Origin of the sequence: Pseudomonas paraeruginosa (genome assembly GCF_003025345.2) — a bacterium.
In the GTDB taxonomy this organism is placed as follows: Bacteria; Pseudomonadota; Gammaproteobacteria; order Pseudomonadales; family Pseudomonadaceae; genus Pseudomonas; species Pseudomonas paraeruginosa.
Genome location: NZ_CP020560.1, coordinates 4,940,709 through 5,130,000, shown reverse-complemented (window position 1 = coordinate 5,130,000; position 189,292 = coordinate 4,940,709). Strand labels below are relative to the sequence as shown.

Annotated in this window: 162 protein-coding genes, 3 tRNA genes, 2 rRNA genes, 7 pseudogenes and 1 riboswitch (2 of these 175 only partly in view); of the genes and pseudogenes, 106 read left to right on the top strand and 68 right to left on the bottom strand. The window is 65.4% G+C overall.

The window, feature by feature from the left end; all coding sequences use genetic code 11:
- From B7D75_RS24290 to B7D75_RS24270, 5 genes and pseudogenes are all read left to right on the top strand, one after another.
- Positions 1–2,152, top strand: a 23S ribosomal RNA gene (locus B7D75_RS24290); it begins 739 nt to the left of the window's first position.
- 143 nt (positions 2,153–2,295) lie between these two features.
- Positions 2,296–2,411, top strand: a 5S ribosomal RNA gene (rrf, locus tag B7D75_RS24285).
- Between the two features lie 146 nt (positions 2,412–2,557).
- The gene (locus B7D75_RS24280; RefSeq protein WP_079262211.1) at positions 2,558–3,265 is read left to right on the top strand and encodes a paraquat-inducible protein A; all 708 of its coding nucleotides are present in this window, start codon (positions 2,558–2,560) and stop codon (positions 3,263–3,265) included.
- Entirely contained in the window at positions 3,252–3,872 is a 621-nt protein-coding gene (locus tag B7D75_RS24275; RefSeq protein WP_003157300.1) for a paraquat-inducible protein A, read from the top strand. Before B7D75_RS24280 ends, B7D75_RS24275 begins: the two co-directional genes overlap by 14 nt.
- Positions 3,865–6,170: pseudogene (locus B7D75_RS24270) on the top strand (MlaD family protein). Before B7D75_RS24275 ends, B7D75_RS24270 begins: the two are co-directional and overlap by 8 nt.
- A gap of 83 nt (positions 6,171–6,253) precedes the next feature.
- Here the strand turns inward: B7D75_RS24270 and B7D75_RS24265 are convergent.
- From B7D75_RS24265 to mksB, 5 genes are all read right to left on the bottom strand, one after another.
- Complete coding sequence (locus tag B7D75_RS24265; RefSeq protein WP_034079934.1) at positions 6,254–7,792, bottom strand: ABC transporter permease; 1,539 nt, start codon at positions 7,790–7,792, stop codon at positions 6,254–6,256.
- 20 nt (positions 7,793–7,812) lie between these two features.
- Positions 7,813–8,820: an iron ABC transporter substrate-binding protein gene (locus tag B7D75_RS24260; RefSeq protein WP_034079930.1), complete on the bottom strand. Its 1,008-nt coding sequence runs from the start codon at positions 8,818–8,820 to the stop codon at positions 7,813–7,815.
- Between the two features lie 111 nt (positions 8,821–8,931).
- The gene (gene mksF, locus B7D75_RS24255) at positions 8,932–11,778 is read right to left on the bottom strand and encodes an Mks condensin complex protein MksF (RefSeq protein WP_043098840.1); all 2,847 of its coding nucleotides are present in this window, start codon (positions 11,776–11,778) and stop codon (positions 8,932–8,934) included.
- On the bottom strand, positions 11,775–12,470 hold the full coding sequence (mksE, locus tag B7D75_RS24250; protein WP_012077447.1) for an Mks condensin complex protein MksE: 696 nt from the start codon (positions 12,468–12,470) through the stop codon (positions 11,775–11,777). The genes mksF and mksE overlap by 4 nt, the downstream gene beginning before the upstream one ends.
- Complete coding sequence (mksB, locus tag B7D75_RS24245; protein ID WP_012077446.1) at positions 12,460–13,758, bottom strand: Mks condensin complex protein MksB; 1,299 nt, start codon at positions 13,756–13,758, stop codon at positions 12,460–12,462. Before mksB ends, mksE begins: the two co-directional genes overlap by 11 nt.
- A 297-nt stretch (positions 13,759–14,055) precedes the next feature.
- Here mksB and B7D75_RS24240 point away from each other — a divergent pair, with 297 nt between their 5' ends.
- From B7D75_RS24240 to can, 8 genes and pseudogenes are all read left to right on the top strand, one after another.
- On the top strand, positions 14,056–14,658 hold the full coding sequence (locus B7D75_RS24240) for a hypothetical protein (RefSeq protein WP_003149569.1): 603 nt from the start codon (positions 14,056–14,058) through the stop codon (positions 14,656–14,658).
- Between the two features lie 201 nt (positions 14,659–14,859).
- The gene (locus B7D75_RS24235) at positions 14,860–15,906 is read left to right on the top strand and encodes a DUF6160 family protein (RefSeq protein WP_003149571.1); all 1,047 of its coding nucleotides are present in this window, start codon (positions 14,860–14,862) and stop codon (positions 15,904–15,906) included.
- 1 nt (position 15,907) lies between these two features.
- Positions 15,908–16,927, top strand: coding sequence for a hypothetical protein (locus B7D75_RS24230; protein WP_058135844.1), 1,020 nt, complete (start codon positions 15,908–15,910; stop codon positions 16,925–16,927).
- A gap of 30 nt (positions 16,928–16,957) precedes the next feature.
- The gene (locus tag B7D75_RS24225) at positions 16,958–17,494 is read left to right on the top strand and encodes a DUF6160 family protein (protein ID WP_034079928.1); all 537 of its coding nucleotides are present in this window, start codon (positions 16,958–16,960) and stop codon (positions 17,492–17,494) included.
- Between the two features lie 127 nt (positions 17,495–17,621).
- Complete coding sequence (locus tag B7D75_RS24220) at positions 17,622–18,452, top strand: protein TonB (protein WP_033997531.1); 831 nt, start codon at positions 17,622–17,624, stop codon at positions 18,450–18,452.
- Complete coding sequence (gene rimI / locus B7D75_RS24215) at positions 18,449–18,901, top strand: ribosomal protein S18-alanine N-acetyltransferase (RefSeq protein ID WP_012077442.1); 453 nt, start codon at positions 18,449–18,451, stop codon at positions 18,899–18,901. The genes B7D75_RS24220 and rimI overlap by 4 nt, the downstream gene beginning before the upstream one ends.
- A gap of 200 nt (positions 18,902–19,101) precedes the next feature.
- Positions 19,102–20,343, top strand: a pseudogene (locus B7D75_RS24210) (C69 family dipeptidase).
- Positions 20,344–20,404: 61 nt separating this feature from the next.
- Positions 20,405–21,052: a carbonate dehydratase gene (can, locus tag B7D75_RS24205; protein ID WP_012077439.1), complete on the top strand. Its 648-nt coding sequence runs from the start codon at positions 20,405–20,407 to the stop codon at positions 21,050–21,052.
- A gap of 76 nt (positions 21,053–21,128) precedes the next feature.
- Here the strand turns inward: can and B7D75_RS24200 are convergent, their stop codons facing one another.
- From B7D75_RS24200 to B7D75_RS24190, 3 genes are all read right to left on the bottom strand, one after another.
- Complete coding sequence (locus B7D75_RS24200; protein ID WP_034079924.1) at positions 21,129–23,357, bottom strand: TonB-dependent receptor; 2,229 nt, start codon at positions 23,355–23,357, stop codon at positions 21,129–21,131.
- 191 nt (positions 23,358–23,548) lie between these two features.
- Complete coding sequence (locus tag B7D75_RS24195) at positions 23,549–25,408, bottom strand: DEAD/DEAH box helicase (protein WP_003156877.1); 1,860 nt, start codon at positions 25,406–25,408, stop codon at positions 23,549–23,551.
- A gap of 242 nt (positions 25,409–25,650) precedes the next feature.
- Positions 25,651–25,854, bottom strand: coding sequence for a hypothetical protein (locus B7D75_RS24190; protein WP_033976173.1), 204 nt, complete (start codon positions 25,852–25,854; stop codon positions 25,651–25,653).
- A gap of 300 nt (positions 25,855–26,154) precedes the next feature.
- On the opposite strand from B7D75_RS24190, the pseudogene B7D75_RS30050 reads away from it, so the two are divergent.
- The 20 genes and pseudogenes from B7D75_RS30050 to B7D75_RS24085 all read left to right on the top strand — a co-directional run.
- Positions 26,155–26,481, top strand: a pseudogene (locus B7D75_RS30050) (tyrosine-type recombinase/integrase); the annotation flags it as partial.
- A gap of 25 nt (positions 26,482–26,506) precedes the next feature.
- Positions 26,507–26,752: a FitA-like ribbon-helix-helix domain-containing protein gene (locus B7D75_RS24180; protein WP_107114498.1), complete on the top strand. Its 246-nt coding sequence runs from the start codon at positions 26,507–26,509 to the stop codon at positions 26,750–26,752.
- Positions 26,749–27,168: a type II toxin-antitoxin system VapC family toxin gene (locus tag B7D75_RS24175; protein WP_003156873.1), complete on the top strand. Its 420-nt coding sequence runs from the start codon at positions 26,749–26,751 to the stop codon at positions 27,166–27,168. The genes B7D75_RS24180 and B7D75_RS24175 overlap by 4 nt, the downstream gene beginning before the upstream one ends.
- Before the next feature lie 366 nt (positions 27,169–27,534).
- Complete coding sequence (locus B7D75_RS29435) at positions 27,535–28,242, top strand: hypothetical protein (protein WP_162600468.1); 708 nt, start codon at positions 27,535–27,537, stop codon at positions 28,240–28,242.
- 107 nt (positions 28,243–28,349) lie between these two features.
- Positions 28,350–29,270 (top strand): HamA C-terminal domain-containing protein, encoded by a 921-nt coding sequence (locus B7D75_RS24170; protein WP_107114497.1) that lies wholly within the window; start codon positions 28,350–28,352, stop codon positions 29,268–29,270.
- 1 nt (position 29,271) lies between these two features.
- Positions 29,272–31,383, top strand: coding sequence for a DEAD/DEAH box helicase (locus B7D75_RS24165; protein WP_107114496.1), 2,112 nt, complete (start codon positions 29,272–29,274; stop codon positions 31,381–31,383).
- Between the two features lie 52 nt (positions 31,384–31,435).
- Positions 31,436–31,957 carry a DarT ssDNA thymidine ADP-ribosyltransferase family protein gene (locus B7D75_RS24160; protein WP_107114495.1) on the top strand — a complete coding sequence of 174 codons (522 nt, stop codon included), beginning with the start codon at positions 31,436–31,438 and terminating at the stop codon, positions 31,955–31,957.
- Positions 31,950–32,642 (top strand): DarT1-associated NADAR antitoxin family protein, encoded by a 693-nt coding sequence (locus B7D75_RS24155; RefSeq protein WP_107114494.1) that lies wholly within the window; start codon positions 31,950–31,952, stop codon positions 32,640–32,642. The genes B7D75_RS24160 and B7D75_RS24155 overlap by 8 nt, the downstream gene beginning before the upstream one ends.
- 656 nt (positions 32,643–33,298) lie before the next feature.
- On the top strand, positions 33,299–33,571 hold the full coding sequence (locus B7D75_RS24150; RefSeq protein ID WP_004352675.1) for a MerR family transcriptional regulator: 273 nt from the start codon (positions 33,299–33,301) through the stop codon (positions 33,569–33,571).
- Positions 33,572–33,746: 175 nt separating this feature from the next.
- Complete coding sequence (gene pflM / locus B7D75_RS24145; RefSeq protein WP_107114493.1) at positions 33,747–34,037, top strand: lysogeny maintenance protein PflM; 291 nt, start codon at positions 33,747–33,749, stop codon at positions 34,035–34,037.
- A gap of 538 nt (positions 34,038–34,575) precedes the next feature.
- A complete protein-coding gene (locus B7D75_RS24135; RefSeq protein ID WP_058174646.1) occupies positions 34,576–35,010 on the top strand; it encodes a hypothetical protein in 435 nt (144 codons plus the stop codon).
- 121 nt (positions 35,011–35,131) lie between these two features.
- Positions 35,132–35,383, top strand: a complete 252-nt coding sequence (locus B7D75_RS24125; RefSeq protein ID WP_003115979.1) for a hypothetical protein — start codon at positions 35,132–35,134, stop codon at positions 35,381–35,383.
- 12 nt (positions 35,384–35,395) lie between these two features.
- The gene (locus tag B7D75_RS24120) at positions 35,396–35,644 is read left to right on the top strand and encodes a major capsid protein (RefSeq protein ID WP_003125072.1); all 249 of its coding nucleotides are present in this window, start codon (positions 35,396–35,398) and stop codon (positions 35,642–35,644) included.
- Positions 35,645–35,779: 135 nt separating this feature from the next.
- On the top strand, positions 35,780–37,054 hold the full coding sequence (locus B7D75_RS24115; protein WP_407692170.1) for an attachment protein: 1,275 nt from the start codon (positions 35,780–35,782) through the stop codon (positions 37,052–37,054).
- A 4-nt stretch (positions 37,055–37,058) separates the two neighbouring features.
- Positions 37,059–37,415 (top strand): DUF2523 family protein, encoded by a 357-nt coding sequence (locus B7D75_RS24110; protein ID WP_003114150.1) that lies wholly within the window; start codon positions 37,059–37,061, stop codon positions 37,413–37,415.
- Positions 37,416–37,418: 3 nt separating this feature from the next.
- A complete protein-coding gene (locus B7D75_RS24105) occupies positions 37,419–38,693 on the top strand; it encodes a zonular occludens toxin domain-containing protein (RefSeq protein ID WP_058174560.1) in 1,275 nt (424 codons plus the stop codon).
- Between the two features lie 229 nt (positions 38,694–38,922).
- Entirely contained in the window at positions 38,923–40,215 is a 1,293-nt protein-coding gene (locus B7D75_RS24100; RefSeq protein WP_107114491.1) for a hypothetical protein, read from the top strand.
- A complete protein-coding gene (locus B7D75_RS24095) occupies positions 40,212–41,204 on the top strand; it encodes a phage integrase (protein WP_107114490.1) in 993 nt (330 codons plus the stop codon). Before B7D75_RS24100 ends, B7D75_RS24095 begins: the two co-directional genes overlap by 4 nt.
- A gap of 52 nt (positions 41,205–41,256) precedes the next feature.
- Positions 41,257–41,535: a type II toxin-antitoxin system RelE/ParE family toxin gene (locus tag B7D75_RS24090; protein WP_003113526.1), complete on the top strand. Its 279-nt coding sequence runs from the start codon at positions 41,257–41,259 to the stop codon at positions 41,533–41,535.
- An 11-nt stretch (positions 41,536–41,546) separates the two neighbouring features.
- The gene (locus B7D75_RS24085) at positions 41,547–41,852 is read left to right on the top strand and encodes a HigA family addiction module antitoxin (RefSeq protein ID WP_034079919.1); all 306 of its coding nucleotides are present in this window, start codon (positions 41,547–41,549) and stop codon (positions 41,850–41,852) included.
- A 150-nt stretch (positions 41,853–42,002) separates the two neighbouring features.
- Here B7D75_RS24085 and B7D75_RS24080 read toward each other — a convergent pair.
- Positions 42,003–42,079: transfer RNA gene (locus tag B7D75_RS24080), tRNA-Met, on the bottom strand.
- A gap of 136 nt (positions 42,080–42,215) precedes the next feature.
- Positions 42,216–43,325 carry an AraC family transcriptional regulator gene (locus tag B7D75_RS24075; protein ID WP_170870656.1) on the bottom strand — a complete coding sequence of 370 codons (1,110 nt, stop codon included), beginning with the start codon at positions 43,323–43,325 and terminating at the stop codon, positions 42,216–42,218.
- Positions 43,326–43,594: 269 nt separating this feature from the next.
- On the opposite strand from B7D75_RS24075, the gene B7D75_RS24070 reads away from it, so the two are divergent.
- Both B7D75_RS24070 and B7D75_RS24065 read left to right on the top strand, forming a co-directional pair.
- Positions 43,595–44,524, top strand: coding sequence for a lipase family alpha/beta hydrolase (locus B7D75_RS24070; protein ID WP_012077421.1), 930 nt, complete (start codon positions 43,595–43,597; stop codon positions 44,522–44,524).
- Between the two features lie 80 nt (positions 44,525–44,604).
- Positions 44,605–45,654, top strand: a complete 1,050-nt coding sequence (locus tag B7D75_RS24065) for a lipase secretion chaperone (RefSeq protein WP_079741366.1) — start codon at positions 44,605–44,607, stop codon at positions 45,652–45,654.
- 71 nt (positions 45,655–45,725) lie between these two features.
- Here the strand turns inward: B7D75_RS24065 and ychF are convergent, their stop codons facing one another.
- The 8 genes from ychF to lbcA all read right to left on the bottom strand — a co-directional run bounded on the left by ychF (position 45,726) and on the right by lbcA (position 52,579).
- Positions 45,726–46,826 (bottom strand): redox-regulated ATPase YchF, encoded by a 1,101-nt coding sequence (ychF, locus tag B7D75_RS24060; RefSeq protein ID WP_003151685.1) that lies wholly within the window; start codon positions 46,824–46,826, stop codon positions 45,726–45,728.
- A gap of 43 nt (positions 46,827–46,869) precedes the next feature.
- Positions 46,870–47,454 (bottom strand): aminoacyl-tRNA hydrolase, encoded by a 585-nt coding sequence (gene pth / locus B7D75_RS24055; RefSeq protein ID WP_003151683.1) that lies wholly within the window; start codon positions 47,452–47,454, stop codon positions 46,870–46,872.
- A gap of 41 nt (positions 47,455–47,495) precedes the next feature.
- Entirely contained in the window at positions 47,496–48,110 is a 615-nt protein-coding gene (locus B7D75_RS24050; RefSeq protein WP_003151680.1) for a 50S ribosomal protein L25/general stress protein Ctc, read from the bottom strand.
- A gap of 116 nt (positions 48,111–48,226) precedes the next feature.
- Positions 48,227–49,168 (bottom strand): ribose-phosphate pyrophosphokinase, encoded by a 942-nt coding sequence (locus B7D75_RS24045; RefSeq protein WP_003099281.1) that lies wholly within the window; start codon positions 49,166–49,168, stop codon positions 48,227–48,229.
- Positions 49,169–49,223: 55 nt separating this feature from the next.
- Positions 49,224–49,298: transfer RNA gene (locus B7D75_RS24040), tRNA-Gln, on the bottom strand.
- A 36-nt stretch (positions 49,299–49,334) separates the two neighbouring features.
- The gene (gene ispE / locus B7D75_RS24035; RefSeq protein WP_107114489.1) at positions 49,335–50,183 is read right to left on the bottom strand and encodes a 4-(cytidine 5'-diphospho)-2-C-methyl-D-erythritol kinase; all 849 of its coding nucleotides are present in this window, start codon (positions 50,181–50,183) and stop codon (positions 49,335–49,337) included.
- Position 50,184: 1 nt separating this feature from the next.
- Positions 50,185–50,802: a lipoprotein insertase outer membrane protein LolB gene (lolB, locus tag B7D75_RS24030; protein WP_033976148.1), complete on the bottom strand. Its 618-nt coding sequence runs from the start codon at positions 50,800–50,802 to the stop codon at positions 50,185–50,187.
- A gap of 4 nt (positions 50,803–50,806) precedes the next feature.
- Entirely contained in the window at positions 50,807–52,579 is a 1,773-nt protein-coding gene (lbcA, locus tag B7D75_RS24025) for a proteolytic complex protein LbcA (RefSeq protein WP_079385051.1), read from the bottom strand.
- 144 nt (positions 52,580–52,723) lie between these two features.
- Here lbcA and hemA point away from each other — a divergent pair, with 144 nt between their 5' ends.
- From hemA to pagL, 6 genes are all read left to right on the top strand, one after another.
- On the top strand, positions 52,724–53,992 hold the full coding sequence (hemA, locus tag B7D75_RS24020) for a glutamyl-tRNA reductase (RefSeq protein ID WP_012077387.1): 1,269 nt from the start codon (positions 52,724–52,726) through the stop codon (positions 53,990–53,992).
- Positions 53,993–54,009: 17 nt separating this feature from the next.
- Positions 54,010–55,092, top strand: coding sequence for a peptide chain release factor 1 (gene prfA / locus B7D75_RS24015; protein WP_003151675.1), 1,083 nt, complete (start codon positions 54,010–54,012; stop codon positions 55,090–55,092).
- 1 nt (position 55,093) lies between these two features.
- The gene (gene prmC, locus B7D75_RS24010) at positions 55,094–55,924 is read left to right on the top strand and encodes a peptide chain release factor N(5)-glutamine methyltransferase (RefSeq protein WP_012077386.1); all 831 of its coding nucleotides are present in this window, start codon (positions 55,094–55,096) and stop codon (positions 55,922–55,924) included.
- Complete coding sequence (locus B7D75_RS24005; RefSeq protein WP_041025524.1) at positions 55,918–56,676, top strand: molybdopterin-synthase adenylyltransferase MoeB; 759 nt, start codon at positions 55,918–55,920, stop codon at positions 56,674–56,676. The genes prmC and B7D75_RS24005 overlap by 7 nt, the downstream gene beginning before the upstream one ends.
- Positions 56,666–57,463: a glutamate racemase gene (murI, locus tag B7D75_RS24000; protein ID WP_003151673.1), complete on the top strand. Its 798-nt coding sequence runs from the start codon at positions 56,666–56,668 to the stop codon at positions 57,461–57,463. The genes B7D75_RS24005 and murI overlap by 11 nt, the downstream gene beginning before the upstream one ends.
- A 133-nt stretch (positions 57,464–57,596) precedes the next feature.
- Positions 57,597–58,118 carry a lipid A 3-O-deacylase gene (gene pagL, locus B7D75_RS23995; RefSeq protein ID WP_003151671.1) on the top strand — a complete coding sequence of 174 codons (522 nt, stop codon included), beginning with the start codon at positions 57,597–57,599 and terminating at the stop codon, positions 58,116–58,118.
- Between the two features lie 151 nt (positions 58,119–58,269).
- Here pagL and phrB read toward each other — a convergent pair whose 3' ends face one another.
- The 4 genes from phrB to B7D75_RS23975 all read right to left on the bottom strand — a co-directional run bounded on the left by phrB (position 58,270) and on the right by B7D75_RS23975 (position 62,715).
- A complete protein-coding gene (gene phrB, locus B7D75_RS23990) occupies positions 58,270–59,718 on the bottom strand; it encodes a deoxyribodipyrimidine photo-lyase (protein ID WP_079381900.1) in 1,449 nt (482 codons plus the stop codon).
- Entirely contained in the window at positions 59,715–60,614 is a 900-nt protein-coding gene (locus B7D75_RS23985) for a MerR family transcriptional regulator (protein ID WP_107114488.1), read from the bottom strand. Before B7D75_RS23985 ends, phrB begins: the two co-directional genes overlap by 4 nt.
- Before the next feature lie 9 nt (positions 60,615–60,623).
- A complete protein-coding gene (locus B7D75_RS23980; protein ID WP_003149918.1) occupies positions 60,624–61,580 on the bottom strand; it encodes a DUF523 and DUF1722 domain-containing protein in 957 nt (318 codons plus the stop codon).
- A gap of 151 nt (positions 61,581–61,731) precedes the next feature.
- A complete protein-coding gene (locus B7D75_RS23975) occupies positions 61,732–62,715 on the bottom strand; it encodes an NAD(P)/FAD-dependent oxidoreductase (protein WP_012077381.1) in 984 nt (327 codons plus the stop codon).
- A gap of 407 nt (positions 62,716–63,122) precedes the next feature.
- Here B7D75_RS23975 and B7D75_RS23970 point away from each other — a divergent pair, with 407 nt between their 5' ends.
- The 3 genes from B7D75_RS23970 (at position 63,123) to B7D75_RS23960 (ending at position 66,708) form a co-directional block, all read left to right on the top strand.
- Positions 63,123–64,040 carry a TIGR01777 family oxidoreductase gene (locus B7D75_RS23970; RefSeq protein ID WP_058174626.1) on the top strand — a complete coding sequence of 306 codons (918 nt, stop codon included), beginning with the start codon at positions 63,123–63,125 and terminating at the stop codon, positions 64,038–64,040.
- Positions 64,037–65,059: a ferrochelatase gene (gene hemH, locus B7D75_RS23965; protein ID WP_043102640.1), complete on the top strand. Its 1,023-nt coding sequence runs from the start codon at positions 64,037–64,039 to the stop codon at positions 65,057–65,059. Before B7D75_RS23970 ends, hemH begins: the two co-directional genes overlap by 4 nt.
- A 275-nt stretch (positions 65,060–65,334) precedes the next feature.
- Entirely contained in the window at positions 65,335–66,708 is a 1,374-nt protein-coding gene (locus tag B7D75_RS23960; protein WP_034000369.1) for a spinster family MFS transporter, read from the top strand.
- A gap of 4 nt (positions 66,709–66,712) precedes the next feature.
- On the opposite strand, the pseudogene B7D75_RS23955 reads toward B7D75_RS23960, so the two are convergent.
- The 3 genes and pseudogenes from B7D75_RS23955 to upp form a co-directional block, all read right to left on the bottom strand.
- A pseudogene (locus tag B7D75_RS23955) lies at positions 66,713–66,949 on the bottom strand (spore coat protein U domain-containing protein); the annotation flags it as partial.
- A gap of 102 nt (positions 66,950–67,051) precedes the next feature.
- Positions 67,052–68,335, bottom strand: a complete 1,284-nt coding sequence (locus tag B7D75_RS23950; RefSeq protein ID WP_034000367.1) for a uracil-xanthine permease family protein — start codon at positions 68,333–68,335, stop codon at positions 67,052–67,054.
- Between the two features lie 2 nt (positions 68,336–68,337).
- A complete protein-coding gene (gene upp / locus B7D75_RS23945; RefSeq protein ID WP_012077374.1) occupies positions 68,338–68,976 on the bottom strand; it encodes a uracil phosphoribosyltransferase in 639 nt (212 codons plus the stop codon).
- Positions 68,977–69,143: 167 nt separating this feature from the next.
- Between upp and B7D75_RS23940 the strand changes: the two genes are divergently transcribed.
- From B7D75_RS23940 to B7D75_RS23920, 5 genes are all read left to right on the top strand, one after another.
- Positions 69,144–69,701, top strand: a complete 558-nt coding sequence (locus tag B7D75_RS23940) for a hypoxanthine-guanine phosphoribosyltransferase (RefSeq protein ID WP_003094967.1) — start codon at positions 69,144–69,146, stop codon at positions 69,699–69,701.
- Between the two features lies 1 nt (position 69,702).
- On the top strand, positions 69,703–70,176 hold the full coding sequence (locus tag B7D75_RS23935) for a WbuC family cupin fold metalloprotein (RefSeq protein ID WP_003149939.1): 474 nt from the start codon (positions 69,703–69,705) through the stop codon (positions 70,174–70,176).
- A 67-nt stretch (positions 70,177–70,243) separates the two neighbouring features.
- On the top strand, positions 70,244–70,729 hold the full coding sequence (locus B7D75_RS23930; protein ID WP_003149941.1) for a hypothetical protein: 486 nt from the start codon (positions 70,244–70,246) through the stop codon (positions 70,727–70,729).
- 82 nt (positions 70,730–70,811) lie between these two features.
- A complete protein-coding gene (locus B7D75_RS23925; RefSeq protein WP_003149943.1) occupies positions 70,812–71,102 on the top strand; it encodes a PA4642 family protein in 291 nt (96 codons plus the stop codon).
- Between the two features lie 252 nt (positions 71,103–71,354).
- Positions 71,355–71,768: a VOC family protein gene (locus B7D75_RS23920; RefSeq protein WP_003149945.1), complete on the top strand. Its 414-nt coding sequence runs from the start codon at positions 71,355–71,357 to the stop codon at positions 71,766–71,768.
- A gap of 50 nt (positions 71,769–71,818) precedes the next feature.
- On the opposite strand, the gene mqo is transcribed toward B7D75_RS23920, so the two are convergent.
- Positions 71,819–73,342: a malate dehydrogenase (quinone) gene (gene mqo, locus B7D75_RS23915; RefSeq protein WP_003149947.1), complete on the bottom strand. Its 1,524-nt coding sequence runs from the start codon at positions 73,340–73,342 to the stop codon at positions 71,819–71,821.
- Positions 73,343–74,180: 838 nt separating this feature from the next.
- Between mqo and B7D75_RS23910 the strand changes: the two genes are divergently transcribed.
- Positions 74,181–74,768 carry a YajG family lipoprotein gene (locus B7D75_RS23910; RefSeq protein ID WP_003149950.1) on the top strand — a complete coding sequence of 196 codons (588 nt, stop codon included), beginning with the start codon at positions 74,181–74,183 and terminating at the stop codon, positions 74,766–74,768.
- A 56-nt stretch (positions 74,769–74,824) separates the two neighbouring features.
- On the opposite strand, the gene B7D75_RS30045 is transcribed toward B7D75_RS23910, so the two are convergent.
- Positions 74,825–75,031, bottom strand: a complete 207-nt coding sequence (locus B7D75_RS30045) for a hypothetical protein (protein ID WP_003149952.1) — start codon at positions 75,029–75,031, stop codon at positions 74,825–74,827.
- A gap of 280 nt (positions 75,032–75,311) precedes the next feature.
- Here B7D75_RS30045 and B7D75_RS23900 point away from each other — a divergent pair, with 280 nt between their 5' ends.
- Positions 75,312–75,599, top strand: coding sequence for a hypothetical protein (locus B7D75_RS23900; protein ID WP_107114487.1), 288 nt, complete (start codon positions 75,312–75,314; stop codon positions 75,597–75,599).
- A 151-nt stretch (positions 75,600–75,750) separates the two neighbouring features.
- Here B7D75_RS23900 and B7D75_RS23895 read toward each other — a convergent pair whose 3' ends face one another.
- Complete coding sequence (locus tag B7D75_RS23895; protein ID WP_003149956.1) at positions 75,751–76,911, bottom strand: 1-acyl-sn-glycerol-3-phosphate acyltransferase; 1,161 nt, start codon at positions 76,909–76,911, stop codon at positions 75,751–75,753.
- Positions 76,912–77,008: 97 nt separating this feature from the next.
- On the opposite strand from B7D75_RS23895, the gene B7D75_RS23890 reads away from it, so the two are divergent.
- Together B7D75_RS23890 and B7D75_RS23885 are read left to right on the top strand one after the other, a co-directional pair.
- Complete coding sequence (locus B7D75_RS23890; RefSeq protein ID WP_003149958.1) at positions 77,009–77,191, top strand: CPXCG motif-containing cysteine-rich protein; 183 nt, start codon at positions 77,009–77,011, stop codon at positions 77,189–77,191.
- On the top strand, positions 77,191–77,454 hold the full coding sequence (locus B7D75_RS23885; RefSeq protein WP_003094943.1) for a putative signal transducing protein: 264 nt from the start codon (positions 77,191–77,193) through the stop codon (positions 77,452–77,454). Before B7D75_RS23890 ends, B7D75_RS23885 begins: the two co-directional genes overlap by 1 nt.
- 12 nt (positions 77,455–77,466) lie before the next feature.
- Here B7D75_RS23885 and B7D75_RS23880 read toward each other — a convergent pair whose 3' ends face one another.
- Positions 77,467–78,171 (bottom strand): MgtC/SapB family protein, encoded by a 705-nt coding sequence (locus B7D75_RS23880; RefSeq protein ID WP_003149962.1) that lies wholly within the window; start codon positions 78,169–78,171, stop codon positions 77,467–77,469.
- Between the two features lie 427 nt (positions 78,172–78,598).
- Between B7D75_RS23880 and B7D75_RS23875 the strand changes: the two genes are divergently transcribed.
- Positions 78,599–79,213, top strand: coding sequence for an SOS response-associated peptidase (locus tag B7D75_RS23875; protein ID WP_003149964.1), 615 nt, complete (start codon positions 78,599–78,601; stop codon positions 79,211–79,213).
- 1 nt (position 79,214) lies between these two features.
- Here B7D75_RS23875 and B7D75_RS23870 read toward each other — a convergent pair whose 3' ends face one another.
- Positions 79,215–81,353 (bottom strand): methyl-accepting chemotaxis protein, encoded by a 2,139-nt coding sequence (locus B7D75_RS23870; RefSeq protein WP_034079910.1) that lies wholly within the window; start codon positions 81,351–81,353, stop codon positions 79,215–79,217.
- Between the two features lie 162 nt (positions 81,354–81,515).
- Between B7D75_RS23870 and B7D75_RS23865 the strand changes: the two genes are divergently transcribed.
- Positions 81,516–82,337 (top strand): M48 family metallopeptidase, encoded by an 822-nt coding sequence (locus tag B7D75_RS23865; RefSeq protein ID WP_012077365.1) that lies wholly within the window; start codon positions 81,516–81,518, stop codon positions 82,335–82,337.
- A gap of 142 nt (positions 82,338–82,479) precedes the next feature.
- Positions 82,480–83,505 carry an NAD-dependent epimerase/dehydratase family protein gene (locus tag B7D75_RS23860; protein ID WP_074197232.1) on the top strand — a complete coding sequence of 342 codons (1,026 nt, stop codon included), beginning with the start codon at positions 82,480–82,482 and terminating at the stop codon, positions 83,503–83,505.
- Here B7D75_RS23860 and B7D75_RS23855 read toward each other — a convergent pair.
- The 5 genes from B7D75_RS23855 to B7D75_RS23835 form a co-directional block, all read right to left on the bottom strand.
- Positions 83,502–83,945, bottom strand: a complete 444-nt coding sequence (locus B7D75_RS23855) for a nuclear transport factor 2 family protein (protein WP_003151162.1) — start codon at positions 83,943–83,945, stop codon at positions 83,502–83,504. The two genes, B7D75_RS23860 and B7D75_RS23855, sit on opposite strands and share 4 nt — an antisense overlap.
- A 115-nt stretch (positions 83,946–84,060) precedes the next feature.
- Entirely contained in the window at positions 84,061–84,639 is a 579-nt protein-coding gene (locus B7D75_RS23850; protein ID WP_012077362.1) for a TMEM165/GDT1 family protein, read from the bottom strand.
- A gap of 89 nt (positions 84,640–84,728) precedes the next feature.
- A riboswitch (yybP-ykoY riboswitch) is annotated at positions 84,729–84,853 on the bottom strand.
- 140 nt (positions 84,854–84,993) lie between these two features.
- Positions 84,994–86,457, bottom strand: coding sequence for an amino acid permease (locus B7D75_RS23845; protein WP_003158017.1), 1,464 nt, complete (start codon positions 86,455–86,457; stop codon positions 84,994–84,996).
- A gap of 95 nt (positions 86,458–86,552) precedes the next feature.
- Positions 86,553–87,551 (bottom strand): class I SAM-dependent methyltransferase, encoded by a 999-nt coding sequence (locus B7D75_RS23840; protein ID WP_034000363.1) that lies wholly within the window; start codon positions 87,549–87,551, stop codon positions 86,553–86,555.
- Between the two features lie 108 nt (positions 87,552–87,659).
- A complete protein-coding gene (locus B7D75_RS23835) occupies positions 87,660–88,631 on the bottom strand; it encodes a 2-hydroxyacid dehydrogenase (RefSeq protein WP_034000362.1) in 972 nt (323 codons plus the stop codon).
- A gap of 319 nt (positions 88,632–88,950) precedes the next feature.
- On the opposite strand from B7D75_RS23835, the gene B7D75_RS23830 reads away from it, so the two are divergent.
- The 3 genes from B7D75_RS23830 to B7D75_RS23820 all read left to right on the top strand — a co-directional run bounded on the left by B7D75_RS23830 (position 88,951) and on the right by B7D75_RS23820 (position 98,080).
- On the top strand, positions 88,951–95,640 hold the full coding sequence (locus B7D75_RS23830) for an MBG domain-containing protein (protein ID WP_107114486.1): 6,690 nt from the start codon (positions 88,951–88,953) through the stop codon (positions 95,638–95,640).
- A 62-nt stretch (positions 95,641–95,702) separates the two neighbouring features.
- Positions 95,703–97,409 carry a two-partner secretion system transporter CdrB gene (gene cdrB / locus B7D75_RS23825; protein ID WP_033999463.1) on the top strand — a complete coding sequence of 569 codons (1,707 nt, stop codon included), beginning with the start codon at positions 95,703–95,705 and terminating at the stop codon, positions 97,407–97,409.
- Positions 97,410–97,690: 281 nt separating this feature from the next.
- Positions 97,691–98,080 (top strand): hypothetical protein, encoded by a 390-nt coding sequence (locus B7D75_RS23820; protein WP_012077357.1) that lies wholly within the window; start codon positions 97,691–97,693, stop codon positions 98,078–98,080.
- Between the two features lie 146 nt (positions 98,081–98,226).
- On the opposite strand, the gene B7D75_RS23815 is transcribed toward B7D75_RS23820, so the two are convergent.
- The gene (locus tag B7D75_RS23815; RefSeq protein WP_034081492.1) at positions 98,227–99,438 is read right to left on the bottom strand and encodes an MFS transporter; all 1,212 of its coding nucleotides are present in this window, start codon (positions 99,436–99,438) and stop codon (positions 98,227–98,229) included.
- Positions 99,439–99,747: 309 nt separating this feature from the next.
- Here B7D75_RS23815 and B7D75_RS23805 point away from each other — a divergent pair, with 309 nt between their 5' ends.
- From B7D75_RS23805 to B7D75_RS23785, 5 genes are read left to right on the top strand one after another with little or no spacing between them, the layout of a single operon-like run.
- Positions 99,748–102,579: a xanthine dehydrogenase family protein molybdopterin-binding subunit gene (locus B7D75_RS23805; RefSeq protein WP_043104377.1), complete on the top strand. Its 2,832-nt coding sequence runs from the start codon at positions 99,748–99,750 to the stop codon at positions 102,577–102,579.
- Positions 102,572–103,111, top strand: a complete 540-nt coding sequence (locus tag B7D75_RS23800; protein WP_003153422.1) for a (2Fe-2S)-binding protein — start codon at positions 102,572–102,574, stop codon at positions 103,109–103,111. The genes B7D75_RS23805 and B7D75_RS23800 overlap by 8 nt, the downstream gene beginning before the upstream one ends.
- Positions 103,112–103,113: 2 nt before the next feature.
- On the top strand, positions 103,114–104,361 hold the full coding sequence (locus B7D75_RS23795; RefSeq protein ID WP_003153421.1) for a cytochrome c: 1,248 nt from the start codon (positions 103,114–103,116) through the stop codon (positions 104,359–104,361).
- A gap of 3 nt (positions 104,362–104,364) precedes the next feature.
- Positions 104,365–105,336, top strand: coding sequence for an XdhC family protein (locus tag B7D75_RS23790; protein ID WP_058145797.1), 972 nt, complete (start codon positions 104,365–104,367; stop codon positions 105,334–105,336).
- Entirely contained in the window at positions 105,336–105,911 is a 576-nt protein-coding gene (locus tag B7D75_RS23785; protein ID WP_107114485.1) for a nucleotidyltransferase family protein, read from the top strand. The genes B7D75_RS23790 and B7D75_RS23785 overlap by 1 nt, the downstream gene beginning before the upstream one ends.
- Here the strand turns inward: B7D75_RS23785 and B7D75_RS23780 are convergent, their stop codons facing one another.
- Positions 105,912–107,036 (bottom strand): methyltransferase, encoded by a 1,125-nt coding sequence (locus B7D75_RS23780; protein WP_058174586.1) that lies wholly within the window; start codon positions 107,034–107,036, stop codon positions 105,912–105,914.
- Between the two features lie 326 nt (positions 107,037–107,362).
- Between B7D75_RS23780 and B7D75_RS23775 the strand changes: the two genes are divergently transcribed.
- Together B7D75_RS23775 and B7D75_RS23770 are read left to right on the top strand one after the other, a co-directional pair.
- A complete protein-coding gene (locus tag B7D75_RS23775; protein WP_058129574.1) occupies positions 107,363–108,361 on the top strand; it encodes a DctP family TRAP transporter solute-binding subunit in 999 nt (332 codons plus the stop codon).
- Between the two features lie 105 nt (positions 108,362–108,466).
- Complete coding sequence (locus B7D75_RS23770; protein ID WP_003153069.1) at positions 108,467–109,243, top strand: ferredoxin--NADP reductase; 777 nt, start codon at positions 108,467–108,469, stop codon at positions 109,241–109,243.
- Positions 109,244–109,321: 78 nt separating this feature from the next.
- Here the strand turns inward: B7D75_RS23770 and mscL are convergent, their stop codons facing one another.
- The gene (gene mscL, locus B7D75_RS23765) at positions 109,322–109,735 is read right to left on the bottom strand and encodes a large-conductance mechanosensitive channel protein MscL (RefSeq protein ID WP_003153067.1); all 414 of its coding nucleotides are present in this window, start codon (positions 109,733–109,735) and stop codon (positions 109,322–109,324) included.
- Positions 109,736–109,961: 226 nt separating this feature from the next.
- Here mscL and B7D75_RS23760 point away from each other — a divergent pair, with 226 nt between their 5' ends.
- From B7D75_RS23760 to B7D75_RS23745, 4 genes are all read left to right on the top strand, one after another.
- Entirely contained in the window at positions 109,962–111,515 is a 1,554-nt protein-coding gene (locus tag B7D75_RS23760) for a catalase (RefSeq protein WP_107114484.1), read from the top strand.
- 187 nt (positions 111,516–111,702) lie between these two features.
- On the top strand, positions 111,703–113,244 hold the full coding sequence (gene katB, locus B7D75_RS23755) for a catalase KatB (RefSeq protein ID WP_107114483.1): 1,542 nt from the start codon (positions 111,703–111,705) through the stop codon (positions 113,242–113,244).
- Between the two features lie 55 nt (positions 113,245–113,299).
- Complete coding sequence (locus B7D75_RS23750) at positions 113,300–113,866, top strand: ankyrin repeat domain-containing protein (protein WP_107114482.1); 567 nt, start codon at positions 113,300–113,302, stop codon at positions 113,864–113,866.
- A gap of 74 nt (positions 113,867–113,940) precedes the next feature.
- Positions 113,941–114,195, top strand: a complete 255-nt coding sequence (locus B7D75_RS23745; protein ID WP_012077345.1) for a YdcH family protein — start codon at positions 113,941–113,943, stop codon at positions 114,193–114,195.
- A 56-nt stretch (positions 114,196–114,251) separates the two neighbouring features.
- Here B7D75_RS23745 and B7D75_RS23740 read toward each other — a convergent pair whose 3' ends face one another.
- On the bottom strand, positions 114,252–114,686 hold the full coding sequence (locus B7D75_RS23740) for a CopD family protein (protein ID WP_003153059.1): 435 nt from the start codon (positions 114,684–114,686) through the stop codon (positions 114,252–114,254).
- A 109-nt stretch (positions 114,687–114,795) separates the two neighbouring features.
- Between B7D75_RS23740 and radA the strand changes: the two genes are divergently transcribed.
- Entirely contained in the window at positions 114,796–116,157 is a 1,362-nt protein-coding gene (gene radA / locus B7D75_RS23735; protein ID WP_033999459.1) for a DNA repair protein RadA, read from the top strand.
- Positions 116,158–116,163: 6 nt separating this feature from the next.
- Here the strand turns inward: radA and mapZ are convergent, their stop codons facing one another.
- A complete protein-coding gene (gene mapZ, locus B7D75_RS23730) occupies positions 116,164–116,541 on the bottom strand; it encodes a cyclic di-GMP-binding protein MapZ (protein WP_003153057.1) in 378 nt (125 codons plus the stop codon).
- A gap of 202 nt (positions 116,542–116,743) precedes the next feature.
- Here mapZ and B7D75_RS23725 point away from each other — a divergent pair, with 202 nt between their 5' ends.
- The 4 genes from B7D75_RS23725 (at position 116,744) to yjiA (ending at position 120,993) form a co-directional block, all read left to right on the top strand.
- Positions 116,744–117,250 (top strand): DUF3015 domain-containing protein, encoded by a 507-nt coding sequence (locus B7D75_RS23725; RefSeq protein WP_053814582.1) that lies wholly within the window; start codon positions 116,744–116,746, stop codon positions 117,248–117,250.
- Positions 117,251–117,610: 360 nt separating this feature from the next.
- Complete coding sequence (locus tag B7D75_RS23720; RefSeq protein WP_012077342.1) at positions 117,611–119,677, top strand: carbon starvation CstA family protein; 2,067 nt, start codon at positions 117,611–117,613, stop codon at positions 119,675–119,677.
- Positions 119,678–119,725: 48 nt separating this feature from the next.
- Positions 119,726–119,929: a YbdD/YjiX family protein gene (locus B7D75_RS23715; RefSeq protein ID WP_003094856.1), complete on the top strand. Its 204-nt coding sequence runs from the start codon at positions 119,726–119,728 to the stop codon at positions 119,927–119,929.
- Between the two features lie 59 nt (positions 119,930–119,988).
- A complete protein-coding gene (yjiA, locus tag B7D75_RS23710) occupies positions 119,989–120,993 on the top strand; it encodes a GTPase (protein WP_107114481.1) in 1,005 nt (334 codons plus the stop codon).
- A 96-nt stretch (positions 120,994–121,089) separates the two neighbouring features.
- Here the strand turns inward: yjiA and glyA are convergent, their stop codons facing one another.
- The 3 genes from glyA to B7D75_RS23695 all read right to left on the bottom strand — a co-directional run bounded on the left by glyA (position 121,090) and on the right by B7D75_RS23695 (position 127,491).
- A complete protein-coding gene (gene glyA, locus B7D75_RS23705) occupies positions 121,090–122,343 on the bottom strand; it encodes a serine hydroxymethyltransferase (protein ID WP_012077340.1) in 1,254 nt (417 codons plus the stop codon).
- Positions 122,344–122,464: 121 nt separating this feature from the next.
- The gene (gene morA, locus B7D75_RS23700) at positions 122,465–126,697 is read right to left on the bottom strand and encodes a cyclic di-GMP receptor MorA (RefSeq protein ID WP_043101249.1); all 4,233 of its coding nucleotides are present in this window, start codon (positions 126,695–126,697) and stop codon (positions 122,465–122,467) included.
- 230 nt (positions 126,698–126,927) lie between these two features.
- Complete coding sequence (locus B7D75_RS23695) at positions 126,928–127,491, bottom strand: TetR/AcrR family transcriptional regulator (RefSeq protein WP_058162789.1); 564 nt, start codon at positions 127,489–127,491, stop codon at positions 126,928–126,930.
- Between the two features lie 160 nt (positions 127,492–127,651).
- Here B7D75_RS23695 and B7D75_RS23690 point away from each other — a divergent pair, with 160 nt between their 5' ends.
- The 3 genes from B7D75_RS23690 to B7D75_RS23680 are packed head-to-tail and all read left to right on the top strand — an operon-like array spanning position 127,652 to position 133,407.
- Positions 127,652–128,815 carry a MexC family multidrug efflux RND transporter periplasmic adaptor subunit gene (locus B7D75_RS23690; protein WP_107114480.1) on the top strand — a complete coding sequence of 388 codons (1,164 nt, stop codon included), beginning with the start codon at positions 127,652–127,654 and terminating at the stop codon, positions 128,813–128,815.
- A 27-nt stretch (positions 128,816–128,842) separates the two neighbouring features.
- On the top strand, positions 128,843–131,974 hold the full coding sequence (gene mexD, locus B7D75_RS23685; RefSeq protein ID WP_034081475.1) for a multidrug efflux RND transporter permease subunit MexD: 3,132 nt from the start codon (positions 128,843–128,845) through the stop codon (positions 131,972–131,974).
- Between the two features lie 5 nt (positions 131,975–131,979).
- Complete coding sequence (locus tag B7D75_RS23680; protein ID WP_053814578.1) at positions 131,980–133,407, top strand: efflux transporter outer membrane subunit; 1,428 nt, start codon at positions 131,980–131,982, stop codon at positions 133,405–133,407.
- A gap of 34 nt (positions 133,408–133,441) precedes the next feature.
- On the opposite strand, the gene B7D75_RS23675 is transcribed toward B7D75_RS23680, so the two are convergent.
- Positions 133,442–133,945 (bottom strand): TetR/AcrR family transcriptional regulator, encoded by a 504-nt coding sequence (locus tag B7D75_RS23675; protein WP_107114479.1) that lies wholly within the window; start codon positions 133,943–133,945, stop codon positions 133,442–133,444.
- Positions 133,946–134,454: 509 nt separating this feature from the next.
- On the opposite strand from B7D75_RS23675, the gene ettA reads away from it, so the two are divergent.
- The 8 genes and pseudogenes from ettA (at position 134,455) to gdhA (ending at position 145,624) form a co-directional block, all read left to right on the top strand.
- Positions 134,455–136,119, top strand: a complete 1,665-nt coding sequence (gene ettA, locus B7D75_RS23665) for an energy-dependent translational throttle protein EttA (protein ID WP_003157916.1) — start codon at positions 134,455–134,457, stop codon at positions 136,117–136,119.
- A 510-nt stretch (positions 136,120–136,629) separates the two neighbouring features.
- Positions 136,630–137,315, top strand: a pseudogene (locus B7D75_RS23660) (ABC transporter ATP-binding protein).
- A complete protein-coding gene (locus B7D75_RS23655; protein ID WP_053814587.1) occupies positions 137,312–138,505 on the top strand; it encodes an ABC transporter permease in 1,194 nt (397 codons plus the stop codon). Before B7D75_RS23660 ends, B7D75_RS23655 begins: the two are co-directional and overlap by 4 nt.
- Positions 138,498–139,979 carry a TolC family protein gene (locus B7D75_RS23650; protein WP_043101243.1) on the top strand — a complete coding sequence of 494 codons (1,482 nt, stop codon included), beginning with the start codon at positions 138,498–138,500 and terminating at the stop codon, positions 139,977–139,979. The genes B7D75_RS23655 and B7D75_RS23650 overlap by 8 nt, the downstream gene beginning before the upstream one ends.
- Positions 139,969–141,246, top strand: a complete 1,278-nt coding sequence (locus tag B7D75_RS23645) for an efflux RND transporter periplasmic adaptor subunit (RefSeq protein ID WP_058135690.1) — start codon at positions 139,969–139,971, stop codon at positions 141,244–141,246. The genes B7D75_RS23650 and B7D75_RS23645 overlap by 11 nt, the downstream gene beginning before the upstream one ends.
- Positions 141,247–141,839: 593 nt before the next feature.
- Positions 141,840–142,328 (top strand): alkane oxidation protein activator PraA, encoded by a 489-nt coding sequence (praA, locus tag B7D75_RS23640; protein ID WP_043101237.1) that lies wholly within the window; start codon positions 141,840–141,842, stop codon positions 142,326–142,328.
- 276 nt (positions 142,329–142,604) lie between these two features.
- A complete protein-coding gene (locus tag B7D75_RS23635; protein WP_107114688.1) occupies positions 142,605–143,996 on the top strand; it encodes an outer membrane protein transport protein in 1,392 nt (463 codons plus the stop codon).
- A 290-nt stretch (positions 143,997–144,286) separates the two neighbouring features.
- The gene (gene gdhA / locus B7D75_RS23630; protein WP_058129578.1) at positions 144,287–145,624 is read left to right on the top strand and encodes an NADP-specific glutamate dehydrogenase; all 1,338 of its coding nucleotides are present in this window, start codon (positions 144,287–144,289) and stop codon (positions 145,622–145,624) included.
- 59 nt (positions 145,625–145,683) lie between these two features.
- On the opposite strand, the gene ccpA is transcribed toward gdhA, so the two are convergent.
- The 6 genes and pseudogenes from ccpA to B7D75_RS23600 all read right to left on the bottom strand — a co-directional run bounded on the left by ccpA (position 145,684) and on the right by B7D75_RS23600 (position 151,164).
- Positions 145,684–146,724 (bottom strand): cytochrome-c peroxidase CcpA, encoded by a 1,041-nt coding sequence (ccpA, locus tag B7D75_RS23625; protein ID WP_043101231.1) that lies wholly within the window; start codon positions 146,722–146,724, stop codon positions 145,684–145,686.
- Positions 146,725–146,906: 182 nt separating this feature from the next.
- A pseudogene (locus B7D75_RS29840) lies at positions 146,907–147,038 on the bottom strand (hypothetical protein); the annotation flags it as partial.
- The gene (locus B7D75_RS23615) at positions 147,025–148,398 is read right to left on the bottom strand and encodes a hypothetical protein (RefSeq protein WP_034081466.1); all 1,374 of its coding nucleotides are present in this window, start codon (positions 148,396–148,398) and stop codon (positions 147,025–147,027) included. The pseudogene B7D75_RS29840 and the gene B7D75_RS23615, both read right to left, overlap by 14 nt.
- Before the next feature lie 5 nt (positions 148,399–148,403).
- Positions 148,404–149,618: an RtcB family protein gene (locus B7D75_RS23610; RefSeq protein ID WP_107114478.1), complete on the bottom strand. Its 1,215-nt coding sequence runs from the start codon at positions 149,616–149,618 to the stop codon at positions 148,404–148,406.
- A 54-nt stretch (positions 149,619–149,672) separates the two neighbouring features.
- Positions 149,673–150,818 carry a slipin family protein gene (locus B7D75_RS23605; RefSeq protein WP_003154384.1) on the bottom strand — a complete coding sequence of 382 codons (1,146 nt, stop codon included), beginning with the start codon at positions 150,816–150,818 and terminating at the stop codon, positions 149,673–149,675.
- 272 nt (positions 150,819–151,090) lie between these two features.
- Positions 151,091–151,164 (bottom strand) — tRNA-Arg (locus B7D75_RS23600).
- Between the two features lie 313 nt (positions 151,165–151,477).
- Between B7D75_RS23600 and rtcR the strand changes: the two genes are divergently transcribed.
- The gene (rtcR, locus tag B7D75_RS23590; protein ID WP_053814574.1) at positions 151,478–153,073 is read left to right on the top strand and encodes an RNA repair transcriptional activator RtcR; all 1,596 of its coding nucleotides are present in this window, start codon (positions 151,478–151,480) and stop codon (positions 153,071–153,073) included.
- Positions 153,074–153,127: 54 nt separating this feature from the next.
- Entirely contained in the window at positions 153,128–153,682 is a 555-nt protein-coding gene (locus B7D75_RS23585) for an NADAR family protein (RefSeq protein ID WP_034081462.1), read from the top strand.
- Here the strand turns inward: B7D75_RS23585 and B7D75_RS23580 are convergent.
- Positions 153,676–155,532: an Lnb N-terminal periplasmic domain-containing protein gene (locus tag B7D75_RS23580; RefSeq protein WP_107114476.1), complete on the bottom strand. Its 1,857-nt coding sequence runs from the start codon at positions 155,530–155,532 to the stop codon at positions 153,676–153,678. The genes B7D75_RS23585 and B7D75_RS23580 overlap by 7 nt on opposite strands.
- A 57-nt stretch (positions 155,533–155,589) precedes the next feature.
- Positions 155,590–156,078 carry a DUF3015 domain-containing protein gene (locus B7D75_RS23575; protein ID WP_003154378.1) on the bottom strand — a complete coding sequence of 163 codons (489 nt, stop codon included), beginning with the start codon at positions 156,076–156,078 and terminating at the stop codon, positions 155,590–155,592.
- Positions 156,079–156,312: 234 nt separating this feature from the next.
- On the opposite strand from B7D75_RS23575, the gene B7D75_RS23570 reads away from it, so the two are divergent.
- The 6 genes from B7D75_RS23570 to B7D75_RS23545 all read left to right on the top strand — a co-directional run bounded on the left by B7D75_RS23570 (position 156,313) and on the right by B7D75_RS23545 (position 161,601).
- On the top strand, positions 156,313–156,639 hold the full coding sequence (locus tag B7D75_RS23570; RefSeq protein ID WP_012077323.1) for a TraR/DksA family transcriptional regulator: 327 nt from the start codon (positions 156,313–156,315) through the stop codon (positions 156,637–156,639).
- A gap of 98 nt (positions 156,640–156,737) precedes the next feature.
- Complete coding sequence (locus tag B7D75_RS23565; protein WP_033999975.1) at positions 156,738–159,191, top strand: Lon protease family protein; 2,454 nt, start codon at positions 156,738–156,740, stop codon at positions 159,189–159,191.
- Between the two features lie 151 nt (positions 159,192–159,342).
- Positions 159,343–159,684 carry a PA4575 family protein gene (locus B7D75_RS23560; protein ID WP_003154374.1) on the top strand — a complete coding sequence of 114 codons (342 nt, stop codon included), beginning with the start codon at positions 159,343–159,345 and terminating at the stop codon, positions 159,682–159,684.
- Positions 159,685–159,856: 172 nt separating this feature from the next.
- Complete coding sequence (locus B7D75_RS23555; protein WP_003111135.1) at positions 159,857–160,345, top strand: TIGR00645 family protein; 489 nt, start codon at positions 159,857–159,859, stop codon at positions 160,343–160,345.
- A gap of 255 nt (positions 160,346–160,600) precedes the next feature.
- Positions 160,601–160,900, top strand: a complete 300-nt coding sequence (locus B7D75_RS23550) for a DUF6482 family protein (protein WP_034081459.1) — start codon at positions 160,601–160,603, stop codon at positions 160,898–160,900.
- Positions 160,901–160,983: 83 nt separating this feature from the next.
- Positions 160,984–161,601 carry an FKBP-type peptidyl-prolyl cis-trans isomerase gene (locus B7D75_RS23545; protein WP_003154370.1) on the top strand — a complete coding sequence of 206 codons (618 nt, stop codon included), beginning with the start codon at positions 160,984–160,986 and terminating at the stop codon, positions 161,599–161,601.
- Positions 161,602–161,670: 69 nt separating this feature from the next.
- On the opposite strand, the gene B7D75_RS23540 is transcribed toward B7D75_RS23545, so the two are convergent.
- From B7D75_RS23540 to B7D75_RS23530, 3 genes are all read right to left on the bottom strand, one after another.
- Positions 161,671–163,698, bottom strand: coding sequence for a c-type cytochrome (locus B7D75_RS23540; RefSeq protein ID WP_107114475.1), 2,028 nt, complete (start codon positions 163,696–163,698; stop codon positions 161,671–161,673).
- Positions 163,699–164,032: 334 nt separating this feature from the next.
- On the bottom strand, positions 164,033–164,257 hold the full coding sequence (locus B7D75_RS23535; protein ID WP_003094765.1) for a PA4570 family protein: 225 nt from the start codon (positions 164,255–164,257) through the stop codon (positions 164,033–164,035).
- A gap of 137 nt (positions 164,258–164,394) precedes the next feature.
- Positions 164,395–165,363 carry a polyprenyl synthetase family protein gene (locus B7D75_RS23530; RefSeq protein WP_003154366.1) on the bottom strand — a complete coding sequence of 323 codons (969 nt, stop codon included), beginning with the start codon at positions 165,361–165,363 and terminating at the stop codon, positions 164,395–164,397.
- Positions 165,364–165,603: 240 nt separating this feature from the next.
- On the opposite strand from B7D75_RS23530, the gene rplU reads away from it, so the two are divergent.
- From rplU to B7D75_RS23505, 5 genes are all read left to right on the top strand, one after another.
- Positions 165,604–165,915 (top strand): 50S ribosomal protein L21, encoded by a 312-nt coding sequence (rplU, locus tag B7D75_RS23525; protein WP_003154364.1) that lies wholly within the window; start codon positions 165,604–165,606, stop codon positions 165,913–165,915.
- Positions 165,916–165,938: 23 nt separating this feature from the next.
- Positions 165,939–166,196, top strand: a complete 258-nt coding sequence (gene rpmA, locus B7D75_RS23520; RefSeq protein ID WP_003094760.1) for a 50S ribosomal protein L27 — start codon at positions 165,939–165,941, stop codon at positions 166,194–166,196.
- 140 nt (positions 166,197–166,336) lie between these two features.
- Positions 166,337–167,557, top strand: coding sequence for an Obg family GTPase CgtA (gene cgtA, locus B7D75_RS23515; RefSeq protein ID WP_034081457.1), 1,221 nt, complete (start codon positions 166,337–166,339; stop codon positions 167,555–167,557).
- 70 nt (positions 167,558–167,627) lie between these two features.
- Positions 167,628–168,746, top strand: a complete 1,119-nt coding sequence (proB, locus tag B7D75_RS23510) for a glutamate 5-kinase (protein ID WP_012077317.1) — start codon at positions 167,628–167,630, stop codon at positions 168,744–168,746.
- 11 nt (positions 168,747–168,757) lie between these two features.
- Entirely contained in the window at positions 168,758–169,222 is a 465-nt protein-coding gene (locus tag B7D75_RS23505) for a CreA family protein (protein WP_033999976.1), read from the top strand.
- Between the two features lie 68 nt (positions 169,223–169,290).
- Here B7D75_RS23505 and rpsT read toward each other — a convergent pair whose 3' ends face one another.
- A complete protein-coding gene (rpsT, locus tag B7D75_RS23500) occupies positions 169,291–169,566 on the bottom strand; it encodes a 30S ribosomal protein S20 (RefSeq protein ID WP_003150004.1) in 276 nt (91 codons plus the stop codon).
- A 283-nt stretch (positions 169,567–169,849) separates the two neighbouring features.
- On the opposite strand from rpsT, the gene murJ reads away from it, so the two are divergent.
- The 6 genes from murJ to ispH all read left to right on the top strand — a co-directional run bounded on the left by murJ (position 169,850) and on the right by ispH (position 177,243).
- Entirely contained in the window at positions 169,850–171,388 is a 1,539-nt protein-coding gene (gene murJ / locus B7D75_RS23495) for a murein biosynthesis integral membrane protein MurJ (protein ID WP_012077315.1), read from the top strand.
- 96 nt (positions 171,389–171,484) lie between these two features.
- Positions 171,485–172,423, top strand: coding sequence for a bifunctional riboflavin kinase/FAD synthetase (ribF, locus tag B7D75_RS23490; RefSeq protein ID WP_003150007.1), 939 nt, complete (start codon positions 171,485–171,487; stop codon positions 172,421–172,423).
- A gap of 23 nt (positions 172,424–172,446) precedes the next feature.
- Positions 172,447–175,278: an isoleucine--tRNA ligase gene (gene ileS / locus B7D75_RS23485; protein ID WP_107114474.1), complete on the top strand. Its 2,832-nt coding sequence runs from the start codon at positions 172,447–172,449 to the stop codon at positions 175,276–175,278.
- On the top strand, positions 175,271–175,780 hold the full coding sequence (lspA, locus tag B7D75_RS23480; protein WP_058129586.1) for a signal peptidase II: 510 nt from the start codon (positions 175,271–175,273) through the stop codon (positions 175,778–175,780). The genes ileS and lspA overlap by 8 nt, the downstream gene beginning before the upstream one ends.
- Positions 175,773–176,213 carry an FKBP-type peptidyl-prolyl cis-trans isomerase gene (fkpB, locus tag B7D75_RS23475; RefSeq protein ID WP_003150012.1) on the top strand — a complete coding sequence of 147 codons (441 nt, stop codon included), beginning with the start codon at positions 175,773–175,775 and terminating at the stop codon, positions 176,211–176,213. Before lspA ends, fkpB begins: the two co-directional genes overlap by 8 nt.
- Positions 176,214–176,298: 85 nt before the next feature.
- The gene (ispH, locus tag B7D75_RS23470; RefSeq protein ID WP_034081453.1) at positions 176,299–177,243 is read left to right on the top strand and encodes a 4-hydroxy-3-methylbut-2-enyl diphosphate reductase; all 945 of its coding nucleotides are present in this window, start codon (positions 176,299–176,301) and stop codon (positions 177,241–177,243) included.
- A 48-nt stretch (positions 177,244–177,291) separates the two neighbouring features.
- Here ispH and B7D75_RS23465 read toward each other — a convergent pair whose 3' ends face one another.
- The 8 genes and pseudogenes from B7D75_RS23465 to B7D75_RS23430 form a co-directional block, all read right to left on the bottom strand.
- On the bottom strand, positions 177,292–177,717 hold the full coding sequence (locus B7D75_RS23465) for a type IV pilin protein (RefSeq protein WP_107114473.1): 426 nt from the start codon (positions 177,715–177,717) through the stop codon (positions 177,292–177,294).
- On the bottom strand, positions 177,714–178,061 hold the full coding sequence (gene pilY2 / locus B7D75_RS23460) for a type 4a fimbrial biogenesis protein PilY2 (protein ID WP_043101203.1): 348 nt from the start codon (positions 178,059–178,061) through the stop codon (positions 177,714–177,716). Before pilY2 ends, B7D75_RS23465 begins: the two co-directional genes overlap by 4 nt.
- Position 178,062: 1 nt before the next feature.
- Positions 178,063–181,529 (bottom strand): annotated as a pseudogene (gene pilY1 / locus B7D75_RS23455) (type 4a pilus biogenesis protein PilY1).
- Positions 181,530–181,540: 11 nt separating this feature from the next.
- Complete coding sequence (pilX, locus tag B7D75_RS23450; RefSeq protein WP_034081449.1) at positions 181,541–182,128, bottom strand: type 4a pilus minor pilin PilX; 588 nt, start codon at positions 182,126–182,128, stop codon at positions 181,541–181,543.
- Positions 182,125–182,949: a type 4a pilus minor pilin PilW gene (gene pilW, locus B7D75_RS23445; RefSeq protein ID WP_034081447.1), complete on the bottom strand. Its 825-nt coding sequence runs from the start codon at positions 182,947–182,949 to the stop codon at positions 182,125–182,127. The genes pilX and pilW overlap by 4 nt, the downstream gene beginning before the upstream one ends.
- Positions 182,946–183,503 (bottom strand): type IV pilus modification protein PilV, encoded by a 558-nt coding sequence (gene pilV / locus B7D75_RS23440; protein WP_053814569.1) that lies wholly within the window; start codon positions 183,501–183,503, stop codon positions 182,946–182,948. The genes pilW and pilV overlap by 4 nt, the downstream gene beginning before the upstream one ends.
- Entirely contained in the window at positions 183,494–184,000 is a 507-nt protein-coding gene (locus tag B7D75_RS23435) for a GspH/FimT family pseudopilin (protein ID WP_012077308.1), read from the bottom strand. The genes pilV and B7D75_RS23435 overlap by 10 nt, the downstream gene beginning before the upstream one ends.
- A gap of 105 nt (positions 184,001–184,105) precedes the next feature.
- Entirely contained in the window at positions 184,106–184,615 is a 510-nt protein-coding gene (locus B7D75_RS23430; RefSeq protein ID WP_003150026.1) for a GspH/FimT family protein, read from the bottom strand.
- Between the two features lie 134 nt (positions 184,616–184,749).
- Here B7D75_RS23430 and thiO point away from each other — a divergent pair, with 134 nt between their 5' ends.
- Positions 184,750–185,844 carry a glycine oxidase ThiO gene (gene thiO / locus B7D75_RS23425; RefSeq protein ID WP_041025522.1) on the top strand — a complete coding sequence of 365 codons (1,095 nt, stop codon included), beginning with the start codon at positions 184,750–184,752 and terminating at the stop codon, positions 185,842–185,844.
- A 45-nt stretch (positions 185,845–185,889) separates the two neighbouring features.
- Here thiO and pilR read toward each other — a convergent pair whose 3' ends face one another.
- The 4 genes from pilR to B7D75_RS23405 all read right to left on the bottom strand — a co-directional run.
- Positions 185,890–187,227 carry a two-component system response regulator PilR gene (gene pilR / locus B7D75_RS23420; protein WP_033999343.1) on the bottom strand — a complete coding sequence of 446 codons (1,338 nt, stop codon included), beginning with the start codon at positions 187,225–187,227 and terminating at the stop codon, positions 185,890–185,892.
- Positions 187,228–187,242: 15 nt separating this feature from the next.
- A complete protein-coding gene (gene pilS / locus B7D75_RS23415; protein ID WP_043101193.1) occupies positions 187,243–188,835 on the bottom strand; it encodes a two-component system sensor histidine kinase PilS in 1,593 nt (530 codons plus the stop codon).
- The gene (locus B7D75_RS23410) at positions 188,825–189,070 is read right to left on the bottom strand and encodes a PP0621 family protein (RefSeq protein WP_003150030.1); all 246 of its coding nucleotides are present in this window, start codon (positions 189,068–189,070) and stop codon (positions 188,825–188,827) included. Before B7D75_RS23410 ends, pilS begins: the two co-directional genes overlap by 11 nt.
- Before the next feature lie 153 nt (positions 189,071–189,223).
- Positions 189,224–189,292, bottom strand: the final stretch of a protein-coding gene (locus B7D75_RS23405; RefSeq protein WP_012077305.1) for an outer membrane protein assembly factor BamD. 957 nt of this gene lie beyond the right edge of the window; 69 of the gene's 1,026 nt are visible here — the last part of the coding sequence; its start codon lies off the right edge, out of view; it ends in the stop codon at positions 189,224–189,226.

Sequence of the window (189,292 nt, the reverse complement as noted above, 5' to 3'; positions counted from 1 at the left end):
AAAGGTAGGGGATGACTTGTGGATCGGAGTGAAAGGCTAATCAAGCTCGGAGATAGCTGGTTCTCCTCGAAAGCTATTTAGGTAGCGCCTCATGTATCACTCTGGGGGGTAGAGCACTGTTTCGGCTAGGGGGTCATCCCGACTTACCAAACCGATGCAAACTCCGAATACCCAGAAGTGCCGAGCATGGGAGACACACGGCGGGTGCTAACGTCCGTCGTGAAAAGGGAAACAACCCAGACCGCCAGCTAAGGTCCCAAAGTTGTGGTTAAGTGGTAAACGATGTGGGAAGGCTTAGACAGCTAGGAGGTTGGCTTAGAAGCAGCCATCCTTTAAAGAAAGCGTAATAGCTCACTAGTCGAGTCGGCCTGCGCGGAAGATGTAACGGGGCTCAAACCACACACCGAAGCTGCGGGTGTCACGTAAGTGACGCGGTAGAGGAGCGTTCTGTAAGCCTGTGAAGGTGAGTTGAGAAGCTTGCTGGAGGTATCAGAAGTGCGAATGCTGACATGAGTAACGACAATGGGTGTGAAAAACACCCACGCCGAAAGACCAAGGGTTCCTGCGCAACGTTAATCGACGCAGGGTTAGTCGGTTCCTAAGGCGAGGCTGAAAAGCGTAGTCGATGGGAAACAGGTTAATATTCCTGTACTTCTGGTTACTGCGATGGAGGGACGGAGAAGGCTAGGCCAGCTTGGCGTTGGTTGTCCAAGTTTAAGGTGGTAGGCTGAAATCTTAGGTAAATCCGGGGTTTCAAGGCCGAGAGCTGATGACGAGTCGTCTTTTAGATGACGAAGTGGTTGATGCCATGCTTCCAAGAAAAGCTTCTAAGCTTCAGGTAACCAGGAACCGTACCCCAAACCGACACAGGTGGTCGGGTAGAGAATACCAAGGCGCTTGAGAGAACTCGGGTGAAGGAACTAGGCAAAATGGCACCGTAACTTCGGGAGAAGGTGCGCCGGCTAGGGTGAAGGATTTACTCCGTAAGCTCTGGCTGGTCGAAGATACCAGGCCGCTGCGACTGTTTATTAAAAACACAGCACTCTGCAAACACGAAAGTGGACGTATAGGGTGTGACGCCTGCCCGGTGCCGGAAGGTTAATTGATGGGGTTAGCGCAAGCGAAGCTCTTGATCGAAGCCCCGGTAAACGGCGGCCGTAACTATAACGGTCCTAAGGTAGCGAAATTCCTTGTCGGGTAAGTTCCGACCTGCACGAATGGCGTAACGATGGCGGCGCTGTCTCCACCCGAGACTCAGTGAAATTGAAATCGCTGTGAAGATGCAGTGTATCCGCGGCTAGACGGAAAGACCCCGTGAACCTTTACTGTAGCTTTGCACTGGACTTTGAGCCTGCTTGTGTAGGATAGGTGGGAGGCTTTGAAGCGTGGACGCCAGTTCGCGTGGAGCCATCCTTGAAATACCACCCTGGCATGCTTGAGGTTCTAACTCTGGTCCGTGATCCGGATCGAGGACAGTGTATGGTGGGCAGTTTGACTGGGGCGGTCTCCTCCTAAAGAGTAACGGAGGAGTACGAAGGTGCGCTCAGACCGGTCGGAAATCGGTCGCAGAGTATAAAGGCAAAAGCGCGCTTGACTGCGAGACAGACACGTCGAGCAGGTACGAAAGTAGGTCTTAGTGATCCGGTGGTTCTGTATGGAAGGGCCATCGCTCAACGGATAAAAGGTACTCCGGGGATAACAGGCTGATACCGCCCAAGAGTTCATATCGACGGCGGTGTTTGGCACCTCGATGTCGGCTCATCACATCCTGGGGCTGAAGCCGGTCCCAAGGGTATGGCTGTTCGCCATTTAAAGTGGTACGCGAGCTGGGTTTAGAACGTCGTGAGACAGTTCGGTCCCTATCTGCCGTGGACGTTTGAGATTTGAGAGGGGCTGCTCCTAGTACGAGAGGACCGGAGTGGACGAACCTCTGGTGTTCCGGTTGTCACGCCAGTGGCATTGCCGGGTAGCTATGTTCGGAAAAGATAACCGCTGAAAGCATCTAAGCGGGAAACTTGCCTCAAGATGAGATCTCACTGGGAACTTGATTCCCCTGAAGGGCCGTCGAAGACTACGACGTTGATAGGCTGGGTGTGTAAGCGTTGTGAGGCGTTGAGCTAACCAGTACTAATTGCCCGTGAGGCTTGACCATATAACACCCAAACAATCTGACGATTGTGTGTTGTAAGGTGAAGTCGACGAACCGAAAGTTCGCATGAACCGCAAACACCTTGAAATCACATACCTGAATCCGGATAGACGTAAGCACAAGCAAACGGATATCCAACCGAATTGCTTGACGATCATAGAGCGTTGGAACCACCTGATCCCTTCCCGAACTCAGAAGTGAAACGACGCATCGCCGATGGTAGTGTGGGGTCTCCCCATGTGAGAGTAGGTCATCGTCAAGCTCCTATCCCAAAACCCCTGGCCAGCAATGGCCGGGGGTTTTGCTTTGGCGCGCGGAAAAGTGGCAGGCGAGCGGCGCCGCGGAGGATAATCGAAAAACTTCGAGAGCTGCCGGGCGGCGTACTTCCGAGGCCTTCAGGGGCGCGATTTGCACGGTGCGCTCGTCTACAATAGCCGACAAATCCAGCCGAGCTCATTCATGTCCGATACCGATGTCCGTGGCCTGCAGGATCTTCCCCTGGAAGAACTGGTCGCCTGCCACGAGTGCGACCTGTTGATGCGCCGGGAGCCTCTCGGTCCGGGCGAGAAGGCCAATTGCCCACGTTGCGGCTTCGAACTGGCTGCCCATCGCCATCAATGGAAACGCCGTTGCTTCGCACTGGTTCTGACGGCGCTCTTCCTTTATATCCCGGCCAACTTCCTGCCGATCATGAATCTCAGCCTGCTCGGCCAGACCCGCAGCGACACGGTCTGGACGGGTGTCCTCGGTCTCTATGACAGCGGCATGCAGGGCGTCGCCATCCTGGTATTCCTGTGCAGCATGGTGATTCCGCTGATCAAGCTGCTCTGCCAACTGCTGGTGATGATCAGCGTGCGCTTCGGCATTGCCCGGCATACCGGCATGCTGCTCTATCGCGGCTATCACCACTTGCGCGAATGGGGGATGCTGGAGGTCTATCTCATGGGCATTCTGGTATCCATCGTCAAGCTGGTCGACATGGCCGACCTCAGCCTGGGTATCGGCCTGGCCTGCTTCGTGGCACTGCTGTTCACCCAGGTCTGGCTGGAGGTCACCATGTCGCCGCACCAGGTGTGGGAAGCGCTGGGAGGCGAGGACGACGATGCGCGCCCTTGATGCCGGGATCCTGGTGTGCGGCGAATGCCACCAGTTGAATCGTGCCGACGCGAGCGAACACCCACGCTGCAGCCGCTGCGGCGCGACGCTGCACGCCCGGCGCCCGAACAGCCTGACGCGGACCTGGGCGTTGCTGATCACCGCGGCGATCCTCTACATCCCCGCCAACCTGCTGCCGATCATGACGGTCAACCTCTTCGGCAGCGGGATGCCCGCCACCATCATGGAGGGCGTGGTCGAACTGGTGCACGCCGACATGTTCCCGATCGCCATGGTGGTGTTCGTCGCCAGCATCCTGGTGCCGACCTTCAAGCTGGTGGGCATCGCCCTGCTCCTCTACTCGGTGCAGCGGCACCAGCCGATGTCGGCACGCCAACGGATCCTGATGTACCGTTTCATCGAGTGGATCGGGCGCTGGTCGATGCTCGATATCTTCGTCATCGCCATCCTCGTGGCGCTGGTGAACTTCGGCAACCTGGCGAGCATCGAGGCCAACCTCGGCGCCGCCGCCTTCGCCAGCGTGGTGGTACTCACCATGCTGGCCGCCGTGACTTTCGATCCCCGGCTGATCTGGGACAATACCAATCTGGATGACGAGAATGACTGATCTGCCAAGTCCGAAGAAACACAAGACCTCGAACTGGTCGGCGATCTGGGTGCTGCCGCTGGTGGCCCTGGCGATCGGCGCCTGGCTGGCCTGGCGTGCCTTCGACCAGGCCGGGGTGGACATCCAGGTCCGCTTCGAGAGCGGCGACGGGATCCAGGCCAACAAGACCGAGGTGCTGTACAAGGGCATCTCGGTGGGCAAGGTGACCGACCTGCATGTCAGCAAGGACATCAAGGGTGTGGTCGCGACCATCGAGATCAAGAAGGAAGCCCAGGAATACCTGAGCAAGGACACCCGCTTCTGGCTGGTCAAGCCGCGCGTTTCCCTGGCTGGCGTCACCGGCCTGGAAACCCTGGTATCCGGCGTCTACATCGCGGTCGATCCGGTGAAGGGCGAGAAGGAAGAACGCTACTTCACCGCGTTGAAGGAGCCGCCACCCCTTTCCGACAAGCTGCCCGGCCTGCACCTGACCCTCAAGGCCGATCGCCTGGGCTCCCTGGAGCAGGGCAGCCCGGTGTTCTACCGGCAGATCCAGGTCGGCCAGGTGAAGAGCTTCCAGCTCGGCGACGACCAGCGCACCATCGAGATCAAGGTGCATATCGAGCCGGCCTACGCCGACCTTGTGCGCAAGCACACGCGATTCTGGAACGCCAGCGGCATCTCCATTTCCGGCGGCCTGTCCGGCTTCAAGGTGCACAGCGAGTCGCTGCTGACCCTGGTTGCCGGCGGTATCGCCTTCTCCACTCCGGAGAACCGTGCCGATAGCCCGCCCACCGATCCGAGCAAGCCGTTCCGCCTGTACGATGACTACGACGCGGCCCAGGCCGGTCTGCGCGTGAAGCTGAAGATGAACGACGTCAGCGGCATCGATCCGGGTCGCACGCCGGTGATGTTCAACGGCGTGCAGGTCGGCCTGGTCAAGTCGATCGACATGGGCAAGGACTACAGCAGCGCCACCGCCGACCTGGCGATGGATCCGCGGGTCGAGGACATGCTGCTCGAAGGCACCGAGTTCTGGACCGTCAAGCCGAGCATCTCGCTGGCCGGGATAACCGGTCTCGAAGCTCTGGTCAAAGGCAACTACATCGATGTGCGCTTCGCCAAGAGCGGTGCGCCGAGCCGTGAGTTCACCATCCGCCCGAAAGCGCCGCCGCTGAACACCGACGCGCCCGGCCTGCACCTGGTGCTGACCAGCGACAAGCTCGGCTCGATCGATATCGGCGCGCCGATCCTCTACCGCCAGGTCCGCGTCGGCAGCGTGCAGAGCTACCAGCTCTCGCGTGACCGCCAGCGGGTGGTGGTGGGCGTGCACATCGAGCCGGAGTACGCACACCTGGTGAACACCTCGACGCGCTTCTGGAACTCCAGCGGGATCACCCTGACCGGCAACCTAAGTGGCGTGCAGGTGAAGAGCGAGTCGCTGCAGACCCTGATCACCGGGGGATTTCCTTCGACACCCTGGATCCGAAGGCGCCGACCGTGACCAGGGTGCGCCGCTTCACTCTCTTCGACAGCGAGGAGGCGGCCATGGCCCGTGGCGTGGAGATCCAGTTGAGCATCGACAACGCCGACGGCCTGCATGAAGGCACGCCGATCCGCTTCAAGGGCCTGGACATCGGCAAGATCGAAAGCGTCGAGCTGAATCCGGACCTCTCCGGGGTGCTGATGAAGGCTCGCCTGACTTCCGCCGGCGAGCGCGTCGCCCGCAGCGGAACCCGCTTCTGGGTGGTGCGTCCGGCGCTCGGCCTGTTGCGTACCGAGAACCTCGGTACCCTGGTCAGCGGCCCCTATATCGAGGCGCTGCCGTCGAGCACGCCGGGCGAGCGCCAGGCACGCTTCCAGACCCTCGCCGAAGCGCCCAACCTGCTGGGCCGGGAAAGCGGCCTGCGGTTGACCCTCAGCGCGCCGCGCAAGGGCTCGATCAAGCCGGGCAACCTGGTGACCTACCGGCAGATACCGGTGGGTAAGGTGATCGACCTCGCCCTCGGCCAGCAAGCCGACCGGGTGCTGATCGACATCCTCATCGAGCCGCGCTACGTCCCGCTGGTGCGTACCGGCAGCCGCTTCTGGAATGCCAGCGGCTTCGGCGTCGACGCCAGTCTGTTCAAGGGCCTGTCGCTGCGCACCGAGTCGATGGAGGCGCTGATGGAGGGCGGCATTGCCTTCGCCACCCCGAACAATGCGCAGATGGGTGAACCGGCCAAGCCGGGGCAGACCTTCGCCCTGTTCGATTCGGCCAACGACGAGTGGCTGGAGTGGGCGCCCAAGATTCCTCTGAAGGAAACCGCCCGCCGCTGATGGTCGGACCGGCAAAAAGAAACGCCGCTTACCTGGGTAAGCGGCGTTTTCGTTCATGCATGCCTGCTGGTGGGGAATGGATGTCAGTGAGCGCTGAGATGCGCCCGGGTGGTCAGCAGGTACACCGGCAAGCCGGAGATCAGGATCAGCAGCGCGGCGTAGGGCGCGGCGGCAGCGTACTCCAGGTTGGCGGTGTGCACCCAGACCGAGGTGGCCAGGGTCGACAGCCCGGTGGGGCCGAGCACCAGGGTGGCGGTCAGCTCCTTCATGGTATCGAGGAAGACCAGGACGAAGCCGGCGCCGATGGCCGGCGAGATGATCGGCAGGGTGATGCGCAGGAAGGCCATCAGCGGCGTCTGGCCGAGGGTGCGGGCGGCTTCCTCCAATTGCGGCGAGGCCTTTTCCAGGGCCACGCGGATCGGCGCCTGGGTCAGCGGCATGAACAGCAGGGCGTAGGCGACCAGCAGCAGGCCGGTGGTCTGGTAGGTGGCCGGCAGGTAGTGCAGCGAGAAATACACCAGCGACAAGGCGATCACCAGGCCCGGCAGCGCCTGCAGGAGGTATGGCAGGCGCTGGGTCCAGCGTGCCAGGGCGCCAGGGTAGCGCACCACCAGGATGCTCACCGGCAACGCCAGCAGGCAACTGAGCAGGGCCCCGCCGAAGGCCAGCGACAGGGAGGAGAGCAGGGTCGAGGCGATTTCCATCAGCGGGAAGCTGGCCGAGGTGCCTTCGTACAGCCAGTAGCCGAGCATCACCAGCGGGATGCCGGTGCCGACGATCACCAGCGCCACCAGCAACGCCTGGAGCGGCCATTTCCCCAGCCCTAGGCGAACCCGCTCGGCCTGTCGCGCGCTGCCCTGGCCGGTGCGCACCAGGCGGCCGCGGCCGCGCATGCGCAACTCCAGCCAGAGTAGCAGGAAGCACAGCGCCAGGAGCACCGAGGAGAGCATCGCCGCGGTGGCGTTGCTGAATTCCAGTTCGAACTCCTGATAGATGGCGGTGGTGAAGGTCTGGTAGCGCAGGATCGACAGCGCGCCGAATTCCACCAGCATGTGCAGCGCCACCAGCAGCCCGGTGGCGGCCAGGGTCGGGCGCAGCAGCGGCAGGGTGACCCGCAGGAATACCTGGCGCCGCGACAGGCCGAGCATCCGCGCCGACTCCTCCAGGGAAGGATCGATGCCGCGCAGGGTCGCCGCCACCGGCAGGTAGACCAGCGGGTACTTGGACATGGTCATGACCAGGATGGCGCCGCCGAGGCCTTCGTACATCGGGCTCAGCGAAACCCAGGTGAAGCTGCTGACGAAGGCCGGGATGGCGAACGGCAGGCACAGCACCACGTTCCAGAAGCGCCGCGCCGGCAGGTCGCTGCGCTCCACGCACCAGGCCAGGGCCAGGCCGAGCAGGGCGCTGAGCAGGGTCACGCCGAGCATCAGCCACAGGGTGTTGCCTAGCAGGCGGAACACGTAGGGACGCCAGAGCAGTTGCCAGGCTGTATGCCAGCCGGCGTCCCAGGCCTTGGCCGCGACGTAGAGCAGCGGCAGGCTGGCCAGCAGGGCGAGGAGCAGGACCGGCGGGAGCAGCCAGAACGGCGTTCGTCGGCGCGAGCCCGTGCGCAGGGGCACGGGCGTGGAGGCGGCGCCGATCAATTCAGGCCAACGTCGCGTTCGAGACTGAGGGCCTCGCTGGCCTCACCCAGGTCGGCCGGGGTCAGTTTCGGTGGGTCCAGCTCGGCGAACGGCTTCAGCGCCGGATCGGCCTGCATGCCCTTGCGCATCGGGTACTCGGCGGATTGGCTGAGAATCGCCTTCTGGCCTTCCTCGCTGAGCATGAAGGCGACGAACTGCTGGGCTTCCCTGGGGTGCTTGCTGGACTTGAGCACCGCGGCGCCGGAGACGGTGACCAGCGCGCCCGGGTCCTGGTTGCCGAAGTAGTGCAGGCGCGAGTTCAGCTCGCCCTTTTCCTTCTTCAGGGTGTACCAGTAGTAGTTATTGATCAGCGCCATGTCGACCTCGCCGTTCTCCACGGCTTTCATGGCGGTGACGTTGTTGGTGTAGATCGAGCCGAAGGCCTTCAGGCCGGTCAGCCAGTCCTCGGCTTCCTCCTGGCCCTTGAGTTTGATCACCGCGGCGACCTGCTCGAGGAAGGCGCCGCTGGTGGGCACGAAGCCGAAGCGGCCGGACCAGGACGGATCGGAAAGATCCATCAGGCTCTTCGGCAGGTCCTTCTCGTCGATCTTCTTCGGGTTGTAGGCCAGTACCCGGGTGCGGGCGGTAATACCGATCCAGTCGCCGTTGGCGCCGGCGTGCTCCGGCTCGACCAGGGCCAGGGTTTCTGGCTCCAGCCTGGCCAGCAGGCCGGCGCTGGCCAGGCGGATCAACGGTGGCGATTCCTCGGTGTAGAGCACGTCGGCCGGCGAGCGTTCGCCTTCCTCGGTGATCTGGCTGGCGAGCTGGCCATCTCCGCCCTTGCGGATCTTCACCTGGATGCCGGTCTTGTCCTGGAAGGCCTTGGCGATGGCGATACCGGTGGCGGCGTGCTGGCCATTGTAGAGAGTAAGGGTGACGGGATCGGCCGCCGCATTGAGGGAAAGCGAACCGAGCAGGCACGCCAGGGCGGCGTGGCGGAAACGGTTGAGAAGTCGAACAGGCATGGATTCTCCCCGTGGGCTACAAATGCGAATGTAACCAATTATATCTTCGCGGGGGCTCCGGGCCTACCGGAAAAGTCCACGGCCCCGTCGAGCGGGGCCGTGGCAGACGCTTCACGCCGGTTCGCCGGCTTCCTCCGGCTCGCTGGCTGCGCGGGTTTCGCCGCTGGCGGCGGTATCGCGGCGACGGATGTATTTCCAGTCGGCTTCGTCGATATAGATGCCGTTCGGACCGCTACCGCCTTCCAGGTCGATCGCCACGTGTGCGGAAACCTGTGGCTTCACGCTCGCCAGGATCGGCACGAAGCCCAGTTGCAGGCTGGTCTCCAGCAGTGCGGCCTGGTTGCGTTCGTCGATGTCCGCCGCCTCGTCGAGGTAGTAGGGCAGGCGCACGCGCCCGGCCTGCTCGCGGTCCATCAGGTGCAGCAACAGGTACATGTTGGTCAGCGCCTTGATGGTCATGGTGGTGCCGTTGGAGGCGGCGCCGTCGATGTCGGTATGCATGATCGGCTGGCCGTTGACCTTGGTGATCTCGAAGGCCAGTTCGAACAGGTCCTTCAGGCCCAGCTGGTTGTGGTTGGCGGCGACCAGGCGCGCCAGGTATTCCTTGGCCTCCTCGTTCTTCGCGTCCTGCTCGGCGCTCTGGGTCAGGTCGAACACCGAGAGGTTCTCGCCCTCCTCGTACTGGCCGGCGCTGTGGATGATCTGATCGATGTGCTTGAGCGCATCCTTGTTCGGCGCGAGGACGATGCGGAAGCTCTGCAGGTTGGAGACCTGGCGCTTGTTGATCTCGCGGTTGAACAGGGCCAGCTGGTGTTCCAGGTTGTCGTAGTCGCTGCGGATGTTGCGCAGGGTCCGGGCGATGTCGGTGACCGCCGCGCGGCGCGCCTTGGCCAGGGTCAGGGCCTCGTCCTGGCGATGCGCGTAGGCGTTGATCAGCAGCTTCAGGCGGCGTTCGGTGTCGTCCTCGCTGTCGAACTTGGCGACGCCCTTCAGGCGCACCTGTGCGTACAGCGCCTCGATCTGCCCGTCGATGCGCTGCAGAGCCTGCCAGGTGTCCTGGTAGTCGTTGAGCAGTGGCAGCAGGTTGTCCAGCGAGTCGTCCACCGGCTCCATGAACGGCGTGCCGAAGGGCAGGTCGGCCGGGAGCAACTGGCGACGGCGCAGGGCATCTTCCAGGGTGCGTTCCTTGGCCTCCAGGTCGCCCAGTTGCCGGGCCACCAGTTGCAGGCGCGCGGAGAGCTGCTGGACGCGCTCGGCGAAGGCGTCGCTGGAGCGCTTGAGTTCGTCCTGGGACGCCTCCAGCTGGGCCAGTTCGGCGAGCTTCCCGGGCTCCTCGGCGGTCAGCGTCTGGGTGCGACGGAAGTCTTCCAAGGCCTTCTGCGCGTCCAGCACGTCCTGGTACAGCTTTTCCGCCTGGGCCTTGCTCGCGGCGCGGTCGGCGGCGACGCTCTGCTGGGTCTTGAGCTGCTTCAGCTCCTTCTCCAGGCGCTCCTTCTGGTCGCGCAGGGCGGCGCGGTCGGCCAGGGCCTGCAACGCCGGCGGCTCGATGTGCGACAGGTCGATGCTCAGGCCAGGGGCTTCGAAATGCTCGCCCTTGAAGTGGTCGAGGATGGCTTCGACGCTCTTCACCCAGACGTCGCCGTCATCCAGGCTCACCCCGTTCTCGCCCAGCGGCAGGCTGAACAGCGCGCCGTTGAACAGGCGCATCAGGCGCTCCACGTCCTGCTGGCTGAACTCTTCGCGCAGGCGTGCGTAGCTGTTGTTGTCGGCGTGCTCGAGTTGCTGGCGGACGCTCTTCAGGCGTTTTTCCAGGTCGCGCAGGCGCTCTTCCAGATCTTCGCTGGAGAACTGCCGCGAATGGGCCAGGGCCCCGGCCAGTTCATCGTGGGCGTCCTTGGCGGCGAGCAGCTGCTGTTCGAGGACCTTGGCGTCGTCGACCAGGGCGAAACGGGTCTTGAGCACCGACAGCTCGCCGAGCCAGCGCTGGATGCCGGCGATCTCGCGCTCCAGGCGCATCAGCTCCTGGGTGCCGCCGCGCTGTTCGTTCTGCAATCCGTCCTGTTCGGCGCGGTACTGCTCATGCTGGATCAGCAGTTCCTCGCGGCGTGCGCCCGCATAGTCGTGCCAGGTGCCGAGCAGGCTGTCGAGCAGCGGCGAGAGGCGGTGCATCTTGCCGCGCAGCACGTCGCGCTGGGTCACGCCATTGGCCAGGGCTTCCACCAGCGGGCCGGCGGCGACCAGCGCCTGGTAGTCCTGCTCCATCCGCCGCACGTCGCGGAAGGCTTCCTCGCAGGCGGCGATGTAGTCGACGTTGCCCGAGCGCAGGCTGTGCTCGAAGGCGTCGAGGAACAGCTGCTTGAGCTTGGCCGCGGTGATCTCGCGCATGTGCAGCAGGTTGATGAACAGCGAGCGGAAGGTCTTCAGGCTCTGCTCGCTGGTGGAGCGCAGCGGGATCATGGTCAGGTCGAGCGGGATCGAGGTATGCCCGCCGACCAGCAGACGGCGGAGCTCTTCCGGCTTCACCTCGTAGGCCTTGATGCCTTCACGCTCGAGGTTGGCGAACAGCTCGCGCTGGCGCAGGCAGGTGCCGTTCTTCTGGTAGTGGTCCAGGCTCAGCTCGCCGGCGTAGGCGAAGAACTGGTGGCCGAAGCCGCCACCCGGGCCGCGCCCGGCCACGCCGATCACGTGCGGACCGTGGGGCAGCATGAGTTCGAGGAGGATGTAGCTGGTATCCGAGGCGAAGTAGAAGCGCCGCGACTGCTCCATGCTGTACTTGCCGAAGCTCATGTCCGACAGGCGGGCAAGGATCGGGAACTGCAGGGCGTTGATCGAGGCGCTCTTGCCCAGGTTGTTGGCGCCGTAGATCGACAGCGGGTTTTCCAGCGGGAAGATGCCCAGGCTGTAGCCGGCGGTGTTGAGCAGGGCGAAGCGGCGGATGCCGTAGCGGGTCTGGCTCATGCGTCAGCCTCCTGTTGCGCGTGTTCTTCGGCGATGGCGCGGGCGAGGGCGTCTTCCTCGCTCTCTTCGGCCAGTTCTTCGTCGCTGGCCATCAGCGCTTCGATCTCGCCGTCATCGACCAGCACCGGGGTCTGCAATGGCAGGTCGGCATGCAGGCTGGCGGACAGGTTGCGGTCCTGCTGCACCGACAGGCAGACGTCGAGGAAACGGTGCATCGGCGGCATGAAGCGGTACACACCGTTGTCCTCGGAGGCGAAGCCGAGCTGGGTCAGGCGGCGCATGACTTTCTCTTCCAGTTCTTCCTGGGTCTGCACTTCGGCCTGGAGGAACAGGTCGCGGTATTTCTCCAGCAGCGGCGGCAGTTCCTCGCGACCGATGCTGCCACCGTCCAGCACGGACAGCGGGTCGCGGCCCTGGTCGGCGAGATGCTCGACGAGGATGAAGGTGAACAGCGCCAGGCGCTGGGCGGTCTTGTTGACCTGGGCGCCGACCTGCTCCGGGACGAAGTAGTAGAAGCCGCGGGTGTCGCAGACCAGTTCGAAGCCCATGGCGCGGAACAGGCCGCGGTACTGGTCCTGCTGCGAGGACAGCTGGGTGTACAGCTCCGGGTCGCGGTGGCTGATGTGGTAGCCCTTGAACAGTTCGCGGAAGATCGGCGCGAGCTGGGTCAGTTCGGAGAGGTCAAGATGCATGGGGTTCGCTCGCGGAAAGGGTGTCTGCGTCCCTGGCCTGACCCTTGTCCTTGGCGGCGGGATTCAGGGCGAAGGAGCAGAGGCTGACGCAATGTTCGGTGGTTTCGTACTCGCGGCGCTGCAGGCGCTCGCGCTGGAAGCGCGCGTCGCGCGACAGCCGGGAGAACCAGTAGAGCAGTTCGTCGGTGGCGCCGTCCGGCTCCTGGGCCAGCAGCCACTGCATGAGGTCCGGCAGCGGCAGCGCCGCCTGGCAGCGCTCGATCATCTCGCGCGCGGTGCGCGGCGGTCGCGCCGGCCCGTTGCTCTTGCGCGGGCCGCTGGACTTGGGGAACTGCGCCGGCTTCGGCTCGAAGCGGGCGAGGGCGAAGACGTAGCTTTCGACTTGCGAGGCGGTGCCGAGGAAGGTGCTCTGCGGCCGGGTGAACAGCGGCATCGCCGCCTGCGGCACGGCGTCCAGGCCCTTGCGCCGGATCGCCGCCAGCGCCAGGGCGGCGCCGCGGGTCACGGCGTTGTGCCGGCGTGCCTCTTCGCGCAGCGGCAGCAGCAGTTCGCGGGCGCGGCGCAGGGTCAGCTGGGCGTTGGTCTGCATTTCCAGGATGCGCGCATGGGTGCGCAGCACCAGGTCGTCGTCGACCAGGTGGCCGAGCCGCTGCTGTTCGCCGAGCAGGCGCAGCAGGACCTGCTCGACCCGCCGCACGCCCTGCTCGAAGGCGCCGTCGGCGCTGACCAGCTGGATCATCGGCTCGACGTACTCGTCCCAGGTCGCCAGGACCTCGGCGTAGCGCTGCGCCAGGGGAATCTGCCGGTCGCTGGTCTTGGCCCGCTCGGCCACGCCGATCAGCGCCTGCTCGTCGTTGCCGAGCTTCTTCAGGACGTCGCGCACGCGCATGTCGAGCAGCCGCAGCTGACGCGCCAGGTCCTGGCTGTCGCGGGTCTCGAAGGCGTCCTGGATATAGCCGGCGAGGCGCTCCAGGTGGCGCAGGTAGGCTTCGATCTCCAGGCACAGGCCGAGGCGGTGCTCGTGGCGCAGATAGGCGAGGAAGTCGTGGATCTGCGCGTTCAGCTCGAAACGGTTGGGGCTCTTGGCCACCGGGACCAGGATGTCCAGGCGGATCCACTGGTCGAGCAGGGCGGTGATTTCCGCCGGATTGCTTTCCGGTAACTGGGTGTTCAGCTGGCTGCGCAGCTCCGCCAGGCTCAGGGTGCCGGCATCGAAGCGCTCGCAGAGAGGCTCGAGCAGGGCCCAGTGTTCGGCAAGCGCACGCAGTACGCGTCGGGGGTCGATCATCGGGAGGGCCGGTCCGTGGAAAAAGCACCGATTGTACTGCAAAGGCGCGGCGGACGCAGACGCCGCCGATGAGTGCGCCCGCCGTCGTCGGCGGCTCTGCGCCGCCGCTGGCGGAGGCCCTGCCGGCGACTGCCGGCATAGGTGGCGCCTGGCCACTATTCGGGTGTCGAAAAACGGCAGTTTATGACCGCGCTAGGGTATTCCTGCCCCGCCTGGTCCGGGGAATGGGGCTGCCGGGGGCTGGCACGCTTTCTGCTGAAGCCCCCTGGCCTGTTTATTCCAAATGAATGCCGACTCTTGAACGACGCCGCCTACGCCGAGGCCCGCTGGGCCGAACTGCAGAACCAGGGTGACCTTGCCTGGGACCTGGATGCCATCACCAACCGCAGCGAGGCGATCGCCTTCCTCAAGCGTTTCGAGAACCGCCTGTGCATCTATTCCGCCTACGTCGAGAAGCTCTACAGCAACTACAGCTTCGTGATTCCCGAGAGCGACCATGGCGGCATCACCATCCTGCCCAGCGAGCAGGCCTGGCACGACACCTTCCACGACATCCCGCTGGCCGCGGTGGAACCCACCGGCATCCACATCCTGCCGGGCGAGACCATGGGCTATCGTGGGCTGTACCTGAAGATTCCCGGCGAGCACCGCCTGGTGGCGTCGAAGGAGCTGCCGTTCCAGGAGGGGCTGAAGCTGCTGATCCAGCGCTACCAGGCCCACGACGATGTGTTCCTGCCGATCCTGGTCAAGGGCGACCTGCGCGAGTACGAGGCGCGCATGCCCTCGCTGCATCTGCACCGGATCAATCCCGCCCGTCTCGGCGCTCACTCCCTGCTCAGCCTCAACGCCATCAAGGGCGCCATCGCCGACCATCTGATCGGTCTGTTCCGCCAGCAGTGAAGGGCCGGCGTTACCCGTGTGACGATGGGTAACATCCGCCTCGGCGGGACGACCGCTCGTCCGCCGCGCCAGTCGCGGCGAACGCGTCGTTCGGCGGTTTTTCTCGACTATGGGTCGGCCCCGATTCGCCCGGGGCTTTCTATAGTGACTACAGGTCGCAATGCCTTCGCTGTGGCCACGAGAAGAACAAGAGGTGTGCCCATGTCCCGTCGTCTGCCCTTCCTGCTGCGTTGCGCGCTGTTCTGCGGCGTCGCTCTCCTGGCCACGACCGCCCAGGCGCGGATGGAGTCACTGGACGACGAGCAGCTCTCCGACGTGGTCGGCCAGGCCTTCATCAACCTGACCACCGACGCCGCCAACGGGCTGAACTTCACCCGCATCAACTTCGGCGCCGACATCGAGACCCAGCTGAACATGAAGAAGCTCCAGCTGGGCCAGTACAACCGCGCCGGCGAGGCCGCCGGCAGCGCCGACATCGCCATTGACAACTTCGCCCTGGGCACGGTCAACGACGCCACCGGGGCGATCAACCCGTTCCTCATCAGCAACCCCTACATCGAGTTCGCCTACGACGGCAACAGGATGGTCGGCATCCGCATCGGTTTCGGCGAGGCCAAGGGCTACCTCTCGGGCGACATCAAGAGCCTGACCGGCAACGTGCCGGTGGACCTGTACGGCACCGGCAGCCAGCTGGGCGGCAGCATTTCCTGCGGCCTGCTGGCCCTCGACTGCCTGGCGGCGAAGACCGCCATCACCCTCACCGGCAGTTCCCAGTACACCGCCCAGGCCGAGCTGGTGAACAGTTCCGGCAACCCGGATCCGATCCGCGCCACCATGATCGGCCTGAAGAACGGCACGGCGCTGGACATGCACGACAGCACCATCATCGGCAGCCTGGTGAACGTCCTGCTGCCATTCCTGACCTCCAACGACTGCAAGCTGATGGGCGCCCAGACCTGCTTCAACCTCGCCCAGTACCAGTCGTTCCCGATCGGCACCGTGGATCCGAACAATTCGCAGAAATTCATCGACTCGTCGAAAGGCTTCTTCATCTCGATGCAGAGCCAGAACGTCCAGTGGCGCGACCAGCAGGATCCGTCCAAGCTGGTCGCCGCGCTGGCCGGCGCCTTCCTCAACATGTCGCGCAACGCCGATGGAACGGCACCGATCAAGGTCGACTTCGGGCAGGCCTTCAATGGCATCCCACGGCAGGACACTTGCCTGGGCGGCCTCAACAAGGGCTGCTGAGATGAGCCGCGCCTATCTGCTCGCGGCCCTGCTGGCCGCGCCCTTCGCCCATGCCGAGATGACCGCCCTCGACGACGAGCAACTGTCGGACGTGCAGGGCGCCGGCATCGGCTTCGTCCTCGACAACGCCATGCTCGACGGCAACAAGGCCACCGTCGCGATCAACGGCGTGACCAACACCAGCACCGGGCAGAACGTGCCGATCACGGTGAAGGAGCTGTACCTCGCCGCCACCGGCAGCGACAAGGGCAGCGCCCTGGCGCCGGTGACCCTGGGTCGTCTCAATTTCCCGTTCAAGCTGAACCTGGCCAAGGGCTCGGTACTGACCACCCAGCTCGACGACGGCCGGCTGGTCAGTACCCTGCCGGACAACGCGGACGTGATCGAGCTGGCCTTTCCCAGCCTGGTCAACGGCGCCGGCGGCCAGCCGTGCATCGCCGGCTACGCAGGGGCCGGCAGCAACTGCTCGAGCCGCGCCGGCGAGAAGGTCGACGCCGGCATCCGCTTCGACTTCGGCGTCACCTCCACGCGCACCGACGTGCTCAACCTGGATTTCTCCGAACTGGCGATGGACGGCTCCTACCTGCGCTTCTGGGGCGCCAACGCGCGCAGCCAGTTGGTCGGCGAGATGCGCCTGAACCTCTACGCCAAGACCTTCGAGATCATGTCCTGCGGCGCCGGCTCGCCCAGTTGCGTCAGCGCCGCCGAGCAGGCCGCGCGCACCGTCTACCTGACCAATGCCTACGCCAGCGTCGCGCTGGGCTACGGGAAGTCGCAGCCGTTGCTGTTCTCGGTCACCGCCGACGGCAACTTCACCTTCGAATTGCCCCAGCTGACCCTGGCCAACGCCGCCGACTTCTACGCCAACGCGCCGCGCACCAGCCTGGTGATCGAGAACCTCAATATCGGTGGCACCCGGCCGGGCTACGGGCAGGTGCCCACCGGCGGCTACGACATGGGCCGCAACGAGATTTCCGGGCTCAGCTTCAACTACCTGAAGGTGACGTCGCACAACCTCTGAGGTGGCGGCGCGAAACGAGGCACACAGCACATGGCCAGGCAGACTCATCCACAGGCAGGCGGCATCGGCATCCTCGCGGCGCTGGCGCTGCTGTTCAGCGCCTCGGCCGGGGCCGAGCTGCGCTCGCTGGGCGATAGCGACCTGGGCGACGTGGTCGGCCAGGCCGGGATCAGCATCAGCGCCTCGCTCAATCTCCAGGAAAATCCTTCGCAGACCCGCTGCGCCGGCGGCTGCGGCGCGCGCCTGGCGATCCAGCCGGCCGGCAGCGGCAACAACTACCTGGTGATCGACGACATCAGCGGCAAGTTCAGCTTCGACGAAGTCACCCTGGACGTGGTGACCATCAAGGACGGCTTCGGCGGCGACGGCGCCGCCTTCAACCGCCCGGTGCTGCGCGTCGGCCTGAAGGACACCAGCTTCCAGGACCTGCGCTTCACCATCGCCGGTGCCAACAAGGCGCGCGGCACCGACCCCGGGCTGGTGCAGACCAACCTGGTCAGCGCGCGCATCGACGGCACCCTGAAGCTGCAGGGCAACGTCAACATCTTCACCGTCGCCCCGCGCTGAGCGACGAACCGTCGCCCGACGGGACAAAGCCGCTCCGCCGAGGTCGAAGAACCGTTATCATGGCCAGCCTGAACGCCGGGGGATGCCAGCATCTCCCGCGCATCGCCTATTTGCCGGTGCCCGAGACTTGATCGAAGAACAGCGTCGCCGCGCCTTCCTGGGCGCGATGCAGATAACCAGCTGGCTGCCCCGCCAGCCGTTGCCGTTCGCCGCGCCGTCGCGGCTGGAACTGCTGGAGACTCCATCGCGGGAGGAGCCGGTGGTGTCCGCGCGTGCCGCGGTCGACCTGCCACAGGCCCGCGTGCCGCAGGCCGAAGCGCCGACCGCCGCTTCGAGCGTGGCGCCCGTCGTGCCGGCGGAGGGCCGGGGGATTCCGATCAGCCTGCCGAAGCCGGGCGCCCCGGCGGCGAAGAAGGCCGAGCCGCTCGCGCCGGTGGAGGAAGCCCCGGCCGAGCCGCCGGTCGTCCAGGCGCCGCCGCCGCGTTTCGCTCTGCAACTGTTGCAGGCCGGGCCCTGCGCCCTGCTGGTCGAACTGCCCACCGGCGAGCCCTTCGCCAGCCGCGATCCGGGCTACCTGCTGCTGCGCGACCTGCTGCGCGCCGCCGGCCTGCCGGACAGCCCGCGGCTGATCGGCGAACCGGTGCGCTGGCCGCTGCTGGCGCGCGGCAATCTCGACCAGGGCCCGCAGGCGGCCCTGGAGTTCGTCCAGAGCTTCGTCGCCGCGCGCCTGGAAGAGGGCGAGCGCAGCCGCTGCCTGTGGCTGGTCGGCCTGCCGGCGATCCGCTTCGCTGGCGAGGGCGACGAGGGCAGCCTGTTCCGCGAGCTGCAGGTGGAGGGCCTGGGCGCCGCCTGGGCGGTTCCGGGCCTGGAAACCCTCATGGAAGAGCCCGCCCTCAAGGGCGAGCTATGGCGCGCCATGCGTCGTGTCCGTCAGCGCTGGTCGAGCGAGATTCAATGAGCGATGCGATTTCCTTCCGCCCGATGACCGAGGCGGACCTCGATGCCGTGCTGAAAATCGAATACGCCGCCTTCAGCCATCCCTGGACCCGCGGCATCTTCAGCGAAGGCCTGAAGAACTATCGTTGCTGGCTGATGTTCGAAGGCAGCCAGCAGGTCGGTCACGGGGTCATCCAGATCATCCTCGACGAGGCGCACCTGCTGAACATCACGGTGAAGCCGGAGAGCCAGGGTCGTGGCCTCGGCCTACGCCTGCTCGAGCACCTGATGCGCGAGGCAGCCGGACACCAGGCCCGCGAGTGCTTCCTCGAAGTGCGTGCCTCCAACCAGGCCGCCTACCGCCTCTACGAGCGCTACGGCTTCAACGAGATCGGCCGCCGCCGCGACTACTACCCGGCGGTCGGCGGTCGCGAGGACGCCCTGGTGATGGCCTGCACCCTGCTCGATTGAGCCATGCTCCGCTGCGCTACTGGCAACTAGCTATCACATGGGGTAGCTAGCTGGCCTTCTGGCACCGTCGTACCCTTACCAGCGTTCCGATTCTCGCCTGCATGCCGCAGGCAGGTCCCTTCACGTGGCAGCCCTTCGCGGGAATGCGAAGTCAGGTCGACAGTGGCCGGTGGCAGGATGCGCAGACTGGAGCTTCCCCCATGTGCGACACCCTGATCCTTCGCCACCAGGGCCAGACCTGGTTCGCCAAGAACAGCGATCGCGAGCCCGCCGAACCGCAGCGCCTGTTGCGCCTGCCGGCGGTGCGCAACGATCCGGAAGCGCGCCTGCGCACCACTTACCTCGACATCCCCCAGGTCGCCCGGCGGCATGCGCTGGTGATCAGCCAGCCGAGCTGGATCTGGGGCGCGGAGATGGGCGTCAACGAACACGGCGTGGCGATCGGCAACGAAGCGGTGTTCACCAGGCTGACCCGCCAGCGCGGCGCCGCGCTGCTCGGCATGGACCTGCTGCGTCTGGGCCTGGAACGCGGCGCCAGCGCCCGCGAGGCGCTGGAGGTGATCACCGGCCTGCTGCAGCGCTACGGCCAGGGTGGCCCGGCCGGCTACCGCGACAAGCGCTTGCGCTACGACAACAGCTTCCTCATCGCCGACCCCGGTGAGGCCTAGGTACTGGAAACCGCCGGCAACCTGTGGGCGGCGAAGAAGGTCGAGCGCTGGGCCATCTCCAACGCCCTGACCCTTGGCCACGAGTTCGACCTGTGCAGCCGCGACCTCGAAGACCAGGCGCGCCGCCAGGGCTGCTGGGACGGCCGCGGCGACTTCCACTTCGCGCGGGTCTTCGACACCCGCCTGCTGCCCTGGGTCGGCGGCGCGCACCAGCGCTGCCGGGTCAACCAGCGCTTCCTCGACAGCCTGCCCGGCGAGCCGGACTGGCATGCGCTGTTCGCCGCGCTGCGCCACCACGGCCCGCGCGGCGATCATTTCAGTCGCCACAACAATCGCCAGGTGTGCATGCACGCCGGCGGTTTCTGGCGGCCCTCGCAGACCACCGCCAGCCTGGTCGCCCGCTTGCGCGACGACGGCCCGCTGCTGGCCGCCAGCGGTACTTCGGCGCCGTGCCTGGGACTGTTCCAGCCGCTGTCCTTCGATCCGGCCTCCGGCGCCGCCGTGCTCAGCCAGCCGCGCGACGCGGTGCAGGACTCGCCCTGGTGGCGCTTCGAGGCGGTGCATCGCCGCGCGCTCCGTGACCGCGCCTTCCGCCAGGCCTTGCGCAGCGGCCGCGACTGGCTGGAGCGGGAGCTCTTCGCCGGCCTCGAGCGGCCCGACTGGCAGCGCCTGGCCGAGGACGCCGCCGCCTGGCACGCCAGTTGGCAGGAACAGGCCGCCGCCGCGCAGCCGCTGGCGCAACCGCGCTGGTGGCGCAGCCACGCCGCGTTGTGACGCTTGTCAAACGGGCGCCGCCTTCCGTAAGGTGCTGCACCGGTCAAACGAGGGGCATGCCATGAGCGACTTGCAGCAACTGTTCGAGAACAACGTCCGCTGGGCCGAAGCGATCAAGCAGGAAGACCCGGACTTCTTCGCCAAGCTGGCCCGCCAGCAGACCCCCGAATACCTCTGGATAGGCTGCTCCGACGCGCGGGTGCCGGCCAACGAGATCGTCGGCATGCTGCCCGGCGACCTGTTCGTCCACCGCAACGTCGCCAACGTCGTGCTGCACACCGATCTCAACTGCCTGTCGGTGATCCAGTTCGCCGTCGACGTGCTCAAGGTCAAGCACATCCTGGTCACCGGTCACTATGGCTGCGGCGGCGTGCGCGCCTCCCTGCACAACGACCAGCTGGGCCTGATCGACGGCTGGCTGCGCAGCATCCGCGACCTCGCCTACGAGTACCGCGAGCATCTGGAACAGTTGCCGACCGAGGAGGAACGCGTCGACCGCCTCTGCGAGCTCAACGTGATCCAGCAGGTGGCCAACGTCAGCCACACCAGCATCGTCCAGAATGCCTGGCACCGTGGCCAGCCGCTGTCCGTGCACGGCTGCATCTACGGGATCAAGGATGGCCTGTGGAAGAACCTCAACGTCACGGTCAGCGGCCTCGACCAGTTGCCGCCGCAGTATCGCTTGAGTCCGCTGGGAAGTTGCTGCTGAGAGGCGCGGCGGTGCCAGCCATGGTCACCGCCTCGCTCCGATCGGCCCCCTCTCCCTTCGGGGAGAGGGGAGAGCTTCAGAACTCCACGCTATACGTCAGGCTGTAGGTGCGTCCCCGCCCCTTGTAATCGAACAGCCCCGCTGGCGCGAGTCCGCCGTAGTAGACCTGGGCGCGCTGTCCCCAGACCGTGGTGTAGTCCTTGTCCAGCAGGTTCTGGATACCCGCGGTGAGGCTGCCCACCGGCAGCGCCTGGGTGCCGAGCAGGTCGAACAGCGCGTAGCCGTCGATCTTGTTGCCCGCCTCGTCGTTCAGGTTGAAGGTGCGCACGCCCTGTAGGCGCAGGCTGCGCTGGTCGTCCTTCCAGCCGACGAAGGCGCCGGCCTTGGACGGGCTGGCCGAGGTCACGTCCTGCTTCAGCCAGCGGCCATCGACTTTCTCCTGGGAGCGGATGGCCAGGCCGTTGACGCCGACCTGCCAGTGATCGTCCAGCCAGTAGGTGGCCTGGCCCTCGAAGCCATAGTTGCGCTTCTTGGTGTCCTGCTGCAGCACCGCCAGGGTCTTCGAGTCGTACTTGATGCTCTTGTCCGACCAGGAATAGAACGCCGCCACCTGGGTATCCAGCGCACCGTCGGTGTGCCGCCAGCCCAGCTCGACCTGCTTGGTCTTGATCCCGTCCAGCGGCGAATCGTTCACGCTCACGCCCTGCAGCAGCGGATAGTGGCCGTTGCCGTCGGCTGCGCCGTAGCGCCCGAAGCCGTAGTACTTGGCCGGGTCCGGCAACTCGAAGCCTTCGCTGTAGTTGGCCCAGACCTGTTGTTGCTGGTTCAGCTTGTAGATGGCGCCGACGTTGACCAGGTTGACGTCGTAGTCCTTGCTCCCGCCCGGAACCGCGTCGGCGGACTTGCCGAGGCCGTTGGCGATGAGGATCTGCTGGTTCGCCGCGACGAAGTCGCTGACGTCGGTGCTCATCGACTGGCGCCGCACGCCGGCGCTCAGGGTCAGGTCATCGGTGGCCTTCCAACTGCCCTGGAGGAAGAACGCGCGGCTGTCGGTATCGATGTCCGGGTAGCGGCCCAGCTTGGCCTGCTCGCTGGCGACCAGCCCGCCGCTGGCGGCGGCGAGCGGCAGGTTGAAGAGCATCTGGTCAGAGGTGAACTTCTCCCGGTCCAGGTCCACCCCGTAGGTCAGGCTGACACGCTCCCAGGTCTTCACCAGGGCCAGTTTCATCCCATAGTAGTCGGTGTCCTGCTGCGAGGCGGAGTAGTAGGAGGTGCCGTAGTTGATCGCGCCGCTATTGTTGTAACGGATGGTGGGGAAGGGGTTGAAGGCCATCTTCTCGTTGCGGTAGTAGGCCTGCAGGTAGAGGTCGTGGCCCAGCACTTCCGGCGCGTGGTAGGTGGCGTTGAACTGGTGGCGCTTGCTCTCCGGCTCGCGGTCGAGGTCGACGCCGCCCTTGATCGAATAGGGCGCCCGTCCGCGCAGGGCGTCGAAGTTGCGCCCGAGATCGAGGCCGCGGTCGCCATCGTAGCCGGAGTCGTAGTACTGCAGGCCGAGATCGAGGCTGTGGCCATTGGCGAAAGTGAAGCCGAGGCTGCCCATCAGATCCACCGACCTGTTGTATTGCAGGTCGGTCTGGGTGATGTCGGTCAGCACCTGGTCGCCATTGCCGTCGTAGGCCGCGCCGTTCTTCTGGTAGGCGATGGCCAGGCGGCCGTTGAACAGATCATTGCCGCCGCTGATCGACTGCGCCGCGCGCAGGTCGTGGTCCTCGTGGCTCTGGAAGCCGCTGCGGGCGCCCAGTTCGGTGTTGAAGCGGGTGTCGCCGCCGACGCCCTTCCTGGTCACGATATTGATGATTCCGCCGGTGGCGCCGCCGCCATAGACCGCGCTGGCGCCGGACATCACCTCGATGCGCTCGATGTTGAACGGATCGATGGAGTCGAACTGCCGGCTGATGCCACGCGAACTGTTCAGCGACACGCCGTCGATCATTACCAGCACGCTGCGCCCGCGCAGGTTCTGGCCGTTGTTGGTGCGGCCCTGCGAGCCGATGTCCAGGCCCGGGATCAATTGCCCCAGCGCCTCTTTCAGCGGCACGCCGGCCTGGGTCTGCTGGTCCAGTTGCTCGCGCTCGATCACCCAGACCGTGCCGGGTAACTCGCTGATGCTGGTCGGCGCGCGCGAACCGATCACCACCATCTGCTGCTCCACCGGATCGGCGGCCAGCGTGGGAGCGGAAAACGAAGCGAACAGGGAGAGGGAAAGCGCCAGGGGAGCCGGGCGCGAAGGAATGGAGCGGGGCATGAGGGGTGTCCGATTTGCTGTTGTTTTGTCGACGGCAAAGCTAAACAAATTGATAATTATTATCAAATGATACGAACTGTTTCAGCGACCCTTGCCTGGTAGCCAAACAAGACGGCATGCCTGACGACGGGTCGGAAACGAGGGGCAGAAAAAGGCCGGCGACTGGACCAGTCGCGAGCCCGCCTACCCCCTCAGGCAAGCACTCCCCGCGCGACCCCTATCGCCTCTGCAACCCTCCCGGTGAATCCGGTGCCTTCCCTATAGGTCATCACCAAACGGTCGATCGCCCGCGTCATCGCCACGTAGAGCAGACGCGCCTCGTCGCTTTCGTCTTCGTTCGTCCTGGGCATCTCGTGCAGACCTGGAATCAGCACCAGGCCGAACTCCAGCCCCTTGCTGGAATGCATGCTGACCAGCTTCACCGAATCGCTGGCGCCGTAGAGGCTGGCGCGGCCCTGGGTGGAGAGGCCGGAGGCGCAGGGAATGCCGGCCTCCTGCAGGGCGCGCTCGGCGCGTTGGCCCTGGGTGTGGTGGCGATAGACGATGGCGATGTCGCTGAGCGCGCGGCCGTGGGCCTGGGCGTCGCGGATGCGTTCGACCAGGCACTGCCATTCCTTGCGTTCGCTGGCGCAGTGGATCAGTTCCGGGAAGGCGCCGCGGCGGCCGGCGCTTTCCGGGGCCAGGGTGGGAACGCCATCGTCGCTGTCCTCGCGAGCGGCGAGCAGGTCGTGGGCGAAGGCGCGGGCTACGCTGAGCACCTCCAGGGTGTTGCGGTAGTTGGTCCGCAGGATGGTGGTGCGGCCCTGGGCGCGGATGCCGACGCTGGCGAAGCTGAAGTCCAGGCGCCTGCCGCCCTTCGGCCGGTAGATCGACTGGGCGTCGTCGTAGAGCACCAGCAGCGAGCCGCTGTCGCCGTCGACCATGCGCACGGCCAGGCGGAACCAGTCGGGCTGGAAGTCGTGGCCTTCGTCGATGAGCACCGCCGCGTAGCGTGCGCCGGGAATGCGTCCGTCGTTCGCGCCGTCGACGGCCTGGCGGACCATGGTTTCCATCTTCTCGTTGACCGAGAGCGTCGCTCCGGGCAGCTCGAGACCGTGCTCGACCAGCAATTCCCGGCACCAGGCATGGAAGCTGCGCACCTTTACCTTGTCACCCAGGCCGCGCTCGACCATCAGCTGGTTGAGGCGCCCGGCCAGCGAGCGGTTGTAGCAGAGCACCAGGATCGGCTTGCTCGCCAGCGCCGCCAGGTGCTTGCAGCGGTAGGCCAGGATCATGGTCTTGCCGCTGCCGGCGACGCCGTGGATCACCCGGTGACCGTCGCCGAGGGAGCGGGCCAGTTGTTCCTGCTGCAGGTCCATGACCTTGATCAGGCTCGGCAGAGGCGCCTCGCTGGCGCTGAACAGGCCGAACTGCCCGGACTGCTGGCTGACCCGTACCTCGGGAAACAGGTGGTAGCGCACCCGGTCCAGCTGCTCCGGCGACAGCTGGCAGTGGAAGGGGTAGGGAAACAGGTCCCACAGGCGCTGCTGGAAGGCCTCGCTGTCTACCGACTCGGTCATTTCGTCCTGGAAGATCACCTTGTGCGGGTCGAGTACTTCGTGCAGGTCGGTCTGTTCGAACTGGCTGCGGGTAACGTTGCTGAGCACCACGCCGAAGCCGAAGGGCATCACCAGCTGGCCCGGCCGCGCGGCGCTCTCCGGCTGCTTCAGGGCGGCGTCCTTGCGCAGGGTCTTCACCACCTCGAAGGTATACTCGCGCGCCTGCTCCAGCGGATGCTTGTGGGTCCGCTCGCCAGCGCCGTCGCGGATCCGCGCCTGCGCCTTGTCCATGAAGGTGATCCGCTCCAGGCTCCAGTCCTTGACCTCCAGCACCAGCATGCCGCGCTGCGGATGGACCAGGATCACGTCGGGATGCAGGGCGTTGTCGCCGACCGGGACGTTGAACCAGCATAGGTAGTCGTCGTCGAGTTTCTTTTCCAGGCGTTCGGCGAGGCGCCGTTCGCCGGGGCTGTCGAAGCGACAGGCGTTGCGGGCGGGGAAGAACTGGGCCATGTCGATGCCTATCCTTGGCGTGCGTCGGGCACGGGTGAAGCGGGAACGGCGCCCTGGTCCGACCGCGCTCGCCGTGGCAACGAGCGCGAAGGAAAGCCCGGAGCGGAGCCCCGGACTCGAAAAGGCGCAAATACTGGCAGAGGGCTATTGATGCACAGATCGCCACGCCTTTCCAGGCTCAGCGGGCGAGGTGTCGGATCCAGATCAGGTAGTTGGCGCACCGGCTTCGACGTGCTAGCCGCTCAGATCGCATCCGAGTCGATCCGCGCCCTCAGCGATGCCGGTGCACGCACGCAGACTTCGGTGACCTGGCTGTCGTTCGGCCCGAAGATCAGCTCGATACCTTCGTCGCGCAACTGCTGGAGCAACGTGTGTTCGTCACCGTCGCTGGCCAGCTTGAGGGTGACGATGTCACCTTCCCTGCGTTTCCAGATATGCACCTGCATGGGGACTTCTCCCTTGGGCTGACGGAAACACCCATTACTTCACAGGGGAAAGGGGGACGTCAGTCAGGGAATTCTGATTTTTGCAGAGGTGGATATTCCCAAGTTTTCCGGGAAGAGGGAGCGGGATCTACCGGCGTCCCTGGCCCTGTTTCATGGGGTTTATGGATCGTCCCGGGACTGGAGTCGGCACACGCCAAAGAAAAAGGGTTTGGCTTGCGCTAACCCTTGAAGAACATGCCGGCTACACCGGGGCTTGAATCTGGGACATCAGCATTATGAGTCACTACAAGCCACCTGCTGATCCCAGGTGAGTTGGAGAGGCTGACATTCAAGGTGGCATGCCTGGGTCTGGCCGCCTGTTCAGGTCCTGCCGCGCCGCGTTCCGCTGCGCCTATCAGCGTTGCGGGTTCCAGACGCCGGGCCAGATGACCCATATCCTCCGCCGTACCTTCGCCAGCGACTACATGTTGGGGGAGAGGGGTCATCCTGGCTCTACAGCGGATCCTCGGACACTCCTCGATCACCATGACCATGCGGTATGCGCACCTATCGCCGGAGCATCTTGAATCAGCCATGCGTCTGTCGCCGCTCGCTCAGCTTGGACAGTCTGCTGTATGCTATCAGTGATTTCATTGATTGCACTGGAGGGAATATGGCCAGTATCACCATTAGAAATCTAGACGAAGACCTCAAGGCCAAGCTTCGAGTGGTCGCTGCGAACCATGGCCGCTCGATGGAAGAGGAAGTCCGGATAATCCTCGCCCAAGCACTTTCTCGGGAAGAGAAACGTAGTGGGCTGGGAAGCCGAATTCATTCCCGCTTTGCGTTGGTTGGTGGGGCTGATATCGAGGTGCCCGCTCGTAATACCAAGGCTCGGGCTGCGGACTTCGACGAATGATCCTGCTCGACACCAATGTCCTGTCAGAACTCATGAGAGCGAAGCCGGATCCGGTGGTGGTTGCTTGGGTCGACGCTCAACCTGTCCAGGATTTGCTCATCAGTTCGATCACGGTGGCAGAGATCCTCTATGGTATCGCCAGAATACCGGAGGGTAAGCGCAGGCAAGCACTACAGGACGTGGCCATTGCCATGTTCGAAGAGGACTTTGCCGGGAGGATCTTGCCATTCGATGCGGATGCCGCTGTTCATTACGCAGAGCTGGCGGCAGAGAGTGAGGGCAAGGGAAAGATAGCCGATATGGCTGACGGGCAAATTGCAGCGATAGCCAAGTTGCACGGCGTACCGGTTGCTACCCGCAATATCCGCCACTTCCAGAGCTTCGGTGTTGAGCTGTTTAATCCCTGGAGTGGCTGACACCAAATGCGAGCAAGGAGGCTGGTTGCAACTGTGGTCTTTAGCTTGGTAGACACGCTGTAGTCACTTGTAGTCACCACAGGCAAAAGAAAAGGGGTTAGCTTGCGCTAACCCCTTGAAAAATATGGTGGCTACACCGGGACTTGAACCTGGGACATCAGCATTATGAATCGCATGAGAGGCGCCCCGCGTGCCCTCAAAGTCTTGTAAATCGAGCATTTCAAAGGCGACAAAACCTCACAGAAACAGGCTATTTCTGACAATACGCTTTATGTAGTCACCCTAAACTCTTTACGGGTACTAGCCTCTCGCGCTAGCTTTGGACATGGCTACATGCCATGTATGGACGCTCTGTAGGGAAGGACCATGGGACTGGATGATCGCGAATGGATGCGTCGCGAGAGTAGTGAACGTCAGCGAGAGGGCTGGGCCCGTAAGTGGCCTAGGACCTTCCGCTGGAACGCCCTGCACTTGTTTGGCGGCATGATACTGCTCACGGTGCTAGCGCTGACTTGGCCTTCGCTCCGTTCTCTCGTAGATCGTTTCTCTGCCTCCGCGCCTGTCGAAGGCAGTGTTCCGTTTGCGGAAGGTCCTCAGGATCTTCCTGCACCTCCCCTTGAAACAGCCCAGCGGCCAACAGCGCCAGAGGCCCCAAATCGCCGCTCGCTGCGCGATTGCCTGAACGGTAGCAATGCTATCGATGAAAATGTGATCCGTTGCCAGAACGGTGGCGAGCTGCCGCGCGCCCGTGCTCCGCAGAAAGCGTCTGAGCCCCAGGGCATGGTTTCTCAAGAATACCTAGCGCAGTTTCAGGCTGAGCGAGACCAGCGAATAGCTCGGCAGGGCAGTGCTCAAAACACCCCGGAGCGTGATTCTCAGTGGATAAAGAGATGGGGTGGCGGCAGCGGCTATCTGGCTGAGTGGCTTGTTGTTAACAACGTAATTGATGGCGCAACTGTTTGCCGGAACCAAGGCTGGGGTTCCATTGAATATCGGGAGTGCCGAAAGGGCGCAAAGGTACATTTTCGGGAGCAATGCCGCGCCTGGACCACTCGGATTGGAGCCATCAAATGAAGGAGCGGTACTGTACCGCAGAAAGCTCTTTTAGCCCGATGGGCTGAGTAGGCTGGTTGCTAAGTGTCTCTAATGTGAATTTTTTGGATCACGGCTAGGGCTAGAGCATGGATTTTGAAGTTTTAGTTAATAGCTCACTTCTTGAGGCTTTTCCGGGAAATGAATTTCTATCTGGAAAGAATAAAAGAGTGCTGAGTTTAATTAATGACTATGAAGATAAGAGGTGGCGCTTCAGGAAGTTTCAGGAATTTATATGGAATAATATATCCGAAACTTCGTTATCTTATCGAGAACGAGAGATTCTAAGTGGACAACCTCAGTCAACTTTGATTGCTGCGGCCAAAAATTTGAGGCTTACGGACAAAGAGGGGGATATTAGTAAAGGCAGTGAGCTCGCTGAGATTGTACTTTATGGAATCATGAAGCATCAATATGACGCTCTGCCAGTTGTCCCTAAGATATTTTACAAGCAGAATAGTCAGGATAATGCCAAGGGCGCGGATAGTGTGCATCTAGTACTAGAAGGGGATGATGATTTTTCCCTTTGGTTTGGCGAGGCAAAATTTTATAACAATATAGAGGATGCACGTTTAGCTAAGATAATCGAATCTGTGGGTAATTCTTTAAATACAGATAAGTTAAGAAAGGAAAATAGTATTATAACTAATGTCTCGGATATAGATTTTCTTGATCTTGATGAAAAGCTAAGGGGGAGAATAAGAAAGGCTCTCTCTAACAAAGAGTCTATAGACTCTTTGAAATCGAAGATAAATATCCCCATTTTGCTTTTGCATGAGTGCGAAGTGACCGCTGTCGCGCACTCCGCAGATGATGAGTACAAAGAAAAGATAATTTCCTATCATCTTGGGCGCGCAAAGTCTTATTTCGAAAAGCAAATAGAGAGTCTTTCTAGTGCTATTGCCTATTATGAAAAAATCAAGTTCCATGTGATTCTTTTTCCGGTACCAAGCAAGTCGATTATTGTTGATAAATTTGTAGAAGGTGTTGCCTATTACAAGGGGCAGTGACATGGATAGCTTTGAACATTGCCATGAAATTAACGAATTGATTTTGGCTGGAAATGAAGGTGACGCTAGAAATAAACTAATAAAGCTCTTGGATTTCTTTGAGGAAAGCGGAGAAAAGTACACTCCTCTTGTTAATAGCTTGATCCGACAGCTTGGATTGTATCCTTATCTAGATGTTGAAAGCGCATCTTGGCAGGATAAATACGTATTTGAGGCATTTAAGGTCGATGTTGGTGGCGGCAGCAGGCTTACCTTACATCGCGAGCAGTCTTACTTATTGAATAGCCTCTTGGATGGAAAGGATATAGCAGTAAGTGCGCCTACCAGCTTTGGGAAGAGCTTTGTAATTGACTCTTTCATTTCGATTAAGAAACCCAGCAATGTGATGATAATTGTTCCGACTATTGCACTTACTGACGAAACTCGGCGAAGAATTAATAGAAAGTTTGGCTCTGAATATAAAATCATAACCACGGGGGAGCAGGGTTTGTCTGCGAGGAATATTTTTATATTTCCTCAGGAGCGTGCAATAGGCTATGTTGATAAGATAGAAGAGCTAGATGTCCTAGTTATTGATGAGTTCTATAAAGCGAGTCCAGCCTTCGATAAGGAAAGATCGCCAGCGTTGCTTCGAGCAATTTTGAAGCTCGGCAAAAAGGCAAGGCAGCGATATTTTCTTGCGCCAAATATAAGTGATTTAAGAGGCAGTATATTTACCGAGGGTATGGACTTTTATAGTCTAGACTTTAATACAGTATTTTTGGAGAAATTTGAGCTTTATAAGAAGATTGGCGGAGATGGAATAAAGAAAAGTATTGAGTTGATATCTATTCTAAGAGAGGCAAAAGGTAAGACTTTAATTTATGCGGGCACCTATACTAATATCGATAAGGTGTCGACTCTAATAATAGGCCATTTTAGATCGGGTGAAAATAGAATTCTACTTTCGTTTAGTAAATGGTTGGCCGAGAACTATGATCCAGCGTGGACGCTGACTAGCTTAGTCACTAGGGGCGTTGGTATTCATAATGGGCAACTTCATCGGTCCCTAAGTCAGATTCAGATTAAACTATTCGAAGATGAGGCTGCGCTTAAAACGATAATTTCAACTTCATCGATTATTGAAGGGGTAAACACTTCCGCAGAAAACGTTGTGCTTTGGAGTAACCTTAGTGGTCAAGGGCGTGCCAAGATAAAGGATTTCTCTTATCGAAATATAATTGGTCGCGGCGGGCGGATGTTTAAGCACTTCATAGGGAAGATTTACATTCTAGAGCCTCCGCCTGAATCCACGAGTGCAATGTTAGAACTATCTGTTCCTGATGATCTCGTTGGTGATGCAGAGATGGAGAACTATTCTGATGCACTTTCGCCTGAGCAGATTGCTAAGATCATTAGCTACAAAGAGGAAATGGGTGGTATATTAGGGGAGGAAGTTTTTCGCAGCCTGCAGCGCGACGGTGTGTTCCAAAGTAGCAACTCATATTTGGTCATGGATATTGCTAAAGATCTAAAGCTTAATTCTAGCTCGTGGAACGGGCTCGGGTTTCTTAACTCTGCAAATCCGGAAAATTGGGATAGATTGTTATATCGGGTTCTGAAGCTTCAACCAGGAGCTTGGGGCATAGAGCACACGCGATTTGTGGGATTTGTAAAAATTCTCTCTGGAAATTGGAGTCTTTCAATCCCTGAGTTGTTGAGTCGGCTAGAGGTGTTGGATATTGGAGTTGATAAGTTTTTTGATCTAGAGCGTAAGGTGACTTTTAAACTCGCTTCTCTATTGGGTGATGTTAATACAATACAGAAGGAGATATTTGGTGATGCCGCTGTCGATGTGTCTCCATTTGTTTCCAAGGTTTCACATGCTTTTCTTCCGAAGGTTGTTTATCAGTTGGAAGAATATGGTTTGCCTAGGATGATATCTAAGAAGATTAATTCTGCGCAGTTGATCGACTTCGAAAATGATGGGCTGGATATATATGGGGCTATTAAGGAGCTGCAGTTCATTGGATTTGAAGGTTTGTGTAAGGAAGTGCCACTTCTTGGTTATTTTGATAAATACATACTGAAATACTTCTTTGATGGAATAAGCATTGGTGGTGATTTGACCTAAAGTTAGGCCCTATAGGGCAGTTGTCGTTTGCGACGTACGCATTGGAGGCGTTATGAGAAATCTGCTTAAGAGTTATAATGTTTCTGCCTTGTGGCATTTCACCGACAAAAGGAATCAGGCTTCAATTTTGGCTAACGGGGGGCTGCTTTCGTGGGCGGAAGCCGTAAGGCGACGGCTCGTTGTACCTGCTCCAGGGGGAAATGATTGGAGCCACCAAGCAGATCAGATGTTTGGTGTTGATAAATTTGTTCATTTGGCCTTCATAAAGAATCACCCTATGCTTCATATAGCAAAGAAGGAAGGGCGAATAGAAAGTCTTATATGGGTAGAGATCGACGTTAGTGTTCTTGATCTGGCGGGTGTGATGTATACTAATGATGTTGCAAACAAGTCGGGAGTCGAAATTTTGAGCTCCGACCAAGCGAAGACTGGTGTGGATTTCCAAGCACTTTATACCCGTATGGATTGGAGTGATGAGGAAGTAATGAGAAGACGACGCTGTGCTGAGAAGTCTGAAGTTCTAGTGCCAACTATTGTCCCGATTGATTATATTAGAGATTTTCATAATGGCTAGTCGTCCAGTTTTTATTGCTCAGGGAAAAGAAGATAAGCTGGTCCTCGAGCGTGAGATTGGTTTTGCGTGGAATCCTGGGTTTGCTCCAATTCAGAAGAAGAAGAATATTTCTGCTATGCATTCGGCAGCAGAAAAAATCGGATTATTCCCCTTGTTAGAAGTTTCAACAAAATCTGAGCTTGAGTTGGGACGAAGATTGAGTGCTTTTAATCTAAAAATTTCTACAGATGTTGGTGAGATAAGTATCGAGTCTGCATTTCAAGGTAGTAAGGTTTTTAAGGCTGGCGGGCCGTTTACTGATATTTATAAAATGGATAGTCGCTCTGCAAAAAAAGATGAGCGGCTAAAGAATTCTGGGCAGTTAGTCGGATTTGATTTTTTTGGTCAAAAATGGCCGTTGATTCCGAAGACTGCATTCTATGATTGGCTGTATTTGTCGGCTCTTCAGCCGCATCAAGATTTTCTGAAGAGACTTTTTTCTTTTGCTGGATTTACAGATATTGAGTTTAATCCTGAGAAGTCAATAAACTGCCAAGCTAGAACGTGTGCTCTTTTAGTTTCGCTCCTGAAGTTAAATCTTTTGGATGAGGCTCTTAGGTCCCAGGCTGATTTTATTATGATGGTGGCTTCTGATTCTTTTTCGCAGAAACACTCTTTGGATTTGCGTCAACACCAGTTGTTATGAATGAAGTAGTATCAGAAAGCAGTTGAGTTTTCGCACTTAGGAGCTTTTTTGACTTTCTTCATGCTATTTTCGTGCAATATAGTTCCGCCCGGCAAAACGTAGCCAGAGCCTAGCGGCAATGAGAAAAGTTTGCTGTTATCTAGCTATAATTGCAACCATCAGTGGATAAATGCAGGTGAAACCTGCGATTCTGCCTCACTTCTCCCTGGCGGATTTATCACGGGCAAACCAACGCCTAACGGCTCTCTGAGTTATTTCTATCCCGTCTCTTGTTCGGCCAAGTTTCGATCAGCCTCTTCGTAGTCAGGGCTAATTTCTCCATTGGCTGGGTCAATCCTGCCCGTGCGTAACCACAGAGAGTACTGAGGATAGTGCTCTGCAATGAGATCAAGCTCATTGGTACGGAGATTTGCCCTCTTGTCGTACCGGATGGTTTTGCACCGTTCTTCCTTTATGCCTGTGGCTAGGCCTACCTCACGGTGGCCCAGTTTAGACATAAAGATGCGAACTCTTTCTTGTGTTGATTCCATATTGGTCTAAAAAAAATCTTGTGGAATTATTCCACTATTCATAGTGAGTGGTAATATTCCACTTATCTTGTGGAAATATTCCACCTGCTCGGCGTGTGCAGGTAGCAGCGATTATAGGGGGTTCGCATGGAAGAGTCTGGAATAGTGGGGTTCACCGTCACAGGTGCTGTGGAAAAGGTTACGGACTTCCGCACCGCGCCGTTCTGCTCGCAGGCGGTCTTCGCGCAGATGCTGGGCCTGGAAGACATCACGGAAGACGTGGTGCGGGGCTGGGTGGAAACCAAGACGATCCCGACTGCCAAGATTGGCCGTCGCCGCGTGGTGAACCTGCACCGTATTCGCCGTGACCTCGACCGGGGCAAATCGATCTTCTGCCAGGGTGATTACGATGCCGAGTGATCGCCCAGTGCCGATGGAAACCTTCCAGTTCTGCTTCGCGGGCATTGTCGGCGGCGTCTCCGGCAGGGTTGTGACCTGGGGCGGCCTGACTGTCGATATCGACCGGATAGAGAATGCTTGGCTTCGTCGGGCCATTGAAGACTATCGCTGTGGTCGTAGGGGGCAGAAATGAGCCATGGCCGCCAGTCCCTATTACCTACGCCAAACCCACGCCCCGGACTGCGGCTGCTCTGTGTGCTGGTCCGCAAGGCAGGCCATCCCATTGCACAACCCGTCGCCGTGTCCGGACTGCCGGCCCCCTGGGCTGCCCTATCTGGAAGGTGGCCGCTGGCTCTGCCGTTCCCGTTCCTTCTGCGCGAAACACGATCCGTCCCGGCGTCCGCCGAAGTACTGGCACGTTGTGTACGACAGCGGGAAACCCACGCCCTTCGTGCCAGTGCGCGAAGCGTTCCAACTGGAGGGCTGACCCATGCTCGCTAACACCCTGAAAGCGCTGGTCCTGCTCTGCCTGATCCAAGCCGCCCGCACCATGGCTGATCCGGTCAAGGGCCGCGCTCCCGGCTCGTCGGAACAGCTTCACCGTTCCGGCGAACGGAAGCACGGGCGGAGCGCACCCTTGAACGCCTCCCCCCTGAAACAGCCTCCGCCGGGGAGTGTGGGGCAGCTTCTCCGCCCCGCGCTCCCGAGCCCTCGGCGGCAAGAGCGGGATGACAAGGGCAGAGCCCTTGGTGTTAACAGACTTGAAAGTTATTCATTTCGGCGAAAATCGAAATGCTCGTTACTGCACTTTGTTGCTCAATAAGTTCAGTAGCTTGATATTTCCTCAGAAACGATTTTAGGCGCTTTATCTGTGTTGATATAGCTCCACTAGAACTCGTTGAAACTCGGTAAAAAAGGCTCTTCTTTTCCTAAGTAATCACTTCCGCTGAATCACCGGCACATGAGCCGAATTGCAGCAGCGGGACAACTCACGCCGAAAAAGGCGAATTGAAGGAGAAACACCGATGAACATGTTTGCAACCCAAGGCGGCGTCGTCGAACTGTGGGTCACCAAGACCGACACCTATACCTCGACCAAGACCGGGGAAATCTACGCCTCGGTCCAATCCATCGCCCCGATCCCGGAAGGCGCCCGTGGCAACGCCAAGGGCTTCGAGATCAGCGAATACAACATCGAACCGACCCTGCTGGACGCCATCGTCTTCGAAGGCCAGCCGGTGCTCTGCAAGTTCGCCAGCGTGGTCCGCCCGACCAAGGATCGCTTCGGCAACATCACCAATACCCAGGTCCTTGTGGATCTGCTGGCCGTGGGCGGCAAGCCGATGGCGCCGACCGCCCAAGCCCCGACCCGCCCGCAAGCACAGGCCCAAGCCCCGCGCCCGGCCCAGCAGCCGCAGGGCCAGGACAAACAAGACAAGTCCCCGGACGCCAAGGCGTAAGCCGTAGGAGGCCGCGATGCTCCGCTATCTCTCGCTGTTCGCGGTAGGTCTGGCCACCGGCTACGCCTGGGGCTGGATCGACGGCCTAGCGGCCTCCCTGGCTGTTTGAGGACTGATCGCTATGTCAGGCGTTGTCGCTGTGCAGGTGTGTACCGCATGGACCTCGACCCCCGAGGGCTTCATGGCGTGTCGCGAACTCGCATGGCAACAGGCCTACCTGATTCCGCCCGAGGCCGCTGGATACGTGGACATCCTGGTCAACGGTGGTTTCTCCCCGGAAGCCTTCGGCATCGGTGCCGCTGGCGTCCTGGGATCGTTCGTGACGGGGCTTTTGATTGGCTGGGTCGCGTCACTTCTTCGTAAAGCCAAGTAGAGAGGAAACACCATGAAAGCAATGAAGCAACGCATCGCCAAGTTCAGCCCGGTCGCCTCGTTCCGCAACCTGTGCATCGCCGGTTCCGTCACTGCCGCGACTTCGCTGCCGGCCTTCGCCGGGGTGATCGACACCAGCGCGGTGGAGTCGGCGATCACCGATGGCCAGGGCGATATGAAGGCCATTGGCGGCTACATCGTCGGCGCCCTGGTGATCCTGGCCGTCGCCGGCCTGATCTACAGCATGTTGCGCAAGGCGTAACGGGTGCTCTGGTCGGTGTGGTTGGGGGCGTTCTTCGCCGGCGCCTTCATCACCGGGTACCGGACCGGCGAATTCTTCTAACCGGACAGACCGAGGCGGAAGCCCCCTCCGGAGTTTCCGGCAGGGGGCTTTTTCATGGGTGACTGGATGAGTAACAACGCACGTTCCGGCCTTGGCCGACTTCTTTCGCTGCTGGGTCTGCTGGTCTCGCTGCTGTGGCATTCCTTGGCGAACGCGGACTTCTACCAATGGCAGATTTCCATCCCCGGAGAGCCCACGGCCTTCTTTCCATCCTATACGGCGGCGTGCCAGTACTACTTCGATAACACGTCGGCCAACTGGCTAAAGAAAATCAACAAACTGAGCTACAAGGAAGTTCAGTGCAGTGTTTCGGGTACTGGCGGAATCACTTGGCAGACGTCGACTACCATCTTGACTGGCGATAGCTGTCCTCCAGAGCAAGAGCTCGATCCGGCCGATGGCGCCTGCAAGCCGCCGCCCGAAGAGTGCAAGGAAGGCGAATTGTTCCCGGCCAAGGGCCCGGACTCGCCTGTTGTCACCTCGGGCGGGCGGAACTATGTCGGCGACGGCGGCGCACCGAGCGCCTGTTATCAAAGCTGCGAGTACGGCGGCAACCCCAGCCCGGCCAGTTGCTATCTGGTCAAAGGCTCCACCACGACCGGCTTCTGCAATTACATCCTCAAGGGCACCGGACAGAATTGCGGTGCCGATTCCTACACCTTCGCGCAGACCGGCGATTCGCTGAACCCACCCGACACCCCGAACACCGATCCTTCCGACCCGAACGACCCCGGCTGTCCGCCCGGCTGGTCGTGGTCGGGGACTACCTGCGTCAAGACCCCGACCGATCCCACGGATCCAACCGACCCGACCACGCCGGGCGGTGATGGCAATGGCGGTGGAAACAACAACGGCGGCGGCAATGACGGTGGCACCGGCAATGGCGGCGACGGCAGCGGGGGAGGGGACGGCAACGGCGGGGGCGATGGTAGCGGCGACGGTGACGGCAGCGGCACGGGCGGCGATGGCAACGGCACCTGCGACCCGGCGAAAGAGAACTGCTCCACCGGCCCCGAAGGCCCCGGCGGCGAACTCAAGGAACCCACGCCCGGCACCTGGGATGACGCCATCGCCACCTGGGAAAAGAAGGTCGAGGACGCCAAGCAAGAACTCAAGACCAAGGTGAAGGCCAACGTCGACCAGATGAAGGGCGCCTTCGACCTCAACCTGGCGGAAGGCGGCGGGCAACTGCCCTGCGAGTCCATGGCCATTTGGGGAAAGTCCTACTCCCTCTGTATCTCCGACTACGCCGGCCAACTCTCCAGCCTGCGCGTGGCGCTGCTGCTAATGGCCGCGCTGATCGCCGCCCTCATTCTGCTGAAGGACTGACCCTATGGAATGGCTCTCCGGTTTTCTCGATCAGATCATCGCCTTCTTCCAGTGGATCTGGGATTTCTTCGCTCAAGGCATCTATGACTTCGTGCGCGACGGACTGGTGGTCGCCACCAAGGCGTCGATGTACGCCGCGCTCCAGACCCTGATCCTGCTGATCGATGTCAGCTACACCGCCGCCCGCGAACTGATCGACAGCCTTGGCGTGCCGCAGATGATCCGCAGCATGTATGCCGCGCTGCCGGGGCCGATTGCGGCGGGGCTGGCCTTCTTCGGCGTGCCGCAGGCGTTGAACATCATCATGGTCGCGGCGGCGACGCGCTTCTGCATGCGCTTCGTGCCGTTCATTGGGAGGTGAACCGTGTCGATCAAGATCCACCACGGCCCCAATGGCTCCTACAAGACCTCCGGCGCGATCCAGGATGACGCCGTGCCCGCGCTGAAAGACGGGCGGGTGATCATCACCAACGTGCGCGGCTTCACCCTGGAGCGGGCCTATCAGGTCTTCCCGGACCTGCCCAACACGGCGGAAATCATCAACCTCGATCTGGAGTCGCTGGAAGACCTCGAAAAGATGCGCACGTGGTTTCAGTGGGCGCCCCGCGGGGCCTTCCTGATCTTCGACGAAACCCAACTGCTGTTTCCCAAGTCCTGGCGGGAAAAAGACCTCGAGCGTTTCGACTACCCCGGTGGACCGGAAGCGGCCCACGCGGCCGACCGTCCCATGGGTTGGCTCGACGCCTGGACCCGGCACCGGCATTTCAACTGGGACATTGTCCTCACCACGCCGAACATCTCCTACATCCGCGACGATATCCGCATGACCTGCGAGATGGCCTACAAGCATTCCAACCTCGCGGTGATCGGCATTCCCGGCCGCTACAAGGAGGCCCAGCATGACGCCCAACTCAACCGTCCGCCCGCCGATGGCACCATCATCGAATACAAGCGGATCCGAAAGCAGACCTTCGCCCTCTACCAGTCCACGGCCACCGGCAAGACCCAAGACACCAAGGCGGGCAAGAGCCTCTTCCGGTCGCCTAAGCTGGTTCTTCTACTGGCATTGCTGGCCGGCACTATTGGCTTTGTCTGGTATATGGGGCCTCTGCGCACGATTGGCGGTCCGGCTGCTGCGACACCTGCCGACGCTCCTGGCGACCCTGTTCAAGCCCCTGCTGCGCCCGCTGCTGTGGCTGCTCCAACGCGTCCTGCTGCGAATAGCCTTCTTCCTCCTGGGCTTGTACCTGATGGGCCTGCTGCTGCGCCTGTTGATCTGAACGCCCATCCCTTCGCCGATCGGCGGATCTCCATCCTTGCCCACGCCTACCGCAAGTCGCGGGGCGACATTTACCTGTTCGCCCTGGACGATCCCACGGGCCGGCGCCTGGAACTCACCAGCTGGCAACTGATCGGCTCCGGCTACCGGGTGACGCCCAAGGGCGAGTGCGTCGTAGAGCTTCGCTATGAGGAGTGGAAACAGACCGTCACCTGTACCGGGAGGCAGCCCGGCGCGGTGGCCAGCATCGCTCCGGCAGCGCCTGTTGCCGCCTCCGCAGACGCACTGGCCAGGGGCCAGTCGCCGCTGACCATCGTCCCCGATTCCGAATATGCCTCGCGGCCCTGGAGGCACAAATGATCGATTGGGAATTCCTCGTCCCGGTGGCGATGGGCTGGGCGCTGCATCACTGGTGGACGGTGATGACGGCGCTAGCGGCGGTAGGGGTGCCGCCATGAGGGGCGGGCCGCGCCGCCGGCCGGGAGCGCAAGGCATGAGCGATAGGCCGAAGGCGCGGCCGACGCCCCTGTAACACGTCAGATAACCCCCGATCAGCAACCCCATAGAACCTCATTAACGGGTAAAGAACATGAAGACTCCGATCCATCCAACCCGACTGGTCCTCGAAGAGAACGGGGATTTCCACAAGTCCCCGAAGGGGATGCTTTTCATGGACCCGCTCAATGGACAGTTCACCGACCTGTCAAGCGTGCGGATCCTGCGGTGTGGTGTGGACACCGTGCGGCAGTTGTACAACGGCAAGTTGCGCCCGGAAGTGATGGCGCTGTTCGACCTCTCGGTGGATGTGGTCGAGTTCGCCGGCTACGAATGGTCCAAGGGCCGTATCGGTCGCGACTCTGGCTATCAGTACCGCCTGCAGAACGCCGAAATGGGCCTGATCCTGCTGATCAAGAACCACAATATCAAGGTTGACACCATTGGCTCGCACCTCAAGATCGAGGTGTCGCCCCACGCCATTGACGGCGCCGATCCGCACATTCTCCAGGGCGTGCTGGATGACTTGGCCGCTGCCGTGCTGAGTCACTGCGAAACCAACCAAGCAGCCGTGCATATCGCGCTGGATGTGCAGGGCTGGACGCCTCCGGCTGATCTCGTTGATCGCATGCACTGCCGCTCGCGTCGGGTACGGCAAATCAGTGGGATCGAGCGGATCGAGTTCGACGGCAACGCCTCGGTCTACGGGCGTGGCGAGACGTACATGTTCGGCTCGGCCAACGGCCTGCAACTGTCGATCTATAACAAGACCCTCCAGGCTCGGGCCACCGATAAGCTCGACTATTGGGAAAGCGTGTGGGCGACCTTGAACGGGGATCCGTTCGGCGATGGCGACCCGGCCTATAACCCCCTGGAAACGGTGTGGCGGATCGAGTTTCGCTATCACCACTCCATCGTCCAGCAGTTCTCTGAAGGCTCGCGTATGGCCTCGGGGGAGGCCATTGGCTGCCGCACCTACGAAGGCCTTTGCCCGCACCTACAGGGGCTGTGGAACTATGCCTGCGAGGCATTCCGTGTGCTCTCCCGGGAGGGCATGTATGACGCCTTCTGGAGCCTGATCAGCCAGGACGCTCGCGTCCAGGTCGAGTGCGATCCTCTGATCGAGCGCACCGAGTATCGGCGCTATTACAAGACTGCGAAGGGCTTCAGCGGGCGTAACTGCGAGATGTTCCTTGGCCAGTTCGTGAGCCTGATCGCGCGGGAGCGTGTCCCGGCAAAAAAGGCTATTGAGTCCGCCCGCAAATTGGAGTTCTGGCACGTTATCGAAGACCACTATCTCGCCAAGGGTTGGACTCGTCGCGATCTGGAAAGGCATATCCACAAGCTCATGTGTGATCGCTATCTGCGCAAGGGATATGCGATATGACGGCACGCAAAGAAGGCAAGACGTGGACGGCGGATTTCTATGAGAACGGTCGCTCGGGCCGTAGGGTCAGAAAGTATGGGTTTTTGACCAAATCCGCCGCGATTCGCTATGAGCAGGACTTTTTCGCCGTGAAGGGTGAGACGGGCCGACCGCTGGATGATCGCCTCTCCGATCTGGTGAGGGTCTGGTATGACCTCCACGGCTGCACCTTGAAGGACGGTAAGCAACGCTTGGCGCGCTGCGAGGCGTTGGCGAAGCGGCTAGGGAACCCTCTGGCGTTCGAGTTCGATTCGTTGGCGTGGGCACGCTACCGGCAACGTCGCCTGACCGAGGTGAAGCCGGAGACGGTCAATCATGAGCAACGCTACCTGTCGGCGGTCTTCTCTGAACTGATTCGCCTGGGCTCCTGGCACAAGGAAAACCCGCTGGGCAAGGTCCGGCAAATCAAGACGGATCAGGTCGAACTGACGTTTCTGACCTTGGATCAGGTCGCTCGACTACTGGAAGAGTGCAAGGCCAGCACGAACAACCATACCTATCCGGTCGCGCTGTTGTGTCTTGCCACCGGAGCCCGTTGGGAAGAGGCGGAAAGCCTGACGCGGAGCGCTGTGCATGGCGGCAAGGTGCACTATCACCGGACCAAGAATCGGCAGAGCCGATCAGTGCCGATTCCGGCAGAGTTGGAGAGGCTGATGCTCAAGGTGGGCATGCCTGGGTCTGGCCGCCTGTTCATGTCCTGCCGCGCCGCGTTCCGCTGCGCCTATCAGCGTTGCGGATTCCAGACGCCGGGCCAGATGACCCATATCCTCCGCCATACCTTCGCCAGCCACTACATGATGGGGGGAGGGGATATCCTGACCCTACAGCGGATACTCGGCCATTCCTCGATCACCATGACCATGCGGTATGCGCACCTATCGCCGGAGCACTTGGAATCGGCGATGCGCTTTTCTCCGATTACTCAATCTGGCTACAAATTGACCACATGAGGATCTGTGGTAATCTGTAGTGAAGTTAACGCTTAACGTTAAGGGTTAATGAATGATTCTGACCTTTCGATGCGACGAGACTCGTCAGCTTTTTGAGACGGGTCTTTCGAGGCGGTGGGGAGCCATCCTCACAGTCGCTACGCGTAAGCTCGCAATGCTTCATGCGGCTACGGAGCTTCGAGACCTGCGCTCTCCACCTGGAAACCGGTTGGAGCCGTTGCAGGGAAAGCGGGCTGGCCAACATAGCATCAGGATCAATGACCAGTGGCGTGTCTGTTTCGTCTGGACAGATGCGGGTCCCGAAGAAGTCGAAATAGTTGATTACCACTGAGGAGGTGGACCATGGCTACCAATGGTATGCGCCCCATCCATCCTGGGGAAATATTGCGCGATGAGTTTCTGACGGAGTTGGATATCTCTCCAGCTGCTCTAGCACGCGCTTTGAACGTCTCCGCCCCGACAGTGAACGATATCGTTCGTGAGCAGCGTGGTATCTCCGCAGATATGGCGATTCGTCTGGGGCGTTACTTTGATACGTCCGCTCAGTTCTGGATGAATCTCCAGAGTGAGTATTCGTTAGCAACTGCTTATGCGGCGAATGGCGAGCAGATCGAACATGAGATTGAGCCGTTGCTTGCTCACGGATAGCGGTGACGTGGATCGGAGAGCCCCGCAGATGCGGGGCTTTTTTATGCGAACCGTAAATTGGTAAAGGGGGGCGTAGACGGTTTGTAGTCGGTTTGTAGTCTGCCGACCAAAACAAAAAGGGGTTAGCTTGCGCTAACCCCTTGAAAAATATGGTGGCTACACCGGGACTTGAACCTGGGACATCAGCATTATGAATGCTGCGCTCTAACCGACTGAGCTATGTAGCCGAGTGGCGCGCATTTTCCGTATCCCGGTGGGGACTGTCAAGCCCTGGCCATAGATAATTTTCTGTTCTTTCAAACGTTTAGACGGAAGGTTCGGCCCCGGTCGCTGGCTGCCGGGCTGCCGTTGCCTCCTTGCTGCCTAGGGGCGGCTGCGGGGAGCGGCGGTTTCCGCAGACCGCAGTTGCCGCCGGTACTCACCGGGCGTCTGCTGGGTCATCTCGCGAAACCAGCGGTTGAAGGAGGGACCTTCTCTGAAGTTGAGGCGTCGGCTGATGGTTTCTACGGTCAGGCCGTTGTCGTGCAGGAGAGTTTTGGCCAGCTCGATGCGGATATCGTCGACCAATTCCCGGTAGCTGCTGCCGGCCTTCTGCAATTGCCGGTGTAGATGGCGGCTGCTTATGCCGAGTTCTTCCGCGAGATGGTCGCGGGAGACGCTGCCTTCCATCAGTAGTACTCGCATGCGCGAGCGGATCTGGTCGAGTAGCGAGGGCGTGCCGTGGCGTTCGTTGAGCAGCAGATGGGCGTGACGCTCCAGGGTGGCTTGCAGGCCTGGATCGGGAGTGCGCAGGCGCAGGTTCATGACTGGAGCCGGGACCACCAGTGCCGACTCCGGCTGTTCGAACAGCACCGGGCAGCCGAAAATGGCCTGGTATTCGTCGAGGAGTGTCGGGTCGTCGGGAGCCGCATGGCGGAAATGCACGCGTAGCAGCAGGTCCCGCTTCTGCTCCCGGATCGATCGGATATGCCGCAGCCACTGGCCCAGCAGGAACTCGGTGGCGTGCCTGGCGAACAGCGGGTCGCAGGTATTGCAGCTCCAGCAGCAGAGGACGACGCCTGGCTCCTGGCGCAGTGTGGTGGTGCCGATGTTGCTCACCAGACGTTCATAGCGGGCCTTGGTGGTGAAGACCTCCTGCAGGGTGGCGCAGGTCTGTCCCAGATAGCCCAGTACGCCGAAGGCGGAGTCGCGCTCGGACTGGGAGGCATGCAGACCCATGAGCGGGTCGGGGTAGAGCGACAGGGCCTTGCGCAGGATGGTTTCCAGCAGTTGGGTGGGCAGCCAGGCATTGGGATCGGCCAGCAGGCTGTGCAGATTCAGGCCGAGTGCCTGGCCGATGGCTTCGGCGTCGATGTCGCGGGCACGCAGCGTCTCCAACGCGTCCAGAAGGATGCTGGCAAGGAAGAAACCCTCGGTCTTGCTCCCTTCGGCCATGGCATTGCGGGCAGCCGGACTCGGTGTGAAGTGCTTCATGCTGGTGTCTGGGGACTGGTGAGCGTTTCGTTGTTTCTCCATTTGTAGCTTGGCCGTGAAGGCCGCGCAATGTCGCTCCCGGGCGGATGACGCCACAGGGACATGTCCCAGACCGACAGTATCAATGTCCGTTTTCCTCATTTTCCCCGCCATGGCGCCTCCGTAATGCTTGTGTGGCCTACGGGCCGAATTGCCAAGACTGCCAAGAGGATGCCTCAGGGCTCCTTGCTCCCCGGCGACCGAAAGAACAAGCATAAAACGAGGTCCTTATGAAGAAACTGATAGCTCCCATGGTGCTGGTTGCTGCCGCAGTGGGTGCAGCCCCTGCTCACGCCTACTCCGATTATGCCAAGACCAAATACCCCATCGTCTTCGCGCATGGCCTTTTCGGGTTCAGCAACATCGGCCCGATAGAGTATTGGTACGGCATACCCAATGAACTCCGGGAGAATGGCGCGACGGTCTTCGTCACCGCCCAGGCGCCGGCGCAGAGCAACGACTCCCGGGGTGAGCAATTGCTGGCTCAGGTCAAGGAGATTCGGGCCATCACAGGCTCGGACAAGGTCAACCTGATCGGCCATAGCCAGGGAGGGATGACCATCCGCTATGTGGCCGGGGTGGCGCCAGAACTCGTGGCCTCGGTGACTTCCGTCAGTACGCCGCACAAAGGCACTCCGGTGGCGGACGTGGTCCAGGGCATCGCCTCGGTAGTAGGGCCTTTTGGGGCGGACGTCATTGCCGGTGCGGTGAACGCCATCACCTGGATGATCGACGCGCTCGGCGACGGTTCGGGCAGCGCGCAGAACTCGCTGGGCGCCATGCGCGACCTGACCAGCGGTGGTGCCCTGGCCTTCAATCAGCGCTTCCCTGGCGGGATACCGGCGACCGCCTGCGGCGCCGGTCCGGCCGAAGCCAATGGGGTTCGCTACTACTCCTGGGGGGGAGCGAAGCATCTCACCAGTGTCCTGGACCCTTCGGACTGGTGGATGAAAAGCGCCAGCCTGCTGATCTTGGGGCAGCCCAATGACGGCGTGGTGCCGAAATGCTCCAACCACCTCGGCATGGTGATTCGCGACGATTACATGATGAACCACTTCGATAGCGTCAACCATTTGCTGGGTATCGTCTCTCCGATCGAGACCAATCCGAAGACGGTCTATCTCCAGCAAGCGAACCGCTTGAAGCTGGCCGGGTTCTGACAGGTCCAGGAAGGAGCATCGCTCAGAAGCAGCCGGGGCCTGCCGGCCCTGGCGCTTGCCGCGACAGAACCGGAGTCCATATGAAAAGAACCGTGCTTATGATCCTTGGCTCCTGCGTATTGGCCGTGGCGGGCGCCGGACTGGGGTGGTGGCTGCAAGAGGCCCCCCCGGCTGCGCAACCGCAGAAGGTCGCCGAGGTGCCGCCGCGGCTCGCGACGCCTGCGGTAGCCGCCCCTGCCGTTTCCCGTGCCGCCACCGCGCCGCCCCGGAGCCTGCCGGCCTCGCTGCTGGGCACCGAGGTGAATTGTCCGGTCGAAACTGGAGCCGACGGTCATCTCCGCATAACCAAGGGGCTTCGACTGTGCTTCGACTATTTTCTCGCGGCCATCGGTGAGGAGCGTGTCGAGGTGCTAGCCGCGCGTATCCGCGCCGAACTGCGCAGCCGCCTGCAGGAGCCGGCGCGGGACGAGGCCGAGCAGATCCTGGCGGCCTATCTCGCCTATATGAGCGGTATGGCGGAGATCGAGCAGAGCGAGGGCGTCCAGGAGGCGGGGGCGCTGGACATGGGGGCCCTCCGCCAGCGGATGGAGCGGGTGCGGACACTTCGAATGCAGTATCTGTCTGCCGAGGTCATCGCGGCCTTCTACGGCGATGAGGACGCCTATGATCGCTATACGCTGGCGCGGTTGGAGCTCATGCGCAACAAGGAGCTTTCGCCGCAGGCGCGGGCGCAGCAACTGGCGGAACTGGAGCGACAGTTGCCGGATGACATCCAGGACTCGCTCAAGGCGATGAATCAGTACCTGAACCTGAAGACGCTGACGGACGACTGGAAACAGCGTGGCGGATCGGCGGAGGAGTTGCACCAGATCCGCCAGGGATTGTTGGGCGCGGAGGCGACCGCGCGGCTCGAAGTGTTGGACCAGGAAAATGCCTCTTGGGACCGTCGCATGGGCGATTGGTATGCGCAGCGCGACGAATTGCTGAAGACACCCGGGTTGAGCGAGGAGGATCGCGAGCGCCAGCTGGACGATTTGCGCCGGAGCAGTTTCGGCAACGAGGCCGAACGGCGACGCGTGGAGGCGCTGGAACGAATCCATGACCAGGCCCTGCTTTCCAAGCAGCCCTGAAGGTCGCGCAGGGAAAAAGAAAAGCCCTCTGGAGCGCTTGGCTTCAGAGGGCTTCTATACGGGCGGCGGGGTCAGACGTTGAAGCGGAAATGCATCACGTCGCCGTCCTTGACGATGTAGTCCTTGCCTTCCAGGCGCCATTTGCCGGCTTCCTTGGCGCCCTGTTCGCCCTTGAACTGGATGAAGTCATCGTAGGCGACCACTTCGGCGCGGATGAAGCCTTTCTCGAAGTCGGTGTGGATCACGCCGGCGGCCTGCGGGGCGGTGGCGCCGACACGGACGGTCCAGGCGCGTACTTCCTTCACGCCGGCGGTGAAGTAGGTCTGCAGGTTGAGCAGGCCGTAGCCGGCGCGAATCACGCGGTTCAGACCGGGCTCCTCGAGGCCGAGGGATTCGAGGAACATGTCCTTCTCCTCGCCGTCTTCCAGCTCGGCGATCTCGGCTTCGATCTTGTTGCAGACCGGCACCACCACCGCGCCTTCTTCCTCGGCGATGGCCTTCACCACGTCCAGGTGCGGGTTGTTCTCGAAGCCGTCCTCGGCGACGTTGGCGATGTACATCACCGGCTTGCTGGTCAGCAGGTGGAAGCTGCGCACCAGGCGCTTCTCCTCGTCACCGAGGTTCTTCAGCAGCGAACGCGCCGGCTTGCCTTCGGTGAAGTGGGGGATGAGCTTTTCCAGCAGGGCCTTCTGCGCCAGGGCTTCCTTGTCGCCGCCCTTGGCGTTGCGGGAGACTTTCTGCAGTTGCTTCTCGCAGCTGTCGAGGTCGGCGAAGATCAGTTCGAGGTCGATGATCTCGATGTCGCGCCTGGGGTCGACGCTGTTGGACACGTGGATCACATTGTCGTCTTCGAAGCAGCGCACCACGTGGGCGATGGCATCGGTCTCGCGGATGTTGGCGAGGAACTTGTTGCCCAGGCCCTCACCCTTGGAGGCGCCCGCCACCAGGCCGGCGATGTCGACGAACTCCATGGTGGTCGGCAGCACGCGCTCGGGCTTGACGATCTCGGCCAGGGCGTTCAGGCGCGCGTCGGGCATCGGCACGATGCCGCTGTTCGGCTCGATGGTGCAGAACGGGAAGTTCTCCGCCGCGATGCCGGATTTGGTCAGGGCGTTGAACAGGGTGGACTTGCCGACGTTGGGCAGGCCGACGATGCCGCAGTTGAATCCCATGCTATGTCCCTCGCGCGCAGAGGTGGGCGCTAGAAAAAGTGGATCAGGCCTTCTGGCTGTGCAGCTTCTGCATCGCCCGGGTCCAGTCCCCGGCGAGCATTTCCGGCAGCACGCCGAGGGCGAAGTCGATGCTGGTGTCGAGCAGCTCCTGCTCGCTGCGCGGGGCGCGGCCGAGCACGTAACCGGACACCAGGCTGCTGTGCCCCGGATGGCCGATGCCAAGCCGCAGGCGATGGAAAGAATTCTGATTGCCGAGCTGGGCGATGATGTCGCGCAGCCCGTTGTGCCCGCCGTGCCCGCCGCCGGTCTTGAGCTTGGCGACGCCGGGGGGCATGTCGAGCTCGTCGTGGGCCACCAGGATGGCGTCCGGGGGGATCCGGAAGAATCCCGCCAGCGCCGCCACGGACTGGCCGCTGCGGTTCATGTAGGTGGTCGGGATCAGCAGACGAACGTCCTTGCCCTGGTGGCTGAACTTGCCGACCAGGCCGAAATACTTGCGCTCAGCCACGAGGCTGATGCCCTGGGCATGCGCCAGGCGCTCAACGAAAAGGGCCCCCGCGTTATGCCGGGTCTGGTCGTATTCAGGACCCGGGTTTCCCAGGCCAACGATCAGTTGTACGGCAGTCACGACGGGAGCCCCTCTCTATAAAAAGGCGATCGAGTAATGAATTACTCGGCGGCGCCTTCTTCGCTACCTTCTTCCTTCACCACGCGGGAGGCGTGGATGTTGGCAACGGCCAGGTCGTTGCCGTGGGCCAGTTGTACCAGCTCGACGCCTTTCGGAGCCTTGAGGTCCGACAGGTGAACGATCTGGCCCAGCTCGACCTTGGCCATGTCGACTTCGATGAATTCCGGCAGGTCTTTCGGCAGGCAGGAAACTTCGACTTCGGAGATGGTGTGGGAGATCTCGCCACCGGCTTGCTTGACGCCAACGGCTACGTCTTCGTTGATGAAGTGCAGCGGTACGTGGGCGGTCAGCTTGTGGTCGGCGACCACGCGCAGGAAGTCGGCGTGCATCACGAAGCCTTTCGCCGGATGGCGCTGCAGGGCCTTGATCAGTACGGTTTCCTTGGCGCCGCCAACGTTCAGGGCGATCACGTGGCTGAAGGCAGCCTCGTTTTCCAGCAGCTTGGCGATTTCGCGCAGTTCCAGGGTAACGGACTGGGGCTCTTTGTCGCCGCCGTAGATTACCGCGGGAACCTGAGCGGCGTTACGACGCAGGCGGCGGCTCGCACCTTTCCCCAGATCGGAACGCACTTGGGCATTCAGAATAAAGTCGACCATTGTGTCTCTCCAAAAATAACAATGCGCCCGAACGCTTGCGACCAGCGTTCGGGCGATTTCAAAGGCCCCGCCGCAGCGGGGCGTTTTCGTTCAGGCGCGTTCGCCGAGGCTGGGCCTCAGCGGAACATCGCGCTGATCGATTCTTCGTTGCTGATCCGGCGCATGGCTTCCGCGACGACCGGAGCGATGTCCAGCTGGCGGATGCGGCCACAGGCCTGGGCAGCGGCGGACAGCGGGATGGTATTGGTCACCACCAGCTCGTCCAGTACGGATTTCTCGATGTTCTCGATGGCACGGCCGGACAGCACCGGGTGGGTGCAGTAGGCGATGACCTTGGCGGCGCCATGCTCTTTCAGGGCCTTGGCGGCGTGGCCGAGGGTGCCGGCGGTATCGACCATGTCGTCGACCAGCACGCAGGTGCGGCCTTCGACGTCACCGATGATGTGCATCACCTCGGACTGGTTGGCCTTGGGACGGCGCTTGTCGATGATCGCCAGGTCCACACCCAGGGACTTGGCCACGGCGCGCGCACGCACCACGCCACCGATGTCCGGGGAGACGATCATCAGGTTCTCGAAGCGCTGGTCCTCGATATCGTCCACCAGCACGGGCGAACCGTAGATGTTGTCTACCGGGATATCGAAGAAGCCCTGGATCTGGTCCGCGTGCAGGTCGACCGTGAGGACACGGTTGACGCCGACCACGGTCAGCATGTCGGCCACTACCTTGGCGCTGATGGCCACGCGGGCGGAGCGCGGACGGCGATCCTGGCGGGCATAGCCGAAGTAGGGGATGACGGCGGTGATACGAGTGGCCGAGGAGCGGCGGAAGGCATCGGCCATCACCACCAGTTCCATCAGGTTGTCGTTGGTCGGCGCGCAGGTCGGCTGAATCAGGAATACGTCCTTGCCGCGGACGTTTTCGTTGATTTCGACGCTGATTTCGCCATCGGAGAATTTGCCAACTGAAACATCGCCAAGAGGAATGTGCAGCTGACGCACGACGCGTCGTGCAAGATCGGGGTTAGCGTTCCCCGTGAAGACCATCATCTTGGACACGCTACAGGTACCTGTGTCGACCGAAGGGATCCGGATGAAATACAGAAGAGGAAAATGGCAGGGGCGGCTGGATTCGAACCAACGCATGGCAGGATCAAAACCTGCTGCCTTACCGCTTGGCGACGCCCCTGTGGTATTGCTCGAATGCCGTTTCGGCATTCCTTTCTCAGACCAGAGTTTCCAGCTTCCGGTGCAACATCGAGACGTTGCTTCCCTTGGCGACGAACCTCTGAAGGTGGTCTGGAAGAAGGGCCGAGACTTTATCAGCTTCAGCTTTGTTTGGGAAGCTCCCAAACACACAACCTCCAGTGCCGGTTAATCTAGCTGAAACAAATTTGTTTAGCAAGATCAAAGCGTTACGAACTTCTGGGTAACGCCTCTCGACTACCGGCTGACAGTCGTTTCGGCTGTCCCCCTCGAGAACGGTGCGCACTTTAATGGCGGGAGAATCGCGTGTCAACAGTGGATCTGAAAAAATTTCTGCTGTGCTGACAAGTACTTGCGGAACCACGACGAGATACCAGGGCTCCGGGATGTCCACCGGGGTGAGCTTTTCCCCCACGCCTTCGGCGAAAGCCGCGCGTCCGCGGGTGAAGACCGGTACGTCGGCGCCCAGGCGCAGGCCCAGGGCAGCGATGCGATCCTCGTCCCAGCCGAGGTTCCAGAGATGGTTCAGGGCCAGGAGCGTCGTGGCGGCGTCGGAGCTGCCGCCGCCGATGCCGCCGCCCATGGGCAGGCGCTTGTCCAGCCAGATGTCGACGCCTTGCGGGCTGCCGGAGGCTTCCTGCAGCACGCGCGCGGCGCGCACGATCAGGTTGCCGTCGTGAGGCACCCCGGCGATTTCCGTGTGCAGGCGTACCTGGCCGTCCTCGCGGGTTTCGAAAAGCAATTCGTCGCCGTGGTCGAGGAACTGGAACAGGGTCTGCAACTCGTGGTAGCCGTCGGCGCGACGGCCGAGGATGTGCAGGAACAGGTTGAGCTTGGCCGGCGCCGGCAGGCTGAGACGCACGGCCATGTCAGCGGCCGAGCTGGCGCGGCTGCCAGTCCTTGATCACCAGGGTGACATCGAGGTCCTGGCCGTGCAGCTTCAGGCGCTCGGGCAGCCAGTAGCCGTTCTGCTCGGCGTAGCGGGTGTATTCGATCTGCCAGCCGTCCTGTTCCAGGCGCGCCAGGCGGCTGTCGGCGTCGAGGGTCAGGCGGCTCTTGCTGTCCGGCGCGGGGAGGCCGCGCACCCACCAGAGCAGGTGCGAAACCGGCAGACGCCAGCCGAGCTGTTGTTCCAGCAGGGCTTCCGGGGATTCCGCCTGGTAGCGGCCCTGCCCGGCGACTTCCAGGCTCACCGCGCCTTCACGCCCGGTCAGGCGGGCGGCGCCGCGGCCGAGCGGGCCGGACAGGCGGATGTCGTAGTAGCCCTGGCGCTGCAGCCAGAACAGAGTCCCGCTGCCGGAGTCGCGCGGGGCGCGGATGCCGACCTTGCCGTCGATCTGCCAGGCATCCAGCTCGCTGAGCTGTTGCTTGTGGGTTTTCCAGGTCTGCGCATCGCCCTGGCCTTCCAGGGCTTCGTGGGAGGTCAGGCCGGCGCAGCCGCTGAGCAGGGCCAGCGCGGAGGCGGCGAGGAAAAGACGTAGACGCATGGCTTCAAGGGGTCTCGGCGCCGGTCAGGCGCTTGATGGTGCGGCGCAGCACGTCGCTGTCGGGCTGCTTGTCGAGGTATTCGCGCCAGATGGCCCGGGCGTCGCCCTGGCGCCCCTGGGCCCAGAGGACTTCGCCCAGGTGTGCGGCGACTTCGTGGTCGGGATAACGTTGCAGTGCCTGGCGCAGGTAGCGCTCGGCATCCGCCAGCTTGCCCTGGCGATAGTTGATCCAGCCCATGCTGTCGAGGATCGCCGGGTCGTCCGGGTTCAGCTTGTGCGCCTTGAGGATCAGTTCGCGGGCCTCGGCGTAGCGGGTGGTGCGGTCGGCCAGGGTGTAGCCGAGGGCGTTGAGGGCCATGGCGTTGTCCGGCTCGCGGGCGATGACGAAGCGCAGGTCCTTTTCCATCTGCGCCAGGTCGTTGCGCTTTTCCGCCAGCATCGAGCGGGTATAGAGCAGGTTGAGGTCCTCCGGATACTGCTTCAGGCCTTCCTGGATGGCCTGCCAGGCCTTTTCCTGCTGCTCGTTGCCGGACAGCGCCTCGGCTTCGATCAGGTACAGCTGGATGGCATAGTCGGGCTGTTCGCTGCGCGCCTTGTCCAGGCGCCGGGCGGCTTCGTCGACGCGCCCGGCCTTGAGCAGGACGTCGGTCTGGCGCAGTTGTGCCGGGAGGAAGTCATTGCCCGGGCCGACCTGGGCGTATTCGTCGAGGGCGCGTGCGGTGTCCTTCTGTTCCTCGGCCAGGCGGCCGAGGTTGAAGTGGGCGGCGTCGACATGGCTCTCGCGCTCGACCAGTTCCTCCAGGTAGACCCTGGCCTCGTCCCAGGCCTGGGCCTCCAGGCAGACCAGCGCCAGGGAAAAGCGCAGGTCGTCGTCGTCGGGGAACTGCTGGACCAGACCGGCGAACTCGGCCTTGGCTTCGTCCAGGCGGTTCTGTTCCACCAGCAGGCGAGCGTAGGCCAGGCGCACGCGCTTGTCGTCCGGGTGTTCCTTCATCCCGGCCTTGAGCAGCGGCAGGGCCTCGTCGCTGCGCTTCATGCTCTGCAGCAGGCGCGAGCGCAGCAGCAGCGGGGCGACGTCGTGACGGCTCGCGGAATTGTCCTCGAGCAGGCTCAGGGCCTCGTCGGGACGGCCGTCCTGTTGCAGCAGCAGGGCCTTGCCGAACAGCAGCTGGCCGTTGTTCGGGTACTTCTTCAGCAGGTGGTCGAAGCTCTGCAACAGGCCGGCGCGGGTGTCCGGGTCGGTTTCCGCGGCCGAGAGGGCGAGGAAATCGAAGTGCGTGTCGCCCTGGCCGTTGAGGACCTTTTCCATGTACACCATGGATTCCTCGTAGCGCCCGGCGCGGGCCAGCTGGATCGCGGCGGCGCGCTGGGCGTCGAGGTTGTCCGGCGCGCTGCGCGCCCAGAGCAGCGAGGTGTCGAGGGCTTCCTGATCGGCGCCGAGGTATTCGGCGATGCGGAAGGCTCGCTCGGAAACCCCGGGATCGCGGGTCTTCTGCGCCTGAACCACGTAGTTGCTCAGGGCGATGTCGAAGCGGTTGCGCTGCCCGGCCAGTTCGGCCACCAGCAGCGAATACAGGCTGTCCTCGCTGAAGGAGCCATACTTCTCCGGCTTGGCCTGGGTCTCGGCCGCGGTGTCTTCCACCGGCGGGGTGCCATCGGGGGTCTTGTGGGTAAGTGACTGGCAGCCGCCGAGCAGCAGCGTGACGGTCAGCAGCGCAAGGGATTTGTTCATAGAGGAAGAAAGCCGGCCTTGAACCTGCGAGGGTGGCGTCATCATGACATAAGCCGTCCGGCAAGCCCAAGGGGGCCGGGACGGGGCGTCGATGAAGCTGTCTATGGGGTCAATACATCGGCAGTGGTTGTCCTGCCCCTGGCGAAGTAGGAGAATTGCGCGTTTCCCCGATTAGCTCAGCGATCCTGCATGGCCTTCATTGCCCTCGGCATCAATCACAAGACCGCCTCCGTGGCTGTCCGCGAGCGCGTGGCTTTCACTCCGGAGCAGATGGTCGAGGCGCTGCAGCAGCTCTGCCGCCTGACCACCAGCCGCGAGGCGGCCATCCTGTCGACCTGCAACCGGAGCGAACTCTACCTGGAGATCGACCACCCGACCGCGGACGACGTGCTCGCCTGGCTGGCGGACTACCACCGGCTGACCCTCGACGAGCTGCGCGCCTGCGCCTACGTGCACCAGGACGAGGACGCGGTGCGCCACATGATGCGCGTGGCCTCCGGACTCGACTCGATGGTCCTCGGCGAGCCGCAGATCCTCGGCCAGATGAAGTCGGCCTATGCCGTGGCGCGCGAGGCCGGCACCGTCGGCCCGCTGCTCGGCCGCCTGTTCCAGGCCACCTTCAGCACGGCGAAGACCGTCCGCACCGACACCGCCATCGGCGAGAACCCGGTGTCCGTGGCGTTCGCCGCAGTGAGCCTGGCCAAGCAGATCTTCAGCGACCTGCACCGCAGCCAGGCGCTGCTGATCGGCGCTGGCGAAACCATCACCCTGGTCGCCCGCCACCTGTTCGAGCAGGGCGTGAAGCGCATCGTGGTGGCCAACCGTACCCTGGAGCGCGCCAGCCTGCTGGCCGAGCAGTTCGGCGCCCACGCCGTGCTGCTCTCGGAGATCCCCGAGGAACTGGCCAACAGCGACATCGTCATCAGTTCCACCGCCAGCCAGTTGCCGATCCTCGGCAAGGGTGCGGTGGAGCGCGCGCTGAAGCAGCGCAAGCACAAGCCGATGTTCATGGTCGACATCGCCGTGCCGCGCGACATCGAACCGGAAGTCGGCGAGCTGGACGACGTCTACCTCTATAGCGTCGACGACCTCCACGAAGTGGTCGCGGAGAACCTCAAGAGCCGCCAGGGCGCCGCCCAGGCCGCCGAGGAACTGGTCGGCAGCGGCGTCACCGAGTTCATGCAGCGCCTGCGCGAGCTGGCTGCGGTGGATGTGCTGCGCGCCTACCGGCAGCAGGCCGAGCGCCTGCGCGACGACGAACTGGGCAAGGCCCAGCGGCAACTGGCCAACGGCGCCGACCCGGCCGAGGTGCTGGCCCAGCTGGCTCGCGGCCTGACCAACAAACTGCTGCACGCGCCCAGCGTGCAGATGAAGAAAATGTCCGCCGAGGGCCGCATCGATGCGCTGGCCCTGGCCCAGGAGCTGTTCGCCCTCGACGAGGGCGCGCCGCGCCACTGACCGGTACCTATGCCTGCATGAAAGCTTCTCTGCTGAAAAAGCTGGATGTCCTCAGCGATCGCTACGAAGAATTGACGGCGCTGCTCGGCGACGCCGAAGTGATCAGCGACCAGACCCGCTTCCGCGCCTATTCCCGCGAGTACGCCGAGGTCGAGCCGGTGATCCTGGCGTTCCGCGACTACCGCAAGGTGCAGGCCGACCTCGAGGGCGCCCAGGCGCTGCTCAAGGACAGCGATCCGGAGCTGCGCGATCTCGCCGAGGAGGAGGTCGCCGAGGCGCGCGAGCGCCTGGCCGCCCTGGGCGACAGCCTGCAGCGCATGCTGCTGCCCAAGGACCCCAACGACGGCCGCAACGTGTTCCTGGAAATCCGCGCCGGCACCGGTGGCGACGAGGCGGCGATCTTCTCCGGCGACCTGTTCCGCATGTATTCGCGCTACGCCGAGCGCCAGGGCTGGCGGGTCGAGACGCTGTCGGAGAACGAGGGCGAGCATGGCGGTTATAAAGAGGTGATCGCCCGGGTCGAGGGCGAAAACGTCTACGCCAAGCTCAAGTTCGAGTCCGGCGCGCACCGTGTGCAGCGGGTCCCGGAAACCGAATCCCAGGGCCGCATCCACACCTCCGCCTGCACCGTCGCGGTGCTGCCGGAGCCGGACGAGCAGGCGGCGATCGAGATCAATCCGGCCGACCTGCGGGTGGACACCTACCGTTCCTCCGGCGCCGGCGGCCAGCACGTCAACAAGACCGATTCGGCGGTGCGCATCACCCACCTGCCCAGCGGCATCGTGGTGGAATGCCAGGAAGAGCGCTCGCAGCACAAGAACCGTGCCAAGGCCATGGCCTGGCTGGCGGCCAAGCTCAACGACCAGCAGCAGGCCGCGGCGCAGCAGGCGATCGCCAGCACGCGCAAGCTGCTGGTGGGTTCCGGCGACCGTTCCGAACGCATCCGTACCTACAACTTCCCGCAAGGGCGGGTCACCGACCACCGCATCAACCTCACCCTGTATTCCCTAGGCGAGGTGATGGAAGGCGCGGTGGAACAGGTGATCGAGCCGCTGCTGCAGGAATACCAGGCCGATCAGCTGGCCGCCTTGGGCGACTGACATGACCACCATCTGCACCCTTCTGAAGGATTCCCAACTGCCCGATTCACCCAGCGCCCGGCTCGACACCGAACTGCTGCTGGCGGCGGCGATGGGCAAGCCGCGCAGCTTCCTGCGTACCTGGCCGGAGCGTATCGTGCCGCGCGAGGCCAACGAACTGTTCGACGACTGGATCGCCCGTCGCCGCAACGGCGAGCCGGTGGCCTACATCCTTGGCCACCAGGGCTTCTGGAGCCTGGACCTGGAGGTTGCGCCGCATACCCTGATCCCGCGCCCGGACACCGAGTTGCTGGTGGAAACCGCGCTGGCGACCCTCGCGGCGGACAGCGCCACCGTCCTCGACCTGGGCACCGGCACCGGCGCCATCGCCCTGGCCCTGGCCAGCGAGCGGCCGCTATGGACAGTGACTGCGGTGGACCGTGTGGAGGAGGCCGTGGCGCTGGCCGAGCGCAATCGCCAGCGGTTGCTGCTGGAGAACGTCGAGGTGTGCCACAGCCACTGGTTTTCCGCACTCGACGGGCGTCGTTTCCGGATGATCGTCGGCAATCCGCCGTACATTCCCGCCAGCGACCCGCACCTGAGCGAGGGCGACGTGCGCTTCGAGCCGAAGAGCGCGCTGGTCGCCGGCAACGACGGGCTCGACGATATCCGCCAGATCGTCGAGCAGGCGCCAAGGTACCTGCTGGCCGAAGGCTGGCTGCTGCTCGAACACGGCTATGATCAGGGAGCCGCGGTACGCGACCTGCTCGGCGCCCGCGGTTTCGCCGGAGTGCGCACGCTGCGCGACCTCGGCGGCAACGAGCGGATCACTCTCGGACAATGGACATGCTGAGCGACGAGGAACTGCTGCGCTACAGCCGTCAAATCCTGCTGGCGCAGGTCGACGTCGAGGGCCAGCTGCGCCTGAAGCGCAGCCGCGCGCTGATCGTCGGCCTCGGCGGCCTGGGCTCGCCGGTGGCGCTGTACCTGGCCGCGGCCGGGGTCGGCGAACTGCACCTGGCGGATTTCGACAGCGTCGACCTGACCAACCTGCAACGCCAGGTGATCCACGACGGCGCCAGTGTTGGAGTCGCCAAGGTGGATTCGGCGATCCGGCGGCTGCAGGCTTTGAATCCGCACATCCGCCTGGTTCCCCATGGCGCCGCGCTGGACGAGGACTCCCTCGATGCAGCCGTGGCGGCGGTCGACCTGGTGCTCGACTGCACCGACAACTTCGCCACCCGCGAGGCGGTCAACGCCGCCTGCGTGCGCGCCGGCAAGCCGCTGGTCAGCGGCGCGGCGATCCGCCTCGAAGGCCAGCTTTCGGTATTCGATACCCGCTGCGATGAAAGCCCCTGCTACCACTGCCTCTACGGCCACGGCAGCGAGGCCGAGCTGACCTGTAGCGAAGCCGGGGTGATCGGCCCGCTGGTGGGACTGGTGGGCAGCCTGCAGGCGCTGGAGGCGCTGAAACTGCTGGCTGGCTTCGGCGAACCGATGATCGGCCGGCTGCTGCTGGTGGACGCCCTGGGTACGCGCTTCCGCGAACTGCGGGTACGTCGCGATCCGTCCTGCGCGGTCTGCGGGCAACGTCATGGCGGCTGAGTCGGCGCCGGTCGGGGTGTTCGACTCCGGCGTCGGCGGGCTCAGCGTGCTGCGCGAGATCCGCGCGCGGTTGCCGGCCGAATCCCTGCTTTACGTTGCCGACAACGCCCACGTGCCTTATGGCGAGAAGAGTGCGGAGTACATCCGCGAGCGCTGCGAGCGGATCGGCGATTTCCTTCTGGAGCGGGGCGCCAAGGCCCTGGTGCTGGCCTGCAACACAGCGACGGCTGCGGCTGCGGCGGAGTTGCGCGAACGCTATCCGCAGGTGCCGTTGGTGGCCATGGAGCCGGCGGTCAAGCCAGCGGCGGCGGCTACCCGCAATGGCCGGGTTGGCGTGCTGGCCACCACCGGCACCCTGAAGAGCGCGCGCTTCGCCGCCTTGCTCGATCGTTTCGCCAGCGACGTGCAGGTCTTCACCCAGCCCTGCCCGGGGCTGGTCGAGCGTATCGAGGCCGGCGATCTCCACGGGGCGAGGACCCGGGCGCTGCTGGAGCGCCTGCTGGGTCCCATTCTCGAACAGGGCTGCGATACGCTGATCCTCGGTTGCACTCACTATCCCTTCGTCAAACCCTTGCTGGCCGAGCTGATCCCGGCGGATATCGCGGTGATCGACACGGGAGCGGCTGTCGCCCGGCAGCTCGAGCGCGTATTGTCGACGCGAGCGCTGCTGGCCTCTGGCCAGGCCGCGGCACCGCGTTTCTGGACCAGCGCGTTGCCGGAGGAGATGGAAAGAATCCTGCCGATTCTCTGGGGGAGCCAGGAAAGTGTAGGAAAATTAGACGTTTAGCTGTTACTGGCAGACTTGTCAGCGATTTTTTGAACTAAAGCGTTTGGTCTAGTATCTGCTTTAGTAAGTGCGCTCTTATAATGCGCAGCTTGAATGCGGGGGCTTTCATGCAACTTTCGAAAAGGACGTTTCAATGAAGAAACTACTTCCGCTGGCCGTTCTGGCCGCACTTTCCTCCGTCCACGTGGCGTCGGCCCAGGCGGCTGACGTCTCGGCCGCCGTCGGTGCGACCGGCCAGTCGGGCATGACCTATCGCCTGGGCCTGAGCTGGGATTGGGACAAGAGCTGGTGGCAGAGTTCCACCGGCCGCCTGACCGGCTACTGGGATGCGGGCTACACCTACTGGGAAGGTGGCGACGAAGGCGCCGGCAAGCATTCGCTGTCGTTCGCCCCGGTGTTTGTCTACGAGTTCGCCGGCGATTCGATCAAGCCGTTCATCGAAGCCGGTATCGGCGTGGCGGCGTTCTCCGGCACCCGGGTCGGCGACCGGGACCTGGGCTCCTCGTTCAACTTCGAAGACCGCATCGGTGCCGGCCTGAAGTTCGCCAACGGCCAGTCGGTCGGCGTACGCGCGATCCACTATTCCAACGCCGGCCTGAAGCAGCCGAACGATGGTATCGAGTCCTACAGCCTGTTCTACAAGATCCCGATCTAGTCGGTACTTGTCCACAGGTGAAAGAAAGCCGGGTCCATCCCGGCTTTTTCATGCCTGCGACATGGGGGCGGGCGGTTGGCCTGGCGGATGATCGCTTGCGACCCGCCGCCGCCGTTTGGCCATGGCCGTGGGGCGATGGCGGTTGACTTCCCTAAGGCTGCCTGCCGCCTGGCGACAGGTCGCGGAAGGCCGCCAGCGCCCGTTCACGGCTGGCCTTCAGGTCGACCATCGGTTGCGGATAGTCCACGCCGGCGAACAGTCCCAGGCGAGACGGATCATGGATTGCCTTGCGCTCCAGGCCGGCCAGTTCCGGCAGCCAGTGGCGAATGAATTCGCCGCGCGGGTCGAAGCGTTCGGACTGCGAGAGCGGGTTGAACAGGCGGAAGTAGGGCACTGCGTCGGTGCCGGTGGAGGCGCTCCACTGCCAGCCGCCGTTGTTCGCCGCGAGGTCGCCGTCGATCAGGTGGCGCATGAACCAGCGCTCGCCTTCGCGCCAGTCGATCAGCAGGTTCTTGCTGAGGAACATCGCCACCACCATCCGCAGGCGGTTGTGCATCCAGCCGGTGGCCAGCAACTGGCGCATCGCCGCGTCGATGATCGGAATGCCGGTGCGTCCCTGTTGCCAGGCCTCCAGTTCCGCTGGCGCCTGGCGCCAGCGCAGGGCTTCGGTCTCTTCGCGGAACGGACGGTGCCGGGAAACGCGCGGGTAGCCGACCAGAATGTGTTTGTAGAACTCGCGCCAGAGCAACTCGTTGATCCAGGTCGCGGCGCCTTGCCGGCCGCCGCTGAACTCACCGCGGTTGGCGACCAGCGCGGCGTCCAGGCATTGTCTGGGTGAGAGTACGCCGGCGGCCAGGTAGGGCGACAACTGGCTGGTGCCGGGGAGCGCCGGGAAGTCGCGCTGTTCATGGTAGTCGTCCAGGTGCTGCTCGGCGAAATCGCGCAGGCGCTGCTGCGCCGCCGTCTCGCCGGCCGGCCAGAGGGCGCGCAGGCCAGCGCCCGGCGCTGCGAAGCCGGGAACGGCATCCGGCAGCGGATCACCGGGCAGCAGGCGGTGCGGTGGCTGCGGTTGCGGCCGCGGCTGGACAGCTGGCAGCGCCTGGTACAGGCGCTCGTGACAGACCCTGCGGAACTGGCTGAACACCTGGAAGTAGCCGCCGCCCCGGGTCAGCACCGAGCCTGGAGCGAAGAACAGCTGGTCGAGGTGTTCGTGGAAGGCCACGCCCTGTTCGCGCAGGTGGCGGGCGACCGCCTGGTCGCGGCGCTGTTCGTTCGCGCCGTATTCCTGGTTGACGTGCACCGCGCCGATCCCCAGCTCGCTGCAGAGCCGGCCGAGGACGGTCGGGGCCTGCCGCCAGTGCTCGCAGTCGCGCACCAGCAGCGGGATGTTCAGTGCGGCGAGCTGGCGTTGCAGTTCACTCAGGTTGCGCAGCCAGAAGTCGACCTTGCAGGGCGCATCGTCGTGTTCCCGCCACTGTGCCGGACTGAGCAGGTAGAGGGCCACGCAGGGGCGCCCGTCGGCGGCGGCGAGAAGGGCGCTGTTGTCGCTTGTGCGCAGGTCGCAGCGGAACCAGACCAGGTTCATGGGTACCTTCCTCATGGTGTCAGCAGGCCCCGTTTAGCCAGCAGCTGCCGGGCCTCCAGCGGCGAGTTCGCCAGCAGCAGGCCGGGCAGGGCAAGGGCCTCCAAGGCGTCGCGCTGGATCTCCACCGCCGGCCCGGCCAGCAGCACCGGGCATTCCACCCCCGCCAGCAGGCGCGGCAGGTGCTCGGGGTTGAGGCGGTGGCTGGCGTACAGCAGTACGCCACGTGCCTCCAGCCGCTCGCAGGCAAGGGCCAGCTCGGCCGGGGGCAGCGGCCAGTCGAAAACCTGCAGAGGCACCTCGCCGCTGCCGAGCAGCCAGCTGCAGAGCCACAGGCTTGGCTCCAGAGACAGCTCCGACTGGTTGATCAGCAGCAATGGCGCGCCTTGTTGCAGCCGCTGTTGGTGATAGAGACGGGCGCCCAGTTTGCTGCGCAGCCACGAAAAGAAGAAGGCGCGCTCCATGCGCGCGCCGAATTGTCCCTGCCAGCGTCGTTCGAGGTGCAGCAGCAAGGGTTGCAGGAGCTTTTCGCAGAGGGTCGCTACCGGATAGAGCGAGGCGGCCTGGTTGAACAGATCGTCGAGACGGCGCTCGGCCAGTGCGGCGATGGCTTCCAGCAACTGTTCGTGCAGGCCTTCCCAGGGGGACTCGACATCCGCCGCCGGCGTTTCCTCCGGCCGCTCCAGCAACGCGCGAACCTGGCTGATGGCGACGCCACGCTCGAGCCAGACCAGTATCCGGCGGATGCGCTCGACCTGCTCCTCGCTGTAGAGCCGGTGGCCCTTGCCGGTGCGTTGCGGCACCACCAGGCCGTAGCGGCGCTCCCAGGCGCGCAGGGTGACCGGGTGAACGCCGGTCAGGCGGGTGACTTCGCGGATCGGCAGGCCGCCGCGTTCGGCGTGGGGTGGGTTCATCAGGGCGTCCTAGAGCGAGTTGCGCAGGCCGAGTTCGGCCGGGTGCGGTTGCAGGTAGGCCTGCTGGGCGATGTACGCCTGCGGGTGGCGGCGGAAGTGGTGCTTCAGCAGGGTCAGCGGTACCACCAGCGGCACGCTGCCGTGTCGGTACTGCTCGATCAGCTCGCGCAGTTCCCGCCTGTCGTCGGCGGCGAGGCTGCGTTTCAGGTAGCCGCTCAGGTGCAGCAACACGTTGCCGTGGCTGCCGCGGGTCGCGCAGCGGCGCAGGCCCTGCATCAGCGCGCCGAAGTAGCGTTTGCCGAGAGCTTCCGGCGGGTGGTGGCCGGCCTCGCCGAGCAGGCGGCCGAGGCTGCGGTAGTGTTCCGGCGAATGCGCCAGCAACTGGTACTTGTAGCGGCTGTGGAAGGCGACGATGGCCGCATGGCTGAGCCCGCGCTGGCGCAGGGCCTGCCAGTGGGCATGGGCGAACACCCGGGTGAGGAAGTTTTCCCGCAGGACCGGATCGTGCAGCCGGCCTTCTTCTTCCACCGGTAGCTCCGGCAAGGCTTCGCAAAGGGCTGCGGCGAAGCGTCCACGGCCTTCGGCGCGCGGCGCGCCGCCTCCTTCCGGGTAGACCTTGACCCGCTGCAGTCCGCAGGATGGCGAACGCTGCATGAAGATGAAGCCGTCCAGCGTGTCCGTCCGTTGCGTCACCCGCCGCGCGTATTCGGCGAGCGCTCCGCCGACCGCCAGGCCGTCGCGGCTCCGCGCCTCGGCGGCTTCCGGAGTGCCTTCCAGGCGAATCGCCGGACGCGGCGTGGCCAGGCCGATGGCCTGTTCCGGGCAGAAGGAGATGAACTCGACGTGCCGCGCCAGTTCCTCGCAAAGCGCGGAACGCTTGTGTCCACCGTTGAAGCGCACCGGCTCGCCGAGCAGGCAGGCGCTGATGCCGAGCCGGGGTGTCAGGGAAAGGTGAGATTCGTGCATCGGTGTCGTCTCCCATTGGGAAAGGTGGCCCGCGCGCCGCTCGACAGCGTGACGGACATACGACACATCCTAGGACTTATCTTGTACAGGTCAATCGTTTTGTACAGGTATATTCGTTCGCATCGGGCCGCCAGGCGACGGCCCGAACCCGTCAGAGATGTTCCAGCAGGCGCCGCGCGGCTTCCTGACCGCTGAGCCAGGCGCCCTCGACGCGACCGCTGGAGCACCAGTCGCCGCAGGCGTAGATGCCCAGGTCGGGATCGCCGAGGGCGCCCCACTGGTGGGCTTCCGCCGGGCGCGCATAGAGCCAGCGGTGGGCGATGCTGAAGGCGGCTTCCGGCACGGCGCAGCCGATCACTTCGGCGAAGGCGCAGCGCAGGTGCTCGACCACGTCTTCCTTGGCCATGTCGATGTGCTGCCGGCTCCATTGGCTGGTGGCGTGCAGCACCCAGGTGTCGAGGGCGGTGTCGCGCCCCGGCTTGCTGCGGTTGCAGGCCAGCCAGGCGATCGGGCTGTCGTGTACGAAGCAGCCCTGCACCGGGGTGTCGAGGACCTCGCGGAAGCCCAGCGCCACCGCCCAGGTCGGCTCCATGACCACGCTCGCGGCGGTGGCCGCCAGCTTCGGCACGCTGGCCAGCAGCGGCGTGGCCTGGGGGGCCGGGAGGGCGATCAGGACCTGGTTGAACGGACCGTGGTTCTGTCCCTCGGCGTCCTGCAGGTGCCAGTGCTGCTTGCCGCGGAAGACCTCGGTGATGCGGCAGGAGAAGACCACCGGCAGATCGGTGAGCAGGGCGCGGGTGATCGCGCTCATCCGTGGGATGCCGACCCAGCGTGGCTGCTCGTCCGGGGACGGGCTCAACTGGCCGTCGCGATATTGGTAGAGCGCGGGTTGCCACTCGTCCACCCAGCCCTCCTCGCGCCAGTGTTGCAAGGCGTCGAGGAAGCGCCGGTCGCGGGCGGTGAAGTATTGCGCGCCGAGGTCCAGCGTGCCGGCCTCGCTGCGCTTGCTGGCCATGCGGCCGCCGCTGCCGTGGCCCTTGTCGAACAGTTGCACGGTCTGGCCGGCGGACCTCAATGCGTGGGCGGCGGAAAGCCCGGCGATGCCAGTACCGATGATGGCGATGGGGACGCTCATGACATGCCTCTCTGGTTGTGTAGCGTCTGGACAGGCGAATCAGGTTTCTTGTACAAACTTTATTTGATGTACAGTATTGCGCGTGCTTCGAGGCGCACCTTGCGTCGCGCCGGTGGCGCGCTTGCGGCGCACGGCTCGCTTCCTGGCCTGTCGAACCTTCAGACGTTCCGTTCGGAAGTATCAACCGAGTTATCTGAAGAATAGACGGCTGGCGCCGTTCATTTAGGCACCAGTGCGATGCAAGCCCTGTTCCTTGGCTGAGTCGAAAACGACGCCAGGGTTCCCCGGCCCGAGCCGACGGATCGTCCAGCCACAGGATAACGCCGGAATGCGGGGCGGATGCAGCGTCATCGGGCAGATCGATGGTCCAGACTGCAAGGGTACGCAGGCAAAACGAGGAGACAGCCATGCACATTCTCTTGACCGGCGGTACCGGCCTGATGGGCCGCCGCCTGTGCGCCCGCTGGCGACAGGCCGGGCACCGGCTGACCGTGTTCAGCCGGCGGCCGCAGCAGGTGGAATCGCTGTGCGGCGCCGGCGTGCGCGGCATCGGTAGTTTCGACGAGTACGGCGAGCAGCCGCTCGATGCGGTGGTTAACCTGGCCGGCGAACCGATCGCGGACAAACCCTGGAGCCACAAGCGCAAGGCGCTGCTGTGGGAAAGCCGGGTACGCCTTACCGAGCGCCTGGTGGATTGGCTGGAAAGCCGCGAGCAGCGCCCGGACCTGCTCTTATCGGGTTCTGCGGTGGGCTGGTATGGCGACAGCGGCGAGCGCCCGGTGATCGAGGAGGGCGCGGCGGCCGGCGAGGACTTCGCCAGCGAGCTGTGCCTCGCCTGGGAGCAGATCGCCGGCGAGGCGGAAAAGCTAGGCATCCGTGTCGTGCTGCTGCGTACCGGCCTGGTGCTGGCGCCCGAGGGCGGCTTCCTCAGGCGCCTGTTGCCGCTCTACCGGCTCGGCCTGGGCGGACCGCTGGGCGACGGCCGGCAATGGATGCCGTGGATCCATATCCAGGATCAAATCGAGCTGATCGATTTTCTTTTGCGGCGGCCCGATGCCAGCGGTCCCTATAATGCGTGCGCCCCCAACCCGGCGCGCAACCGCGATTTCGCCAAGGCCCTGGGCCGGGCGCTGCACAAGCCGGCGCGGATACCGACTCCCGGATTCGTCCTGCGCCTGGGGCTGGGGGAAATGTCCGGATTGCTGCTCGGCGGCCAGCGAGCCTTGCCGCAGCGCTTGCAGGAGGCCGGCTACCGTTTTCAATTCACCGACCTGGACGCGGCGCTGGCCGATGTCCTGGACGACCGACGAAAGGATCAGGCATGACCGAGAACGCCCTGCTGCTGCTCAACCTGGGCTCCCCGGATTCGACCCGGGTGGAGGATGTCCGCCGCTATCTCGACCAGTTCCTCATGGATCCCTACGTGGTCGACCTGCCCTGGCCGCTGCGACGCCTGCTGGTATCGCTGATCCTGGTCAAGCGCCCGGCCGAGTCGGCGCACGCCTACAGCTCGATCTGGTGGGACGAGGGATCGCCGCTGATCGTCCTCAGTCGTCGCCTGCAGGAAGCGATCAAGCCACACTGGCCGCATGGGCCGGTGGAACTGGCGATGCGCTACGGCCAGCCGGCCATCGAGAAGGTCCTGCTCGACCTGGCGCGCCGCGGCATCCGCCGGGTGACCCTGGCGCCGCTGTATCCGCAGTTCGCCGACAGCACCACGACCACCGCCGAACAGGAGGTGCGCCGGGTGATCGCCGCCCATCGCCTGGAGCTGGAGGTCAGCACGCTGCCGCCGTTCTACGACCAGCCGGTGTACCTCGATGCCCTGGTGGAAAGCGTGCGTCCGTACCTGCAGCAGCCCCACGACCATCTGTTGCTGAGCTTCCATGGCCTGCCCGAGCGGCACATCCGCAAGCTGGTGAAGGATCCTGCCCACGACCTGCTGGCCGAGAGCAGTCGCAACGTCAGCCCCGAAGCCCTCGCCCTGTGCTACCGCAGCCAGTGCCTGCGCACCGCCGAGGCCTTCGCCGAGCGTGCCGGCCTGGAGCAGGGGCGCTGGTCGGTGTCGTTCCAGTCGCGCCTGGGGCGCGCCAAGTGGATCGAGCCCTATACCGACGCCAAGCTCGACGAACTGGTGCAGCGTGGGGTGAAGCGTCTGCTGGTGATGTGCCCGGCGTTCGTCGCCGACTGCATCGAGACCCTGGAGGAAATCGGCATGCGTGGCCGCGAGCAGTTCATCAGCGCCGGCGGTGAGGATCTGGTGCTGATTCCCTGCCTCAACGACCACCCCGCCTGGGTCGGCGCCCTGGCCGACATGAGCGGACGCCTGGCCAGGCCGCTGTGAGAAGCTTTCCACGATCCGCTGCGCTTCGCGGTATGACGGCTTTGAAAGCAGGGTTTCAGCCCTGTCCTGCTCCAACTCCAGCTCGCGAGATGATGGACAGGCTCTGAGCGCACGCGGCGGCGAATGACCTGGCGGTCATTCGCCGGAGCCCGCTTCTCGCATTCAGCAGTTCTATAGTCCCTTGCCCTGGGTATAAGCCCGGATGTTGCCGGCTTATCCTGCCTGTCGACCCCTCCCTTCGCATCCGCCGCTTCGGCGGCGTCCAGGAGTTCGGCATGCATAACAACAATAACGGCTATCCCTCCAACCTTGCGGCCTGGACCACGGTGGCGATCCTCATGGTCGCCTATGTGCTGTCCTTCATCGACCGGCAGATCCTCAACCTGCTGGTTGGTCCGATCCGCCGCGACCTGGCCATCAGCGATACGGAAATGAGCCTGCTGATGGGCTTGTCCTTCGCCCTGTTCTACACCCTTTGCGGTATCCCGCTCGGACGCATGGCCGACAACCGCAGCCGGCGCGGCCTGATCCTGTTCGGCGTGCTGGTGTGGAGCGCGATGACCGCGGCCTGCGGCCTGGCGCGCAGCTATTGGCAATTCCTCACCTTCCGGGTCGGCGTCGGGGTTGGCGAGGCGGCGCTGTCGCCGGCGGCCTATTCGCTGATCGCCGACAGCTTCCCGCGCGAGCGTCGGGCGACGGCGATCAGCGTCTACTCGATGGGCATCTACCTGGGGTCGGGGCTGGCCTTCCTGCTCGGCGGGCTGGTGATCAAGTTCGCCTCGGCCCAGGGCGACGTGCACCTGCCGCTGTTCGGCGAAGTGCGCCCGTGGCAACTGATCTTCCTCATCCTCGGCGCCGCCGGCGTGCTCTTCTGCCTGTTGCTGCTGGCGATCCGCGAGCCGGCCCGGCGCGGAGTCGGCGCAGGCGTGGCGGTGCCGCTGGGCGAGGTCGGCGCCTACCTGCGGGCCAACCGCAAGACCGTGCTCTGCCACAACTTCGGTTTCGCCTGCCTGTCCTTCGCCGGCTACGGCAGCGGCGCCTGGGTGCCGACCTTCTTCGTCCGCACCCACGGCTGGGACGCCGGTCATGTCGGGGTGGTCTACGGCAGCATCGTCGCGGTGTTCGGCTGCCTCGGCATCGTCTTCGGCGGACGCCTGGCAGACTACTGGGCGAAGCGCGGGCGCAGCGACGCGAACATGCGTGTCGGGCTGCTCGCCGCCTGGGCGGTGATTCCCTTCACCCTGGTCTATCCGCTGCTGGACAACGCCAATTGGGCGGCGGCGCTGATGGCGCCGACGGTGTTCTTCCTGAGCATGCCGTTCGGCGTGGCCCCGGCGGCGATCCAGGAGATCATGCCCAACGCGATGCGCGGCCAGGCCTCGGCGATCTACTTGTTCGTGGTCACCCTGTTCGGTCTCGGCGTGGGGCCGACGGCGGTGGCGCTGGTCACCGATTTCGTCTTCGCCGACGACATGGCGCTGCGCTACTCGCTGCTGCTGGTGACCCTGGCCGCGGTGCTTGGCGCAGTGGTCCTGCTGGGGATCGGCCTCAAGCCCTATCGCGCCAGCCTGGAGCACCTGAAGGACTGGAGCCTGCGGCGGGAAGGCGAGGGCGGCGAGGATTGGAAGGCTTCCCGGCAGCCGGCCTGACCCAGTAGGTGAGGATGACCCGCACGGTATCGCTGTAGATGCCGGCGGGCACGTTCTGCGCGGCACCGCTGCCGGTGCCGGGCTGGGTGCTGGTGGTGGTCCAGACCGTCGCGTCGCCGAGCTTGTAGAGGTTGTACTGGATCGCGTTGGCGCCCCTGAGCATGCGCCGCCAGCCGCCGCTGAAGCTGCTGCCGTTGTCGAAGCCGATGGTATAGGTGGCGTTGAGCGTGCAGCGGACCCCGTTGTCCGGCAGATGCCGGGGGCAGGTAGTAGTAGGCGATCGACTAAAAATAACGAGGCGGGTGGAAACGGACGGAACAGCGAAGTGTTCCGTCCGTTGATTTCAGTGCGAATCCTTGTGTTGTTCGTCGAGCGCCTTGTTCTGCCAGCCGTCGTTGCCCGGCAATAGCAGGTTGAGGACGATGGCGACGATGGCGCACAGGGCGATGCCCTTCAGGCCGATGTCGTCGGGACCGGTACCGCTGCCGATCAGCACGCCGCCGATGCCGAACACCAGGGTCACCGAGACGATCACCAGGTTGCGCGCTTCCGAGAGGTCGACCTTGTGCCGGATCAGGGTGTTCATGCCGACCGAGGCGATGGTGCCGAACAGCAGGCAGAGGATACCGCCCATCACCGGTACCGGGATGCTCTGCAGGATCGCGCCGAACTTGCCGACGAAGGCCAGGGTGATGGCGATCAGCGCCGCCCAGGTCATGATCTTCGGGTTGTAGTTCTTGGTCAGCATCACCGCGCCGGTGACTTCCGCGTAGGTGGTGTTGGGCGGTCCGCCGAACAGGCCGGCGGCCGAGGTGGCCAGGCCGTCGCCGAGCAGGGTGCGGTGCAGGCCGGGCTTCTTCAGGTAGTCCTGGCCGGTGACGCCGCCCACCGCGATGACCCCGCCGATATGCTCGATGGCCGGCGCCAGGGCGACCGGGACGATGAACAGGATCGCCTGCCAGTTGAATTCCGGCGCGGTGAATTTCGGCAGCTCCAGCCAGGGCGCGGCGACGATGGCGGCGGTATCGACCACGCCGAAGACGAACGACAGGGCGAAGCCGACCAGCACGCCGGCGATGATCGGCACCAGGCGGAAGATGCCCTTGCCGAACACCGCCACCACCAGGGTGGTGAGCAGCGCCGGCATCGAGATCATCATCGCGGTGCGATACGGCAGCAACTCGCTGCCGTCGCCGGCCTTGCCCATCGCCATGTTCGCGGCGATCGGCGCCATCGCCAGGCCGATCGAGATGATCACCGGGCCGATCACCACCGGCGGCAGCAGTCTATCGATGAAACCGGTGCCCTTGATCTTCACCGCCAGGCCCATGAAGGTGTAGACGAAGCCGGCGGCGACCACTCCGCCCATGGTCGCGGCCAGGCCGAACTGGCCCTTGGCGAGAATGATCGGGGTGATGAAGGCGAAGCTGGAGGCGAGGAACACCGGTACCTGGCGCCCGGTCACCAGTTGGAACAACAAGGTGCCGAGACCTGCGGTGAACAGCGCCACGTTGGGATCCAGACCGGTGATCAGCGGCATCAGCACCAGCGCGCCGAAGGCGACGAAGAGCATCTGCGCGCCGGACAGCACCTGGCGCCAGAGCGGCTCCTGGAAGGCATCGCCCATGTTCAGGCTTCCTTCTGCTTGGTACCGAAGATCTTGTCGCCGGCGTCGCCGAGGCCCGGGATGATGTAGCCGTTCTCGTCGAGTTTCTCGTCGATCGAAGCGGTATAGATGATCACGTCGGGATGCGCCTGGCGCACCGCCTCGATGCCTTCGGGCGCGGCGACCAGCACCATGGCGCGGATCTCCTTGCTGCCGGCTTTCTTCAGCAGGTCGATGGTGGCGACCATCGAGCCGCCGGTGGCGAGCATCGGGTCGATGATCAGCGAGCGGCGCTCGGCGATGTCCGGCGCCAGCTTCTCCAGGTAGGTGCGCGCTTCTAGGGTCTCTTCGTTGCGGGCGACGCCGACCGCGCTGACCTTGGCACCGGGAACCAGGCTGAGCACGCCGTCGAGCATGCCGATGCCGGCGCGCAGGATCGGTACCACGGTGATCTTCTTCCCGGAGATCTTCTCCACTGTCACCGGGCCGGCCCAGCCCGGAATCTCGTACTGCTCCAGGGGCAGGTCCTTGGTCGCCTCGTAGGTCAGCAGGGCGCCGACTTCCTGGGCCAGTTCGCGGAAGTTCTTGGTGCTGATATCGGCACGGCGCATCAGGCCCAGTTTGTGGCGGATGAGGGGGTGGCGGATCTCATGTACGGGCATGGGCGACGGTCTCCAACGGGGGCGGGCAAAAAAATTGCGCTAGCGTAATGCATTCCGCACAGTCTGGACCATTATTCTGATTCGCACTCGACCGCCGGGGGTTGCCCGATGGCGACCGGATGAGTACCTTTGCCGACTTTTTCTCAGCCCAGCCAGGGAGAAGCACCATGTCCGTCGATCTCGCGCACATCCGCCAAGTCATGGCGGAAGCCGACTGCCTGTTCAACAACGACGAGGTCGAGGCAGCCATCGGTCGCGTCGCCGAGGCGATCAACCGCGATCTCGGCGAGACCAACCCGGTGGTCTTCTGCGTGATGAACGGCGGCCTGATCTTCTCCGGCAAGCTGCTCCCGCTGCTGGACTTCCCCCTTGAGCTGTCCTACCTGCATGCGACCCGTTACCGCAACGAGACCTCCGGCGGCGAACTGTTCTGGAAGGCCAAGCCGGAAATCTCTTTCATCGACCGTGACGTGCTGATCATCGACGACATTCTCGACGAAGGGCACACCCTCTCGGCGATCATCGACTTCTGCAAGCATGCCGGCGCCCGCGCGGTGCACACCGCGGTACTGGTGGACAAGGAGCACGAGCGCAAGGCGCGTCCCGACCTCAAGGCCAGCTTCACCGGCCTCTACTGCGCCGACCGCTACGTGTTCGGCTACGGCATGGACTACAAGGGCTACTGGCGCAACGCCGCGGGCATCTTCGCGGTCAAGGGGCTCTGAGATGAGCGGCCCGCGCTACCTCGACCAGCAGCTGTTCGCCGAGCTGGCTGTCGCCGCGGGCAATGCGCCGCGCGGCCGCCAGCACCACAACTTCCATCATATGGAAGAGCCCTGCCATCGCATGGCCGTAGGGCTCCAGCCGCACACCTACATTCCGCCGCACCGGCACCTGGATGCCGGCAAGGCCGAGGCGCTGATCGTACTCAAGGGTCGCCTCGGCCTGCTGCTGTTCGCCGAGGACGGTCAGGTCCTCGACAAGCGCGAGTTGAGCGCCGCTGGCGACTGCCCTGGTGTCGACCTGCCGCCGGGTGTGTTCCACGCCCTGGTAGTGCTGGAGCCGGACAGCATCCTGTTCGAATGCAAGGCCGGCCCTTACCGGCCGCTCGGCGAGGGTGAGTTCGCCAGTTGGGCGCCCGCCGAGGGCAGCGCCGATGCGCCGGCCTACCGGGACTGGATGCGCGCCCAGTTCCCCTGAGCGCTTGGCGTCGGCGGCGGGGCGGCAGCCATGCTAGAGTGCCGGCTCGCCCTGTCCGGAGGTCCCGATGTTCGCCCGTAGCCTGTGCGGCTCCCTGCTCCTGTTCGTCAGCCTGGCCGGCCTGGCCGCCGAGAACCCTCCGATGCACGCGCGCTTCCTGCCGCCCGACGATGGCCAGTCGCGCCAGGAGGCGCCGGAGCAGCAGCAACTGATCCAGATCACCGAGTACAGCGTGGTGCTGGGCAACCAGCGGCAGTCCAACCAGCAGCCGATCCCGATCACCACGCCGACCCTGCTGCGCCTGAAGGGCAAGCCGCTGAGCAAGGGTGCGACCCTGGCGCAGGTGCTGATCCAGTTCGACAGCGAAGGCAAGAGCCTGAAGAAGCCTGTCTACGATCCCCGGACCCGCACCCTCACGCTCAACTATCCGCTGGCGCAGTACCCGGCGTTGCTCGACCTGCTGCGCAACCAGACGGTCTATTGCCAATTCCTCGCCTACCCCAACGGGCATGTCTGGGCCGACCTGCACACCGGCACGGTACGCGCGCGTTGAGCCGCGCCGCGCGCCGGGAGTAAACTGCCTGGCCTTATCCCGCGCCGGGCGAGCCCGGCCCCAGAGCCGTTGAGAGAGAGCGATGCGCAAAGACAAGAAGCAGATCATTGGCGAAGAGATCAGTGACGAGTCGATCAAGCTGTTCCTCGGCGTCGAGCCGGCCGACGACACGCCGCCTTCGTTGCACAAGCTGGTCAAGGCCTACCGCGGCCTGCGCATCGATGACTTCGAGCGTTTCCTCACCTTCTTCCGCGAGGCCGGCTACGATCTCGACGCGCGCGACGCCAAGGGCAACGACTTCATCGCGCTGATCGCCGACCAGCGCCAGGCCGAGCCCTACATCGAGGCCGTGAAGACGGCCCGCGGCGCCTGAGTCCTCGCGCTTTCCGCAGCCCGCCCTGCGGCGGGCTTCCTGTCGGTGCGCCGCGGCCGCCGTCTCGTTGGTCCAGCCACGGATAACGCGGGGCGCATTCGCACTGCGCGTCGGCGGCTGGCGCGCCTGACCCGGAGTAGGGCGGTTGGCCGCGATGCGCTTATCCGCCGTTTCGGAGGGTTGGCGGCGTTAGTCCTACAGGTCGTGCCGGGGTTTCTACACTCAAGTGAAAAACCGCCTGTCGAGGTCGCCATGTACGTCCAGCCCTATGTCTGCTTCAACGGCCGTTGCGAAGAGGCCTTGCGTTTCTACGAACACGCCATCGGCGCCAGGGTCAGCTTCCTGTTCCGCTTCGACGAGGCGCCCGGTCCGGTGGTGGTGCCGGAAGGCTGGTGCGACAAGGTGATGCACGCCAACCTGCAGATCGGCGACAGCCAGATCATGGCTTCCGACGGATACGGTCCGGCCTTGCAAGCGATCTCGGGAATCTCCCTTTCGCTCAACACCCGCGACCCGCAACAGGCGCGGCGCTGCTACGACGCATTGCTGGAGGACGGTGGGCGGGTCGAGCTGGAACTGGGCAAGACTTTCTGGTCGCCCTGTTTCGGCACCCTGGTCGACCGCTTCGGGGTGTCCTGGATGATCAATTGCGAAGCCGGAGCCTGAGTCGCCCATGAAAAAGCCGCCCGGAGGCGGCTTTTTCAGCGACGTTCTGCTTACCCGGCGTTGACCGGAGCCTGCACGTCGTTCTTCGCGGTCAGCTCCAGCACTTCGCTGCTGTGGGCGCTGACGCGGCGGTACAGCTCGGCGTCGTTCTCCAGCTCCTTCTCGCGGGCCGGGAAGATTTCCTTCAGCTTGGCGCTCCACTCCGGCGAGCGGGCCTGTTCCGGGAAGCAGCGCTCGATCAGGCCGAGCATGATCGAGACGGTCACCGAAGCGCCCGGCGAGGCGCCCAGCAGGGCGGCGATGGAGCCGTCGTGGGCGGCCACCAGTTCGGTGCCGAACTGCAGGATGCCGCCTTTCTTCGGATCCTTCTTGATGATCTGCACGCGCTGGCCGGCGACTTCCAGGCGCCAGTCCTCGGCCCTGGCTTCCGGGTAGAACTTGCGCAGGGCCTCCAGGCGCTGCTCCGGCGACTGCATGACCTGGCCGATCAGGTAGCGGGTCAGGTCCATGTTGTCGCGGGCCACCGAGAGCATCGGCAGGATGTTGCCCGGGCGTACCGATAGCGGCAGGTCGAGGAACGAGCCATGGCGCAGGAACTTGGTGGAGAAGCCGGCATAGGGTCCGAACAGCAGGGATTTCTTGCCATCCACCACGCGGGTGTCCAGGTGCGGCACGGACATCGGCGGCGAGCCGACCTCGGCCTGGCTGTAGACCTTGGCCTGGTGCTGCCTGACGATCTCCGGGTTGTCGCAGCGCAGCCACTGGCCGCTCACCGGGAAGCCGCCGAAGCCCTTGCCTTCCGGGATGCCGGAGAGTTGCAGGAGCGGCAAGGCGCCGCCGCCGGCGCCGAGGAAGACGAAGCGCGCCTGGATCTCGCGGTCGCCGCCGTTGCGGGTGTCCTTGACGGTGACCCGCCAGCCGTTGTCGGCGCGACGCAGGTGGGTGACCTTCTGGTTGTAGCGGATCTGCGCGCCCGGCTGCTGGGCCAGGTGCTGCAGCAACTGGTTGGTCAGGGCGCCGAAGTTGACGTCGGTACCGCCTTCGACGCGGGTCGCGGCGATCGCTTCGTCGGCCGGGCGGCCCGGCATCATCAGCGGCATCCACTCGGCGAGGGTGGCCTTGTCCTCGGAGTAGACCATGGTCTCGAAGGCGTGGTGCTTCGTCAGCGACTCGAAGCGCTTCTTCAGGTAGGCGATGCCGTCGCTGCCACGGACGAAGCTCAGGTGCGGCACCGGATTGATGAAGCCCTTCGGCGAGCCGAAGGTGCCCTTGGCGACCAGGTGCGACCAGAACTGCTTGGACACCTCGAACATGGTGTTGATGCCCACGGCCTTCTTGATATCGATGCTGCCGTCGGCCGATTGCGGGGTGTAGTTCAGCTCGCACAGCCCGGCGTGGCCGGTGCCCGCGTTGTTCCACGGATTGGAGCTCTCGATGGCGCCGGACTCCTGGAGCTCGACGACTTCCATCTTCAGGTTGGGGTCGAGTTCCTTGAGCAGGACCGCCAGGGTCGCGCTCATGATGCCGGCGCCTACCAGCAGCATGTCGACTGTTTCGTGATCGTTTTGCGCCATTAACGCTTCTCCAAAATCTTCAGCACCAAATTGACGACAGACGGGGCGGGGCCGAGGCCGGTACGGGCCGGCAGGCAGCGGCGGAAGGAGCCGTCATGTCCGATTCTTCGCAACAGCGGCGCGACGCCGGGCGTCATCGCCTGTGGATGCCGGGGCGGGGCTGGCGATCTGGCCGCCTGGCCGGTTCATGCGGGCATCCGGTCGTGCAAGCACATTCGCGACGGAACGGGCCGTCAGGCTCTGGTCATGAGGTATCCGCTGCGGTCGCGTCTGCGGGAGGCTGTTTCAAGCGCTAATGGTGCACTTACCGACGCAAAACTCTTCATTGCTCGCCACACTCTCGTGAAGTAGTGAAATACCTTCGATCCATGCTCTTTTGGAGGCATGGGCCGGAAGGGCTCGTCTGTCGCGGGCATGCCTTCGCAGAATGGTGCGGGGTCATGCGGCACTCCTTGCCGAAAAACTCGCTACAGGCGTTTCAGGGCGTCTGCCTCTTGCGGCAGCGCTCTAATGGCGGCTCTCTGTGGGGGATGGCGCGGGCCGGGACCCGATCAGGAGGCGTCCTTATAATCGGGGGGCGATTATAACGGTGAAAAACGAAAAATACCCCGCTCCTTAGACTTTTTTCCCATTCCCGGTCACGAAGTGCCCGCCGGCGAAAGCCCCCTGGGACAATCCGCCGCGCCGCCTCGGCCAAACGCCGCGCCCGCGTGCCCTGCGTCGCCCGGCACAGGCGAGGAACCACGCCCTCGTGGCGGACGTCCAAGGCAATGCTGCGGCGCCTTCGCGGCGCCGTTATACTGCCGGCCATTCGTGCCCAACCCATGGAGAGATGAGCATGCTGCATCGCCTGTTGCTCAGCCTGATGACCGCAAGCGCGCTGGTTCTCGGCGGCTGCGCCCTGAGCCCGCAACAACTGGACCCGCAACCGGTCCTGAAAGGACCGCTGACCGCCGTCGGCCATGGCCAGCCGGTGGTGGTCAAGGTGGTCGATGGTCGGCCCGGCCCGTCCCTCGGCACCCGCGGCGGCCTCTACGCCGACACCAGCACCCTGACCGTGCGCAGCGAGGACGTGGTGCCCAAGCTCCAGACCCAGGCCGAGACCGCCGTGCGCCTGCTCGGCTATACGCCGTCGGCCAACGCCTACAACGCGCCGCAACTGACCCTGACGCTGGCCGAGCTGAAGTACCAGTCGCCCAAGGACGGCGTCTATGTCACCCAGGCCGACATCACCGCGACCTTCCGCGCCGACGTGCAGAACAGCGGCCGCCGCTACACCGGTCGCTATGGCGCCTCGCTGAATCAGCGCTTCGGCATGGCGCCGAACCAGGCGACCAACAGCAAGCTGGTCAGCGACGTGCTCAGCGATGCCCTGACCCGGGTGTTCAAGGATCCGACCATCGGCCAGACCCTCGGCCAGCAGTGAGCTGACGCTGACGAAAAAGCCCGGCGCATGCCGGGCTTTTTTCATCGCGAGAGAGGTCAGGCGGCCTGGTGGAACGGATCCGGCTCGCTGACGCCGATGCGTTCGTCGGTCTCGGGCAGGTCGAGGTGTTCATGGCCGCAGGCAGTGCAATACACCAGCCAGCGGTCGTCCTGGACGTTGAAGGAGAGGTCGACGATGACGGCCTCGATTTCGTCCAGATGGTCGATCAGGTAGTTATGTTCGTGGGGAGCGGTTTCCAGCATGACGACTCTCCTGTGTTGTCATTCGCCTGGCGGGGTGCGTGACCGGAAAAGCACTTTCAGACTAGCTGGTCACTATGACGAAGCCGCGATGTTTTTAGATCCATTGCTGCTAACCGCTGCGCTTCGTCGCGCCAGGACGGCTGCCGCTGGCCGGCCGCCATGCATCCTGGATAGAATCCGGGCATTCCTTTCCCGCCGTTGCGACGGCCCGTCCTGTCATCAGCTCACCCATGGCGTTGTTCGATAGCCCCGGCGTGTTGTCCTGTTGTGGAGGTTATCGATGTCCTTGCAAGCCTTGTGGGCGCTGTTCCTCACCCATCCCGCCCAGGCCGTGAACGGCCTCGCGCTGTTCTTCGGGGTCGCCGGCGCCTGGTTGCTGCTCGCCACACGCGTGCGCGAGCGCCGTGCCCTGGCGCGCTGGGCCGCGGAGGGCGAGGCGGACCTGGACGACGAGGCCGCGCTGCCGGTGGACGAGGCGACCCTGCGGATCAATCGCTTCTTCTACCGCTTCGGCGCTACCTGCCTGGGTCTGGCACTGCTGGTCAGCTGGGCCAGCACGCGGTTCTGAAAGGCCCTGCCTGGTCGATCCGAACCGCACGCTTGCATGGGCTGGTACCGGTAGATATCGGCGGGTAACGCCGATGGCGTTATTCGCCCGGCGCATGCTGCCGCGAAGCCGTGGCCCGATGAAAAAGCCCGGCATCGCCGGGCTTTCAATTTCAGGACTGTCGCTTGATCCGGTACTGGTTGAGCACCGGGTTGGCGTATTGCAGCACCAGCCAGGGACGCTGTTCGGGTGGGCACTGTTCCAGGCGGCGGCCCCATTCCTTGCGCGCCTTCTCCAGCTCCTCGGCGCCGAACAGAGTCTCCGCCTTGGGCACGGCCAGGCTCGGGTCCTGGTGCTCGCTCATCTCGTAGGCCAGGTAGTGCACCGGGAACAGACGGTAGTTGCCGAGGATCTGCCGGTCCAGTTCGGCGGCCAGTTGCTTGGCGTCGCTGAACTCGCCTTGCAGTTCGGCGCCGAAATTGATGTGCACGCGGCCCTTGTAGCCGGTGATGCCCAGGGCGATGCTGGCGTCGTCCTCGCCCGGAGCCTTGCGATACTCGCCGGTGCTGGCGCGGGTGTGCAGTTCGCGGGCCTTGGCCTGGTCGCAGGGGTCGTATTCGTAGCTGATCGACACCGGGATGAAATGCAGGGCGCGCACCATTTCGGCGAAGGGTTCGTCCTTGCGGCTCATGTGGAACATCTTGAGGATCGCCGAGTCGGTACGGTCGTCGCCGTCCTTGGCCCGGCCCTCGGCCTGGGCGATCCACACCGACTGGCGGTCCTCGCGGATCGAGTGATTGATGTAGGCGGAGAGCGTCTGGTAGGCGGCGAGCTTCTCGCGGCGGCCGCTCAGCGAACGGTGCACGATGAAGCTCTTGTTCAGGCGCATCAGGTCGCTGACGAAGGATTTCTGCAGCAGGTTGTCGCCGATGGCGATGCGCGGGGTCGGCAGGCCGGCGTGGTATACCGCGTAGTTGACGAAGGCCGGGTCCATCACGATGTCGCGGTGGTTGGCGATGAACAGGTAGGCGCAGCCGGCCTGGAGGCGGTTGACCCCGGAGTAGGTGACGCCGTCGGTGGCCTTCTCGATGGTATGGTCGACGTAGGGTTCGAACTTGTCCTGCAGCGTGGCGACGCTGCGGATGCCGGTGACCTCGCGGGCCAGGCGATGGGCTATAAGAGGTTTGAGCAGCCAACCGAAGGGACCGGCCAGGCGCGGGAAGCGGTAGCGGACCAGGGCGCCGAGGAAGGCGTCGTCGCTCAGGAGGCGTTGCAATACCGCGGGGACTTCGGCGTCACTGTAGGGTCGGATGGCTTCGAACTCGCCCATCATGCTTTCTGGTTCCATATGGATGCTGCGAAGGCCGTCCCAGGGGGCGGCCGAAATTTGAACCGCGCGATTATAAACGGAACTCATGGGGGGTGCAGCGATGCTCGAAAGCCAGGCCTACAGCTGCCCTTACTGCGGGGAACCGGCCGAGGCGCTGCTCGACCTGAGCGCCGGCGACCAGCAGTACTACGAGGACTGCCCGGTGTGCTGCCGGCCGATCCTGTTCGACCTGCGCACCGATGGGCAGGACTGGTCACTCGAGGTTCACCGGGAGGACGACTGATGCAGCGCGTATACGAACCGGCCGACCTGCTGGAGGCCGAGATGCTGGTGGGAATGCTCGCCAGCGAAGGGATCGCCGCCCATGTCAGCGGCCGCCACCTGGTCGGCGCCATCGGCGAACTGCCTCCCGGCGGGCTGCTGGCGCTGCTGGTGGCCGACGAGCAGACGGAGCGGGCGCGGGAGCTGATCCTCGCCTACAACGCTGCTGCCCCGCTGGCCGAGGAGCCGCCGGAGCCCTGTGGCCCCGGCAGCCTGTTGTGCTGAGGCGGCGGCCGCTCAGTCGGCCGCCAGTTCGAAGACCTGCCAGCGCACCGAGCTGACGCCCTTCTCCAGGCTTACCCGGCTGACCAGGCGTTCCAGCTGCGCCGGGGCTTCCGGGGTGCCGAGCAGTTCGGCGCGGACTTCCAGCTTGGCCGGGTTGTCCAGGTCCTCGCTGTGCAGCGATTGCAGGCGCAGGCCGCTGCTGCCCAGGCTGTGCAGCATCAGGCTGCGGACCTGGATCTCGTCCTCGGCGCGGCAGACGATCTGTACCTCGTAGCGCTGCTCGGCTTCGCTGGCCGGCACCACGTCCTGGCGATTCAGGCGCTGGGCGATATCGCGCAGCAGGATGTTGGCGCAGAGCACCACCAGGCTGCCGAGGCTGGCCTCCAGCAGCAGGCCCATGCTGCACAGCACGCCGATGGCGGCGGTGCACCAGAGGGTGGCGGCGGTGTTCAGGCCGCGCACGTTGAGGCCGTCGCGCATGATCACGCCGCCGCCGAGGAAACCGATCCCGGAGACCACGTAGGCGGCGATCCGCGAGGCGTCGCCGGCCAGGCCGGGCACGCCCTGGGTCATCAGCACGAACAGGCAGGCGCCGGTGCTGACCAGCGCGTTGGTGCGCAGGCCGGTGAGGCGCTGGCGCAGCTGGCGTTCGGCGCCGATCAGGGCGCCCAGGACCAGCGCGACCGCGACGCGCAGGAGAAATACTTTCCAATCCATCATGTTCCACCTCGTTGCCGGCCGACGGCCGGGGCTGGCGCGAGCCGTCGGCGCGCGCGGTCAAAAGGGCGATGGATTGCGCAGGTGCGTGGCTTCCCGGCGCGGCGGCGCGAAGGGAAGGGTCACGATGGGAAAATGGGGATGCGTCATCCCGTGCGGGATGCGGATCGCCACTGTCCGCCATGTCCGGCGAGCAGTGGCAGAGGGTTCTGCTGGACTAGCTCGCCGGAGGGACCTGTCGCAATCGACTGGGGCTGTTGTCCAATGCAGGACTCCTGTGTGGGTTGCGGAATGCGGGCGGGGACGTTAAGCCCGGAGGATAGGCGCGTCAAGTGAAGATTGGGTTTCATTCAGCTTTCGTTCGGCAAGGCCGGCGCGGCGCTTCGGGTTACACTGTGCGGCTTTCCTTCACCAGGCGGTGGCAAGCATGAGTGGTCGTTACGCGCTGTTCCGCTGGAATCCCGCGCTGGCGGCGCTGCCGGGGTTCCCGGCGGACTGGCGGGCGCAGTGGAACATTTCTCCGGCGAACCAGGTGCTGATGGTTCGCGCGGAGGGCGGCGCGCGCCGCGCCGACCTGGCGCGCTGGGGGCTGACCCCGGCCTGGCTCACCGACCTGTCGCGAACGCCCAGCCACGCGCGGGCGGAAACCCTTGCCGAGCAGCCGATGTTCCGCGAGGCGTTCCTGCGACGCCGTTGCCTGCTGCCGGCCAACGGTTTCTATGAATGGCGCGGGGTGCGCAAGCGCCCCTACTGGGTCTCCACCGGCGAGCGCCTGCTGTTCTTCGCCGGGATCTGGGAAGCCTATCCGGTGCAGGGACAGACCTGGCTCAGCGTGGCCCAGGTGTCCCAGGCGGCCGCCGAGTTCCGCCGGCCGCTGCTGCTCGACGAGGCCGAACAGGACACCTGGCTGGCCCCGGACACGCCGCTGCCGGCGCTGATCAGCCTGCTCGCCAAGCCGCAAGCGAACCTGCGCAGCGTGGCCCTGGCCGGCTTCGTCAACCAGCCGGAAGCCGACGGGCCGGAGTGCCTGACCCCGGCCTGAGCTACACCTTGAACTGATTCACCAGCCGCCGCTGCTGCTCGGCCAGCCGGGTCAGCTCGGCGCTGGCCTGGGATGCCTCGTCGGCGCCGCCGGCGACCTGGTTGGCGACCTGGCCGATGTTGCTGACGTTGCGGTTGATGTCCTCGGCGACCGCGCTCTGCTCCTCGGCGGCGCTGGCGATCTGGGTGTTCATGTCGTTGATCACCGACACCGCCTGGGTGATCGACTCCAGCGCCTCGGCCGCCTGGCGCGCATGACGCACGCTGTCGTCGGTACGGTCCTGGCTGTCCTGCATGACCTTCACCACGTCGCGGGTGCCCTGCTGCAATTGCTGGATCATGCTCTGGATCTCTTCCGTGGCCTGCTGGGTCTTCTGCGCCAGGTTGCGCACCTCGTCGGCCACCACCGCGAAGCCGCGCCCCTGCTCGCCGGCGCGGGCGGCCTCGATGGCGGCGTTGAGGGCGAGCAGGTTGGTCTGCTCGGCGATGCCGCGGATCGCCACCAGGATCGCGTTGATGTTCTCGCTGTCCTTGGCCAGGTTCTGCACCACCCCGACCGCGCGGCCGATCTCGCCGGCCAGGGCCTGGATCGCCGCCGAGCTGCTCTCGACGATCTGCTTGCCCTGGTGCGCGGCCTGGTCGGCGTGGTTGGCCGCCTCGGCGGCGTGGGTGGCGTTGCGCGCCACGTCCTGGGCGGTGGCGGTCATCTCGTGGACTGCGGTGGCCACCAGCTCGATTTCCGCCAGTTGCTGCTGGACCCCCTGGTTGGTGCGGATGGCGATGTCGGCGGTGTGTTCCGAGGAGTCGCTGACCTTCTGCACCGACTGCACCACCTGGCCGATCATGTTCTGCAGCTTGCCGAGGAAGGTATTGAAGCCATTGGCGATGGAGCCCAGCTCGTCGGCGCGCTCGCTGCTCAGGCGGCGGGTCAGGTCGCCTTCGCCCTGGGCGATGTCGTCGAGCATGCCGACCAGCTGGCGCAGCGGCCGGGCGATGCCGTAGCCGACCAGCCATACCACCAGCAGGCCGAGGGCCGCCACCACCAGGCCGGCCAGGCTCATGCCGAGGATGTCCTGCTGGCGCTGGCTGCTCAGGTCGGCCTGCAACTGTTGCAGTTCGCCGAACACCGCGGTCTGGGGAATCTGCAGCATCAGGGTCCAGCGCACGCCGGTGTCGGCGATGGTGAAGGGCAGGAACAGCTCGATGTGGCCATGTTCGGCGTCGACGTCGTAGAGCGGCTGGTCGAGCGAGAGATTCTTCAGATTATCCACTTCGTTGCTGTCGAGAACGCTGCTCACCGGCTCGCCGAGCTTGCCGTCGTCGCGGGTATAGGCCACCAGCCGGCCGTTGCTGGCGATCAGCGCCATTTCCCCGGCGCCGTCGTAGAGTTGCTGGTCGGCGCGCTTGAGCAGGTCCTGGATGAAGGCCAGCGAGAGATCGGCGCCGACCGCGCCGCGGAACTGGTCGCCGACCATGATCGGCACGTTGAACGACGACATCATCACCGTCTTGCCGCCCATCTCGTAGGGGGCTGGGTCGACGATGCAGGGCCGCTTCCGCTCCTTCGGACAGGCGTAGAACTCGTTCTCGCGCACGCCGGTGGGCAGCAGCTTCTCGCTGTCTATGGTGTCGACCATCGACTCGACGATCGGCTGGCCGTCGGCGCCACGGTACCACCAGGGCAGGTAGCGGCCGTCCGGGGCGTAGCCCTTGCCGGTCTGGCCGGCGAAGGCGGCGTCGCTGCCGAAGGCGTCCGGCTCCCAGGCCATGAAGGTGTCGAGCAGCTTGGGATTGTTCTGCACGGTGCTGCGCAGCAGCGCGGAAATCTCGTCGCGGCTGGCGTTCAGCTGCGGCATGCCGTCGGTGCCCGGCTCGCCGAGCAGGCGGGTACTGTTGGCCAGGCCATGCACCACTGTCAGCGGATATTCCAGCTCGCGCTGGATCTGGCTGACCTGGGCGCGCGCCAGCGCCACCAGGCGCTCGTTGATGACCTTTTCCAACAGGCCCTGGGTGCGCTGCTGCACCAGCTCCTGGGTGCGCGCGCCGGCGAACAGGGCGTACAGCACCAGCACCACGACGACGCTTAGAACGCTGGCGCCGGCGAGGGCGGCGACAGAAAACTGGATCGACTTGAGCTTCATGATGGGACTTCCGACCCTTGTTGGAATTGTCTCAGGGAGGGTTATCGGCAGGAGCCCGGAAAATCCTTAATCGGCGCTCCCGGGTTTCCGCTCCAGCGGCTGTTGCCGCCGTGCGAGCCGGGGCCTACCATGCGCTCCGGCCTTCAGAGGAGAACAAGGACCATGGCTCATCCCTTCCGATTCGCCACCCTCGCCGGCGCGCTGCTGCTCGCCGGTTGCCAGGCAGTGAACACCACCAGTGGCGGCGCCGTCGGCGTCGACCGCAAGCAATACATGTTCAGCATGCTGTCCAGCCAGGAAGTCGACCAGATGTACGCCCAGTCGTACCAGAAGACCCTCGGCGAGGCGAAGAGCGCCGGCGTGCTCGACACCAGCAGCGCCGACGCGCGGCGGGTCAAGGCGATCGCCCAGCGGCTGATCCCGCAGACCGCCGCCTTCCGCCCGGACGCGACCGGCTGGAACTGGGAAGTCAACGTGGTGAAGAGCGACGAGCTCAACGCCAACTGCGGCCCCGGCGGCAAGATCATTTTCTACACCGGCCTGATCGACAAGCTGAAGCTCACCGACGACGAGATCGCCGCGGTGATGGGCCACGAGATCGCCCACGCCCTGCGCGAGCATGGCCGCGAAGCCATGTCCAAGGCCTACGGCGTACAGCTGGCGAGCCAGATCGGCGCCCTCGCCGGGCTCGGCCAGGAAAGCCTGCAACTGGCCAATACCGGGGTCGAATACCTGATGACCCTGCCCAACAGCCGGGCCAACGAGAACGAAGCCGACCTGATCGGCCTCGAACTGGCCGCCCGCGCCGGCTACAACCCGGAAGCGGCGATCAGCCTCTGGCAGAAGATGGGCAAGGCCAGCGGCGGCGCCGGCCAGCCGGAGTTCACCAGCACCCACCCCTCCGACAGCTCGCGGATGGCCAACCTCCAGGCCGCGATTCCCAAGGTGATGCCGCTCTACCAGCAGGCCAGGCGCGGCAAGTGAGGCCAGGCGCGCGCGGTCGCGGGGCGGCCGGCGCGCCGACAGGCTTACCGTCGGAAACGCGCGATGTGTATTTCCGTAACCCGCTGTTTGGTATCTCGCCGGTGTTCGGCCTAGACTGCTGGCCGACCCGCTCGCGGGACCCGTGGACGAACAGTCACTCTCACGCCCTGGAGCTCATGTGAAATACGCCGTACTCGGAGCCACCGGCCTGCTGGGACATCACGCCGCGCGCGCCATCAGGGCCGCCGGTCACGATCTGGTGCTGGTCCACCGTCCTTCTTCGCAGATCCAGCGTCTCGCCTATCTGGAGCCCGAGTGCCGGGTCGCCGAGATGCTCGATCACGCCGGCCTGGAGCGCGCGCTGCGCGGCCTCGACGGAGTGATCTTCAGCGCCGGCTACTATCCGTCGCGGCCACGCCGCTGGCAGGAGGAAGTGGCCAGCGCGCTGGGCCAGACCAATCCGTTCTACGCCGCCTGCCTGCAGGCGCGGGTGCCGCGCATCCTCTATGTCGGCTCGGCCTACGCCATGCCGCGCCATCCGCAGGGCCTGCCGGGACACGAGGGGCTGTTCTACGACAGCCTGCCGAGCGGCAAGAGTTCCTACGTGCTGTGCAAGTGGGCGCTCGACGAGCAGGCCCGGGAGCAGGCGCGCAATGGCCTGCCGGTGGTGATCGGGATTCCCGGAATGGTCCTCGGCGAACTGGACATCGGCCCGACCACCGGGCGCGTGATCACCGCCATCGGCAATGGCGAGATGACCCACTACGTCGCCGGCCAGCGCAATGTCATCGACGCCGCCGAAGCCGGCCGCGGCCTGCTGATGGCCCTGGAGCGCGGGCGCATCGGCGAGCGCTACCTGCTGACCGGGCACAACCTGGAGATGGCCGACCTGACCCGGCGCATCGCCGAACTGCTCGGCCAGCCGGCACCGCAGCCGATGTCGATGGCCATGGCTCGCGCCCTGGCCACCCTCGGCCGCCTGCGCTACCGGGTCAGCGGCCAGTTGCCGCTGCTCGACGAGACCGCTATCGAGGTGATGGCCGGAGGGCAGTTCCTCGATGGACGCAAGGCCCGCGAGGAACTCGGCTTCTTCTCCACCACCGCCCTGGACGACACCCTGCTGCGCGCCATCGACTGGTTCCGCGACAACGGCTATTTCAACACCTAGGGCAGCGCCTTTTCCGCGAAGGGCCGGGTCTGCAGTCCCAGCTGGGCGCGGAAGCTCTCCATGTCGAACATGGTGCACAGTTCCTGCAGCTGGCCCTGCGGGTTGAACACCCAGAAGCCCATCGCGGAAATGCTCAGCACCTTGTCGCTGGCCGGATAGCCCAGGGTCGGCCGGACGATGGTGCCGATCAGGGTGCTCCAGGTGAACACCTTGCGCTCCTCGCCGATGCAGTCCTCGACCACCACCTCCAGGTCCGGCATGGCCGTGCGGATGTCCTGCACAAGGCGGATATAGCCGGCGGTATCCAGGGGATGGCCGATGAACGAACTCTTGTAGAGGAAATCCTTGCTGTGCAGTTGCTCCACCAGCGCCATGCGGCCCTTGTTCCAGGACAGTTCGATGTGATGGCGGGCGAGTCGTTTCAGGTCGTGTGCGGGCATCTCCGGCTCTCGCGGGCGGGTGGTCGGGCAGGCATCCGGTACCTGCCTGAACTCTAGCCGCTTCCATGCATTTTGCATTGGCCGCCTAGCCAACCGGGCCCGGCGGCGCGGTCCGTCAGAGCCAGCCTGTCAATCGCGCGGCGTGCCAGGCGGCGTAAAGGCCGAGCGCGGCGAAGGCGGCCGCGGCCAGGCGGCGGATCAGCGCCAGCGGCAACCTGTCGGCGGCCAGGTTGCCGATCAGCACCACCGGCACATTGGCGATCAGCATGCCCAGCGTGGTGCCGATCACCACCAGCCAGAAATGCGGATACTGGGCGGCCAGCATCACCGTGGCGACCTGGGTCTTGTCACCCATCTCGGCGAGGAAGAAGGCGATCAGGGTGGTGAGGAAGGGCCCGTATTTCTTCAGCCCGGACTCTTCGTCGTCGAGCTTGTCCGGGACCAGCGTCCAGAGCGCGACGGCGATGAAGGACGCGGCGAGGATCCAGCTCAGGGTGGCTTCGGAGAAGAAGCTGGCGACCCAGGCGCCTACCGCGCCGGCGGCGAAGTGGTTGGCCAGGGTGGCGGCGACGATGCCGGCGATGATCGGCCATGGCTTGCGGAACCGCGCCGCGAGCAGGAGCGCCAGCAACTGGGTCTTGTCGCCGATTTCCGCGAGAGCAACGATCAGGGTGGGGACGAACAGCGATTCCATCAGGCTTCCTAAGGGGCGGGTCGACTAATCACCATGACACGCGCCATCTGCCCGCCCCGGGTCAGATCGTGCGTGTCATAGGTCTTGTCAAACCCTTGGCCTGTCTGGGCAGGCTTGGGTCGCGCGCGCCATGGTCTGCGGACCAAGTGTGTTGACGCGTGCCGGGCGAGGCCTGGACGGCGCTCGCGGGAGACTACTCCCCTAGGACGGGGCGCATTCTGCCCAAGCCGGGCGGCTTGGGCAAGCCCAAGGGGGGAACTTTCGTTCGGCCGGGCGCAGGGGGAGGCGGGATCGTGCGGCCAAATGCCGGCGAACCGCGGCGAATCCATGCGGATCGCCGGAGTACTCTGCGGTTCAGGGATTGGTCGGGCTGACGTCCATCTCGTTGTAGCGGACGAAGCGCGAACGCTTCTTCCAGCGGTAGCCCAGCCAGATCGCCAGGAACAGCGGCAGGCTGATGTAGGTGGCCAGCAGGCCGATCCAGTCGATGCGCTCGCCGACCAGCGCCTGGTAGTTCTGTCCGAGGGTGATGACCATGCACAGGGCGAAGGCGAACAGCGGGCCGAAGGGGAACAGCTTGGCCCGGTAGGGCAGGTCTTCCAGGCGGCCGCCCTGGGCGAGGTAACCCTTGCGGAAGCGGTAGTGGGAGATGGCGATGCCCAGCCAGGCGATGAAGCCGCACATGCCCGAGGTATTCAGCAGCCAGGTGTAGACGGTGCTGTCGCCGAAGGCCGAGGTGAGGAAGCACAGGGCACCGACCAGGGTCGTGGCGTAGAGCGCGTTGCGCGGCACACCGCTGCGCGAGACGCGGGAGAACAGGCGCGGTGCCTTGCCCTCGAGGGCCAGGTTGTAGAGCATGCGGGTCGAGGCGTACATCCCCGAGTTGCCGGCCGAGAGGATCGCCGAGAGGATCACCGCGTTCATCACCCCTGCGGCGGCGGCGAAACCGGCGCGCTCGAAAAGCAGGGTGAAAGGCGACACGCTGATGTCGCTGGCGTCGTTCTTCAGCAGGTTCGGGTCGGTATAGGGGATCAGCATGCCGATCACGAAGATCGCCAGGATGTAGAACATCAGGATGCGCCAGAACACCTGGCGGATGGCGATCGGGATGTTCTTCCGCGGATTTTCCGACTCGCCGGCGGCGATGCCGATCAGTTCGGTGCCCTGGAACGAGAAGCCGGCGATCATCGCCACCCCGACCATCGCCTGGAAGCCGCCGACGAAGGGCGCGTCGCCCAGGGTGAAGTTGCTGAAGCCGGGCGACTCCACGCCATGCATGATGCCGAAGATGGTCGCCAGGCCGACGCCGATGAAGATGACCACCGTGACCACCTTGATCAGGGCGAACCAGAACTCGCTTTCGCCGAAGCCACGCGCGGAGATCACGTTGAGGCCGAACATGATGCCGAGGAAGATCGCGCTCCAGTAGATTCCCGGCACGTCGGGGAACCAGAAGCTCATCACCAGCTGCGCCGCCACCAGTTCCGCGGCGATGGTCACCGCCCAGTTGTACCAGTAGTTCCAGCCGAGGGCGAAACCGAAGCCATCTTCGACGAACCGGCTGCCATAGGTGCAGAACGAGCCGGAAACCGGCATGTAGGCGGCCATCTCGCCGAGGCTGGTCATGAGGAAGTAGACCATCAGGCCGATCAGTGCGTAGGAGAGCAGCGCGCCGCCCGGGCCGGCGCTGGCCACGGTGGCCCCGGAAGCGACGAACAGCCCGGTGCCGATGGAGCCGCCGATGGCGATCATGTTCAGGTGCCGCGGCTTGAGTACCCGCCGAAGTTGCTGGCCCTGGCTGGCGTTGAGGTCAGTCATCGGCGGCCTCCCGGCGAGGGGCCGCGAAAGGGAATGGCTGCGGGCGGACGGGCAGGGAGAGGAAAAGCTTCATTCACGAGGGTTCCAGGCAGAAATCAGGGGCGACGGGCGGTGTAGACGCGGAAGCCATCGCCTTCGGCGAGCGTCCGGCAAGGGCCGAGATGGCGCTCGATCAACGGCGGGTATTTCAGGAAGCTGTTGGCCACCAGGCGCAGCTCGCCGCCTGCCGCCAGGTGTTCGGCGGCTCGTTGCAGCAGGCGCTCGGAGGCCTGGTAGTCGGTATGCACGCCCTGGTGGAAGGGCGGGTTGCTGACGATCGCGGCGAGGCCGCGCGGCGCGCCGTCGATACCGTCGGCGGCGATCACTTCGCCGTCGAGGCCGTTGGCGGCCAGGGTCAGGCGACTGCTCGCGACGGCGAAGGCGTCGACGTCGAGCAGGGTCAGGCGGCTGGCGGGATAGCGTCGTTTGACCAACGCCCCGAGCACGCCGGCGCCGCAGCCGAAGTCGAGCAGGTGGCCTTTGGGCAGGTCGTCCAGATGCTCGAGCAGCAACGCGCTGCCGCGGTCCAGGCGGCCATGGCTGAATACGCCCGGCAGGCTGACCACCTGCAGCTCGCCATCGGCCAGAGGCAGGCTGTAGCGCTGGGCCAGGGCCAGCAGGTCGGGTTCGGCCGGCGCCTGTTCGACCTGTACCTGCCAGAGCTGGCAATGTCGCGCGCTGTCGAGCTTGCGCGGCCTGCCGTAGGCGGCCAGTTGCTTGCTGGCGCGCTCGATGCCGCCGCGCTTCTCGCCGACCAGGAACAGTTCGCCGCCGGGCAGGCGCGCGGCCAGGCTGGCCAGCAGGTAGTCGGCCAGTTCGCGTGACTTGGGCAGGAACAGTACCGCCGCCGACCAGGCGCCCACCGGCGCGCGGGTGTCGAAGCGGCTGCGGCCGGGAAAGCGGGCGTCCAGTTGCGCCTGTTCGCCGGCGTGCCAGCTCCAGCCGTGGGCCAGCGGCAGCTCGGCGAGCAGGTCGTCGGCGGGCAGGCCGGCCAGCAGCGTCGGCGCGGCGAAGAGGTGGCGCTGGCGCAGCAGCACTTCACTGCGTGGGTCCATGCGGGCTCCGGAAAAAATGGGAAATCTTAACAGGCTTGGGCCTGGCATACCCGCCTGGATTGTCGGCGATGACTGCCGTTCATCCGTGCCGGGTTTCCTCTGCCCGTTTCAGCCGGCATTCACCACCCGCAGCGCGCGACCGGCCTTCCAGGCCTCGGCGTTTTCCGCCAACTGGCCGACGATGCGTTGCCGCGCCTCGCGGCTGCCCCAGGCGTTGTGCGGGGTGACGATCAGCCGCGGGATGTCCGGTGCCAGCAGCGGATTGCCGTTTCGCGGCGGCTCGACGCTGAGCACGTCGGTGGCGGCGCCGCCCAGGTGTCCGCCGCGTAGCGCGTCGGCCAGCGCCTGTTCGTCGACCAGTCCGCCACGGGCGGTATTGACCAGGAACGCGCCGGGCTTCATCAGCGCCAGTTCGGCGGCGCCGAGCATGCCGCGGGTAGCCTCGGTCAGGGGACAGTGCAGGGTCAGGGCGTCGACCCGCGGCAGGAGTTCGCCAAGCGGCAGCCGGTCCGCCCGGGCCGGCCGCCCTGGCAACTGGCCGAGCAGCACGCGCATGCCGAAGGCTTCCGCCAGTCGCGCCACCGCGCCGCCCAGTTCGCCGTGGCCGAGCAGGCCGAGGGTCTTGCCTTCCAGTTCGACAATGGGGAAGTCCAGCAGGCAGAACTGGCTGGCCTGCTGCCAGCGTCCGGCGCGTATCGCCTGCTGGTAGTCCGGCAGCCGGGTGGCCAGCGCCAGCAGCAGCGCGAGGGTGTGCTGGGCCACCGACGGCGTGCCGTAGCCATGGCAGTTGGCGACGACGATCTCACGCTCGCGGGCGGCGGCAAGATCGATGTTGTTGGTGCCGGTGGCGCTGACCAGGATCAGCCGCAGTTCGGGATTGGCGGCCAGGCATTGCGCATCGATGGGCGCCTTGTTGCTGATCGCCACCTGCGCCCCGTGCAGTCGCCCGGCGACTTCCTGCGGCTGGCTGGAGGGGTACAGCATGAGTTCGTCGAACGCGGCATGCAGGGCACGCATATCGAGGTCGCCGAGGTCGAGGGAGGCGTGGTCGAGGAAGACGGCGCGCAGGGAATGGCTCATGGAAGGTCCTTGGCGGCAGCGAGCGAAGGCTGCCTAGCCTAGCAAACCCCCGCGCCAGGCGGGCTTTCCGGTTTTCTTGACAGTGATTATCTCGAAAGTATTGTCGGTTTTTTGACGTTGTTACATATTTAACCTTCGTAGTGTCATTTTTGAGTCACTCCGACGAACGGTCGCCCTTTCAAGTGGACATTTTTTGATCTGGAAGGCATTTTTTTGGCACATAGGGCGCCATGTGAATTACTTCTCAGATTTTCGTCATTTAACTGACGAAATGAAGTGCTGGAAAACTGACGTGCGCCACGTAGATAGGGAGATTTTCATGGTCCGTCCGGATAACCAGCGCGACAAGCGCACCACTTCGAAAGCCGGTAGGGAGGGTCGTTTCGTCCTCGCCGCCAGCAGCACCCTGATGTTCGCCATCGCCAGTATCAATGCGGCCATGGCGGCGCCCACCGGTGCCCAGTTCAACCCCAACGAGATCAAGATCAGCCAGCAGGGCAAGACCACGCTGATCGACCAGAGCACCCAGCGCGCGATCATCAACTGGAAGGGCTTCGACGTGTCCGCCGACGAAGCGGTGCGCTTCAACCAGCCCGGGGTGACCTCGTCGACCCTGAACCGGGTCACCGCCGGCCAGGAAAGCGTGATCGCCGGGCGCATCTCGGCGCCCGGGCAGGTGATCATCTACAACTCCAACGGCGTGGTATTCAGCGGCACGGCCAAGGTCGACGTCGGCTCCCTGATCACCACCACGGCGAACATCAGCGACGAACACTTCCGCCAGGGCAAGCTGATCTTCGACCAGCCCGGTAACCCCAATGCGCGGATCGTCAACGACGGCAGCATCAGCGTCGCCGAGAAAGGCCTGGCGGCCTTCGTCGCGCCGTCGGTGGCCAACAACGGCGTGATCAACGCGCGCCTCGGCACCGTGGCGATGGCCGCCGGCAACGCCGCCACCATCGACCTCTACGGCGACGGCCTGGTGTCGATCGCGGTGACCGACCCGGTCACCCGCAAGCCGCAGGATGCCCAGGCGCTGGTCAGCAACGGCGGGGCCATCCAGGCCGATGGCGGCAGCGTGCTGATCACCGCCGAGCAGGCCTCGCGGGTGGTCGATAACGCGGTCAACCTGTCCGGCGTGATCCTCGCCCGCGGCACCGAGGTGCGCGAGGGCAGCGTGGCGCTGGTGAGCAAGTCCGGGGACATCCAGGTCGCCGGCAAGATCGACGTCAGCGGACCGAAGAATGGTGGCGACGTGCTGGTCAGCGGCCAGCAGGTGGTCCTGGCGAGCAGCGCCAGCGTCGATGCGCGCGGCGCCGCCCAGGGTGGCAGCGTACGCATCGGCGGCGACTTCCAGGGCCGCGGCGAACTGCCCCGGGCGAAGAACACCACGCTGGACAAGGGCGCCAGCATCGACGTTTCCGCAACCGGCAAGGGCAACGGCGGCCTCGCCGTGGTCTGGTCGGACGGCAATACCCGCATGGACGGGCGGATCCTCGCCCGGGGCGGTGCCCAGGGCGGCAACGGCGGCCTGGTGGAAACCTCCGGCAAGGTCAACCTGAGCATCGCCGACAGCGCCTACGTCAGCGTCGCGGCACCCTACGGCAACGGCGGCACCTGGCTGCTCGACCCGACCACCCTGCGCATCGTCGCCTCCGGCGGCACCTCCGGCTCGGTCGGGGGAGCCAATGGCGCCAGCGGCAACGCGACGGTCAATGCCTCGGTGGTCACCGGCGCGCTGGCCGGCGGCCGGGTTACCCTCAGCGCCAGCGACCGGCTGTCGGTCGAGGCGCCGCTGATCACCAACAACCTGGGCGGCGCCAGCCGTGGCCTGGAGTTGATCGCCACCGGCCCGGCCGGCGCGGTGGACATCTCCGCGCCGATCCTGTTCCGCAACGGCAGCCTGGCGATCCGCGCCGGCGGCAATATCAACTTCCTCAGCGGTGGCACCCCGCAGACCAGTGGCATCGTCGACCTTGGCAGCGGCACCCTGTGGATGCAGACCAGCACCACCGGCAAGATCAGCCAGCAGGCCGGTACCGCGCTGATCGCCGCCAACCTGGCCGGTCGTGCCGGCAGCATCGACCTCGGTTCCTGGGACAACTACGCCGGCAACCTGGCGCTGCAGACCTTCAATGGCGCGTTGAAGTACCGGCAGAGCAACTCCACCGGTGTGACCACCAGCGGCACGGTGTTCGATCCGTTCATCGCCAGCCAGAGCATGACCGGCACCGCGCAGAACATCGTCTCCAGCGTCGGTACCCGGGTCCTCGAGGCCAACAGCAGAGGCACCACCGGCAACTACACCCTGACCGCCGACGGCAACAGCGAGTTCGACCGCCTGGTCTTCACCGCGTTGCCCTACCGCCGGGTCAGCGGCTCCGCCAGCTTCCCGACCAACGACTCGTCGGATTACCTGGTGACCAACCTGCGCTACCGGGTCAACGGCAGCGACGTCACGGCCACGCCGACCGGCGGCACGCCCAGCGGCTTCACCGTCGCCGCCGGCAACGGCAGCGTCACCACCTGGGCCGGCAACTGGGGCACCAGTTGGGGCGTGAAGGGCTTCGGCGGGGTGATCGGGGTGACTGACGAGTTGCAGTACGACGTCGGCACCGGCCTGACCGAGGAACTGATCTTCGGCCTGGGCGGCAAGACCAGCCGCGTCGACACCCGCCTCGACCTGTTCATGCGCGAGGGGCCATTCGGCAGCTTTGCCGAGCGCGCCCAGGTGGAAATGTTCAAGACCACTACCACCGCTGGCGACATTCTCTCGCGCCAGCAGACCGCCACCCTGACCGCCGGCGATGCCAGCCGCGTCTACGGCGATGCCAACCCGGCGCTGACGGCGACCATGTCCGGCATCAATGCCATCGATGCCTATGTCAACAGCCAGTTCAACGACCTCTACCAGGTGACCGCCAGCACCACTGCGACCCAGGCGTCGAACGTCGGGCAGTACGCGATCACCGGCAATGCCAACGGCAGCGAATACTTCAGCCAGCGCTACCAGCTGGTACGCCAGGACGGCAAGCTGACGGTCACCCCGGCGCAACTGATCGTCAGCGCCGACGCCAGGAGCAAGGTCTATGGCGACGCCGATCCGAGCCTGACCTACCAGGTCAGCGGTCTGAAGAACGGCGACACCGCGGGTAGCGTGCTGACCGGCAACCTGGGCCGGGTGGCCGGCGAGAATGTCGGCAACTACGGGATTCTCCAGGGCGGGCTGGGCCTCAATACCGCCAACTACACCCTGAGCTACGTCGGCAACGACCTGCGCATCACGCCGGCGCAACTGAACGTGATCGCCGACGCCAAGACCAAGGTGTACGGCGACCTGGATCCGACCCTCACCTACCAGGTCTCCGGCCTGAAGCGCGGCGATACCGCCGGCGCGGTGCTCAATGGCGGCAGCCTGAGTCGCGTGGCGGGCGAGAATGTCGGGGTCTACGGCATCAACCAGGGCGGCCTGGGCCTGGTCAGCAGCAACTACACGCTGAATTACCAGGGCAACGACCTGACCATCACCAAGGCGCTGCTGAACGTGATCGCCGATGCCAAGACCAAGGTCTACGGCGATGCCGACCCGAGCCTGACCTACCAGGTCAGCGGCCTGAAGAACGGCGATAGCGCAGGCGCGATTCTGACCGGCGGGCTGAACCGTGCCGCGGGCGAGAACGTGGGCGTGTACGGCATCAACCAGGGCGACCTGGCACTGAACAGCGGCAACTATGACCTGAGCTATCAGGGCAATAACCTGACCATCACCAAGGCGCTGCTGAACGTGATCGCCGACGCCAAGACCAAGGTCTATGGCGACGCCGACCCGAGCCTGACCTACCAGGTCAGCGGACTGAAGAACGGCGATAGCGCAGGCGCGATTCTGACCGGCGGGCTGAACCGTGCCGCGGGCGAGAACGTGGGCGTGTACGGCATCAACCAGGGCGACCTGGCACTGAACAGCGGCAACTATGACCTGAGCTATCAGGGCAATAACCTGACCATCACCAAGGCGCTGCTGAACGTGATCGCCGACGCCAAGACCAAGGTCTATGGCGACGCCGACCCGAGCCTGACCTACCAGGTCAGCGGACTGAAGAACGGCGACAGCGCCGGTTCGATCCTGACCGGTGGCCTGAACCGCGCCGCGGGCGAGAACGTGGGCGTGTACGGCATCAACCAGGGCGACCTGGCACTGAACAGCGGCAACTATGACCTGAGCTATCAGGGCAATAACCTGACCATCACCAAGGCGCTGCTGAACGTGATCGCCGACGCCAAGACCAAGGTCTATGGCGACGCCGACCCGAGCCTGACCTACCAGGTCAGCGGACTGAAGAACGGCGACAGCGCCGGTTCGATCCTGACCGGTGGCCTGAACCGCGCCGCGGGCGAGAACGTGGGCGTGTACGGCATCAACCAGGGCGACCTGGCACTGAACAGCGGCAACTATGACCTGAGCTATCAGGGCAATAACCTGACCATCACCAAGGCGCTGCTGAACGTGATCGCCGACGCCAAGACCAAGGTCTACGGCGATGCCGACCCGAGCCTGACCTACCAGGTCAGCGGCCTGAAGAACGGCGATAGCGCAGGCGCGATCCTGACCGGCGGGCTGAACCGTGCCGCGGGCGAGAACGTGGGCGTGTACGGCATCAACCAGGGCGACCTGGCACTGAACAGCGGCAACTACGACCTGAGCTACCAGGGCAACAACCTGACCATCACCAAGGCGCTGCTGAACGTGATCGCCGATGCCAAGACCAAGGTCTATGGCGACGCCGACCCGAGCCTGACCTACCAGGTCAGCGGGCTGAAGAACGGCGACAGCGCCGGCGCCGTGCTCAACGGCGGTAGCCTGAGTCGAGTTGCCGGTGAAAATGTCGGCACCTACGGCATCAACCAGGGCGACCTGGCACTGAACAGCGGCAACTACGACCTGGCCTACCAGGGCAACAACCTGACCATCACCAAGGCGCTGCTGAACGTGATCGCCGATGCCAAGACCAAGGTCTATGGCGACGCCGACCCGAGCCTGACCTACCAGGTCAGCGGGCTGAAGAACGGCGACAGCGCCGGCGCGATCCTCACCGGCGGGCTGAACCGTGCCGCGGGCGAGAACGTGGGCGTGTACGGCATCAACCAGGGCGACCTGGCACTGAACAGCGGCAACTATGACCTGAGCTATCAGGGCAACAACCTGACCATCACCAAGGCGCTGCTGAACGTGATCGCCGATGCCAAGACCAAGGTCTACGGCGATGCCGATCCGAGCCTGACCTACCAGGTCAGCGGTCTGAAGAACGGCGATAGCGCCGGCGCGATCCTCACCGGCGGGCTGAACCGTGCCGCGGGCGAGAACGTGGGCGTGTACGGCATCAACCAGGGCGACCTGGCACTGAACAGCGGCAACTACGACCTAGCCTACCAGGGTAACAACCTGACCATCACCAAGGCGCTGCTGAACGTGATCGCCGACGCCAAGACCAAGGTCTATGGCGACGCCGATCCGAGCCTGACCTACCAGGTCAGCGGTCTGAAGAACGGCGATAGCGCCGGCGCGATCCTCACCGGCGGGCTGAACCGTGCCGCGGGCGAGAACGTGGGCGTGTACGGCATCAACCAGGGCGACCTGGCACTGAACAGCGGCAACTACGACCTAGCCTACCAGGGTAACAACCTGACCATCACCAAGGCGCTGCTGAACGTGATCGCCGACGCCAAGACCAAGGTCTATGGCGACGCCGACCCGAGCCTGACCTACCAGGTCAGCGGCCTGAAGAACGGCGATAGCGCAGGCGCGATCCTGACCGGCGGGCTGAACCGTGCCGCGGGCGAGAACGTGGGCGTGTACGGCATCAACCAGGGCGACCTGGCACTGAACAGCGGCAACTATGACCTGAGCTATCAGGGCAATAACCTGACCATCACCAAGGCGCTGCTGAATGTGATCGCCGACGCCAAGACCAAGGTCTACGGCGATGCCGACCCGAGCCTGACCTACCAGGTCAGCGGCCTGAAGAACGGCGATAGCGCAGGCGCGATCCTGACCGGCGGGCTGAACCGTGCCGCGGGCGAGAACGTGGGCGTGTACGGCATCAACCAGGGCGACCTGGCACTGAACAGCGGCAACTATGACCTGAGCTATCAGGGCAATAACCTGACCATCACCAAGGCGCTGCTGAACGTGATCGCCGATGCCAAGACCAAGGTCTACGGCGATGCCGACCCGAGCCTGACCTACCAGGTCAGCGGTCTGAAGAACGGCGACAGCGCAGGCGCGATCCTCACCGGCGGGCTGAACCGCGCCGCGGGCGAGAACGTGGGCGTGTATGGCATCAACCAGGGCGGCCTGGTGCTGACCAGCGGCAACTACGACCTGGCCTACCAGGGCAATGACCTGACCATCACCAAGGCGCTGCTCAACGTATTCGCCGACGCCAAGAGCAAGCAGGTCGGCAGCGTCGACCCGGCGCTGACCTACCAGGTGAGCGGCCTGAAGAATGGCGACAGTGCCGGCCAGGTGCTCGCCGGTGGACTCGGTCGGGTGGGCGGCGAGGCGGTCGGCCAGTACGACATCCTCCAGGGCGGGCTCGCGCTTACCAGCGGCAACTATCAGCTCAACTACCAGGGCAACCTGCTGAGCATCCTGCCGCTGCCGGTCAATCCGGGCGACCTGGGCCAACTGGCGGCGTTCTCCGATCTGCGCGAGCTGCAGAAAGGGCGCGATCCGGATACCCCCGGGGACGCGGTCTACCGCACCACCACGCTGGAAAACCCGTTCCTCGAAAATCCCTTCCTGCGTGCCTACGCTCTGGGGATGGACGTCAGCGACCCGAACCTGCTGCCGGCGACCGCCGCGGGTCCGGCCGAGGATGCCAGCGCCAAGCGGGTGGGCCAGTTCACCGATCGTCCGCTGCGGGCAGAGGCGGAGAGTGGGGCGGGCTGCTCGAACCAGAGCTACCTGGCCGACTACTGGAGCTGCTTCAACAAGCCTCTGAACTTCTAACCCTTTTCGCAGTGCGCGCTATCGCCCTCGGGCGATAGCGCGTCATTTGCCCGAGGTGAATGATGAAACCTTCGCAATGGACGCTTCGCTGGGTGACGCTCTGTGGCTGCGGGATGCTGGCAGCATCCGCCGCCGCCGTGGAGTTGCCAGGGACTGTACAGCCATCCCAGCTCGATGAACGCTTCAAGCCGCGCAGCGAGCCGCAGGCCAAGCCCGAGGCGCCGCTGGTGGTACCCAGGCAGGTCGCGCCGCAAGGCAGTGAACAGATCCGCTTCGAACTGCGCGAGATTCGCATCGAAGGCAATACCCGCTACGACAAAGCGGTGCTCGAGTCCTACTACCAGCACATGCTCGGCAAGCAGGTTTCCCTGGCCGAGCTGGTCGACCTGGCCAACCGCCTGACCGCCAAGTACCGTCAGGACGGCTACCTGCTGACCCAGGTGGTGGTGCCGGAACAGAGCATCGAGGGCGGCAAGGTGCGCCTGCAGGTGATCGAGGGCTACCTCGAGCACGTGCAGATCAAGGGCACCGTCGACGGGCCGCGGGTGCGGGTGGAGGAACTGCTCGCGCCGCTCAGCGAGAAGCGCCCGCTGGACGCCGACACGCTGGAGCGCGGCCTGCTGCTGGTCGGCGACCTGCCGGGGGTGAACGTGCAGAGCGTGCTCAGCCCCGGCCAGGCGCTGGGCTCGTCGAACCTCGACGTGGCGTTGCAGCAGCAGCGCTACGAGGGCTTCGTCAGTCTCGACAACCGTGGCTCGCACTACACCGATCCGACCACCCTGGCCTTCGGCGCCACCGAGTTTTCCCGCCTGGGCTTCTACGAGCAGATCGACGTGCTCGGCGCGATCTCGCCGTTCAGCGACGCCACCCGCTACATCCAGTTGCGCGGCACGCTGCCGCTGGGCGGCATGTTCGCCGGCGATACCCTGCAGATCATGGGCTCCTATTCGAAGGTCAACCCGGACATCCCGGACTCGGTGTTCCCCTTCGACAGCGTCAGCAAGAGCACCGAAGGCAGCATTGCCTACAACCATCCCTTCATCCGCTCGCGCTCGCAGAACCTGAGCGGTGGCCTGGCGTTGCAGTGGAAGGATACCGAGACCCGTCTGCGCGACTTCGCCAGCGACGCCTCGAACCCAGGCCGTGACCACGTGCGGGTGTTCCAGCAGCGCCTGACCTACGACTGGGTCGACCGCTGGATGGGCATCAACCTGGCGGAGGTGCGCAACAACATCGGCCTGGACATGTGGGGGGCGACCAAGAAGGACGACGAGCGGCGTTCCCGCGAGGTGGCCGACGGCCGCTTCGTCTATCTCAACGGCAACGTCGGCCGCCTGCAGGGCCTCGGCGGGCCCTGGTCGGTGTACGGCGAGTTGCAGTGGCAGTACAGCTTCGACCCATTGCTGCCGAGCGAGCGCTTCGGTGTCGGCGGCAGCGGCATCGGTCGTGGCTTCGCGCCCGGCAACATCACCGGCGACCGCGGCTTCGCCCTGAAGATCGAGCCGCGCTACGGCCAGGCTGTGGGCTACAGCTGGCTGCGCAGCTACCAGGCCTACGCTTTCTACGACTGGGGCAAAACCTACAACCTCGACGTGGACGATGACGAGCAGCAGAAGCTCGGCTCGATAGGTGCCGGAGTGCGCTTCAACCTCACCGACCAGTTGTCGTTCAACCCGGAGATCGCCCGCCAGGTCATCGGTGAGCCGGCCGACCAGCGCGACGGCAAGCGCGATACGCGAGTCCTGTTCAACGTGGTGGCGCGTTTCTGAACGTCTCCTTCATCCGCAGCCAGGCGGGCCTGGCTGCGGGCTTCTCCGTGCTTTAATCCGAGTAATCCTGTCAAACATTCGATTTCTTCGATTTTTCTTATCGACATTCTCAATAGCGCCAGTTTCCTCGCGATACGACCGTTTTTCTCCTGAGGCTCCGATCTAGAGCGGCTTTTTCGACTATTTCAAATGTCGATAAAGACTATTGCCGTGCTTCGTTTTCCAATCGACTTTCCCGAACAGAGAATGGCTCCACGCAACGACTACCTGGAGCCACTGCCATGAAACGTCCGCTGATCCTCGCCATCGCTCTCGCCACCCTGGCCGCCAATGCCGCCTTCGCCGCACCGCGCGTCGAGTCCGTCGCCCTGCGCGGCGCCCAGCAAATGATCGCTTCCGACGGTTCCGACCGCACCCTCGAACGCCTGCGCAAGACCCAGGCGCCGCGGGTCCAGGAAGAACGCCGGATCGCCGAAAGCGGCAGCGAGCAGACCGTCGACCGCCTCCACCGCGACATGACCGGCCGCGAGGCGCGCCTGGCCGAGAACGGCAGCGAACAGACCGTCGACCGTCTGCACAAGGACCTGGGGCGCGCCGACCTGCGCCTGGCCGACAACGGTAGCGAGCGCACCGTCGAGCGCCTGCATCGGGAGATGCAGCGCCCCGCCTGACACCGCGGACCACGCCGCAAGGCGCGAGAAAAGCCCGGCTCGATGCCGGGCTTTCTTAATTGTCGAGAAGGAGCGGTGTACGGGTAGGTCGGGCGTCATCCGCAGACACACCGCTGCCGAGGCTTCGGCGCGCGACGGCACGGGCCTCAGTGCAGGCGGTCGCGTTGCGCCAGGGTGGGGAACAGTTTCATCCACGCACCGGTGACCACCAGGGTGCCGATCCCGCCGAGGACCACCGCCGGCACCGTGCCGAACCAGTGTGCGGTGAGCCCGGACTCGAACTCGCCGAGCTGGTTCGAGGCGCCGATGAACAGGCCGTTCACCGCGCTGACCCGGCCGCGCATCTCGTCGGGAGTCTCCAGTTGTACGAAGGCGCCGCGGATGACCATGCTGACCATGTCGGCGGCACCGAGCACCACCAGCACGCCGAGGGACAGCCAGAACGACTTCGACAGGCCGAAGGCGATGGTCGCCAGGCCGAAGATGCCCACCGAGAGGAACATGATCCGTCCGACGTTGCGCTCGATGCTGAAGCGCGCCAGCCAGAACGACATCGCCAGTGCGCCCACCGCCGGCGCCGAGCGCAGCAGGCCGAGGCCCCAGGGGCCGGTGAGCAGGATGTCCTTGGCGAACACCGGGAGCAGGGCTGTGGCGCCGCCGAGGAGCACGGCGAACAGGTCGAGGGAGATCGCCCCGAAGATGTCCGGCCGGCTGCGGATGAAGCGGATCCCGGCGAGCAGCGAGTCCAGGGTGGCCTTGCCCTGGGAAAGCGGCTGGTTGCGCACCGGCAGGCTGAGCGTCAGGGCGCAGGCGAGGACGTACAGGGTGGCTGTCGGCACATAGACCCAGGCGGCGCCGAACGCATAGAGCAGGCCGCCGAGGGCCGGGGCGGCGATGGTCGCCGCCTGCATCGCCGAGGCCGAAGCGGCCACCGCGCGCGGGAACAGCCCGGCCGGTACCAGGTTCGGCAACAGCGCCTGGGTGGTCGGCATCTCGAAGGAGCGGGCGCTGCCCAGGGCGAAGGCGAGGACGAAGATCATGTTGCGGGTCAGCTCTCCGGAGGCCGCGCCGAACACCAGCGCCACCGCCACCAGGGCCTGGCCGGCCTGGCAGAGGGCGGCGACCTTGCGCCGGTCGTAGCGGTCGGCGACGTGCCCGGTATGCAGCATGAACAGCACCCGCGGGAGGAACTCCACCAGGCCGACCAGGCCCAGGTCGAGGACGTTGCCGGTGAGTTCGTAGATGTGCCAGCCGATGGCCACGGTGAGCATCTGGAAACCGCTTGCGGTGCAGACGCGGGCCAGCCAGAAGGCGAGGAAGGGACGGTGGCGGAGCAGGGAGTGGGGTTCGCTGGACATGCTGGATCGGGGCATTGCGGGAGGAGGACGGAGAGTAACATGCGGTTACCTCCTGGCTGTTGCATTTGCCGGAATCGGTGAACACGAAAAGCGCACGAAGACCCGAGCGCGGACCCTGCGGGCGACCAAAGTCGAGTATCCACGGGGCCTTTCGGCGGCAGGCGGGACTTTTCCTCGGGCGTGACTTGCCGCTAAAATTAACTTCCGAGTCAGGTTTTTCGCCTGCGTGCTCCACCTCGCCCGTCCGGGCGAGTTGTTCAAGCCTGAATAACGACATGGGTGGGCCCCTTACCACCCAGAGGAATTTGCATGTCCAACCGTGATATCTCCCGGCGCGCCTTTCTCCAGGGCGGGTTGATCGCCGGCGTGGGCGTCACCCTGGCGCCGCTCGGCAGCCGGGCTTTCGCTGCCTTGTTCGAGAACCAGGTGACCGTTGCCGCCCAGCAGTGGATGGCGGGCAACGGCCAGGTTCGCTTCCGTAACGACGCCTTGTCCAAGGTCTGTGGCAACAAGGTGTTCGCCCGCGACATCCGCGCCAGCGACATGCCCGGCTGGCCTCAGCAGCAGGGCCACGCCATGCTGCTGAAGACCGTGCGCGCCGACCGCATCTACGAAGGCCACGACCTTTCCTGGCTGGGCGCCGAGTTGCAGCCGGACCGTATCGTCACCGCTGCCGACCTGGAGAAGGACGGCATCGTCTTCCCCGAGGCGCATTCGCCCGATCCGCTGCTGCCGCCGGGCAAGGTGCCGATGTTCATCGGCCATCCGGTGGCGATCCTGATCTGGAACGACTTCGAGCGCTTCCGCCGGGCCAAGCTCAAGCTCAAGTTCAACGACAAGGCGATCCGCTATGGCGCCCAGGCCCCGCTGTACCAGGGCGATCCCTACGGCAGCTATCGCTTCGTCCGGGTCGGCGGCAAGACGCCCTACGAGGACGACGAGTTCTCCAGCCTGAAGGACTCGATGCTGTTCCCCACCATCCTCAACCGCAAGCCGGTCTGGACCAGCGAGCCGAAGCTGCACGGCGACCTCACCGAGCAGGGCCTGTTCCATGCCAAGCGCATGGCCGAGCAACTGGAAAACCCGCCGCAGGACTGGCTGGTCTTCGACGAGCGCTACAAGACTCCGTCGATCGAGCCGGCGGCGCTGGAGCCGGACAACGGCAACGGCTGGTACGACGCGGCGAGCAAGACCCTGCACTTCGTGGTCGCCACCCAGTGCCCGTTCGAGGTCGCCTACGAAAGCGTGCACATGATCAAGCCGTCGCGCTTCGCCCTGGAGAAGCTCAACATCCATCCGGGCTACACCGTCGGCTACGGCTCCAAGGACAACAACATCTTCGTCTTCTACGCCGCGCTCGCCGCGCTGTACGGCGAAGGTGTGCCGGTGCGCCTGGCCAACGACCGCTACGAGCAGTTCCAGAGCGGCATCAAGCGCCACCCGTTCGACATCCGCTACCAACTGGCGGTGGACAGGAACGACCTCGGCTTCCGCATCTTCCGCGCCGACATGAGCGCCGACGGCGGCGGCCGCGCCAACTACAGCGCCTCGGTGGCGGCGGTGGGCGCCACCGCCGCGCAGTCGATCTACTACATGCCGCAGAACGACCTGGCGGTCACCGCCTACCATTCGCGCGGAGTCGAGGCCGGTTCGATGCGCGGCTACGGCACCCTGCAGACCATGGCCGCGACCGAGATGATGGTCGACGAGATCGCCGGCCGGCTGGGCGTCGACGCCATCGACCTGCGCCGCCGCAATGCCCTGCGCTCGGGCATGAAGAACACCCAGGGCGCGGTCCCGGCCGGTGCCCTGCGCCTGCACGAGATACTCGACAAGGCCGCTGCCCACGAAGTCTGGAAGGACCGCGAGGCGCGCAAGAAACGCTTCGACGCGGAGGACCCGGACAACTGGTACGGGGTCGGCTTCGCCATCTGCCAGAAGGACTTCGGCACCGGCGCCGAGGCGCCGATGGCGAGCATCGAGTTCAGCGCCGACGGGCGCATCAGCCTGCGCCACATCGGCACCGAGATCGGTACCGGGATGTCCACCTCGCAGGCCTTCGTGGTCGGCGACTTCCTCGGCCGTCCGGCGGACGAGGTGAAGACCGCCGAGACCGAATGGCCCGAGCTGCGGCTCACCACCAAGGGCAATCCCTACCTGATGAGCCAGGCCGAGCAGGATGCCGCGCTGCGCGATCCGCGCTGGGTCGGCAAGCTGGCCTCGCCGTCGTCGGCGACCAACTCGGCGTTCTATTTCAGCCATGCCACTCGGGAAGCGGCGCGTGTGCTGTTCAACCACGGCCTGTGGCCGGCGGCCCTGGAACTGTGGCGCAGCGGTCCGTTCGGCGGCCAGGCCAACCCTTACGTGGTGCGTCGCGAAAACGCGGTATGGGTCGACGGCCAGTTGACCGGCAACGGCCTGGCGCCGATTCCCTTCGCCGAGCTGGCGAAGAAGGCCCATGAGATGGGCCTGGTCACCGGCGTCAGCGTCCACGGCTTCAACCGCTGGAGCTGGGCCGAGGCGGACTTCGTCATCGATGGCGTGCGCGAACGCCTGCCGCTCGACGCCATGGCGGTGAAGTACGGCGACGGTGCGCCGGGAGTGAAGAAGGCGATGATGAACAGCGCCGGCTTCCACCTGCTCGACCGGCAGAACCCGGCTTATCCGGCGACCCAGCTGAACAACGCGATGGTCACCTACTACAGCCCGGTGGCGACCCTGGTCGAGCTGAAGGTGAACAAGGGCAGCGGCGAGGTGCAGGTGCTCGACCACCATTCCTGGATCGAGTGCGGCCGGGTGCTGGTGCCGGAACTGGTCAAGGGCCAGCTGGAGGGCGGCATCGCCATGGGTATCGGCCATGCGTTGCTGGAGGAAATGCCGCTCTACGAGGGCGGCCCCGCGGAAGGGGACTGGAACTTCAACCGCTACCGGTTGCCGCGGGCGAAGGACGTGGCGGTGTGGAAACAGACGGCGGAGATCCTGCCGCCGCTGTCGCCGACCGATCCGGCCAAGGGCATCGCCGAGGTGGTGATGATCCCGGTGGTCGGCGCCATCGCCAATGCCGTGGCGCACGCCACCGGCAAGCGCGTCCGCGACCTGCCCATCACTCCCGCCCGCATCAAGGAGGCCCTCCATGGCTAACCGCAAGCTCCAGATGACCCTCAACGGTCAAGCCGTCGGTCCGGTGGAGGTCGCCGAAGACCTGCCGATGATCGACTACCTGCACGAATACCAGAACCTCACCGGCTCGCGCCTGGGCTGTGGCCAGGGCATCTGCCATGCCTGCGTGGTGATCGTCGACAACCCGGACGGCACCAGCGAGGAAGTGCGCACCTGCATCACCGGCGCGCACTACTTCGACGGCAAGAAGGTTCGCACCATTGAGGGCCATGCCCAGCGCGACGAGAACGGCGAGATCCGCGCGCTGAACCCGATCCAGCAGAAGTTCGTCGACCAGTTCGCCTTCCAGTGCAGCTATTGCGCGCCGGGCTTCGTCAACGCCGCCACCGTGCTGGTGGAAAAAGCCCAGCGCCAGCCGATCAGGCGCAGCGAGCTGGAGCAGGCGATCGAGGACAGCCTCGGCCACCACATCTGTCGTTGCACCGGCTACGTGCGCTACTACAGCGCCACCCGCGACGTGCTCGACGAACTCGGCCTGGTCAAGGAGGCTTGAGGATGAAGCGCACCCTTTCCGGCCTCGCCCTGGCGCTGGCCGCGCTGTCGCCGTCCCTGGCCTCCGCCGCCGGCGCCGATGCGGCGCTGGTCAAGCGCGGCGAATACCTCGCCCGCGCCGCCGACTGCATGGCCTGCCATACCGCCGAGGGCGGCGCGCCGTTCGCCGGCGGGCTGCCGATCCAGTCGCCGTTCGGCACCATCTACGGCACCAACATCACTCCGGACAAGGAACACGGCATCGGCGCCTACAGCGCCGACGAGTTCTTCGCCGCCCTCACCGAGGGCAAGCGCAAGGACGGCGCCTATCTCTATCCGGCGATGCCCTACACCTCGTACCACCTGATCGAGCGCGAGGATGCCGACGCCATCTACGCCTACCTGATGGCCCAGGAGCCGATCGCCCGGCCGGCGCCACAGACCAGCCTGAGCTTCCCGTTCAACGTGCGCATGGGGCTGGCCGGCTGGAACCTGCTCTACGGCAAGAGCGTGCGCTTGCAGCCGGAGGACGGCCGCAGCGAGGCGTGGAAGCGCGGCCAGTACATGGTCGAGGTGCTCGGCCACTGCGGCGAGTGCCATACCCCGCGCAACCTCGCCGGTGCCCTGGAGCAGGACAAGCGCCTGAGCGGCGGCCTGCTCAACGGCTACCTGGCGCCCAGCCTGCTGCCCGGCGACCTCGCCGAGCGCGGTTGGACCCAGCCGGACCTGGCGAGCTTCCTCAAGCACGGCATGAGCGCCCAGGGCAGCATGTTCAACGAGATGTTCCCGGTGGTGCACCACAGCACCCAGCACCTCGACGACGGCGACCTGGCGGCCATGGCCACCTACCTGCTCGGCGACCAGCCGCCGCCGGCCAGGGAGGTCCAGGCGCTGCCCGAGGCGCAGCTGAACGACAGCGGCAAGCGCGGTCGCCAGCAGTACCTCAATGTCTGCGCCGGCTGCCACGGTGGCGAAGGCGAGGGCAAGCCGCATATCGCGGTGGCGATGAACGGCAACACTACCCTGCGCCTGCAAGACCCGCGTAATCTGTTGCGAGTGATCGAAGACGGCATCGTCGAACAGCAGTTCACCGGCTTCGAACGCATGCAACCGATGCCCGGCTTCGCCGGGAAACTCGACGACGAGCAACTCACGGACCTGCTCAACTACCTGCGCCAGACCTGGGGCGGATTGCCCGGTGACCTCGGTCCCCGACAGGTCGCGCAATTGAAGACGGAGAGCGCCTCGGCGCATACCGTCAAGGTGAAGTGAATCGTGCAACACCTCGATCTACAGGTGGTCCGCCAGGCGCTGAAGTGGTCCGTGGACGGCGAACGGGTGTGGTTCTGTACCGTGCTCACGACCTACGGCTCGGCGCCCCGCGCGCCGGGATCGCTGCTGGCGGTGAACGCCAGCGGTCACTGGGTCGGCTCGCTGTCCGGCGGCTGCGTCGAGGATGATTTCCTCGAACGGGTCGCCGCCGGCGGTTTCCCCGAGCCCTCGGTGATCGTGCGCTACGGAGAGGGTGACGACCCGAACTCGAACGTCCGCCTGCCCTGCGGCGGCATCCTCGACGTGCTGGTGGAAAACCTGGCGCCGGACTGCGATGTCCAGGCCCATCTGCGCGAGCTGGAGTCGGCGTTGCTCGGCCAGCGCCGCCTGCTCCGCGAGGTCGAGTTGGGCAGCGGCGCGCGCAGCCTGCGCGACGACTCCAGCCACGGCCCACGGGCGGAACGCGACGGCGAGCGGGTGCGCCTGCGCGTCGGCGCCGCCCAGCGCCTGCTGCTGGCCGGCTATTCCAGCGTCGCCCATGCCTGCGCCGAGTTCGGCAAGGGCCTGGGCTTCGAGGTGATCCTCTGCGACCCGCGCGAAGAAGCCTTGCGCGGCGTGGTGCTGGAGGGCATCGAGATCCGTCGCGAACTGCCCTCGCTGTTCATCGCCGACGGCGGTTGCCACGCCGATACGGCGGTGGTGGCGTTGACCCACGATCCGAAGATCGACGACCTGGCGATGCTCGAGGCGGTGCGTACCGAAGCCTTCTATATCGGCGTGATGGGCTCGCGGGCGACCTCGGAGAAACGCTTCGAACGCCTGCGGCGCATCGGCGGCCTGGACGATGCCGAACTGGCGCGGATCCACGCGCCGATCGGCCTCAACCTGGGCAGCAAGACGCCGGCGGAAATCGCCCTGGCGGTGCTGGCGGACATTCTCCGCATCCGCAACGGCATTCCGCGCGAGCGGCTCTGATGGTCGCCGCCGACGAGGTGCTGTGCCTGGTCCTGGCGGCCGGGCGGGGGCGCCGCTTCGGCAGCGACAAGCGCCTGGCGCGCCTGGCTGATGGCACCACCCTGCTGGCGGCCAGCGTGGCGCGGGCACGCGAGGCGTTCGCCGAGGTGCGGGTGGTGGTGCGTGCCGGAGAGACCCCGGCGAGCCTGGGCCTGCCGGCGCAGCAGCGGCTTGTCCACAGCCTCGACGCGTCGTTGGGCATGGGCCACAGCCTGGCCGCCGGCGTCGCGGCGGCGGGGAGCAGCCCGGCGCGGGCCATCGCCGTCCTGCTCGGCGACATGCCCTGGATCGCCGCCGATACCCTCGAGCGTCTGGCAGCGATGGCCACTCCCGAGGCCATCGTGTTTCCCCTGTACGACGGTCAGCGCGGCCATCCGGTGCTGTTCGGCCGCGCTTTCTGGGACGCGCTTGCGCAACTGGACGGCGACCAGGGCGCGCGCGGTGTGCTGCAGGCCCATCGTCCGGCCTGGCGCGAGGTGCCGTGCGACGATCCGGGGGTACTCCGCGACGTGGACACCCCGGCGGCGCTCGTCTGACTATTTTCCCGCTTTCAGGATCACGAACTTCGGATTCGCCGCGACCTGCTCGACCCCGCGGAACAGCCGCTTGAGCTTGGCGTGGTAGCCCAGGTGGCGGTTGCCGACGATCCACAGTTCGCCGCCCGCCGCCAGGGCATCGCGAGCCTGGAGAAACATGCGCCAGGCGAGGAAGTCGCCGACCACCTGCTGCTGGTGGAACGGCGGGTTGCACAGGACCAGGTCCAGCGAGCCCGCCGCCTGGCCGGCCAGGCCATCGTCGGCGCGGAACGCCGCCGGCCGCTCGCCCAGCGCCGCGCGCCAGTTCTCCCGTGCCGACTGCACGGCCATGTACGACTCGTCCACCAGGGTCAGTTCGGCCTGCGGGTTGAGCAGCGCGTAGGCGATGCCGAGCACCCCGTTGCCGCAACCGAGGTCGGCCGCGCGCAGCGCGCCGAGGCTGCGCGGCAGGTGCGGGAGGAAGGCGCGGGTGCCGATGTCGAGGCCTTCGCGGCAGAACACGTTGGCGTGGTTGAGCAGCGTCAGCGGCGGTTGCTCCAGGCGGTAGCGGGTCGGGTAGGGCGAGCGCGGCGCCGGGCGCTCCGCCGCTTCGGCGACCAGCAGGCGGGCCTTCTTCACCGCCAGCGAGGCATGCATCGGGCCGATGTAGCGCTCCAGCAGGTCGCCGGCGGCGCGCGGCAGGTGCTTGACCATCCCTGCGGCGACCACCTGCGCGCCCGGCGCCAGTTGGCCGTGCAGGCGGATCAGTTGCTCCTCCAGCAACGCGAGGGTCTTCGGCACCTTGACCAGCACGTGATCGAAGGGCCCCACGGCGGTTTCGCTGGCCGGGACGAAGCGCACCGAGCCCAGGTCGAGGCCGTTGCGCGCGAGGTTCTTGCGCAGGGCAAGGAAGCCCAGGTGCGAATCGCCGCTGCTGGTGACCTGAACGTGCGGCGCCAGGCTCGCGGCGAGGGCGCCGAAGGCGTCGTTGAGGACCAGCACCCGGCATTGCGCCGTCACGCCCCGTTCGTGCAACTGGTTGAGCAGGTATTCGTCGGCAGCGTCGAACGCCTGCAGGGGCTCGCCGTCCTGCTCGGGCTGGCGGATCAGGTCGAGCTGGGCGAAGGGTGTCGCGAATAGAGGCATCGGCTTCCCGGCGGGAGAATCCCGCTCGTCAATTAACAATCTGTCGAAACTGAGAGCTGGTTGGAGTTCTCCAGCTTGTGCGGCACACGGATATGCCGAAAAATTCTTTACCCGGCCCTGGTTAGTCGTTTCCTTACCGACGAGTCACCCGTGCCGGGCACGCCAATAATAACCGGGCTGGGGCTTCGATAGCGCCTGTCATGACCCGGTAGCGCCTGGACGGGCGCCTTCGCCACGTCGAGCGGCGACCGTCACCCAACCGTTTTCCGAGCGAGCCCCGTGCGAACCGTCGCGGGGCTCGTCGTTGCCATCGCACAGGTACATCGATGTTCAAGCCGTTTGTCGGTGTGGCGCTCGCCGCACTGTTCGCCGTTTCCGCCGCCGTCCATGCCGAGGACACCGGTCCGATCGTGATCAAGTTCTCCCACGTGGTCTCCGACGACACCCCCAAGGGCAGGGGGGCCCTGCTGTTCAAGAAGCTCGCCGAGGAGCGCCTGCCGGGCAAGGTCAAGGTCGAGGTCTACCCCAACTCGACGCTGTTCGGCGACGCCGACGAGATCGAGGCCCTGCGCGCCAACAAGGTGCAGATGCTGGCCACCTCGCTGTCCAAGTTCGAACCCTATACCAAGCAACTCCAGGTGTTCGACCTGCCGTTCCTGTTCGACGACCTGGAAGCCCTGAAGCGCTTCCAGAAACGCGACAAGAGCCGCGAGCTGCTGCGCTCCATGGCCAAGCACGGGATCTACGGCCTGGCCTACTGGAACAACGGCATGAAGCAGCTTTCCGCCACTCGCGAGCTGCGCCAGCCGGGCGACGCCAAGGGCCTGGTGTTCCGCATCCAGCCGTCGTCGGTGCTGGAGGCGCAATTCGACATGCTCGGCGCCACCGCCAGGCAGCTGTCCTACGCCGAGACCCTCAAGGCCATGCAGGCCGGCAGCGTGCAGGGCACCGAGAACACCTGGTCGAACCTGGCCGGGCAGAAGATCGACAACGTGCAGCCGTATATCACCGAATCCAACCATGGCGCACTCAGCTACATGCTGATCACCAGTTCGGCGTTCTGGACCGGCATTCCCTACCAGACCCGCACCGAGCTGGAGAGCATCGTCGACGAGGTCACCCTGGTGGTGAACAAGGAGGCCGAGGCACTCAACCAGAAGGAGCGCGAACACCTGCTGGCCGCCGGCAGGAGCCGTCTGGTCAGCCTCAGCGCCGAGGAGCACCAGGCCTGGCGCAACGCGATGAAGCCGCTGTGGAAGAACTACGAGGCGCAGATCGGCAGCGATGTGCTGCGCGCGGCCCAGGTGGTCAACCGCAAGCGCTGAGCCCGTCCGGCTGTCCCCGCGTGCGGGGATAGCCACAAGCCTTGCGGGTGTTTCTGCCGGGTGCTTTGCGGGACACTAGGGGGGTATCGGTATCCGGAGCGGACCATGACCGCCAGCGAAGAGAAGTTCACCCGTCAGACGCTGCTCGACGTGCAGCCGCTGACCCCCAACCTGTTCACCCTGCGTACCAGCCGCGACGCGGGCTTCCGTTTCCGCGCCGGGCAGTTCGCCCGGCTCGGCGTGTACAAGCCCAGCGGCAGCATCGTCTGGCGCGCCTACTCGATGGTCTCGGCGCCGCACGACGAGTTCCTCGACTTCTTCTCCATCGTCGTCCCCGACGGCGAGTTCACCAGCGAGCTCAGCCGCCTGCGCCAAGGCGACCAGTTGCTGGTCGACCGCCAGGCCTTCGGCTTCCTCACCCTCGACCGCTTCGTCGATGGCCGCGACCTCTGGCTGCTGGCCACCGGCACCGGGGTGGCGCCGTTCCTCTCGATCCTGCAGGACTTCGAGGTCTGGGAGCGCTTCGAAAGCATCAAGCTGGTCTACAGCGTGCGCGAGGGCAGGGAGCTGGCCTACCGCGAGCTGATCGCCGGCCTCGCCGGGCGCGACTACCTGGCCGAGCAGGCGCACAAGCTGCAGTTCATTCCGGTGGTCACCCGCGAGCGGGTGCCCGGCTGCCTGAACGGGCGGATCACCACCCTGATCGAGAACGGCGAGTTGGAGCGCGCGGCCGGCCTGGCGCTGACTCCGGAGCATTCGCGGGTGATGCTCTGCGGCAATCCGCAGATGATCGAGGATACCCGCGCGGTGCTGAAGGCCCGCGACATGAACCTGAGCCTGACCCGGCGCCCGGGCCAGGTGGCGGTGGAGAACTACTGGTAGGCCTGGTCGCCGACCGGCATGTTTCCGACCAGAAAAAAAGGCCCGAGAGGGCCTTTTTTCATCTGCTCACCGACGCGGTCACGGCTTGTTCTGCTGGGCCTTGAGCAGATCGCGGATCTCGGTCAGCAAGGTTTCCTCGGCGCTCGGCACCGGCGGCTCGGACGGTGCGACGGCCTCTTCGCGCTTGAGCCGGTTGATCGCCTTGACCCCCATGAAGATGGCGAAGGCCACGATCACGAAGTCGAGGATGGTCTGAATGAATTTGCCATAGGCCAGTACCACCGCCGGCACGTCGCCTTCCGCCGCCTTCAGCGTTATCGCCAGGTCGGAGAAGTCCACCCCGCCGATCAGCAGGCCGATCGGCGGCATGATCACATCGCCCACGAAGGACGAGACGATCTTGCCGAAGGCCGCGCCGATGATGATACCGACTGCCATATCCACCACGTTGCCCTTGACGGCAAAGGCTTTGAATTCACTCAGAAGACCCATGGGTTCACTCCCTGTATTTCGCTAAAAGGTGAAGGCAGTGTAATTCAGCCCTCGTCAGGATGCTCAGGCTGGAAGGTTGGCCATTGGTTCCGTGGGTTCCCCGGGTTTGATTGAAAAAAGCCATCAGTCCGTTAGATTTTGTCATTTATGTATTGAGTCGAAACTTCCTTACTGTCGAAACGCGTTGCCCGACAACGTCCGACGAGACCTATAAGGAGTTCCGACCATGAACCATGTTCTTCGCCCGAGGGCGGCAGATTTGCGCCTGAGCCTGGGCGCTTCGCTGCTGTCCTTCGCGCTGGTCGCCGGCGCCCAGCCGGCTGCGACCATGACCGACGACAACGGCGCCACGGTAGGCGACAACCAGAATTCGCAGACCGCCGGTCCCGACGGCCCGGTGCTGTTGCAGGACGGCCATCTGCTGCAGAAGTTGCAGCGCTTCGACCGTGAGCGGATTCCGGAGCGTGTGGTGCATGCGCGCGGCACCGGCGCGCACGGGGAGTTCATCGCCAGTGAAGACCTTTCCGCCCTGACCTCCGCGGCGCTGTTCCGCAAGGGCGAGGTGACGCCGGTGTTCGTGCGCTTCTCCACGGTGATCGGCGGCAGCGGGTCGCCGGAGACCTCCCGCGATCCGCGCGGCTTCTCCACCAAGTTCTATACCCGCGAAGGCAACTGGGACCTGGTGGGCAACCACCTGCCGGTGTTCTTCATCCGCGATGCGATCAAGTTCCCGGATGTCATCCATTCGCTCAAGCCGTCGCCCACCACCAACCTGCCGGATCCCGAGCGCACCTTCGATTTCTTCGCCCGGGTACCGGAAGCCACGCACATGCTGACCCGGCTGTTCTCCGACTACGGTACGCCGGCCAGCTACCGCCACATGGACGGTTCCAGCGTGCATGCCTACAAGCTGGTCAACGCCCGGGGCGAGGTGCACTACGTGCGTTTCGACTGGCAACCGCAGCTGGGCGTGAAGAACCTCAGCGCCAAGCAGGCCAGCGCGATCCAGGCGCGCGACTCGAATCACGCGACCCGCGACCTGGTCGAGGCGATCAAGCGGGGCGATTATCCGAAGTGGGACATGTACATCCAGGTTCTCGCCCCGCAACAGCTGGACGACTTCGCCTTCAATCCGCTGGACTCGACCAAGGTCTGGACCGGCGTGGCGCGGCGCAAGGTCGGCACCCTGACCCTGAACCGCAATCCGGACAACGTGTTCCAGGAAACCGAGCAGGTCGCCATGGCGCCTTCCAACCTGGTGCCGGGCATCCAGCCCTCGGAGGACCGCATGCTCCAGGGACGGCTGTTCTCCTATGCCGATACGCAGATCTACCGGCTTGGCGCCAACGGCCTGGAGTTGCCGATCAACCGGCCGCGGCAGATCCGCGTGGTCAACGGCAACCAGTTCGGCGCCGGCGACAACGGGCACAGCCTGTCGGACGTGAACTACCAGCCGGGACAGCGCGAGCCCTGGGTCGAGGATCCACGCTCGCGGGCCGTGCCGACGCCGCTGAGTGGCACCGTGCAGCAACGGCGTATCGCCAAGACCCTCAACTTCCAGCAGGCCGGCGAGTTCTACCGCAGCCTGTCGCGCAGCGAACGGAAGAACCTGATCGCCAATCTTTCCGCCGAGCTTGGCCAGGTACGCCAGGCCGAGGTGCGGCAGACCATGCTTTCGTACTTCTACAAGGCCGATGCCGACTACGGCCAGGCGCTGGCCCGGGCGCTGGACGAAGATGCGACGCGCATCGCTGCGCTGGCGGCGAAACTGCGCGAGTAGTGGCCGCGGCGGGAGGCGGGAACGCCGTCTCCCGCTCTGGAACGGGCCTCATAACCCGGATGGAAAGGGATGGGGGATGAAGATTCCCTATCGGGCATGTGGGCTTTTTCAATTTAGCGTCGCCCGCCCGGCTCAGTACCTTGGTCCGGCGCAACAAGACGCCTGACAAGCCACTAGGAGCTCTTCCATGACCCTTTCCCTGAACGCCTTCCGTCCCGGCCGCCTGCTCGTGGCAGCGAGCCTGAGCGCCAGCCTGCTGTCGCTGTCCGTGCAGGCCACCACCCTCACCCGCGACAACGGCGCCCCGGTCGGCGACAACCAGAATTCGCAGACCGCCGGCCCCAACGGCTCGGTGCTGCTGCAGGACGTGCAACTGCTGCAGAAGCTGCAGCGCTTCGACCGCGAACGCATTCCCGAGCGCGTCGTGCACGCTCGCGGCACCGGAGCCCATGGCGAGTTCGTCGCCAGCGCCGACATCAGCGACCTGAGCATGGCCAAGGTCTTCCGCAAGGGCGAGAAGACCCCGGTGTTCGTGCGCTTCTCCGCGGTAGTGCACGGCAACCATTCCCCGGAAACCCTGCGCGATCCGCGTGGCTTCGCCACCAAGTTCTACACCGCCGACGGCAACTGGGACCTGGTCGGCAACAACTTCCCGACCTTCTTCATCCGCGACGCGATCAAGTTCCCGGACATGGTCCATGCCTTCAAGCCGGATCCGCGCAGCAACCTGGACGACGACTCGCGGCGCTTCGACTTCTTCTCCCACGTACCGGAAGCGACCCGTACCCTGACCCTGCTGTACTCCAACGAGGGCACTCCGGCCAGCTACCGGGAAATGGACGGCAACAGCGTGCACGCCTACAAGCTGGTCAACGCCAAGGGCGAGGTGCACTACGTGAAGTTCCACTGGAAGAGCCTGCAGGGCCAGAAGAACCTCGATCCGAAGCAGGTCATGGAGGTCCAGGGGCGCGACTACAGCCACATGACCAACGACCTGGTGAGTGCGATCAGGAAGGGTGATTTCCCGAAATGGGACCTGTACATCCAGGTGCTCAAGCCCGAGGACCTGGCGAAGTTCGACTTCGATCCGCTGGATGCGACCAAGATCTGGCCGGGCATTGCCGAGCGCAAGATCGGCCGGATGGTGCTGAACCGCAACGTCGACAACTTCTTCCAGGAAACCGAGCAGGTCGCCATGGCGCCCTCGAACCTGGTGCCGGGCATCGAGCCTTCCGAGGATCGCCTGCTCCAGGGCCGGCTGTTCGCCTACGCCGACACCCAGATGTACCGGGTCGGCGCCAACGGCCTGGGCCTGCCGGTCAACCGGCCGCGCAGCGTGGTCAATACCGTCAACCAGGACGGTGCGCTGAACGCCGGGCACAGCGCGAGCGGGGTGAACTACCAGCCGAGCCGCCTGGAGCCGCGCGAAGAGCAGGCCAGCGCGCGCTATGTGCAGACCCCGCTGAGCGGCGCCACCCAGCAGGCGAAGATCCAGCGCGAGCAGAACTTCAAGCAGACCGGCGAGCTGTTCCGCTCGTACGGCAAGAAGGACCAGGCCGACCTGATCGCCAGCCTCGGCGGGGCGCTGGCGATCACCGACGACGAGAGCAAGTACATCATGCTTTCCTACTTCTACAAGGCCGACAGCGACTACGGTACCGGCCTGGCCAAGGTGGCCGGGGCCGATCTGCAGCGTGTTCGCCAACTGGCGGCGAAACTCCAGGATTGACGCCAGACGGGGCGGCCTGCGAGGCCGCCCTCTCCCTATATCGACTGGGCAGGAGGTGAGGACGATGCGAGGTTGGATAGTGGCGGCTTGCATGCTGCTCGCGGCGCTGGGAGCCCAGGCCGAAGGCAGCCGGCCAGCGGCGTCGGGGCCCGAGGTGGAGGCGCGGTTGCGCGATTACCTCTTCGACGCCGCCCGGCGTGGCGACCAGGCCATGCTGAAGGAGTTCGTCGAGGCCGGTTTCGATCTCGATGCGCGGGACGCCAAGGGTTATACCGCGCTGATCCTGGCCGCCTACCACGGCCATGGCGAGGTGGTGGAGCAGTTGCTGGAGGCCGGCGCCGATCCCTGCGCCCAGGACAAGCGCGGCAATACCGCCCTGATGGGCGCGATCTTCAAGGGTGAGATGCGCATCGCCCGGCGCCTGATCGGCGCCGAGTGCAGCCCGGACCAGCGCAACGGCGCGGGCCAGACCGCGGCGATGTACGCCGCGCTGTTCCAGCGCGAGGAGCTGCTCCAGGCGTTGTCGGCGCGCGGCGCCGACCTTGGCGCCCGCGATGCCCTGGGCAACAGCGTGGAAAGCCTGCGACGCGGCGAGCTGAACGGTACTGCGCCAGCGAAGTGATCGGGGGCAATGTTCGGCGGGAGCGGGCTGGGCTAGTCTGGAGGTGTCGTATCCAACGTCAGAGGAGGTCCGCCATGCCGCTCGAGCAACATCCGCTTTCCCGGGAGTTTCCGGATTTTCACGCCGAACTGAAGCAGCTTCACGGCAACGACGCCCACTTCACTCGCCTGGCGGCGGATTACGAAAGCCTCGACAAGCGTATCTACGAGGTCGAGGGTGGCCGCGAAGCCCTCGACGATCTGGCGCTGCAGGGATTGAAACAGCAGCGGGTACAGCTCAAGGACGAGATCGCCGAGAGGCTGAGGAAGGCCAACGGCAGGGGCCATTGAGTTCAGCCCGTGGTAGGGAAGGGCGCCTGAGGGCGCCCTTTTTCGTGTCGGCGGTTTCAGAACAGCCCGCCGAAGCGGAAGCTCTGGCCGACCGCGACGAACGCCAGTCCGACCAGGGTTATCGCCACGATATGCCAGCCCAGCTTCGGCAGGCTGGCGGCGTCCAGCCTCGGGATCAGGCGCAGGCGGGCGTGCGCGCCGAGGGCGGCGGTCGCCGCCAGGAGCAGCAGCTTGAGCTGCAGGGCGCGGGCCACCGGGCTGGCGTCGAGCCAGTGCCCGAGCGGTAGCCACAGGCTGGCCAGCCACAGGCCGCTGGCCACCTGCAGCAGCAGGGCGGGGATGCCGATCCGCTCGTAGACCTGCTCGAAGGCGCGGATCGCCTGCGGATCGCGGCGGCGCAGGGCGCCGGGGAGGATGCCGAGGGCCAGGACCAGGTGGCCGCCGACCCAGATCGCGGCGCCCAGCAGGTGCAGGAACAGCAGTATGCGCATGGAAGTCTCCTTGTCCGGCCACCAGTGTCGCGCGAAGCGCGGACGATCGAGGCTGATCGGAATCAAGCCAGCGGCTATCATCTGCGCTTTGCCCGCGAGAGGAATTCCCATGGCCAAGGCCAAGCGCATGTACGGCTGCACCGAGTGTGGCGCGACCTTCCCGAAATGGGCCGGCCAGTGCGCGGACTGCGGGGCCTGGAACACCCTGGTGGAGACCGTGGTCGAGGCCGCGCCGAGCGGTTCCGGGCGCGGCGGCTGGGCCGGCCAGCAGGCCAACCTGAAGACCCTGGCGGAAGTCAGCGTCGAGGAAATGCCGCGCTTCACCACCGGCTCGGCCGAGCTGGACCGGGTGCTCGGCGGCGGCCTGGTGGACGGTTCGGTGGTGCTGATCGGCGGCGATCCCGGCATCGGCAAGTCGACCATCCTCCTGCAGACCCTGTGCAACCTGGCGACCCGGGTGCCGGCCTTGTATGTCACCGGCGAGGAGTCGCAACAGCAGGTGGCGATGCGCGCGCGGCGCCTGTCGCTGCCGGAAGACCGGCTCAAGGTGATGACCGAGACCAGCATCGAGACCATCATCGCCACCGCCCGCCAGGAGCAGCCGCGGGTGATGGTGATCGACTCGATCCAGACCATCTTCACCGAGCAGTTGCAATCGGCGCCGGGCGGCGTCGCCCAGGTGCGCGAAAGCGCCGCCATGCTGGTGCGCTACGCCAAGCAGAGCGGCACGGCGATCTTCCTGGTCGGCCACGTGACCAAGGAAGGCGCGCTGGCCGGGCCACGGGTGCTCGAGCACATGGTCGACACCGTGCTGTATTTCGAAGGCGAGTCCGACGGCCGCCTGCGCCTGCTGCGGGCGGTGAAGAACCGTTTCGGCGCGGTCAACGAGCTGGGCGTGTTCGGCATGACCGACAAGGGCCTCAAGGAGGTCAGCAATCCTTCGGCGATCTTCCTCACCCGCGCCCAGGAAGCGGTGCCCGGCAGCGTGGTGATGGCCACCTGGGAGGGCTCGCGGCCGATGCTGGTGGAGGTCCAGGCGCTGGTCGATACCAGCCACCTGGCCAACCCGCGGCGGGTGACCCTGGGCCTCGACCAGAACCGCCTGGCGATGCTGCTGGCGGTGCTGCATCGCCACGGCGGCATCCCGACCTACGACCAGGACGTGTTCCTCAACGTGGTGGGCGGGGTGAAGGTACTGGAAACCGCCTCCGACCTGGCGCTGATGGCGGCGGTGATGTCGAGCCTGCGCAACCGGCCGTTGCCGCACGACCTGCTGGTGTTCGGCGAGGTCGGGCTGTCGGGCGAGGTGCGCCCGGTGCCGAGCGGCCAGGAGCGCCTGAAGGAAGCCGGCAAGCATGGCTTCAAGCGCGCCATCGTGCCCCTCGGCAACGCACCGAAGGAAGCCCCGGCGGGCTTGCAGGTGATCGCCGTGACGCGCCTGGAGCAGGCCCTGGACGCCCTCTTCGAATGATTCGCCTCAGTCGTCGTGGGCGCTGACCAGCAGGGCCAGTTCGCGCTCCAGCAGTTCCTCGTCGCCCAGGTTGAGCTCGACCAGGCGGCGCAGGTGGCTGATGGAGTCGAGGTCGATGTGCCGGCATTCGAAGCCGAGCAGGCCGTCGCGGGCCCAGGCCAGGCTGATCTCCATGCGGATCAGCACGTCCAGGCCCAGGTACAGGCGGGCCTCGAAGGGCCGCTGCGGATCGCCGTTCCAGTCCTGTGGCTGGCCGACCAGGATGCCGTGCAGGGAGACGTCGTGGAGCAAGACCTCCCAGCGCCGTTCACCCTGGAGAATCTCGCTGTCGGCGTCGAAGGCGATCCGGTGGAAACGTCGACGTTCGTCGTGCTGGTCACTCATGTCGCGATCCCTCGGTGCGCGCTGTTGGATACCACTATAGCCAAGCCCCGCCGGCGGGGTAGTGACGGAACCTGTGCGGTGGGCACCGTGTCTCTCTCAGTGGCGGCTGGATCGACGGCACCTGTGCGAGTTTGACAGTTCGTCAAGTGTCGCCAAAGCTGCTAGAGCGTTTTTCTCCAAAATACAACTGCGGAGCGCAGACATGGACAAGCGACTTTTGAGCAAGGGGTTGGTTCTGGGGCTGCTGAGCCTGGGCAGCATGACGGCATACGCCGACGCGGCAGGCGGAAACGGCTGTGGTTGGGGCAACATGGTGTTCGAGGGCCAGCGCGGCCTGTTCCCGCACCTGCTCGCCACCACCACCAACGGTACCTCGGGCAACGCCACCTTTGGCATGACCTCCGGCACCAACGGCTGTAACACCAACGCACGCCTGGGCTACGGCGGCCGCTCGATCTTCGCCATGAACGGGATGCTCGACAACATCGCCGAGGACATGGCCAAGGGCCAGGGCGAAGCGCTCGACGCCTATGCCGTCCTGCTCGGGGTGGAAGCCAAGGACCGCGCGCATTTCGCCCAGGTCACCCAGAAGCACTTCGGCGAGATCTTCGCCAGCCAGGATGCGACCGGCGAGCAGGTGCTGAGCAACACCCTGGCGGTCATGAGTCGCGATGGCACCCTGGCGCGCTACGCCAAGCAGCCGGCCTGATCCACCCAGGCCCATGAAAAAGCCCGCTACGGCGGGCTTTTTCATGGGCGCGCGGCAACTGGCCGGGCCTGGACGGAGGCTTCCCAAGGGCTAGTGGGAACGGCGCGAACCCGGCGCATCCATCAGTTTTTTCCTATAGCCGGAAACATTCGCCCTGAAGGGCTCCGCAGCTGTCATTCCTTCCGCTCGCTGCCGCCAGGGCCCGCCGGCCATGGACTTTTCCGCCGGATTCCTGCGACATTGCGCCTACCGCCATCACGCGGTAACCGCTCTAGACTAAGGTCGTATGACCCCCGGTCGGTTCGCGGCTAGAATTTTCGCTGCAGAACTGCGCCCTCCATCTGTCGGAAGCCAAACACTATGAACAATAACAATAGCCTGCTACGTCACCTCGCCTGGCTGGTGGTGGCGATCGTGGGCGCCGCGGCCCTGGGCGTCGTCGCCCTGCGTCGCGGCGAAGCGATCAATGCCTTGTGGATCGTGGTCGCGGCGGTGGCCATCTACCTGGTCGCCTACCGCTACTACAGCCTGTTCATCGCCAGCAAGGTGATGCAACTGGACCCCAACCGCGCGACCCCCGCGGTGCTCAACAACGATGGCCTGGACTACGTCCCGACCAACAAGCACATCCTCTTCGGTCACCATTTCGCCGCCATCGCCGGCGCCGGCCCGCTGGTCGGCCCGGTGCTCGCCGCACAGATGGGCTACCTGCCCGGCACGCTCTGGCTGATCGCTGGCGTAGTCCTCGCCGGCGCGGTGCAGGACTTCATGGTCCTGTTCATTTCCAGCCGGCGCAACGGCCGCTCGCTGGGCGAGCTGGTGCGCGAGGAAATGGGCCAGGTGGCCGGCACCATCGCGCTGTTCGGCGCCTTCCTGATCATGATCATCATCCTCGCGGTGCTCGCGCTGATCGTGGTGAAGGCCCTGGCCGACAGCCCGTGGGGCATGTTCACCGTGCTCGCGACCATCCCGATCGCGCTGTTCATGGGCGTCTACATGCGCTTCATCCGGCCCGGCCGGATCGGCGAGATCTCGATCATCGGCGTGCTCCTCCTGCTCGGCTCGATCTGGCTCGGCGGCCAGGTGGCGGCCAGCCCGGAATGGGCGCCGCACTTCACCTTCAGCGGGATCCAGATCACCTGGATGCTGATCGGCTACGGCGCCGTCGCCTCGGTGCTGCCGGTATGGCTGCTGCTGGCGCCGCGCGACTATCTGTCGACCTTCCTCAAGATCGGCACCATCATCGGCCTGGCGATCGGCATCCTGATCGTCATGCCGGAACTGAAGATGCCGGCCCTGACCCAGTTCACCGACGGCACCGGCCCGGTCTGGAAGGGCAGCCTGTTCCCGTTCCTGTTCATCACCATCGCCTGCGGCGCGGTGTCCGGCTTCCACGCGCTGATCTCCTCGGGGACCACGCCGAAGCTGCTCAACCGCGAGCCCGATGCCCGCTACATCGGCTACGGCGGCATGCTGATGGAATCCTTCGTGGCGATCATGGCGATGGTTGCCGCCTCGGTGATCGAGCCGGGCATCTACTTCGCCATGAACAGTCCGCCGGCGGTGGTCGGCGCCGACGTCAACGCGGTGGCCGCGACCGTCAGCAGCTGGGGCTTCGCCATCACCCCGGACCAGCTCACCCAGACCGCCAGGGACATCGGCGAGACCACCATCCTGGCCCGCGCCGGCGGCGCGCCGACCCTGGCGGTGGGTATCGCGCACATCCTTCACCAGGTACTGCCGGGCGAGAACACCATGGCCTTCTGGTACCACTTCGCGATTCTCTTCGAGGCGCTGTTCATCCTCACCGCGGTGGATGCCGGCACCCGCGCCGGGCGCTTCATGTTGCAGGACCTGCTGGGCAACTTCGTGCCGGCGCTGAAGAAGACCGAGTCGTGGACCGCCAACATCATCGGCACCGGCGGCTGCGTGGCGCTGTGGGGCTGGCTGCTGTACCAGGGCGTGGTCGATCCGCTGGGCGGGATCAACACCCTGTGGCCGCTGTTCGGCATTTCCAACCAGATGCTCGCCGGCATCGCGCTGATGCTCGCCACCGTGGTCCTGATCAAGATGAAGCGCCAGCAGTACGTCTGGGTGACCATCCTGCCGGCCGCCTGGCTGCTGATCTGCACCACCACCGCGGGCCTGATCAAGATCTTCGACAGCAATCCGGCGGTCGGCTTCGTCGCCCTCGGCGAGAAGTACGCCACCGCGCTGGATGCCGGCCAGGTACTGGCTCCGGCCAAGGATATCGGCCAGATGCAGCACGTGGTGCTGAACGCCTACATCAACGCCGGCCTGACCGTGCTGTTCCTGCTGGTGGTGTTCAGCGTACTGTTCTACGCCATCAAGGTCGGCATCGCGGCCTGGGGCAAGAGCGAGCGGACCGACAAGGAAACCCCGTTCCAGCCCATTCCCGATGCCTGACCGGCCGCGCTCCCCGGTTCGCCGGGGAGCCTTCACGAGGAAATCGCCATGTTCAACGACCTCAGCCGCATGGGCAAATACCTGGGCCAGGCGGCCCGGATGCTGGTCGGCATGCCCGACTACGACACCTATGTCGAGCACATGCGCAACAAGCACCCGGACAAGCCGGTGATGACCTACGAGGAGTTCTTCCGCGAGCGCCAGGAGGCGCGCTACGGTGGCGGCAAGGGCCGGCCGATCCGCTGCTGCTGAATCCCCATCCTTCCGCGGGCCACGTCTGACGTGGCCCGCGTCTTTTCTGGAAGTTGCGCATGTCCGAAGTAGCCAACGACAAACACGCCCCGATCCCCGTCACCGTGCTCACCGGTTTCCTCGGCGCGGGCAAGACCACCCTGCTCAAGTACCTGCTGCAGGCCGAGCACGGCATGAAGATCGCGGTGATCGAGAACGAGTACAGCGATACACCGATCGACGGCCAGTTGCTCGGCGTCGAGCCGGTGCAGGTGATGACGCTGTCCAACGGCTGCGTCTGCTGCTCGATCAACACCGACCTGGAAAAGGCCCTGTTCCTCCTGCTGGAGCGCCGCGACAACGGCGAGATCGACTTCGACCGCCTGGTGATCGAGTGCACCGGCCTGGCCGATCCGGCGCCGGTGGCGCAGACCTTCTTCGCCGACGAGGAACTCTGCCAGCGCTATGTGCTGGACGGCATCATCACCCTGGTGGACGCCGCCAATGCCGAGCGCCACCTGCAGGAAACCATCGCCCAGGCCCAGGTCGGCTTCGCCGACCGCATCCTGGTGAGCAAGACCGACCTGGTCGACGCCGCGACCTTCGAGGCCCTGGGCCAGCGCCTGCAACGGATCAACCGGCGGGCGCTGGTGCATGTGGTCGAGCACGGCCGCATCGACCTGGCGAACCTGCTCGACGTACGAGGCTTCAACCTCAACGCCGACCTCGGTCCGGGCATCGGCCTGCGCCCGCTGCGAGCGGTGGCAGCCAAGGACAGCCGCGATCGCATCGGCACGCTGGTGCTGCGCAGCGACACGCCGCTGGATCTCGAAAGGCTGAGCGAGTTCATGGACGACCTGTTGCAGTGGCATGGCAATTCCCTGCTGCGCTACAAGGGCGTGCTGAACATCGCCGGCGAGCCGCGTCGCCTGGTATTCCAGGGCGTGCTGCGACTCTACGGCTTCGATTGGGATAGCGAGTGGCGGGACGACGAAGCGCGCGAGAGCGTGATCGTGTTCATCGGCGACAACCTGCCGGAAGACAGCATCCGCCAGGGCTTCGAACGCATCGTCGAAGGCCGCTGAGGCGCAGCGACGTCAAGGGAGCATGGAATCGGACAAAGGGAGCGTGGAAATGAAAAAGCCCGGCATTTGCCGGGCTCTTTCGTCTTGCCTTGTCGCTTAGTTGCCGTAGACCGGGAACTTGGCGCAGATCGCCTTGACCTTCTCGCGTACGCCGTCGACCACGGACTCGTCGCCCATGTTCTCGAGGATGTCGCAGATCCAGCCGGCCAGCTCGCGGCATTCGGCCTCCTTGAAGCCACGGGTGGTCACGGCCGGGGTACCGATGCGCAGGCCGGAGGTGACGAAAGGCGAGCGCGGGTCGTTCGGAACCGAGTTCTTGTTCACGGTGATGAACGCGCGGCCGAGAGCGGCGTCGGCGTCCTTGCCGGTGATGTCCTGCTTGATCAGGGAGAGCAGGAACAGGTGGTTCCGGGTGCCGCCGGAAACCACGTCGAAGCCGCGGTCGATGAAGACCTGGGCCATCGCCTGGGCGTTCTTCAGGACCTGCTGCTGGTAGGTCTTGAACTCCGGCTGCAGGGCTTCCTTGAAGCACACCGCCTTGGCCGCGATCACGTGTTCCAGCGGACCGCCCTGGGCGCCGGGGAATACCGCGGAGTTGAGCTTCTTCTCGATCTCTTCGTTGGCGCGCGCCAGGATCAGGCCACCGCGCGGACCGCGCAGGGTCTTGTGGGTGGTGGTGGTGACCACGTCGGCGAACGGCACCGGGTTCGGGTAGACACCAGCGGCGACCAGCCCGGCGACGTGGGCCATGTCGACGAACAGGTAGGCGCCGACCTTGTCGGCGATGGCGCGGAAGCGCGGGAAGTCGAGGACCTGGGAATAGGCGGAGAAGCCGGCGACGATCATCTTCGGCTTGTGCTCGACGGCCAGGCGCTCGACTTCGTCATAGTCGATCAGGCCGTTGGCGTCGATACCGTACTGCACGGCGTTGTACAGCTTGCCGGAGGAGGAGACGCTGGCGCCGTGGGTCAGGTGGCCGCCGTGGGCCAGGCTCATGCCGAGGATGGTGTCGCCGGCCGACAGCAGGGCCAGGTAGACCGCCGCGTTGGCCTGGGAGCCGGCATGCGGCTGGACGTTGGCGTAGTCGGCGCCGAACAGTTGCTTGGCGCGGTCGATGGCCAGTTGCTCGACGATATCGACGTACTCGCAGCCACCGTAGTAGCGCTTGTGCGGGTAGCCTTCGGCGTACTTGTTGGTCAGCACCGAACCCTGGGCTTCCATCACCGCCGGGCTGGTGTAGTTCTCGGAGGCGATCAGCTCGATGTGCTCTTCCTGGCGCTGGGCTTCCTGCTCCATCGCGGCAAAGAGTTCGGCATCGTAGCGGGCGAGGGTCAAATCACGGCTGAACATGGCGGTCCTCATAAGGATCGGTGCTGGGAAAAGGCGCGCATTCTAACCCATGCGGCGGGAGCTGGCACATGAAAGGCCATCATGTCGCGGACAAGCGGCGCTCAAGCGCGCCGCCCGGCGCTCAGCCCTCGTTGAACATGAACAGCACGTCGCTGGCGTAGAGCATGCCGAACTGCTCGGCGGGCATCGGCCGGCCGAACAGGTAGCCTTGCACCTCATCGCAGCCGTGCTCGCGGAGGAAGTCCAGCTGCGCCTGGCTTTCCACGCCCTCGGCGATCACCATCAGGTTCAGGCTGTGGGCCATGGCGATGATCGCCCGGGCGATCTGCGCGTCCTGCTCGCCATGGGGCAGGCCGTCGACGAAGCTGCGGTCGATCTTGAGCACGTCGATGGGGAACTGCTTGAGGTAGTTCAGCGAGGAGTAGCCGGTGCCGAAGTCGTCCACCGCGATGGCCAGGCCGAGGCGCTTGAGCCCGGAGAGGATCTGCATGGCCTCGGCGACGTCGCTCATCAGGATGCTTTCGGTCAGTTCCAGTTCCAGGCAGGCTGGCGGGATGCCGGTCTCGTAGAGGATCGCGGCGATCCGCTCGCCCAGCTGGCCATCGGCGAACTGGCGTGCCGAGAGGTTCACCGAGACCTTCGGCACCCGCACCTTGGCCTTGTGCCAGCTGCGCAACTGCTTGCAGGCCTCGGCCAGCAGCCAGTCGCCGACCTGGGCCACCAGGCCGATCTCCTCCAGCACCGGAATGAACTCGCTCGGCGGAACCAGCCCGCGGCGCGGGTGCTGCCAGCGCAACAGGGCCTCGGCGCCGGTCAGGCGGCGCCCGTCGCCGGTGAACTGCGGCTGGTAGTGGAGGACGAACTCGCCCAGTTCGAGGGCGCGGCGCAGGTCGCTTTCCAGTTCCAGGCGCTCGAGGGCGCGGGCGTTCATCTCGGCCTGGTAGAACTGGAAGTTGTTCTTGCCCATCTCCTTGGCATGGTACATCGCCGTGTCGGCGTTCTTCATCAGCAGGCTCAGCTCGGCGCCGTCCTGTGGCGACAGGGCCACGCCGATGCTGGCGGTGACGAAGAACTCGCGGCCTTCCAGGGTGAACGGTCGGGCCAGGCGGCCGAGGATCAGCTCGGCGACCTGGATCGCCCGCTTCAGGGCGATCTCGCGGTCGCCCTGGGACGGCAGCAGCAGGGTGAACTCGTCGCCGCCCATGCGCGCCACCGTGTCGTCCTGGCTGACGCAGGCGCTCAGGCGGGTAGCCACTTCCTGCAGCATGCGGTCGCCGGCGGCATGGCCGAGGGAGTCGTTGATCGGCTTGAAGCGGTCGAGGTCGAGGAACATCAGCACCACCCACTGGCCGTTGCGCTCGGCCTGTTGCAGGGCGGTGTGCAGGCGGTCCTGGAACAGCGTGCGATTGGGCAGGTGGGTGAGGGCGTCGTAGTAGGCCAGGCGATGGATGCGTCGCTCGCTGGCCTTGCGTTCGCTGATGTCGCTGAAGAAACAGACGAAGCTGACCAGGTCGCCTTCCTCGTCGCGGATCGCGGTGATCCCGACCCAGGAGGGATAGAGTTCGCCGGTCTTGCGCTTCTGCAGGATCTCGCCTTCCCAGCTGCCGCTGTGCTGCAGGCTGGCGAGCACGTGCTTGAGCTGGTTGGCTTCCTGGCGGTCGGCGGTGAGCAGGCGTGGCTGCTGGTCGAGCACGTCGGCCGGGCTGTAGCCGGTCAGGCGCGAGAAGGAGTCGTTGACCTGGACGATATAGCCGGCCGGGTCGGTGACCATGATCGCCGCGGTCGAGTGTTCGAATACCGTCGCCGCCATCCGCAATTCGCGTTCGGCGCGGCGTTGCTGGCTGATGTCGCGGGCGACGCCGAGCAGGCCCTCGAAGCGATCGTGTTCGTCCCACATCAGGACCAGTCGCAGTTCGATGGGGATCTTGCGCCCATCGGCGCGCAGGCAGTCGAGGGCGAACAGGTGCTGGGCGGGATTCTCGCGCAGCTCGGCGAGTTTCTCGCGATCGCCGATGGCATGCCGCACGCGACGCAACAGGCCGTTCAGGCGGCCCAGCTGGCGCGGGTTGGTGGCCGTCTGGTGGAGACCGTTGAGCAGCGCCCACTCCGGGCTGTAGCCGAACACGTGCTGCACCGAGGGGCTGACGTAGTTGGCGTTGAGCTCGGCGTCGGTGGAGAAGATCACGTCGCTGATGTTCTCCGCCAGCATGCGGTAGCGCCGACCGTTCTCGCGCAGCGCATTGTTCGCCTCGACGGTGAAGGTGATGTCCTTGGCCACCCCGATCAGGCGCGCCACGCGGCCGCTGCGGTCCCGGCTGAAGGCCTGTTCGCGGATGTCGAACCAGTGCCAGCGGCCATCGCGGTGGCGCCAGCGCAACTGGCTGTCGAGCAGCAGGCCGTCGCCGACCACGTGCTGCAGGTTGCGGATGCGCCAGTAGTATTCCTGGTCGTCGGGGTGCAGCAGGGTTTCCCAGAAGTTCTCGCCCATCCGTGCCAGTTCTTCCTGGTCGTAGCCAAGCTGCTGGCCCAGGTGGTGGTTGCTGAAGATCACCCGGCGCGCGTTCAGGTCATGGATGTACAGGGTGTCGGGCACCGCCTGCACGGCGTCCGACCAGAATTTCTCGCGCTCGATCAGCGACAGCTCGACTTCCTTGCGGCTGGTGACGTCGGACAGGCTGAGGGTCACCGCGTGCCATTCGCCGGGGTTGTCCGGCAGGCGCAGCTGCAACCACAGGTGGCGCGGCGCGCCGCGGTCGTTGCGCAGCGTGGCTTCGAGTTCGAGCAGCGGGCGGCGCTCGATCAGGGCCTCGATCACCTGCAGGCGCAGGCTGTCCGGTTGCAGCGGTCCGTGGTCGAGAAGGCGCTGCCAGGCCTGGCCGGTGGAGTCGATTCCCAGCAGGCGGCGGGTAAGGTCGTTGATCTCGGTGATGCGGATCCGCTCCAGCAGTTCGCGCTGCCGGGCGGGCCGCCCGGCGAGCCAGGCATGCAGCGCGGCGGGAGTGTCCAGCCGGTACTCGGCCAGGGCCTGGCGCAGGGCGGACAGGTCCAGCACGCAGAGCGCCACGCCGACGCCCTCGAAGATGTCCTGGTAGCGCCGCCGGGTCTCTTCCAGGACGCCGAGGGCGTGCTGCTCCTCGGTGACATCGCGCAGCACCCAGACCTGGCCGCCCTGGAGGATCCGTTCGCGCAGGGTCCAGGCCTGGGCGGCCTCCGTATGGCTGGCCAACGGGTGGCGGCTGAGGGTGAACACCCGTGGTTCGCCGCGCACCCGCAGCGGCAGCAATTCGCTGCGGGTTTCGCCATCGCCGGCGGCGTCGCTCAGCCAGCCCGGCTCGAGGTCTGGCAGCAGGCCCAGCAAATGATGCTGGCGCGCCTGCGCCGAGCTGATGCCGAAGAGTTGCTCGGCCTGCGGGTTGAGATAGCTGAGACGGCCATCGGCGCGGGTCACCAGCACCCGCTCGTCGATCGCCGCCAGTGCCGTGGCCGCCTGGCGCAGGCTGCGCTGCGAGGCCAGGGTCATGGCGCGCAGGCCTTGCTGTTCGCGATGCAGGCGCAGCAGGGTGAACACCGTGACGCCGACCAGCAGGAGGAATATCAGCAGTTCGCCGCCGATCCCCCGCAGCAGGCCGAGCCGCACCTGGGGGCTGTCGTGGAGCCCGCGCAATTGCCAGTCGCTGTTGCGCAGGGGCTCCACGCCGAGGCTCTGCATGTCGTCGAGCAACGTCGCGTTGCCCGGCGTATGCCAGAGCACCCGGCCGGCGTACTGGTCTTCCAGGCGCCAGAGCAGGTTGCCGGCCGGCAGGTCGGGACTCCACTGGGCGAGGCTGTCGCTGGCCAGGCGCAGCAGCCAGAAGCCGCTGTCGCGGCGGCTGCCGGGTTCGCGCAGAGTGAGATAGAGGGATTCACCATCGCGCGGATCGAGGCAATAGTGATAGAGACCGGCACCGGCGTGCTGGCGCAGCCGGTCATAGAGTGGCGGATTGCCCGCTTGCGGCTTGCCATCCACCCACTCCAGCGCCCGCACCTGCGGCAGCGCATCGCTGACCCGGGGCAACAGCCTGCGGCGGATCTCGTCGCGCTCGGCGGGCGGCGCTCCTGGCAGCAACGCGAGGGCGGTGCGGGCCTTCAGTTCGAGGGTCAGGGACAGGCGGTCGTGCAGGCGGTCGAGCTGGGCGGCGGCCCGTTCGTGTTCGAAGCGCTCCTGCTGGCGCAATTCCTGGCATATCTGCCAGAGCAGCAAGCCGAGCATCAGCACGACCAGCAACAGCAGACCGCCCTTGGCTGCCTGGCGGACGGGAACGGTCAGCGGGTCGCCGGCGGGAGGCGGCGACGGGGTTTGCGAGGGGGTCGACACTGACCGGAGTTCCTGGGGCAGGTGTGATTCAGTAGGCAGTTAGGATGCCCGGAAGCAAGGCCAAGTGCCAGTATCGCCGACGAGCGTCGTGGTCCTTTCCGGCCTAACGGGTCACTTTGTCGCAGCGAGGAACGGCGGGGCTTTCCGGTTCGCCGGGGCTGTCTGGCGGCGGTGCCCGGAAAATCTGGCCGGACATGGCCGCGGGGGATTCCGGGCAGGGCGGTGCAACCTCAGGGACGCGCCGGATTGGCGGCGCCGTGGAGGAACATCTGTTCGAGGGTTTGCGCGGAGTTGGCGCTGGCCGCGCGCCCGCGCCGTTCGGCGTCGACCAGGCCATAGATCAGGGTCAGGAACAGCTCGGTGAAGACTGCCGCGGTGATGTCGATGCGGAACACACCTTTCTGCTGGCCGCGCAGGAAGAAGGCATCCAGCGCGGCGATGTAGGACTGCCAGCGGGCGCCTTCGCCGTCGGGGTCGAGGTAGTCCGGGCGGTACTGGAACACCAGGAAGACCAGCATCTCGCGATGGGCGAGGTGCTCCTTGACCAGCCGCTGCAGCGCCGCCAGGGGCTCGCTGCGTTCCAGGTCGCAGGTCTCGATGACCTGGTTCAGCACCGCCTCGCCATGGTCCTCGAGCATCCGCACCAGGTTGTCGCGCGTCCCGCAGAAGCGGTGCAGCGTGGCCTTGCTCACGCCGGCCGCCTCGGCCAGCTCTTTCAGCGTGGCCCGTGGGCGCTCGACGATGGCGACGGCCAGCGCCTTGAGGAGTCGTTCGTCATGGGTGATCAGGGTCATCGGCAGGTCCCGGTTGGCTTTCCGTTTGCGCGCCATTGTGCAGAAAAGTGCCCGCACTTCAAAAGGATCAGGTAACTTTTGCTCATATGAGACATTATTGACTCATTTAGATTTGAAAAGTACCATTCGATCCATTTTTCAATCAAGGGTCGGGTATGTCATGGCTGATTTGCGGGCAATAGGAAGGGGCGCTGCACTGGCGCTGGCCGTCGCGCTGGCGGGTTGCGGGCCGGCGGAAGAACGGCAGGACGCCGCCGAACCGGCGCTGCCGGTGGAGGTACTGGCGGTGCGGAGCGAAACCCTGGCGCTGACCTCGGAACTGCCGGGGCGGATCGAACCGGTGCGGGTCGCCGAGGTACGTGCGCGGGTAGCGGGCATCGTGGTGCAGAAGCGCTTCGAAGAAGGTGCCGACGTCAAGGCCGGCGAGCTGCTGTTCCAGATCGATCCGGCGCCGCTGAAGGCTGCGCTGTCGCGTGCCGAGGGGGAGCTGGCGCGAACCCGGGCGGTGCTGTTCGAGGCGCAGGCGCGGGTGCGCCGCTACGAGCCGCTGGTGAAGATCCAGGCGGTCAGCCAGCAGGACTTCGACACCGCCATCGCCGACCTGCGCAGCGCCCAGGCGGCGAGCCGGTCGGCCCAGGCCGAGGTGGAAACCGCGCGGCTGAACCTGGGCTACGCCTCGGTCAGCGCGCCGATCTCCGGCCGCATCGGCCGCGCGCTGGTGACCGAGGGCGCGCTGGTCGGGCAGGGCGAGGCCACGCTGATGGCGCGCATCCAGCAGCTCGATCCGATCTACGCGGACTTCACCCAGACGGCCGCCGAGGCGCTGCGCCTGCGCGAAGCGCTGAAGGATGGCAGCCTGGCCGCCGGCGACAGCGAGGCGCTGAGCATCCGTGTCGAAGGCACCTCCTACGAGCGCCAGGGCGCATTGCAGTTCGCCGACGTGGCGGTGGACCGCGGCACCGGCCAGATCACCTTGCGCGGCAAGTTCGCCAATCCCGACGGCGTGCTGCTGCCGGGCATGTACGTGCGCGTGCGGGCGCCGCAGGGCACCGACAGCCGGGCGATCCTGGTCCCGCAGCGCGCCGTTCGCCGCGGCAGCGACGGCACCGCCCAGGTGATGGTGGTGGGCGCGGACGAACGCGCCGAGGCGCGCGACGTCAGCACCGGCGTCATGCAGGGCTCGCGCTGGCAGATCACCGAGGGCCTGCAGCCGGGTGACCGGGTCATCGTCGGTGGCCTGACCGCGGTGCAGCCGGGGGTGAAGATCGTGCCGAAGCCGGATGGCGCCCAGGCGCAAGCCCGGTCGTCCGTGCCGCAACAGTAAGGGCGGGTTCGCCCCGAGGATTTTCCGATGTCCGAGTTCTTCATCAAGCGGCCGAACTTCGCCTGGGTGGTGGCGCTGTTCATCTCCCTGGCCGGCCTGCTGGTCATTTCCAGATTGCCGGTGGCGCAGTACCCCAGTGTCGCGCCACCGCAGATCACCATTACCGCCACCTACCCCGGCGCTTCGGCGAAGGTACTGGTGGATTCCGTCACCAGCGTTCTCGAGGAATCGCTGAACGGCGCGAAGGGCCTGCTCTACTTCGAGTCGACCAACAACTCCAACGGTACCGCCGAGATCGTCGTCACCTTCGAGCCCGGCACCGATCCGGACCTTGCCCAGGTCGATGTGCAGAACCGCCTGAAGAAAGCCGAGGCGCGCATGCCGCAGGCGGTGCTGACCCAGGGGGTGGAGGTCGAGCAGACCAGCGCCGGCTTCCTGTTGATCTACGCCCTCAACTACAAGGAAGGCGTGCAGCGCAGCGACACCACCGCCCTGGGCGACTATGCCGCGCGCAACATCAACAACGAACTGCGTCGCCTGCCGGGTGTCGGCAAGCTGCAGTTCTTCTCCTCCGAGGCGGCCATGCGGGTCTGGATCGATCCGCAGAAGCTGGTCGGCTTCGGACTCTCCATCGACGACGTGAGCAACGCCATTCGCGGACAGAACGTGCAGGTCCCCGCCGGCGCCTTCGGCAGCGCGCCGGGCAGTTCCGAGCAGGAGCTGAGCGCCACGCTGGCGGTGAAGGGCACCCTGGACAACCCGCAGGAGTTCGGCCAGGTGGTCCTGCGCGCCAACGAGGACGGATCCCTGGTCAGGCTCGCCGACGTCGCGCGCCTGGAACTCGGCAAGGAGAGCTACAACATTTCCTCGCGGCTGAACGGCACGCCCACCGTGGGCGGGGCGATCCAGCTGTCGCCCGGGGCCAACGCGATCCAGACCGCCACCCTGGTGAAGCAGCGCCTCGCCGAATTGTCGGCGTTCTTCCCCGAGGACATGCAGTACAGCGTGCCCTACGACACCTCGCGCTTCGTCGACGTGGCTATCGAGAAGGTGATCCACACCCTGATCGAGGCGATGGTGCTGGTGTTCCTGGTGATGTTCCTGTTCCTGCAGAACGTCCGCTACACCCTGATCCCGTCGATCGTGGTGCCGGTGTGTCTGCTCGGCACGCTGATGGTCATGTACCTGCTGGGCTTCTCGGTGAACATGATGACCATGTTCGGCATGGTGCTGGCGATCGGCATCCTGGTGGACGATGCCATCGTGGTGGTGGAGAACGTCGAGCGGATCATGGCGGAGGAGGGGCTGTCGCCGGCCGAGGCCACCGCCAAGGCGATGAGGCAGGTCTCCGGTGCGATCGTCGGCATCACCCTGGTGCTTTCGGCGGTGTTCCTGCCGCTGGCCTTCATGGCCGGTTCGGTGGGGGTGATCTACCAGCAGTTCTCGGTATCGCTGGCGGTCTCGATCCTGTTCTCCGGCTTCCTCGCCCTGACCTTCACCCCGGCGCTGTGCGCCACCCTGCTCAAGCCCATCCCCGAGGGGCATCACGAGAAGCGCGGCTTCTTCGGCGCCTTCAACCGCGGCTTCGCCCGCCTCACCGGCCACTATTCCCTGCTCAACTCGAAGCTGGTGGCGCGCGCCGGGCGCTTCATGCTGGTGTACGCCGGCCTGGTGGCGGCGCTCGGCTACTTCTACCTGCGCCTGCCGGAGGCCTTCGTGCCGGCTGAAGACCTCGGCTACATGGTGGTCGACGTGCAGTTGCCGCCCGGCGCCTCGCGCATGCGCACCGACGCCACCGGCGAGGAGCTGGAACGCTTCCTCGAGACCCGCGGGGCAGTGGACTCGGTATTCCTGGTCTCCGGCTTCAGCTTCTCCGGCCAGGGCGACAACGCCGCGCTGGCCTTCCCGACCTTCAAGGACTGGTCCGAGCGCGGCCCGGGGCAATCGGCCGCCGCCGAGATCGCCGCGGTGAACGAGCATTTCGCGTTGCCTGACGACGGCACCATCATGGCCGTTTCGCCGCCGCCGATCGACGGCCTGGGCAACTCCGGCGGCTTCGCCCTGCGCCTGATGGACCGTGGCGGCGTCGGCCGCGAAGCCCTGCTGCAGGCCCGCGACACCCTGCTCGGCGAGGTCCGGGGCAATCCGAAATTCCTCTACGCGATGATGGAAGGCCTGGCCGAGGCGCCGCAGCTGCGCCTGCTGATCGACCGCGAGAAGGCCCGGGCCCTGGGGGTGGGCTTCGAGAGCATCAGCGGCACGCTGTCCGCCGCGTTCGGTTCGGACGTGATCAACGACTTCACCAACGCCGGGCGCCAGCAGCGCGTGGTGATCCAGGCCGAGCAGGGCGCCCGGATGACCCCGGAAAGCGTGCTCAGGCTCTACGTGCCCAACGCCCGCGGCGAGCTGGTGCCGCTAAGCGCCTTCGTCAGCATGAAATGGGAAGAGGGACCGGTACAGCTGGTGCGCTACAACGGCTACCCGTCGATCCGCATCGTCGGCGACGCCGCGCCCGGCTTCAGCACCGGCGAGGCCATGGCGGAAATGGAGCGCCTGGCCGCGCAGCTGCCGGCCGGCATCGGTTACGAATGGACCGGCCTGTCCTACCAGGAAAAGGTCTCCGCCGGCCAGGCGACCGCCCTGTTCGCCCTGGCCATCCTGGTGGTGTTCCTGCTGCTGGTGGCGCTCTACGAGAGCTGGTCGATCCCGTTGTCGGTCATGCTGATCGTACCGATCGGCGCCATCGGCGCGGTGCTGGCGGTGATGGTCACGGGCATGGCCAACGACGTCTACTTCAAGGTCGGCCTGATCACCATCATCGGCCTGTCGGCGAAGAACGCGATCCTCATCGTCGAGTTCGCCAAGGAGCTCTGGGAGAAGGGACATGGCCTGCGCGACGCCGCCATCGAGGCTGCGCGCCTGCGCTTCCGGCCGATCATCATGACCTCCATGGCCTTCATCCTCGGCGTGGTGCCGCTGGCCCTGGCCAGCGGCGCCGGCGCGGCCAGCCAGCGCGCCATCGGCACCGGGGTGATCGGCGGGATGCTCAGCGCGACCTTCCTCGGCGTGCTGTTCGTACCTATCTGTTTCGTCTGGCTGCTGTCGCTGCTGCGCAGCAAGCCGGCACCCATCGAACAGGCCGCTTCGGCCGGGGAGTGAACGAGATGCGCAAACCTGCTTTCGGCGTATCGGCGCTGCTGATCGCCCTGACCCTCGGCGCCTGCTCCATGGCGCCGACCTACGAACGTCCCGCCGCGCCGGTGGCCGACAGCTGGAGCGGCGCCGCCGCCCAGCGCCAGGGCGCGGCCATAGACACGCTGGATTGGAAGAGTTTCATCGTCGATGCCGAACTACGCCGCCTGGTGGACATGGCCCTGGATAACAACCGCTCGCTGCGCCAGGCCCTCTTGGATATCGAGCAGGCCCGCGCGCAGTATCGCATCCAGCGCGCCGACCGGGTGCCGGGCCTGGACGCCAGCGCCAGCGGCAGCCGCCAGCGACAGCCGGCCGACCTGTCCGCCGGCAACCGCTCCGCCGTCGCCAGCAGCTACCAGGTCGGGCTGGCACTGCCGGAGTACGAGCTGGACCTGTTCGGCCGGGTCAAGAGCCTGAGCGACGCGGCCCTGCAGCAGTACCTGGCCAGCGAGGAGGCGGCGCGGGCGGCGCGGATCGCCCTGGTCGCGGAGGTCAGCCAGGCCTACCTGAGCTATGACGGTGCCCAGCGGCGCCTGGCGCTGACCCGGCAGACCCTGGTCAGCCGCGAGTCTTCCCTCGCCCTGATCGGCCAGCGTCGCGCGGCCGGCACCGCCACCGCGCTGGATTACCAGGAAGCCCTGGGCCTGGTGGAACAGGCGCGCGCCGAGCGGGAGCGCAACCTGCGGCAGAAGCGGCAGGCGTTCAACGCGCTGGTGCTGCTGCTGGGCTCCGCCGATGCGGCGCAGACGATCCCGCGGGCCCCGGGAGAACAGCCGAAGCTGCTGCAGGACATCGCTCCCGGCACGCCGTCCGGGCTGATCGAGCGGCGCCCGGACATCCTCGCCGCCGAACATCGCCTGCGCGCGCGCAACGCGGACATCGGCGCGGCGCGCGCGGCGTTCTTCCCACGAATCAGCCTGACCGGCAGCTTCGGCACCTCCAGCGCGGAAATGTCCGGCCTGTTCGACGGCGGCTCGCGCTCCTGGAGCTTCCTGCCGACGCTGACGCTGCCGATCTTCGACGGCGGGCGCAACCGCGCCAACCTGAGCCTGGCCGAGGCGCGCAAGGATTCCGCGCTGGCGGCCTACGAGGGCGCCATCCAGGGCGCCTTCCGCGAAGTCGCCGACGCCCTGGCGGCCAGCGATACCCTGCGCCGCGAGGAGAAGGCCCTGCGCGCCCTGGCCGACACCAGCAACGAAGCGCTGAAGCTGGCCAGGGCACGCTACGAGAGTGGTGTGGACAGCCACCTGCGCTACCTCGATGCACAGCGCAGAAGTTTCTTCGACGAGTCTGCGTTCATCGACGGCAGCACCCAGCGGCAGATCGCCCTGGTCGACCTGTTCCGCGCCCTTGGCGGCGGCTGGGGACAGGCTCGCGTTGCGCTGGCGCAGCGCTGAGCATGGCATCGCGCGGTGCCTCCGATGCGCCGGGCTAGGGGACGCGCGAGGCGCCGTGCATGAACAGTTGCTCCAGGCTGCCGGACAATCCGGCGCCGGCCGCGCGACCACGGCGCTCGGCATCGACCATGGCGTAGACCAGGTTGATGAACAGTTCGCTGAAGACCGCTGCGCTGATGTCGATGCGGAACACGCCCGCCTGCTGGCCGCGCAGGAAGAAAGCATCCAGGGCCTCGATATGCGCCTGCCAACCGGCGTCTTCATTCCCGGCCTGGTGTCCCGGGTTCTGCTCGCACATCAGCAGCGCCAGCAGGTCGCGGTGCGCGAGGTGTTCCCGGATCAGTTCGCGTAGCGCTGCCCGCGGCTCCAGTCGGGGCAGGGCGGCGTCGCGGGTGAGGCGCTCGAGGGTGCTCCTGGCATGGCTTTCCAGGCGCCGTCTGAGTCGTTCGCGGGTTCCGCAATGCCGGTTCAGGGTTGCCCTGCTCACTCCCGCCAGCTCCGCCAGTTCCCGCATGGTGGCTCGCGGATGACTGACCATCGCGGTGGCCAGGGCCTTGAGCAGGCGCTGCTCCTGGGGCGACGGGTCCGGCGCTGCGCCTGGGCCGCTCCCAGGTGGCGAGGCGGGTATCTGGGCGGGGAGGGGCGTGAGTACCATCTTGAGGTTTTTTTAACTCTTTTGAGGCTGGTTTGATTCAATCGTAGCAGGCGAGACCGGCACTCGCCTTGCTCCGCGTCAGGTCCGGAGATGCAGCGTGCCGATCACGCTCGCCACCGAGACCGAGCCGGCGATCGCGCCGAAGGAGAATGCCGGGAAGCCGCCCAGGTTCATCAGGCTTGGGGGCGGTCAGGGTGGCACCGTTCCTCGGGTTGGCCAGGCAGATCGCGGGGACCGTAAACCGGCGAGGCCCGGCAAGCGCCCGTGGCGGACGGCGAACATTCGCCGGCGGCGCCCCGCGCCCCACGAAAACCGGGGTGGCTGGCCAGCTTTCTCCCGGTCTGTCATATACTTGGCCGAGTTTTTTTCCTTTTCTTCATGAGGTGCTCGTTTTGGCTCAGTACGTCTACACCATGCATCGGGTCGGCAAGATCGTTCCGCCCAAGCGTGAAATCCTCAAGGACATCTCCCTGTCGTTCTTCCCCGGCGCCAAGATCGGCGTGCTCGGCCTGAACGGCGCGGGCAAGTCCACGCTGCTGCGGATCATGGCCGGCGTCGACACCGAGATCGAAGGCGAGGCCCGGCCGATGCCGGGGATCAACGTCGGCTACCTGCCGCAGGAGCCCAAGCTGGACCCGCAGGCCACCGTGCGCGACATCGTCGAGGAGGCCGTGGGCCAGATCAAGCAGGCCCAGGCGCGACTGGACGAGGTCTACGCCGCCTACGCCGAGCCGGACGCCGACTTCGACGCCCTGGCCGCCGAACAGGCCAAGCTGGAGGCGATCCTGCAGGCCTCCGATGGCCACAACCTGGAGCGCCAGTTGGAGGTCGCCGCGGACGCCCTGCGCCTGCCGCCGTGGGACGCCAAGGTGGAACACCTGTCCGGTGGCGAGAAGCGCCGCGTGGCGCTGTGCCGCCTGCTGCTGTCGGCGCCCGACATGCTGCTGCTGGACGAGCCGACCAACCACCTGGACGCCGACTCGGTGGCCTGGCTGGAGCACTTCCTGCACGACTTCCCCGGTACCGTGGTGGCGATCACCCACGACCGCTACTTCCTCGACAACGTCGCCGGCTGGATCCTCGAACTCGACCGCGGCCACGGCATCCCGTTCGAGGGCAACTACTCCGGCTGGCTGGAATCCAAGGCCGCGCGCCTGGCCCAGGAAGCCAAGCAGGAAGCCTCCCACGCCAAGGCCATGAAGGCCGAACTGGAGTGGGTACGCCAGGGCGCCAAGGGCCGCCAGGCCAAGTCCAAGGCGCGCCTGCAGCGCTTCGAGGAACTTCAGTCGCAGGAATTCCAGAAGCGCAGCGAGACCAACGAGATCTACATCCCGGCCGGTCCGCGCCTGGGCGACAAGGTCATCGAGCTGCACAACGTGACCAAGGGCTACGGCGACCGCGTGCTGATCGACAACCTGTCCCTGAGCATCCCCAAGGGCGCCATCGTCGGCGTGATCGGCGGCAACGGCGCGGGCAAGTCGACCCTGTTCCGCATGCTCACCGGCAAGGAGCAGCCGGACTCCGGCACCATCGAGATCGGCGAGACCGTGCAGATCGCCAGCGTCGACCAGAGCCGCGACAGCCTGGAAGGCAACAAGACCGTGTGGGAACAGGTTTCCGACGGTTTCGAGCAGATCAAGATCGGCAACTACGAAGTCCCGTCGCGCAGTTATGTCGGCCGTTTCAACTTCAAGGGCGCCGACCAGCAGAAGTTCGTCAAGGACCTCTCCGGCGGTGAGCGCGGTCGCCTGCACCTGGCCCTGACCCTGAAGCAGGGCGGCAACGTGCTGCTGCTCGACGAACCGTCCAACGACCTCGACGTGGAAACCCTGCGCGCGCTGGAAGAGGCGCTGCTGGACTTCCCCGGCGCCGCCATCGTGATCTCCCACGATCGCTGGTTCCTCGACCGGATCGCCACCCACATCCTCTCCTACGAGGACGATGGCCAGGTGACCTTCTTCGAAGGCAACTACACCGAGTTCGAGGCCGATCGCAAGAAGCGCCTGGGCGATGCCGCGGCCCAGCCGCACCGCGTGCGCTACAAGAAGCTGGCGTAAGCGCGCCTGGATCGAAACCGCCCGCCGGCCCTGCCGGCCGGCGGTTTTTTCATGCCTGGAATTCAACGAGCCATGCGCTGGAGGACCATGGGAACTGTGCAGGGCGCCTCCATCGGCGGTGCCCAGGGTGAGTCTCCCAAGCAGCATGCCTGAGCCTTCACCTAACTAAAGATGGGGGTGCATCGACGGCCCCGATGGTGTCAGCTCTGCTAGTGGTCTGCGCAGCCGATCCGTGCGCTCAATACCGCCTGCCCGGAGAGACCGCGCCATATGGCGAAGCCCGGCGGAAATCGAGTATCGGGATTGGCCGGGCGGACCACCCGCTACCTTCGTTCGGCGCTGGCGCCTCGGGGTAGCGTTGCCGGTGGTGGCGGCTTGTGCGCTGTCTCCATCATCAGCGGTATGGCCCTTCGGCCTGTTTCGCCGGCCTTGCGGCGATACGTCCGGAGCGAGCCGTGAAGGGATGCGAGCGGCCGAGTGCGAATGCCTACAACAAACAAGCACGAATCATTGATCTCCCTGCGGGGAATCGGCAAGGGCTATCTCCTGGGGGGCAGCCACTGCAGATACTGAAAGACGTCTGCCTGGACATCTTTCCCGGTGAAAGCTGCGCGATCGTCGGCGCGTCGGGCTCGGGCAAGAGCACCCTGCTGAATATCCTCGGCCTGCTCGACCGGCCGGACAGCGGCGCCTATCGATTCGCCGAACACGACATCTTCAGGGTCGACGAAGACCAGTTGGCGGCGATCCGCAACCGCCTGATCGGCTTCGTCTTCCAGAGTTTCAACCTGCTGCCGCGCCTGAGCGCGCTGGAGAACGTGGCGCTGCCGCTGGGCTATCGTGGCATGCCGCGCCGCGAGGCGCTGGAGCGCGCCGCGGCGATGCTCGCCCAGGTCGGCCTCGCCGAGCGCGCCGGGCATCGTCCGGCGGACCTCTCCGGCGGCCAGCGGCAGCGTGTCGCCATCGCCCGCGCGCTGGTCGGCGAGCCCGCGCTGATCCTCGCCGACGAACCGACTGGCAACCTCGACGCGAGCACCGCGAAGGAAGTGCTGGAACTGCTCCTGGCGCTCAATCGCGAACGCCAGGTGACCCTGGTGGTGGTCACCCACGATCCCGGCCTGGCCGCCCGTCTCGGGCGCCAGCTGACGGTGCGCCATGGCGAGATCCACGAGGAACTGGCGGAGACTTGCCGGTGAGCGCCAGTCCGTCGCCGCGGCAGTTGCTCCATGAGGCCCTGGCCAGCCTTCGTGGCCTGGGTCGGCGCTCGTTGCTGGCGTTGCTGGGGATCGTCATGGGCTGTTCATCGGTGATCGCGATGCTGAATATCGGCAGCAATGCGACCGACGAGGCGATGAGCATCTTCAAGGACATGGGCACCGACACCCTGGTGGTGCAGTTCCCGTTCGCCCCGCAGGCGCCGCAGCCTATGCCGGCGGTGCTCGACACCGAGCCGCTGCGCCGTGCCGTGTCGGGGCTGGACCACCTCGCTGCGCTCGGCCTGTACTCCGCGCCGGTGACCTACCATGGGCGTACCAGCAACGCCAGCATCGTCGGCACCAGCGCCGGGCTCGCCAGCGCCGCCAGGCTGCACCTGCGCGAAGGGCGATTTCTCTCGCGCTTCGATGACCACGACACCTACGTGGTGGTCGGCGCGGGCCTCGCCGAGGCGCTGGGCGCAGCAGGCGATCCGTTGCGCCTCGGCGAGCAACTGATGGTCAACGACTACCTGTTCCGCGTGATCGGTATCCTGCGGCCGCAGGCCAGCGCCGCGCTGCTGCCGTTCGCCGCCAACGACTCGCTGTTCGTGCCGGCTGCCGGCATGCCGCGCCTGCAGCCCGCCGCCGAGGTCAGCCACGTGGTGGCGCGGGTGGCGCCGGGAGCGGATGTCTACCGGGTCGGCGCGGCGCTGGGCGAGGCCCTGGCGGCGCGGTTGCCCGGTCACGAGGCGCAGGTGCAGGTGTCGCAGCAGGTGCTCGACGGGCTCAAGCGGCAGACCCGGACCTTCACCTACCTGCTGGCCGGGCTGGGGATCATCTCCCTGCTCGGCGGCGGCGTCGGGGTGATGAACGTGATGCTGATGAGCGTCGCCGAGCGCCGCCGGGAGATCGGCGTGCGCATGGCGCTGGGCGCACGTCAGCGGGACATCCGCAACCTGTTCCTGATCGAGGCGGTGACCCTGACTGCCGCGGGCGCGCTGTCGGGGGCGGTGCTCGGCGTGGCGGCTGCGTATCTCTACGCCAGGTTTTCCGGCTGGACTTTCTCCCTGGCCTACGCGGCCCTGCCGCTGGGGATGGGCAGTACCTTGCTGGTGGGGCTGTTCTTCGGCCTCTATCCGGCGCTTTCGGCGGCACGCATGCAACCGGTCGAGGCGCTGCGCGATGAATAGCCGGAGCCTGGCTGCGCTGTGGCTGGCGCTGGCGCTTCCGGTCGCGGCAAGTGACAACCCGGCGCTGAGCCCGGATGCGCCGAGCATGGCCCGCGCGCGCGGCGGATCGGTGCTGCTGAGCGAGCAGGTGATCGACCTGAGCCTGAGCGACGCGGTCTACCTCGGCCTGCGCAACAACCGCGGCATCCGCAGCGCGTACCTGCAGCGCATCGCGCAGAAGTTCGACCTGCGCGTCGCCGCCGATGCCTTCAACCCGAAGCTGGTGGTGCGTGGCGACTACCGTGCCAGCCGCGCCACCGAGGACCGTATGCGGACCAGCAACCTGTCGCCGACCGCGACCCTGCTCGGCGAGTACGGCACCCGCTTCAGCCTGGCCTGGGTCAAGCAGTTCCGCAGCGCCGACGAGGCCGGGCGCTACCGCAGCGATGGTCTCGACCTGACCGTCGTCCAGCCGTTGCTGCGCGACGCCGGCTGGGATGTGACCACCGCGCCGCTGCGCCTGGCGCGCCTGTCCGAGGACGCCAACCGCCTGCAACTCAAGGCCAGCGTGTCGCAGACCATCAGCCAGGTGATCGGCGCCTACCGCGAACTGCTGCGCGCGCAGGAACAGGCGCGCATCGCCCGGGAGGCACTGGCGCGTACCCAGGAGCTGCTCGAGGTGAACCGGGCGATGATCCGTGCCGGGCGAATGGCCGAGTTCGAGATCGTCCAGACCGAGGCCGATGTCGCCACCCAGGAGCTCAACGTCGAGGAGTCCACCAACCAGGTCGACAGTGCCCGCCTGGCCCTGCTGCAACTGCTGGCGCTGGACCTGTCGACGCAGATCCGCGCCAGCGACGCGCTGAGCGCCACGCCGATCGAGATCGACCGTCAGCAGGCGATCAGGACCGCCCTCCAGCAGCAACCGGAATACCTGCAACGCCTGATCGGCAGTCGCCAGGCCGACCTCAACCTGGTGCTGGCGAAGAACCAGCGCCTATGGGATGTCTCGCTGGTAGGCGGCGCCAGCCAGATCCGCGATCGCTACAGCGAGGGCGGCGGCGACAATTCACGCAGCTGGGACAGCTACGCAGGGGTGCAGGTGGAAATTCCCATCGGCGACCTCAGCCGCCGGCAGGCCGAGGTGCGTGCCCAGGTCGACGTGGAGAACCAGAAGATCCTGATCGAGGATGCCCGGCAGACCCTGGAGCAGAACGTCATCGATGCGGTGCGCGACCTTGGCACCCGCTGGCGCCAGTACCAGATCGCCCAGCGCGCCACCGCACTGTCGCGGCGCAAGCTGGAAATCGAACGGGAAAAACTGCGCGTCGGACGCTCGAGCAACTTCCAGGTGCTGAGCTTCGAAACCGACCTGCGCAACGTCGAAAACACCCAGTTGAATGCCCTGATCTCGTTTCTCAATGCGCAGACGCAACTGGACCTGATCGTCGGCATGACCCTGGATAGCTGGGAGATTTCGCTCAATGACCACTGACCGGTTTTCCTTCCTGCGCCGGCCAGCGTCGCTTCTCGCCGTCGGCCTGGCGGTTGTCGCGGCGCTGGCCTGGCTGGTCTTCTCCGGGGGCGCCGTGAAACCTGCGGAAGGGGGACGCTGGGTCGCCGTGCAGCCGGCCCCCCTGGTTCATCAGATCGGCCTGGTCGGGCGCCTGGAGCCGGGTCGGGTGGTGACCCTGGCGGCGCCTTTCGCCGGCAATGTCGAGGCGCTGCTGGTGGAGCCGGGACAGCGGGTCGCGGAGGGACAGGACCTGCTGCGCATGGACACCCGCGAGATCGCCGTGCAGGTACGCGAGGCACAGTCAGCCTTGCTCAAGGCCCGCCGCACCCTGCAGGACCTGCGCGACTGGGAGCGTGGCGAGGACATGGCGCGGGTCCGTCGTGCCCTGCGCAGCGCGCAGCTGGCGCAGAGCAGCACCGAGCGCAAGCTGCGCGAGACCCGCGAGCTGTTCCAGCGTGGGATCGTTCCGCGCAACGAGCTCGACGATCTCGAGCAGCAGGCCAGCCAGCAGCGCATGGACCTGGAAGCGGCCCGGCGGGAAGTGGAATCGACCCGCGCCAAGGGGCAGGGCGAGAATCGCCAGATCGCCGAGATGGACCTGGCCAACGCCACCGTGAAATACGAGACGCTGCAGGCCCAACTGGACGGTCGCACGGTGCGCGCGCCGTTCGCCGGGATCGTCGTCGTGGCGCCGGGCATGGTCGGCGAGCAGGGCAGCCGCGAGCCGGTGCAGGCCGGCAGCAAGCTGGGCCAGGGCCAGGCGTTGTTCGGCCTGGCCAGCGTCGAGCGGCTGAAGGTCTCGGCAAAGGTGTCGGAACTGGATATCAACCAGTTGCGCGAAGGGCAGCCTGTGGACATCAGCGGCGACGGTTTCGAGGGCACCACGCTCGCTGGCGTCATCGCCGCGCTCGGTGGTCAGGCGCTGCCGGGCACGGCCCAGGGTGGAAGCCCGCAGTTCGAGGTGACGGTCTCGGTAGCACCGCTCGATCCTCGGCAATTGCAGAAGATTCGCCTGGGCATGAGCGCCAAGCTGATGGTCACCACCTATCGCAACGAGCAGGCCATCGTCGTCCCGCCGGAGGCGGTGCGCCACGACGGCGAGCGGCTGTTCGTGGATTATCGCCAGGACGCCGGCGCCAGTGCTGTGGCGCGGCAGGTCAGGGCCGGGCGCTCGACCCCTGAGGGCATCGAGGTCTTCGACCTGCCGCCGGGATTCGTCCGGGTTTCATCCAGGATGGCCGACTGATGGCAACCTAACTTTGGGTTGGCCGCTTCCAAGGAATAGCTGCCAATTCTGGTAGGTACGCACCGTGATGGTGCGTTTCTTCTCGCTGAGAATGTTGACAGAGGTATCAGGATTGTTTCGCCGCGACGGTCCGGAGCTGGTCCGCCGCATTTCGCGACCTTCCATGGGGGGATCAACCCCCTTCTTTCGCTAGGCTTTTCCAGAGCCCCTCTGCCCGTACTCTGGGCACCGTCGTTGACTGGTCCACTGCCCCCTCGTGGTGATTGCCAGCCCTGTCAGGCCTGCCTCCGCGCAGGTTGGCCGGACGGGCATTTCGAGGCGCGGCGAGCTGGAAAACCCTATCGGCCTTGTCCGATAAACGGTTCGTCCCGGCTCGTCGTGGGAACCGTCAGCGTCGGCACCGGATAGGACTCATGAGGTAAGGCCTCTCCCGCTTCTCGATACGCACGGCCTGGCGGGTGGTGTGGTTCGCCTGGCAGTCGGATCGAACGGGAAGGCACAAGGTGGTCGTGGGACGGATCGGCAACGCTCCTGCCGCACGGCCAAGGCTCGGCAACCGCGAGCGTTGCCACTCACTGGAAGGATACAAAACAATGAAATCCATCAAGTCCCTGCCGTCCCTTGCCGCTCTTGCTCTCTGCCTGAGCGTTTCGTCCATGGCCAGCGCGGCCACCATCACCCCGGTCAACTCGGCCTTCACCGCACCTGGCACCATCAGCGTGAGCTCGCCCGCGTCGCTCAACCTGCCGGTGACCTGCAATATCACCTTCAAGGGCAAGACCGCGGCCGACGGCTCCTATGCCAGCATCGACAGCGTTACCGTCAGCGGCAGCAACACCCTGTGCAGCGTGCCGCAGATGACCGGACTGCCGTGGAAGCTGACCGTGTCCAGCACCACCGCCGGCAAGGTCGATGGCGTCGGCTTCAAGATTCTGTCCTCCACCTGCGGCCCGAGCACTGTCAACGGTTCCTGGAGCAACGCCACCAACACGCTCAGCGCCAGCAACCAGTCGCTGGCCGGCAACTGCAAGATCAACAGCCTGAGCGTGAAGCCGACCCCGGCCTTCGTCGTCAACCCGTAATCCAGGCCATCGCTGGCGCCTTCGGCGCCAGCGGTTCCGCGCTACGCGCGGTGGCTGCCGAAGCGCTCCCAGGCCTGCCACTCCCGAGGGGATGGCAGCGAGGTGGGTGCAACGGCGCCGACTCCTTGCTCGCACATGGAAATCGGCCTGGGGGAGGGTGTCCGCCAGGACGCTCAAGCAGGCCGACCATCGTGCCCCGTGCATTAGCAGTCCACCAGGGGTGATGAAACCTTGAACAAGAAAAACGATATTTCCTGCCTGTTTGCCAGAAAACCACTGCCATTGTTCTGTGCCCTTATCGTCGGCGGCCTGCTCGGCACGTCCCAGGCTCAGGCCGGCGGCTTCATGGTCCCGACCTCCAATACGGCGGGTTGGGGTCGCGCGATGGCGGGTGGCTCGCTGTTCCCCAACGATCCCAGCGCCGCGTTCAACAACCCGGCGGCCATGGCTTTCATCGACAAGCGGATCGCCCAGTTGACGGTCAACTACGCCGATATCGACATCAAGTACAACGGCGATGCCTACGACTACCAGGGTAATCCCATGACCGGCGGCTACCAGGACGGGCCGGGCACCCCCGAGCTGGGTACCAACGATGGCGGGCAGGCCGGATTCGGCGCGTGGCTGCCGACCGGCTTCCTGGTCGTACCGATCAACGACCGCTTCGCCTTCGGTCTGAGCCAGGTCGTTCCGATGGGAATGCGCAGCACCTGGGACCCGAACTGGAAAGGCCGCGATTTCGCGGTGGACACCAAGATCGAGACGATCGGCCTGACCGGCTCCCTGTCGTTCAAGGTCAACGACAACTTCTCCCTGGGCGCGGGGGTGATCATCCAGCGCACCTCCGGCTTCGTCAGCCAGAACCTCGATCTCTATGCCTCGGCCGCCAACTCCCCGGGCATGGGCGGCATTCCGTTCCCGGCCTCGAACTCGTCCGCGCTGATGCGGGTCAAGGTGGACAACACCTCGCCCGGCTTCTTCGCCGGTGCGGTGTGGAAGCCGACCGACCGCGACACCCTGGGCTTCGCCTACCACGCGAAGATCCGCAACAAGCTGAAGGGGCACTACAACCTCTACGACCACGACGGTGGGCTGACCGAGGGCGCCATCGAGGGCGGCACGCCAGGCCTGGCTTATCCCGGCCTGGACCTGCGGATGGGCGCTTCCGCCTCGGCGCGCCTGGATATCCCCGCCTACGCCTCGCTGGACTGGGTACACCAGTTCAACGACCGTCTGAGCCTGGGAGCCAGCGCCACCTGGACCGAGTGGTCGTCGTTCCAGGACCTGACCCTCAAGTCCCATGGCAGCACCATCGTCTCCATTCCCTATACCTACCGGAACACCTGGACCCTGGCGATGGGCGGCGACTACAAGGTGACCGACCAGTGGACCATGCGCGCCGGTGTCGCCTATGACCAGACGCCGACCCACAACGCCACCCGGGATCCGCGAATTCCCGACGGCGATCGTTACTTCGTGTCGCTGGGGGCGGGCTACCGCTTCCAGTCGATGCCGGAACTGTCTATCGACGCGGCCTATTCGCGGCAGTTCGTCAAGGAAGTACCGATCAAGACGGTCAACCAGGATCGCTTGGGCGGCGGCCGCCTGGATGGCCGGGCGACCAGCAAGGGGCAGGTGTTCAGCCTGTCGGCGACCTACGACTTCTAGTTGGCCTGGTTGACGGACGGGCTTCCGCGCTGTGGCGGAGGCCCGTTCGTCCTTGCCGGATCCGCACGCGGACGGTGCCTGGCGTGCTCGCGGGCGGTGCGTTGCGCCATCGCGCTCGTCGTTCGCTACCCGCGGGCGCTCTATGTCGGCGTACTTTGCGGGTCGCTGAAAGTTTCACTTTTGCACCATAAAGATTCATCAATGCGTCATCTCGCACTATCTAGGTGCCGCCTGGCTTGCTAGAGTCACGCGCAAAAAATTGTTCACAAAACTAGAAACCGGTGAGAAACATGACGCAATCCGTCGACGCTTTCCTCGAGCGCCTGCAACGGCGCGACCCCGACCAGCCCGAATTCCACCAGGCGGTGGAGGAGGTGCTGCGTTCCCTCTGGCCGTTCCTCGAGGCCAACCCGCACTACCTGGAAGCCGGCATCATCGAACGCATCGTCGAGCCGGAGCGGGCGATCCTGTTCCGCGTGCCCTGGGTCGACGACCAGGGCCGGGTGCGGGTCAACCGCGGCTACCGGGTGCAGATGAGCAGCGCCATCGGCCCGTACAAGGGCGGCCTGCGCTTCCATCCCTCGGTGAACCTCGGCGTGCTGAAGTTCCTCGCCTTCGAGCAGGTCTTCAAGAACTCCCTGACCACCCTGCCCATGGGCGGCGGCAAGGGCGGCTCCGACTTCGATCCGAAGGGCAAGAGCGACGCCGAGGTGATGCGTTTCTGCCAGTCGTTCATGAGCGAGCTGTACCGCCACGTCGGTGCCGACCTGGACGTGCCGGCCGGCGACATCGGCGTCGGCGCGCGCGAGATCGGCTACCTGTTCGGCCAGTACAAGCGCCTGTCCAACCAGTTCACCTCGGTGTTCACCGGCAAGGGCCTGAGCTACGGCGGCAGTCTGATCCGTCCCGAGGCCACCGGCTTCGGCTGCGTCTACTTCGCCCAGGAAATGCTCAAGGGCCATGGTCGCGGCTTCGATGGCCAGCGGGTGGCGATCTCCGGCTCCGGCAACGTCGCCCAGTACGCGGCGCGCAAGGTCATGGAGATGGGCGGCAGGGTGATCTCGCTGTCCGATTCCGAAGGCACCCTGTATGCCGAGGCGGGCCTCACCGACGAGCAGTGGGACTACCTGATGGAGCTGAAGAACGTTCGTCGCGGGCGCATTCGCGAGATGGCCGAGCGTTTTTCCTTGCAGTTCCTCGAGAATCGTCGCCCCTGGGAGCTGGCCTGCGACATCGCGCTGCCCTGCGCGACCCAGAACGAACTGGACGCCGAGGATGCGCGGCGCCTGCTGGCCAACGGCTGCGTCTGCGTCGCCGAAGGCGCCAACATGCCCTCGACCCTGGAGGCCGTCGACCTGTTCCTCGAGGCCGGCATCCTCTACGCGCCGGGCAAGGCGTCGAATGCCGGCGGGGTGGCGGTGAGCGGCCTGGAGATGTCGCAGAACGCCATGCGCCTGCGCTGGAGCGAGGGCGAAGTGGACACCAAGCTGCACGGCATCATGCAGTCGATCCACCATGCCTGCCTGCTGTACGGCGAGGAACGGGGCCGGGTCAACTACGTGAAGGGCGCGAACATCGCCGGCTTCGTCAAGGTCGCCGACGCGATGCTGGCGCAGGGCGTGGTCTGAGGTATCGCCGTGGTTGAAAAAAAACGGGGCTCGACGAGCCCCGTTTTTCGTTGCGCCGGTCATTCCGCCGGGCGTGGCGTGGTCTCGGTGCTGGCCGGCAGCAGCGGGTATTCCACCCGTGGTTGCTTGCCGCTCAGGCTGTGCAGGAAAGCCACGATGTTCTCCACGTCATCCGGCGCCAGTTGCTTGCCGAGCTGGGCGTTGCCCATGATCGCCACGGCGTCCTTGAGCTCCCAGACCTGGCCGCTGTGGAAGTACGGCGCGGTGAGTGCGACGTTGCGCAGGGGCGCGGCGCGGAACACGTACTCGTCGCTCTGGGTCTTGGTCACCGCGAAGCGGCCCTTGTCGCCGCTGGGCAGGACGCTGGCGTCGGGCTTCTTCACCAGGCCGAACGGGAAGTAGGCCTGGCCGCCCAGGTTGATGCCGTTGTGGCAGGCGCTGCAGCCACTGTCCATGAACGCCTTGAGACCTTTCTTCTGCCGCGCGTCGAGGGCGTTGTCGTCGCCCTTGAGGTACAGGTCGAAGGGCGAGTCGGGGGTTACCAGGGTCGCCTCGTAGGCTTCGATGGCCAGCGCCATGTTGTCGAAGCTGACCGGCTTGCCGGCCTTGGGGAAGGCCTTGCGGAAGGCGTCGACGTATTCCGGGATGCTGCTCAGGGTCTGTTCCACCAGTTGCGGGGTGCTGTGCATCTCCACGCTGTTCTGGATAGGGCCCTTGGCCTGTTCTCCCAGGTCCTTGGCGCGACCGTCCCAGAACTGCGCGGCGTTGAATACCGCGTTGAACACCGTCGGTGAGTTGCGCGGGCCTTTCTGCCAGCCGTGGCCGACCGAGGTCGGCACGTTGTCGGCGCCGCCGGTGCCGACGTTGTGGCAGGTGTTGCAGCTGAGCACATGGCTGCGCGACAGGCGCGGGTCGAAGAACAGCTTCTTGCCGAGTTCGCGCTGCTGTTCGTTGATGGCCTGGCCGCGCAGTTCGGTGACCTGCTCGGGAATCGGCTTGAACAGAGCGCTGGCCTGGTCGTGCAGGGGGTCGGCATGGGCGAGGGGCATGGCGAACGACAGCAACAGGCTGCCAAGCGGGAGCAGTGACGAGGACTGCATCTTTTTTTCTCCTTATCAGGTGTTACAACCGGTCCTGTGAGGAGAGGCCAGCGAAGGACGGCGAGGCTTGACGTGGATCAAGCGCGCCGGAATCGTTCCTGCGGGCGGTTGTCGCAGCGCGGTTCAGCGCTCGCGGTCGCGTTGCCAGTCGGCGTCGCGGTCGTTCCAGTCACGCTGCCCCAGCCGCTGCTCATCGACAGGCTCAGGGCGCTGCGCAGGATCTGCCCGCCGCCGTCGTTGTCGTCGAGTTCGATGGGGGCGTTTCCTGGCGTTCCTTGCCCTCTCGTTCTTGCGCGGCGCTCAGCGCAGCGCATCGATGACGATCTGCCGGGAGAGCAGCCCCTGTTCCTGCAATGCCTGGAGATGTTCCAGCAGCTCTTCGCGTCGAGCCGGCGACGTGGCGTAGTCGATGGCGCCGCTGCGCCGCTCGCGCCAGGCGAACAGCAGAGGTTGCCAGGCGTCCGCGGCCAGCTCCGGGCGCGTCTGCAGCAGGTAGTCGAGTTGCTGCCAGTAAGGCTTGAGCGCGAGCAAGCGATCGGCCCGCCCGTACGCCGCGTCCTCGAGCAGCTGCCGCAGGACCTCGTCCAGACGCTGCGGGCATATCCCTGGCGCGGCGCTGCGCAGGCACTGCGCGGCCTTGGCGAAGACCTTGCCGGACGGATCGCGCAGGGCCTGCAGGCAGGCATCGGCGAGGTCCTCGGCCGGCAGCGCGGCAAGGGTGTCCAGCGCTGCGCCACGCACCTGCTGCGCGGGATGACGCAATGCCTGCCGGGCCAGCGGCGCGACCGCCTGGGCCTGGCGGTCGCGGGCCAGACCGAGCAGGCCGAGCCAGTCGGCCTTGGTCGTTGGCATCCAGGCGAGCCGTTCGGCCAGGATGGCGTCGACGTCGGTTCCGGCGGCTTTCGCCAGGTACAGCGCCAGGTTGCGCACACTGGGCGACGCATCGAGCAGCGCCCGGGCCTGGACCGCCGCAGGCAGCGGCTCGGCTCCCAGGGCCCGGTCATAGAGGTGCAACGCCTGGGCCCGGAGGCTGGCGCCGTGGTCACGGAGTCCGCTTTCCAGCAGGCGGATCGCGCTGTCCGGCGGCAGCGCCGCGGCCTCGTGCAGGGCCTGGCGGCGCACGCTCGGATCCGGGCTGGACAGCGCCCGCTCGAGCACCTCGAACCGGCCGCTCTGTCCAGGCCGCAGCAGGACCTCCAGAAGGAAGCGCGCGCTGGCGGAGCGCTGTCGAAGCAGGGCCTCCAGGACCTGTCCACGGTGTTCGGCACCTGCCAGCAGGACGGCCAGCCGATCCAGCAGGTCGCCATGGTCGACCCGGTTCTTCCGGCCCAGGGCAACCCACTGCGGCAGCGCGCCGAGCAGGGCCGGCACGCACTCGCTGACCAGGTAGCGTTCCAGGCCCTCCCGGGCCGCGGCGCGGACCGGACCGACCCAGTCGTTGGCCCGCTCGATCAGCGCCGCCAGCGCCTCGGCGTCGTTGCTCGCGCTGAGCCCGAGCACCGCGGCTTCGCGCACGAAGCCATTGCATGAGCGGCTGAGTTCGACCCAGTCGACGTCGTTTTCCCACAGGCGCCGTTCGACCAGCCCCAGCGCCTCGCGGCGGTGACGCTCGGTCCAGGTGTCCGTGAACGGTGCCTGCCGTTGCCGCTGCAGCCAGAGTTTCAAGCGTTGCATTCTTCTCATCCTTTCACGCACACCACCTGACGCAGGGTGTGCAGCACTTCCACCAGCTCGCGCTGGGCTTCCATGACCCGGTCGATGTCCTTGTAGGCCATCGGGATCTCGTCGATCACGTCGGCGTCCTTGCGGCATTCGACGTGGGCGGTGGCGCGGATCTGGTCTTCGACGCTGAAGACCTTCTTCGCCTGGGTCCGGCTCATGGTCCGCCCGGCCCCGTGGCTGCACGAGCAGAACGCTTCCTGGTTGCCGAGGCCGCGGACGATGAAGCTCTTCGCGCCCATCGAGCCGGGGATGATGCCGAGCTGGCCCTTCTGCGCGGACACCGCGCCCTTGCGGGTGACCAGCACCTCCTGGCCGAAGTGGCGTTCCTTCTGCACGTAGTTGTGGTGGCAGTTGACCGCTTCGAGGTTGGCCTCGAACGGCTTGCGGATCACCTGGCGCGCCGCCTCGATCACCGCGTGCATCATCAGCGCGCGGTTCTGCCGGGCGAAGTCCTGGGCCCAGCCGACCGCTTCCACGTAGTCGTCGAAGTGCCGGCTGCCCTCCTCGAAGTAGGCCAGGTCCTTGTCCGGCAGGTTGGCGATGTGCTGGCGCATGTCGGCCTTGGCCAGTTCGATGAACAGGTTGCCGATGGCGTTGCCGACCCCGCGCGAACCGCTGTGCAGCATGAACCAGACGCGATCGGCCTCGTCCAGGCAGACCTCGATGAAGTGGTTGCCGGTGCCGAGGGTACCCAGGTGCTGGCGGTTGTTGGTCTTCTCCAGCCGCGGGTACTTGTCGGTGATCGCCCTGAAGCGGCCGGCGAGCGCCTTCCAGGCCTGGTCGGCGGCGTCCGGCACCTCATGCCAGGCGCCGCGGTCGCGACGGCCGAAGGTCTTGCCGTGGGGCACCGCCTGCTCGATGGCGCTGCGCAGACCGTGCAGGTTGTCCGGCAGATCGGCGGCGACCAGCGAGGTCCGCGCGGCGATCATCCCGCAACCGATGTCCACGCCCACCGCCGCCGGGATGATCGCGCCGAGGGTGGGGATCACGCTGCCGATGGTCGAACCCTTGCCCTGGTGGACGTCGGGCATCACCGCCAGGTGCTTGAAGATGAACGGCATCTTCGCCGTGTTCATCAGTTGCCGGCGCGCTTCTTCCTCCACCGGGACGCCCTGGGTCCAGAGCTTGATCGGCTTGCCGCCGGCGACTTCGAGGATGTTCATGTCTTTCATCGTGCTTTCCTTGTATTCCGCGCCGTCCCTTGGCCGGTGCGGAGTCGTTCGCGGTCAGGCCTGCTTCAGCGTGACCAGCCCATTCAATACCTGGTCCAGGCCGCCGAACACCGAGATCCGGTCGATGCGTTCGGCCACCCGCTCCAGGGTTTCCAGTTCCTTCAGGCGCAGCGCGGTCGGATTTTCCTCCATCACCTTCGCCGTGTTCAGCAGCGAGCGGGTCGCCGAGGTTTCCTCGCGGCGCCGGATCACGTTGGCCTGGGCCGCCTTTTCCGCCTCCACCACCTGCGCCAGCAGGGTCTTCATCTCGCCGGGCAGGATGATGTCGCGCACGCCCAGGCCGCTCACTTCCATGCCGCTGCCTTCCAGCTTGGCGGCCAGGTGGGCGCTGACCGCTTCGTCGATCGACTGCTTGTTCTCCAGCAACTCGTCGAGCGTGCGCGTTCCCACCGCCGCCCGCAGGCCGAACTGCAGCTCGCGGTACAGATGCTCCAGTGGCTTGCTCAGTCGCGAGTACGCGGCCAGAACGTCGCTGTAGCGCCAGTTGGCGGCGAGGTTCAGGCGCAGGCTGACCTTGTCGCGGGTGAGGATCTCCTGGCCGCTGACCTCCAGCGCCTGGATACGGGTGTCGACCAGTTCCACGCCGACTTGTCGGTTGTAGCGCCAGAAACCGTATTGTCCGGCTTGCAGCAGCCCGGCCAGGGCGCCATCGACCTTCAGCACGCCGACCTGGAACGCCGGCACCTGGGCCAGCAACACCGCTTCCAGGCCTGCCAGGCTGCGACCGCGCAGGTTCGGCTGGTTCAATTGGGCGACCAGTGCGGCCGGCAGGCGATAGTCCTGCGCCAGGTCGATGCGCTCCAGTCGCTGCTCGGTCTGGCCCTTCCAGTACAGTCGACGGCTACCCGGGGCGAGCAGTTCCACCAGTACGCCGTCCTCGTAGCGCAGGCCGGCCTCGTTGTCGCCCAGGTCCATCCGGGTGAAGTAGCGCTCGACCAGTTCCGGCTCGCTCTGCCGCAGGTAACCGGCCAGGCGGTGTTCGAATTGCGGGGTGTTCAGGCTGAAGGTTTCCAGGCTCAGGCGGTCGCACGGATCGAAGCGGCGATAGGTGCCCGGTTCGAGCACGGCGAGGAAGTCGCCCTCGGCGTACAGCAGGCCACGTTCGTTCTTCTTCACGATGAAGCGCTTCAGCATTTTCATTTCTTCATTCCTTTCGTGTTTTCCGGGTGCCGGTGTTCGCCGGCCCGCCGGACCTCGCGGATGGAGTGCGGAGGAGACGGGGCCTGCGAACGTCCTGTCCGTGTGGGCGATGTCCCTCGCTCCAGGCCTGCCTTGCTCCGTGCCCGATCCGCGGGCCGGGCGGGCCGGCGGCGGCCTCGGCTCCCTTGCGTTCTCCGGCCTTCCTGGCCGCTTGCGCAGTTCGCCTCGGCCACACCGGCGGGTGTTGCCATTGAGTGATTGCCGTTAAGGCAACGTTCGAGCGGGAGTCGAACCCGCGACAGACCATTTCGTGGATGGTTGCTCTACCAGGCTGAGCTATCGAACCGCGAACCGGCATTGCCGGACTCGCGAGTGACCGTCGTTGCTGCGGGCGGCATGCACGACGCCGACACCAGGGGTGGGCTCGGGCACCGGCGGGACTGGAGTCCCGACCCGTCGGCCTGCATGGGCGATGCGGTCGAAATGGACATAGCGAGCGGCGTGCCAGGTTTTTCTTGATAAGTCTGTTTTTTATTTAACTCTTTGATCTTAAAGATGAATAAATTTTTTATTGCGATTCGTCGGCGAACTCGATGGAGAGATGCCTGGCTATTTCTATATATTTTCATATCGATCTTTATCTTGAAGGATAAGAAGTGATGAAACGCACGGTCGCCATCGGCTTCATCGGCGCCACCCTCGACCGTCTCGGCAAGGGCGCGGCGCGCTGGCAAAAGTGGCGGCCGAGCATCGGCCTGTGCCAGCAGCCGGACCTGCTGATCGACCGCCTCGAACTGATCCACGGCGACGACGCCCGCGATCTCGGCCTGGCCGAGCGGATCCGCGCCGACATCGCCGCGGTGTCGCCGCACACCGAGGTGCGCCTGCAGCCGATGGCGCTGCGCAACCCCTGGGACTTCGAGGAGGTCTATGGCGCCCTGCACGATTTCGTCAGCGCCTATCCCTTCGACACCGAGCGCGAGGACTACCTGGTGCACATCACCACCGGGACCCATGTCGCGCAGATCTGCTGGTTCCTCCTTACCGAGGCGCGCTACCTGCCGGCCCGGCTGGTGCAGACCTCGCCGTCGCGGCGCAAGGACGAGGCGCGCCATCCCGAGGGCTCGGCGACGTTGATCGACCTCGACCTGTCCCGCTACGACCGCATCGCCTCGCGGTTCCGCCGTGAACAGGAGGAAAGCCTGGCTTTGCTCAAGTCGGGAATCGCCACGCGCAATGCCGCTTTCAACCGTTCCATCGAGCAGATCGAGCGGGTCGCCGTGCGTTCTCGGGCACCCATGCTGCTGGTGGGGCCGACCGGCGCCGGCAAATCGTTCCTCGCCCGGCGCATTTACGAACTCAAGCGCAGCCGGCACCAGCTCGACGGGCGCTTCGTCGAGGTCAACTGCGCCACCTTGCGCGGCGACGGCGCGATGTCGGCACTGTTCGGCCACGTCAAGGGCGCCTTCACCGGCGCGCAGAACGCGCGCGAAGGCCTGCTGCGCGCAGCCGACGGCGGCATGCTGTTCCTCGACGAGATCGGCGAGCTGGGTGCCGACGAGCAGGCGATGCTGCTCAAGGCGATCGAAGAGAAGCGCTTCTTCCCGCTGGGTTCGGATCGTGAGGTGGAGAGCGACTTCCAGCTCATCGCCGGGACCCACCGCGACTTGCGCGGACGAGTGGCCGAAGGCCTGTTCCGCGAGGACCTGTTCGCCCGCATCAACCTGTGGACCTTCGAGCTACCGGGTCTGGCCGGGCGCCGCGAGGACATCGAGCCGAACATCGACTTCGAACTGGAGCGGCATGCCCGCGAGCAGGGGCGGCAGGTGCGCTTCAACCTGGAGGCCAAGCGTCGCTACCTGGCCTTCGCCGGTTCCAGCGAAGCGCGCTGGGCCGGCAACTTCCGCGAGCTGTCGGCTTCCATCACACGGATGGCCACCCTGGCCGACAGCGGGCGGATCGACGAGGCGCTGGTCGAGGAGGAGATCCACCGCCTGCGCCAGGCCTGGGGGCTCGATGCGGGGCGGGAGCCACTGGCTGAGCTGCTGGGGCAGCGGGTGGAGGCCCTGGATCTGTTCGATCGCCTGCAACTGCAGGCGGTGCTGGAGGTGTGCCGCGGGGCGAAGACCCTTTCCGAGGCGGGACGCCGGCTGTTCGCCGTTTCGCGCGAGGGCAAGCGCAACCCCAACGACGCCGACCGGCTGCGCAAGTACCTGGCTCGTTTCGGCCTGGATTGGGCGCAGATACGCGCCTGAACGCCACTTCGGGATATCCTGGGCACTTTTCACGGGCTCCAGGGACGATTGCCGATGAGCGAGATAATGAACCTCGAGCGGCTGCGCCAGCGCTGCGCGGCCGGCGAAAGCTTCAAATACCTGTACTTCTGGGGACATCGCCCGGCGGCGAATGACCAGGTCGGCAAGAGCTGCTTCAGCCAGTGGTACGAGGCTTCGTTCAAGCTCGGCGGGGTGCGCTATGCCAGCGCCGAGCACTACATGATGGCGGCCAAGGCACGCTTGTTCGACGACCGTAAGCTGTTCGAGCGCATCCTGGCGGCGCGCAGCCCAGGCGAGGCGAAGGCCCTGGGCCGGGAAGTCGCCGGCTTCGACGAGGCGCTATGGAGCGCCGAGCGGATGGGAATCGTGATCGAAGGCAATCTCGGCAAGTTCGGCCAGAACGCCTCGCTGAAGAAATACCTGCTGGGCACCGCCGACCGGGTGCTGGTCGAAGCCAGCCCGGTGGACGCGATCTGGGGCATCGGCCTGGCCGCCACCGATCCCCAGGCCACCGAACCGGCGGCCTGGCGCGGCCTCAACCTGCTCGGTTTCGCCCTGATGGAAGTGCGCCGGCGCCTGGCTCAGTAGTAGTACCAGCGCAGTTCCAGCTTCACCTCGTTGATCGGCTGGCTGACGTGGCTGAACGCGCGTTCGGCGCTCAGGCGCAGACCCAGGTCGCGGCCCAGTTCGACCTGCTGGCCGAAGCTCAGGCTGCGCCGCACCTCGCCGTTGTGGAAGTAGTCACCCCTGGCTTCCAGGGTCAGGTTGCCCAGCGGGTTGCGCCACAGCAGGCCGCTGTCGAAGCCCATGGCCGGGGCGATCGCGGCGGCGAAGTCGCTGTTGTTCTCGATCCGCGCGGTGCCCATGGCGTAGAGCAGCAGGTCGTCGCCGAACATCCAGCTGCCGCCGGCACCGCCATTGAGGTGGCTGACCAGGACCTCGTCGCCGTCCTCGCCCAGGACTCGCTCCAGGCCGCCGGCGACCTGCCAGGACAGCGGCTTGAGCAACTGGTTGCGCGGGGTCAGCGAGCGAATGGTGACCAGGTCGAGGTTCTGCAACTGCCAGTGGTTGCCCTCGTACTGGCGCAGCTTGAGCTGGCCGATCTCGATCTGCGCGCCGAGCGGGAAGCCATAGGCGTTGTCGGCGAGGTCATGGTAGGCCATGCGCAGGCCGTATTCGGCGAAGGCGCGGTCGTCGCGGCTGCCGACGCCGAGCTGCCAGGTGCGTGACTCGTGGCCGTCCTCCGGCTGGCCGGGACGTTCGACGTGCAGTTCCGGCGGTGGGTTGCGGTTGATCGCCCGCAGCAGGTTGTAGCTGCGCGAGGCGATGCCGCTGTCGCGCGCCTGGCCGGTGGCGCGGTAGCGCACCAGGCGGAAGGCGGCGTCCTGGATCAGCGCCTGGCGCGGCGCCGGCAGGGCCCTGAACCCGGGGTCGTCGAGCAGGCTGTCGTCGTCCGCCAGGCGCTTGGCCCAGTCGCGCTCGGCATGGTCGAGCGGTTCGGCGCGGGCGAGCAGTTCCTTCTCGCGCGACGGCCGGTAGTCGATGCGCTCGATCAGCCCGGCGTTCTTCACCGCGCGGACGGTATCGGTGGGGATCGCGGTGAGCGGGAACTGTTCGGTCAGCTCGATGCCCGGGCGGGCGATCTCCATCAGTTCGAGCAGGCGGAACGAACAGTTCTCGTCGAAGAAGTAGTAGTCGAAGCGGACCTGCTTGAGCTCCCAGACATGCTCGACCATGCGCCCGGTCTCCTCGGGCGTCAGGTTCAGCTTGTATTCCCACAGGTCGCGGTTCTCCAGGCGGCTGTATTCGGCCAGCTTCTCCCGGTAGGGGACCAGCGCGAACAGGCCGGGATAGCCGCCCATCAGGCCTTTCCAGGCATAGAGGATGCTGTTGTCCATGCCTTCGATATAGGCGCCGAAGTTCAGCGCGTAGCTGAGCAGGGCGGTGTTGTTGCTGCTGACGTCGGCCTGATCGATGCGCAGCAGGGTATGGCCGAACATCGACGACGGGCTGTTCAGGTAGGCGGCGGGAAACACCAGCACGGCGCTGTGCGGGTTGATGTCGCGGTACCAGGTTTCGTATTCGCTGCACTGCGGCTGCGGCAGGTCGTCGAGTTGCAGTTGCCGGCGCAGCCAGCGGGTGCGCGCCGGGTAGACGCACTGCGCGTGCTTGTCGCCAAGGCTGGGCGAGGCGTAGAGCGCCTCCAGCGTGGCCGCCAGTTCGGCTTCCGGGTGGCTTTCGCCGTCGTCGGCGAGGAAGAACCGCTCGTCGTCGACGTAGCTGCGCCAGCCGCCGAGCTTGTCGCGCTCGTAGTGACCGAGGGCGATCCAGTAGGGATCGGCGGCCAACTGCTGGAGGCGGGCTTCGGGAACGGCCGGCGCGGCCAGCAGGGGAGAACAGGCGCACAGCGCCATCCAGGGCAACAGGCGTTTCGGCATCGGCAAGGCTTAAGGCTGGGGAAAGGGGCCTGCCCGCGAACGGGCAGGCGGCGAGGCTCAGGCCTGCTCGGCGTACTTGGCCAGGCGGGCGTCCTGTTTCAGGATCGCCTGGGTATTGGCGTAGACGTCGGCGGCGGTGGCGTCGGACTTGTTGAAGATCTGCGAGAAGTGCTCGTGGGTAACGGCGGCGAAGTGCTCGCGGTCCTGCGGTTGCACGCCCAGCACCACGGCATAGGTGGTCAGCGCTTCGCCATTGCCCTTGGCCATGTCTTCGGACAGCTCGTCCATCATGCTGCCGAGCACCAGCAGCGGCTTGCCGCCATAGGACAGCGCGCCGTTGGTGTGGCAGCCGTTGGTGCCGGTGGTCATGCCGAAGGTATTGTTGCCGGAAGTGCCGTTGGTGGTCGCCGCGACCACGTGGGTGGCCACGCCGCGCTGGCCTTTGAAGAGCATGTTGCCCCAGCCGCAGCCGGCGCCGCCGGGAGCGTCGGCGAAGGCATTGAAGGAGGCGGCGGCGAACAGGGTACCGAGCAGAATCCGTTTCATCGTTTGTTCTCTCTTGAGGTGGATCGAAGCCATCTGGAGCGGGCCAGCGACGCCGTGAGCTTTTCGGAATGCCACCGGGGTGTCAAGGCACCGAATGGGTGGCAGCGCGCAATGCCGGGCGAAAATTGACCGGCGTCAGCGGCAATCCGCCTGGAAGCGTCCAGACTTGAGAAAGTTCTGGTCGGTCTGAGCGAAACCGGCCTTGGTCAGCCGACCCTCATGCAGGAGGTGGATATGAGCGCTTTCGACCCCGCGACTGCCCTGGAAACCCTGGCGACCGAGTACGCGGCACGCGCCGCGGCGATCCGCCGGGACCTGGCGCGCAGCCATTCGCCGGATTTCGCCGAGCAGGCGGTGCAGCGGCAGAACGACGAAGTGCTCGAAGGCCTGCTCGCCGAGGCGGAGGCGGGGATGCGTCAGGTCGGTCTTGCCCGCCTGCGCCTGGCGGAAGGTCGCTACGGCGAGTGCGAGCGCTGCGGCGAGGCCATCGAACCGGCGCGCCTGGCCGCCCTGCCTGCGGCGGAATACTGCCTGCGCTGCGCCGACCTGGCACATCGGTGAGATAGCGCCATCGGCGCCTTGTCAGTGGCGCGAGGCTGGGGGGAGAATGCGGGCGACGACACCCCGCGGCAACCTGCCGCCCGATGCAAGGATTCCCGATGCCCGATTCCGTCGCTGCCGGCCTGCGCCTGGCGCCAGAAGAACTGACCCGTCCCTTCGCTCCCGAGCAATTCGCCTTCGACACCACCGACGACCTGGAGCCCTTCCGCGGCGTGCTGGGCCAGGAGCGGGCGGTCGAGGCGCTGCAGTTCGGGGTGGCGATGCCGCGGCCGGGTTACAACGTATTCGTCATGGGCGAGCCGGGGACCGGACGCTTCTCCTTCGTCAAGCGCTACCTGCAGGCCGAGGGCAAGCGCGTCGCCACGCCGTCGGACTGGGTCTACCTGAACAACTTCGACGAGCCGCGCGAACCCCGGGTGATCGAGCTGCCGCCGGGTAGCGCGAGCGAATTCAGCGCCGACATCGACCGCCTGATCGATAACCTCATGTCGACCTTCCCGGCGGTCTTCGAGCACCCGGCCTACCAGCAGAAGAAGAACGCCGTCGACCGCGCCTTCAACCAGCGCTACGACCGCGCCCTGGACTCGGTGGAGCGGCGCGCCCTGGAGAAGGACGTGGCGCTGTACCGCGACAGCGCCAACGTCGCCTTCACCCCGATGAAGGACGGCAAGGCGCTCGACGAAGCCGAGTTCGCCCAGTTGCCGGAGGCCGAGCGCGAGCGCTTCCACAAGGACATCGCCGCCCTCGAGGAATACCTCAACGAGGAGCTGGCGAGCCTGCCGCAGTGGAAGCGCGAATCGAGCAACCAGTTGCGCGAGCTCAACGAGGAAACCATCACCCTGGCCCTGCAGCCGCTGCTGGCGCCTCTGGTGGAGAAGTACAACAACAACCCGGGCGTTTGCGCCTACCTGCAGGCGATGCAACTGAACCTGCTGAAGACCGTGGTCGACCAACTGGTCGACGACAGCCGCACCGACGCCCAGCGCAAGCAGGGGCTGATCGAGCAGTACGCGCCGAACCAGGCCATCGTCCACCATGCGACCAGCGGCGCACCGGTGGTGTTCGAGTCGCACCCGACCTACGACAACCTGTTCGGCCGCATCGAGTACAGCTCCGACCAGGGTGCGCTCTACACCAGCTACCGGCAGTTGCGTCCGGGTGCGCTGCACCGGGCCAACGGCGGCTTCCTGATCCTGGAAGCGGAAAAGATGCTCGGCGAGCCGTTCGTCTGGGACGCGCTGAAGCGCGCCCTGCAGTCGCGCCAGTTGAAGATGGAGTCGCCGCTGGCCGAACTCGGCCGCCTGGCCGCGGTCTCGCTGACGCCGCAGGTGATCCCGCTGCAACTGAAGGTGATCATCATCGGCTCGCGGCAGATCTATTACACCCTGCAGGACCTCGACCCGGACTTCCAGGAGATGTTCCGCGTGCTGGTCGACTTCGACGAAGACATCCCGCTGGGCGAGGACAGCCTCGAGCAGTTCGCCCAGTTGCTCAAGACGCGCACCTCGGAAGAGGGCATGGCGCCGCTCAGCGGCGCGGCGGTGGCCCGCCTGGCGACCTACAGCGCGCGCCTGGCCGAGCACCAGGGACGGCTCTCGGCGCGGATCGGCGACCTGTTCCAACTGGTCAGCGAAGCCGATTTCATCCGCCAGCTGGCGAACGAGGAGGTGATCCAGCTCGGCCATATCGAGCGTGCCCTCAAGGCCAAGCAGACCCGCACCGGCCGGGTGTCGGCGCGGATCCTCGATGACATGCTGGCGGGGATCATCCTGATCGACACTGCCGGCGCCGCGGTCGGCAAGTGCAACGGCCTGACCGTGCTGGAAGTCGGTGATTCGGTGTTCGGCGTACCGGCGCGGATTTCCGCCACCGTCTATCCGGGCAGCAGCGGGATCGTCGACATCGAGCGCGAGGTCAACCTCGGCCAGCCGATCCACTCCAAGGGCGTGATGATCCTTACCGGCTACCTGGGTAGCCGCTACGCCCAGGAATTCCCCCTGGAAATCTCCGCCAGCATCGCCCTGGAGCAGTCCTACGGCTACGTGGACGGCGACAGCGCCTCGCTGGGCGAGGTCTGCACGCTGATCTCGGCGCTGTCGCGGACGCCGCTGAAGCAGTGCTTCGCCATTACCGGCTCGATCAACCAGTTCGGCGAGGTGCAGGCGGTGGGCGGGGTCAACGAGAAGATCGAAGGCTTCTTCCGCCTCTGCGAGGCCCGTGGCCTGACCGGCGAGCAGGGCGTGATCATCCCGCGCGCCAACGTCACCACCCTGATGCTCGACGAGCGCGTGCTGCAGGCGGTACGCGCCGGGCAGTTCCATGTCTACGCGGTGCGCGAGGTGGACGAGGCGCTGGCGCTGCTGGTGGGCAAGCCGGTCGGTGCCCAGGACGAGAAGGGACGCTTCCCGAAAGACAGCGTGAATGACCTGGTGGTGGCGCGTTTGCAGGAAATCTCCGAACTCGGCATGGAAGAGGACGACAAGGAAAAGGACAAGCCGGTGGAGAAGGAGGCCCTCGCCCCGAAGGACAAGGCCGCGGCGAAGAAGGACTGACCCGACCGCATAGCCGGAACCTGCCGAGGGCGGGGCTGGAAAAGCCTCGCCCTCGTGCGTTTCAGGCCTGTGGACAAGTTTACGCCGGCGCTATGCGGAACCTGGCGGCGGGTGTAGGCTCAAAACTGGGAACCCCCGTGAGGATGCCGCCATGCCGCGTAACCTCTGCCTCATCCGCCCCTGCCTGGGGTTGACCACGCGTATCGAGTGCGTGATCAGGCCGCTGGCCGGAGGGAACGGACTCTGGACCCTGCTCTGCGCCGCCGGCATGTCCGGCTCCCAGCCTTCGGCGATCAAGGCCCAGGGCCCTTTCCACGGTCCGCTGGTGGCCGAAGGGGTATTGCAGGCGATCGCCGACTGCCTGGCCCAGCAAGGCTATATCGAAGCCGTCGATCCGCCGATCTGGCGCCTGCACCTGCAGGGCGAGCTGCGCCGGCTCAACGGCGAACGCACGCCCCATGTCGGTGACTACCTGTTCCGACCGGAGTCCTGAGGCGGCGCCTGGGCAAAGCCTGAGCAATCCGGCCAAGGCCGCGTGCCATCATCGCTGGCGGGATTCATCCCGGCTCGGTGCACATATTTATCCACAGATTTTCTGGATAAAAACCGCAAGCCGCTGCGCTATACTCGCCAGCCATTTTCCCTGCACATACACACAAGAGACCATGGAACGCTTTTTCGAAAACGCCATGTACGCCTCGCGCTGGCTGCTGGCTCCGATCTACATGGGCCTGTCCCTGGCGCTGCTGGCGCTGACCATCAAGTTCTTCCAGGAAATATTCCACGTCATCCCGAACATCTTCGCGATGGCCGAGGCCGACCTGATCCTGGTCCTGCTCTCGCTGATCGACATGGCGCTGGTCGGCGGCCTGCTGGTGATGGTGATGATCTCCGGCTACGAGAACTTCGTTTCGCAACTGGACATCGACGAAGGCAAGGAGAAACTCAACTGGCTGGGCAAGATGGACTCCGGCTCGCTGAAGAACAAGGTGGCCGCCTCCATCGTGGCGATCTCCTCGATCCACCTGTTGCGCATCTTCATGGACGCGAAGAACGTGCCGGACAACAAGCTGATGTGGTACGTGATCATCCACATGACCTTCGTGCTCTCGGCCTTCGCCATGGGCTATCTGGATAAGCAGACCCGCCACTGAGGGCCCTGTCCAGCGCTTCGCTCGTGCCGCCCGGCCGTTGCAAAACGGACGGGCGGCGCTGTTTCAGGCTTGCGTCGAGCCGTGCCTGGGCAAGACTTCCAGTGTTGTCGGGCGGACGCCGGGAGCGGGCGTCCTTCGCGTCGTCGGGGCCAGGTGTCCGGACGATGCCGGGAATCGGGCCGGCGCTGCCGGGACCGAGGCGGTTGGCGGAATCCGGGAGGCTTCCGCTGCCCGCGCGACCTCGAGAGGTTTGCGATGAACATGCAGGATCTCGCCGGCCGGGTCCAGGCCGGACATATCGACGCCTTGCACCTGGTTTCGCTGGAGGGCGGCATCTACGTGCTGGAGGCGCAGATGGGCGACCGTGCCTATCCGGTGGAAGACGAGTCCGGCCGGCCGCTCAGCCTGCGTTCGGTGGAGCATGCGCGGCAGGTGCTGCGCGGGATGGCGCGGGTACCGGTGGAGCTGGTGCGTGCCGACGTCCACGACGAGATGTGTGGCTTGCTGGTCGAGCCGGGCGCTCTCGGCTGGCTGCCGCTGTCGATCCGTCACTGAGCGCGGGCGCCGTCGGTGGGGGTGGCGGGGCTTCTGTGCTAGGCTGGCCGCCCTTTTTTTCGACCCCACAGCGGAGCACCGCCATGAGCGAACTCAACCTGACCACTGACGAAGCCCGTGTCAGCTACGGCATCGGCCGCCAGCTGGGCGACCAATTGCGCGAGAACCCGGTTCCGGGCATGACCCTGGACGCAGTCCTGGCCGGCCTGTCCGATGCGTTCGCGGGTCTCGACAGCCGGGTCTCCGGCGAGGCGCTGTCCGCCAGCTTCCAGGTGATCCGCGAGCGCATGCAGGCCGAAGCCCAGGCCAAGGCCGAAGCCGCCGCTGGCGAAGGCCGTGCCTACCTGGCCGAGAACGCCAGGCGCGAAGGCGTCACCGTGCTGCCGTCCGGCCTGCAGTTCGAAGTGCTGAGCACTGGCGAGGGCGCCAAGCCTTCCCGCGAGGATACCGTGCGTACTCACTACCACGGCACCCTGATCGACGGCACCGTGTTCGACAGCTCCTACCAGCGCGGCCAGCCGGCCGAGTTCCCGGTGGGCGGCGTGATCGCCGGTTGGGTCGAGGCGCTGCAACTGATGAACGCCGGCTCCAAGTGGCGCCTGCACGTGCCGAGCGAGCTGGCCTATGGCGGCCAGGCGGTCGGCAGCATCCCCCCGCACAGCGTGCTGGTGTTCGACGTCGAACTGCTGGAAATCCTCTGAGGCGCATCGGCCCCAGGAAGGAGCGAAACGCCCCGTCGAAGCATCGACGGGGCGTTTTTCATTGACACATCAGTAGCGGGCGTCAACCGGACGCTTGTCCTTCGGCCAGTCCTTGACCTTGTCCGGGAAGTCCGGGCGCGGCTGGTGCGAAAAGTACTCCGCGACGTCCACTGCGTCCTGGTCGCTGAGGCCGCCCTGGCCGAGCGGGAAGCGTTCCTGGAAGCCGATCGGCATGTTGTGCTTGACGAAGGCGGCAGCGGTGAAGGTCCGCGCCATGCCGGCGCCGATATTGAACGACTGTTCGCCCCACAGCGGCGGGAAGAGCATCTCCCCGGCGGCGTTGCGCAGGCCTTCGCCGTTCTCGCCGTGGCACACCGCGCATTGCTGCGCATAGACCCTGCGACCGTTTTCCGGGTCGGGCCTGAGCGCCGGGTCGACCTTGCCGACGCCGCGTCCGGCGACCTTGTCCTCCGGCCGGGTGTTGTTCTTCATCCAGTCGAAATAGGCCACCATCGCCTGCATGTCGGCCGATTCCGGCGGCAGCGGCTTGCCGTTCATCGAACGGCGGAAGCAGCCGTTGATGCGTTCCTCCAGGTCGATGACCTTGCCCGCCCGTGGCGCGTAGCCGGGGAAGAACGCCGAGACGCCGACGAAGGGCGAGCCGTCGGCGACGGTCCCGGCGTTCAGGTGGCAACTGGTGCAGTTGAGCTGGTTGCCGACGTTGTCCGGCAGCAGTTCGCGGGTTTCCAGATGCAGGCGCATGCCGCGCACCACCTGTTCGGCGTTCGGCGCAGCGAGCATGTCCGCCAGGCGCGGGGAGACGAACGCGCCGCTCGGGCCGCTGCCGGCTTCGACCTGCCGCCGCAGTTTGTTCACCTGGCCGGCGTCGATCGCCGAGCCATGGTTGCCCCAGCTGCCGCGGACGAAGCTGAGGATCTCGGCGATCTCGCGATCCTCCAGCTGGGCGAACCCGGGCATGGTGTAGACCCGCGAATGAGTGGCGGTTTCCGCGGTCTTCCAGCCGGTGAGGGTGATGTGCAGCAGGGTGCTCGGATTGGCGGAGGCGACGGTGGGGTTGCCGGCCAGCGGCGGGAACATGCCCGGCACGCCGCTACCGTCCTTGCGGTGGCAATCGGAACAGAACTGCGCGTAGCCGAGGCCGCCGCGCGAGCTGTAGAGGTCGTCCGGAGTGGTCGGCGGGCGTTCGCTGGCGGGCATCGGCAGGTCGTCCTTGCCGGCCGGCAGGGATTTCAGGTAGCTGGCGATGGCCACCAGGTCGTCGTCGCTGAAGTGCTGGGTGCTGTGGTGGATCACGTCGGTCATGCTGCCGGATACCGTGGCGAAGCGGTTCTGCCCGGTCTTCAGCAGTTGCACGGTGTCCTCCACCGTCCACAGGTTGCGCAGGCTCAGCGCCTGCCATTGCTCGACGGTCTCGCCGGCGAGGTAGAGCTGCCCGGAGCGGCCCGCGTCGCTCATGGCCTTTTCCTGGAAGGCGATGCCGCGCGGAGTATGGCAGGCGCCGCAGTGGCCGAGGCCCTGCACCAGGTAGGCGCCGCGGTTGATCATCGGGTCCGCGTCGGTGGAGGGGGTGAACGGTGTGTCGTCGAGGAACGCCCAGTTCCACAGCGCCAGGCCCCAGCGCTGGTTGAACGGCCAGCTCATCGCGCTCGGCGTGTTCGCCCGGTTGACCGGCTGTACGCCATGCATCAGGTAGGCGTATAGCGCGCGCATGTCATCTTCGCTGACCTTGGCGTAGGACGGATAGGGCATCGCCGGATAGAGGTTCTCGCCTGCGGCGCTGACGCCCTTGCGCATGGCGCGGTCGAACTGTTCGAAGCTGTAGCGGCCGATGCCCGTCTCCGGGTCGGGGGTGATGTTGGTCGAGTAGATGGTGCCCATCGGCGTCTTCAGCTCCAGGCCGCCGGCCATCGGTGCGCCTTGCGGGGCGGTGTGGCAGGCGACGCAGTCGCCGAGCTGGGCCACGTAGCGGCCTTTTTCGATCAGTGCGGCGTCCGTGGCCGGTTCGCTGGCATGAAGCAGGGGAACGATGGAGCACAGCGCGCCGAGCAAGCCGAGGCGCGGGAAAGAAGCAGGCATTTCCTCATCCTTAGGCGTAGGCCTGGGGTAGTCCCCTCGGCCACGGTCCATTCTTTTTTTCGTTGTGCGGCCGTCGAAGGCTCGACGGTTGTGCCTCTGTTGTAGCGGCTTTCGGAGGAGGGCTGCTTGATATGGATCAGGCGGGGATTCGCTGTGGCGATCTGTACCCGAGGCCGGGGTGCTCAGGCGATCCGGGAAAGGCGGGGGAAAGTGACTCCGGGAAGGCCGTCCGTGACCTTCCCGGAACCGTCCGGAGGCGCCTTTGCCTCCGTTCGTGCGATCCGCCTCCCGGGCAGCGGCGCACGGATGACGCGTCCTGGCGTCATCGCAAGAGTCAGCGCAGGGCGCGGGCGTAGCAGAAGAGGAACAGGTTGCGCACCAGTTCCTTGAGGATCAGCGGTTCGCTCGAGTTCAGTTCGTGCAGATCCAGGCCGCCCTGGTCACGCAGTTCGTCCAGCGCATCTTCTTCCAGGACGGCGCAGATTTCCCCGGTTTCCCGGTGCAGGATCCGTAGGTAGGGGTGTGGCCGATCAAGCCAGGCATCGATCAAATAAGTCATGGCGCTCATCTCCGTGACAAGACTGTGAGGTGAGAATAATTCTTATTATCGTAATAGCAAGTCTTGATCGTGCCTTTCGTCGCAAAACGAAAACGCCGCCGTGAAAACGGCGGCGTTCGTCACAGCCCGGCGGTGGCTCAGTGGGTGCGGGCGACCGCGAATTCGCTGAGTTCGACCAGGGCGGCGCGGTACTCGTTGTCCGGCAGGCTTTCCAGGCAGGCGATGGCGCGCGCCGCGTAGTCGCGGGCCAGGTTGGCAGTGTAGTCCAGGGCGCCAGCGGCCTCGACGGCCGCGCAGACACTCTCCAGGTCCTGGCTGCCGCCTTGCTGGATGGCCTTGCGCACCAGCGCCGCCTGTTCCTCGGTACCGTCGCGCATGGTGACGATCAGCGGCAGGGTCGGTTTGCCCTCGGCGAGGTCGTCGCCGACGTTCTTGCCCAGGGTGGCGGCGTCGCCGCGGTAGTCGAGCAGGTCGTCGACCAGCTGGAAGGCGATTCCCAGGTAGTCGCCGAAGCGGCGCAGCGCCTCGGCCTGTTCCTCGCCGGCCCGGCACAGCGCGGCGGCGCTATGGGTCGAGGCCTCGAAGAGCATCGCGGTCTTGCCGCGGATGACTTCCATGTAGGTCTCTTCGGTGGTGCTGGCGTCGCGCACCTTGGACAGTTGCAGCACTTCGCCCTCGGCGATGACCCGGGTGGCCTGGGAGATGATGCGCATGACCGGCATTGAGCCGAGTTCGACCATCATTTCGAAGGAGCGGGCATAGAGGAAATCGCCCACCAGCACGCTCGGCGCGTTGCCCCACAGGGCGTTGGCGGTGGAGCGGCCGCGGCGCAGGCCGGAGGCGTCGACCACGTCGTCGTGGAGCAGGGTGGAGGTGTGCAGGAACTCGATGGTGGCCGCCAGCAGGCACAGATCGTCGCCCTTGTAGCCCAGGGTCTTGCCGGCGAGCAGGACCAGCAGCGGGCGCAGGCGCTTGCCACCGGCGGAGATGATGTAGTCGCCGATCTTTTCCACCAGGGGAACGCGAGAGGTGAGTTGGCGACGGATGATCCCGTCGACGGCGGTGAAATCTTCCGCCACCACGCGGTAGAAGGCCTGGGGTTGCATCAGTGACAATAGCTCCACAAAGATTGCGCGGCATGCTAGGTGGCAGGGGGGGGGCTGTCAAGGAAAGGCCCGGGACACTTGCCTCGGCCTGGACCTTTCCGTACAATCGCGGGCCCTGAACTTCCTTGGCATACCCTGCCTTACGCAATTGCACGGGCGTCCCATCCGACCCCATGCAGCCATGCCGGCCGATTCCTACTTCTATAAAGCGTCGGGTGAGCAGGTTTAACGGAGATACACATGTACGCAGTGATTGTTACCGGTGGCAAGCAGCACAAAGTCACCGAAGGCGAATTCCTCAAGGTCGAGAAGCTCGACATCGCCACCGGCGAAGCGATCGATTTCGACCGCGTTCTGCTGGTCGCCAATGGCGACGACGTGAAAATCGGCCTGCCGGTCGTCGAAGGTGCCAAGGTTACCGCCGAGGTGGTTTCCCATGGTCGTCACGACAAGGTCCGCATCATCAAGTTCCGCCGTCGTAAGCACCACATGAAGCGTCAGGGCCACCGCCAGTGGTTCACTGAAATCAAGATCACCGGCATTCAGGCCTAATTCCTTTCTGGAGGATATGACTCATGGCACACAAAAAAGCTGGCGGTTCCACCCGCAACGGCCGCGACTCAGAAAGTAAACGCCTTGGCGTGAAACTGTTCGGCGGCCAGGCTGTCAAGGCTGGCAACATCCTCGTTCGCCAGCGCGGCACCAAGTTCCACGCCGGTTACGGCGTTGGCCTGGGCAAGGATCACACCCTCTTCGCGAAAGTGGACGGCGTGGTCAAGTTTGAGACCAAAGGCGCCTTTGGTCGCAAATACGTGAGCATCGTTGCTGCCTAAGCAATAGCTCGCTGAAAAAGCCCTGTCTCGCGACGGGGCTTTTTTGTTTCTGCGCCGGCTTCCGGCCATGCCCTGCCTTCGGGGCATCCTGTATCCTATGTTTTTTCTGTTAACCCGCCCCTGTGGTGGGAGGCATATCCATGAAATTCGTCGATGAAGTATCAATCCACGTGAAAGCCGGTGACGGCGGTAATGGCCTCATGAGCTTTCGCCGCGAGAAGTTCATCGAAAAAGGCGGTCCCAACGGCGGCGACGGTGGCGACGGCGGCTCCATCTATCTGGAAGCCGACGTCAACCTGAACACCCTGGTCGACTATCGCTACACCCGCCGTTTCGATGCCCAGCGCGGCGAGAACGGCGGCAGCAAGGACTGCACCGGGGCCAAGGGCGACGACCTGGTCCTGCCGGTGCCGGTGGGTACCACCGTGATCGACGCCAATACCCAGGAAATCATCGGCGACCTGACCGAGCCCGGGCAGCGCCTGATGGTCGCCCAGGGTGGCTGGCACGGCCTCGGCAACACCCGCTTCAAGTCCAGTACCAACCGGGCGCCGCGCCAGACCACGCCGGGCAAGCCGGGCGAGGCGCGCGACCTCAAGCTGGAGCTGAAAGTGCTGGCCGACGTCGGCCTGCTGGGCTTGCCGAATGCTGGCAAAAGCACCTTCATCCGCGCGGTTTCCGCGGCCAAGCCGAAGGTCGCCGACTACCCGTTCACCACCCTGGTGCCGAACCTCGGGGTGGTCAGCGTCGGTCGCTACAAGAGCTTCGTGGTCGCCGATATTCCCGGCCTGATCGAGGGTGCCGCCGAAGGCGCAGGGCTGGGCATCCGCTTCCTCAAGCACCTGGCGCGCACCCGCATCCTCCTGCACCTGGTGGACATGGCGCCGCTGGATGAAAGCGATCCGGCCGACGCCGCCGAGGTCATCGTCCGCGAACTGGGGAGGTTCAGTCCGGCATTGACCGAGCGTGAGCGTTGGCTGGTGCTGAACAAGATGGACCAGATCCTCGACCCCGCCGAGCGCGAGGCGCGCAAGCAGGCGGTGATCGAGCGGCTGGGCTGGGAAGGTCCGGTCTACGTGATCTCCGCGCTGGAGCGCGATGGTACCGAGGCGCTCAGCCAGGACATCATGCGCTACCTCGACGAGCGCACCCTGCGCCTGGAGGAGGATCCGCAGTATGCCGAGGAGCTGGCCGAGCTCGACCAGCGCATCGAGGACGAGGCGCGGGCCCGCCTGCAGGCGCTGGACGATGCGCGCGCGCTGCGCCGTTCCGGCCTGAAGAACGCCGGCGCGGCGGATGACGACGATTTCGATGATGAGGAAGACGACGGCGACGGACCGGAGATCTTCTACGTTCCCTGATGACGAGATACCCCGCCGGGCGGGCCGGTGGGGCTGAAGAGTCGAAGCCTGGGCTTCTAAGGTTGAGGGTATGCGGGACAAGGTAACCGGCGCGCGGCGCTGGGTGGTGAAGATCGGTAGCGCCCTGCTGACGGCAGATGGCCGTGGGCTGGACCGCAATGCCATGGCCGTTTGGGTCGAGCAGATGGTGGCGTTGCATTGCGCCGGCATCGAGCTGGTGCTGGTGTCCTCCGGCGCCGTCGCCGCCGGCATGAGCCGCCTGGGCTGGGTCAGCCGGCCGAGCGCGATGCACGAGCTCCAGGCTGCCGCCTCGGTGGGCCAGATGGGCCTGGTGCAGGCCTGGGAGTCCAGCTTCGCCCTGCACGGCCTGCAGACCGCCCAGGTGCTGCTGACCCATGACGACCTGTCCGACCGCAAGCGCTACCTGAACGCTCGCAGCACCCTGCGGACCCTGGTCGAGCTGGGCGTGGTGCCGGTGATCAACGAGAACGACACGGTGGTCACCGACGAGATCCGCTTCGGCGACAACGATACCCTGGCGGCGCTGGTGGCCAATCTGGTCGAGGCCGACCTGCTGGTGATCCTTACCGACCGCGACGGCATGTTCGATGCCGATCCGCGCAACAATCCCGATGCCCAACTGATCTACGAGGCGCGTGCCGACGACCCGCAGCTCGATGCGGTGGCTGGCGGCAGCGCCGGCGCCCTGGGGCGCGGCGGCATGCAGACCAAGTTGCGCGCGGCGCGGCTGGCGGCGCGTTCCGGCGGGCATACGGTGATCGTCGGTGGGCGGATCGAGCGGGTGCTCGACCGCCTGCGCGCCGGCGAGCGCCTCGGCACCCTGCTGACCCCGGACCGCAGCCGCAAGGCGGCGCGCAAGCAGTGGCTGGCCGGCCACCTGCAGATGCGTGGCACCCTGGTGCTGGACGACGGCGCGGTGAAGGCGGTGAGCCAGGATCACAAGAGTCTGCTGCCGGTGGGGGTCAAGGCGGTCCAGGGCAGCTTCCGTCGGGGCGAGATGGTGGTCTGTGTGGACCAGAGCGGGCGCGAAGTGGCGCGTGGGCTGGTCAACTACAGCGCGCTGGAGGCACAGAAGATCCTCGGCCAGCCGACCGACGCCATCGAGGCGCTGCTCGGCTACGTGGATGGCCCGGAGCTGGTGCATCGCGACAATCTGGTACTGGTCTGAGGAGAGGACGAATGCGCAAGCTCGCGGGATTGCTCGGTGGCCTGCTGCTGTTGCCGGCGCTGGCCGGGGCGGAGGAGATCGGCGAAGTGTCCACGGTGTTCAAGTGGGTCGGGCCGAATGACAAGATCGTCGTCGAGGCCTTCGACGATCCCAAGGTGCAGGGCGTGACCTGCTACCTGTCGCGGGCCAAGACCGGCGGCGTGAAGGGTGGTCTGGGGTTGGCGGAGGACCGCGCCGAGGCGTCGATCGCCTGTCGCCAGGTGGGGCCGATCCGGTTCAGCGGCGAGCTCAAGGATGGCGAGGAGGTGTTCAAGCAGCGCACTTCGCTGGTATTCAAGAGCATGCAGGTGGTGCGCTTCTTCGATCGCAAGCGCAACGCTTTGGTCTATCTGGTCTACAGCGACCGGGTGATCGAGGGTAGCCCGCAGAACGCGGTGACTGCGATTCCGGTCATGCCCTGGCCGTCCGCTCGCTGAGGCGGGCGGAACCGCGAGGCAACAAAAAACCGGCCATTGGCCGGTTTTTTGTTCGAGCAAGGCGTGCCTTAGGCGGCAGCGGTGCTGAGGGCCTTGATGTGGCCGCTCAGACGGCTCTTGTGACGAGCAGCCTTGTTCTTGTGGATGATGCCTTTGTCAGCCATGCGATCGATCACCGGTACGGCGGCGGTGAAAGCGGCTTGGGCCTTGGCCAGGTCTTTGGCGTCGATGGCTTTCACGACGTTCTTGATGTAGGTGCGCACCATGGAGCGCAGGCTGGCGTTGTGGCTGCGACGCTTCTCAGCCTGTTTGGCGCGTTTTTTGGCGGAAGGTGTGTTGGCCACCGTCGAGCTCCTCGAAAAAAACTGGGTAAATAGCGAACAAATTAAGGCCGCGAATAATGCCGTCGCCTCCTGGGGTTGTCAAGGGGCTGCGCATGCGGCGGGAAAGATCGGCGACGGATGTCGCCTGCTTTCTTGCGGGTGATTTATTCCGGCGCGCATTCTACACTCGGCGCGCCCTCGCGGACCGCCGTTCGGCGGCGAGGGCGCATTCGCGCGATGAACCGGCCCGGCCGGTCGCGGTCTTGGACAGGATCAATTTCGACATGCCGGCAGCCCGACATCCATGAATCTTCTCAAATCATTGGCGGCGGTGAGTTCCATCACCCTGCTGTCGCGGGTCCTCGGCTTCGTCCGCGATACCATCCTGGCGCGGATCTTCGGCGCCGGCGTCGCCACCGACGCCTTCTTCGTCGCCTTCAAGCTGCCCAACCTGCTGCGCCGGATTTTCGCCGAAGGGGCGTTTTCCCAGGCTTTCGTGCCGATCCTGGCGGAATACAAGAACCAGCGGGGCGAGGAGGCGACGCGCACTTTCATCGCCTATGTCTCCGGGCTGCTGACGCTGGCGCTGGCGCTGGTCACGGCGCTCGGCATCCTCGCCGCGCCCTGGGTGATCTGGATCACCGCGCCAGGCTTCGCCGACACGCCGGAGAAGTTCGACCTGACCACCGACCTGCTGCGAGTGACCTTTCCTTATATATTGCTGATCTCGCTGTCGTCCCTGGCCGGCGCGATCCTCAACACCTGGAACCGTTTCTCGGTGCCGGCCTTCGTGCCGACCCTGCTGAACATCGCGATGATCGGCTTCGCGCTGTTTCTCACGCCCTACTTCGACCCGCCGGTGATGGTGCTGGGCTGGGCGGTGCTGGCCGGCGGCCTGCTGCAGCTGCTTTACCAGCTGCCGCACCTGAGGCGGATCGGCATGCTCGTGCTGCCGCGCCTGAATTTCAGGGATAGCGGCGTCTGGCGGGTGATGAAGCTGATGCTGCCGGCGATCCTCGGGGTTTCGGTGAGCCAGATCTCGCTGATCATCAACACCATCTTTGCCTCGTTCCTGGCGGCCGGCTCGGTGTCCTGGATGTACTACGCCGATCGCCTGATGGAGCTGCCGTCCGGGGTGCTGGGCGTGGCGCTGGGGACGATTCTCCTGCCGATGCTGTCGAAGACCTACTCGAACAAGGACCGCCAGGAGTATTCACGGCTGCTCGACTGGGGACTGCGCCTGTGCTTCCTGCTGGTGCTGCCGTGCTCGCTGGCCCTGGCGATCCTCGCCGAGCCGCTGACCGTCTCGCTATTCCAGTACGGCAAGTTCACCGCCACGGACGCGGCGATGACCCAGCGCGCGCTGGTCGCCTATTCGGTCGGCCTGCTCGGGATCATCCTGGTCAAGGTGCTGGCGCCGGGCTTCTATGCCCAGCAGAACATCCGCACGCCGGTGAAGATCGCGATCTTCACCCTGATCACCACCCAGTTGATGAACCTGGCTTTCATCGGCCCGCTGAAGCACGCCGGCCTGGCGCTGTCCATCGGCCTGGCCGCCTGCCTGAACGCCGGCCTGCTGTACTGGCAGTTGCGCAAGCAGCGGCTGTTCCTGCCGCAGCCCGGCTGGGCGAAGTTCCTGCTCAAGCTGGTGTTCGCGGTGCTGGTGATGTCCGCGGTGTTGCTGGGGGCGATGCACTGGCTGCCGGCCTGGGAGCAGGGTGGCATGCTGGAGCGTTTCCTGCGCCTCGGCCTGCTGGTCGCGGCCGGCCTGCTGGCCTATTTCGGTATGCTCGCGCTGCTGGGGTTCCGTGTGCGCGACTTTTCCCGCCGGGCCGTGCTGTGAGAGGGTTCCGTCCGAGCGGCACGTTCATGCCGTTTTGCCTGTTGTCGCGCGCCCGGTGCGCGTATAATCGACCACTTTCTGAGCAATAAGCGTGCTATGCAGCTGCTTCGCGGACTTCACAACCTGCAGCCCCTGGCCGGGGGCTGCGTCGCCACCATCGGTAACTTCGACGGCGTACACTTGGGGCACCAGGCGATCCTGGCGCGTCTGCGCGAGCGTTCGCAGGAACTGGGCGTGCCCAGTTGCGTGGTGATTTTCGAGCCGCAGCCGCGTGAGTTCTTTTCCCCCGACTCCGCTCCGGTGCGCCTGACCCGCCTGCGCGAGAAGCTCGAGCTGCTGCGCGGGCAGGGGGTCGACGTGGTGCTGTGCCTGGCCTTCAACCGCCGCCTGCGCGAGTTGTCGGCGGCCGAATTCGTTCGCCAGGTGCTGGTGGATGGCCTGGCGGTGCGGCACCTGGAGGTGGGCGACGATTTCCGCTTCGGCTGCGACCGCTCCGGCGACTTCGCCTTCCTGGTCAACGCCAGCCGTGAGCAGGGCTTCACCGTCGAGGCCGCCGCCACTGTCGAACTGGATGGCGTGCGGGTCAGCAGCACGCGGGTGCGCCAGGCCCTGGCCGACGGCGACCTGCATCTCGCCGAGCGCCTGCTGGGCCGCCCGTTCAGCCTCAGCGGACGGGTCCTGCATGGGCAGAAGCTCGGCCGGCAACTGGGTTCGCCCACGGCCAACATTCAACTGAAACGGCGCAAGGCGCCGTTGAACGGGGTCTACCTGGTCAGTACGCTGGTCGATGGCCAGCGTTGCCAGGGGGTGGCGAACATCGGCACCCGTCCCTCGGTGAACGGCGATGGCCGTCCCCATCTGGAAGTGCACCTGCTCGACTTCTCCGGCGACCTCTACGGCCGGCACCTGCAGGTGACCTTCCACCAGAAGCTGCGCGACGAGCAGCGATTCGCCTCCCTGGAGGCACTCAAGGCGGCGATTCTCGCGGATATCGCCGCCGCCCGGGCCTACTGGCTGGGCCAACCGCTTGATTGAAGAGATCCTGAACAGGCCCTGAGATGACCGACTACAAAGCGACGCTAAACCTTCCGGAAACCGCCTTCCCGATGAAAGCCGGCCTGCCCCAGCGCGAGCCGGAGACCCTGAAGTTCTGGAACGACATTGGTCTGTACCAGAAGCTGCGGGCTATTGGTGGCGACCGTCCGAAGTTCGTCCTGCACGATGGCCCTCCCTACGCCAACGGCAGCATTCACATCGGTCACGCGGTCAACAAGATCCTCAAGGACATCATCGTCCGCTCCAAGACCCTGGCGGGCTACGACGCGCCCTACGTGCCGGGCTGGGACTGCCACGGCCTGCCGATCGAGCACAAGGTCGAGACCACCCACGGCAAGAACCTGCCGGCCGACAAGACCCGCGAGCTGTGCCGCGAATACGCGGCCGAGCAGATCGAAGGGCAGAAGGCCGACTTCATCCGCCTGGGCGTGCTCGGCGAGTGGGACAATCCGTACAAGACCATGGCCTTCGCCAACGAGGCGAACGAGATCCGCGCGCTCGCGGAAATGGTCAGGCAGGGCTTCGTGTTCAAGGGCCTGAAGCCGGTGAACTGGTGTTTCGACTGCGGTTCGGCGCTGGCCGAGGCCGAGGTCGAGTACGCCGACAAGAAGTCGCCGACCATCGATGTCGGCTTCCCGGTGGCGGATGCCGACAAACTGGCCGCGGCCTTCGGCCTGGCCGCGCTGGACAAGCCGGCGCAGATCGTCATCTGGACCACCACGCCCTGGACCATCCCGGCCAACCAGGCGCTGAACGTGCATCCGGAAATCGACTACGCACTGGTCGATGCCGGCGATCGCTACCTGGTACTCGCCGAGGCCCTGGTCGAGCCCTGCCTGGCGCGCTACCAGCGCGAGGGCAAGGTGGTCGCCACCGCCAAGGGCGAGACGCTGGAACTGATCAACTTCCGCCACCCGTTCTACGAGCGCCTGTCGCCGGTCTACCTGGCCGACTACGTGGCCCTCGACGCCGGCACCGGCATCGTCCACTCCTCGCCGGCCTACGGCGAGGACGACTTCTACACCTGCAAGCGCTACGGGATGAGCAACGACGACATCCTCAGTCCGGTGCAGAGCAACGGCGTCTACGTCGACTCGTTGCCGTTCTTCGGCGGCCAGTTCATCTGGAAGGCCAACCCCAACGTGGTGGCCAAGCTGGAGGAAGTCGGCAGCCTGCTGGCCCACGAGACCATCAACCACAGCTACATGCACTGCTGGCGGCACAAGACCCCGCTGATCTACCGCGCCACCGCGCAGTGGTTCGTCGGCATGGATAAGCAGCCCGGGCAGGGTGCTTCCCTGCGCGAGCGGGCGCTGGAAGCCATCACCCAGACCGAGTTCATACCCGGCTGGGGCCAGGCGCGCCTGCACGGCATGATCGCCGGCCGTCCCGACTGGTGCATCTCGCGCCAGCGCAACTGGGGCGTACCTATCCCGTTCTTCCTGCACAAGGCCAGCGGCGAACTGCATCCACGCACCGTCGAGTTGATGGAGGAGGTCGCGCAGCGCGTCGAGAAAGAGGGCATCGAGGCCTGGTTCAGGCTCGATGCCGCCGAACTGCTCGGCGACGAGGCCGCGCAGTATGACAAGATCAGCGACACCCTCGACGTCTGGTTCGACTCCGGCACCACCCATTGGCACGTGCTGCGTGGCTCCCACCGGATCGGCCATGCCAGCGGCCCGGTCGCCGATCTCTACCTGGAAGGTTCCGACCAGCACCGCGGCTGGTTCCATTCCTCGCTGCTCACCGGCTGCGCGATCGACAACCATGCGCCGTACCGCCAGTTGCTGACCCACGGTTTCACCGTCGACGAGTCCGGCCGCAAGATGTCCAAGTCGCTGGGCAACACAGTGGTGCCGCAGACCGTCATCGATACCCTGGGCGCCGACATCCTGCGCCTGTGGGTGGCCTCGACCGATTACTCGGGCGAGATCGCGGTATCCCAGCAGATCCTCCAGCGCAGCGCCGACGCCTACCGGCGGATCCGCAATACCACGCGCTTCCTGCTGTCGAACCTGAACGGCTTCGACCCGGCCAAGGACCTGCTGCCGCCGGAGGAGATGCTGGCCCTGGACCGCTGGGCGGTCGACCGTGCGCTGCTGCTGCAGCGCGAGATCGAGGAAGCCTACCGCGAGTACCGCTTCTGGAACGTCTATTCCAAGGTGCACAACTTCTGCGTGCAGGAGCTGGGCGGCTTCTACCTGGACATCATCAAGGACCGCCAGTACACCACCGGTGCCAACAGTGTCGCCCGGCGCTCCTGCCAGACCGCGCTGTTCCACATCGCCGAGGCGCTGGTGCGCTGGATCGCGCCGATCCTGGCGTTCACCGCCGAGGAAGTCTGGAAGTTCCTGCCCGGCGAGCGCGTCGAGTCGGTGATGCTCGCCACCTGGTACGACGGCCTCGGCGAACTGCCGGCCGACGCCGCGCTGAACCGCGAGTACTGGGAGCAGGTCATGGCGGTGAAGGCCGCGGTCAACAAGGAGCTGGAAAACCAGCGCGCGGCGAAGGCCGTGGGCGGCAACCTGCAGGCCGAGGTCACCCTGTACGCGGAGGATGCCTTGCAGGCCAGCCTGGCCAGGCTGGGCAATGAACTGCGCTTCGTCCTGATCACCTCGACCGCGACCCTCGCGCCGCTGGCCTCGGCGCCGGCCGATGCGGTGGACAGCGAAGTCGCCGGCCTCAAGCTGAAAGTGGTCAAGTCGGCCCATGCCAAGTGCGGGCGTTGCTGGCACCACCGCGAGGACGTCGGCCAGCACGCGGCGCATCCCGAGCTCTGCGGCCGTTGCATCGAGAACATCGAAGGCAGCGGCGAGGTTCGCCACTATGCCTGACACCGATCGCTTCGGGCGCCTGCCCTGGTTGTGGATCACCGTGCTGGTGTTCGTCCTCGACCAGATCAGCAAGGCGTTCTTCCAGGCCGAGCTGAGCATGTACCAGCAGGTCGTGGTGATCCCCGACCTGTTCAGCTGGACGCTGGCCTACAACACCGGAGCCGCCTTCAGCTTCCTGGCCGACAGTTCGGGCTGGCAGCGTTGGCTGTTCGCCCTGATCGCCATCGTCGTCAGCGCTATCCTGGTGGTCTGGCTGAAGCGCCTGAAGAAAGGCGAGACCTGGCTGGCCGTCGCCCTGGCGCTGGTCCTCGGCGGTGCCCTGGGAAACCTTTACGACCGCATGGTGCTCGGCCACGTGGTGGACTTCATCCTGGTCCACTGGCAGAACCGCTGGTACTTCCCGGCGTTCAACCTGGCCGACAGCGCCATCACCGTCGGCGCCGTCATGCTGGCGCTGGACATGTTCAGATCGAAGAAATCCGGAGAAGCCGCCCATGGCTGAGTCGACCCGCATTGGCCAGGAGAGCCGCGTCACCCTGCATTTCGCCCTGAAGCTGGAGGACGGCAACGTCGTCGACAGCACTTTCGACAAGCAGCCGGCTTCCTTCCAGGTCGGCGACGGCAACCTGTTGCCGGGCTTCGAGCAGGCGCTGTTCGGTCTCAAGGCCGGCGACAAGCGGACCCTGACCATCCTCCCGGAGCAGGGCTTCGGCCAGCCGAACCCGCAGAACGTGCAGGTCATGCCGCGCGATCAGTTCCAGGACATGGAACTGGCCGAAGGCCTGCTGGTGATCTTCAACGATGCGGCCAAGACCGAGCTGCCGGGGGTGGTCAAGGCCTTCGACGAGCAGCAGGTGACGGTCGATTTCAATCACCCGCTGGCCGGCAAGACCCTGGCCTTCGAAGTCGAGATCATCGACGTCCAGCCCGCCTGAACCGCCGGTCGCTGCACCCTTCCCAAGCGGGGAGGGCGGTAGCAAGGTTCATTCGTCCACTCACCGTGTCGCCCACGAGACCGCCATGCAAATCAAACTCGCCAATCCCCGCGGCTTCTGCGCCGGCGTGGATCGCGCCATCGAGATCGTCAACCGCGCCCTGGATGTCTTCGGCCCGCCGATCTACGTGCGCCACGAGGTGGTGCACAACAAATTCGTCGTGGACAACCTGCGCCAGCGCGGCGCGGTCTTCGTCGAGGAACTCGACCAGGTTCCGGACAACGTCATCGTCATCTTCAGCGCCCACGGTGTATCCCAGGCGGTCCGCAAGGAAGCCGAGGGGCGCGGCTTGAAGGTCTTCGACGCGACCTGCCCGCTGGTGACCAAGGTGCACATGGAGGTGGTGCGCTACAGCCGCGACGGCCATGAGTGCGTGCTGATCGGCCACGAAGGACACCCTGAAGTGGAAGGCACCATGGGCCAGTACGACACCAGCAACGGCGGTGCCATCTACCTGGTGGAGGACGAGGCGGATGTCGCCGCGCTGGAGGTACGCAGGCCGGAAGCCCTGCACTACGTGACCCAGACCACCCTGTCGATGGACGATACCTCCAAGGTCATCGATGCCCTGCGCGCCAAGTTCCCGCTGATCCAGGGACCGCGCAAGAACGATATCTGCTATGCCACGCAAAACCGCCAGGATGCGGTGAAGGAACTGGCCGACCAGTGCGACATGGTGCTGGTGGTCGGCAGTCCCAACAGCTCGAACTCCAACCGCCTGCGTGAACTCGCCGAGCGGATGGGCACTCCGGCCTACCTGATCGACGGCGCCGAGGACATGCAGCGCGGCTGGTTCGATGGTGTTCGCCGCATCGGCATCACCGCCGGCGCCTCGGCCCCGGAGGTTCTGGTACGCGGCGTGATCGCGCAGTTGCGCGAATGGGGCGCGTCGGAAGAGCAGGAACTGGACGGGCGCGAGGAGAACATCACCTTCTCGATGCCCAAGGAGCTACGGGTCAAGGCGCTGTAGACCGCCTGGCTGCATGAAAAAAGCCCCTCGCAGAGGGGCTTTTTCGTTTCAGCGCCAGCAGTCGTTGACCGTGCTGTCGTTACCGGTCTTGCCGGCTGCGCCGCGTTCGCCGAGCTGGTTGAGAGTCAGCTTGCCGCAGGCCTTGTCGCGGGTCTGCGAGTTGATCGGCGTGGCGGTCAGGGTATAGGTGGTACTGGTGGGCGTCGCTATGGTGAGGCTGTACAGATTGTTCGGCGAGTTGGCCGAGCTCATGCCCAGCTTGGCCACGTCGTTGGTGTAACCGACCCCGGGGTTCTGCGAATAGTAGCGCTCCTGGCGTGCCGCCGCGTCCGAGAGCAGCGCCTGGCCTTCGGTGCGGTTGGCGCGGATCACGTAGTTCTGGTAGCTGGGAATGGCGATGCCGAGGAGGATGCCGATCAGCACCACGACGATCATCATCTCCAGCAAGGTGAAGCCTTTCTCTTTTTTCGTCATCGGGATTGCTCCTCGCCGGCCTGGAGGGGCTTTTCCTTCTGAATCATCTCGGCCAGCTCCTGTTCGCTCATCTGTCTGTGGATGTAGATACTGGTGATGGTGGACAACGGCTGGCTGACGACGCCCGAGTAGGACACCACCGAGCCCGGCTTGACCTGGAACAGGCTGGGCATGCCGTTCTGAGCGGTGCTGTTGGGCAGGCGGTAGAAACTGTGATCGATGTCCACCAGGTTCTTCTCGACCTGTACATCGAGGACCACGCCGGCGCCTTCGAAGGTCCTGGGCTCTTCGGCCCAGCTCAGGCCGGGCAGCGCCAGGGCCAGCAGCAGAGACAGCGTTTTCATATCAGTTCTTTCCTTCGATGGGACGCCAGTTCTGGCGGCCACGGGTGTTCGGTCCGGGGTTCACGGTCAGGCATTCGCCCGAGGAGCAGACTTCCGGGTTGCCCTGTTCGTTGGTGCTCAGGGTCAGGCCGCCGAGGCCTTTCTGCTCGGTGCCGGAGACCACCACGTTCTGCTTGTTGTAGCTGTAGTCGGACTTCGAGTCCACGACGCCCTGGCGGGCCAGGTCGAACACCGTGAAATTGGTGCGACCGCCGGTATACGGGTCGAGGCCGTAGGTCCAGTTGCTGGCCCCATCGTTACAGGGGTCGTCGTTCGGGGTGATGGTCTGTAGCAGCACCACCTGGCCGATGGCGATCATGTCCTCGATCAGCATCTCGCCCTTGAGGGTGCCGTTGACCATGAAGTCGAGGTACCAGCCGGACTGGCTTTGCCAATCGACCGGATGCTGGCTGGCGAGGCGGATGGTACGGGCTGTCGAGACGAAGGTCGAGTCCGCCTGCAGGTCCAGGGTCTGCTGCCGCAGGTTGCCGCGGCTCAGGCGCGGCGTACTGCCTGCCGCCTCGCCCTTGGTCTGCTGGTCCCAGATGCCGTAGAGCGTCTGGGCGCGGCTGGTATCGGCGCGGGCGTCGCTGTTCTCGAAGTACTTGCCGGTGCCGAAGATCACGATATAGCCCTTGCGCGTCGGATGGCGCACCAGCGAGGGGGCGGCGGTGATCGCCTGCGCCGCGTTGTTCGAGTCGACCGCCGAGTAAAGTGGTTGGCCGCCGAAGGAAACCTTGAAGCTGGAGGCCACCGCCGGGCCGTCGTTGGCGCGGCTGAACGGATCGTTCTGGTCGACCTTGCCGGCGATCAGGTCGAAGCGCCAGAGGTTGCCCTGCAGGTCTCCGGCGTAGGCGTAGTCGGCGACGCCGTCGCTGTTGTTGTCGGCCAGCCGGGGAGTGGACAGGCCGTTGGGCACGCCGGCCTTGCCGGTGACTTCCAGCTTGCGGGTGACGGCCCCGGTCTCCAGGTCGATGATGAGCAGCGCGGCCTTGTCGTTCAGGCTGGAATAGCCGTTGCCGGTGACCACCGCCCACTTGCCGTTGTGCAGGCGGGCCACTGTCGGTTTGGGGAAGCTGTAGCCGAGGTCGGGCTCCTCGTCGACGCCTAGCTCCCAGAGCAGCTTGATGTTGCCGGGGTCGGTCACGTCGAGGGCGAACAGGCCCTTGCCGCCGGCGCGCAGGCTGCCGATCAGCACGGTATGCCAGGCGCCGCCGAAGAAGGCGTCGGCGACCACCGGCGAGCCGTCCACGTAGAACTGGTGCGCGCCACCCTGGTAGCCGCGGGCGGTCAGCTTATGAAGCTTCTCGAAGACCGCGGAGGGGATGAAGGCGAAGGTTTCGTTGCCGTCGGTATCGAAGCCGTGCAGCATGCCATCGTTGGCGCCGACATAGACCCGCGGTGCGCGGGTCTTCTGCGCTTCGGCGAACTGCGCGTAGTTGCCGCTGGGCTCGATCGGCTGGGCCAGGTAGGTGAGGTACTGGGCCTTGGCCACGGTCGCCGGCGAGGAGTTGATGATGTCGCCGAGGATCGAGTTGCGGGTGCGGAAGTTGTCGCTGTTTTCCTTGCTGCGGTCGCCACGCAGGAAGGCCACGCGGTCCTGGCCCTTGCTGTCGGCGACGTCGTTGCGGTCCGGATCGCGGTTCAGTTGTCGCTGCTGGTCGGCGCTGAGGCTGGTCCAGGAGAACTCCTTGAGTCCGTTGCTGCCGGAGCCGGCCATCATGATCTTGCGTCCCGCGCCGCCGTTGGGCATCGCGTCGAGGATGGCCTGCGCGCTCCACAGCTTGGTCTGCACGGTAACCTTGTCCTGACTGGTCAGGCTGTAGCGAGTCAGGTCCCCTGCCCAGTTCTGGTCACTGGCGAAGCTGGTCTGATAGGCGTGGCGGATCTGCTTGTCGCCGGTAGCATCTTCCTGCAGTGACGAGCTGATGGCCGGACGTGAGGCTGGCAAGGGGCCGCCGGAGATTCGGTTCACGATAGCCTGGAAGGCTGCAACCAACTGATCCGGAGAGTCGGCGCTGAAGAATTCTCCCCGCGAGTTGACCGCTGCGTGCCATAGATCATAGACATTATTGGCACTGTCTACAGCGGCGCTGGGCCAGTTCAGGCGGCCCGCCTGGATATCCTTGTAGCCGCCGGCATAGGTAGAGCCTTCCCATTTCGGGCTAATGAGGGTCGTGGTCAATCCCAGACCAAGGGTGTAGGTGACCATGTGCTGCCACGTAGCAGGGTCGTTACGCGGGTTCCAATATTCTGCCGAGGGGTTGGCCTTGTCGGGGTAGGTAATGAAAGGGTTCAGATTGTCTTCGATATCGGGCCTGGCGTCATTGGCCCAATAGTGAAATGCCAGATCGGCGAGGGTATTGGAGGCATTGTCCTTGTACGGCGCCTGGCTGCTGTAATGTTGCCCGTCGGGAAGGGTCCTGCTGTTGCTGTCTGCATTGCCCACGTTAGCGGAATCGCTGTTCCAGAGACCGTCGGTCATCAGGATATGGTAGGAACCGCGGCAGCTATATTCTGGTGCGGTCTGTTCGCCGGGGCGGTAAGCGTAGGGGCCGTTCACGCCGGTTCTGCGCAGGAAATCGCCAGCACGAGTCATCGCACGCCGTAATGGCGTGCCCCCTCTACTGAGAGGTTTTCCAGCCAGTTGAAGAAATTCACTCGGTGCTGACCGTTGAAGTCCCTCAGATAGTTGTTGAAGCAGTTGCCATAGCTGGAACCGCTACCCATCTGGTTGCAGGACGAGTTGTTCAGCATCTGCCAGCTTACCCGGATGTTCTCCGGCAGACTGTAGAACGCCAGGTTGGCTGCGGTCTGGGTGGCCAGGGCGCGGGTGCGGTAGAAGGAGTACCAGTTGGCGAAGTTCTGTCGCTGCTCTGTGCTCACGGAGCGACGGGTATAGCAGTTCTGGTTGGTGCGGCTGCAGTTGGACGAGCCGGTGAACTCGTAATAGAAGGCTGCGGCGGGCCTGATAGTCGATTCCCGGTCATAACCTCGGCCGTACTCTACGGTGACCTTGTAGTTGCGCGATAGATCGATACCTCCCGCGCGCGTGAAACCGTTGCGCCAGGCGTAGGTGAAGCTGGGGGCGGGATAGTCCTGTATCTGTACCTGGCCGTTAACCAGCGTGAGCTTCTTCGGCAGCTTGTATTCGGTGTTTGGATCGAAGTACATCGGGTTGAAGCTGTTCGAAGCGAAGAACGTGGAGTCCCTGTAGCTGGAGATACTGTCCGGGGCGTAGGCGAATGCCATGCTGCCGGAGTCGTCCAGTGTGACCAGCAGGTTGGGAGCGACGCCCTGGACCAACATCAGCGGCTGCTGGCTGACCGACAGCGCGGCGGCCTGGGTGGTCTGGGCGGAAAGCAGGATGGCGCCGCTGAGCGCGGCGGCCAGCGAGGTCTTGCCGATCTGGTGGAGTGCCGATTTCATGCGAGGCTCGATCAGTTGGTATAGAGACGGGCGAGAACGGTCTGCAGGACGGTCTCGCTGTTGGTCTGGTTGCGCGCGACGCTGTTGGTCTCGTAGTAGAAGGTGCCGATACCGCGCATCAGGTTGCCGTATTCCGGGCTTTCCGCTTCGTTGACCTGGCCGCCCGAGGGGATCGGCAGGTTGTTCCACTGGACCTTGTAGAGCGTTCCGGCGGTGGTCGCGTTGGCGACGTCGCTGCCGCGGTAGTCCATCCAGGCGTTGGCGGCGTTCTTCAGCACGCCGACCGGGTCCTGGTGCGCATCCTCCAGCTTCACGTTGAGTGCCGCGAGGTTCAGCAGGCAGGGGCGGGCGATGTTGTCGACCGTGCAGCCGGTGCCTGGCTCCGGCGGGCGCAGGGTGTTGACGAAGCGCCGTTCGCCTTCGCGCAGGCCGGATTCGGCGGCGTTCTGCAAGCGGGTCTGCTCGATCACGTTGCCGGTGATGCGGCTTTCCAGCACCACTTCGCGCATGCTCGAGACGGCCAGCAGGGTGACTATCACCAGGATCGCCAAAGCGATGACCAGGGTGGCGCCGCGCTGCTTCGAAAGGGGATGGTTCATGGCACGAGGTTCCTGAGTGTCTGGCTGCCCTGGGCGATCTGGTAGAGGCGGTCCTTGTCGTTGTCCTGCAGGCTGGTCCTGGAGGCGGGATAGAGGGCGATCCAGTCGTCCAGCGTCTTGCTGTCGCCCTGGCGCAGGTTCTTGTCGCTGGCCATCAGGGCGGAGTAGCGCAGCGCCCGGACCGGCCGGCCGGCGATATTGGCCTGTTCGACGAAACCCTCCACCTCGCGCTTGCCGACCATGGTCGGGCCGACGCCATATTCCAGCTTGAAATCGACCAGGCCGCTGACGATCTCCTGGCCTTTTTCCTTGATTGTCTGCGCGGAGCAGGTGAGCGTCCCGGGAGCATCGGCGGTGGGGGAAATGAAGAGAATGCGGGCGGTGATGGCATCGGCAGTCCCGAATGGATCGCTGGGCGTGCTGATCGAATTGCCTTCGCAGTCGTACGCCTCGCCGGGGGCCGGCTGGTAGCGGTAGCAGAACCCGCTCTGGCCGCTCTTGGTCACCGCGGGCACCAGGGTGGCGCCGGCCTTGAACTCCTCGCAAAACGCGGACTTGGCCAGCGCTTTGAAGGCGAACTCGTTGGGGTCGTCCGCGCGCCGGCGGAAGCCGACCTTGGCCAGTTGCTGGTCGAGGAACATCATGGCGAAGCGGCCGTTCTCCTGGTTGCCGGCCTGGCCTTGCTGGAACAGGTAGTTGCGCTTGTTGTCCAGGTAGATCTGGGTGATCCCGAGGATCAGGAAGCTGCTGATGGCCAGGGCCACCAGCAATTCGATCATGGACAGGCCCGATTGCCGTCGGGAGCGGTTGATCATGCTCATGGCTCGACCCTGAGGGTGTAATGGCAGAGGGAGGTGTCGGCGCCGCTGTCGGCGGGGTTGACGCAGGCGCCCTGCTTGCCGCGCCAGGCGAGGCGGATCTCCAGCATCGAGCCCTTGCCGTCGCAATCGCCCGGCTTCGAACTGCGGCAGATGTAGAACTCGCTGTTCAGCAGGTCCACGGCTCCCGGCAATTCCTTCTTCACCTGTTCCGCCCAGCAGCCCAGGCGGTCCTTTACCGCGTCGGGCAATGGCGTGCAGGAGGAGGGCGCGGTGGGGAACGCCGACCCCTTGGCCTTGAAGAAGTCGGATTGCGTGGCCATCTGGTCCTTGACGTCGTACAGGGCCTTGGGGCTTGCCCGCATGCTTTCCAGCAGGTTGCTGCCGAGCATCGCGGCCTTGTTGCGCTCCACCGAGTCGGCGGTGTACTGGATGGTCTTGCCCTGCATGGCGATCATGCCCAGCACGCCGATGCTGACCAGCAGCAGGGCGACCAGCACTTCGATCAGGCTGAAGCCGGATTCGCGCAGCGGTTTGCGCGGGAGTTTCAATAGCATGACGGCGGTGCCTTGGAGGAAGGTTCGAGTTGGATCCGTCCGGCCTGGCTGATGCGCAGCAGGCGGCCGCCCTCGGCCTTGCCGTTCTGGCAGATGGCGAAGGTCCGCTCCGTGGGCGGCAGCAGGGTCCCGTTGGGCGTGAAGGTCAGTTCGGCTATGGCGCTCTCTTCCCTGGCTGTCAGCGTGGCGCCGCGAAAGCCGTCGTGCTTGCGCAGCGGTGCGGCGATCGTGCCGGAGTCGAGGACGCCGATGCTCAGGCCCTTGCCCCAGTCGTGGTCCTTCAGCGCCTGGATGCTGATCGCGCGGCGCTGGGAGACGGCTTCGCTGCGGGCGTACTGCAGCATCGCGTTGAGTTCCTCGCTGGCACTCTGCAGTTCGTTGCGCTCGGTCAACTGCTTGAAGTTGGGGATGGCGAAGCTCGCCATGATGGCCAGCAGGACGACGATGATCAGCAGCTCGATCAGGGTGAAGCCGGCCGAGCTGGAACGGTATGACATGCGGTTGCTCCAGGGTTTCTACGCCTGGAAAGCATGCCAAACGGGTCATGGAGCGTCTTGCGGTGGTTGACGGTCGGGCCATGGGGCAGGACAACTGGTTGATGATCATTCCGAAGTGCCGCATAGCTCACGTTTCTCCCGGTTCTCCTGCGCGGTCGCGGCGCGGAGGCGACCCTGGCGATTGAGGACCAGTTGCCAGGCGACGCCGTTTCTCCCGCAGAGCAGAAACCGGCCGTTGTGTACGTTGAGCTGGCCGCTGGGGAGGAAGCGCAGGGTATTCGAACGGTTCCAGCGGATCGCTTCCGGCGTCGGCAACTGGCGCCGGGCGAGCACCAGGCCAGCGTCCTCTTCGGCGAGCAGCCAGCCTTGTCCCCAGTCGCCGCCGCAACCCCGGCCATCGCTCGAAGGACAGAGCGCCACCGGGCGTCGATGGGTGACGGCATGCGCGCGGCCCAGCTGAATGCTCGCGCTTAGTTCGTGCAGCAGGGCCTGCTGGCGGTTTCCAGCCAGCCAGCCCTCCAACCCGGGCAGCGCAAGGCTTGCCAAGATTCCCAGTAGCGTCAGCGTGAGCAGCAGCTCGGGGAGGGTGAACGCACTCTGCGACCTTTCGACCATGGCAGGCGATCCTTTTGCTCGTATCATTCCGCGTTGGTCGTATCTCGCCGGATTTGCCGGGTTGCCTCAATCAGCGCCTGGTAGAGGCGCATGAGCGACTTTTCTGCAACCCCTGTGTGATCGTGGAGGCCCTGGTGTCGGAACGAGTAGTAGTGGTGGGCGCTGGCGTCATCGGCCTGTTGACCGCCCGGGAGCTGGCGCTCGCCGGCCTGCGGGTGACCCTGGTGGAACGCGGCGAGAGTGGCCGGGAGGCTTCGTGGGCGGGCGGCGGGATCGTCTCGCCGCTCTATCCGTGGCGCTACAGTCCGGCGGTGACCGCCCTGGCGCATTGGTCGCAGGACTTCTACCCGGCGCTGGGGCAGCGCCTGCTCGACGAGACCGGGCTGGACCCCGAGGTCCACACCGTGGGCCTGTACTGGCTGGACCTGGAGGATCAGGCCGAGGCGTTGCATTGGGCGCGCAATCACACACGGCCGTTGCAGGAGGTGCCGATCGAGGACGCCTATGCGGCGGTGCCCGGGTTGGGCGCAGGCTTCCAGCGGGCCGTCTACATGTCGGGCGTGGCCAATGTGCGCAATCCTCGCCTGGCGCGTTCATTGCGGGCATCCCTGCAACAATTCGCCAACCTCGAACTGCATGAACAGACGGAGGTGCGCGGCTGGTTGCGTGACGGTGATCGAGTGGTCGGCGTGGCCACCTCGCGAGGCGAGATCCGTGGCGACAGGCTGCTGCTGGCGGCGGGAGCCTGGAGCGGCGAGCTGCTGAAGCCGCTGGGGCTGGAGTTGCCCGTCGAGCCGGTGAAAGGGCAGATGATCCTCTACAAGTGCGCGGCGGACTTCCTGCCGCGCATGGTACTGGCCAAGGGGCGCTATGCGATCCCTCGGCGCGACGGGCATATCCTGATCGGCAGCACCCTGGAGCATGCGGGCTTCGACAAGACGCCGACCGGGGACGCGCTGGACAGTCTCAGGGCCTCGGCGGCCGAACTGCTACCGGCGCTGGCGGAGCAGCGGCCGGTGGCGCACTGGGCGGGCTTGCGGCCGGGATCTCCGGAAGGCATTCCTTATATCGGCCCGGTGCCGGGCTTCGACGGGCTCTGGCTGAATACCGGGCATTACCGCAACGGCCTGGTCCTGGCGCCGGCTTCCTGCCGCCTGCTGGCGGACCTGATGAGCGGCCGCGAGCCGATCATCGATCCGGCGCCCTATGCCCCGGTGGGCAGGCTCTGAGGCGGGAAAGGCAAAGGCCTGTCGTCGACAGGCCTTTTTTCATCATCAATCTATGCCGAGTTTCTTCAGGCGATAACGCATCGAACGGAACGTCAGGCCCAGGCGCTGGGCCGCGGCAGTGCGGTTCCAGCGGGTCTCCTCGAGAGCCTGCATGATCAGCTTGCGCTCGATGTCTTCCAGGTAGTCCTCGAGATTGTCTATCTCGCTCAGGCTCGCCGCGCCGTCCTGGCTGGCGCCCGGCGCGTCGGCCAGGCGCAGGTCGTGGGGCTGGATCTGGTCGTTCTCGCACAGCGTGTAGGCGCGCTCCAGCATGTTCTCCAGTTCACGCACGTTGCCGGGGAAGCGATAGTTCTTCAGCTTTTCCTGGGCATCGCCGGTCAGGCGGGCGGCTGGCAAGCCGGTATCGCCGGCCAGGCGTTTGAGGATGCGCTCGGCCAGCAGCGGGATGTCCTCGCGGCGTTCGCGCAGGGGCGGAACGCGCAATTCGATGACGTTGAGGCGGTAGTAGAGATCCTGGCGGAAGCGCCCGGCGCCGACCTCGGCGGCGAGGTCCTTGTGAGTGGCGCAGAGGATGCGGACGTCGACGCCGATCTCCTGCTGGCCGCCGACCGCGCGCACGGCCTTTTCCTGGATTGCGCGGAGCAGCTTGACCTGCATCGGCATCGGCAGGTCGGCGACTTCGTCGAGGAACAGGGTACCGCCGCTGGCGGCCTGGAACAGGCCCTGCTTGTCCTCGATGGCGCCGGTGAAGCTGCCTTTCTTGTGGCCGAAGAACTCGCTTTCCATCAGCTCGGTAGGGATCGCGCCGCAGTTGACCGGCACGAACGGTCGCTCGATGCGCGGCCCCTGCTCGTGGATCAGGCGGGCCACCAGTTCCTTGCCGCTGCCGGACTCGCCGCTGATGTAGACCGGCGCCTGGCTACGCGCCAGCTTGCCGATCTGGTTGCGCAGCGCGCGCATCGGCGGCGACTCGCCGAGCAGGCGGTTGTCCACCGGCGCTTCCTCGGCTTCCGGATTGCGCAGGCGCAGGGCGGTCGCCACCAGTTCGCGCAGGCGGCCGAGGTCGACCGGCTTGGTGAGGAAGTCGAAGGCGCCGGCCTTGAGCGCCTGGATCGCGGTGTCCAGGCTGCCGTAGGCGGTGATCATGGCGACCGGGGTCTGCGGGTGACGCTGCTGGATGTACTGCACCAGGTCGAGGCCGCTACCGTCCGGCAGGCGCATGTCGGTCAGGCACAGGTCGAACGGTTCGCGGGCCAGCAACTCGCGGGCTTCCTTGACGTTGCGGGCGCTGCGGGTATCCAGCTTCATGCGGCCGAGGGTGATTTCCAGCAGCTCGCGGATATCCGGTTCATCGTCGACGATCAGGGCTTTTTGTCGGCTCATGCGTTGCGGCTTCTGTCAGCTGAGTTTGCGCGGGTGGGCGAAGGTGATGCGGAAGCAGCCTCCACCCTCCTCGCGATTGCGGTAGTCGATGCGCGCCTGGTTGCTCTCGCACAATTCGCGGGAGAGATAGAGGCCCAGGCCGGTGCCTTTGCTTTCTGTAGTAAAGAAGGGTTCGAACAGGTTGTTCAGCTTGTCCGTCGGCACGCCGGGGCCGTCGTCGGCGATTTCCAGCACCGGCAGGTCGCTGTCCGCATCGCGCGCGAGACTCAGCCAGACCTGGCCGCGCCCGTGCGCCTGGGCGCTGTAGCGCAGGCCGTTCTGCACCAGGTTGCTCAGTACCTGATTCAACTGGTGCGGGTCCATGCGCGTGTGGATGTCGCCGGCGCCGAGCTGCAGGTGCAGTTCGCTGTCGTTGCGCAGCTTGCCGGGATATTCGTCGACGAAGCGTTGCAGCCAGTCCTTCAGGTCGAGTTGCTGCGGTTCGGCCTGGCGGCGGCGGGAGAGCTGCAGGACGTTCTCGATGACCAGGTTCATCCGTCGCGACTGGTCCTGGATGATCTGTGTCAGGCGGCGGTCGGCGCCGTCGAGTTCCTCGGACTCCTGCAGCAGTTGCGCGGCGTGACTGATGGCGCCCAGCGGGTTGCGGATCTCGTGGGCGATGCCGGCGGTCAGCCGGCCGAGGCCGGCGAGCTTCATCTGCTGCGCCTGCTGGGCGATCTGCGAGATGTCTTCGAGGAAGATCAGCACATGCCGGTCGTGTTCACGGTTGAGGCTGATGAAGCTGGGCTGCACGGCGGGGCCCTCCGGAATCACCTTGAGGGTCGGCGGGCGGCGACTGGGGTTGAGGCGCCACTGCTTCATGCAGTGCACCAGCATCGGGCTGTAGCGATCCAGGCTGGTGCCCCGCACCTGGTCCTGCCTGAGCAGGCCGAGGGCGGCCTGGTTGGCGAGGAGGATGTTCAGGCGGCTGTCGACCACCAGGATGCCGGTGCGCATGCGCTGCAGGATCAGCGCGTTGAGCTCTTCGAGGTTGGCGACCGTCTCGGCGCGTTCCTCGGCCAGCGTTTCCGTCTGTTCCTGGCGCCGCACCAGGGCCTGGATCACCAGCGCGGCGGCGAAGCACAGGGTGCCGAGGCCGCCGGCCTGGACGTAGTGGTTGGGGGCGTCCGGGCTGCTCAGGCTGAGGAAGAAGGTCAGGTACAGCAGGCCCAGGCTGGCCACCGCCGCGATCACCAGGCCGATGCGCCCGCGCAGGAGGATGTTGGCGATCGCCACCGCCACCACCAGCAGGCTGCCGATGCCGCTGGGCATGCCGCCGCCGGCGTAGAACAGGCCGCAGAGCAGCAGCACGTCGGTGAGGGCGAGGATGAAAATCGGCAGCAATTGCCGTGACGGCGGCAGGAACAGCGCGACCAGGATGTTGAAGACCAGGTAGCACCAGCTGCCGACATGGAACAGTTCGGGATGGACCAGTTTCAGGACCTGTTCTTCCAGCTCGCTGGAGATCAGCAGGACCAGTACCAGGCCGATGGTCAGGCGATACAGGTGATACAGGCGGAGGATGCGCTGCCCTTGCTCCTCGCTCAGCCGCAGCCGCTCAGCGCGCACGGTCGCCCTGGTCCTGCTGCAGATGCGCCTGGCTGCAATACCAGCGACGTTCGTGGGCCAGCGCGTTGGCTTGCGGTACATGCACGCCGCAATGCGCGCAGCGGACCATCGGCGAGGCGTTCGGCTCCTCCCGCGGACGCTGCTGCCGGCGCGGAACGGGACGGGTGAAGCGGCGCCAGAGCCAGAACGCGATGGCGATCAGGGCGATCCAGAAAAGGAGGCGGAAAAGGCCCATGGTGGTCTCGTAGGCTGGGGAAAGCTGCAGTTTAGCCAAGCCGCCGGCCCGATCACAGTCGGGAAGGCCCAGGCTGTGCGGCGCTTGGCGCTGGCAGGGTCGGCCGGGGAAAAAAGAAGGGAGGCTTGCGCCTCCCTCCGGTGTTTCCTGCGATCAGTCGAAGAGACCGAAGGTCATGTAGCTCCACCAGGAGCGACCGGAGTCTTCGTCGTCGTCGCTTTC

Coding starts and splice junctions, on each gene's coding strand:
- B7D75_RS24275 (WP_003157300.1), top strand. CDS start 3,252: ATGCGCGCCCTTGATGCCGGGATCCTGGTGTGCGGCGAATGCCACCAG.
- B7D75_RS24260 (WP_034079930.1), bottom strand. CDS start 8,820: ATGCCTGTTCGACTTCTCAACCGTTTCCGCCACGCCGCCCTGGCGTGC.
- mksF (WP_043098840.1), bottom strand. CDS start 11,778: ATGAGCCAGACCCGCTACGGCATCCGCCGCTTCGCCCTGCTCAACACC.
- mksE (WP_012077447.1), bottom strand. CDS start 12,470: ATGCATCTTGACCTCTCCGAACTGACCCAGCTCGCGCCGATCTTCCGC.
- mksB (WP_012077446.1), bottom strand. CDS start 13,758: ATGATCGACCCCCGACGCGTACTGCGTGCGCTTGCCGAACACTGGGCC.
- B7D75_RS24235 (WP_003149571.1), top strand. CDS start 14,860: ATGTCCCGTCGTCTGCCCTTCCTGCTGCGTTGCGCGCTGTTCTGCGGC.
- B7D75_RS24230 (WP_058135844.1), top strand. CDS start 15,908: ATGAGCCGCGCCTATCTGCTCGCGGCCCTGCTGGCCGCGCCCTTCGCC.
- B7D75_RS24225 (WP_034079928.1), top strand. CDS start 16,958: ATGGCCAGGCAGACTCATCCACAGGCAGGCGGCATCGGCATCCTCGCG.
- rimI (WP_012077442.1), top strand. CDS start 18,449: ATGAGCGATGCGATTTCCTTCCGCCCGATGACCGAGGCGGACCTCGAT.
- can (WP_012077439.1), top strand. CDS start 20,405: ATGAGCGACTTGCAGCAACTGTTCGAGAACAACGTCCGCTGGGCCGAA.
- B7D75_RS24200 (WP_034079924.1), bottom strand. CDS start 23,357: ATGCCCCGCTCCATTCCTTCGCGCCCGGCTCCCCTGGCGCTTTCCCTC.
- B7D75_RS24195 (WP_003156877.1), bottom strand. CDS start 25,408: ATGGCCCAGTTCTTCCCCGCCCGCAACGCCTGTCGCTTCGACAGCCCC.
- B7D75_RS24190 (WP_033976173.1), bottom strand. CDS start 25,854: ATGCAGGTGCATATCTGGAAACGCAGGGAAGGTGACATCGTCACCCTC.
- B7D75_RS24180 (WP_107114498.1), top strand. CDS start 26,507: ATGGCCAGTATCACCATTAGAAATCTAGACGAAGACCTCAAGGCCAAG.
- B7D75_RS24175 (WP_003156873.1), top strand. CDS start 26,749: ATGATCCTGCTCGACACCAATGTCCTGTCAGAACTCATGAGAGCGAAG.
- B7D75_RS29435 (WP_162600468.1), top strand. CDS start 27,535: ATGGGACTGGATGATCGCGAATGGATGCGTCGCGAGAGTAGTGAACGT.
- B7D75_RS24170 (WP_107114497.1), top strand. CDS start 28,350: ATGGATTTTGAAGTTTTAGTTAATAGCTCACTTCTTGAGGCTTTTCCG.
- B7D75_RS24165 (WP_107114496.1), top strand. CDS start 29,272: ATGGATAGCTTTGAACATTGCCATGAAATTAACGAATTGATTTTGGCT.
- B7D75_RS24160 (WP_107114495.1), top strand. CDS start 31,436: ATGAGAAATCTGCTTAAGAGTTATAATGTTTCTGCCTTGTGGCATTTC.
- B7D75_RS24155 (WP_107114494.1), top strand. CDS start 31,950: ATGGCTAGTCGTCCAGTTTTTATTGCTCAGGGAAAAGAAGATAAGCTG.
- B7D75_RS24150 (WP_004352675.1), top strand. CDS start 33,299: ATGGAAGAGTCTGGAATAGTGGGGTTCACCGTCACAGGTGCTGTGGAA.
- pflM (WP_107114493.1), top strand. CDS start 33,747: ATGGCCGCCAGTCCCTATTACCTACGCCAAACCCACGCCCCGGACTGC.
- B7D75_RS24135 (WP_058174646.1), top strand. CDS start 34,576: ATGAACATGTTTGCAACCCAAGGCGGCGTCGTCGAACTGTGGGTCACC.
- B7D75_RS24125 (WP_003115979.1), top strand. CDS start 35,132: ATGTCAGGCGTTGTCGCTGTGCAGGTGTGTACCGCATGGACCTCGACC.
- B7D75_RS24120 (WP_003125072.1), top strand. CDS start 35,396: ATGAAAGCAATGAAGCAACGCATCGCCAAGTTCAGCCCGGTCGCCTCG.
- B7D75_RS24115 (WP_407692170.1), top strand. CDS start 35,780: ATGGGTGACTGGATGAGTAACAACGCACGTTCCGGCCTTGGCCGACTT.
- B7D75_RS24110 (WP_003114150.1), top strand. CDS start 37,059: ATGGAATGGCTCTCCGGTTTTCTCGATCAGATCATCGCCTTCTTCCAG.
- B7D75_RS24100 (WP_107114491.1), top strand. CDS start 38,923: ATGAAGACTCCGATCCATCCAACCCGACTGGTCCTCGAAGAGAACGGG.
- B7D75_RS24095 (WP_107114490.1), top strand. CDS start 40,212: ATGACGGCACGCAAAGAAGGCAAGACGTGGACGGCGGATTTCTATGAG.
- B7D75_RS24090 (WP_003113526.1), top strand. CDS start 41,257: ATGATTCTGACCTTTCGATGCGACGAGACTCGTCAGCTTTTTGAGACG.
- B7D75_RS24085 (WP_034079919.1), top strand. CDS start 41,547: ATGGCTACCAATGGTATGCGCCCCATCCATCCTGGGGAAATATTGCGC.
- B7D75_RS24075 (WP_170870656.1), bottom strand. CDS start 43,325: ATGAAGCACTTCACACCGAGTCCGGCTGCCCGCAATGCCATGGCCGAA.
- B7D75_RS24070 (WP_012077421.1), top strand. CDS start 43,595: ATGAAGAAACTGATAGCTCCCATGGTGCTGGTTGCTGCCGCAGTGGGT.
- B7D75_RS24065 (WP_079741366.1), top strand. CDS start 44,605: ATGAAAAGAACCGTGCTTATGATCCTTGGCTCCTGCGTATTGGCCGTG.
- ychF (WP_003151685.1), bottom strand. CDS start 46,826: ATGGGATTCAACTGCGGCATCGTCGGCCTGCCCAACGTCGGCAAGTCC.
- B7D75_RS24050 (WP_003151680.1), bottom strand. CDS start 48,110: ATGGTCGACTTTATTCTGAATGCCCAAGTGCGTTCCGATCTGGGGAAA.
- ispE (WP_107114489.1), bottom strand. CDS start 50,183: ATGGCCGTGCGTCTCAGCCTGCCGGCGCCGGCCAAGCTCAACCTGTTC.
- lolB (WP_033976148.1), bottom strand. CDS start 50,802: ATGCGTCTACGTCTTTTCCTCGCCGCCTCCGCGCTGGCCCTGCTCAGC.
- lbcA (WP_079385051.1), bottom strand. CDS start 52,579: ATGATGACGCCACCCTCGCAGGTTCAAGGCCGGCTTTCTTCCTCTATG.
- hemA (WP_012077387.1), top strand. CDS start 52,724: ATGGCCTTCATTGCCCTCGGCATCAATCACAAGACCGCCTCCGTGGCT.
- prfA (WP_003151675.1), top strand. CDS start 54,010: ATGAAAGCTTCTCTGCTGAAAAAGCTGGATGTCCTCAGCGATCGCTAC.
- prmC (WP_012077386.1), top strand. CDS start 55,094: ATGACCACCATCTGCACCCTTCTGAAGGATTCCCAACTGCCCGATTCA.
- B7D75_RS24005 (WP_041025524.1), top strand. CDS start 55,918: ATGCTGAGCGACGAGGAACTGCTGCGCTACAGCCGTCAAATCCTGCTG.
- murI (WP_003151673.1), top strand. CDS start 56,666: ATGGCGGCTGAGTCGGCGCCGGTCGGGGTGTTCGACTCCGGCGTCGGC.
- pagL (WP_003151671.1), top strand. CDS start 57,597: ATGAAGAAACTACTTCCGCTGGCCGTTCTGGCCGCACTTTCCTCCGTC.
- phrB (WP_079381900.1), bottom strand. CDS start 59,718: ATGAGGAAGGTACCCATGAACCTGGTCTGGTTCCGCTGCGACCTGCGC.
- B7D75_RS23985 (WP_107114488.1), bottom strand. CDS start 60,614: ATGAACCCACCCCACGCCGAACGCGGCGGCCTGCCGATCCGCGAAGTC.
- B7D75_RS23980 (WP_003149918.1), bottom strand. CDS start 61,580: ATGCACGAATCTCACCTTTCCCTGACACCCCGGCTCGGCATCAGCGCC.
- B7D75_RS23975 (WP_012077381.1), bottom strand. CDS start 62,715: ATGAGCGTCCCCATCGCCATCATCGGTACTGGCATCGCCGGGCTTTCC.
- B7D75_RS23970 (WP_058174626.1), top strand. CDS start 63,123: ATGCACATTCTCTTGACCGGCGGTACCGGCCTGATGGGCCGCCGCCTG.
- hemH (WP_043102640.1), top strand. CDS start 64,037: ATGACCGAGAACGCCCTGCTGCTGCTCAACCTGGGCTCCCCGGATTCG.
- B7D75_RS23960 (WP_034000369.1), top strand. CDS start 65,335: ATGCATAACAACAATAACGGCTATCCCTCCAACCTTGCGGCCTGGACC.
- B7D75_RS23950 (WP_034000367.1), bottom strand. CDS start 68,335: ATGGGCGATGCCTTCCAGGAGCCGCTCTGGCGCCAGGTGCTGTCCGGC.
- upp (WP_012077374.1), bottom strand. CDS start 68,976: ATGCCCGTACATGAGATCCGCCACCCCCTCATCCGCCACAAACTGGGC.
- B7D75_RS23940 (WP_003094967.1), top strand. CDS start 69,144: ATGTCCGTCGATCTCGCGCACATCCGCCAAGTCATGGCGGAAGCCGAC.
- B7D75_RS23935 (WP_003149939.1), top strand. CDS start 69,703: ATGAGCGGCCCGCGCTACCTCGACCAGCAGCTGTTCGCCGAGCTGGCT.
- B7D75_RS23930 (WP_003149941.1), top strand. CDS start 70,244: ATGTTCGCCCGTAGCCTGTGCGGCTCCCTGCTCCTGTTCGTCAGCCTG.
- B7D75_RS23925 (WP_003149943.1), top strand. CDS start 70,812: ATGCGCAAAGACAAGAAGCAGATCATTGGCGAAGAGATCAGTGACGAG.
- B7D75_RS23920 (WP_003149945.1), top strand. CDS start 71,355: ATGTACGTCCAGCCCTATGTCTGCTTCAACGGCCGTTGCGAAGAGGCC.
- mqo (WP_003149947.1), bottom strand. CDS start 73,342: ATGGCGCAAAACGATCACGAAACAGTCGACATGCTGCTGGTAGGCGCC.
- B7D75_RS23910 (WP_003149950.1), top strand. CDS start 74,181: ATGCTGCATCGCCTGTTGCTCAGCCTGATGACCGCAAGCGCGCTGGTT.
- B7D75_RS30045 (WP_003149952.1), bottom strand. CDS start 75,031: ATGCTGGAAACCGCTCCCCACGAACATAACTACCTGATCGACCATCTG.
- B7D75_RS23900 (WP_107114487.1), top strand. CDS start 75,312: ATGTCCTTGCAAGCCTTGTGGGCGCTGTTCCTCACCCATCCCGCCCAG.
- B7D75_RS23895 (WP_003149956.1), bottom strand. CDS start 76,911: ATGATGGGCGAGTTCGAAGCCATCCGACCCTACAGTGACGCCGAAGTC.
- B7D75_RS23890 (WP_003149958.1), top strand. CDS start 77,009: ATGCTCGAAAGCCAGGCCTACAGCTGCCCTTACTGCGGGGAACCGGCC.
- B7D75_RS23885 (WP_003094943.1), top strand. CDS start 77,191: ATGCAGCGCGTATACGAACCGGCCGACCTGCTGGAGGCCGAGATGCTG.
- B7D75_RS23880 (WP_003149962.1), bottom strand. CDS start 78,171: ATGGATTGGAAAGTATTTCTCCTGCGCGTCGCGGTCGCGCTGGTCCTG.
- B7D75_RS23875 (WP_003149964.1), top strand. CDS start 78,599: ATGAGTGGTCGTTACGCGCTGTTCCGCTGGAATCCCGCGCTGGCGGCG.
- B7D75_RS23870 (WP_034079910.1), bottom strand. CDS start 81,353: ATGAAGCTCAAGTCGATCCAGTTTTCTGTCGCCGCCCTCGCCGGCGCC.
- B7D75_RS23865 (WP_012077365.1), top strand. CDS start 81,516: ATGGCTCATCCCTTCCGATTCGCCACCCTCGCCGGCGCGCTGCTGCTC.
- B7D75_RS23855 (WP_003151162.1), bottom strand. CDS start 83,945: ATGCCCGCACACGACCTGAAACGACTCGCCCGCCATCACATCGAACTG.
- B7D75_RS23850 (WP_012077362.1), bottom strand. CDS start 84,639: ATGGAATCGCTGTTCGTCCCCACCCTGATCGTTGCTCTCGCGGAAATC.
- B7D75_RS23845 (WP_003158017.1), bottom strand. CDS start 86,457: ATGACTGACCTCAACGCCAGCCAGGGCCAGCAACTTCGGCGGGTACTC.
- B7D75_RS23840 (WP_034000363.1), bottom strand. CDS start 87,551: ATGGACCCACGCAGTGAAGTGCTGCTGCGCCAGCGCCACCTCTTCGCC.
- B7D75_RS23835 (WP_034000362.1), bottom strand. CDS start 88,631: ATGAGCCATTCCCTGCGCGCCGTCTTCCTCGACCACGCCTCCCTCGAC.
- B7D75_RS23830 (WP_107114486.1), top strand. CDS start 88,951: ATGGTCCGTCCGGATAACCAGCGCGACAAGCGCACCACTTCGAAAGCC.
- cdrB (WP_033999463.1), top strand. CDS start 95,703: ATGAAACCTTCGCAATGGACGCTTCGCTGGGTGACGCTCTGTGGCTGC.
- B7D75_RS23820 (WP_012077357.1), top strand. CDS start 97,691: ATGAAACGTCCGCTGATCCTCGCCATCGCTCTCGCCACCCTGGCCGCC.
- B7D75_RS23815 (WP_034081492.1), bottom strand. CDS start 99,438: ATGTCCAGCGAACCCCACTCCCTGCTCCGCCACCGTCCCTTCCTCGCC.
- B7D75_RS23805 (WP_043104377.1), top strand. CDS start 99,748: ATGTCCAACCGTGATATCTCCCGGCGCGCCTTTCTCCAGGGCGGGTTG.
- B7D75_RS23800 (WP_003153422.1), top strand. CDS start 102,572: ATGGCTAACCGCAAGCTCCAGATGACCCTCAACGGTCAAGCCGTCGGT.
- B7D75_RS23795 (WP_003153421.1), top strand. CDS start 103,114: ATGAAGCGCACCCTTTCCGGCCTCGCCCTGGCGCTGGCCGCGCTGTCG.
- B7D75_RS23785 (WP_107114485.1), top strand. CDS start 105,336: ATGGTCGCCGCCGACGAGGTGCTGTGCCTGGTCCTGGCGGCCGGGCGG.
- B7D75_RS23780 (WP_058174586.1), bottom strand. CDS start 107,036: ATGCCTCTATTCGCGACACCCTTCGCCCAGCTCGACCTGATCCGCCAG.
- B7D75_RS23775 (WP_058129574.1), top strand. CDS start 107,363: ATGTTCAAGCCGTTTGTCGGTGTGGCGCTCGCCGCACTGTTCGCCGTT.
- B7D75_RS23770 (WP_003153069.1), top strand. CDS start 108,467: ATGACCGCCAGCGAAGAGAAGTTCACCCGTCAGACGCTGCTCGACGTG.
- mscL (WP_003153067.1), bottom strand. CDS start 109,735: ATGGGTCTTCTGAGTGAATTCAAAGCCTTTGCCGTCAAGGGCAACGTG.
- B7D75_RS23760 (WP_107114484.1), top strand. CDS start 109,962: ATGAACCATGTTCTTCGCCCGAGGGCGGCAGATTTGCGCCTGAGCCTG.
- katB (WP_107114483.1), top strand. CDS start 111,703: ATGACCCTTTCCCTGAACGCCTTCCGTCCCGGCCGCCTGCTCGTGGCA.
- B7D75_RS23745 (WP_012077345.1), top strand. CDS start 113,941: ATGCCGCTCGAGCAACATCCGCTTTCCCGGGAGTTTCCGGATTTTCAC.
- B7D75_RS23740 (WP_003153059.1), bottom strand. CDS start 114,686: ATGCGCATACTGCTGTTCCTGCACCTGCTGGGCGCCGCGATCTGGGTC.
- radA (WP_033999459.1), top strand. CDS start 114,796: ATGGCCAAGGCCAAGCGCATGTACGGCTGCACCGAGTGTGGCGCGACC.
- mapZ (WP_003153057.1), bottom strand. CDS start 116,541: ATGAGTGACCAGCACGACGAACGTCGACGTTTCCACCGGATCGCCTTC.
- B7D75_RS23725 (WP_053814582.1), top strand. CDS start 116,744: ATGGACAAGCGACTTTTGAGCAAGGGGTTGGTTCTGGGGCTGCTGAGC.
- B7D75_RS23720 (WP_012077342.1), top strand. CDS start 117,611: ATGAACAATAACAATAGCCTGCTACGTCACCTCGCCTGGCTGGTGGTG.
- B7D75_RS23715 (WP_003094856.1), top strand. CDS start 119,726: ATGTTCAACGACCTCAGCCGCATGGGCAAATACCTGGGCCAGGCGGCC.
- yjiA (WP_107114481.1), top strand. CDS start 119,989: ATGTCCGAAGTAGCCAACGACAAACACGCCCCGATCCCCGTCACCGTG.
- glyA (WP_012077340.1), bottom strand. CDS start 122,343: ATGTTCAGCCGTGATTTGACCCTCGCCCGCTACGATGCCGAACTCTTT.
- B7D75_RS23695 (WP_058162789.1), bottom strand. CDS start 127,491: ATGACCCTGATCACCCATGACGAACGACTCCTCAAGGCGCTGGCCGTC.
- B7D75_RS23690 (WP_107114480.1), top strand. CDS start 127,652: ATGGCTGATTTGCGGGCAATAGGAAGGGGCGCTGCACTGGCGCTGGCC.
- mexD (WP_034081475.1), top strand. CDS start 128,843: ATGTCCGAGTTCTTCATCAAGCGGCCGAACTTCGCCTGGGTGGTGGCG.
- B7D75_RS23680 (WP_053814578.1), top strand. CDS start 131,980: ATGCGCAAACCTGCTTTCGGCGTATCGGCGCTGCTGATCGCCCTGACC.
- B7D75_RS23675 (WP_107114479.1), bottom strand. CDS start 133,945: ATGGTCAGTCATCCGCGAGCCACCATGCGGGAACTGGCGGAGCTGGCG.
- B7D75_RS23650 (WP_043101243.1), top strand. CDS start 138,498: ATGAATAGCCGGAGCCTGGCTGCGCTGTGGCTGGCGCTGGCGCTTCCG.
- B7D75_RS23645 (WP_058135690.1), top strand. CDS start 139,969: ATGACCACTGACCGGTTTTCCTTCCTGCGCCGGCCAGCGTCGCTTCTC.
- praA (WP_043101237.1), top strand. CDS start 141,840: ATGAAATCCATCAAGTCCCTGCCGTCCCTTGCCGCTCTTGCTCTCTGC.
- gdhA (WP_058129578.1), top strand. CDS start 144,287: ATGACGCAATCCGTCGACGCTTTCCTCGAGCGCCTGCAACGGCGCGAC.
- ccpA (WP_043101231.1), bottom strand. CDS start 146,724: ATGCAGTCCTCGTCACTGCTCCCGCTTGGCAGCCTGTTGCTGTCGTTC.
- B7D75_RS23615 (WP_034081466.1), bottom strand. CDS start 148,398: ATGCAACGCTTGAAACTCTGGCTGCAGCGGCAACGGCAGGCACCGTTC.
- B7D75_RS23610 (WP_107114478.1), bottom strand. CDS start 149,618: ATGAAAGACATGAACATCCTCGAAGTCGCCGGCGGCAAGCCGATCAAG.
- B7D75_RS23605 (WP_003154384.1), bottom strand. CDS start 150,818: ATGAAAATGCTGAAGCGCTTCATCGTGAAGAAGAACGAACGTGGCCTG.
- rtcR (WP_053814574.1), top strand. CDS start 151,478: ATGAAACGCACGGTCGCCATCGGCTTCATCGGCGCCACCCTCGACCGT.
- B7D75_RS23585 (WP_034081462.1), top strand. CDS start 153,128: ATGAGCGAGATAATGAACCTCGAGCGGCTGCGCCAGCGCTGCGCGGCC.
- B7D75_RS23580 (WP_107114476.1), bottom strand. CDS start 155,532: ATGCCGAAACGCCTGTTGCCCTGGATGGCGCTGTGCGCCTGTTCTCCC.
- B7D75_RS23575 (WP_003154378.1), bottom strand. CDS start 156,078: ATGAAACGGATTCTGCTCGGTACCCTGTTCGCCGCCGCCTCCTTCAAT.
- B7D75_RS23570 (WP_012077323.1), top strand. CDS start 156,313: ATGAGCGCTTTCGACCCCGCGACTGCCCTGGAAACCCTGGCGACCGAG.
- B7D75_RS23565 (WP_033999975.1), top strand. CDS start 156,738: ATGCCCGATTCCGTCGCTGCCGGCCTGCGCCTGGCGCCAGAAGAACTG.
- B7D75_RS23560 (WP_003154374.1), top strand. CDS start 159,343: ATGCCGCGTAACCTCTGCCTCATCCGCCCCTGCCTGGGGTTGACCACG.
- B7D75_RS23555 (WP_003111135.1), top strand. CDS start 159,857: ATGGAACGCTTTTTCGAAAACGCCATGTACGCCTCGCGCTGGCTGCTG.
- B7D75_RS23550 (WP_034081459.1), top strand. CDS start 160,601: ATGAACATGCAGGATCTCGCCGGCCGGGTCCAGGCCGGACATATCGAC.
- B7D75_RS23545 (WP_003154370.1), top strand. CDS start 160,984: ATGAGCGAACTCAACCTGACCACTGACGAAGCCCGTGTCAGCTACGGC.
- B7D75_RS23540 (WP_107114475.1), bottom strand. CDS start 163,698: ATGCCTGCTTCTTTCCCGCGCCTCGGCTTGCTCGGCGCGCTGTGCTCC.
- B7D75_RS23535 (WP_003094765.1), bottom strand. CDS start 164,257: ATGACTTATTTGATCGATGCCTGGCTTGATCGGCCACACCCCTACCTA.
- B7D75_RS23530 (WP_003154366.1), bottom strand. CDS start 165,363: ATGCAACCCCAGGCCTTCTACCGCGTGGTGGCGGAAGATTTCACCGCC.
- rplU (WP_003154364.1), top strand. CDS start 165,604: ATGTACGCAGTGATTGTTACCGGTGGCAAGCAGCACAAAGTCACCGAA.
- rpmA (WP_003094760.1), top strand. CDS start 165,939: ATGGCACACAAAAAAGCTGGCGGTTCCACCCGCAACGGCCGCGACTCA.
- cgtA (WP_034081457.1), top strand. CDS start 166,337: ATGAAATTCGTCGATGAAGTATCAATCCACGTGAAAGCCGGTGACGGC.
- proB (WP_012077317.1), top strand. CDS start 167,628: ATGCGGGACAAGGTAACCGGCGCGCGGCGCTGGGTGGTGAAGATCGGT.
- B7D75_RS23505 (WP_033999976.1), top strand. CDS start 168,758: ATGCGCAAGCTCGCGGGATTGCTCGGTGGCCTGCTGCTGTTGCCGGCG.
- murJ (WP_012077315.1), top strand. CDS start 169,850: ATGAATCTTCTCAAATCATTGGCGGCGGTGAGTTCCATCACCCTGCTG.
- ribF (WP_003150007.1), top strand. CDS start 171,485: ATGCAGCTGCTTCGCGGACTTCACAACCTGCAGCCCCTGGCCGGGGGC.
- ileS (WP_107114474.1), top strand. CDS start 172,447: ATGACCGACTACAAAGCGACGCTAAACCTTCCGGAAACCGCCTTCCCG.
- lspA (WP_058129586.1), top strand. CDS start 175,271: ATGCCTGACACCGATCGCTTCGGGCGCCTGCCCTGGTTGTGGATCACC.
- fkpB (WP_003150012.1), top strand. CDS start 175,773: ATGGCTGAGTCGACCCGCATTGGCCAGGAGAGCCGCGTCACCCTGCAT.
- ispH (WP_034081453.1), top strand. CDS start 176,299: ATGCAAATCAAACTCGCCAATCCCCGCGGCTTCTGCGCCGGCGTGGAT.
- B7D75_RS23465 (WP_107114473.1), bottom strand. CDS start 177,717: ATGACGAAAAAAGAGAAAGGCTTCACCTTGCTGGAGATGATGATCGTC.
- pilY2 (WP_043101203.1), bottom strand. CDS start 178,061: ATGAAAACGCTGTCTCTGCTGCTGGCCCTGGCGCTGCCCGGCCTGAGC.
- pilX (WP_034081449.1), bottom strand. CDS start 182,128: ATGAACCATCCCCTTTCGAAGCAGCGCGGCGCCACCCTGGTCATCGCT.
- pilW (WP_034081447.1), bottom strand. CDS start 182,949: ATGAGCATGATCAACCGCTCCCGACGGCAATCGGGCCTGTCCATGATC.
- pilV (WP_053814569.1), bottom strand. CDS start 183,503: ATGCTATTGAAACTCCCGCGCAAACCGCTGCGCGAATCCGGCTTCAGC.
- B7D75_RS23435 (WP_012077308.1), bottom strand. CDS start 184,000: ATGTCATACCGTTCCAGCTCGGCCGGCTTCACCCTGATCGAGCTGCTG.
- B7D75_RS23430 (WP_003150026.1), bottom strand. CDS start 184,615: ATGGTCGAAAGGTCGCAGAGTGCGTTCACCCTCCCCGAGCTGCTGCTC.
- pilR (WP_033999343.1), bottom strand. CDS start 187,227: ATGAGCCGACAAAAAGCCCTGATCGTCGACGATGAACCGGATATCCGC.
- B7D75_RS23410 (WP_003150030.1), bottom strand. CDS start 189,070: ATGGGCCTTTTCCGCCTCCTTTTCTGGATCGCCCTGATCGCCATCGCG.